Here is a 230,686-nt window from a genome sequence, read left to right as displayed (position 1 = left end):
CTTCAAAACCATCAGCTTTCAAGTCTTCGACAAGCTTATCTTGGTTATCTACGTAATCCGCCATCGCATAAGTTTTTGTGCCAATTTTCAAGTCAGCATCAACTGTAGCACCAGTTAAAGCTCCAACTGTCGCAGTCACGGTTGCTTCAGCTTTAACACCATTATCCAATCCATTAACTTGAGTCGCTATTTCTGTCGCCTTCGCATCAGCGGCTATTGTAAGAGAGTCTCCATTAACCTTCATAGTTCCCGTGGTAACGCCGGTCGCAGTAGCTGAGGTACCATCAGCTACTGCAGCACCTAACTTGGCACCCGTTGTGCCAGTGCCATCAAGTTGATGCTGGCCTAACGCTGAAGCACTAGTATCTGAAAGTGACACTGAAATAGTTTCATTGGCGTTTGAACCGACCTGGAAGTTTTGCGTACCATAAGTACCATCTAGTAGTTTCTGACCACCAAATGAGGTTGTTTCAGCAATACGTGTTAATTCACTGTTCAATGAATTAATCTCTTTTTGCATCGCATCACGGTCATCTGCAGAGTTTGAGCCGTTAGCTGACTGCAGTGATAAATCACGCATACGTTGCAAGATGTTAGTCGACTCTTGCATTGAACCTTCAGCGGTTTGTGCGATAGAGATACCGTCATTGGCGTTACGCATAGCAACACCAATACCATTAATTTGGCTGGTCATACGGTTAGAAATCTGCAGACCCGCAGCATCATCTTTGGCGCTGTTAATGCGCAGACCAGATGCTAAACGCTCCATCGATGTCTTCTGATTGCTCGTAGCGCTGTTTAAGTTATTTTGCGCTTTCATTGAGGTGACGTTCGTATTTACTGAAATAGCCATTATTAATTCCCTCTTACCTTGCTTTAGACTGTACTAATCAACAGTACTTATATTAGTGCCTGTCTTTCTAAAGCCAGGCGAATCATGTTGGTTACAGTATATTTAACGGCACGTTCTTTTTAAGCTTTAGTATTTATTTTGTGATTTCGCAAAATAAATTTTAAACCATTAAAAAATCAACACTTTAACCTGAGGCACCATTAACTCAACATGATGAAAATGCGAAAATAACCAAGACAAACTCAATGGGTTAAACCTAGAGAAGACGCCAATCGGCCTGAGCCGCATTTGAAGAATGTGACAAAAGTTGTCAACGATGACTCATATATTAAAGAGTTAGAAGCGATAGGAAATAGAAACAGTTAAGAGGCACTGGCTGTTCGAGAACATTAACAATCAAAGTAAAACTTATACAAAATAATAAAGCTTCGATATTTCTACCGAAGCTCTAGATAACGTCAATTTAAACACGCTGTAGCCACTCTAAGCTACTAACTGCTTACCTTAACCCAGTAATGAAAGCGCCGCTTGTGGCAACTGATTAGCCTGTGCAAGCATCGCTGAAGAGGTTTGCGATAGAATTTGCTGCTTAGTTAGCTCGGCAGTCTCTTTAGCAAAATCCACATCTTGAATACGGCTACGCGCATCAGATACGTTTGATTGAACGTTACTTAAGTTGTTGATGGTAAAGTTCATACGGTTCTGTACCGCACCTAAGTCAGCACGTTGTGAATCGATACCCGCGATAGCGGCATCGATTACCGCAATCGAGCTTTGTGCACCATCGGCATCAGTAATATCTAAACCTTCAACACTTGCAAGCGTTGAAGATGTTGCAGTACCGACTACATCTGTAATTGTCGCTGCTGTACCTGATAAAGCGATATTATTCTGAGATGTCATTTCAACAGCAGCAAACTTAACCTTACCTGCTACAACAGCAGCTGCACCATCTAAAGTTGCCGTGTTAGCCGCCCCACCTTCGAGCGCAATTGAATCCACGCCTTTAGCGGTAATACTTACAGTACCGTTGTCATTTGACGCTTCAAAACCATCAGCTTTCAAGTCTTCGACAAGCTTATCTTGGTTATCTACGTAATCCGCCATCGCATAAGTTTTTGTGCCAATTTTCAAGTCAGCATCAACTGTAGCACCAGTTAAAGCTCCAACTGTCGCAGTCACGGTTGCTTCAGCTTTAACACCATTATCCAATCCATTAACTTGAGTCGCTATTTCTGTCGCCTTCGCATCAGCGGCTATTGTAAGAGAGTCTCCATTAACCTTCATAGTTCCCGTGGTAACGCCGGTCGCAGTAGCTGAGGTACCATCAGCTACTGCAGCACCTAACTTGGCACCCGTTGTGCCAGTGCCATCAAGTTGATGCTGCCCGATAGCAGATGCACTTGTATCCATCAATGAAACAGAAATTGTTTCGTTGGCATTTGAACCGACCTGGAAGTTTTGCGTACCATAAGTACCATCTAATAGTTTCTGGCCACCAAATGAGGTTGTTTCAGAGATACGTGTTAACTCCGATTGCAATGACGACATCTCTTTTTGCATGGCTGCGCGATCATCCGAAGAGTTTGAGCCGTTAGCTGATTGCAAAGATAAGTCACGCATACGTTGCAAAATGTTGGTAGATTCCTGCATTGCGCCTTCTGCAGTTTGCGCAATAGAGATACCGTCATTGGCGTTACGCATAGCAACACCAATACCATTAATTTGGCTGGTCATACGGTTAGAAATCTGCAGACCCGCAGCATCATCTTTGGCGCTGTTAATGCGCAAACCTGAAGACAAACGCTCCATAGATGTTTGCTGATTAGAGCTCGCCTTATTCATGTTGGCTTGGGCTTTCATTGATGTGACATTAGTATTAACGCTAATAGCCATGGTGTAATCCTCTTCTTAGTTGGTTTGCCAAGATTGGTTACTTGGCTAAAATTGTTAATATTTCAATTATCAAACTGAATCTGTATCACCATTGCCGCTGTTCCTGGCAAAGTGTTTTTTATTTGACTTATCTAATGCGTAGTCAATCTCACCTTTAATGAATATTAACAAACGCTTAACCGTCAATTTTTTATCTTTCTAGTTGCAGCTAAATATTTCAGATTTATTAATGCTTTTTTTGTGCCAACATTTAGATTAAATCGGAATTATTTAATATTTTGTTTACCTGTTACTTACAAGTCATATCGCTAAGCGCGTTATGAATGGCCTGTTTTTATAAATAATCAAAAAGCGACATAGAGCCAACCTTACTAAACACGCTCGATACCGCGTTAAGCGACATCTGCTGCTTTTCGAACTCAGTTATCGCTTCTGCATAATCTAAGTCTTCAAGTAAAGACAGTGCCGATTGATTGACCAACTGCTCCTCTTTGTGTGTACTAGTGTAGTTTTCTAGACTCTTTAAACTATTACCTGCCACACTGCGGCTGGTTGCCATCTGCTCTTGACCACTACTTACGTTATTCAATAACTGTGCCATTTCCGCTTGCCCTTGCGGAGAATTTAACTTACTACCATCTTCAAGCAGTGCTATCGCGCTATTTAAGGTATCGAATATGTTTGAGTTTTGTTCTGGCGCTAACTCAAAGGAATCACCCGCTTGCGGCGTACCTTTCAGCTGTAACTCAATGCCATCTACCGTTAGAGGTTGAGTCGCATCAAAATTGGGAATTGTGGTTACCGTACCGGCAGAATCTGTCACATTGACATCAAGTCCACCCGCTCCATTATCAACAAAGTCAAAGGTATAGTTGCCCGTAACCGGTAAAGTAGGATCCGTTATCTTTGCGCTTTCAACGCTAAATTTGCCTTGTTGAGTTGACGAATAATTGACGCTGTAGTCGCCGATTGCGTTAGCAGCGTTCATAAAGACACTGTCGCCAGGAATATTACTGCCTACAGTAACGCCCGATGCCACCACCGAATCTCTAATACCGGAGTCGCCGCTGTAGACAACCTTGCCATTGTTATCAAAAGCGAACGGTTCAGTATTTGTTTTAAAACCGGCAAACAAGCTATTACCCGATTCATCTTTGCTGTTGGCAATAGATAGCAGCTCTTCTAGGCTGCCGCGCATCTCATCGGCAATTGTTTGCCGATCGGCATCACTGAGCGTGCCGTTTACTGAGCGCAGCATCTGCTCACGCATGCTCTCAACCACATTTTCAGCATTGCCAATTTTACTTTCGCTAACGGCCAAACGATTTGAAGCGTAATCGATATTCTTTATAAACTGATCAACCACAGCGCCTTGTTGCTTAAGGTTATCAATACCGATAGCTGCGACTGGATCATCACCTGCAGTGCTGACTTTTTTCCCCGATGCTAACTGTTCCATGATTTTGCTAGTCGCAGACTGGCTTTTCATCACATTAGTCGTAGTTTGGTTAAACATTTGCGCCGTTGAGATTCTCATGCTGTTTTCCTTTCTCTACTCGCTAATGCCGAGTTAGCGTAATGAGCTAAACAAGGTATTAAATATTTCCGTCGCGGTGGTCATGATCCGCGCCGACGCTTGATAAGATTGCTGAAAGCGCATCAAGTTTGCCGCTTCTTCATCAAGGTTAACTCCCGATACACTTTGCACCCGGGTATATGCCTGATTGTAAATAGCACCTGCTGAACCTACTGCAATTTCAGCCGACTTTGTTTTGCCGCCAATATCGAGTTTGGTATTTTCAAATACATCAGTCAGAGTGGTGCTACCACCATTCATTATTTTGCTTTCGTTAAGCTTCGCCATATTCACTAAGTTACTGTTGTCACCTTCGGCAAACGACAAGTCAAAAGTAAATCGCTCTTTAGTGGTTGCTGTGGAATCAACTTCAAAGGTAAAACCATTCGCGCTAATACTCGGAGGTGTATAAGGTGCAGCGGGTCCTAAAGAGTTGCCCTGTGCATCAAAAGCTTCAAAAGTAGGTGGCACTGCCGATGGATCGATTTCAAAGGTTAGCTCAGAACCTGTGGTAGGGAAGCCAGCAGCATTTCGGTTGTCGATGCTGACAAGGTTGATACTGGTGTTGCCCGAGTTTGCCGCATCCGCGGTAATTGTTGGCGCTGCTGCGGCAATGCCTTTGCCGTCAGTCATGGTGACAGATAATGCCGTTGCTGCACTTGACGTTGGACGGATCTCAAACTTATCGCCTGAAGCCATAGCGCCACTTGCAATATCGATACTAAATCCGTTTGCGCCTTCTAAAGTGGTGCCGTTTAGCGTCAATGGCGTCACATTACCGCTTTGAGCATCTTTAAGCTCGTAGGTCGATGGCGCGGTAAAGCTAAGCTCATAACTATTACCTGTTAGCGCAGCCACATCATCAATATTGACGGCTAGATTTGCATTACCAGTATTGGTTGATAATGCCCCTGCTCTGCCTAACTGCATTGATGGATCATTAATATCGGTGAAGATATTGCTGCCCACTTGACCGTTTAGATCGAAACCTTGAGATTGGGCTTGGTTAAATGCATCGGCAACTCCTAAAGCAAACTGACCAAGCTCAAGCTGCGCTGGTATCAAAGTATCATCTCGATAATTAACCAGTGCGCCGAGTTGACCGCCAATTTTAGACCCATCAACTACTAAGCTTTTATTTCCAGATGATGCGGTTATCTGTAACTCATTTGCATGTGGGTCGCCAGGTTTAGTCCCCACTTGCATCGACACTTCACCAGAGACCAACATGATTGAGCCACCCAACATGACACTTTTAGAGCCAGACTCTAGCGGTACCACATTCACTTCGGCATATTCGCTTAACTCTAAGATCAGTGCATCTTGCTTGTCTAGCAATTGCATATCCTGACCCTGAGACTTCATTAGCTCACGATTGATATTGCCAAGCTCATTACTGATCTCATTAATACGGTCGGTAACCGCTGAGATTTGGTCGTTGGTTTGATTCATCTGACCATCAAGATGTTTTTGCATTTGATTGACATTGTTTGCCAACTGATTGGCATTGGTCAGTAAAGAGTCACGCAGTCCTAAATCATCAGGAATATCAGATAAGCTATTTATGCCAGCAAAGAAATCATTAAGTGATGCCGGTACAGCAGAGCCTATCTGCGAAAACAGCTGATCGAGTTCTGACATTTTACTGTAGCTTGTCTGTGCTTCACTGGCGGCTGTCGCACCTATGCGTAATTCGCGCGCCGCGTAATCGTTATAGACTCGCTTAACATCAGACACATAAGTACCTGCGCCATAAAACTCATTTCCCATACGCTGAGAATCGAGTGCCGACTGTGAAGCAACCTGACGGTTGTATCCGTCGGTGTTGGCATTGGCAATATTATTACTGGTAATAGCCAATTGAGATTGTGACGCCAGCACTCCGGTGCGAGCAATACTAAGCAAGTCCATCGACATTAGTGACAACTCCCCATTACAAACGGCTCGACAACTTGGTTAATCATTGCTTCACCCCTTGTAAAACATCTTTAAAATCACGTGTGATTGTTTTCATGACCTGCATGACTTTATCGGCATACTTTGGGTCAGTTGCGTAACCCGCATCTTGCAGTGACTGTACAAATGCAGCTGGATTAGCCGCCTTTGTCGTCGCATCTTGGTAGCGGTCACTGTTAGAAACAAATGATACAAAGTCATTAAAGCTCTGCCCGATATCCTCATAAACCCGAAAATCTGCTTTTTGCTTAACCGCCACACCCTGCTCATATTCAAGGGTGCTGACTTGTGCTTTGTCACCTTGCCAGCGGCTATCTGCTTTAATATTGAATAGGTTATTGCTTTGCTGACCAGCCGCACCTTTTACCATTTTCTGGCCCCAACCTGTTTCCAATGCTGATTGAGCGATTAGTACCTCTGGTGTTGTGCCGAGCTCTTTTGCCGCTTTCTCTGCATGAGGGTAAAGCCGACTAACAAATTCATCTTGGCTAGTAAAATCGGCTTGTGATTTATCAGCAGTTAATGCCGCCGACGGCAAGACTTTGCCACTTAATAAGGCATCTAAGGTTTGTGGTGCCACGGCTGTATTTACGGTTGAGTTTACTGCTGTGTCAACGGGCACCGCGCTCATGCTTCTTGTGGCCGGCATTTGCATCGCATGTGGATTATCAAGTGTAAAAGCGTTTGATTTCGCGGAGCTGTTGCTGTCGCCCCTAAGTACTGAGGCTGGCGTCATTGGGCTGTTAGCAGGGTCGAGTTGTTGCACCATTAAATCAGCTAACCCCAGCATGCCTTCACCAGATAGGTTGAGGGACATTTGTTGGTCATGCATCTGCTCATAAAACTTGGTGTATTGGCTGTTCATAGGGCTGTCGGATTCAAACACTGCGTTAGCATCTCGCATACTGGTCATCAGCATTTGCACGAAAATACCTTCAAACTGTTGTGCAACTTCTTTTAGTGCACTGTTTTCGCCATTTCGGGCTTTGGATCTGAGTGAGTCCAACCCTCCCAGATCCAAAAATTGCGATGCATTCGACAGCTTATCCATGACTACTTTCCCACTCAAACCGACAATTTTTAGATTATTATCAGTTCTCCATGCAAAGCCCCTGCCATCTTTAACGCTTCTAGTATTGCTAACACGTCTGATGGCGCAGCGCCTACTAGGTTAACCGCCCGTACTAGCTCGTCTAGCGTGGTACCAGGGTTAAACATAAACATGCGACTATCATCTTCAGCGACATCAATAGTACTGTCGGTAGTGACGACTGTTTGACCACCCGCGAACGGATTGGGCTGCGAAACCTGCGTTGCCTCAGCAATCGTTACCGTTAGCCCACCGTGGGTAACGGCAGCTGGCAATAATTTGACGTCTTGGCCAACAACAATGGTGCCGGTACGTGAGTTAACAATCACCTTTGCCGATTCAGCGGCAGGTTCTACTTCGATATTTTCCAGTGTTGCAAGAAAAGAGACCCGTTGTGAAACATCACGAGGAGCGCTCACCTGCACTGATGCGGCATCAAGTGGCCGCGCCATTCCTGGGCCTAATAAGTCATTGATAGCATCTGATAATCTTTTTGCTGTTGAAAAGTCAGCGCGGCGCAGGTTAAAGGTGAGGTAGTCACCAGTTGAAAACGGTGTGGCTACCGTGCGCTCAATAATCGCTCCATTTGGAATGCGGCCAACCGTTGGAGTATTTTGGATCACCTTAGAGCCATCTTGTCCCTCAGCACTAAAACCACTCACCACCATACTGCCTTGAGCAATGGCATAGACATTACCGTCTACACCTTTAAGGAAGGTCTGTAATAGCATGCCGCCACGTAAGCTCTTAGCTTCACCCAAACTTGAAACGGAAACATCAAGTGTTTGACCAGGCTTAATAAACGGCGGCATATTGGCACTCACTGCAACTACCGCGACATTCTTAATTTTAGGCCTGAAATTATCAGGTAGATTAATGCCAAAGTTCTTCAACATAGTTTTGAAGGTTTGTTCGGTATAACGGGTTTTTTCACCGGTTCCGGGTAAACCAACCACTAAGCCATAACCAATCAATTGGTTACTTCGCACCCCTTGAACATTGGCAATGTCCTTAATGCGCTGTGCATGTACTGGCGATGCAATTACTAAAATTGCACACAGTAATGCCAGTTTAAGTTTCATCATGAAAAGTCCTTAGCTCAGTTAACTCGCTTAAAATTGCTCAACAGCTGCCCTACTCGGCGGTGAAGTACTGCAGTCCGCGCAGTACTTTGCTCGTTATTCTTAGAAAATCTAAAACGGCCACCAGCTACCCATAAAGAATGAGCTCAGCCAGCCCACTTTTTGAACTTCTGCAAATGTTCCAGTGCCGCTATATTGAATACGTGCATTGGCTACTCGCGGTGAATCAATGGTGTTATCAGGGCGAATATCTTGAGCACGCACAATACCGGTAATACGCACAAATTCGTCACCGTTGTTGATACTTATCCACTTCTCACCGCGAATAACCAAGTTACCGTTATTGAGCACTTGCATCACGTTAGCTGAGATACTGCCTGATAAGCTGTTACTTTGGTCGGCGTCAGATTCGCGCTTTGTATTCATGCTGTCTTTGTAACGCAGGTCGATAGGATTGCCACCAATGGTGACGTTTCCACCACCGGCATAAATGGGGTCAAGTGACAGGTCAGTACCTTTTTTGATTTCGTTATTGGCGCTCTTTTTAGCTTGAGTCGATTCCATCAACATGACAGTAATAATATCGCCCACTTTCAAAGCTTTAATATCGGAGTAAAGGCTAGAAGCTTGGCTGTCTTGATACATTGACCCTGTCGCTGCTATTTTCGTTGGCGGCGCTTCAGGATAAACAGGCGCATAATAAGGATCGTCTGCAATTGGCTTTTCATTGGTTGAACTACAACCTGAAAGCACAGCAATAACGAGTAAAATCCAATAACGATTCATAAAAACTCTCTTAAATATTACGGGCAAATCGAATGCCAAAACCTGTCAAAAATGGCGAATACTGCACTAGCGTTATAAGTTCTGATTCACGTATGACAGCATCTGATCGACTGCTGAGATAACTTTTGAATTCATCTCGTAAATGCGTTGGCTTTCAATCAAGTTAACCAGCTCTTCAGTAACGTTCACGTTTGAGGTTTCAAGCGCCCCTTGACGAATGGCGCCCATGCCGTCAAGTGATGCAGTCCCTTGAATAGGCGTACCACTTGCACCGGTTTCCATGTAGAGGTTTTGCCCCATAGGATCAAGGCCAGCAGGATTAATAAAATCTGACATAGCTAGCTGTCCAACCACTTGGTTTTCAGCATTACCCGGTGTCTTTACCGAGACTTCACCTTCTGCCGACACCGTAATACTGGTGGCATCATCTGGAATAGTGATTGCAGGTTGCACCACGTACCCAGAACCTGGGGTAACAATTTGGCCAGTATCATCGAGGCTAAACTGACCAGTACGTGTATATGCTGCGGTGCCATCTGGCATTTGTACTTCAAAAAATCCTGGACCTTCAACCATCAAATCAAGCGAGTTGTCAGTGGTTAGCATGTTGCCTTGAGTAAAGACTTTTTGCGTTGCAACCACTTGGGTACCCGCGCCAATATTTAAACCGTTTGGCAGTTTGGTGTTTGATGCACTTACCCCACCCGCTTGGTTAACGTTTTGATACAGGAGATCTTCAAACACTGCGCGGCTCTTTTTAAAGCCAACAGTACTGGCGTTAGCCACGTTATTCGAAATAACAGAAATATCAGTCTGCTGAGCGTCTAAACCAGTCTTACTTATCCATAAAGCGGGATGCATATTCTATCTCCTAGCTAATGCGCATTAATGAAGCAGATGCTTTATCTGTTTCTTCAGCTGTTTTCATCATTTTGACTTGCATCTCAAACTGACGTTGTATGTCAATCATCGATACCATCTCGTGTACAGCATTGACGTTACTGCCTTCAACTGCCCCACTTAGCAGACCAACGGAAAGATCAGCAGGTGCTGGTTCACCCGACATTTGACGAAATAGTCCATCTTTGCCGCGCATTAAGTTTTCATTACCAGGATTGACCAATTTAATACGGCCAACCTCTTCAATGACCTCAGCAGTGGCCCCTGTTGGACGAACAGAGATAATGCCATCTTGAGATATTTCAATTTTTTCGATCGGAAGCGGTAATACGATAGGTCCGTTGTCACCCATTAGTGGGGTACCTTTATCGTTACGGAGCACACCAGTGGTATCGAAACTCAAGCTACCAGAACGTGTATAAGCTTCGCCGCCATCATCAGCTTGAACCGCAATCCAGCCATCGCCTTTAACGGCAATATCTAGATCTCGACCAGTGGTCTTGATAGGACCATTGGTAAAGTCTGCTGACGGGCTCTCTGTCATAGCAAATACACGTGTTGGCAGTCCTTCACCAAAGGCTTGCATTGAACGCGCTTGTGCGAGATCAGCTTTAAACCCATCAGTGTTAGCGTTTGCCAAATTGTTGGCGCTAATCGCCAACGAATTCATATTCTGCTTTGCGCCGCTCATAGCGACATAGAGTAACTTGTCCACGTAATGCTCCGTCAAACTTCCGTCTAACGTATTAATTAGCAAGCATCGTGCCAGAAATTGATTTTATAAATTAAGTATAGAAAGAGGAGGTTACGAATAAAACTGTTAACGATGAGTCGAGAGAGGAAACACGTTGCCGCTGCGGCAACGTGTTTTACTCTACCGCAGCTAAAGCGGATAGAGGTGTGAGAATTAACGGATCTGCAATACCGTTTGTTGCAAGGTATTGTTGACTTCCAAAGTACGAGAGTTAGCTTGGAAGTTACGTTGCGCCGAAATCAAATCAACAAGCTCAGTGGTTAAGTCTACGTTTGATTGCTCAAGTGCCGATGAACGAATACTACCAAAGGTGCCACTGTTAGCTTCACCCGCTAATGCAGGACCCGAATCAAGGCTCGCTTTCCAAGAGGTATTGCCTGCTTGTGATAAGCCTTGCTCATTGGCAAAGCGAACTAATGCAACGCGTGCAAGAGGTACCGTTGAGCCATTACTGTAGCTGGCGTTAATCAGACCATCAGCGCCCACTTCAACGTTAGTTAATCGCCCAACGGTAGTACCATCCTGCGTCAACTCAGTCACTTCAAAGGGTGAAGCATATTGCGTCGGGTTATTAAAATTAAGTGTCAAAGTTTGCGCACCATCAGCGCCAGGGCCTAAAACATTTGCCCCACCGACGCCCAACGCCTCAGTCTGAATAACTGCTGGGTTACTGCCAGTGTACGCGCCAGTATCATTAAAGGATATCGCAGCACCTTTCCAACCACCTGCGGTTTCAGCATTAGCGGTGCCATCAGGATTACCATCGCCTGTTGTATCGATATCATAGGTACCAGATGCAGGGTCCAAATCGACCTGTTTACCGTCAACGGCATAAAATGCAACCCAGTTACTTTCACCGGTATGGGCAGCATTCGGAGGACGAACAAAGTACGTGGTCATCACATGTGGCTCACCTAATGAGTCATACATGGTGACCGATGTTGAGTTGTTGAATGTATCTGGGTCATCGGGGTCGAAATTAGCAGGATCAAACGTCTTATCACCCGCATTTAGATTCATCTGCATGCCGATGTTATCGGTTTTTACTGGGCTACCCGCTGTATCTGGGATTTGAACTGGCTCGGTCGTTGTTAAACTTACCGAGGTTGAATTACCATCTTTATCTACAGGGAAGGTTTGCAGAAAATTACCCGCTGAATCGACCATATAGTTATTCGAGTCAAACTTAAACGCACCAGCACGGGTGAAAGAGTGATCTTGTGAGCCAATCTCTGAAGAGGTCACGAAGAAACCGCCACCATTAATCGCCATATCAAGTGAGTTATTAGTAAACTGTAAGCTACCTTGATGGAACTGCTGTGCCACTTGGCTGGTTGCCACACCACCACCAACGGTTGTTTTGCTGTTAGCGAAAATAGAGCTGGCATAAACATCGGCAAATTCAGCGCGAGACTCTTTAAAGCCAGTAGTGTTTACGTTAGCGATATTGTTTGCCGTTGTATTTAGATCTTTTTGCGCAGACGATATACCGCTCAAAGCAATGTTAAATGACATAGTTCACCTCAATCCTTGTTCAATTCGTTTTAGCAGAGGCTATACTCGCCTCTGCTATTAATATCTGTCAGACGTTTACGATTCTGATACCGCTAATACATCACTGATCTTAATGCCACCCACACCACGTAAATTCAAAATAGCCCCAGTAGCAGCAGTACCTAATGATACGCTGGTCACATGTGCGTAGGTTGAAACGGGAAGCTCTTCACTTTTACCATCAACGTTACCCGTCACTTTAAGGGTATAACTCCCTTCAGCAACTGGCTCGCCATTTTTCCCCATGCCGTCCCAAGTAATATCGACGTTACCGCCTGCACTACCATCAACGGCAAAGGTCGAAATAAGTTGGCCAGTTTCATCTTCGACGCGAACCGTTAAGTCCTTAATCGCCTCGGGGGTGCTGACAATGGCTTTAATGTTGGGTTCTTCTGCAGACACATAGCCTGTGTCTGATGGAATAAGCACTTTCTGACCCACTAGTCCTGACGCCTGCAGCGCTTGGCTCGAGGTGGTTAATGCATTAAGGTTAACAATCTCTTCGTTAAGCTTACTAATCCCATCAACGGTTGAAAACGATGCCATTTGCTGGATCATCTGGTCATTATCGACCGGTTTAAACGGATCTTGCATCGACAATTGCTGACTCAATAACGAGAAAAAATCTTCTTGAGAAAGCTCCTGACTATTAGGCTCTGGTATTGAGTTTTCTGCCGGCAAACGAAGGCTATCTAAAAACGGGTTACCGGTTGAAGATGTCTGCTCTGTCGACGCGCTACTTTGTGTCGTCGCTTGCGATGCTTGCGGCGTAACGGCGCTGGTCTGCTGTGGCTGACCGGTTGCCGATTGCGTGTTATTGAGCGGATTAATCAGGCTCAAAATTTACCTCCAGCTTTCACTGAGTTACTTGCCAATTCTAAGAGTTTGCTGAAGCATCGATTTCGCTGCATCAGTGACTTGTACATTCATTTGGTATGAGCGAGAGGCCGAGATCATGTTAGCCATCTCCTCCATCACGTTGACATTGGGCTTATAGATAAAGCCGTCAGTGTCTGCCATTGGGTGGCCGGGAGAAAATTCTTTATTCAAAGGTAAATCACTTTCAACAATGCCTTTAACCGCAACAGATTGTGATGCACTTTGATGCTGTTGTGCTTTGCTCATTTCAGCTTCAAAAATAGGATGGCGAGCACGGTAAGTTTCGCCTGCGCTGCTCGATACAGCGTCAGCATTTGCAATATTACTGGCAGTGGTATTAAGCCTGACTGATTGCGCAGACATGCCTGAACCTGCGACGTTAAATATATTAAATAAACTCATAATTAATCGCCTCTTATCGCTTTTTTCATGCCTGAGAACTTACCATCAAGAAAACCGAGGGACATCTGATACTCAAGTGCATTTTGCATGAATGCTGATTGTTCTTGTTGAATATCAACGGTGTTGCCATCACCGGTATCGGGTTGATTAGGTACACGGTAAGCAACGTTTTGCTGAGTTAACGCTGCCATATCAAAATGTTTACCGTCGCTTTTAGCCATCGCTAAGCCCGATTGACGTGACTGCGCTGAATTCATCGCTTTGGCAAAATCTACATCACGCGCTTTATAGTTTGGCGTGTCGGCATTGGCAATATTTGAGGATAGGACCTCTGCACGTTGGGAGCGTACGCCCAAAGTGTATTGATGAACTCCTAATGCTTTATCAAAACTAATCGCCATAAAATTGCCTCCTCAGCTCGGTATCTGAAATAAAGCAATTGGTGTGCCAGATTAGTTTAAACAAGTGAAAATAGAGGTATATCTAGGATGTAGCGATGTCAAAAAGAAGGTTTTACAAGATAAGAGGGTGTCAAAATTGCGTTAAACGCCGTTGAAACACCCTGACTACGACAGCTTAACTGCGCTTTTGGTAATAGATCCCAGGATTACAGCGGATCATATCGAACTCTTCAGATAGACCAGCAATAGACTCCGAGGCGCCTAAAAATAGAATACCATTTGGGTTCAATGCGGCAGCAAATTGCCGCAGTATTTTCCGCTTTGCCTCTGGCGAAAAATAGATCAATACGTTACGGCAAAAAATGATGTCAAACTTACCCAGTAACGTATAACTTTCAAGCAAGTTGTGTGCTCTGAAGTTCACCAACTGTTTTACATTATTCTTAATCACCATATTGCCGGACGGCAAAGTATCAAAAAACTGACGTTTCCTTTCATCTGACAAGCCACGCCCTAAGGCTAAATTGTCATACTCTGCTTTTTTACAGCGTTCAAGCATTGAAGGAGACAGATCTGTCGCAAGAATGCTTGCACCACTCGGTAATTTACCGGGGCGACGTTGCTGATGTTCAAGAATGGTCATGCTTAACGAGTACGGCTCTTGCCCCGAAGAACATGCCGCAGACCAAATTTTAATCGGTCTACCCAGCCGGCTGTAGTTTGGCAGTAAGGTATTGGCCAACAGTTCAAAAGGGTAACGGTCTCGAAACCATAAGGTCTCATTGGTGGTCATAGCATCGATAACTTCGGTGCGAAGTTGACGTTCAGTCGGTTTCATTGAATGTTTGACCACATCCGACAAAGAAGGAAGGTTATACTTACCCATCAGCGGCGCCAAGCGGCTACGCACTAAGTACTGCTTGTTTTCACCTAGCACAATACCGCTATGCTGCTCTAGAAATAGCCTGAATTGATGGTACTCGTTTTCAGCAAGTGATTTATTCGGCACTCTAGTATCCTAAATATCTATAAAACAAAGCCACGCAGTCGCTGCAGCTTAACAACAATCGCAGGTTTATACATTAGCCCCCAAGGAAACACAAGCCGGAGTTGGCTTCCTTGGGCCTTCGATACGTTGTAAGATCGCGGATTATAAACTTAAGTGCTTGTTTACAGCCGCTGCTAACTCATCTGGATTAAATTTCGCGATAAAATCATTAGCGCCTACTTTCTCAACCATAGCTTGGTTGAATACCCCGCTGAGCGAAGTATGTAGCACGACTTTGATGTTTCTCAATTTAGGATCATCACGTATTTCAGCGGTTAAGGTATAGCCATCCATTTCTGGCATCTCAATATCTGAAATGATCAACGGGATCTCTGTTGAGACATCTTCCAATTCAGCGGCCATCAACCGTAATTTATCTAACGCTTCTTTACCGTCTTTAGCAGTGTCGATTTGCAGATCGAGCGAGCTTAACGCACGAATAATCTGTTTACGTGCAACCGATGAGTCATCGATCACCATTATGTGATGATGCAGATCTCTATCAATAGTCAGTTTATCATCCAGCTCTTTACTGATATTGGTGTTAACCGGCGAGATCTCATCTAAGATTTTTTCTACATCTAGGATCTCTACAAGTTCGTTTTCTATCTCGGTAACAGCCGTTAGGTATGAGCCACGGCCAGCGCCTTGAGGTGGCGGCATGATAGCTTCCCAGTTCATATTGATAATACGCTCTACAGAACTGACCAAGAAGCCTTGTACACTGCGGTTGTACTCAGAGATGATAATGAAACAGTTCTCAATGTTCTCAATCGGGCGACCACCTGTGGCTGCACTTAAGTCAATCACTGAAATTGTCATTCCGCGAACATGAGCAATCCCACGTACGTTTGAATTGAGCCTAGGTAAACTGGTTAATGGAGGGCATTGCAGCACCTCTTTTACCTTAAATACGTTAATGCCGAACCGTTGACGTCCATTAAGTTTAAATAACAACAACTCTAGTCGGTTCTGTCCAACCAATTGCGTTCGCTTATTTACTGATTCAAGAATGTTCGACATGAAAATTTGCCTTGTACTTATTTTTATCGATTAAATCAAAAAGATTCAATTTAGTTGAGTGACCACTTATTACGTTGATTTAGCGCATCGATGCTGCCGATACTGATCAATATAATTAACACCTACATTTAGGCATACTACTTGCTTAGCTTGTACTATCTGATTCTAGCGTTGCGATTTTAGTCAACTTTATGACACCCGACAATTTAATGAGTTCGCTACAGAAATTCTAAAACAACACGACTTAGGTGCATTCTAGCGAATCAAGCTGGTGTATTCATTATGAAAATAATTTTTTGGCTCTTTTTAACCGTATTATTTGTACCCATCGCCGCTATTGCAAATGCAGATCAACTTGCTAGCGTACCTTCTATATCGACCATTTCTCGATTAGCTATAGCCGCAGTTGAAGAAAAAATAGAAGCGCCTGAAAAAGCTAAGATAAATATCACCCCTCAGAGTCTCGATAGTCGCATCAGCTTGCCTAGCTGCTACTTACCGATTAAAGCTGAAATTGCCAGTGACCGCGCAATTAGACGTAATAACACCATTAAGATCAGTTGCGACAGCCCAGACTTAAGTTACCCGTGGCAAATATTTTTATCGGTGAGAGTCGATATTCTCTACCCCGTGGTGGTAGCGAAATCTACTTTAGGTCCCGGCGATCTGCTATCAAGCAGTGATGTCGAAATCGATTATGTAGAGCAAACCACACTGCGCGGTCAACAATTTGACCAAGTGGATCAAGTGGTAGGAGCTCGATTAAAGCGCCGTGTTGCCCCGCAGCAACCCATTTTCAATAACCACCTTTGCATTGTTTGTAAGGGAGATACCGTTTCTATATTCGCTCGCTCTGAAAATTTTGAAATTAAAACCGTTGGCGAAGCCTTACACGACGGTAATCTAGGCGATAAAATCCGTATTAAAAACACTCATTCACAAAAAACATTGAATGCAAAAGTCACTGCTGTTGGCCAAGTTGAAGTAAGAATGTAAAATAAGTCTAAAGTTAATAGTTATCACGCCGATAGCATGTGTAAGAAAGTCTCTTTATTCAATGTTGGATACCAAAATGGCTATGGATATTAAACAAGTAAATAGCGCTGCAACATCGCGTATAAACAGCAGTAATGCGGGCAAAGGCTCTGCAGCACAAAGTGCACCTGCCGCCCCCGCGCAAACAGCGGCAGCACAAAAAGCCGACTCTGTGTCAATTACGCCACAGGCTCAACAGCTCCAGAATGTACAAACAAAGATGGCTGATATGCCTGATATAGACCAAAAGAAAGTTGACGAAATTAAAGCTGCTATCGCTGAAGGCCGTTACAAAATCGATCCTGATAAACTTGCAACTAATATCGCAAACTTCGAGAATGATCTCAGCGATTTAAACTAAACCTCGCCGCTAAACGCGGATTAAGGCAAAACAGATAAGGCCATTATGACAAATTTATCTCATCTATTAAGCTCACAACATAGCGTGTTGACTGAGCTTAAAGCCGTTATCAGCCAAGAAAAACAAGCATTACAGTCGCAAGATGCAGACACCTTGTTAGCGCTAGCGTGCACAAAAGCGAGCTTACTTGATAATTTAAAGCATAACGATGAGATGATAGCCGCGCAGCCTGATAAAAGTATATTAGAGACCGATGCAACATTATCTCAGCAAGTTAGCGAAGCAAAGAGCTTGCTCGCAGAGTGCCAACAACTCAACGCTGAGAACGAATCTTTAATTGAATTGAGCTTAGCCAGCTTAAATCGTTTTTCTCAAGCACTGCAGGTCAGTCGAAGTTCTACCAGCCTCACCTATGATGGCAAAGGCCGCACCTCAAGTATCTCCAGCTTAGGTAACAATTTAAGAGCTTAAAAAGCTCAATAGAAAAAGCGAAGCTAGTGCTTCGCTTTTTTGCTTCATATCTACGACCTATCTTGACATCAGCCCAATGGCCACTCTAGCAGAGCTTGCGAGCAGCCTATCTCTTAAAAATAAGTGATCTCTTTCACTTTTTGCGAACGGTTCTGTTGCTGATATAACGCCCAAACCTGTTCAAAATCCAACTCTAGCTCAGTGACATAATGCTCACCGGCAGGATAACTCTTAACGACCCTTGCGCCGCGAATAACCCCTGAAACCGAAGCTTTAATCTCATCACTCGATAACATCCAATCGCTCATCTGGCTAGACGCAGTTAAGTGCTGACCATACACTTGCTCGGCCAGCTCTCTATAAGCAGCAATTTTAGAGGCCTGCATCGCCATAAGGACACGCTGCGCGGGATCATTCGAAGGCTGACTGTCTAATGTCGCATAACCAATCGCAGTTAATGTCGGAAAGGATTCAGGCGCCTCGGTCTCGTATTGCACATAGCGGTCTTGTGCCGAGCAACCTGCAAACATGCTTGCAATTAATAGGCTTGCAATAACTATTATCGCTCTCATCTATTTGACTCCCCCAAGATTTACCGCTTTCCGTCCTGCATGTTCTGAGCGATACAACAAACCGTTTTCAGACACCACTCTCTCTGAAGGGCTTAACATATCTGGCATCGCTGTTATTGGAACAAAACTTTGAGCCACTGATATCACTCGATTGTTGCTGACATCCACAATGCGACTATACACAACGACTCCCTCTTTACTTGGACTCATCGTTGACACCACCACATGCCTAACATCGATATCCGCTGGTAATTGCTGCCAATCTCGGCTCAAGATAAAGTCGCCTTCCTGAGTCACACGTAGCGTCTCTGCCACATTCATGTCAATTAAATTAAACTGATGATCATGTAGTGCAGCAATTAGTCCTTGCTGATACTGCAGGCCCAGTTCGTTCGTGGTAGCCAAATCAGCTAGCAATACCGGTGTAGCCACCAGCAATGGCTGAGTCGGTTTTAAGCTATCATTTTGCCTTACCAACTCATTGACCATCTGCTGAGCCAAATGGTTAATTGACGACAAATGAGGCAAGCCATTGCCGCTTTCAAGCACTTGTTCATCAGCAGCTTCATTCTGCGTTGCCGCACAGCCAAGCAACATGAGTAATGGCAAAAAGATTATTGTCTTATACATCTTTGTATTCCTATCTTTCAGGAACCTATATAGCCCCAAAAGCATTTCTAAAAGAATAAGTTCATCTAATGCTGTTATCGGCGCAAAGCTGAATAACTTTACGGCTAAATGTATAGTTGCAGACTAGTACCAATCAGTATAAGAAGTTGATCTACTCAGAGCCGCTAAACTCTCGCTGAGCGATCAAATCTTTATACTGATTAGTATAATAAGGGGCACGATTATTGCTTTATTCTAGTCATATCAATACGACTGTCATTTTGTCGGCGTTAATTGCCCCTCTTTAGATGACAAACAGTCCCCCTTTTATTCGTTGCGGTGCAACGTAAAGACTTGGAAAATCAATATGAAACTTGGCTTATTTAGCATTATTAACACACTATTAGCCTGCACACTTTTTATCACTTCTCCCGTGCAAGCACAGTGGATCCAGGCCAGTGGCCAGGCCAAAATAATTGATAACAACCTAGCCAAAGCACGCCAAGATGCCATTGAACAAGCAGTCAGCTATGCCACCTTAAAATCTGGGGCACGTTTTTCCAGTGAACAAACGGTGAGAAATGGTCAGCTGGTCAATGAAAGCTTTACCCTCAGCCACAATGCTCAGAGTCAACAAGTAGAGATGATTAGCGAGTTAATTGAGGATGGCTACATAACGGTCAATGTTCGTATAGATATGATCGAGCCACTCGAGCAGGCCTGTCAAAACAGTAAACTTAAAGCATCAATTCTGGTTCCTCAGGCACTTATTAAAGACAGAGCACAATTAAGGTATGGCAACTTAGGGTTATTCGAGCAAAATTTGTCAGAACAATTAGCGCAAGTTATTGAAAACCACTCTAACAGCAGCTTTACTCATCTCCACGCCAACGAGCGTTTAGATGTCGATCAAGCACTTGTTGATGTACGAGGCTATAGACTGCCAAGTTGGTTAGGAGAGATCACCGATAGCCAATATATTTTACTACCTGAAATTATTGATATCTCCCCAGAGCAATCTACTCGTACCTTTGGCTTGTGGGAAAATGATCCAATGCGCGTGTTCCAATTTAAATTATCGCTATTCCACGCCATTAGTGGTGAGAAGGTTTGGAGCAAACAATATAGCCAGACTGCTGAATGGGAGTTTTCACTGCAACAAACGGTCAACTCGAACAGCGACCAATTCTGGCGCTCTGAATACGGCGAAATGATAAAAGGCGTGTTACTCGAAGCGAGCCAAGATATAGACAGCACTCTCAACTGTCGCCCCCTACTAGGCCAGGTTGTTGCAAGACAAGCCGACAGAGTCATCCTTAACCTGGGACGACGTAATGGCATTCGCGTCGGTGATACATTACAGCTAGTACTGCAACAAAATATGCCCGATAGACTCGAGAACATGCGTGCGGTAGCCGGTAAGAGTAAAGCCACCATCACCATTGACCAAGTGACCGAAGAAAGTGCCACTGCAGTACTTAAAGGCGTCAGTGCGTCACTGAACATTCAGCTCAATGATCTGGTCATAAAACTCTAACCGATTAAAAACCAAGCAAATAAAGCCAAAGAGTTTTCATGCACTCTTTCTATCTAGAGTAAAACCAGTATAATCATTGGCGTCTCCCTATAGCTCAACAGGATAGAGCAGTCGCCTCCTAAGCGATCGATCGGGGTTCGAGTCCCTGTGGGGAGACCATAAAGCCTAATGTATAGTTAGAAAGTATCAAGAAATATGCAAACGCTATACTTCGCTTTATTTAATGCTTATACAATCCAGTTGTCAGCACTTTGGCTACTAGCACTTATTTGTAATCATAAGTGCTTAATCCGCATATCAAAGTGAATTTTCAAAACACCGTAATAAATTAACCTTGCTCAATTCACTCGCTTCCAGACCCCGTCAACATTAATATGCCCTCCTCTATTATCTCCATCTTATCGATGCATATCGACTCATGGCCTAAAATTTGAGTTTACGAATTTTTCATACGCTATGGATTTACTAAATAAGCGCATACTTAAAACAATACTTTTCATAGGTAAAAGCAGCCATCAAGGATGGCATGTGACCTATTTAATACAATGTCGAAACATTAAGGGGTGTAACGTCCCACTAAACTTACGTCGCTAAAGTCACTATGCCCGAGTAGCATAATGTAGTAGGTGCCCGCTTGAACATTGTTAATCGTGCATTGTTCAGTACTGCCATTCTTCCATGGGCGGCAATCGTAGTCAGACGGGGTCGCTGCGCTGCCAAATTTCACATGCAGATCAGCATCGCCACTACCACCACTGGTGCTAAAACTTAAGTTTGTCGCACCAATTGGCACCGTCATTGTATAGGTGACTTCACCACTAACGGTGCCTGATACCAATTTAGCCGTACCATTTTCCAATACCCTTGTATCATCGTTGCCACCATCAGCATTATAGCGGCCAGTCACGCTGACATCACTGAAGTCGGAATAGCCATGTAACATCACAAAATAGGTGCCTTCTTGGGCATTGTTTATCTCACAGCTTTCCTGGTTTCCACCTTTGTAAGGGCGGCAATCATAATCAGTTAACCTTGGCTCAGAACCGAATTTGACATATAGATCAGCATCGCCACTACCACCGCTAGTATCAAATGCTAATGCCGATACTGCAGCAGGTACATTCATAGTGAAATGAATATCTTCACCACGTTCAGCCGATGCGTGCTGACTGATACCATTTTGTAATGTGCTGTCATCGACTGGCAGATTATTTTGTACAAATCTAGCAAGTAAAGTAACACCAGAGTAATTGCTTTCAGCGCTGACACCGATATAGTTCCAACCCGACTGCACTGGCGTGACGATTATCGTTTCGTTGTTGTCTGGCCCCGTTGACTCAAGCTCATAACTGCTGCCGTTATTGGCGCTACCATGCTCATGGTAAAGGTCAGCATTACCTGAACCGTGCCTTAGGGTGATCTCGAGCGACACATCAGCTAAACCTTGGGGAACACTGATTGCGTATTCATTTTTTTTACCTGCGTTAGCAGAGCTCAAACAGCTGGCAACGCCTGCTTGAACTCTAAATTCCAGCTGCTCTCTCCCCAAAGCACAGGCATTGATACCGACTTGATCATTACCCTGCACATCATCAATATCTATCGCTTCTTCAGGCGACGGCGGGCGCGTGTTATCTATGCTGCAGCCTGTTGATTCAACAGTTGTGAGCCAACTAGCAAACTCGGCATCAAATGTTTGATGATTTACCCATGGGTCGACAAGCTCGGCACGATACGTTTGAAAGTCACCTTGCTTAAAGAGATCTAACATAGCAAAAAAGCTACTGTTTTGGCGCTCAAACATGAAACGATTAGATAAATAACCCCAATCATAGATCCGAGTTTGTCCCACACCATATTCGTTACTAAAGATGGTGCTCAATGCATAGTCACCACTACGCGCTTCATCGATTGCAGCTGCATTACAGTCAACCAGTGAGATATACTCAGCGATCCCTTCACCGAACCATACGGTGCGCCCTGCACTGTCGCTATCTCTAAAACTGCCTTTGGAGATGAACCTTCCTTCAAGGTAATGAATGTACTCGTGGCGCAAATTCCAAATATCGAAAATAGGCCGTTCACCCACATCTTCGTAGGCGTAAAAGGTCGCTTGATCACCTGCTCGGCTCGGATCGCCTTCACGGTAAGTTCCGCCATTGTTTGTGCTGACATTAAACAGTGCACCGCCATAAGTGACCCACTCTTTCTTGTCATTAAAAATAACCATTTGCAGCTGGTCATTATCATCTGGGCTCACAGGGGTGCGGTTGGTTTTTAGCTTTTCATGGAAGTTGTTTTCATCCACGGCTAATGAGCTACATGCCCATTCAAGCTGAGCTTGGTCCATATCTTGCGCCCAAATAAACAGATTGCCTGACGGGCACGTCATACGCTTATCAAGCACAGAAGCGATAAGCTCATCTTTAAGATCACAAACGTTATACACAGCACATACACCGTTGTAATTGACTGACTCAAATACAGCCAAATAAAGTGTGCGTGCAGCATCTGATTTTAATGGGCCAAAACTGCTGTTAAGGATCTTATCAACCTCGGTGACGAACTCATCTTCTATTGCAGCAAAATGTGCTTCGCTCTCACCGCGATAAAGATTGACTAATTGATAACCTAGGTTAAATAAGTGATAGTCATTATCTGGTTTATCTAACCAGCTAAGGTTATTATAGATAAATGTTTTAATGGCATTAATTAGCGAGATATTATGCTGTTGCGCCCGACATTCTTTCTTGCTGGCACAAGACTGCAATGTTTGCCAAAGCAAGGGGGAGATCCCTTTCCCCCAATTACTGACATTTTCAAAAGACTCATCATAGCGATTCAGCACATCTTTAGTGATATGCACAAAACGCTCTGCAATATTAGCGTTTTTAAGTATGCCTAATGCGCTTCTGACGACTAATCCGTTCTGAGGGTTTTTATCAAAAAAATGTTCACTGGCGTAGAGCGCATTCACTGCTTGCTCCATCGATTGTTGGCTGTTGGCGTTAACAAATCGGCGCTCATCATAAAAGGCATAAGCTTTTAACCAGTAAAACAGTGCACTTAGGTACTCGTCGGGATCGCTGCCGTCATAGGTTAAAGCTTGCGCCTTAATTTCGTTAACAACCGTGGTTAAGTTGGCATCAGAATATGCACCCAACGCCAACGTTTCAGGCTCATCATTAAATAAAGTGTCGATACAGTCACGGCCATTATCTCTTAGTGCTGCGAGTAAGGCACCTCCTGATAGCGAAGTAAAGACTTGCTCACTGCATCCCTGTTCGACGCTGCTCATGACACTCATGCTTGAGAATGTACTGAGGGTACTGATCGCCGATACTGTATTATTGTCGGGCCGAATTTCATCGGCAATTTCATTTGTTAGCGGCTGTGCAACTTGCGGCATATAGTCTTGGCTAGAACGCACATGTTCAACACCTTGATTGTCTGTGTCTTGTGTTCGATAGGCGCCGTCTCGCTCAGTCGCAGCCATGGCTGAATGTGAAGTGAGTGCAAGTAATAATATGGTGAGCGTTTTTTTTATCATCGTTAATTTCTCTTATAGTCACGCAAAGCAGGACTAATTTCTCTGTTGATGATTAAAAAGTGGCAGCAAGAAGGCACAAGCTATCGTTATCGCAGCTTTAATTTGGTGCCTAAGGCTTCTATCAACAGTAGGTAATTAGTGAGAGGCTAAATAGCGAGTGTAACTAACCCATTAAAAAGGCCTCCAAAGCGAGGCCTTTGAATGAGTCATACAATATTACTCGTGCATTAAAGGTTGTAATTACCTAGCAATTGCACACCAGTAAAGTCGTTATAACCCTGCAACATGATGTAATAAGTCCCCGCTTGCACATTGTCGATAACGCAGGTTTCATTACTACCATTTTTCCAAGGACGACAGTCAAAGTCAGATGAGGTCGCTTGACTAGAAAATTTCACATGCAAGTCTGCATCACCACTGCCACCGCTAGTACTAAAGCTTAGGTTGCTCGCGCCTGCTGGCACTTGCATTTGATAGACTATTTCAGCACCTGTAGTACCAGAAACTAACGTCGCAACGCCTGATTGAAGTACTGAGATGCTTGCTTGAGTGGTGGCTGTACTAGTAGAGCCCTCATTATCAGTAACCGTTAACGTAACGGAATAGATCCCAGCTGCAGCAAACGTATGGTTTACCGTAGCTGAATTACTGGTTGTGCCATCACCGAGATCCCATAGGTAATTAGCAATTGAGCCGTCAACATCTGTTGAGGTACTGCTCATGGTAATACTGTCACCAATATTACTCACAAACGGGCCGTCAATTTGCGCTACGGGCGCCTGATTACTATGACCTGCAGCAACGTACTGCCCAGTAACACTCACGTCATTAAAGTCTTGGTAGCCACGTAGCATTACATGGTAGGTACCAGCTTGAGCATTATCTATGTTACAGCTTTCAAGGTTACCGCCTTTATAAGGGCGGCAATCATAGTCACTGACTGTCGGTTGAGATCCAAACTTAACATACATATCCGCATCACCCGTGCCACCTGCTGTTGCAAAGGTTAAGGCTGATACTCCAGCAGATACATTCATGCTAAAATGCACCTCTTCATCACGCTGACCTGAAGCTAGCTGACTAACGCCATTTTGCAGGCTATCATCAGTCACTAGGCTTGTTGGACGACAAGACGCTACATCATAGTCAACAACAATTGTTGCACCTGCAACGGCCCCAGTTAACTCTATATAGCCCCAGCTTTTCGCATCATCAGGAATCGTATAGAAGGCACATTGCTGGCCATCTTGGCTAGTTGATACGGCGCTGTAGTCTCCTGTATTAATATTCGGCCAGCTACCTGAGCCGAAGTAAATCAGCGCATCATCTGCCGCATTAACCATAGAGATAGCAACCGTTTGATGACGATTAACCAGCGCAATGGTTAAACTATCTTCAGTGCCAACACAAACGGGTACAGAGGCAATCAAGTCTCGTTCGTTTGCAGCAGGCTCAGTGCGACAAACATCAGTAAGCGGCGCATGGTCAATATTCACCTGGGTAGTGCTTGTTGCTGTCATGCCATCGTTATCTGTAAGTGTCAGCGTTACATCATAAATTCCAGGCTCAGCAAATTGATGCACTGGATCGGCCCAGTTACTGCTATTTCCATCGCCGAAATCCCAAGCATATGTCACGATCTGACCGTACTGATCATTAGAACCTGCACTGCTGAATCTTACGTCTGTATTCACCTGGACGTTGTTGTCCAATGCCGCAGAGACAGCAACAGGTGCCTGTGGCGGTGGTGCGATATTACTGCAGTTGTCAAAGGAACAGATGCCGCTCATTAACGCAACGTCCGCGCCATTAATGACACCGTCATTGTTCAAATCAAAGCTTGCATCAATTGCAGAACCTTGGCTGATTGCAGCTTGCAGTGCGTTGATATCATCGCTATCAACATTACCGTCACCGTCCATATCACCTACTGGTAAAATAGTGACTTCAACTGTACTAGAGTTTACTGCGCCGCCATTATCGGTCACTGTGAGTGTGACAAAATAGGTACCTGCATTGGCGTATACATGGTCAACGGTTGCGCCAGTGGTTGTTACACCATGGCCAAAGTCCCAAGTATATAAGGCAATATTGCCATCTTCATCGCTTGATTGTAGGCCATTAAAGTTAATGGCTTCACCCGCTACACCATTGTAGCTAGTGCCAGCGTTGGCAATTGGCAGCTTGTTGGGCTCTATCGGGGTCACGCCTTTATCGATATCGTAGTAGGCTCTGAATCTAACGGAATCATAATCATGGAATGGATCGATCATCACATTGACAATACCGCCACTCGTTAATTGACATAACTCAGTTTGTCCAGGTGCTTCCCATGGACGACAGTCGTATATTTCAGTCGACACTGCTTGGTTAAGGCTAACGTGAATATCTGGATCACCGTTGTAACCATTAACCAGCTCGAAGGTCACTAGCGAAGCATTCACTGGCACTTCAAATTGGTAAGTACGCGGTGTATCACCTTCAAATGACGATAAGGCTATTTCATCGTTAAGGTAGACACGATCGCAGTTTGAGCAAAGTGGCGCATCATTTGGCGATTGCTCGGTGATTATCGCCAACGTCGACGCTGTAGTGGATTCACCACTGTTATCAGTCACTGTTAGCGTCACATTGTATTCACCGGTATCTGTGTAAGTATGAGCGACTTCTTGTTCAGTGCTAACGGCACCATCACCAAAATCCCACTCATAGCTAACAATTTCACCATCAGGATCATTCGAACCTATGCTGCTAAATTCAATGGCATGGCCAACGGCCTCTAAGTACTTATTGCCATTAGTATTGGCATAAGGCAGCTGATTGCCTGTATTTGCTGTTTCATAATACACATGCAATGTCGCGTCAGTATAAGTGGCAAACGGATCGATCATCACATTGTAGGTGCCGCCACCGTCAAACTCACAAAATTCTGCTAGACCTTTCCAACTAAATGGACGACAGTCATAATTTTCTAATGAAACCTCTTGGTTACGGCTTACGTGCAGATCTAAATCGCCGTTAAAGTTTGGCACTCCTGATGCCATAACTGGACCATGGTAACCGCCCGGAACCATGATGACCGTTCGGGTAGCATCATCTGGCACTGTAAACTGGAAGTTATGCACTTTACCTGGACGATCTGTCCAAGCATTATCAGTTTTGTCAGCCTTTAAATTCTCAACTTTTAACAGCGTGTAACGACTTTCTCCCTCTTCAAGATAAGGATCGTTACCTTGAATAACTCTTAAACGTGAGTTTTCAAATTCAGTGAAAGCATGAATTGATGCGTAATAAGGTTGGTTGTAATCGGGTATATCTATCGACACAGACTCGGTCGAACCAGGGGAGTTAAAAGAGATATAGTCCGCATCCCAATTACCTGCTCCATCATGAGTTGGTTCTTCACCTTTTGATATGTACATATCGGGATCGGCTGTATGTCCGTCAAGGTGGAACAGAATGTTGGTCGCACCATGCGGTAAGTTGAATTCAAACGTTTCAATACCATCTAATGGCGCTGATATATTCTCAACCGTTTCTAATACTGTTCCTTCTGGCTCACTATCAACACCTGAGATCCCATCCCAATAGCGCTCAGAGTCACTTGTAAGTAACTCTAAGCCTGTGGCAATAAGGTTCTCATTTGACCACAGTGTTGACCGTGAGGGTCCATGCAAAGCAGCCGTCATACGCTGTACTTGATCTTGAGTGAACATGGCGTAATTGTCGGTATAGTGCATGAAGTTTTCTGTATTGGTCGGCTGACCTAGACAGTTTTTAGCATTTGCTTGCATCTGCGATGGCAAAGACATCTGTGGGGTATCACAGGTTTTATCACCGGTTGTGGCGCAAAATGCCTCATTGGTAATCGAACATGACTTGGTTTCGAAGGTATGAATGAGGTTCAGCCAATGACCAAACTCGTGGGTTAATACTGAACGGAAGTTCTCACTGGTATTAAGCCCGGTGTAATGTCCGTTATAAACCACTCGCGATGTGCCAGCGGTAGACATAGACACATCAGGATACCAAGCGATGCCCGAGTTATTACCAACATTGTCGTCATGTAAGTCATGCATTAAATACAAGTTCATGTATTTAAAGTTATCCCATGCATCACTGGCTATTTTGGCGTTGGTTTCACTGTCTCCATTACCGTAACCTGCTTGCTCATGATCATAACGAACAATACCGTTAGTACTGTGACCATTTGGGTCTTTCTTTGCCAGCACAAACTCAATATTTAAGTTTTCTCGAATGGCAGCAAACTGTGGTGAGACTTCAGGATCATCGATTGAAAGTCCTTGGAAGTCATCATTGAGCTTGCGGATCGCATCGTTGATTTTACTATCCGTCAAACATTTATCACTGTCATCGCTACAGTTATACATCTCACCATAAATGTGTACCACGACAGGAATGTAGTAGCGCCCCTCAACTGCAACACTGCCCTCAACCGCGCTGACAGCGTTAGTCTGTAACGATGAAATACCTGACGATGCCATTAAGGAGTTTGTCTGAAATGCTGCGCTCATACTGCGCATCATTGGTGATTTCTGCGACTTTGTTGCTCTTATTTGCTGTGCGAACTCTGTTTGCAGTTGATGCCAATCTTGGCCGTTATGGTCAGTACCGCAAGTTTCGCCATCATGTTTAGCGGCGACAGCGGCAAAGGGAAACTTGTCTGATTTTTGCGTAGTGATCTCTTTTTGACTCGCACCCGCTTGGGCGGCAAAGGTACTGGCAAAAAGAGTTAACCAACACAAGCGTGAGACACTTGTTTTTGATTTCATACTTTATCCTGTTCAATTTGTTGAGTGATTTTAAATTCCTGCTTTAGTAATAAGCTTGTAACTTTATTGTGATAAATTCATTACATTTCCATGCTGAAATAAAAAATACGCTAAAAACTCGACAGGCTCTTACTGCTTAACAAGTAAGCATTCCCAAATAACCTCCTGCACTTTCTAGGTAAAACATGCCCCAAACAGTGAAAACTATTAATAAAATCACCACAAGCAAGATAAAAGACCTTTATATTGATTTTGCAAGACTTTAATTTTTAATAAGTACTCTCAAATAGCATTGAAAATAGGACAAGAAATAATGCCAATTGCATTAAGTATTTGAGCAGTTCAGAACCCCTCAGTCTTTTCAATTCAAAGCGCATTGGTAAAGAAATGGTTATTCCCTTTTAAGCCAATGCAAAGCAAAAGTGGAAAGACTGAGGGGCTCACGTAGTGCGGGTTTCAAAACGCTGTATGGTCAAACTTTTAATGCAATTGATATAAAAAGGGCTTCCAATATTATTGGAAGCCCTTTTTATTTCTTACCTTATTAGCTTTAAAGTCGCTCTTTACTCTTCTCTATTTCAAGCAGTGCTAACATCAGTTCGCGCTCTTTAGGCGACAATGACTGCACAGCCTTTTTGACGTTTTTTTGGTAGCGAGCCAGGGTCACTTTATCGTTAGCAATTGCCATATCCAAGGTTTGTTCATACTTACTCAGCAGGCCATTTAACTTTTCTGCATTTTTCATGTTAGTCATGTGAGCGCTGTAGGCTAGATATAAAACGGCAGCTAGCGTGATCAGGCTAAACACATCAAATTCAAAAGAGAAACGCTTGCTCTTAGTTTCCGTTGTCATAATTATTGTTCCGTAATCATTGAAAGTTTAATTTTTATCATTTCAGCTTGCTTTGCTGCATCGCTTATTGCTTGGTGTTCTCGCGCATTAAAGAATTGAATGCAAGCAAATAAAACACCGACCATAAACAGCAGCACCAAATTCTTAGTCAGCCACTCTATAATCTTATTAGAAATACTCTTTATCATAGGACAGCCTTACATTTAGGAAGCTCTTGGTAATCAAAGAAATTGACATTAATCGAGTCACTGATCATCTGTGCATCAACGACACCGAGCACAAAACAGCGATACTTTTTATTGCGCTCCAATTCAAGCAAAATTAAGTTATTCTGCCCTTTGTTATTTAGAGTATTTAGCAGTGCTAAAGTAGATGCATTGCTATTAAGGTAAGCAGCCATATTCAATTCAAGCTTCTGCATTAAGGATTGTTTACCGATATTGCCTTGGCTTAATTGTAACCAATATTGTGGATCGTCATAATTAGAGGAGAACTCTTCAACCAAGCCTTTTACATCCGGTTTATAGAAAAACTTTTGATCTGCCAGCAAACCAATATCAGAATTTTGCATAAAATTAGGCATACTAACTGCGGCTACTTTCTCATTTTCTAGCCGAACCCCCATATACGCACCAACATTCATGTCTTGTTTAAGCACAGTAATATTGGTGTCGAAGGGTTTTATCACCTCACCAAGCCCGAGGCTTTTAGGCAAGAATGATAGCCAGTGATAGGCAAAGTCATCATAGCTTCTTAATAAATGCTCATCATGAACAGCAATAGCCTCACTTGGCGTATTTACGCTGTCGTCTGCTTGGTGTGGTGGCTGATATTTAATGATTTTACCGACGAGCCTAACAACCTTAAGATCACGGTAGGTTTGGAAAATACCATTTTCAATATCAAGTACATAACCAAAGCCGACAGTGAAAAACTTATCGAAAGGGTCAACCGTGCTAAACGCTTTTGCAAAGTTGCCCATCATAGTGTGATAAGCATTTTTATTCGTGATAGAAGCGCCTACAGGCAAGGCAAACGCCAATATACCTGCGAGCATTGCCAGCGTTAAATAGCCCTTATTCTTTGGCCATAAATACACAGCAAGCTTAATAAACAGTAAAAATATAGCTAATAAGCTTGCCGCTATACTCATAGGCGGAATAACCGCAAGCTTAACGGCATCTTTACCTAGCATGAACATGCTCCCGCCTGGCGAAAATGCCGCAGTGGCAGCTGTAGAGGTCACCATTTTGATAAAGGAGATATTGTCCTGCTTGTTAAGCCACAATTTCTTATATTTACGCTCAGATATACTGGGGCTAAATTCTGCTAAATAATAACTACCAAGGGTTTTCTGGGCGTATTGAGTCACTTGTGGCAAGCGGGCAAAACCAACTCTATCTATACGAGGCTTAGCTACTGCAAAGCGTGAGCTTTTACGGTACTCATCCCAAAGCGCTTTGGCACGCCCCTTATATTTAGCCTCAATCGCTTTATGCAAGGCTCTTTCATCATTAAAGCTCCAGTTATCAGCAACCTTAACGCCTTGTTCTTTAAATTGGCCAAGCGCTATTTTTAATGCCTGAGTTGACTGATTGTATTCCTCATACTCCATATCTTCTGGAATACCATATACGCGGTGAATATAGTTGATACGGCCACGCTCAAACATTGCCATGAGGTAATACTTGGACTTAAGCATCTTAGCAACAGTGATATCATCAGCAGTTAGATAAACACCGAACGATTCACCCGTGTCATATTTAAGCGTCGTTAAGTACTGAGCAAAATCGACTTTAAGTTGTCGGCGGCATGCTGAATTACAGTTTGAGCTAAAGTAATCATCTTTTACTGAGCTATAACCTTTTCTAATGGCATTAGTAGAATCCTCAGCTACCTCTTTTTTATAGTTGTCAGCATCTAAAAGCGCTTGCGAATAACTTTTCCAATGATTATTTATTTTATCGTTGGCTTTATTTTGTAAAGCCACTCGCTCGCGCTCAATCAGCGAGTAGTTATTCTCTTTCTTTAGTGCCTCAAGGTAGTCTTTGCTCGCCTTTTGGTAACTTGCCAACTCCTGTTTATAAGTGCGGTCAAATTGCCTAATTCGAGGAATAGCATCTTTAATGAAATACTCCTCTTGGCGATTAAGTAAGAATTGATCGGCCATATTCTCTAAGTTTGATTCAATCAACTGATTAAACCCGCTCGAGAAATAAGCCAAAGATGGAATAAGCGCGACCATCAAATCTCTACGCTTAGGGTCACTAACAATTTCATCAAACTGAGGGAAACCCTCAATTGCGACGGTTTCAGCTAAGTAAGCCTCTTTATAGACAATGGCTCGTACTGCGCCCAATTTCTTATCATTTGAAGTTGTATCTACAATGCCATCGACCGCAATTCTCAGACAAGGAATAATCAACGCCCAAACGATAACTAATAATAATGGACGAAAAATCCCGTTTATAAGGCGAGCAGTTTTAGGTGTTAATGTTGTATTTGAGGTTACTTTTTGGCTTTTATCACGAATAAGTAAATTAAACTGTTTGGCTGGGATAAAAGTAGCAACAGCCAGTGCTAAACCAAAACCAGACAGCGTCCGGCCAAATAACTCCAGTCGCTCAGCAGTTATTCGATGCTCACCAAAAACAGCCTGAATAGGCTGGGCATACATATCAATCAATAAAATGTTTAGCGATAACTCTAAACAGACATAAACGGTAAATAGCCCAAGCAACATCCAGATTTTTGCATGGTTTGACAACTTGCTTTGCTTCATTTCTGTTTCTTCATAATGTATTTTTGAGTCGTGATGACCGTGTCGCCATCTTGTTGTCTGTCTATGCAGTACTGATAATCTTCATCACCTTTTTTGAGCAAACTGCAGCGATTACTTAGTGGTTTGTTACCCACACGGTAACTGAGTTGCTGGTTATTAATGCTGAGATATTTTCCCTCACTAAGTAGCTGTTGCTGCTCAGGTAAACGGTTAAAATCGGCATTGGTTGGCAAAATACTGGCCAGTAAAACGGTATCGACTTTAAGTGGCGCAGCCGTTACCTTTTGCGTTGGCGACAAAATGGCATGCTTATTAGCCTGCATGCAGGCTATTAACGGTTGAGAATCGACAACTATGGCTATAGGGTCTGCAACATCAAAGCTATCCATGGTCATTACCATACGTTTACGCGCCTCAGAGGTTTGCTCCGTCGTTGCGATAAAGCCATAGGATTGCGAAGCCGTGGTGGATAGTGGTTCAACAGCTAAATTATTCACTAAGGCAAGGTGATGTTTCGCGACGATAAATTGCAGTCTATGACCTAAAAAAAGCGATTTAGCGGTTTGAACTAAATCAATCAAGCTGGAGTTATCAAGGCCGGGTTCAGGCCTAATCATGATTGTGTCATGGCGCATCACTTTCGACATTAGGCTTGCTGCTATTTTTGTCAGCTCCTGTTGATTGCCGATAGTTGAGAAGTCATTATCTGTATCGACCACCAGCCAGTTTTGGTTGACCCGTGCGACATCGATATAAAAGCCTGACAGTAGATCTTGATGTTTGCCTATATACTGAGGAAGAGTGGTTTGAGTGATACGATAGAAAAGCGCCGCATTACAAACACTTTGATTAATAGGTAATATCTGACCTGCATCAGTCACGCTTAAGTTTCTATACTTTAGCGCTTTTTGTAACTCGCTGTACTGGGAAAAATGACTTGCGTGAGCAGACAATAAACTGCTAACAGTCATCGCGCTGGTGTATTGGTCTGGTCTTTTATCTACCGCACAGCCCCAAAGTAAAAATATGAGCAGACCATATAACCCAATTGTCCTTAGTAACGACACAAAAAATCCTTCTTAAGTTTTATTTTGGAAAAGTAATACACCTATAAAAACATTGCAACTAATTGTAATGAAATGAGGGTTTTAAGTATAAAAAATGTGCACACCCTCCCCCGCTATATAACAACTACCATTAAGCTCTGTAGTGGAAATCATTAAGGCAGATAAGGCCTACACCTTCTGCCACTAATTCGCGTTTCTCGATCAAGATGTCGTAAATCTTCAATAAGCTAAAGGCAGCCATTGCTATGATGTCGCAGCTAATCGTTTTAATCACAGAGATAATGGCCAATGATAGAAGTATTTACCCAAGACAAAATGACGTCAGTGCTCGATATATGGCTCGAAGCATCGATTAAAGCCCATGACTTTATGCCTGCTAATTTCTGGCAGTCTCAAGTTGATGCGATGCGGGATATCTATTTGCCAGCTTCGCTGGTCTATACCTTTGAGAAAGAGGCTAAAACGGTCGGCTTTTACGCGCTATACGAGAACACTTTAGCTGCTATTTTTGTCACACCGAATGAGCAAGGTAATGGTATTGGAACGCAGTTATTGGCGCATGCTAAAACCCAGCGAGATAACCTGACACTCAATGTGTTTCAAGACAACCTAGCAAGTTTTAGATTCTACCTATCTCAAGGCTTTGTGGTAATCAATGAGGGAGTCGATGAGCACACAGGTCATCAAGAGTACACCATGAGTTTACAGTGTCTTCACACAGACAAATAAGAAAAGAGCCCTGTAGCGGGCCCTTAGTGAATGAATATATCTCACAAGTTTACCGTCAATATTAACCCTTCAATTTAAACTGCGCGGTTAACGAGCTTAGTTGCTTTGAAAGCTGATCGATATGTTCGCTTGCCGCCGCAACTTGTTCAGAACCCGCTGCATTTTGCGCCGCTGTATCGTTAATTGCCGTGATACTCTGGCTTATCTCCTGTGCAGCTAATGATTGCTGCCCTGTGGCTGCCGCAATCTGCTCTGCATTGGCAGAGATACTGACCATCTCTTCCATTGCAAGCTGGATAGACTCTTTGCTGCTAGCGGCAGATTGAATCGTCTTTTGGGTGTGTTCGCTGCTTTGCTTCATCACCGCAACGGCATTTTGTGTGTCTAACTGAAGTTGTGCAATCATCTCTTCAATATCGGCAGTTGAGAGCTGTGTTTTCTGCGCTAATTGACGGACTTCATCAGCGACGACGGCAAATCCTCGTCCTTGCTCACCAGCCCTGGCAGCTTCAATGGCGGCATTGAGCGCCAATAGATTAGTTTGCTCAGAGATCCCTCTAATCACTTCCAAAATAGAGCCTATACCTTGGCTTTTTGACTCAATTTCAGCAATCACTTCAGTGGCAGTCCCTACTTCATCCACTAACTCATGAAGCTCTGCAATTGTATTGCTAACATTGTGACTGGCAAGCTTTGACGTCTCAGTAGCATTACTTGACAAGTCAGCCACTGAACGAGCATTTTCTGACACACTTTCTATGGTTTCTGACATCTCATACATAGCAGATGAAACCGTTTCAATGCTCGCTTGCTGCTCTTGTAAGCTAGCACTAGCTTGCACACTGGTACTACTGGTTTGCTCTGCAGCGCTTGATAACTCCGAGGTAACATGAGTCAAAGATCCCATCATTCGAGTCAAGCCCTGTGTCATTGAAACCATCGACGCGTATACGCCTGTACGGTTAGCACTGCGATTAAACTGAGTCGTCAAGTCGCCCTCAGCAATCTTCCGAGTTAAAGATTCCATCTCTGCGGGTTCCCCTCCTATTGGTTTAAGTATCGATTTTGCAATAAAAAATGTCACCAAAATGATCCCTGCAATTGTCAATAAACAGATAATAGCGATGATAGTTTGCAAATGGTTTAAAGCAGCAAAAGCTTCCGACTCATCAATTTCTGCCAATAACACCCAAGATAAGCCAAGAAACTCCAATGGAGTGTAAGATGATAAAACTGGATTACCGTTATAGTCGATAACAATATCGGTACTAGAATGACCTCTAAAGCCTGCGCTAACCGCCTCAGTTTGTACGCCATTATCGCGCACATTTCCTGCAAAACTTGCTACAACTGAGTGCCCAATAGGATCCAAGAAAGAGTCTGAGCGCATCTTGAAATCATCACCAACAAGATAGGTTTCACCGGTATCCCCCATCCCCTGACGAAATTGCATAATTTGGTTTATTTTTTCTATGGAAAGCTGCAAAGCAATCACCCCGATCACCTTACCGTTCACCTCTATCGGTTCGGCGATAAAGCTCGCGGGTTCATTATTGCTGGGGGCATAAGGTGCAAAATCTTCGATCTCTACCTTTTGGCTCAAACTCACTCTTTGGAATAATCGCCCTAAACCAGACTGACTGTAAGGGCCCGTTTTTAGGTTGGTTTTATAGTCAGACTCCTTTGCGACGGTGTAAAATACCTCGCCAGATTTATCAATAATAAATAGGTCGTAATAGTTATACTCTCTGATAAAAGACTCAAAGAAACCATGTTTCAACTGTGCCAATAACTCAGGCCTCAGCTCTGAATCCAGTTTCAGGTTATCCGCCCATACGTTGTTTATTAAGGCGAGATCTTTTTGAGTTTGAAGGAAGTAATCTTCCAACTGATTTTTCTTTATCTCTCGCATTGAAGTTAACTGGTCGTAAGCTTGCTCTTCTATACTGCTACTGGCGATATACAGGGAAAAAAACGCTATGATGGCGGCGGGAACCATCCCCAATAAAACAAACGAATATAATAATTTGTATTTTAATGTCATAAAAAGCTCTTGAGTTATCATTGCATAACTGCTTATTTTTGTTAGCAATAAAAATGTAACAACGAAAAAACTAAATGATAAAATCGATACGGCGCAAAATTGCACATAATATCCACTGTAATATTATTGTAACGTGACAGCGCTTAAAAGTGGACTCACTTAAGCGGATGTTAAGAAAATGTACACTTAATAGCGTGTAAAGGTGATTTATAAGTAAGTTTATCTAAATAGTCACTAAATCTACGCTAAAATCAGAGTAATTCACTCAAGTATTTTGTCGTTTTCTTGCAAAGACAGCCAAACCTTAAAGAAGTCCCGCACCATTTTTAAACAGTCATTGTGATCCATACTGTTTTTACCGTTTTGTGGTCAACGCGATAATTAAAGCCTTAGCTAGCGCCCCTATGATGAACCATTTAAATGTTGCCATTTATGCCGCTAGTGACAGTTTTACGTATATAATGTCGAGCACTGCATGTTTAGCAAAATGAATTCAACAGAGAGGCCGTGTGTCAGACACCTATATTCCGTTAGAACAATACAAACGTAAGTGGATTTTCAACCACAAAGACTTACCGGTTACCGATGAAGATAAAGCGCTGATTAAGCCACTGTCACAAAAAGCATCTATGGAAGTTTGGAATAAGTGGATCAGCAGTAAAAGCAGCTATGCAGAACAATTTGGTAAGGGCGACTGGGCCGCTAAAGATAGTGCTTGGAGCGATACTGAACATTGGCAAAGTGCTTGGGACAGTGAAGAAGCCGCTATTCCAGAGCCAATAGCGCTGCACATTGATTGGCAAGATGCTGCTAAAGTTTACTTTTGTTATGAAAAATACCAAGTCATTGAAACACGTTGGGATGTCTTTGTCAGGAACTGGAAGTGCTTCCTGTTTTTTGATGATGGTCCATTGCTCATTTCACCTAAGCAAAAGCAAGCAATCATGTTTTTACAGAGCGGTCAATACAAGCTTGGATCTCGCGGCTAACGCACACCTAATTGAGGTTATTATGAAATTTGTTTCTAGAATAGCGCTTGCTGCAGCGCTGCTTCTCCCCCTTAGCTTACAAGCTAAAGAGGTATCAGGTGTTCAACTTGAAGACTCTGTGAGGCTAAACGAACAAACACTGGTATTCAATGGCGCGGGGGTTCGCAGTAAGTTTTTTATCGATCTCTATGTAGGCAGCCTATATCTTCCCCAAACTCTCGATAACACCGCTGCCGTTTTGTCGGCCGATAGCGCAGCCGTAAGATTGAACATTACTTCAGGGATGATCACCGCCGAGAAAATGGCCGATGCGATTAACGAAGGATTTGATGATGCAACTGATGGCAATACTGCACCAATCCAAAATCAAATAGACCAGTTTATGGGATTGTTCAGCGACGAAATCGTTGAGGGCGATCAGTTCACCCTGTTGGCAAGTAAGGATCTTGGGGTTACTGCATTTAAAAATGGTACCGCTCAGGCAACCATTACTAGCGAGCCGTTTCGTCAAGCGTTGTTAAAGATATGGTTAGGTGATGAACCTGCCCAAAAAAGCTTAAAGAAAGCCATGTTGGGCAAGTAATATCTTTCAAACGAATCGGGTTTAAAATTTGTAAGTGAGATCCAAGGCCAATGCGCCTTGGTTTTCAATCTCTTCTTTACTATTTTGCGGATTCAATTCAAGTTCACCATTAAAAAAGTATCCAGCGTATCCGTTAACGCTAAATGATGAGTTAACCTTCCAACCGACGCGTGCAAAACTAACCCATTCATCAATTTCAGCGGTCTCTTCATCATCAGCTATCAAGAAGCGGTTGGTTCTTTTAGATGTTCCTACACCAAAATCCCAGTCAGGGTTCATGGCATAGCTCAATTCAAGACCTGCTGGGCCACTAAACCCTGCTGAGAATGGATTGCCTAACTTAAGCTTTTCAGTAATTTGCCAGTTAACAGCGATAAAAGGCACCGTTCTTACCTCATCAATATCATTTAGGTAACCGACGCCAAAACCAATCATATTGCCAGAACCAAAACGGTACATTGCTGATAAAAATGCACCATAACTTTGCGCATTGCTCAAAGATGCATTGTCTGACGCAGCGTACTGGATCTTAGGAGCTAACATGAACATCCAATGCTCATCTGGTCGATAAGACAAAGAAACACTGGCGCGGTACCGTTCAATCTTGTCCCAAGTCTGTTGACTCGCAATACTAGTAGATGTCCAGTCATAATCGAGGTTGTCGTAACCAAGCTTTGCAGCAATCATCCACTGCTTATTCAGTGGCATCCCCGTTTTCAGATCAAACATCCACTGATCACGCTGTAGTTCATTGCCCTGCTCACCCACAGCCGCAGTGCCTGTCGCTATTCGAGATACGCTAACACTTAATGGTGAATACTGTTTGCCCGGTTTGGCATGTACATATGATGAAAATGCCATAGTGGAGAGAACCATTGAGGTTAGTAATATCGGTTTTATTTGCATGCTAACTCCATTAGCGGAAAAGGAGACAATCTATAATTGTTATTCTGACTCTAACTTACGTTTGTTAATGAAAATAGGATCACTTTGTAACAGAAAAAAAGTTAAAACTTAATTTGTCTTATAAGCACTTAAGAACATTTCAACGCTACCGCTAAGATATTCCTCTCTGTCAGGCAATAGTTCAGTAATATCCAGCCCTAACTCCTGCTTCATTCGCATCTCACCAAACATCAATAAGCAAAAGCGAACAGCACAATGGTGAGGGTTATCAAACTGGTAATTCCCTAATTCAGCCACCTTAATAAAATAGTCACTTAACAAGCCCAATATGTTCTCAGGGCCTGCACTATAAAATAATTTGGAGATCTCTGGATGAGTATCAGCTTGCGACACACAGGCTTTAAACACGGTAATCGCTTCAGGACTGGTGATCACTTCGCCAAAGTGTTTAGCAAACATGGCTAAGGTGGTTTCCGGTGTCGATGGATCGGCCAACATTTCATCGTTAACCCCGTGCATAATGCATTTGGATTCTATCGATGCCACAAACAGGTCATCTTTACAGCCAAAGTGAGAATACACAGTTTGCTTAGACACCCCAGCAAGCTTCGCCACCTCATCCATACTGGTGTTCGGAAAGCCTTGTTCACAAAAAAGCTCTTTAGCCGCAAGTAAAATTTGGTCTCTTTTTTGCTCGCTACGGCTCATCACAGGTGTATTCATTGGCATTTACGCTCTTTTTAGGCTGCTGAAAAATATCAGTTAAGCTATTTAATCACAAAATGGACTGGACAGTCTAGTTCTTACAAAATAGACTAGACAGTCTAGTTTAACGTTTCCTTTACGCTGTGTTAACCATTAACTTAACTCAAACGGATTTTATAAAATGGATATTATGAGAGTTTTAACTCGTCGTAGGCTTATCGCAAGCATAGTTGCTGTTAGCTTTTTAACTGCATGCCAAGATGCTCCCGTTGCCGTCTTAGATACCCCGAGTTATCAATCCGTGAGTAGTAGTGAATTAGTAGCCGAATCTTCTTACCCCTACTCGCAAGAATTTTCAGGCACTATCCGCGCAGGAAACACCACTGGCGTGGGTTTTGAGTTAGCAGGGAAAATTAATGCGCTGTTGGTCGACAGTGGAGATACTGTCGCCAAAGGGCAATTGTTAGCACAACTAGACACCCGATTATTGCAGGCGGAAAAGAGAGAACTCAACGCCAGTCTTGCACAAAATAAGGCTGATCTAGACTTAGCGACTGCAACCTTAAATAGAAGCTTAAAATTAAAGAAACAGGGCTACGCTTCAGAGCAGCAACTTGATGAGTTAAAAGGTCAACTAAGCAGTTTGCAAGCAGCCAAAAGCCGTTTAATAGCCTCTTTACAGGCCAATCAACTCAAGATACAAAAGTCAGATCTGCTAGCTCCCTTTAATGGCAGCATTAGTAAACGTCGCCATAACCTCGGTGAAGTGATCGGTTTGGGCAGTCCTGTATTTACTTTAGTTCAGCACAACAATGTACAAGCCTATATTGGCGTTCCTGTTGCTGTATCAAACAACTTAAGCAGTGGCAAAACCGTTAATTTACGCGTTAGAGATAAGTTCTACCAAGGTATAATTGCCGGTATAGGCGCCGAGTTAGACCCAGTTACTCGTACAGTAGAACTTCGAGTGACACTGCCGAAAGATGCGGAGGTCATCAATGGTGAGCTCAGTTATTTCAGTTATCAACACGATATTGAGACTGCTGGTTATTGGGTGCCAATATCAGCGCTAACAGATGGCGTGCGTGGACTATGGAACATTTATGTCATAACCCAAGATAGCCAGCAGCGTGATAGGGTCGAACGCAGAGATGTCGAGATCATCTATACCTCAAAAGACAAAGCCTTTATCAATGGTGCTATCAGTGCTAACGAAACCTATGTCGACCAAGGCTTACACAAGTTAGTTGCTGGGCAAATAGTCACTCGCCAAACTAGCTTAGCAACGAGGTAGTCGAAATGGTTAAAGCATTAGTTGAAAATGGCCGCTTAATTAGCTTGGTCATCGCACTGTTATTAGTTGCTGGCCTAGGGGCAATATCTAGCCTTCCACGAATGGAAGACCCCGATATAACCAACCGCTTTGCCTCTGTTATCACTCACTACCCTGGTGCCTCTGCGGAACGTGTTGAAGCACTGGTCACTGAAGTATTGGAAAGTGAGCTACGCCGCCTAGAAGAATTAAAGCTGGTGCAATCAACATCACGCCCAGGGATCTCGGTCATTCAACTTGAGCTTAAAGATAATGTGCTAGAAACAGCGCCAGTTTGGTCACGCGCTAGAGATATGGTCTCTGATGCAAAAAGCCTGCTGCCAACCTCAGCCCAGAACACTATTCTCGATGATAAAGTTGGCTACGCGAATACCGCTATTCTAGGCATTGCTTGGCGTGGAGAAGGCGCTGTCCGCACCGACATGTTAAACCGTTACGCAAAAGAACTTCAAAGTCGACTTCGACTGCTAAATGGCACTAATTTTGTCAAACTTTATGGCCAACCCACTGAGGAGATCTTGGTTCAACTTGATGGCCATAAAGTTAATCAACTGCAATTGACCCCCAAAGGAATAGCTCAAATATTGCAGAACGCTGACGCGAAAGTAGCTGCTGGCGAGATTAACAACAATAATTTTAGAGCGCTGGTAGAAGTCTCTGGCGAACTTGACTCCATGGCTCGCGTTAGGGAAGTACCTTTAAAAGTCACCAACAGCGGCCAAATCATCCGTTTAGGCGATATTGCAGCCATTAGCAGACAACCGAAATTACCAGCCACCAGCATTGCCTTGGTTGAGCAGCAGCAAGGGGTGATGGTTGCAGCCCGTATGCTCAACAATACTCGCGTGGATCTCTGGCTTGAGAAAGTGCGCCTTGTTGTCGATGAAATGCAAGCAGGGATCCCCGCTAATATAGAAATTGAATGGCTATTTGATCAAGAGCATTACACGACAGATCGACTCAGTGGGTTGGTTGGAAGCCTATTACTTGGTTTCGTGATTATTCTTGCAGTATTGATGCTAACCCTCGGCCTCAGAAATGCCATTATTGTCTCTCTTTCACTACCACTCACTGCACTATTTACTCTCGCCTGCATGAAGTATATCGGCTTACCGATTCATCAAATGTCAGTCACCGGTTTAGTGGTGGCCCTTGGGATCATGGTCGATAATGCCATTGTTATTGTTGATGCTATTTCTCAACGACGCCAGCAAGGGCAAGACAGAATTCGCGCCGTGAAAGAGACGCTACAGCATTTGTGGCTACCACTAGCAGGCTCTACCATTACCACCATGTTAGCTTTCGCACCGATTGTATTGATGCCTGGCGCTGCGGGGGAGTTTGTTGGTGGTATCGCGATATCAGTCATGTTTGCCCTGCTCGGTTCATTTATAATCTCTCACACCATTATCGCTGGGCTTGCGGGTCGTTTTGGCGTCGATGGAAACGGGACACACTGGTACCACCATGGTATTAAACTGCCCATATTGAGTAACGCCTTTAAACGCAGTTTGTCCTTTGCACTGTCTCGTCCACTGCTATCAGCCGTTGTCATCGGTGTTCTACCCATTATGGGCTTTATTGCCGCAGGCAAGATGACCGAGCAATTCTTTCCGCCTTCAGATAGAGATATGTTCCAAATTGAAGTTTATTTAGCGCCCCATGTCAGTGTCGACAATACTCGTATTCAAGTGGAGTTGATGGACAAGGAGCTAAGAAAAACAGACGGTATAACCCGTATAGATTGGGTGATTGGCGGTAATGCCCCTTCTTTTTACTACAACTTACTGCAGCGTCAGCAAGGAGCCAGTCATTATGCCCAAGCGATGGTAAAGGTCAGTGATTTTGATACTGCAAATAGGCTCATTCCACAACTGCAAGAATCGCTCGACATCGCCTTTCCACAAGCACAGATCATTGTCAGAAAGCTTGAGCAAGGCCCCCCGTTTAATGCCCCTGTCGAATTGAGGATTTTTGGCCCCAATCTCGACCAGCTGAAATTGCTCGGTGAACAAGTCAGAAAGGTGCTCAGTGACACCACTGATGTTATTCATACTCGCGCCACATTAAGTGCAGGTGCTCCTAAGGTTTGGTTACAGGTCAATGAAGATGCAAGCTTGATGAGCGGTTTGTCATTAACCGATATCGCTAAGCAAGTTGAAATGGCCACCACCGGCATTAATGGTGGCAGTATTCTAGAGCAAACAGAATCTCTACCTATCAGAGTACGGTTGTACGACAGTACCCGCGAAGAACAAACAAAACTATCTGGATTAATGTTGGTGTCGGGCAATGGTAATGGTATTCCATTATCCGCCATATCAAGCAACAAAATTGAAGTTAGCCGCGGAGCAATCCCCCGCAGAGACGGACAAAGAGTCAACACAATTGAAGCATACATCACCAGCGGTGTCTTGCCGCAAGAAGTACTCGAACGCGCTAAAGACAAGCTAGATGCTATTGCGTTACCTGGAGGCTATCGCATTGAGATCGGCGGCGAAAGCGCAAAACGTAATGAAGCGGTCGGCAATTTGATGTCCAATCTCGTGTTAGTGGTCACGCTACTCTTTGCCACTGTAGTGTTGTCATTCAACTCATTTAGACTTACCGGCATAATACTATTTAGCGCGATGCAATCGGCTGGGCTTGGATTACTTGCCGTCTATACTTTTGGTTACCCGTTCGGTTTTACCGTCATTATCGGCCTGCTTGGATTGATGGGACTTGCAATTAATGCTGCGATTGTCATTTTAGCTGAGCTAGAGGAGGTTCCGGCCACTCGAGAAGGTGATACCAATGTGAATGTTGATCTTGTCACCAGCTGCGGCCGTCATATCGGTTCTACCACCATTACCACTATAGGTGGCTTCCTGCCATTGATTATCGCTGGCGGCGGATTCTGGCCTCCCTTTGCAATAGCGATTGCAGGCGGAACACTGCTAACAACGCTGCTATCGTTAGTATGGGTGCCAACTATGTATCATTTAATCATGCGACCCAAAAAAGACGCAGGTGATGAAAAACCACAAACTTTAGACACTTTTGCACAAACTTAATACCAATTGTATTAAGTTTGTGCAGATTAAACTCCAACAAAAATTCAACATAAAGCCCTCTCTTTAGAGGGCTTCCTTACATTACACCCACCTGATATACACTCGAAAAATTAATAAGTTACGTAAAATTAACTGCTGAAGAAAACTAATTATTAGCATTTAGAGCTAAATTCGATAACTAATAGACCTATATCAAATTTATTGTCTGTAAATTCGATTAAATTAACCGCTACTTCCTACTAATAGCTAAAACCTATCATGAACTATAAAAACTGGCCGGTGGCCAAACAAATCGGATTGGTCGCTTTTATTCTTACCATTATCATTTTCGGCATATTGGGCAGCATCTCCTACATGTCGGCCTCAAATGTTCTCACAGAAAAAGCAGAAACTGCACTGCAAGCACAAATGCATGGCACCGCAGATCTTATCGAGCTGCAATACGATAGTTTACTAGCGCTTGCCCACCGTAACGCTGATGTTTTTAGAGCCATGTATCCAGGGAATTTTCATAAGCCAGATAGAACGGTCCGAGTCATGGGCAAATCAACCCCTGCACTTGTTCATGAGCGTGAACAGATAAACTCTTCAAAAAGTAAGGTTGATCGTTATTCAAAGCTAACAGGCGGTAACGCAACGGTATTTGTAAGGGATGGCGAAGATTTTATGCGTATCGCCACCTCCTTGAAAAAGGCTGATGGCAAGCGAGCGCTCGGCACCCATCTTGGAAAAAGCCATCCAGGTTACCTAACCTTACTTAATGGGCAGGTTTACGAGGGCTATGCTCGTCTCTTTGGTAAAGACTACATGACCGTGTACCGCCCAATAAAAAGCGCCTCTGGCAAAGTTATCGGTATTCTCTATATCGGTTTTGATATCAGTGCGTCGTTAACACAGCTACGTCAGGCAACTAACAGTTTACGGCTAGAAGAGTCTGGTAGCTTCCTCATTATACGTAAATCAGACAATACTATCGTGGCGCACCCGGGAAATGAGGTCGGTATTGAAATCAACAGTCAGGTGCTTAACGGGATCACTGTTGAACAGGCGTTAATGGATAAGGGCTCATTTGAGTACCGCAATAATAACGGTGCGATGTCCTACGCTTATACTCTTAATATCCCTGGTTGGAACTGGGCACTCGTTGGTCAAGTGCCAATGAAAGAGCTTAACGAAGAGAGCGGCCAGCTACTAACTATAAATGTTACCGTGAGTATTATTGGTTTGCTGGTTATTACTCTACTGCTGTCATTAATCTTACTGAGAACACTAAAACCTCTTAGCGCGTTGGAAGTGCAACTAGAGAACTTGGGCAAAGGCGATCTTTCGCAGTCTTTTGCTCAAACAGATCCAAATTCAAAAAATGAGGTCGATCAGATCACCCAAAGTGCGTCTCGCATGGCAACAAACTTAAGAGAGCTAATTATTTCGCTGCAGCAATCAGTGACCTCTTTGCAAGCGCATTCGATGCAAACTCAAGAAACCGCAAGATTGAATGGCGAAGAGTCGCAGGCGTTAATGGCGCAAACCGATCAAATAGCCACCGCTATCGAGGAGATGTCTGCATCGGTTCGTGATGTCGCGAATCATGCAAGTGAAGGCGCAAACATGAGTCAGCAAGTTGATGTAGCAAGCCAAGACGGTAAGCAACATTTGGAGCAATTATTACATGGCTTAGAAGCACTGAGCCAGCAGTTAGCAACCAGCCATACGAGTGTCGAACTTGTTAGTAAAGAAAGCATCGCCATTAGTCAGGTCACTGAAGTCATTAATAGTATTGCTGAACAAACTAACTTGCTCGCACTCAACGCCGCCATTGAAGCGGCTCGCGCGGGTGAACAAGGTCGTGGTTTTGCAGTTGTTGCCGATGAGGTTCGTACCCTAGCCCAACGAACACAAACCTCAACCTCTGAAATATCGCAAACCATTGCTCAACTGCAAACTCAGGTTAAAGCGACTGCCGACCAAATGAACCAAAGCAATGAGCTTGGTGATCGCTCTGCAATACAGGGCAAAGAAGCTACAGAGCTATTAATCACTATTACCGAAAGTATTGGTGAACTTGCAACAGCCTCAAGCAGTATTGCCAGTGCTACCGAGCAGCAAAGCGCTGTAGCTGAAGAGATCACTCGAAACCTACACCAGATCACTGAGCTGGCTAGAGATGGTGAACAGCGCTCAGGTGATACCGTGGATTCAGCAGAAAGCCTTGCTATTATCGCCAATGATATCAAACAAAAAATTAGTGTATTTAAGGCCTAGCGTATTGCTACTGGCCCTATAATCACCCGATAACCAAGGGCTATAGTTCATCGCCAGCAGCCTAAAGGCAACAGCATCATTTCTGTTGCCTTTTCTTTTGAATAACTGTCGACAGTGTTCAATCATCTCTCAACACCTTTCAAAGTAAAATATCCATTTAATCCCTGCGACAGAAGATGCTATCGTAACTAGTTGATTCCAATCAGTATGAAGAATTGACATCATCAATACGATAGATTAACAAGGAGTGTTAATGCCAGATTTACATTTTAAAGATAAGTCCCCGTTCTACTTGAAGATGCTCGTTTAATACCAATTGCATTAAGTATTTGGCCAGTTCAGAACCCCTCAGTCTTTTCAATTCAAAGCGCATCGGTAAAGAAATGGTTATTCCCTTTTAAGCCAATGCAAAGCAGAAGTGGAAAGACTGAGGGGCTCACGTAGTGCGGCTGAGGTTAAACAAATTGGCAAACGCTGTATGCTTCGCTATGGGATTTGGATATACGACTAAATGGTCTATTTTGTTCCATACAAAATAAGGCATTCCGGCCCTCCTTGGCGGTCAGATTTAGGAGGTACGAGACCAAGGATGGTCGAAGGTAGAATAATGCAGGAGCAATTATCGAGAGCGAAGCAGGATGCCAGAGCCGAGAATAACTATTAGCTCAAACCCCACTACTTGCCTACAGCGTTTTGAATTCCCGCTGAATGGTCAAACTTTTAATGCAATTGGTATAAGAGGCATTGTGCCAGTTCAATTCTAGGCGCATTGACATAGAAATGGTTATTCCCTTTTAAGTTATTGCAACAACGAAGTGGGTTGGCACAAAGCCTTCTTGGATGGGCGTTTCTTATATAAAAAGCATGGACTTTACTCTGTGTTATTAATTTTATTAAGGGAACTACCATTAATGGCAATCAATGCCTCGCCTACATGGATGTAGGTGCTTAGGTTCAGCATGGAGCAATGAACCTGTGATTAAAGCCTATTAAACTCCCACTGAATCCTGCATCTTCAAGTAGCACGGGGATACTAGTGACCATATTCTGTTGGAGCGCCAGCTTTACCCTTGTCAGCATAACAAGTTATAACTACCTCAACGCCGAGCTGAAATTCGATAGTCTGTTGGTTCATATAGGTGCTTCTGTCATGCTATTTTGTGCCGGCTTATTGCCAAAGATGTTCTTTATCCCCTTAAAACAGATGCTAAGCAGTACCTTGAAACCATTTTTGCTCTCACCTAAAAGCCACCTGTACTTAACTTATCTCGGCATATTCATCACAGCGATTAGAATCGTTTTGCAGACCTTACGTTTTAGCAGTTTCTAACTTCATGGATAAAACCCCAAAGAGTCGACTTATTTTAGAGTGAAGCCATAGTCAACAAAAAGCCCCCGCAATTGCGGGGCTTTATCAGTACGTCATTGAGCTAGAAATTAATCTTCAGACTCAACTTCACGATCCATATTCTCTGTATTTTCAAGCCAAAGTGCATTGATAATACCGAAGGAGCAGGCTAACAATACGCCTAAAATCCAAGCAAAATACCACATAGTTTAAGCTCCTTATTAGTAGAGTGAAGTCTTATTCTTTTCAATGAACTGACGCGACAAGCGACCAAACATCTTCAAGTAAGTCCAAACAGTGTAGCTCAATACAATCGGTACGAAGATGATTGCAGCCCACGTCATAACGGTTAGCGATACTTCACTCGCCGTCGCATCCCACATAGTCAAACTCACGTTTGGCTCAAGTGACGACGGCATAACAAATGGGAACATCGCTGCGCCACACGTTAAGATAACAGCAGCAATACCTATTGAGCTAAAGAAGAACGCAAAACCTGAACGATTCATGCGGCTTGATAGCAGTACCAAGATAGGCATCAGTAAACCCAATACAGGGAACAGCATAGTCACTGGATACTTATCGTAGTTCACTAACCATGCGCCAGCTTCAATAGCCACAGTCTTCAACGTTGGATCTGATAAACCAGCCGTGTCGATAGCAGAGGTAATCACATAACCATCAATACCGTTGATTAACCATACGCCTGCAGCACCAAAGAACACAAACAACAGTACAGACAATAGTTGTGACATCTTAGCAGCACGTTCGCGTAGCTCACCTTCTGTCTTCATCTGTAGCCAAGTAGAACCTTGCAACATAAACATACTCACACACACTAAGCCAGCAAGTATCCCAAATGGATTCAGTAGACCGAAGAAGCCACCGTGGTAGGTTGCACGAAGGTATTCGTCAAAGTTAAACGGTACCCCTTGCAATAAATTACCAAATGCCACACCGATAATCAGTGGCGGTACAAAACCACCAACAAATAACGCCCAGTCCCAAGACTTACGCCATCTTGGATCTTCAATCTTAGAACGGTAGTCAAAGCCTACAGGTCTTAGGAACAACGCAAATAATACCAACATCATTGCGACGTAAAAACCCGAAAATGACACACCGTAGACCATAGGCCAAGCAGCAAACAGTGCGCCACCAGCGGTGATCAACCAAACTTGGTTACCATCCCAATGTGGGGCGATTGAGTTAATCATGATACGTCTGTCGGTATCGTCTTTACCAATAATTGGCAGCAACGCACCCACACCCATATCAAAACCGTCGGTGACAGCAAAACCGATGAACAGCACGCCAATCAGTGCCCACCAGATGAATCTTAACATTTCATAATCAAACATAATCAGATCTCCAGTTTAGGCATCAAGCTTTTCAAAGTGATAACGACCAGTTTTCAAACAACTAGGTCCTTTACGAGCAAACTTAATCATTAGATAAAGCTCAATCACAAGCAAGATTGAATAGAATACGGTAATCGAAATGATACTGAACAATAGGTCATTAACCGACAAGCTAGAAGCTGACATAAAGGTCGGTAATACTTCTGAAATTGTCCACGGTTGACGGCCATACTCAGCAACGAACCAACCACATTCAATGGCGATCCATGGTAGAGGTAGACTGTAAAGCGCGGCTTTAAGTACCCATTTTTTCTCTTCGATTTGATGACGTGTGCTTTGCCAGAATGCTGCGGCAAACACTAACAACATAATCATTCCTGCACCAACCATGACACGGAAAGACCAGAACATAGGCGCTACGTTTGGAATAGAGTCATCAGCTGCCGCTTTAATTTGCTCATCCGTTGCATCAACCACTTTATCGGTATAGCGCTTCAGCAATAGACCGTAGCCAAGATCCACTTTCGACTCTTCAAATGCAGCTCTAATTTCAGGAGTTTCGTTTCCTGCGCGAAGCTGTTCAAGCAGGCCATAGGCCACCATGCCATTACGGATCCGTACTTCGTGCTCTGAAATCAGATCTTTAATTCCGGTAACTTGCTCATCAAGTGAACGCGTAGCAATGATCCCCATCGCGTAAGGAATTTTAATTGCATAGTCAGTGTGCTGTGTTTCTTGATTAGGGAAACCTACCGCAGTAAATGCAGCTGGTGCAGGCTCAGTGTGCCATTCAGCTTCAATAGCAGCTAACTTAACACGTTGTACTTCACCGACTTTATAGCCTGATTCGTCACCCAGTACGATAACAGAAAGAATAGAAGCCATGCCGAAGCTTGCTGCAATAGCAAATGAGCGACGAGCAAAAGGCAAATCACGCTTCTTCAAGATGTAGTAAGCACTGATCGACAACACGAACATTGCGCCAGCAACATAACCCGATGCAACAGTGTGAACAAACTTCACCTGCGCTACAGGGTTAAATATTACTTCAGCAAAACTAGTCATCTCCATGCGCATGGTTTCATAGTTGAATACAGACCCTACTGGGTTTTGCATCCAACCGTTAGCCACCAAGATCCACAATGCTGACATGTTTGAGCCTAGAGCGACTAACCAAGTAACAGCAAGATGTTGGCGTTTGCTAAAGCGATCCCAACCAAAGAAGAACATACCGACTAATGTCGATTCGAGGAAGAAAGCCATCAAGCCTTCAATCGCTAGCGGTGCACCAAAAATGTCACCGACGTAATGCGAATAGTAGGACCAGTTCGTACCGAACTGGAACTCCATCGCCAAACCAGTTGCTACGCCGAGTGCAAAGTTGATACCGAATAACTTACCCCAGAACTTGGTCATATCTTTATAGATCTGCTTATTGGTCATCACATAAAGTGATTCCATAATGGCTAGCAAAAATGCTAACCCCAAGGTCAAGGGAACAAATAGGAAGTGATACATGGCCGTCATCGCAAACTGAAAGCGCGACAGCTCAACAACCTCTTCTAAAATCATTTGTGACTCCTTAGGTAGTGCGTCCAATTATTATTGTTAGATCCCCATCAACAATCATAACTGCCTATATAGGAATATTAATGCAGACACTTAAGCCCTCTTCTTCAAAAAGGCCTATTTGGCTGCGTTTCGTTGTTTAATTCATAATTTGTGTAATTTAAAGCCAAAAACACTGACAACCTGCAGCGTAACATCTCAATAAAGACAATTATTGTGATCACCGTCTCACCTAGGCAAGTTTTTTGATAACAAATAAGTAATATCAGTTACTTGCAATGCAAAACGAGGGTTTCAGTAATGAATTTATACCATTCAAAATTGATTCAAATCAATCAATGCATTTGCTTTGCATGGGTTTTGAGGGGGAGTACACAAATCCACCCACCCCATCATTGACAGTATACTCCACCCATGCTAGGGAGAAACTAAAATGCATATAGACAGTTATTTTTAGATGTTTAAAAACAATATTCCACTCAAAGCCACTTTTAACAAGTTATTATCATAACTTGAGCCAGATTATTTAACCCTAATCATTACAGGTATAGCCACTAAAAAGCAAAATCACTAGTAACAACAACCACTTAAGCCACACTAAAGAACCAGCAGTCAACCAAAACAGTAAACACACATTAGAAAAACTAATCTCAAATAGCATTTTTTCTCGTTTGATATAAATAATTCACTCACCTAAAATGAGCACCAAGTTAAGGAGACGGTCAAGTTAACCCGGTGAAGTAGCCCGGATAGACTGACTCCGCTTATCATCAACATTTAAACGTGGAGTTACCATTATGAATACATTTTTTGAGCGTCTAGTTAGCAGCTACCAGCGTGTTTTCGTTGAGCTTTATACCTCAAGAGAGCTTTAAGCCAAGCTCTCTTTGCAAGATTAAATCTTGAAGTTTTGTTAGCGCAAAGCGGCCCTCCTTAGTATTAAAGGGGGCTTTTTTATGTGACAAAATGACAACCCGAATCAATCTCCTGTCGAACTGTTTCCAATCAGTAACTGACTATAAGTAAACCTAACCCCCTCACTTCATGTCATTGCTACAAAACCAATTAATTTAGTATTACATGCATCACTAAACTTAAACTAATGCGCTGTTTAGCTTTACTTTTTTTCAGCTAAATCTTATCCATAAAAAAGGCTCCTAATATTTAGGAGCCTCATAAGCAGTTAATACTAGCGCATTTATACGCTAATACTAATTAACCAATTGATTTTCTAACGTTACGGAACATTCTCATCCATGGGCTATCTTCACCCCATGAATCAGGGTGCCATGAGTTAGCAACCGTTCTAAATACACGCTCAGGATGCGGCATCATGATCGTTACACGGCCATCGGTCGAGCTCAATGCTGTAATTGCATTCGGCGAACCGTTAGGGTTTTGTGGGTACTGAGTGGCTATCTGACCATTACCATCCACATAGCGCAGTGCAATAGTCCCTGACGCTTCAGCAGCAGCTAATGCCTCTGGTGATGCAAACTCAGCACGTCCCTCACCGTGAGAAACAGCAATCGGCATACGCGAGCCTTCCATACCTTGGAAGAATAACGATGGGCTCTTTTGTACTTCAACCAAACTAAAGCGTGCTTCAAAACGCTCAGAGCGGTTACGTACAAAGTGTGGCCACAAATCGGTGCCAGGAATGATGTCTTTTAGGTTAGACAGCATCTGACAACCATTACAAACACCTAATGAGAAGCTATCATCGCGTTCGAAGAACTGACTAAACTGCTCACGAGCACGCGCATTAAACAAGATAGACTTAGCCCAGCCTTCACCCGCGCCAAGTACGTCACCGTATGAGAAACCACCACAAGCCACAAGACCTTGGAACTCCTCTAAACTAATGCGGCCACTCAGAATATCACTCATGTGCACATCTTTAGACTCAAAGCCTGCACGATCAAATGCCGCTGCCATTTCGATATGGGAGTTAACGCCTTGCTCACGCAAAATCGCCATCTTAGGCGCAGCACCTTTTAAGATAAATGGTGCAGCAACATCTTCGCTTGGATCAAAGCTCAAATCAACGGTAAGACCTAAGTCATTAGCGTCTTGCTTAAGCGCATGTTCCTCTTTAGCACACTCAGGGTTATCACGCAGTGACTGCATGCGATAAGTCGTTTCAGCCCAAATAGTACGCAGTGAGGTACGCGTTTCCGTTAACACTTCACGCTCACCATCAAAGATAGCAATTTGATCTGTATCAGTCAGCTCAGCCACCTTATGACAAGCTACACCTGCAGCATTAAACTTCGCACTAATGGCTGCGGAATCTTCACGGCGAACTTGGATAACAGCGCCAAGCTCTTCGTTAAATAAACGCTCAACATCAGTACCTGTTAACGCACTCAAATCAACATTTAGGCCAGTGTGTCCAGCAAACGCCATCTCAACTAGAGTGGTGTATAAACCACCATCACTTCTGTCGTGATAAGCAAGAATTGACTGGTCTGCGACTAGTGGCTGAATCACTTCAAAGAAGCCTTTCAACGTCGCAGAGTTATCAAGATCTGGGGCGATATCACCCAGTTCGCTGTATACCTGTGCTAAACAAGAGCCACCAAGACGATTTTGTCCAAGACCTAGATCAAGCAGCAACAGTTCACTGTCACCTTTATCGCTGCGCAGTTCTGGCGTTACTGTATTTCGAACATCTTGTACCACACCAAAAGCGGTAATAACTAGCGACATTGGCGAAGTCACGGCTTTTTGTACGCCGTTGTCTTCCCAGGCAGTCTTCATCGACATCGAGTCTTTACCAACTGGAATGGTCAGTGACAAATCAGGACAAAGCTCTTCACCAATTGCTTTAACGGCTTCATAAAGGCCGGCATCTTCACCAGGGTGACCTGCTGGCGACATCCAGTTAGCAGAAAGCTTAATGCGCTTGAATGAACCAATATCAGTACCGGCGATATTCAAAATAGACTCAGCTACCGCCATACGTGCTGATGCGCCAAAGTCGAGCAGTGCCAGCGGAGTACGCTCACCAATCGACATAGCTTCACCGACATATGAATCATAACTAGCAGCCGTCACGGCGCAATCCGCAACGGGCACCTGCCAAGGGCCAACCATTTGGTCGCGGTTAACTAAGCCCGTTACGGTTCTGTCACCAATGGTGATAAGGAAGGTTTTTTCAGCAATGGTTGGCAAGCGAAGTAAACGATGTGCAGCTTCTTTAACTGCAATATCACTTTGATCCAATGCGCTTGAGTTAGCTTTCGCGCTCACAACGTCACGGCTCATCTTAGGCGCTTTGCCTAAAAGCACTTCTAAAGGAAGTTCAATTGGATGGTTTTCGAAGTGCTCATCGCTAAGGATTAACTCACGCTCTTCAGTTGCCACACCAACTACTGCAAATGGTGCACGTTCACGCTGACAAATCGCAGTAAATACAGCTAAATTCTCTGGTGCAATTGACATAACATAGCGCTCTTGCGACTCGTTACACCAGATCTCTAATGGGCTCATACCTGGCTCGTCAGAAGGCACTCTACGCAGCTCAAAGTTACCGCCACGTCCGCCGTCATCAACCAGCTCAGGGAAAGCATTCGACAAGCCGCCTGCGCCCACATCATGAATAAACTGGATTGGGTTTGCGTCACCCATCTGCCAGCAACGGTCGATAACTTCCTGACAGCGACGTTCCATCTCTGGGTTTTCACGCTGCACCGAAGCAAAATCTAGATCTTCGCTTGATTGGCCAGATGTCATCGAAGACGCCGCGCCGCCACCTAGACCGATATTCATTGCAGGGCCACCGAGTACAACCAATTTTGCACCTACAGTGATCTCGCCTTTTTGGACATGCTCTTCGCGAATATTACCTAAACCACCCGCCAACATTATCGGCTTGTGGTAACCACGAACTTCAACACCGTTGTGACTATTCACTTCCTGCTCGTAAGTTCGGAAATAACCCACAAGCGCTGGGCGACCGAACTCATTGTTAAATGCTGCGCCACCAAGTGGGCCTTCAGTCATAATATCAAGCGCGGTCACAATGCGGTCTGGTTTACCGTAATCGGCTTCCCATGGCTGTACAAAACCTGGAATTTTAAGGTTTGAAACGCTAAATCCAGTTAAGCCAGCTTTTGGCTTAGAGCCTCGCCCTGTCGCACCTTCATCACGAATTTCACCACCACTGCCGGTTGCCGCACCTGGATATGGGCTAATTGCTGTTGGGTGGTTATGGGTTTCAACCTTCATTAAGATATGCATTGGCTCAGTGTGATAGCCATATACTCCATCTTGCTTAGGGAAGAAACGACCCGCTGTTGAGCCCGTCATTACCGCAGCATTATCTTTATAAGCAGAAAGTACATTTTCAGGTGTAGTCTCAAAAGTGTTCTTAATCATCTTGAACAAGGACTTTGGCTGAACCTCGCCATCGATTGTCCAATCAGCATTAAAGATCTTATGACGACAATGCTCAGAGTTTGCTTGAGCAAACATCATAAGCTCAACATCATTAGGATTACGCTCTAAACGCTTGAAATTCTCGACTAGGTAGTCAATCTCATCTTCAGCAAGCGCGAGTCCTAAGGTGGTATTCGCCAGCTCGAGCGCGCTACGTCCTTGCCCTAGAATATCAACGCTTTTAAATTTTGCAGGTTCAGTGCGAGCAAACAATACATCCGCCGCATTAAAGTCATTAACAACAACTTCAACCATGCGGTCATGTAACAGTTCAAGTAGCGATTTGGTTTGCGCAGCAGTTAACTCATCGGCAACAACGTAGTAAGCAATACCACGTTCTAAGCGCAGCACTTTATCAAGACCACAGTTGTGGGCGATATCGGTTGCTTTAGAAGACCAAGGAGAAATTGTACCAGGACGGGGCGTGACAAAATGGAGCTTACCTTCTGGCTGATGTGCTTCAATAGCAGGACCATAGGTTAAGATTTTTTCAAGCTGTTGACTTTCATTTTCTTCTAGCGATTCTTTCAAATCAGCTAAGTGGATAAACTCGGCATAGATTTGGCGCACTGGTAGTGCAGCCGACTCACAAGCTTGCATAAGCTTCTGTACTCTAAACGCCGAAAGTGCAGGGGCTCCGCGGATGATCTCCATCACGTCTTTTCACCTTATAAATTATAATTGCAGGGTCAGATCTGGCGCTATTATAGGGAAATGTTTGCCACAAAGCATTAGCAGTCGCTATACAAAACAGTGTTTCCTGTATAGAAAAAAGCGCAGCTTATTTTTTGTAGAATGGACGTAGAAATATCAAGCAAACTTTCAATTTGGGGTCATACTAAAACACAAGTGTTTACGAAAAACGCCCCTTTTTATGCACAGTTTAATACTGTGATATAATAAACCATAATTCCCTTATATTTTAAGCGCTAACTAATAGTAATGATAAAAAAGCTTTGCCTTATTTTCTGCTGTATAACCTTACTGGCTGCATGCCAGAAGGTCGTCGTGGAACAAAAGCAAGTGGCAGTCATTGAACCAAAAACAGAGTTAGTCGTCGGCACCTTATTTGGTCCTCAAATCTATTTTAGCTCCGGTCAGGGTGAATCTGGTTACGATTATGAGATGGCAGCAAGATTCGCTAAGTATCTCAACCTTGAGCTGAAGATGATGCCATTTGCCAACATTAGTGAGTTATACGGCGCACTAAGGGCTGGAAAAATCGATATTATCGCTGCGGGTCTGGCTGACACGCCTTCAAGACGAGAAAAATATAGAGTAGGCCCTCCGCTCTATCGTGTAAATCAAGTATTGGTATATAGGCAAGGCACACGACCACCAAAAGATATCAACGATCTCGAGGGCGATATAACCGTTATCACCGACTCGTCGTTTGTCGATACTCTAAGCGAACTGCAAAAATCCAACCCTAATCTAATGTGGAAACAGGAAAAGGATAAAGACTCCGAAGAGTTATTGGCGATGATCGCCAGTGGAGACTTACAGTACACCATCGCAGACTCAACCAGTTTAGATATTAACAGACGCTTTATGCCTGAACTACGTGAAGGCGCCGTTCTTAAAGAGAAGCAACCGGTCGTATGGCTACTGCCACCTAACAATAGCGACCGCTTAATGAGTAAGTTGCTGGCATTTTGGCACATAGAAAAACGCAGCGGCACCCTTGCCCATTTAAATGAAAAGTACTTTGCCCACGTTAGACGTTTTGACTATGTCGATACCCGTGCCTTTATCCGTGCTATCGATAATAAGCTACCCAAGTATCAAGAAACCTTTGAAAAGTATGCTGGCGATATCGACTGGCGTAAACTCGCCGCGACCGCATATCAAGAATCGCACTGGAACCCTAATGCCCGCTCACCTACTGGTGTACGCGGACTGATGATGCTCACCCTTCCGACCGCCAAACAAGTTGGAATTGAGAATAGGCTTGATCCGTACCAAAGTATTCAAGGTGGTGCCAAGTACCTCAACAGCATGCTCGAACGCTTGCCTGAGTCGATCCCCGAGAGTCAGCGTATGTGGTTTGCCCTTGCCTCTTATAATATTGGTTTTGGTCACGTTGAAGATGCAAGGAAACTGGCGCAATCGATGGGACTTAACCCCAGTGCTTGGCGTGACATTAAAGAAGTATTACCGCTGTTACAAAAAAGAAAACACTACAAAAAGACTCGATACGGCTACGCCCGCGGCAATGAAGCCGTACACTATGTCGACAGTATTCGCCGTTACTACGATACGCTAGTGTGGATCGATAATCAGAACATATTGCTTGATCTTAAAAGTGATGTGACCCAAACAGCAGATAACAGTGGCCAAACAATGGAAGGTGCCCAGCCACAATAAAAGCATTGAACTTTATTTTATGCCATTCATTTAAAATTCATCATATTGCTGTAAGTTAGTATAAAGGTAAAATAAGGAGGTAGAAGATGAAGAAAAGACCGGTAAACAATATGGCGGCTCGTCGCCGCACACAATTAAAAGCACGTCACTTAAAAACACTCAATAGGCAAAAGCAGTTCTTTGTTTTTATTAGACCGACAGATTAACCCTGTGCAAGATTTCCTATCTTAGCGCTAATATTAGTAACGACTAGTCCTTACTAGCAAGTTCAGAAGATTCAAGTTTAGCCAACGCTTTCGCCGCTTTCTTCTCTTTTCTTCTGCGCTTAAAAAAAGCGCTGAGTTGCTCACTACACGCCTCGTCTCTCACCCCTGCGGTAACCTCTACTTGATGATTAAATGCAGGGTGGCGCACAATATCAATAACTGTGCCTGCAGCCCCGGTTTTCTCATCATTCGCGCCATAAACCAGTCGACTAATCCTAGAGTGAACAATTGCTCCTGCACACATGGCACATGGCTCTAACGTGACATATAGCGTGGTATCTAATAAACGGTAATTTTCCAGCAACTGCCCCGCTTGCCGAATGCATTGCATCTCAGCGTGAGCACTTGGATCATGCAAACCAATGCTGTAATTAAAGCCAGCGCTAACCACTTCACCATCTTTAACCAAAACGGCGCCAACGGGCACCTCGCCCTTTTCTTCCGCCTTAGCTGCCATCTCCATTGCCATTTTCATAAAACGGCTATCGTCTTCGGCTTGTGCTACCTGTGCTGCAGTTTGTTGTGTGTTATCGCGATTTGGCAATCGACTCTCCAGATACATGTATTAAATCGGCGCTATTCTAGCAATTGTGCTGCAAAATAAAAAAGGTGCCGAAGCACCTTTTATATCAACCAGTATAGCTCGCTAGCTAAAATGGGTTATTCCCACTCAATAGTTGCAGGTGGCTTACCTGAAATATCGTAAACAACACGTGAAATGCCGTCTATTTCATTAATGATTCGATTAGATACACGACCTAAGAAGTCATATGGCAGATGTGCCCAATGTGCTGTCATAAAGTCGATAGTTTCTACCGCACGTAAGCTGACAACCCAATCGTATTTACGGCCGTCACCCATAACGCCAACAGAGCGAACCGGTAAGAACACAGTAAATGCTTGGCTAACTTTGTTGTAAAGATCAGCCTTGTGTAGCTCTTCGATAAAAATCGCATCAGCTAAACGCAGTAAGTCACAGTACTCTTTCTTCACTTCGCCAAGCACACGTACACCAAGACCAGGTCCTGGGAACGGGTGACGATAAAGCATGTCGTACGGTAGACCTAGCTCTAGACCAATCTTACGCACTTCATCTTTAAACAGTTCACGCAGTGGTTCAACCAAACCAAGTTCCATATCATCAGGCAATCCGCCAACGTTATGGTGCGATTTAATCACGTGTGCTTTACCTGTTGCGCTACCTGCAGACTCAATCACATCTGGGTAGATAGTGCCTTGGGCAAGCCATTTAGCGTTTGCGCATTTCTTTGATTCTTCATCGAAGATCTCAACAAATACATGACCGATGATTTTACGCTTAGATTCTGGATCGGCTTCACCCGCCATCGCATCAAGGAAACGGTTTTCAGCATCAACATGGATGATATTCAGTCCAAAGTGATCACCAAACATATCCATCACTTGCTGAGCTTCATTTAAACGCAGCAAACCGTTATCAACGAATACACAAGTCAGCTTATCACCAATCGCGCGGTGCAGCAGCATTGCAACGACAGATGAATCAACACCACCAGATAGACCGAGGATAACTTCATCATCACCAATCTGTTTCTTTAAACGTTCTACAGCATCTTCAATAATTGAAGAGGGTTTCCAGTTAGCATCACAACCACAAATATCGAGCGCGAAATGCTCAAGCATGCGCTTGCCTTGGCGAGTATGAGTCACTTCAGGATGGAACTGAACACCGTAGAATTTTTTGTCTTCGTTTGCCATAGCTGCAAACGGACACGTCTCAGTGTTGGCAACGGTAACGAAACCGTCAGGGATCTCGGATACCTTATCGCCATGACTCATCCAAACGTCAAGTAATGGCTTACCAGTTTCGCTTACCGCATCTTCAATAGCTTTAAATAGTGCAGATTCAGTTTGTACTTCTACTTGTGCGTAACCAAACTCACCCTCTCCAACACCTTGAATCACTTTACCACCAAGCTGTTCAGACATTGTCTGCATGCCGTAGCAAATACCAAGTACAGGAACGCCAGCGTTAAACACATACTCAGGGGCGCGTGGAGAGTTGTCTGCAGTCACGCTTTCTGGACCACCCGCTAAGATAATGCCGTTGGGTGCAAAACCACGAATTTGCTCTTCGGAAACATCCCAAGCCCAAAGTTCACAATAAACACCGATTTCACGAATACGGCGGGCAATCAATTGGGTGTATTGCGATCCAAAATCTAGGATTAGGATCTTATGCTCATGAATGTTGCTCATGGGGTACCTTATCTTTATATTTCTGTTTAACTAAAATCTATCAGTGCTGCGTGTATAGCGATTAATCGCTAAGGCAGTTCACAACTAAATAAAAGGCGACCGTCATGGTCGCCTAGCAAACTTTAAGAACCTGAACTGTAGTTCGGCGCTTCTTTGCTAATTTTCACATCGTGAACATGAGACTCGCCCATGCCAGCAGCGGTGATTTTAACAAACTCAGCTTTCTCATTAAGTTCTTTAATCGTGGCACAACCTGTTAGGCCCATGCATGAACGTAAACCGCCCATGTGCTGATGAATGATCTCTTTAAGCTTGCCTTTGTAAGCAACGCGACCTTCGATACCTTCAGGGACTAGCTTGTCTGCAGCGTTATCACTTTGGAAGTAACGATCAGACGAACCTTGTGTTTGTGTCATTGCGCCCAATGAGCCCATTCCACGGTATGACTTATAAGCTCGGCCATTATAAAGTTCAGTTTCGCCAGGTGCTTCATCGGTACCAGCAAACATAGAACCCGCCATGATGCATGATGCACCTGCAGCAAGTGCTTTTGCTAAATCACCAGAGAAGCGAATACCACCATCGGCAATAACAGGAATATTTAGATGCTTAACTGCTGTCGCTGCATCAGATACCGCGGTAATTTGTGGTACACCTACACCAGTCACGATACGAGTAGTACAGATAGAACCAGGACCAATACCCACTTTAACCGCATTAACGCCAGCTTCAACAAGGGCTAAGGCACCTTCAGCGGTAGCGACGTTGCCACCAACGATTTGTAGTTCAGGGTATTTAGCGCGAGTATCACGAATGCGTTGTAGTACGCCTTCTGAGTGACCGTGAGATGAGTCGATAAGTAAGATATCAACGCCGGCAAGAACAAGCGCGTCAACACGCTCTTCATTACCTGGGCCTGCACCAACCGCCGCACCGACACGTAAACGACCTAGTTCGTCTTTACATGCATTAGGCTTACGCTCAGCTTTTTGGAAATCTTTAACAGTAATAAGACCTTTAAGCTTAAAGTTGTCATCAACAACCAATACTTTCTCAACGCGGTGAGAATGCATCAGTGTTTGCACTTCATCAAGCTTAGTGCCTTCAGCTACGGTAACAAGTCGATCTTTAGGCGTCATTACCTGATCAACAGTACGGCTCCAATCAGTAACAAAACGCACATCACGGCCAGTAATAATACCGACAAGTTCATTGGCTTCATTAACGACAGGGTAACCAGCAAAACCGTTCTTTTCAGTCAATACTTTAAGATCGGCTAAAGTGGTGGTCGGCGTCACAGTCACTGGCTGCTGAACAATACCCGCTTCGTAAATTTTTACTTTGCGAACTTCTTCGGCCTGTTGCTCAATCGTCATATTTTTATGGATAAATCCTAAACCGCCTTCTTGCGCAATCGCAATAGCTAAGCGTGCTTCTGTGACGGTATCCATCGCAGCAGACACTATAGGCGTGTTCAGTTCTATCGTATTTGTTAGACGTGTTTTGAGAACGGCAGTATTTGGGAGGACGGTGGAGTGCGCTGGAACTAGCAACACATCATCAAACGTTAGCGCTTCTTTCTTTAATCTTAACATGCAACATCTCCCCAAGAGAGTAGGATTTAGAGGTGAAATATTGCGGCGAGATTATACCTTGCATATCTGGGTTGGTAAATGGAAAATAGGCATTAATTAGCATTTGTGTGTAAAAAAATAATGAAAACCTCAAAAAACAACGTTTACACCGTCTCTCGACTCAATGGAGAAGTCAGACAACTTCTCGAGGGGCAACTAGGTCGAATTTGGCTAAATGCTGAAATCTCAAATTTTGCCGCGCCCGGTTCTGGCCATTGGTATCTGACTCTTAAAGATAATTTTTCTCAGATCCGTTGCGCCATGTTTAAAGGCCGCAACCAAGCGGTAACCTTCAGACCCGCTAACGGTCAACAAGTACTCGTTAAAGGCAATATTAGTGTTTATGAGCCAAGAGGTGACTATCAGCTATTAATTGAATCTATGTTGCCAGCCGGGGATGGTTTGCTTGCTCAGCAATATGAAGCACTGAAAATGAAGCTTGCCGCCGAAGGCATGTTCGCCACCGACACCAAACGTCCGCTGCCAGAAAATATTCAGCGTATTGGCGTGGTAACCTCCCCGACTGGCGCCGCCATTCGCGATATATTGCATGTACTCGCCCGCCGCGACTCATCAATAGAGGTCATCATCTACCCAACAGCCGTACAAGGCACTGACGCTGCGGTGAGTATCTGTAATGCCATTAACTTAGCCAATAGCCGCGCTGAAGTTGATGTACTGTTAGTGACCCGCGGTGGCGGCTCCCTTGAAGATCTATGGAGCTTTAATGATGAAGGTTTAGCCCATACCATCTATAACAGTGGTATCCCGGTAGTTTCTGCCGTTGGTCATGAAGTTGACACGACCATTAGTGATTATGTTGCCGATCTGCGTGCGCCAACACCATCAGCTGGAGCCGAATTATTATCGAAAGATGCCGATAACAAAGCACAGAAGTTAAATGCTGTATTATCGCGTTTGCAACAAAGCTGGCAGCACTATCAGTTAAAGCAGCAAAATAGGTTGCAAACTTGCGAGCATAAGCTGCAAAAACAAGATCCACAACGACGTTTGCAAACCTATGAGCAAACCTTTGATGAGATGCAACTAAGACTGCAAAAAGCCCTGCAAACAAAGCTACATAGCTTGACGCTTAAGCAGCAACAGTTAGCAAATAGACTCGATAACCAGTCACCACAACATCGACTAGAACTGGAAAGCCAGCGCTTAAGTTATTTAGCCGAAAAGCTAAAAACATCCATGACAGACAAGCTTGCTATGAGTGAGCAGCGCGTTGCCCATCGTGCGCAGCAGCTCGATACTGTAAGCCCGCTGGCAACATTAAGCCGAGGGTACAGTATTACCTTAAATGGTGAAGGAAAGGTGGTGCAAGGTGCGGATGACACAAGTGTAGGAGATACACTCACCACACGATTACGAGATGGTAATATAACTTCAACTGTAATTGATATATAGAAAGGCTAATCGAATTAAGATTACTAATATAGCCAAGCTCACTTACAGCCCATATCCTGCGGGCTGTAGATAGCTATAAGTACAACTATTTAATACCCAATAACGATTCATACATTAGTAAAACCAGAATTAGATATCCCATATCCCTAACCTAATGCACACTTCAAAAGCTAGTAATCATCAACAAAATTCAACAAAAAAGTCAGTGCCAATTAACATCTAATGGTATACTATTCAGCTTGTTACAAAATCAGCCATACCAATTAAATACAGCTCAAAAACGCAACATTCATCTAGAATTTAAAACTAGAAACATATGCGTTTATTAAAAATAACGGAAGCAATTGATACACCTTTAATGAATGAGTATTTAGTGCTCTCTATCTTGAAAATAAGAAGATGAAATATGAAAAAATGGAATATTTTTACACTGACATGCTTGGCAATTTTCTGCCTGCAATCGCCAGTATCCGCATCAGGGCTAGATGCAACTAAAGCGTCAACGACTGTTGCGTCAAACGATAGCCTTACCTTTCTTAAACGTAAAATAGCAATCGCTAGATTCTCAAACGAAACTCAAGCTGCAAATAGCTTTTTAGTTGACAGTTCCAATAACCGAATAGGCAAACAAGCTGCCGATATATTAAGTGCACGCCTCGCCGATACCAACAAATTCATCATGTTTGAACGTCTAGATACCGAAGATCTTAATTCAGAGAACATATTAAAAGGGATCAGTGATAGTGGTGTTGCCGTTGATTACCTAATTGTTGGCTCTGTAAGCGAGTTTGGCCGCTCAGCTGAAAGTACAACAGGCATCTTTTCCCAATCTAAAATTCAAAAAGCCTACACTAAGGTCAATGTTCGACTCGTTGATGTATCAACCGGCAGGATCATAAGTTCTGTTGAGGGCGCTGGTGAAGCATCAACCGAAACAAAGAAAACACTTGGTGCTGGCACCTCTGCAGCTTTTGATCAGAGTCTTACAGATAAAGCCCTTTCTCAAGCAATATCTCAAATGATCAGTAATTTGGTAGAAAACATGACTGCCAAGCCATGGAAATCTTACTTTCTATCAAATGAAGATGGCACATTCATTATATCTGGTGGTGATGCTCAAGGTCTCACTGAAGGAATGCAGTTAATTATTTATCAAAATGGCAAGCAGGTCAAAAACCCGCAAACCGGCGGTATCATTTCTCTTCCAGGTAAAGAAATCGGTAAAATTCAAGTCCTATCAACCTATGGTGACGATGAGTTCGAGCAGATTTCTTTCGTTGATGTTGTCGAAGGCAGCGTCGGTGATGACCTTTCAAAATACTACTTATCTGATAAATAAAGAGACTTTTCATGAAAACGATTATTTTTTTCTTTTTAAGCATCTTTATAGTTGCTTGTGGCTCCAATGTTCAACGAAGCCAAACCGGTCTAGAGCATGAACAAAAAGTAGTAGTCATTGCCGAATCGCTCATTGGCAGTTCTATTACAGTAGCCGCAATAAATAACCATACAATTGTTGCTAACGACTTAACACCATATGCTACAGGTATAGCGGGTGCGGCAGATGCTGCCGATGAAAACCGTCAAATACTAGTGATTAAACTAGATAAAGGTTCCCATAGAATTTCAATCAAGAGCCCGTCAGGTACTCTTATTTATAACAAAGAAATTTACCTTGCTGACGGCCAAGTAAGAACTATACGACTTTAAAGGATTAACAAAAATGCTAACTAGAATGAAGTACCTTATTTTACTTGCTACAAGCTTTATGTTTGTAGGTTGTGCAACTGTAACGGAAAGCGGCTACTACTGGGGAAACTATTCAGAGACTTACTATGAATACATTAAGGCTCCATCAGAGCAAACTGTGACCAATCATCTCAATGAATTAAACGACATTGTGGATACTTCAAAAAAGAAAGGTTTAAAAGTTCCTCCAGGTATTTATGCTGAGATTGGTTATATCACAGCAAAAAGAGGAGATAGTGATAACAGTATTGCCTATTACCGACAAGAGGCTGAATTATACCCTGAGTCTAAAGGTTTTATTGAACGTTTAATCGCTGATAATAAATAGGAATAAAAATGCGCTTACTAATTACTGTTACTATTGCCTTACTTATTTCAGGCTGTGCTGCAACAACAACCACTAAGGAAGCTGCCTTCCCCGAAATGTACTCTGACGTTAATCGTCAAACGATGCTCATTGTACCTGTCATCAACGAGACAACCGCTGCTGAAGCGCCAGACTTCCTTAATGCGACTGTCGCACAACCTTTAGCAAACAAAGGTTATTATGTTCTACCTGTACCAATTGTCAGCAATATATTTAAAGAAGCGGGCATTGTAGATGGAACGCAACTTAAAGGGATCCCATTCTCAACCTATAAAGATAAGTTTGGCGCTGAATCAATCCTTTTTATTAAACTAAAAACTTGGGAAACCAATTATATGGTTATCTCAGGGAATGTTACTGTCGGGATGGAATATGTATTAGTTTCTGCGGACACTAATAATGTTTTATGGTCTTATCAGAACACCTTTGTCCTTGACACTTCAAGTTCGTCTGGGAATATACTTGCAGACCTAGTAGTCACAGCGATTACCACCGCGGCTACCGATTATGTCCCTGTAGCTCGCCGTGTTCACGCTAATGCAGTAACAACTCTACCTGTTGGGGAGTATCACCCTAAACACCTCCAAGATGGAAAAGATAAAAATGTTATTCCTGCACTAGCTACAGCGCCAGTAGAGAGATTCTAATGCGATTAGGTAAGAGCAGAGCTTATGCTCTACTCTTACCTTTCTCCCAGCATAAACAAAGAAAACACTGTTGAGTTGCTCTCTTATTCATCACTGTAAGCAAAAGATGGAGACGGTAAGTATTTGACTTGCGGCTTAAGGTTAAATTTACTAATCCGTACCATGCAAATCATCTTTATCAAACAGCTCCACGAGCCCGATTAACGCGACAAATAGAACTGCACCGACCGGCCAGATAATCCAAGTTTCACCCCAGTTCATGGTCCACAAACTCCAGCCAAGGTAAATAGCAACCAGCATCGGCCAGTAGAACGCGGCTAGCTTCTCAGCCTTTTTAGCTCGCTTACTCCTACCTTCTTTTAAACCACCCTCTTGTAAAATATGGCTGTAAGCAGTGTATTTTGCGCTAACAGAGGAGATAACATAGATCCCAGTGGCGATCATTAACATCATTACGATGAGCATCATAAGCACACTAGTACCGCCACTGAACAGTTGATTCGCTATCATTAACGGTACAAAGCTGACAATAAACAAGAATATCGCTATCGATAACCTACGGTTATAGCGAGGTCTAAATCTGTGCAATTTGTCACTAATGACACTGTGAACTCCGTAGGCTAACTCAAAAGGTTGCTTATCAATAGCAACGAAATCATCTTCATACTGATTGGTTTTAATAAAATAACTTACTGCGATTGATATCATAATCAGTATTGACACCACTCCCAATACCGCAGCGGTATTTCCGCTTATTCCCAATCGACTGGTTTCAGCCATCGCCAAAAAGAAAAACAGTGGCACAACAGAACACACACAAAGTACCACCCCTTTGGTAATGAGTTCAGACACTGTTACTTTTTTATCGGTATAGGCTAAGGCTTGCTCTAAGCTTATCAAATTGGTCTGAGATACACTTTCTAGAGTTTCACTAACTTCGGTTTCATCTTTTAGTAAAAAATCAGTTGAGACCTCAAAAATCTCTGCCAGTGTTATTATCCGGTTTAAGTCAGGTATGCTATTGGCGCTTTCCCACTTAGAGACTGACTGCCTTGAGACATTCATCTTTTCAGCTAGGTCTTCCTGCGACCAGCCGCACTGCTTCCTTAATCTGATTATCTTGTCTGCTAAAATCATAAGCGTCGTTCCTTGGTCTGTTATTTAGCCGTAAGCTTATTAAATCAGATGGTTGCGCACTACCAACTGCGACTAACATTGTGTCAACCAGCAGTTGCACTCTAGTTGCGATGGGAGCGTTTTTCGGTTTAAACACTTAAGCTAGCGATTTTAGTTGAGACTCACAAGTTAGTATTTACTTAGACAGTAAAAGTTATTTTGTATGACAGGTTCACATCAGGAGCTTTAGAGTTATGCTGCGCGGGTTAATAAAGAGCCCACAACTAACTTTTGCCCCTAAGTTGGTTGGCCTTCGAATGAAGACTAATTACATTTTTTTGGGGAGTGTTACCAAGAGGAATGTTTGAAGCTGTAGTTTCATAGTTATAAATCGCCTCCAGCGGGGCATATGCAGACACTGCCGTGACACGCAGCAAGTCCATCCATGGAGGCTCAGCCATGACGTCCATGTCATGGACGGTCACGGCCGTATCTGCACTTGGATAATTGGTGTTTTAATTTGTACTGTAGTGGTAAGGCTTCTAGTACGGAAATGCCCCAAAGTTAGTTGGAGCTCTATAAGTTTTATCAAGCTAAGCTTGATCAAAGTCGTGAGCTGGATATTTACACAGGTATAACTGAAAGTGAGTAAAAACACTCATTATGGCGCAATTAAAGATGCCAGAAACGGTCCTGCTAGGCATCGATAATTTTTTAACATTTCACAAAACCTATAAAAAAATCAGACTTATGACAAATGTAAAAAAGTGATACACGGACCCATTGAACACCCTAGGCTCTCTTTCTCCGCTGCCAATAAGGAAATTTATGCAGCCTAAACTTAGAAATTATCAATTTACAGCAATACTTTGGCCGTGATAGCTTGTTAAATATTGGCGAGTTGCTAAGAACGTTATCGTTCGACCAATGAATAAGCTGTTAGGTGAATATGATTGATTCTGTTTATAGCATTTGGTTAGAATTTACTTTAGTAATGGTTTTAATAGGGATTATTACTCCAGTATTTGGTGTTTTTAGAGAGCGTAATCACTCTTTAAGCCGACTAGGATACCTCGCTTTATTACAAGTAATCTTGTTTGTTCTAGGATTTTCGAGTGTGATTTCATATTCTAGGAATTCACCAGTGACTGCGATTGCAGTAATTGCAGCTTCATGTTTGTTAGTGTGCAACTTCACTGGTAAAGTTAAGGGGTGGCAAGTTAATGCATTGTATTTGTTCCCTATTCTAATGCTGGTGGCAGTTATTCTTAACTACTTTTCCAGTGATATATTTTTTTCCATCCTTAGTGTTGGTATAGCGTAATAACCTAACAAGCTGCTAAATCAAGATTCACCAAGGCTGTCATGTCATTTGCCGTGCAAATCGTCTCAGTACCAGGTTCACTTATTAATATGGCGTTAAGGGAGTACATGTCTAGGCTCATATTATTAATCATCATTTGTATGTCATTCTCTGTTAAAGCAGATAAAGAAGCACCTTCTAAACCATTTATTGCAACACAGGATACTGCGTTGGAATCATACTATTTCAAGATGATTCCAGAATATTCCTATTATGAAAATGGAGCGTTAATAGTTGAAAAAGAGGCGTGGGGGAAAGCTTACAGGTTAAATTATGATGGTTCAAATACTGAACTTTGGTCTGTATCTGGCTGGTATGCTCGTGAGGTTTATCTTGCAGGGAAAGATGCCCAAAACTTAGTTAGGTTGGGAGACTGGCCTAGAGGTCATGAGCTGAAGGAAACAGATTTGGCTGTTGCTTTTTATGATAGCGGCCGCCTAATTAAATCATATTCAACAAAAGATTTAATTAAGAACAAAAACAGTATCGACCTCACTGTTTCGCACTATCGTTGGTTAGAGTCTCACGAATTTAACCTGTCAAGATCACGCTTCACTCTAACAACACTGGGGGGGACTACTTATAGGTTTAGTGTTTCAACTGGTGACATTGTTGAGTGAAGCTCCCCTAACAAGGCCAAACTCCACGTTTATTGATGCATTACCGTAAACCCGTTTACCATACTTTCCCTAATAAAACTCAACACCCCAAGCGCTTTAACTCTAACAAGCTCTTGTCCAAAAACGGGTTAACGAAAGACTAAAATGAATTTTGCTAGTTATTCATTTGATTTGGGCTGTGCAAGCTTCTAAATCATGGATGATTTAGTAGAGCCTATAGGGATATATTCACGGCGACTTGCAAAAGCTCAATACAATTGAATTACCCTATACTTTCTGACCCCTTATACTAGCCTTTAAACTCTTTGTGCAAAGGCATTTCAGTCCAATAACAAGCTAGTAGGCGCTTGGTCATAGATATTAGCCCAACAAAAAAGGAACCCGTAGGTTCCTTTTAATCACTAACTTGGCCATCAAACTCGATCACCAAATAATAAGCAAAGCATTAATCTTTATTCTTATCACGAATATGCCCGACCATACGCTTACGGCGACGCTCTTGGCTCACCGTTAGCTTCTTGGTGTTCATCCCTTCGAATGGGTTGCCACCGTCTTGGAAACGGATCTGGATCGGCGTACCTATAACTTTTAGTGAACGACGGTAGTAGTTCATCATAAAGCGCTTGTACGAGTCAGGTAACTTCTTAACCTGATTACCATGTACCACGACAATTGGTGGGTTGTAACCACCTGCGTGAGCGTATTTAAGCTTCACACGACGGCCATTCACCAATGGTGGCTGGTGATCGTCTTGTGCCATCTGCATGATACGGGTCAACATCGAGGTACTTACGCGGCGCGTAGCACTGTCGTATGCTTCTTCAATAGACTCATATAAATGCCCAACACCCGTTCCGTGCAATGCTGAGATAAAGTGGATACGTGCAAAGTCAATAAAACCTAGACGACGGTCAAGTTCACTCTTAACACGGTCTTTCACTTCTTGGTCAATACCGTCCCACTTGTTGACGGCAATCACTAACGCACGACCAGCGTTCAATGCAAAACCTAATAGACCTAGATCCTGCTCGGCAATACCTTCACGGGCATCGATGATCAGTAGTACGACGTTACAGTCTTCAACCGCTTTTAAGGTTTTAATAACTGAGAACTTCTCAACGGTTTCATGTACCTTGCTACGACGGCGTACACCGGCAGTATCAATCAATACGTATTCGCGACCTTCACGTTCCATTGGAATGTAGATACTGTCACGAGTGGTGCCCGGCTCATCATAAACAACCACACGCTCTTCACCTAAGATGCGGTTGGTTAGCGTTGATTTACCCACGTTAGGCTTACCAATGATGGCAAGTTTAATCGGTAAGTCTTGCAGACGCTTCTGCTCAGCTTCCGCTTCTTCTTCAGTATATTCACGCTCTTCTTCGCTCTCTTCGCCTTCACCGTCTTTGGTGATCCCCATCGCTTCTGCGTAAGGTGCTAAAGAGTACTCAATCATATTTGTCACGCCGCGGCCTTGCGCCGCGGCCATTTGGTATACTTCACCAAGACCCAATGACCAAAACTCGGCACACGCTGAGTCAGCGTCGATACCATCAACTTTGTTAGCAACAACAAAGGTTGTCTTTTCACGGCTACGAAGATGCTGGGCAATCGCTAAGTCAGCGGCTGTAAGACCAGCGCGAGCATCAGTCATAAATAGCACTACATCAGCCTCTTCAATCGCCGCTAGCGATTGCTCTGCCATGCGGGTTTCAATCCCCTCTTCAGTGCCATCGATACCGCCAGTATCAACCACAATGAATTCATAGCCAGCCAGATGCGCTCGGCCGTACTTACGATCCCGAGTTAGCCCAGGAAAATCTGCCACTAGAGCATCTCTGGTACGGGTAAGTCGGTTAAAAAGGGTCGACTTACCAACGTTTGGTCGCCCAACAAGGGCCACAACAGGAATCATTTAATTGCCTCTATTACTCATTTTCTATTAACTAAAAAGCCCCCGGAATACACATCCAGGGGCCTTATCATCTTTCACAACTAGGCTTACGGAAGTGTAACTCGAACCACTTTTCCACCACGAGTCTGCACATACAAGTTGTCTTTAACAACCAGTGGCTGACTGTATAAACCAGAACTATCTACTTCAACACGACCTACTATTTGGCCGTCGGACTTGTTCAAAAAGTGCAGGTAACCTTCAAAATCACCCACTACAACATAGTCTTTAAATGAAACTGCTGCGGTTAAACCACGGTTAGCAAGCTCTGAATTATTCCATAACTCTAGACCATTTCGTCTATCAACAGAATAAATACGGCTATGATCATCAACAACAAACAGACTTGCACCTGAATAGGCTAACTCATGGAAGCTTGAATACTTACGTGTCCAAACAACGCGACCTGTACGCATCTCCATTGAGACTAAGTTACCGTTGTAGCTAACTGCATATAGGTTTTCACCGACTAGCAGTGGCTTCATGTCAACATCAGCCATGCGCGAGAATTCATTACCACCCGCGGGTGTGTAAATCGCTTGTTCCCAGGCTGCCTGACCGTTGTTTTTAATTACTACCGCTATTTTACCATCAGCAGTACCAACGAAAAAGCCGCCAGCGTCATAAGCTGCAGAACCCGTACCACGCAATGTTAATGTGGGCAGTTGGTTTTCATAGGTCCAACGCTTTTCGCCATCATCAACGTTAAACGCTTCTAGTGTGCCTGCGCCAGTATTAACCACGACAATGTCTTCACCAACCGTCGGCGCCGATAGCACTTCACCGCCAGCAATCACATGCCAAATATTGTCACCAGTTTCAGCATCAAATGCTGCAACCAGACCGCTCTCACCGCCCACAAATACCTTGTTACGTGCAGCTGTTACACCACCCGCCAAACGTGCGCCTTTGTTTTTAGCTAAAATATTATCTCTAAAGATTGAGCTAAAATCTTTTTCCCACGCTTTTTCGCCAGTCGCTTCGTCAAATGCTAAGACTTTACCGTAACGGTCAGCCACAAAAAGCTTATCGTAACGAGCTGCAGGTCGCAGGCGAGAATAGTAGTCACCGACACCATCACCTACATTGGCGCTCCAGCTTACTGCTGGGAATACGCTTGCTTCTATCTCTGCAAGTGGCGTAATAGGCTCTTCTTCTACATCGTTCGATGAACACGCAGACAGCAAACCGATACTCAATCCACATGCGAGCAGTGTTTTGCACCAAGACTTCATGGGCAGATTCCTTATGCCTTGTTCAAATTATCAAGCTTCATTTGTAATGTTGGACTACTCATAGTGCCACCATTTTCTACTGCAGCTTGATAAGCAAGCCTTGCCTTGTCGGTTTCACCTTGGCGAACCAAGAAGTCACCTTTTAATTCATCTCTTTGCGCTGCTGAAGCAACATCTTTGATCTGCTCAAGCGTAGTAATCGCAGTGGCAAATTGACCTTGCTCAGCTTGTACGCGAGCTAAACGCATAGTGGCAATCAGCACGATACTGCTATCGGCATTAACCGCAATCACGTTCTTAAGTGTTGCTTCTGCTTTCTCTAAATCGCCAGTTTCAACAGCAGACTTAGCCACCATTAGCTCAAGCAATGACTGATAGCCTTGCTGACCATGTTCTTTGGCAAAAGTTTCTGCAGCGCTAAGCATTGCAGCGTCAGCTGTATTTTGACTGCTTAGTGCTTGAAAAGACTCAGAAGCCGCTTCCGCTTGAGCCAGCTGATAGTCAGAATAATAGTTCCAACCGAATAATCCACCTAAACCGACAACAGCACCTATGACAACTGAGGAACCGTAATCTTTCCAGAACTGTTTGATAGCATCTACTTGTTGCTCTTCTGTGCTATAGACTTCCACGTGTACTTCCCCTTTTAAACCAGTTCTGCAATATAAGTCGCCAACGCATCTCGGGCAACTAATTCTTGTGCTTTATCTTCACGAAGGTACTTAACTGCAACTTGATTATTGGCAAGTTCATCTTCACCAATAACAAGCGCCACAGCAGCACCGCTTTTATCTGCTCGCTTCATCTGCTTCTTAAAGTTACCGCCACCGCAATGGCTCATTACTTTTAGATTCGGCAAGCTTGCTCTTAAATCTTGTGCAACCTTTATCGCTTCAACACGGCAGCTATCGCCCATTGCAGTAACATATACATCTACCGCAGGTTTGATATCTTTATCAAGTTCAAGCGTTTGTAGCAATAACACGATACGCTCAAGCCCCATCGCGAAGCCTACAGCGGGTGTTGATTTACCACCAAGTTGACCAACTAGGCCGTCATAACGACCGCCAGCTAATACGGTGCCTTGTGAACCAAGACTTGATGTCACCCACTCAAATACCGTGCGGTTATAATAATCTAAGCCGCGCACTAGACGAGGGTTGATTGTGTATTGGATGCCAACAGCCTCTAAGAGTTCACATAAATGTGAAAAATGTGAACGAGTCTCTTCGCCTAAGTAATCCATCAAGGCTGGCGCATCAGCTAGCAATGCCTGCACAGCTGCATTTTTAGAGTCTAAAACTCGCAGCGGATTGCTGTACATGCGGCGCTGACTATCTTCATCAAGTACATCTTTATGTTGCTCTAAAAAGGCAATAAGAGCATCTCGGTACGCGGCACGCTCTTCACTATCACCTAAGGTGTTTAGCTCTAACGTGACGTGTTCAGTGATGCCTAATTTTTCCCAAAGCATGGCAGATAGCATTAATACTTCTGCATCGATATCGGCACTTGGGATCCCGTAAACTTCAACACCAAATTGATGGAATTGACGGTAACGACCTTTTTGTGGGCGTTCGTGACGGAACATAGGGCCCATATACCAAAGACGCTGCTCTTGGTTATACAGTAAACCATGTTCATTACCTGCGCGCACAGTTGATGCAGTGCCTTCGGGGCGTAACGTCAAGCTATCGCCATTTCGATCATCGAAGGTGTACATTTCTTTTTCAACGATATCAGTAACTTCACCGATTGAACGCTTGAAAAGATCGGTACTTTCTACAATAGGTGTACGAATTTCACTATAACCGTATGCACTCACTGTTTCTCTAAGAACGGTTTCAAGTTTTTGCCATATAGGACTTTGGGTCGGCAGAATGTCATTCATTCCGCGGATCGCTTGGATCTGTTTTGCCACTATTCGACTCGCCAAATTTGCTATTTAAAAATAAAAAACGCCCTGCATTATAGGCGTTTCAATACTAAACGTAAAACGGGTTACTTAGTTACATCTTGCGCTGGAATTCGGCTTTCGCTCATCGCCACTTTGGCGCGAATTTTAGCTTCTAGCTGATCAACAATATTGTTATTGTCAAAACGCTCTTTCTGACGCACACCATCTTTATAGTAACCACTCATGCGGTTACCACCAGTTAGGCCAATATCTGAAATAAGCGCCTCGCCTGGGCCATTTACCACACAGCCAATGATTGAAACATCCATTGGTGTTACCACGTCTTCTAAGCGCTGCTCTAATTCATTAACGGTAGAGATTACATCAAACTCCTGACGGGAACATGACGGACAGGCAATAAAATTAATGCCCCGCGAACGGATCCGCAATGACTTAAGAATATCAAAACCGACTTTAATCTCTTCAACCGGATCGGCTGCCAGTGAAATACGTAGCGTGTCGCCAATACCATCCGCGAGTAACATTCCCAAGCCAACAGCAGACTTAACCGAGCCTGCACGCGCACCACCGGCTTCCGTAATGCCTAAATGAAGTGGTTGTACGATTTGCTTAGCCAGTAAACGGTACGACTCTACGGCTAAAAAAACATCAGAGGCCTTAACGCTGACCTTGAACTGATCGAAATTAAGACGATCAAGAATATCCACATGACGCATTGCAGATTCAAGTAATGCTTCCGGCGTTGGCTCTTTATACTTGTCCATTAGTTCTTTCTCTAATGAACCACCATTAACACCAATACGGATTGGAATATTCTTATCGCGAGCACACTCAACAACACTGCGGATACGCTCTTCGTTACCGATGTTACCTGGGTTAATCCGCAGGCAATCAACGCCGTACTCCGCCACTTTAAGTGCGATACGGTAATCAAAATGAATATCAGCCACTAATGGTACATTAGTCTGTTGCTTAATCAGTTTAAACGCTTCTGCGGCATCCATGGTCGGCACCGACACGCGGACGATATCGGCGCCGACGTTTTCTAGTGCTTTAATTTGTGCAACTGTTGCAGCAACATCTGTTGTGCGAGTGTTGGTCATTGACTGCACAGCAATAGGTGCGCCGTCACCAATGGGAACATCGCCCACATAAATGCGGCTGGATTTGCGTCTAATAATTGGAGATTCGTTATACATCGTCTTTGTGCTCTGTCATTCGTTATTGTCCCGCAAGTGGTAAGCTAAAACGTGCCACTTTACCGCTGGGGTACTGATCCAAACTGACTTGAGTTCCATTCAGCTGGATATTCACAACTTGTGGTGCGCCTAATATCACCGCAAAAGGCTCAGCGCCTGTGACATTAATATCGCGACCCGATTTCTTTAAGCCATCGATAAGTGTATTACCGTTAGCATCAGTAACCTTAATCCAGCAGTCACCGCTAAGTGTTAGCATTAACGCTGAAGTCACGGCGTCGCTGGTATCATTGTCTTGACTGTCGACCATTGAAGCAAGTAATTGCGCTGCAGAGACTTGCGAGCTTGCTTCGGCAACTTGAAGCTCAGGCTGCTCTTCTGACGTGACGTCTTGGTTTGAAGCAATGTACTGCTCAGTACTATTGTTATCTGCTACGTCGTCGCCAATGGTCTCGACAATCCGCTCATCAAGGGGAATGTTATTTGATTGCGCTGCAAGGGCTGCTTCACTATTTATCAGCGACTCGTCATACATGGCTTCTTCAGCAGATGCGGCAACTTCCTCAACTGTCGGTTGAGAGTAATCAACGGTGGTCTCCATCGACGATTTTTGGAACCACCACAGCACCATTAACGCCAATAAGACAAATACGATGATGTAGGTTAACGCCATTAACCTGCCGTCACGGGCTTGATGAGTTGTCTTTCGTGAAAAGCTTTGCATCGACGGCTGCTCATCATTAAGCAGTTGCTTGTCTAGGCAAGTTTGTACTTCGAACGGATCAGCTTGCACCGCCCGCGCATAGTTCTTTACATAGCCTCTAACATAGGTTGCCGCGCCAATTTCTAATAGGTTGTCGGCTTCTATTTCTCTGATGATAGCTGGGCGTAAATGCAATTGCGCCGCAATATCCTCTACCGAAGCCCCTTTGTTTTCGCGGGCTTTTTTTAGCAAAACGCCCAGTGTGAGCGTTGGCTCATCCACTAGGCTTTCAGTGTCTATGTTGGGCAGATCATTTTGTTCATTTTTCATTAATGCATATTAGCCCGATATTGCTTGGCTTGAGCCGAAGAGGGAAATTTTGCTAATAGTAAAATACCATATTTCCTAACCGCTTCTTGGTCATTCAAGCCTTGTTCAATTTCAATTCCTAGCGCTAAACTGATCGGAGATTCAACCGCTACCTTGTGGTAGTTTGATAAGCGAATTTTTGCTTCTTCGAATCGTCCAGCTTCGAGTTCCATTTCGGTTAACTCGATAAGCGACGTGCGTCTTCTAGGATCGTACTTAAGCGCCATAGTAAAATACCGTTGCGCTTTTTCTATTTGACCTGCTTTTCGGCTACAAATTCCCAAGTTTTCATAAGTAGAGGCTGATTGAGTGTATAAGGGGCGTTCAACTGCTTTAAGAAACATCTCCTCAGACTCAGCATACTTACCTTGCTGACACAGGAAAGTACCGAAATTATTATAAGCATCACCACTAGCGTCTCGAAGGCGAGTGGCGTTGCGATAAGCCTGTTCAGTCTTTTCTAACTCACCCACTGAGCTGTAATAATAAGCAAAGGCTAAATGCACATCTTCAAGTTCAGGTGCAAATGCTAAGGCTCTGTCTAAGTTAGACTTAGCTTGCTCACTGTTACCTTTCTGTAGATAGGTTAAGCCTAACTGCACCCGCTGGCGAGCCGCTGCGACTTTATCGACTTTGCGCTCAGAGACCGGTGTATCTGTACCCGTATAAGTATTTTGTGTCACGCAGCCCGAAAGCGCTGTCGCAGACAACAAAATAAGCAAGGGCAAGCTCACCTTTCTATGATTCATCGTTAAGCCTATCTACCAATAGATACAAAGAGTTAATCCATTGTGACCGAAATTTGATTCTGTTGCATTTGTTTTTTCGCCAAACGCTTGGTTCTGTCGCGAATATCGCCAGCAAGTTGACCACAAGCAGCATCGATATCATCGCCACGAGTCTTACGTACAATAACCGTTAAGCCGTATTCCATCAGTACTTTAGAAAAACGGTCTATGCGTGAATTAGAAGAGCGACCGTAAGGTGAACCAGGATACGGGTTAAACGGAATTAAATTCACTTTGCAAGGGGTGTCTTTCATCAACTTAGCCAATTCATGCGCTTGGTCTGTACTGTCGTTGATATGATCTAGCATCACATACTCAACAGTCACACGGCCGCGATTAGCATTAGACTTGGCAATATAGCGACGAATTCCTGCAAGGAAATCCTCTAAGGGATACTTTTTATTAACTGGAACGAGCACATCGCGCAGTTCATCATTTGGCGCATGAATACTTACCGCTAAAGCGACATCTAGCGCATCGCCTAAAATGTCTAATGCAGGCACAACACCTGAAGTTGAAACCGTGACACGGCGCTTTGATAGACTAAAACCGAAATCATCCAGCATGATATCCATCGCTGGAATAACGTTCTTAAGGTTTAATAATGGCTCACCCATTCCCATCATAACAACGTTGGTGATGGGTCGCTCACCCGTATCTTTCACAAAGCCAATAAAGTCAGCCACACGCCAAATTTGACCTACGATTTCTGATACGCTCAAGCTTGCGGTTAAAGCCTTGTGCTCCAGTTGAGCAAAAAGTACATTCCAACGCACAACCCACTTGAGATGATACACATAATGTGGCGCGATCATCTTCAGGAATATATACCGTTTCAACTTCTTGGCCATTACCCACATCAATAGCAAACTTAATGGTGCCATCAGCAGACTTTTGATAACTGGCAATTTTTGGTGCAACAATTTCACATTTACGCGCAAGTTTCGCTCGTAATGCTTTGTTGATATTGGTCATCTGTTCGAAGTCACTCACCCCAAAGTGATAAAGCCATTTCATCAATTGATCGGCACGGAACGGCTTTTCACCCATATCGGCGAATAGCGCTCTCATCGACTTACGATCAAGATCCAATAAATTGATCTTCTTTTCACTCATTGTGTGTAACCTCAAAACCTAAAACCTGCATGTGGGCGGCGAATTATACAGATCCTTGTAAAATAAGGCTAGCAACCTTGCTCGGCTTATTCGATGATGCTGATATTTATTACATTAATTGTAACGGCTCTATAGTAAATGCTGCGCAGAACCGCCTAATCACCTGTAAATCGCCTGACAACACAGATAAAAATGCAAAATTCGACACTAATAGCAATTGCCGCGAATTAAACCTGTGCTAGAATCCGCTCAGACTAATGTTGGTCTGTAATATGGAGGTGTAATTTCACCTTTATGATAACTCTTATCATTATAGTATTTGTCGCCATTGCTATCTCTTTTCTTTGTAGTGTGTTTGAAGCTGTTTTACTGTCAGTCACACCCAGTTATATCGCCACGCTTGCCGGGACGAATCCAGCTGCAGCCGCTAGGTTGAATAAACAAAAAGAAAACGTTGAATCTCCACTCGTTTCCATTCTTACTTTAAATACCATTGCCCACACTGTTGGCGCTGCGGTAGCTGGTGCACAGGCAGCTAAAGTATTTGGTGATGAGATGCTAGGCGTATTTTCTGGTGTCCTTACTTTCCTTATTCTGTTTTTCTCAGAGATTATTCCTAAAACATTAGGTGCAAACTACTGGCGCTCACTAGCACCGGTCGTCTCTGTTGCATTAGTGTGGATGGAGCGCGCTACTAGGCCGCTTATCTGGATGTCTAAACAGGTCACACAGTTGATGGGTAAAGGTGATGAAGGCCAGTATATTCGTCAAGAGATGAGCGCCATGGCTAAGATTGGTCGAGAATCTGGCGAGCTTGATGAGCAGGAATCAAAAATTCTGACACAAATGTTGTCAGTTAAAGAGATGCCTGTTACTGCCATTATGACACCAAGAACGGTGATGTTTAAGCTGCAGACAACCTTAACGCAAGGTGATTTCGCGGCTCAGTTTATGGCAAAACCATTTACCCGAATTCCGATATATCAGGGTGAACCCGATAATATTATCGGTTATGTGAATCGTAATGACGTGCTATTGGCTGAACGTAAGACCCCCAAGGAGTCCATTGCTGTTCTGAAGAAGAACCTGTTGGTTATTCCTGAGACAGCTAAAATACTGCCACTATTTGAGCTGATGATTAAGCGTAATACCAAGATCGCTATGGTGGTTGATGAGTATGGCTCTGGTGAAGGTATTGTCACCTTAGAAGATATTGTCGAGTCACTATTGGGCCTCGAAATTGTCGATTCAAATGATCCTGTCACAGATATGCAGCAATTAGCGCGTAAATGTGGAGTCGCAGAATGCAGCATAAAGGCATTGTGCTTTCTGATGATGGCGAGTTTGACGATAAGCCCGAAAAGGGGTAAGTCTTTATCGACATAACAAGGGAGCTAAGCTCCCTTTTTTAATCGCCAAAATCAATGTTTCACCTATCTAGGCAGTTAGTGCTATAATTCTTGTTTGGTTCTGAGGATTGAAATGACGTCAACATATACATTAAAACTTGCCCACATCAACGACACCCATTCTCATTTCGACGCTAATCGACTGCAGTTTACTATCACCGAGCAACAGCAAGAGCTGACGCTATATACTCATAGTGGCGGTTACGCGCGTATCGGTTATCAGCTGTCTCAGGCAAAGTTGTCAGCCAAAGCTAATCAACAATCTTTTCTATTCTTGCACGGCGGCGATAGCTTCCAAGGCACTCTTTATTTCAACGAATTTAAAGGCAAGGCCAATTCAGATCTACTGAATCTCTTAAAACCTGACGCCATGGTACTGGGTAATCATGAAATTGATGCAGGTAATGGTCCAGTACTCGATTTTCTTAATGACATTCAGTTTCCGCTACTTGCTGGCAATATGGATTTGAGTCGTGAAGATCAACAAAAAGCGGCCAAGCTTAGTGGTCACCACAATCTTTATGACTACGATAATCGCAGTCAGACTGCAAAGTACATTTTAAAGCCGCTGCATGATAAGCAAGTCGCTATTGTCGGCATAACGCTTGATCAGATGAAAGAGATCGCCCGTCCTGACGAAGATACTCACTTCATTAATGCTATCGAGACCACACGACGTACGATAGCAAAGCTGCACGCTGAAGGGATTTATCACATTATAGTATTAAGCCACCTAGGGCTCGATCAAGACCGCGTACTTGCAGCTGAAGTTGATGGCATTAGCCTAATTGTTGGTGGTCACTCTCACACGCTGCAAGGTGATTTTAGTGACCTTGGTTTAAGCAATATTCCCTACGCAGAAAACATCAACAACACCCCTATTTTACATGCAGGAAAATACGCAGAAACCATAGGTATTTGCGACATTAGCTTTAATGAAACAGGCTTGGTGACCGAGATCAACGGTGGCAACTTCTTCATGCTTGACCAGCAATTTATTTTGCAAGCCAGTGACGGTGAGGTCTGCGCTGAAAACTACCTGGCGATACGCGCTAAGCTCGATGCAAATCCTTCTATCTTTTGGGATGGCGAAGACAGCCTTGTACAGCAAACTATTTTACAAAAGTACCGCCCAAGCCTAGACGCGTTGGATAATCAAATTTTAAGTTTTGTGCCTAAAAACTTTGAACATACTCGTCTGCCAAGTAAAGCACTGCCGCATGGTAGTGAAATTGCGCCATGGGTCAGTCGTAGTATGTACCATGAGACAAAGGCGATCGGTATGCAGGTTGACTTTGCGCTGCACAATGCTGGCGGCGTAAGACAATCACTCAATAAAGGGCAATTGAGTCTAGCAGAAGTGATTGGCCGGATCTTACCGTTTGAGCTGCCATTAGTGACCTACCAAATTCAAGGCCAATACCTGTTCCAGATGCTTGAATCAGCTATCAATGCAGCAACCAATAACAGTGTTATCGGCACCGGTGCAGGCAGCTTCCCATACACCTATGGGCTTAAGTATTTCTATGACGGTAGACAAGCTTTGGGGCAACGGATAGTCAAGCTTGAGATCATGCGCCCTGCCAATGGTCAGCCGCTATGGTTTGATATTGACCCTTTGCAGCACTATATCGGCGTGTCTTCGGCTTATACCGCATCAGGAAAAGAAGGTTATAGCCCTATATTGCAATCCAATTGGCAACATAGTGTCGATGAGTTAACACTACCAGAGGCCTTCATTCGCTTTATGAGCCGCACTGATACACTAAATGACATACTAGAGCCAGAGGTGCATTACACCAGTCACAGAAGCTAGGTCGTTGCGATGGCAATACTATAGATAAAATACAAGCCCCTATCAGCATGGGGCTTTTGCTTCATCCCGATATATTCAGCATTTTCCGCATACTAAAGTTAACAAGAACTTGATCTGAGCGCGAGTGCTCATTCTGAGATAGTACGCAGTATCCCTGCTTCTCGAAAAAGGGTTTAGCTATACCCATCCCACTTGGAAATGCTCGTTTCAGAGGTGTTGTGCTAGTTCAATTCTAGGCGCGTTAACGTGGAAATGGTTATTCCCTTTTAAGTTGCCGCAACAACGAAGTGGGCTTGCACAACCCCTTCTTCGATGGGTTCTAATGGGCTTTACTCTGTGTTATTGATTTTACCAAGGGAGCGACCATTAGCTGCAATCAATGCCTTGATTAAAGCCCATTAAACTCCCACTGAATCCTGCATTTTCAGGTCGGATGGGTATAAATAAGAGGCTTCAACCGTTAACTCTGAAATTTGCTGCGATAGTGCATAGTGTTCCAGGCATTGATAAAGCTTTGAGGCAACGCCTTGTCCTACAAAGTCAGGGTGGGTGAAAAGACAATCTATCTCTGCCGATAACAAAGACTGCCCTCCACTAGCAAGAGTTTCTATTGTTGGTTTTAGGTTGATAAACCCACTAATAAGCCCCCTTTGTTCAGCAACCCAAGTGACTGTTGGCGCTAACCGTAATCGCCATTCATCATCAGAGCGAAGCGCTGGCGACCAAACAGCTCTCTCCTCTTCACTATAATGAGTTGCAGCAGCTTGAGTAATACTCAAGTGAAACACATTTGCCAATTGTCCCACATCGTCCTTAGCCAATAATCGAACTCGGCACTTTTTGCTCATTTCAACTATCCTTTGAGGTTTTTAATGGCTTACGCATGAGAAAGCCCATTATGATTTGGCCACGTTTCTCCTGGTAACTGCGATGCAACTGTTTAAAGCCGTGGGCCAGAAAAAGTGGCTTAGATAACTTAGACGCATCAACAGATAAACTGTCGATGTTAGCTGCTATGGCCCATGCTTCAAGCTCTGCCAGTAGCGCAGTCGCAATCCCTTGATGTTGAAAGTCAGGATGAACATAGAGGCTGTCAATATAACCACGGCTATGAAATTGTGTCTCTAGGTTTATCACCCCACAGCATAAAGAAGCGCCATCATGGTCTTGGGCACTGTCGATCATCAACCATGTTTTAGACCGAGTCAGCCTCTTATGCCAGTGATAGCGAGAACGCGGTGAGTATGACCAAGCTTGTTGTTCTATTTTTGAGTAAACATCCTCATCAATAGCATTGATAGCCCGATGAAAAAGTTGACTCACTTGAGTCGCATACTGTTTTTGGTAGGGAATTAATTTGAGCATGATGACTAACACAGCGAAACAATAACGTTATTCTGCGCTAAATGGTGGTAAAAGAAAACGGCGTAGACTGAGTCTACGCCGTTTTCTTTAGAGCATGATCATTGTGGCACTAGCGGCAACCTAGATCTGCTTTACTTTTTATCGATACGACCAACAAACAATAATTCGTCAAAAGTGCGGTTTAATGTTTTGCTAGCAAAATCATTCATCCACATCTGCTCTTGAACAACCACAGTGTCGCCTTTCTTCACTTCTACTTGTGGTCCGGCAGCCCAGAATGTTTTGTCGGCTTCTTTGATTTGTACGTAGGTATAACCGCCGCCATTCATAGTGTCCATGACAGTACCTTCATGCATAACACCTTGAGCCCAAGCGCTAGACATACCAAGAGCCAGTGTTGCCGCAGCAGCCAATTTAACTAGTTTAGCTATCATCGGAAATTTCCTTTAAAAGTTATCAATCAAATATTTTAATTCAGATATATTAAAGCACGCAATAAAGCATAAATCTCTAATACTCGTCACTAATCATAATCAAATCATCAACTATTAGATCCAACTCTCATTCCAAAGGTAATTTTGCCCTAGCAAGGAACTTTCTAATAAGCCATGACTAATTATCGAGTTCTAGCCTGCTTTACCTTATCAAGGAGCGGTTGCAACATCCCTTCAAGACCATTGAGTTTTACTTCGTACATTAAAGCAAGTTGTTGGCCAAGCTTGCCTTCAGGGAATCCTTTTGAATGAAACCACACTAAATAGGGTTCAGGTAGTTCGAGTAGATAGCGACCCGCATACTTTCCAAATGGCATCTTCTGGCTTATTGCTTCTTGTAATAACTTCTCGTCCACAGTGTTATATCCGCACTCATTACGTTTATGGTTCTATCGGCAAAGCCTAACATGGGCAAGGCTCCATTGACCTGAATAATTTAGCCCAGCAAAGTCCTCAGTTCTGTAGCAGACTCAAAAGCGCTAGACCTTTTAATGCTGAGCCCAAACTGTAACTCCATTGCGAAGCTAGAGGAAACTGAATTGGCGTGCGAGTGCATTTATCACAAACATTGTTGTTTCAAATGTTTAGGAGCCCACAATCCTATATACTCAATTCGCATAAATATTTTTTTTTAATTCAACTAGAGAATATTAAACTAAAGGGTGATAAACCATTAGCCACACGCGTTGCTAATCGTGGCCTAATTTGAGATAAATTAAAGACACATTACAAACCTAAGTATCTAATAAATTTAACAAACCAATTTAAGCTAGGGTGTAAAAGCTTATAGTGTCAAAAAACCATCAAACATAGCGTTTGCGTCAAAAATAGTTCGCCAGTCAATTGAAACAAAAACGTCAAAAATCATACAGTTGACCTTATCGCAATCCCTGCCTAAATTAATATCACAGCTGCTGCATTGGGCACATGAAGTCAATAGAAACTTCCCCAATAAAACCAGTACGCAAGCAACAGCTAAAGGTAATCAAACAGACACACCCAGATAAACAAACGCGTACTCGAGGACAAAGCATGATTATATTAGTAGGTGGTGAAAAAGGCGGCAGTGGTAAAAGCTGTTTAGCGCAAAACATAGCCGTATTTCTAACGGCAGAATGCCAAGCTTCTGTAATTATGGTTGACTGCGATCCTCAACGCACTACGTCAGACTGGATCCATGCCAGAAATAATAATGCTGACTTACCCAGCATTAATTGTGTGCAATTATACGGCAAAATACGCAACGATCTGTTAAGCCTCGAACAACACTATGACTATGTTATCGTCGATTGTGGTGGCCAAGATAACCTGGCACTTCGCGCCACCATGTCGGTAGCCTCACATGTATTAATGCCGCTTAGACCTAAAAGACGTGATCTAAAAACGGTGAGCCATATGGATGACATCGTCGCAACCTGCATGATGATAAACCCAAAAATGCGTGCAACCTTCGTTATCACTCAATGCCCAAGTTTACCTAATCAGGCGAACCGCATATTTGAAGCTAAAGAAGTCTGTAAAACCTATGACATCAATGTGCTCGATGCCATTACCTATAGCCGTAACATTTATGATGATAGTGAAGAGTCTGGCTTATCTGTACTAGAGATTGAACCTAAGGGTAAGGCTGCCAACGAGATCCGAGGTATCGCCACAGAAATGTTGCAAGTCGCGAATGCTACTGAGATCCGTAATCGCATTGCAGAAAAAAAGATGAAAAAGATGAGAGGTGAATATGGGTCTAACCGATCTCAAGAAAAACTCTACGCCGTCTAAATCGACTCATCAACAGATTCAGACAACTCAGCTGGCATTAGACGATTTAATTGATGATTTCATTAATGATGCCAGTCGTTATGCTATTGGAGAACAGCAACGCTCTCCAGTAACAAATAAAATTATTGAGCTAAATGTTAAAAAAAATCAGTTAGATACAGGTTCAACGAGCCAAACTGTACAAACAACACATTCGAGCCCTGAAGAGAGTGATGTTCAGCAAAACATTAAGAAAATCATCAAAGGAGATGCGCCGTTTAGAAAAGCCACTTTCACTCTTAGTGAATCGGCGATAGCTCACTTAGCAGCTTTGGCTGATGACGGCGATGTTGCCAAGTCAAAGTTGATACGCTTTTTAATTGAACACTATTTTACTATGACACCTCAAGAACGAAGAGAGATAGAAAAACGAATTATTGTTGAGTAGCCCTCCCAACTTAGCTGGCAGAATATGGAAAAGTCTTATCAAACGTTTTAACCATAGTTCTCAATTTGATCTGCCAGCCTTTTTTTCATCGTTATAAGCCCTTTGCAAGCCCCCGAATTCTCCGAGTATCAAGCCACTATTGAAATTCAGCAAACCAGTCCACATATCATTAACATCGCCCATTTAAAATACAAACAGAGCAATTGCTTTGTTTGGTAAAAGGAACCCGATGCTCGCGATCATACTGATAATACTCTTTAGTGGTAGCGCTATTTTCTGGATCGCTAGTCGTAATTGGCGAGCAAGCCTGCGCAGAAACAAGCTCACTCAACAGCCTTTTCCCAACGCATGGCGAATGATTTTAAAGAAACGGATCCCATTTTTCCGCTCCTTACCAGCCGACTTACAACTGCAACTGAAGAAGCATATACAAGTGTTTATTGCTGAAAAGCAGTTTGTTGGTTGCGATGGACTGGAGATTGATGATGAAATTCGTGTCACCGTTGCCGCCCAAGCGTGTCTGTTGCTGCTAAATCGAAAAACCGATTACTACCCTCATTTAAAAGAGATCCTGGTCTATCCATCCGTATTTATTGTTAGCAATGAGCAGCGCGACAGTAATGGACTGGTTTCGGAGCGTCGCCGAGTGTTATCAGGCGAGTCGTGGCAGCATGGAAAAGTCATCTTGTCGTGGCAAACGACTAAGGAGGGAGCTGCGATTCCCGATGACGGCAGTAATGTTGTCATTCACGAATTTGCTCATCAGCTTGATCAAGAAGACGGCAATGCTAATGGCGCGCCTATACTCGGTCACAGTAAAGACTATGCATCTTGGTCAAGCGTGATGATGCAGGAGTACCAACAACTGGTAGAGGCCAGCCAACATCAACAGTATTCATTGTTTAGTTATTATGGCGCGACTAACCCTGCAGAATTCTTTGCTGTGATAAGTGAAGTGTTTTTTGAACAGCCGCATGAATTCATTGCCCAGCACCCAGCCCTGTACCATGAAGTGAGTTCGTTCTACCAACTCGATCCCGTTAACTGGCATTAAAGGCAGAAATAATGCTAGCCTAGCTCTAAAAATGACTAAGCCACTAAATAATAAAAAGAGAACCTTATGCAAAGAGTGAGTCAGCTAAAATCCACAACGTTCGCACTTATCTCGACGCTATTATTATTTTGGAGTGTTGGCGTTAACGCCCATGCTACTGAACAAAGTAACGCTAAGCAGCAAGCTGCGAACTTACTCGATAACCTTAATACCTATTCGGCAAATGCTGATTGGGATAACTACTTTTCGTTGTATGCAGATAACGGCATATTTATCGGCACTGACGTCAATGAGCATTGGGATAAAGCCCAGTTTGAACAATACGCTCGTCCAACAAAGGGCTGGCGCTATGATCTCACCAGCAGAAAGATGACGCAGCATGGCGACGTTATTTGGTTTGACGAGATTTTACATAGTGAGTCTTACGGAGTGAGTCGAGGCACAGGAACCTTAATCAATACCGCTGAAGGATGGAAGATTGCTCAGTACCATTTGAGCTTTCCTATTCCCAATCAGATAGCTAAAGAGATCACCAAGCAGATAACCGCCACCCAATCCAAGTAAGGCTAAATGAGCGTTTTATACCAATCGGTATAAGTAGTTGGTCTACTCAGAGTGTTTTTTGGCGAACTAATTTAAGGCGGATAATTGACAGAATGGTTGTTCCCTTTTGCCTTTATCCAACACCGAAGTAGGAAGACAAAAACACTCCTTAGGTTATTTCATACTGGTAGAAAAACAAACATTTGAAAGTTCTGCAAAATGGCTAAAACCCAAAAAGTCCTCTTCGTTTAAGCGCCGTCCAGAGCTGTCTCTATCGGCATATAGAACTCCGATAACCGTATGATCCATTATCAAAGGTGCCACCATAAAACCTGTTGGCGAGACTAAACTTCGCAGCGCATCATCCATGTAAAGTCGCCACTTAGCTGAATGAGGGTTATCGACAAACAGTGCGCTTTTGATTTGAATTGACTCTTGGAATAAGTTTTTTGTACCGCCAAGTTCAATGGAGAAATTGTTTTTCATATCAATAGCACCATCGCCTAGCACGATACGGGGCTGGAGGAGTTTCCTGTTGGGTGTTAACAACAGAACTGCGCAACGATCGACCCCTACACCTTGCAATACACCTTGAAGTGCCAGAGACAATACCTGATTAAAATCAGATTTATTTAATGCGCACTGGGTTAATGCACGAAGACACCGTAGTTGCTCTAAAGGATCTGAGCCCCTAATAACGGATTGCGGAGCAGGCTCATCATGTTCAAGCAACAGATGTTTGGCATCAGGTAGAAAATCAATTAATGCTTTTGCGCCGTATGCGTCAGCCATCAACTCCGTCGCCTTCTGGCAACGGATCATACGTCCTTTCAGTTCATCCACTTCAATATCAAGAATATTCGCAGCTTGCTTTAATCTTTTTGATAGCTCAAGCACTGGCGGCGGTGTTTGCGACAGTAGATCGCTAAGCTTGTTTGCCAGATAAATACTACGAATTTCAGGAGTTCTTTCATCAGGCTGACTGAGAGACTTAATCAAAACACTGCCTAAGCCCCAGTTCCTTGCTATTCCTGCTGACAGTTGCTTAAAACTCGTGCCAAGCACTTCTCTAACCGCTTGATCGTATTCAGTTGATGATTCACATCGATTAAGCTTACTATCCAATACTAAGGTTTCAGCGCAGCCAGTGCTCCAAAAGGCACTTTCTCCTAAGTGATATAACAAAGAGGCTATGAAAACCTCTTCCTGTAACTCTTCATCATGCCCATGCATCAACATTCGAGTGAACATTGCTGCTTGAAAAGACTTTGCCATCAAACTCAGTAACCGCTTATAAACATCTTCTGAAAGCCCCTGCGACTCTAGCAAGCTACTGAGTAATTTGGCGGTAATACAGATATTTTTAATAGCATCAAACCCTAAGACCACAGCAGCTTTACTCACCGTCGTCACCTGGGTGATCCCTTTACTGTATGTCACGCTGTTAGCGACCCGTAAAATACGCGAGGTGAGTGCATTATCATGCATGACACTCTGGCCTAATATTGCTAAGGAGGAGACATCATCTTTGGCCAGCTTCTCTAATGTACTGACCGTAGAGCATAATGCGGGCATCTCCTGATCACTGATCCTGTGAGTCCAATAATCAGCCCCTCTCAATTTGCTTTCTTGTCTGCTATTTGCTTTCAATTAATACTCTGCTTATGACAGGATAAACCATCAAATTTGACTTGAAGATATCGCGTTTTATTATGGTTGTGATACGCGTTTATTTTTTAATAATAATAAACTTAATTGTATACGCAATCACTCCAAAGTGCAGGTTACTGAGCCTTGAGTCGTCTATTTGACTGCTATTTTTTCAGTGTTGCTTGTTAACCAGCAATTGCTCATTGCTGGGACAGCTAAGCAGTGGCAATAGCCAGATAAATATACAGCAGTACCAAAGAGGGATTTTTACTCGCACAATATTCTCAAACATCGAAAATATGCTTGAAAGATTAGGGGCTGTTGATCTTTCACGGTTGTTTTTGCCGCAGTTTATTGGCTATTTTGACAAGGCGGAGGCTATGCCGTTTAGTTATTCTCCACAAATAGTCTACAACACAGTAAAAATAGCCAAGAAACGCGGCCCTTTGGGTTCGATTCAATGCTTCTATTACGGTGTTATGAGCTTTTCACTTAGCCAGCTAAGCTTTATCGCTCAAGCCTTGTACTAGAAGCATTATTCCTTACGGTAAAGAACCGAACAAAAACTAAGCTCGAAAGATCAACAGCCCCTAGTAACTTTCTAATTGAACATTTTAGCTCAGTAAAATTTAGGCAAAAAAATGCGACTCCGAGGAGCCGCCAATCACAAGTGTAGTAACCATCTCTTTACTTAAGAGAGTGCTATTTAATTAAAAACCCGCGTAGCACGTAGGAATACTCCGCGGGGGACACAAGCTGCAAAAGGCAGCTAAAACTAAAACTCTAATACAAACACAAACTCATTCAGATTGAACATCTATAGCACAATTACTGGGTCAGCTAACAAGCAACTCGTAACCAGGTTGAGTAATAAAATCTACCAACTCATCTGCAGTAGTTATTTGTTCAAGAATAACTGCAGCTTCGGTAAAACGACCATGGGTAAACCTTGCTGCCCCCACCTCCTCTTTTACCTGTGCAAGCTCTTGTACTAACATCTCTTTAAACAGTGCTTTAGTCACTAACACACCGTTAGATAAGTGCTGTGAATGCTTGATCCATTGCCATATAGAGGTTCTGGCAATTTCGGCAGTAGCCGCATCTTCCATCAGTCCATAGATTGGCACACAGCCATTTCCGTTGATCCATGCCTCAGTGTATTGCAGGGCAATACGAATATTTCGGCGCATTCCTATTTCAGTTCGCGCACCATCGCAAGCAGCCAACAATTCATGGGCTAGAATGGGTGCATCCACATCACGAGTGATATGCAGCTGGTTAACATGATCTTCGCCAATATACTCATTGAAGATCTCCATTGCGGTATCAGCTAATCCCGGATGAGCAACCCAAGTACCATCATGGCCATTGCGCGCTTCTAGCTGTTTATCTTGACGCACTTTATCTAAGTTCTGCTGGTTTTCGTTTGCATCCTTAGACGGAATGAATGCCGCCATTCCGCCCATCGCTAACGCGCCACGTTTATGACAAGTTTTAACCAGCAAACGTGAGTAAGCGCTAAGAAAAGGCGTATCCATTGTGACTGACTGTCTGTCCGGCAATATGCGGTCGCTATAGCGATTCAGCGTTTTAATATAGCTAAAAATGTAATCCCAACGTCCACAGTTCAGCGCAACGATGTTTGAGCGCAGTTCAAATAGGATCTCATCCATCTCAAAAACAGCAGGTAAAGTCTCAATAAGACATGTACATTTAATGGTGCCTGGTTGAAGACAAAAGCGCTCCTCAACAAAAGCAAATACCTTAGCCCACCATCGTGCTTCAAGATGGCTTTCTAGCTTGGGGATATAGAAGTAAGGGCCACTGCCCTTGCTCAATAGTTGGCGATAGTTATTATAAAAATAGATACAAAAATCAAATAGGCTGGCTGGAATCGCTTGCTCTGCAAAACTGACATGTTTTTCTAGCATATGCAGTCCTCTAACTCGGCAAATAAGCACCGCGGGGTCATCATCTAATGTGTATAATTTGCCTGTTTCTGCAGCGATATAACTGATATCACCAGCCACTGCATCACGTAAATTGATTTGCCCAGCAACTATCTTCTGCCAACTCGGCGCTAGAGAATCTTCAAAGTCAGCCATAAATACTTTTGCATTGGCATTAAGTGCATTGATCACCATTTTTCGATCGACAGGCCCTGTGATCTCAACACGCCTATCTTGAAGGTCGTTGGGGATCCCTCTAACTTTCCACTCATTCTCTCGCAATGATTTTGTTTCTGGTAGAAAGTCAGGTAACTGTCCGTTATCGATTAAAGCTTGTTTAACCTTTCTGTTTGCCAGCAAGGTTGGCACATCAGCAGCAAAATGCTTGCATAAGGTTTTTAATAAACTCAGTGCGCCTTCTGTTAATACCGTTTCTTGTCCTTTGACAGGATCTGCATTGATAACAATCTCGTCTGCTGTAATACCGTTATCCATTGTTATTTGATCTGTCATAAACCTATTCTCCAAACCGTATTGCCAGTAGTTGCTATTAGCTAAGTTATTCAAGCCAACTCTTCTTGCCCTATGCGCTTTACTCCTATCCTAGGTATAGAAGCTAAGCTCACTATTAATCAGTGTTCTAAGTAAGATGTAGTTATTTGCAACAAAAAACTAACGACAAAACAGAAACGATGCAAGCCTAGCCACATGGTTCAGCAATCAGTTCTTCACGAGTAAAAATCCATAAACAAGCAGTTGAATGCAGAAGAAATACCAAACAAAACATCATAAAAACAAAAAGATAACATCAAAAAGCTATTGATTTATATTCAAGTAAGAAAGTCTTGTAAGACAAATTGACCAAGACCCTTGGGTAGAATTCTAATTCGTAATTTAATTACCTAGTGTAATATTATAAATACAGCGATGGTGGACAATAATAATCCGCCCATGAGTCGTTATCGTTTACAACTAACTCGAGCGTTAGTTATATAAATCATTAATTACCAATTAGTTAAGTAACATGTTCACAAAACCGAAATTAAACAGTCGTTTAAATCTTACGTTAACGTAAAAGTAACCATCTATAAATAACGCCTAAGAAGTTAAACTCTGGGTGTATTGCGACTAACATCACAATAAATATTGGTTTTGCATGAATTTTTTTTGAAAAAATATCAATAAGCAGACAAATTACCAGCATTAAGCTGTTAAATGGTATTAAGCCAGTAAAGCCGATAACCCTGAGCCCCCGTATTAAGCTACGGAGCAAAAAAGTAGATAAGCGCCTCAAGCATTAACTGCCCAGCAAAGCTTACAGCGGCTAAGGTGAATGCGACCTAAATATGCATAAGTCATTAAAAATTAGAGATTACTTGACTTCATACTGACTCATTCAAACCAGGCAACTATCAACTGATATCAAGAAAAAGGCTCATAGCAATGAACTAATTAGCAGTTTATGACTCAATATAAGCAGCTTATGTAGCCTCCGTGTTAAAACTGAGGAACAGTATAAATCAACAACCTGAGCATACTCTGCGACAATAGCCCTTGTCAGATAGGGGATTGCTTGGGTATTATGACCGACAGATTTTTATGAAGTAGCGCACTCAATGACAATTAAAAAAAGAAGTATTACCCTTTTGGGCGCTGCTGCGCTCACACTATCACTTAGTGGTTGTGGTGTTTTTGACTGGTTAATCTATAAGCCAGACATCCCACAAGGTAACTATATGGAAAAGCAGCAGGTAGAAAAGCTGCGTATCGATATGACTAAAGAGCAGGTTGAATACGTATTAGGTCGACCTGTACTGCGTGATAGCTTTTCAGACGATACTTGGTATTTTGTCTATCACTACAAGAGTGGCCGTGATGCTAGCATCATCCACAAAGAACTTATTATTAACTTTGATGGCGACAAACTCATATCGGTTACAGGTGATTATGATTTAAGTGAAGAATTTAATACTCCACTTGAAGAAAGTAAGTTACCTGAGTTGAATACGCCTGAAGATGATCCTTTGATCCCAGAACAGCGTCCTCAAGCAAATCCTTTAGTTGAAGAGAAACAAACTCAGCCTGAATCACTATCGGAAAGAGACGAAGACAAAGACTAGTTCCGTCTCCATCAATAGTCACAGTGCAGAAACAATAATGCGAGCTCCTATAAATAGAGGCTCGCATTTTTTTGTAGCCAAAACTGTTGGTAATTTGCTTTCACGCGAGCAACATAAGCGTTAGTTAAGCCATTACATCCACAAGCAGAAATATCAATCGCTATGGTCGACAGGCTTTAGAGTTTAGCGCCAGTAATTTTATTGACTCGCCCTTCATCTTTAGCTTTTTCTGCACGCTTACGGCGTACATCTTTAGGATCGGCAATCAATGGCCGGTAGATCTCAACCCGTTGACCCGGCTTAAGTACTTCAGAATGCTTTACCGAACGACTAAAAATACCTAACTTAACCGTCTCGAGATCAATCTCAGGGAAATAACGCTGCATATCGCTTTGCTTAACGGCGTCGATACAGTTAGTGCCAGGCTCAATATTCACTTTAATCAACTTTTGCTGGTGTGGCAGTGCATAGATAATTTCGACAGTGAACTGCCCTTGCTCGGTACTCATTTGTAAATCACCTTTGCTCTGCTGGTAAACGCCGTCACCATCGATGCCATTAACTCTTTAAAGACTTTACCAAAAGCCAAGTCCGCGATTGGGCTTGAGAACTCAAAGTTAAGCTCAAAATCGACCTTACAAGCGTCTTCAGTTAACTCCGTAAAGGTCCACTCTCCAACTAACTCTTTAAACGGACCATTTTCTAACTGTAGTTTTATACTCTTACCAGCAACCACTTTATTACGGGTAGTAAATGTTTTGCTGATCCCCGCCTTGGCTACATCAACGGAAGCCACCATGGTCTCGCCATCAAACTCTAATACTTTGCCACCCACACAACCCGGCAAGAACTCTTTATAAGATTCGACATCATTGACAAGGTCATACATCTGCATCGCACTAAAACGAACTAATACATTGCGGGAAATTTGTGGCATTTAAAGTTGATACTCAAAAATATAAATTCAATAGTTGGATTTTAACATGACCACAAAAAAACGCATCTTTGCCGCACATAGCTGTTATTGAGTGCTCAAAAAGCAGACAAACGCTTCAAGGAAGTCACAAATAAGCGAATATTTCGGTTTGGCTAATTCCAAATCCGTCATGCCTGCGTATAATAGCTTGCCTATGGCTAAGAAAAACGCAAAAAATTCAAAGAACAGTTCCGCTTCTATCGCACGTAATAAACGCGCGACATTCGACTATAAGTTTGAAGAGAAGATGGAAGCTGGCCTATCCCTAATGGGATGGGAAGTTAAGTCTATTCGTATGGGCAAGGTCAACTTGTCTGAAAGCTATGTATTCCTCAGAGATGGCGAAGCCTTTCTTTTTGGTTGTACTATTGCGCCACTGAATACCGCCTCAACACATGTTGTGTGCGATCCACTACGCTCACGTAAGTTACTGCTCAAAAGAAAAGAGTTAGATAAGTTACAAGGCTTAGTTGATCGTAAAGGCTACTCAATCGTACCTATCTCAATGTACTGGCAAAAAGGTGCATGGGTAAAGATCGAGATTGGTCTAGGTAAAGGTAAGAAAGATCACGATAAGCGTGAAGATACTAAAGATCGCGAATGGCAGATTGAAAAATCTCGTACCATGAAAAAAGCGGTTCAGCAGTAATTTCAACGTCAGTATGGTTTAGATAACGTACGTATAACGAACAATCGGTTGCAAATGCGGTTTTTATGCTTGGTAAAACAAGAAAGGTCGCGTTACAATCACATTGTACTTGGGGGCGATTCTGGATTCGACAAGATTCTCGAAACCCTGGGAGCATGCCGAGGGGCGGTTGGCCTCGTAAAAAGCCGCACTGTTATAGTTGCAAACGACGATAACTACTCTCTAGCAGCTTAGGCTCGCTAGCCATCTAGCTCACGTTTATCAAATGGGCAGAGTATATAGATGGTCACCTTTACATTTGATAGCGAGGGAACCACGTTCAGGGGTGAACCGCGAAACAGTACTGAACTCGCCTTGTAATATCCTGTCTTTCGGAGCTTACAAGGTTAACCAAAAGAGAGACTAAGCATGTAGCGCCTTGGATGTAGGCTTTTTGGACGCGGGTTCGAGCCCCGCCGCCTCCACCAAATATTAAGAAAGGCCAACCTTAACCGGTTGGCCTTTTTTTATGCTTTAAATTCAAGAACCTCTCCCCCTCAAATAGCAGGGAGAGGATGAGCCAACGGAATCTACTCAGTGAGTCCTCTGCGAATAAGCAGGTTGTCGATATTAGGTTCGCCGCCAGTGAAGTTAATGTAGTCTTGCATTAAGTCTTGGCTATTACCTTTCGATAAAATTGCTTCACGGAATTTGTCACCATTTTCAAGCGATAACCCACCGGTTCTATCCATATAAGAAAAAGCATCTGCAGCTAACACTTCGGTCCACAAATAGGCGTAATAACCTGCTGAATAGCCACCGCTAAAACTGTGGCTAAAGTAGCTGGTCTTGTACCTTGGTGGTACAGCAGCATAGTCAATACCATGTTTAGCTAGCACTTTATGCTCAAATTCCTCTACATTTGAAATTTGAGTGTTTGCGCCTACTGAGTGCCACTCCATATCTAAAATAGCCGCAGCGAGATATTCGGTGGTGTCATGGCCTTGATTAAATTTATGAGATTTGAGTATTTTATCTAGCAGCGAAGCGGGAATTGGCTTTCCTGTTTGATAATGTTTGGCGTAGTGGGAGATCACCTCAGGGTTAATGTCCCAGTCCTCATTAAACTGTGATGGAAACTCAACGAAATCTCTGGCGGTTGCAGTGCCTGCAATACTTGGGTATTTCACTTGAGAGAACAAACCATGTACAGCATGACCAAACTCATGGAACATAGTGGAGACTTCATCGAACGTCATCAATGTAGGGTTACCCGCTGAAGGCTTTGGTATGTTAAGCGCGTTATAAACAACAGGCTTGTTGCCCATGAGGCCAGACTGCGTCACCAGTTCATCCATCCAAGCGCCACCGCTCTTGCCAGGTCTTGCGTATGGGTCGAGATAAAAAATCCCCACTGAGCTCGAATCTTTGTTAAAGACCTCAAATGCTAAGACATCATCATTCCATACTGGCAGATCGGGCCTTGGTTTAATTTCAATGCCGTAGAGCTTGTTCATCGCATAGAACAAACCATCTTGTAATACTCGGTTGAATTCAAAATAAGGTTTTATCTGACTCTCATCGAGGTTGTACTTTTCTTTACGTACCTTTTCGGCATAGAAAGCCCAATCCCAAGGCTGCAACTCAAAAGTCACGCCCTCTTTTGCCATTTCAGCTTGTATGTCTTGCGCTTCTGAATCCGCTTTGGCTACGGCTTTGGGCACTAAGGCATCAAGTATGTCAAACACAGCCGATGGTTTTTTTGCCATCTGGTCGGCAACCGCATAGGCAGCCCAGCTAGAATAGCCAAGTAATGCTGCTTTTTCAGCGCGAAGCCTAGCAATTTTTAGTGCCAATGGACCATTGTTAGACATGCCACGAGTTGAAGATGCTTGCCAAATTTGCTTACGTAAATCACGGTTGGTTAATTGGGCCAGTATCGGTTGTCTGGTGGTGTTTACCAAGGTGATCATGTAACCCGTTTTGCCTGCCGATTTAGCCGCCGCAGCCAAAGATGAAATTTCATCTGCCGACAGTCCATCAAGCTTACTTTTATCCTTCACTAAAATGACATCTTCTTTAAATGACTCAAGGATGTTATTCGAAAACTCCGCGGTATCCTTAGCTAACGAGGCGTTGATACTTCGAATTTTGGCTTGCTCGGCTGCAGATAGTTTGGCACCAGCACGGAGAAAGTTATTGTAATAGATCTCAGTTAAACGCTTCTGTTCACCTTTAAGTGCTGACCTGTGTTGGTACACAGCTTCCACACGAGAAAACAACTTCTGGTTGAGATAGATATTGTCGCCATGATTGCTGAGCTCTGGGGTAATAGTCTGTTGGATCTTTTGCATCTCATCATTCGACATTAAAGAGGATAAAGCAAAGAACACTCGTGACACGTGGTTTAATGCAGCGCCGGAAGATTCCATTGCAGAGATAGTATTCTCAAAATCTGTTGCTGATGGATTGTTGATGATAGAGGCTAGCTCTTCATCATGGCGTCGTATTCCCTCTCTAAATGCAGGTAGATAATCTGTGGGTCTTATTTTATCAAATTGAGGCGCATGATCTTGCAGCGGACTTGGGTAAAGCAATACATTACTACTATTGCTCATACCGACTTTATCTGTCGACATATCATTTGACGATGATGAACAACCGCCTAGAACAAATGCTATGGTGATTGTAAGAGTGATCAAATTCTTGCGCATGTGCTTACCTTCCTTATTTAAGTTTTATCATTAAGCTCGCTATGTGAAACATTTCTTCAAGTTGTTGATTCGATTTATTACTGTTTTTGTTACCTGCTATGTGGGGATCCCACCAAAGCTAATGTGTTAAAAGCGCTAGCGGGGTTTGTGTCACTAACTGAAAATCCAGCGCCATAGTGACGCTTAGTGCTGTAATGGTAATGATGGAAAAACCAAAGAGTTGTCGTGCCCAACTCTGCAAGTTAACCCCGTGGCGATAGCCTTGCAGTGCCATTGCCAGCCACCATAGGCTGGTTGCACAAGTAACCGCCATAAAGGTTAATCCCGTGTAGCCGGCGAGTGGCAATAAAGCGCTAACCAAAGCAAATACAGCGATATAAAGCACGATATGTAGCTTTGCCTTAGTGATCCCTGATGCAACCGGTAATACTGGGATTTTTGCGGCGGAATAATCGTTAAAGCGAAAGATGGCAATCGCATAGGAGTGCGGCATCTGCCACAGACTAAACATCAGTAATAAAATAATGGCAGCGATATCAAGTTGGCCTGTCACCGCGCAGTATCCGACCACAGGTGGAACAGCACCTGAGATGCTCCCCACCAATGTGCCGTAGACTGAATTTCGCTTCATATACAAGCTGTAAACGCCGACATAAACCAGATAACCAAGTGCTGCAAATAACAAGGCAACGCTGTTGGTAAAAATCCCCAGCATGGCAAAGCCAAGAACACCTATCACTACGCCAAAAATCAATGCCGAACGCAGCGAAATCTGTCCAGTAACAGTGACTCTATGGCGGGTTCGTTGCATCTTGCCGTCGATATCGCGGTCAATACAGTTATTAATCACGCAGCCAGAAGCAACCACCAGAGATAAACCAAGCAAAGTGACTAGCATCAAGAGCCAATTCACATCACCCTTAGCGGCTAACAAAAAGCCACCCGCAACGGAAATCGTATTCCCCATGATGATGCCGGGCTTAGTGACCTGGACATAACTTAGAATCGTTGACTTCAATCGTGCTGACATAAACTGGTCTTGAATTCTCATGACATTATTCTCGCTACATCATCAATGCATTGGCGGCGTAGATAATCCACACCGACAAGCCCACAACCATGACAATAATCAAAGCTGTGAATAAGAATGAAAATGTATTGAGCTTGCCCTCTTTTGAGAAATCGAGATGCAAGAAATACTTGAGGTGCACCACAATCTGTACCACAGCAGATCCAAGCACCAGTGCTATTGTTAGCGGTTTTTCAAAGTGGTGGCTCATCACCGCCCAAAATGGAATTGCCGTTAAAACCACAGACAACATAAAGCCAACCAAATAAGACTTCACTTGACTTGAAAGGTCATCAGTTTGCTGTCTTGCTAAGGTATTTTCCTGCCCCATCACAAGCTCCCAATAGATAAACGACGGTGAAAACGCAGATCCACACAATATCGAGGAAATGCCAAAACAAACTTAAACATCCAAGTCGAGTAATGCTGCGGTGATTCAAGCCTGTTTTGAGCACTTCAATCATCATGATTACCATCCAAATCAACCCCGCAGTGACATGCAAACCATGCATACCGACTAAAGCAAAGAAGGAGGATAAAAATGCACTACGTTGGGGTCCATTGCCCTGCTCTATTAAGTGGTGGAACTCATAGATTTCCATCCCGATAAACACACAACCGAGGGCTAAAGTGATCAATAGCCAGATCACTGTAGCCCTGCGGTTATGTCGCTTAGCGAAAATTAAGGCCATGCCAAAGGTGATACTACTGAGCAATAACGCTACGGTTTCAATTAAAACGAAATTCAACTCAAAAATATCTTTTCCCGAAACGCCACCATCGGTATTCATATAGAGCACCGCATAAGTTGCAAACACAGACGCAAACAAAATGCAGTCGGTCATCAAGTAGAGCCAAAAACCGAATAGGGTATTTTGGCTGCTGTCTGGATGTTCGCCATGTGCGGCGCTAATCAATGTTTTAGAGTGGGTATCGTTTAGGTTTGTTGTAATGGCTGTATTCATGCTGTCCCCCTCACAACCTTGTCTAAGTGCCCATTTTCAATAGTGGCAACCTCGCTAGGCTGCACATAGTAATCATGGTCATTGCCATAGGCGCGAAATAGGAAAGCCACAAAAGCACCAAGCATGCCTGCAATAGCCAGCCACAAGATATGCCAAACGGCAGCGAAACCGGCAGCTGTGATGCAAATAGCTATCAAGATCCCGCTAGCAGTATTTTTAGGCATATGAATAGGCTGGTAATGAGCAAATCTTTGGTACGCTTGCCCTTTCTCTTTCTGATCAGTAAATGCATCAATATCTGATACATGAGGAAGTTTTGCAAAGTTATAAAACTGAGGCGGAGATGAAGTCGACCACTCTAAGGTATGGCCATTCCATGGGTCACCTGTGGTGTCGAGGTTTTGTTCACGATCGCGAAAACTCACATACAGCTGTACAAACTGCAAAATGATGCCAACGAAGATGATGAAAGCACCAACCGCCGCAAAGTAGATCCAGAAGTTCCATGCGGGATTATCAGTATGGCTAAGACGGCGCGTCATACCTAAGAATCCCAATACATATAGCGGCATAAAGGCGACGTAAAAACCTATCTGCCAGCACCAGAATGCCGCTTTGCCTAACCGCTCGTTTAGGTGAAAACCCATGGCTTTAGGGAACCAATAGGAGAATCCGGCTAAATAGCCAAATACCGCACCACCTAAAATGGTGTTATGAAAATGAGCGATTAAAAACAGACTGTTATGCAATACATAGTCAGCCCCAGGTACAGCCAGTAATACACCAGTCATTCCGCCTATAGTGAAGGTCACCATAAAGCCGAGTGTCCATAAAACAGGGACAGTTACCTTTAGACGACCGCGATAGATAGTGAACAGCCAGTTAAATAACTTCACTCCAGTAGGCACCGCAATCACCATAGTCATGACACCGAAAAATGCATTTACATTGGCACTTGAGCCCATGGTAAAGAAGTGATGTAACCAAACGATAAAGCCCAAGATAGAGATAGCACCACTAGCCCAAACCATGGAGGTGTAACCAAACAAGCGTTTAGAGGTAAAGGTTGAGATCACTTCAGAAAAAATACCGAATGCAGGCAAAATGAGGATATATACCTCTGGATGACCCCAAGCCCAAAACAGGTTGATATACATCATGGCGTTACCACCACCCGCATTAGTAAAGAAGTGGAAATCCATGTAACGGTCTAAGGTCAACATGCCAAGTAGCGCAGTTAAGATTGGAAATGAAGCCACGATTAAAATGTTAGCCCAAGTACAGGTCCATGTGAAAATCGGCATCTGCATCAACTTCATACCCGGAGCACGCATTTTTAGCACCGTGGCGATAAAGTTGACCCCGGTTAACGTAGTGCCAATACCGGAGATCTGTAATGCCCAAATGTAGTAATCAACGCCAACTCCGGGGCTAAATGCCAATTCAGACAATGGCGGATATGCCACCCAGCCCGTCTTGGCAAATTCGCCTAAGCCTAATGAAATGTTTATCAACACTGCACCAGAAGTGGTAAGCCAAAAGCTTAAGTTATTCAGGAAGGGAAACGCGACATCTCGGGCACCAATTTGCAGTGGCAATACCAAGTTCATCAGGCCAATCATGAATGGCATGGCCATAAAGATAATCATGATGACGCCGTGAGCAGTAAATATTTGATCGTAATGTTCTGGCGGTAAATACCCAGCAGCACCATTAGTCGCTAAAGCTTGCTGGGTTCGCATCATTATGGCATCAGAAAAGCCACGTACTAACATCACTAATGCCAACACGATGTACATGATACCTAGACGCTTATGATCGACCGAAGTAAACCAGTCATTCCATAACACCCCCCACTTTCTGTATTTTGTGATTAAGGCTGCGATGGCAACCGCAAGGACTGCAACAACAGCTAACGTCACCATGATAATTGGCTCATGGTAGGGAATTGATTCTAATGTTAATTTGCCAAGAATAGACATGGTTACTCCGTCTCCCCATGTTTAGAGGATGAATGTCCAGAATGTTGTGACATCTCCATAGCGCTATCCATATGCATATACTGCATAACGATATGGTTAAACATGCCCTCGCTTACGGAGCTGTAATACTGAACTGCATTATTCTCACTAGGTTTAGCGAGTATTTGGTAGCTATCAGGATTTAACTGCTGGTTATGCAGCTTAACTTTGGCAACCCAAGCATCAAATCCTTCGGGAGTCGCGGTAGCAATGGCGTTAAATTTCATTCCCGAAAATCCCGCGCCGCTATAGTTGGCAGAGATCCCCTCAAAAACCCCAGCTTCATTGGCAATGAGATGCAACTGTGTCGCCATGCCTGCCATGGAATAGATCTGGCTACCCAATTGCGGAATAAAGAATGAGTTCATAGCAGTGTCGGACGTGATCTTAAAGTTCACTGGAACATTTGCTGGAAAGGCAAGTTCGTTGACAGACGCTATCCCTAACTCAGGATAGATAAACAACCATTTCCAATTAAGAGAAACGACTTCAACAGTTATCGGCGTAGCTTGGTGGTCTAAAGGCTTGTAGGGGTCAAGATCGTGAGTTGAGCCCCAAGTAATGACACCTAAAATTATGACAATCACGATTGGCACTAGCCAAACAACAATCTCAATTAATTTAGAATGCGCCCACTTCGGTGCATAAATTTCATGGTCCCGACCATCACGATATTTCCATGCAAAAAATAACGTCATGAATATGACTGGGAGAACAACGACGAGCATCAGCAAAGTAGCAACAACAATGAGATGTTTTTCATCGATGCCTATCTGGCCTTTCGGATCTAATACGCCGCCTTCACAGCCGCTCAGCAATATTGTAAATATCACCATTGCAGCTTTACTTATATTTCGGATTAGCAAAGGAAGATTCCTCTAACCTTAGGGTGTATCGCTCTGCAGGCATTGATAACAAGTCCTACAGCATTGGCTGTAATAACAATTAAATATAGAAATCGTCATGCTTGACGAATCCTCAAAATAGAAGAACTTTGAAGTTCAAGCCTATGGTTTAACTATTAAAAAGCTTAGTTTTATCAGAAGTGACGAGTTGATAGAGGCGGAGCGCGGCAGCCATGTGCAGTTTGCACTTGAGCTTGAAGTTGTTGAATTGAAAAATCAGGGAACAAAACAGCTAAACTTAACTTATTGATTAGTTTAATGATATAACGAATCAATCGCCAAAGCTGTTCTATAACAATGGGGTTAGTTAACAATAAACTAAATAAGCTAGCAGCCAGACAGTCAAAGAGAAAACCGCCGTTAAGCGCAATGAACTCACTAAGGTCTAGGTATCCAGCAGAAGATATTGACAAACCATCGGAGAATAACAGCAACAGTAACCCAGTTAATATCATTGAGAGATTAGCTTTACCCCCATTACAAGCTTCTGCCGATAAAGGCAGCTTGGTCTGTGTTAGTAGGTAGGGGGACAGTTTCAAAAAGGTTTCCTGCTGGCTGAATTATAATTATTATTTCGACTGGAAAATATTCACTATTCAGTCTTTCGCTGGAGAATAACAAGAAGGTAGTGTCGGATCAAAGCAACTCAGCCTTAAAAGCGAGCTTTATATTAAATAAAGCTTAATTTAAACATTAACCATCATAAAAAAATTACTAATTTAACAAAAATAAAACCTCGAGCTTCACAAAAAATGCACCAAACGCCAACTAAAGCACATAAAAAAACATCTGCACAAGGCAGATGTTTTAGATGTTGAGTTAGCTATTAGCTAAAAGCTAATTAGTTTTGTTTTCTAACAAACTTAGACTTAAGCATCATCTGGCCGTGGCCATCAACTTTACAATCGATGTCGTGGTCAGCGTCAACGAAACGCTTGATAACCGCTTTAGTGCCAACTTTAAGTACTAGTGAAGAACCTTTCACTTTAAGATCTTTAATCAAAGTGACTTTGTCTTCTTCAGCTAACAAGTTACCTACTGCGTCTTTTAGGATAATTGCATCTGGATCAACAATAACTTCGTTAGGATTCCATTCATGAGCACATTCAGGACAAATTAACTGTGAGCCATCTTCGTAAGCATAGATAGATTCACATTTTGGGCATGGTGGTAAAGCGCTCATGGCATATTCTCTTTAGTCAATAATTTGGTGAATTATGCTTGATAGCGTTGTTAACTAAGGCTGCTATCAATATAACTCGTATTTCAAAGGCACATTATAATCAATATTTCGAATATCATCTAGATTCAAAATCTTGTCCTGTGAACTTGCCTCAGTTCATAAGTTGCTTTACCTGCGTAAGGTAGCAAGTTTACTGTGATAGCACAGTAATGCACGGAACCATCGGCAAAGAGTCAATGCTGATTAATCATCACTTTTCGCTAAAGCCTTGTCGCTGTAGAAACTCTTTCATAAAAGGTCGAGACTCTTTGCTTAATGTGGCGGTGATTTGCTGTGACCAAGTCACTTGCTTGCTATTACTACTGCGAGCAGCATAATACTCAAGAATATGTTGGTCATAGGCCGCAACTTCCTCGAAGTCTAACGCTTGGTACTTGTCCTGGTGCAGCACGATATTGAGCGGCAAACGCGGTTTCTGCTCTGGCTCCCTGGCTGGGTAACCAATACATAAGCCGAACAATGGCAGTACATGTTGAGGCAGATCTAATAGCTCACTCACCTGCTGCGGGTTGTTGCGAATGCCGCCAATAAATACACCGCCTAGACCTAATGACTCGGCAGCAAGTAAAGCATTTTGCCCCATCAGTGCGGTATCTACCGCACCAATCAAGGTTTGCTCTGTAAAACCAAGTTGCGCATCGGGGTGAATTTGTCGGTGACGATTAAAGTCTGCACAAAATACCAAAAATTCAGCAGCTGAGGCCACATAAGGTTGGCCACCCGCAAATTGTGCCAGCTTCTCACGGCTATCAGAACTTGATACTCGAATGATACTGCTACATTGAATAAAGCTTGAGGTCGATGCCGCTAACGCACAGTTTAAGATCTGCTCAAGGTTAGCGGCGGTTATTGCTTGCTCAGTAAAATGCCTTACAGAGCGGTGGTTCATTATAGTGGCTATTGTTGGGGTCATGTCAGCTAGATTCTATCGATTATGTTTCATCAGACTACTTTTCAATAAAGCGCAGTGCAATGGTTAGTATTCAACAAGCAAGTGCTTTACTTTGCAACTAAAGCAGCCTTTATCAATGAATGTTGCCAATGAAATAAAGGCTGCATGGCAGCTTAAGCGGTGTCTTTAGGCTTATCTTCTAACGAGAAGTAGATTTTCGAAACGATGAACTCGGCGATTAAGATCCCAAATACCAGAGCAAAAAAGGCCACGATACCATCAACAGGTCCAGTAAAATTAATACTGTCACCAAAGACCAAGTTTATGGCCTCTAACATGATGAACTTAGAGCCAAATAAAATAAGCCAGGTGCAAAATGCACGGTAAAACTTGGGCGCTTTGCCCGGTTTATCTTTAAAATAATTAGCAATAGCATGCTCTGCGGCAATCGTCAGTTTTAACAGCAACTGCAATAAAATAGCCACTAATAACGAAATAGAAAAGACTCAACCGTGAATGTATTGCCAAAACTCATTAAACAGATTTAATACGGTAAGGTCGACCAGGACTGCGAGCGTATAGCCAACAAAGAAACGCTGAGGAGTATTAAATCCATACTCTTTTATCGGTGCTGCTAGTGTGGGTTTAGCATTTATTACTGCAGACTCTTGGCTCATCGACTTTCCCCTTGCTATAACTTGTTGAAAATTTAGCCACTTCTCTAACCTAACAGCAACTCAGTGGATTTCAACTCAATTGCTGTTAGTTAATAGCTTGCAGGGTAATTTTTCTTTAGTTTATTGCCTAACTCTGCGGCTTAGGCTAATAATAAACAAAGTAAAAGCAACCCCTCATTTTGATAAGAGAGACTATGGACAAAACTACGCCTATCGTTCCTTTGATCAAAACCCAGTATGCCTTAGCTTTTGTGGATATTCTTAAGCAGATAGACAGTGATATTTATCCATCTATTGCTAAAGCTCAATTACCAGAAAACATTCTAGCACCAGGTCATGATTACATACCTCAGCTTCCCTTAGTCAAACTACTAAACATTATTGGCGAAAAAGCGGGGCCAGATAGATACAGCCAGCTAATATGGCAAGTATGTCGACAAGTTTTGATCCCAAGTTATATAGGTAAAATGCAGCATGCTAAGACTCTCGAAGAGGCCTTGATTGAGTTTGAGCAACTATTTAATCAAGAGTCGCTGCATTCGGCAGTAAAGCTTCGACATCTTGCTGGTCGTCATTGGTTTATTCGAGAGCACCGTTTCTATAATGAACAACTACAAGACTTTAGAGCACACTTTATTGTCACTTTTATGGTCGAACTGGTGCGGGCATTAACAAACAGACAGTGGTCCCCTTCCGCAATTATGCTCACTGGAGCTAATGCCGAAGAAATTAAAGCATCTCTGTTGCTTGAGAACACTGAGTTTTATCTCAATCGCCGAGTGATTGGGTTATCTCTATCTACAGAAGAGTTAGCTTCCCCGGTAAAACTGAAGCTGAATTGGCATGAAACTCCTGCTCATATCCCTTTAAAACCTTCATTATTTGCTGACTCATTAAAGCAAGCACTTAAGCCCTATTTAGGCTTAGGAAGGCTACCAATAGAAGTTGCTGCAGAAATCTTAGGGATGCCAGTTCGCACCATACAACGGCGCTTAAAAAAGGAGAATGCCAGCTACTCAAACATCGTTGAGAATATTCTATTCAATCAAGCTTGCGAGATGTTGTCTGATGTAAATATTCCTATCAGCCGCATCGCCTCCTCTTTAGGCTATTCCGATCAGCCACACTTTTCTCGGGCATTTAAACGCATAACGGGTCTATCGCCACGAGCCTATCGTCAACAAGTTAGCTAGGCCAGCGATACACGTGCTACCTGAAGGTGCAAAATTCAGCGGGAGTTTAATGGGCTTTAATCACAGGTTCATTGCTCCATGCTGAACCTAATACCAATCAGTATAAGCACCGACATTCATGTTTCCGAGGCATTGATTGCCATGAATGGTCGCTCCCTTAGTAAAATCAATTACGCAGAGTAAAGCCCATGCTTTTTATATAAGAAACGCCCATCAACAAGGTTTTGTGCCTGCCCACTTGGTTGTTGCACTAATACCAATTGCATTAAAAGTTTGACCATTCAGCGGGAATTCAAAACGCTGTAGGAAAGTAGTGGGATTTGAGCTAATAGTTATTCTATATCCAAATCCCATAGCGAAGCATACAGCGTTTTGAAACCCGCACTACGTGAGTTCCTCAGTCTTTCCACTTCTGCTTTGCATTGGCTTAAAAGGGAACAACCATTTCTTTACCAATGCGCTTTGAATTGAAAAGACTGAGGGGCTCTGAACTGGTCAAATACTTAATGTAATTGGTATAACTTAAAAGGGAATAATTCTACGCTAATGGGCCTAGCATTGAACTGACGCACAGCCTCTGAAACGAGCATATTCAAATAGAACGGGCATATACATGCCTGTCGTTTATCTATATGCTGACTCTGTTAGTTTTGTGTATCTTCTCGCCTGAAATCATGCATTGAACTAAATTGAGGAGTCTATTGTGACTTTCTTCCCCTCTAGAGAACCGGCGAAGCTGAAACCTGCTATCGCCACCGCACTCATACCGATTTTACTATCAATGCCTGCTCATGCGGACCAATGGAATCTAGGCTTAGATAATGACGTGGTGATCGGTGATGACGGTGACTTTTCCAACGGCATTAGTATTGGTTGGCAAACCGCAGACGATAACGACTTCTCACACGCACTGTTACCCTTTAACTGGCAATCAAAGTTACTGTTCTCCCCACGAGAGAGTCGTAAACAGTGGGGCGCCAAAATTTATCAACGCATGTGGACGCCAACGGAAATTGGTTATGATTATGCCCAACCTAATGAGCGCCCTTACGCAGGCTTACTAGAACTAGAAAGCTATACCGCGGCCTACGGAAGCCAGTTCGCGCAAAAGAACTGGTTGAGTATCGGGCTCATGGGACCCGCTTCTGGTGCTCAAGCAACACAGGAGTTGGTGCATAAGATAACCTCATCAACTGAGCCTTTGGGCTGGAAATATCAGGTTGAGAACCAGTTCACTATGCAATTTGCTTATGAAGCAGATTATCTTTTCACTCGGCAAGCAGTTTTTGAAAACAGTGATTGGGAGCTTAGTGGTCACAGTTATTCGCAGCTGGGTAATTTCCGCTCTGAAACCAACGTCGGCATGACCTTGCGCTGGGGCGATGACTTAGCCCAGTCATTTGGCCAGCTAAGCAGTCATCAAGGGCATTACGGCCAATACAGTATGTCTGCGAAAGACAGTGGCAGTTTAACGGTGTTTACTCGCGCTCAAGCGGGTTACCGCTTTAACGATTTAACACTTGAGGGCGATCTCCCTTACGACTCTTATATTCAGCTGAAAAATCAACAAGCGCAAGCAAGTGCGGGAGTCGTTTGGGCTTTTCCGAATTGGTCTCTAAGCTGGCGCTTTGATTTTTACAGCAAAGAGTATGAATCTGATCCACAGGATTGGCATGCTTATGGGGTACTGAGTTACAGCTGGATAATGTAGTGCACAACTACCACAAGTAACCTAGAACCAGTTATTCGCCGATTTTAAGTTACTTGCAATTTAAGGTGCTGCGCTTAGCAGCATTAGGTGTCCTCTTTAACCCAGTGCAACACATCCTTAATCACTGACCAACGCGGCTTTTTCGGCTTGGCATTTTCACCTAAAATCCAGTACCCATAGAGTTTATCGACGTAACCCGATGACTTTTGAATCGCTAACCAACTGTTAAGGAATGTCTGCAGTGATGCATTATCGCGCGCTACGGCATAAGATGCAGGAAAAGACTTAATCTCTTCTCGGTTATATAGCGTGGTGTACTCTGGGTACAAAATAGTCCATGTCTTACCCGCTTCAAGGCTGATCATCAAGCCATCCCATGTTTTACCGTCATCTTCGAAGAACAAGCGGTCGGACTGGATAGTGTCAAACGTAACGTTAGCAAACTTCTTTTGTAGATGTGGAATTATTGAATAAGAACCAACAGAAGCAATACGAAGCGGGCCAGCCTCATGCAGCAGTTTATCGGTCTTAAACTCATCAGCGCGATGATCTTTAACCACAAACGAGTAATGCAGATCGAGTACAGGTGTAGTGAAACCCACATGCTCAATGCGTTTAGTCGTCATCTGTAGCCCTGATATCGCGATATCAAACTGACCTTGGTTTATCGCGCCTAGCACGTTGGCAAATGTGTAAGGTACAAATGCTATTTTCACCTCCATCTCTGCCGCTAATTTTTTCATCAATTCAACATCGAAACCCACCAGCTCATCTTGGGCATTATAAAATGAGAATGGTACTTGAATGGGGTTATAGCCCACTCTTAATACACCGCTTTCTCTAATTTCAGCCACACTTCTTGGGCCTGTAGCTTTGGCTAATTCATCCCATCGGAAAGAGGTTACCTGATCAGGTACTTTTTCTGCGGCGCTCATCTGTGCAACCACTTCATCCATATTATACTCTGTGTTAACAATACTACTTAATAGCCAACTAGAGCCTAAAAGGCTCACCCCAATCACCACCGGCGTCAAAACGCTATACATGATTAATCGCGTCATGCTCACCTTAGCAATGCCCACCAGCATGGCAGTACCTCCGACCGCGAGAATGAAGATATTCATCGCAGCGAGTAATGAGGTGAATCGGCTGGTAAACAGACTCGACACCATATAGAGCTGAAATAGATCCGATGACAACTCTAACGAATCTAGCAACATGGGAATGGTTAAATACACACTGCCAAATAAGCTAATTAAACCGTTTATCGACATTGGTAGGTAAGTAAAAAAATCAATCTCTTTGCCAGAGAACCAAGCCGCAAACAGCACAAAGACAATGGTTAACAATTTGCCAAGATTAGGAAAGCTAAACACCACTGGAATAATAATATTGGCATAGTCATCTGTTTGTTGGTTGCCAATGTCGTATTTATGGAATAGCTCTTTAGTTCGCTGAATCAGCAGCGGAATAACAATAAAAATATTACCCGCTGCGAATGCGGTGATCATCGCATCTTTTGCGATACCAGTAATGTCACGGTATGAAAATGGTGTAATTGCTGCCAAAATTGCTGGTAGCACCCAGTAGGTCAAAATCAGAGTCATGACCACATGGGCGACAAAGTAAACTTGTAGCTTTTGAAACTCTTCAAAATCCATTGTGCCTGCCGTTGCAGCTGTCATGGCAAAAATACCGATAGGCATTAGCTTTACAATGCTTTGCGTCACCTTATTGAATGACTCGCCTAGCAGTTGCATCGGCCGCATTAACGACTCTTTATCATCTATAGAGATAAGCGCTATGCCTGTAGCGACACAGAAAAGCACAATCGCTGGAATGTAACTATTAGACAGAGAAAAAAACGGATTTGATGGGATATACACATCGAGTAGATTAATTGAATTGGGGTCTTCCAACGCCGTTAAACTAAAAAATTCCCCCGCTTGCCAATCTGGAAAGCTGTACTTAATAAGGAACATGGTTAGCAAACCAAACATCCAAATCACCAGCATCAGCTTTCCCACTTTTATCCCTAGTGATTTAGCTTGTACCAAGGTCAAGCTACCTAAGCTAGAGATAAGCGACACTATAATGTAGGGAATAATAGTCATCTGCAGTAGCTTAATAAAAGCATCACCTATGACCGACATCCAAGCTAGCATTTCGCCGAAAAAAAGCCCTGCCGCAATACCCGCTGCAAATGACAGCAGAACAAGTGTAGACATACTCATCTTTTTCTTTGGTTTTTCTACACTCTCTTTTGCAAGCTCACTGTCATTATTTACATCGGCTACTGCTGTCTTATCAACCATATTAGAATTCGTCCTTTCTTCAGCTATTTACTACAACCTTTAAGTAACCATTGTCGGCAATAGCGCTGTGATAACACTCTACATACTGGGCAATTTTTTGCTCGGGGCTAAAGAGTGCTCTAGCCCTTGCTCTCCCGGCGAGCCCCATTTGTTGCTGCTTATTATCATCTAGCAAAATAGTTTCCATTGCTTTTGCCATCGCTAATGCATCTTCTGGGTCAAACATATAACCACTCACTCCATGCTCAACCACCTCAGGGATCCCATCTACATTGCTACTAACAGTGGGAACACCGCAGGCCATTGCTTCAAGTAGCACCATGCTAAATGACTCACGATAACTTGGCTGAATAACGCAATCCGCATTCGGAAGGTATGACTCCACATGCATCACATCACCCATAAAGGTGACTTGGTGTAATATGCCGAGCTTGTCGCATTGAGTTTTAATTTTATCTATATATGGCCCACTACCGAGCAGCACCAAGCGAGCATTCACTTTACGAAGTAATAGGTGAAAAGCTTGGATAACCGTATCGATATTTTTAAGCGCTCTAAAGTTTGAGACATGCATCAGCACTTTTTCATCATCTTTTGCCATCTGCCTGCGAGTATTGATGTTGGCAAATGTTGGCGAGAATACATCTAAGTCAATGAAGTTATGGATGACTTCAATCGATTTATCATTATCAAAGTGGCTGTAAATATAGTGACGCTGGAAACTTGAGACGGTTGTGACCTTATTACTTTTGTGAATACTAAATTTATTAAGTGGATACAGCGGTTTATCTTGCCCAACCACAGTAACATCGGTGCCATGAATCGTCGTTACCGTTGCAAATTTATGCTGGCTTATCTCTCCAGCTAGGTATGCACATAAAGAGTGAGGAATAGAGTAATGAGCATGCACTACATCAAGTTGGTATTGCTCCGCGACTTCAACAATTTTAGCCGTTAGCGCAAAGGTATATAAAGGGTCTGAAAAAAGCGGATAATTGATTGCCTCTACAGAATGAAAGAAAAGCTGCTGAAAATCTTCAATCAGTTTAAAAGGCCTAACACTGGAGATAAAGTGAATCTCATGCCCAAGCTTGGCCAAGCCAAGGCCAAGTTCGGTTGCTACTAAGCCTGAGCCACCAATACTGGGGTGACACACTATCCCGATGCGCAGTTTCGACATAAATTGCTACCACCCAAACAATAGTTAATAAGATGTTATTGCTAGATAAAACTTAGCACTGTTATACAGTTAAGCAAATCAGTATAAAAAACATACACTCACTACTATTTATTCACCTTTGAATCACTCCTAATTGCATCGCTGATGACAGTGATTCCTTTTAGTTAATTCGTTTGCAAAATGCGAAAAACCAGCAAGCAACCTCACAAAGAAACAAGCCAAAAGACTGATAAATAACGACTTTTAATAATGGCATGTCTTATGCCTTATCTAGTTTACTTTGATAACATGACAGTGAGAGATGCATTATGAAAATATCCAAGACTATTTCATTGAGCTGCGGCTCCCCTTTACTTCTTAGCCTTCTTATATCAATGAATGTTAGTGCGTCGGATCCATTTAGCGCTTGTCCTACAGAAGCCTTTGTCATTCAGAAGCAATCCAGTACCCCAAAAACGTTTGGAGTTAACCTCGCGACAGGTAGCTACGTTGTATTATCTAACGACATGGGAACCGGGAATGCTTTTAACGGTGTAGGCTTTAACTACCATGACAACTACGTCTACGGCTGGGACTATGCAAATAGTACTCTCGGTAAAGCAGGCGATGACTATCAGATTACTCCGTTAACCGTAGTAAAAGATGTTTCTGCAGCAACCGCGGGAAATTTTTATGTCGGCGACGTCGCAATTGCTGAAAACGTTTGGTATGGCTATCGCAAAGGTAAAGGCCTTTTTAAAATCCCCTTAGACAATCCCGCAAGTTACAATATGACAATCGTCCCTGGCAGCAAAAGTTTTGCATCCTATAACATTACGGATTTAGCCTTTCACCCAACAGATGGGTACATCTACAGTATAAGCAATGGCTCAAAAGGTAAATTACTCCGCATCGATCCAACAACAGCGGAAGCGACTGATTTAGGGACTGTAATCACCTCCAATTCAGGGAATTATATATTTGGTGCACAATTCTTCGATCCTGATGGCAATTTATATGTCAGCAATAACAGTAACGGTAATATCTATAAGGTCAATGTAGAACAAGCAACTCCTAGCGCTGTACTCTTTGCTTATGGACCAGCATCATCTAGTAATGACGGTGCAAGATGTGCATTAGCCGAAGTCACTGTGGGGGATTCTGTTGATTTTGGTGATGCCCCCGACTCTTACGGCACCTCTCTCGCATCAAATGGTGCACGACACTCTATCAGTAACAACCTTTACCTTGGTGCCTCTGTTGATAACGAGTCTGATGGATATATTTCTCCATTGTCTGATGACGCAAGTGATGGCGCTGATGATGAAGATGGAGTCACGATGCCTACAGGTTTTGAACTTGGTGAATCAGCTATATTACTCATCACAGCAACTGGCGGTGATGGTTACCTCAATGCATGGTTTGACTGGAACCAAAATGGTACTTTCGATCTGGAGGAGCAAATAATACTAGCAGAGCCACTAGATAATGGCCTCAACACAATCGATATTGAAGTACCAAGTTGGGCAAAAGAAGGACCAACTTGGGCGCGTTTTCGTTTAAGCACTCAACAAGATATTAGTGCCACTGGTGGTGTCGGTGATGGCGAGGTCGAGGACTATGCAGTGACACTGACAGAAACTGGCGTCACTATTAACTATTACCCCTCTTCTTCAACCTACACCACACTGGCCTACGAAGATCTATACCCAGATCAAGGCGACTTTGACATGAACGATGTGGTTGTTCAGCTACGAATTACCGAATACGTTAAAAACAACAAAGTGAGACGTATCGGTTTAGATGCTCAGCTAGCAGCGATGGGCGCAGCGTATCATAATGGTTTCGGCGTACATCTACCCGGTGTTAGCCGTGGGAAAATTAAAGAGTCATTGATAAGTTGGAGCATTGATAACATCGCTCAAGAAGACTCACCGCTCGAAACAGGACAAACTAATGCGGTATTTATCTTCACCCAAGATTTATCAGATTATGTAACGCTAGAGCAAGGTTGCACATACTTAAGAACTGAAACAGGCTGTGAAAGTTCTTTCAGGACTCAGTGGTCATTTGATATTCCTTTTGAGACGCCTGTTTCTGAAAGCATTGTTCCAGACTTTCCCTATGACCCCTTCATCTTTGCTACGCCGAATACCGATCATGGCTTAGCAGCAAAAAATGCAGTGGGTGGGAACCCTGGACGTCAACTTGAGATCCACTTAAAGAACCAAGCGCCAACGGATAAGTTCTCAAGTAACTACTTCGGCTATCGAGAAGATGCATCAAACCCAGGAGCTAACCAGTACTTTCAAAATGAAAACGGTATGGCTTGGGCAATTGAGATCCCTGTGACATGGAAGCACCCTAAAGAGAAAGAGCGCTTAGACAATGCTTACTCCGAGTTTGTTGACTTCGCTGCCGATGACACTGGCGCGACTAACCCAACTTGGTATGAAAATGCCGATAATGCACTTATCTTTAACGATTAATGGAGTATCACATGAAAAGCAAAATTGAAAAAATCACCGGTATTCACTTAAGTCTTATCACATTTTCATTATTGGCACTCACTGCTTGTGGCGGTGGCGGAGATGGCGATAGTGCAAGTCCAGCCCCTGCGGCTGTGACACCTACAACAACGACCACCACAACAGAGGAGGATCCAACACCAGCTCCAACGTCTTTAGATGATTTAGTTGTTGATGCCGATAACGCCTTAGAAGCTTCTTACCTGTTAACGATAAACGTCGAGAAGAGTAGCCAAAGCCGCGGTTATTTCTCACTATGTGATGACTACACGGCTCAAGGCGGCAGTTACAATATTAACTTTGACTCATGCTTATTCAGGGGACCTTTAAGCGATGGTAAACTAAGCAAAGAGTTAAAAATTGCTAATCATGAGAGTCAGTTAATTGCCGTAATTTGGTTTTATGAAGGACAAAACCCACAATATGTTGAGTGGAGCTACATGGCCGATAGCGAAAGCCAAATACTGACAATGAACTAACACTTAACAATATTAGGTCTATTTTGCCGCGATGTAACTCTCCATGCATCGCGGCTTTTTTATGCCCAATCCTTCCCCAAATACTCTCTAAAAAATAAACAGTAATCAAAATCAGTATTTGCGCCGTATTGGTAATAAGGCAGATTACAAGAGAACAATATGAAGGCAAACAGCTATCAATATCGGAAACAAAAAACTTTATCAACCAACCTTACACTGTTGCTAGGGAGCCTATTCATGAGTAGCGTAAGTCAGTCGGCACCTTTCACTATTGAGCCCGAGAATAGTTGGAATATTATCAATGATTCTGTAATGGGCGGGGGATCAAGCAGCTCTGTTAGTTATGACAACAAGGTCGCGACGTTTAGTGGTGAGCTATCACTTGATAACAATGGTGGATTTGCCTCAATAAGAGCGCGTTTAACCACTAAAGTGCCAGCAAAGGCAACCCACGTGTATATTCGCGTAAAAGGCGATGGCAGAAAGTATCAGTTGAGGTTACGTACTGATAGTAACTGGGACGCTGCAGCCTACTCACGAACATTCAATACCAAGCGCGATGAATGGTTAACTTATCAGTTTAGTGCTGCGGAGTTCATCGCGCTTTTTCGTGGACAACAGGTCAATGCGCCAGAACTGAAACTCACAGATGTAAAACAGATAGGCTTTCTACTTGCTGACAAGCAACCAGGACAATTTTCGCTGTCGTTTAAATCTATTTTATTAGGGGCTGTTGATCTTTCGAGCTTAGTTTTTGTTCGAATTCAATGCTTCTAGTACAAGGCTTGAGCTATAAAGCTTAGCCGGCTAAGTGAAAAGCTCATAACACCGTAATAGAAGCATTGAATCGAACCCAAAGGGCCGCGTTTCTTGGCTATTTTTACTGTGTTGTAGGCTATTTGTGGAGAATAACTAAACGGCATAGCCTCCGCCTTGTCAAAATAGCCAATAAACTGCGGCAAAAACAACCGTGAAAGATCAATAGCCCCTAGATTGAATCATCAAAAAAGCCAGCTTAATCGCTGGCTTTTATTAAGAATAAAGACTTACTCGCCTTTTTCTACAAAATCATCGGTAAAGTCAGTTTCCCAATACTTATACCCTTGAACCGTTGCCTGTGCAGCTGCGCCCATAAGGTTGACTTGATAGGTTTTCACACCTGAAATGTCTACAGATTGGTTAGCCGACGCTTGCTCACCACTCTCTTCATACTTAGCACTCGCCTCAGCCTGAGCTTGGCCTTCATACCCGGATTCTTTGTAGCGTGTTAGCGCATCTCTATCCATAAATGCTTGCACAAATCCGAGTTGCTTCCAACCAACTCCAGCACCAACGCCTCCAGTAGCGAAGCGGTAGTAAGACTTCTTGCTACCCTCATGCAGTACACAGATCCCACCACCGGTTGATAATGCAAAAAGATATGTATTGCTACCTGTACATACAACATAACCAACTGATTCAGCCACCGCAGATTTAGCTCCCGGATGCTCTTTGTAGATCTCTTGCAATGCCGCCTGAGTCTCTTCACGAGCATTCATTTTCTTTGAATCAGGCGTGTCACCAGTTGCACAACCAACAAGTAATGCTGGAACGAGTACTGCTGCTAACTTGACTCGATTAAATTGGAAAGTTGCTTTATTCAGTTGGAACATAGTTTTATCCTTTTGGTAAAACGAAAAACGCAGCTAAGAGCTGCATTTTTAGAATTAGACATCCACTAAAAATTTGCGCTATATAAGCTATAGCACAAGATTCAAGTTATTGATTAAACTATATCATTAGCAAGCTTAACAAATGTTGAACAGCAGACGCCTAACACTTTCACAACTTAGTCACCTACACTCTTCAAACGCAGTAATACCGAGGGCTAAGTTCACTTTTCAGTCAAAAATCAACATTTATAAAAATAGAAAATGATGACTTGAATTTATTAATCAAATAACTGATTTAGTCTTTAAAGGACTGCATAATCTTTGTTATTTCATCCATATGTTCTAGAAATAAAGGCACTAACTGTGGATCAAAATGTTCACCCGCCTGCTGTTGTAAATGAGCTATAGCTTCCTCTACAGACCAAGCCCGCTTATAGGGGCGCTCACAAGTCAATGCATCAAATACATCTGCAATGGCAACAATGCGCCCAATGCGAGGAATATCCTCCCCTTTAAGCCCATAGGGATAACCAGTACCATTCCATTTTTCATGATGACTAATGGCGACAATTTTTGCCATCTTAAGCAGCTCTGATTCATTCTCACCAATGATTTCGGCACCGATTTCAGCATGTTTCTTCATCTCTTTAAACTCATCATCGGTTAGCTTACCAGGCTTACGCAAGATGGCATCCGATATACCTATTTTACCAATGTCGTGCATTGGGCTAGCTGCCATTAACATATCGGCATCAGCTTCACACATACCGGCCGCCTTCGCTAAGATATGCGTATAGTGACTCATCCGAATAACATGCATCCCTGTTTCGTTATCTTTATACTCCGCCGCCCGTCCGAGCTTCTGTATTACTTTGAGTTGAGTCGCGGCCAGCTCAGCTGTTTTCTGTTTTACTTTAATTGCCAGTTCACGGCTCTGATTAAACAGCGCTAACTGGGTTTTAACTCTTTGCTGAACAATAGGCGGGTTAAATGGTTTAGTTATGTAATCTACCGCGCCAAGTTCTAAGCCCTTAAGCTCGTCTTCAGCGGTAATTTTTGCGGTAACAAAAATGATAGGAATGTGTCGGGTGGTATGATCACTTTTAAGGCGCCTGCAAACCTCAAAACCATCAATTCCTGGCATCATGATATCAAGTAAAATGAGATCTAAAGGCAAACGCCGAGCAATCTTAAGCGCTATTTCACCGTTTTTAGCCACCTTTATCTGATAATCATCTTTTAACATTCCAGCCAAAACATCTATGTTCGCAGGGGTGTCATCGACGACTAGTAAGGTTTGTTGTTCCATCACATCCTTCCTATATCGTAAAAATTAGTTGTCTTTGGCGACTATCGCTTGCATCTGTATTGCGACTTTTAGTGCCTCATCAAATTCAAATTCATCTAACTGTTTTTCAAGTTGCTTAAACAAAGATGCAAGTGGCTTAGATGAGAGTGCAGTTCGCTCTGTTGTAATAAGTTCGGTTGCCGCTATATCAAAGTCGTTAAGCATATCGATAAGTGTAGTTAAAACGGCACTAGCCTTATCAACATCTAAACCAACCAACGCCTGCTCATTGATCCCACTAAGCAATTGCGAGGTAATCTCTTTACAGACTAGCGATAATTCACCTTCTAATAATTCATAATTAGCACTAGCTGTAATATCTGCTTTAGATTGTACAAAGCTTTCAATATCTTGCTCTAATTGCTCAGCATAGTCAGCTAGCTTTACGGCTCCAATCGCACCGGCAACGCTTTTTAAAGTATGAATAAGCCTTGCCGATGTCACGGTATCATCGGCTTCGGCACTCACACTAAATTGCGTTGAAAAGTCTTGTTGTCCGCGAACGAACTTCTGCAGTAACTTTATATAAAGCGCTGTTTTTCCTTGAGTACGATGTAAACCTAACTGAGTATCGATATGTTCAAAGAGGTTAAAGTCAATATCGCTTCCCTTAGCAGAAGTGTCCGTCACTTCTGCTACTTGCGGATGCTTAGGAGTCACCCATTTAGCAATAGTAGTAAATAACTCATCAACATTAATCGGTTTAGGAATATGGTCATTCATTCCCGACTCGAGCGCTCTCTCTCTATCACCTGCCATTGCATTTTCCGTCATAGCCAGTACAGGAAGGTGTTCAAACTGTTCATTATCTCTAATCCTGCGAGTGGCAGTATAGCCATCCATGATTGGCATTTGGCAATCCATCAATACACCATCGAACTGTTCTTGCTCGAGAAAATCAAGCACCTCCTGACCATTATTAGCCAGCACAGGCGTTATACCATTACTGCTTAGCAGCTCTACGATGAGCTCCTGATTTAAATCATTGTCTTCTGCAACTAACAGTTTTGCTCCTGCAAGTTGAGATAGCGCAGCTTCAACTCGACTGCGTCTTTTTGAAAAGCTAGTGAGTTTGCGTGGCGCAAAGCCCAAAGCTGGCAATAACGCATCCCATAAAGTCGATTGAGTAACAGGTTTAGTGAGCACTGCATCAATGGGCACATCCACGGCATCTAATAATAACTCCTCTTTGCCGTAAGCGGTCACCATGACAACATGGGGCGTTATGGATTCGGGCAACTGCTTGATAAATTTCGCCACACCTATTCCATCAAGCTTTGGCATTTTCCAATCAAGCAATGCCAATTGATAAGGTGAAGCCTCACTTGCTTTGAGCATTGCTACGGCTTCAACACCATCTTCAGCACACTCCACTTGCACGTTAAGGCTGGCTAACATGGCTAAAAGGATTTCACGAGAATTGGCATTATCCTCTACAAGTAACACTCGAACATCTTCTAAACTGCCTTGATAAATTGGAGCTAAATCATGGTGCTCTACTATGGGAAATACCGACTCAAAGTAGAAAATACTGCCTTTATTCACTTCACTTGAAACACCAATTTCCCCTCCCATTAAATCAGCCAAATTCTTACAAATTGCCAGCCCTAATCCGGTACCACCATATTTTCTAGTGGTTGATGCGTCGGCTTGAGAAAATGCTTTAAACAATCCTTGCTGCTGCTCTGCCGTCATCCCTATCCCTGTATCTGTAACCGAGAATTTAAGCGTTACCTCATCGTCAGTCAGCTTTTCGATACTGACACCAATGATCACGCTACCATGTTCGGTAAACTTAACCGCATTATTAGCAAGATTGGTCAGGATCTGCGCTAACCGGAGCGGGTCGCCTTGTAAAATAGCAGGGATTGTTGGGTCTATATCAAATAACAATTCCAACTCTTTTTCAGCCACTTTAATACCAACAAAGTTGATAATATCCTCTAGTACATCCTCTAAGCGGAATTGAATCGTTTCAATATCCAGTTTACCCGCTTCTATTTTTGAAAAGTCGAGTATGTCATTAATGATCCCTAATAGAGACTGGGCAGAGCGATGTGATTTTTCAATATAGCTGTGCTGTTGCTTAGTCAACTCGGTTTTAAGTGCAAGATGTGTCATACCAATAATCGCATTCATCGGCGTGTGGATCTCATGACTCATATTCGCTAAGAACTCACCCTTAGCGCGATTAGCATCATCAGCAATTTCAATCGCTGAGGCTAGCTCCCTTTGCAACGCTTTCGACTCATTGATGTTGAGGTGAACCCCACTGATCCGACCGGCATCCCCCTCTTCAGTATAATGGTGTACCTGCCCTATGCTCATTATCCAATCATAGCCACCATCTTTTCGCTGCATTCTAAATTCACGCATTAACAGTTGTGGATTCGACTTGCTTTGCGCTTTCAGGGTATCGAGCACAGCTTCTCTGTCGTCAGGGTGCACTAATTCCAGCCAAGTCTGCTCTCCTGCATTTAGCGTTGACCACTGCTCATTTTCAATACAAAGATCCAACACCTCATAGCCAAGCATGTTGGCGTACATTGTATTAACCACCACTTTATTTTCAGTGGGATAATAATCCCACATTCCCATTCTTGCGCTTTCAGCGGCTACCTTTAGCTTATCTTCAGATAGCTGGAGTCGATTTTCAGCTAGCTTTTGCTCAGTAATATCAAATAATGTGCCATCAAAATAGTAAGTATCACCTATCTCATCGTAAACAAATTGCGCCTTAATCTGTAAATATCTTAATTCCTTTGCAGCATTCTTAATGCGAATATCGCGAGTAACAAAGCTCTGCTCTTGATAAGCAATACTCAACTCAGCTTTGAGCTCCTTTCTATCTTCGGGGATAACAATATCAACAAAAGTACGTCGGGCATTATCACCAAGAAAATCTTGACTGCTATAACCTGTCACGACTTCTACATTTGGGCTCAAATACTGCAGTGTATATTCAAACTCATCATGAATATCCACCCGATATCGATATACAACACCCTGAATGTTCTCCAGTAAAACTTGGTATTGTTGTTGGTTTTTCAGCATTTCTAAACGGACTTTTTCTTGCTCGCTAATATCTAGTAATGAAAACCTAACCTCGGTGACTTGTCCCGAGTCATCCTTTACAAGATCGGTCGATACTGAAACAAATATCATCTCGCCGCTGGTATCATACAGCTGCACTCTTTCATCTTGCGATCTGATACCGCGTAATCCTTGTTTGAATACAGTATCAATTGGATCATTCTCTTTATTGATTACATCGCGCCAATTGACACTTTTAAAAGCTTCCCGCCTAACACCTGCTAACAAAGAAAACTGCCGATTGTGCTTGATAAAATTACCGTCTACATTAACCGAAGCATAGGCCACGAATGAGTTTTCATAGAGATCCCACAGCGCCTCTTCCCGCTCTTGTAGCTCTTTAGTTCGCAAGCCAATCTTTCGCTCTAAATTATCATTATCAATTTGCAACCTATCATGTACGAGGCGACTTATCTTTACCCCGCCTAATGACAGCAAAACGCACAACAGTACAATCGCCGCCATAATCCCAATGATAATATTTTTAAAGAAGAAATAATTACTTGCCGCTTCATCAAGGTCCATCTCGGTAATAACACCAAAGCCATAGCGACTGTCCCAATGCCAAGCGCCGATAACCTCCTTTCCGCGATAATCTTTGTAACCCTCATAATTATGTCCATCCATGCGCATACTTAATTGATTAGCACTGTATGTGAGAGGGTTATCGTTGTGGTTTGTTGCTGCTGGGGATTCTGGGGTAAGTAACCTTCCAGGATCGGTTACCCGTAGGTTTAATACCGACATCTGTCCTGGGGCGACCAGTCCTAATGATTGCAGATCTTTCTCAAAACGACTGTGAGACAATATATATCCCTCTTGAGAGACAAAATAAGACTCTCCTGTTTTGCCAACGCCAGCACTTTCAGCTAACTTTGCAAACTCTTTATAAGGGTCAATACGCAGCATCAATACTGCCAAAATGTTCTCTTTAGCATCACGAATAGGGCTCAGCACAAACATTGTCGGTGTTTGCATTTGCTCAATACCGTAGGGGTTTTTCAACATCACTTCAGAACGGATAGGCTCGGTAATCACAGTTTCGCCAGCTACTGCGCGAGCAAAAATCTTAGCCTCTTTACGGGCAACAATATTTAACGTATTGATATTTTCATCTCTTGAAGAAGACAGGTTAGTACCATCTAAAGCTGTGATAAAAAAACCTAAAGCCCCAAAAGATTGACTGTAGCGCTGATAAGCTTCTCTTGACCACTGAATGTTTTCACTAACAAGTACATTTTTGTTGTTAGATTCAGCAATGAGATCAACTGTCCGTTTCTGCAAAAGAGGGTTGCTCGAAACAGCTGTAATTCGCGATTCCCAACCTTTGACCCAAGAGTAAAGGGCTACATCGCTAGTTTTGGTTAATGTTCTAAGCGCTTCGCCGCTTTTATTAACTTCATGGTCATAGGTAATCGATAAGCCTATCGCACCAACAAGTTGTAAAATAAGCGTAAAAACCAGTAATGATAATGCGGCATATACACGGTTTTTTCTTAGTTTAAAAAAGATAGATATATCTTGATTGACTGCGCGTTTAAGCTGCAGAAACAGCCCAATAAGTAGAGAAAATAAACCAAATAGTACTAGTCCGATAAAGATATGATCCATGACCAATAAACTCCATACTATTGATACAAATAAAGTTATCTGTATTGTTCTTATATCGACTTAAAGGCTATTTCTCTTTTTCAAGAATTTCCAATCTCTAGATTCTAAATAAAAAGAAGCGAATATCATGTACACGCCGACTAAGAATAGCTGCAAAATCCGCAGATAAAAGTTAACCGCAACATCTTTGTCTGTTGAGGAAACCGTAGAGCCAACCACTACGAGTAAAGCCGACAAGATCCCCGCAAAGAGTGGTGCTTTAGTGGGATCGGCATATATCTTCTGCCCAAATATTAGCGCTGCTAACATCGACATACCTATATAAAATGGCAATTCAGGAACAATCGTCAATAAGTTATAGAACACGATTGCCAGTACGCCACCGATTCCATTAGTGACCAGCAAAAAAAGACTCACTTTAATACTCTTTGCCCCTGCTGCCTGCAGCGACAAGATAGCGATAAATATCATCGTCAGTAACGCGCCAGAGATCTCTAAAAAATAGAAAAAACAGATAACAGGAAACGCTAGGATGAGGGCTCGGAATGCTTCGTGAGTGCGTTCATCATGACTTTGCTCTGCATTGGCTAGCGACTCTTTCTCCGGGGAGAGATCAGGCAATAAAACATGCAGCAATGCAAAAATAGCAACCGCAACAACCCCAGAAAAACTGAGCCCAACCCCAACCATCAACGATGCGCCCGGCTGCAACAGTCCAAGATAGGGTAACAACAGCGTTGCGACGATAAAGATCGTTGCAAAGAAGTTCCACTTAGGACTACTGAAAAGGTAGTAGCCCCACAGCATCATCATCGCCAACAATGGCAGTAAAACCGCAGGGTATTGTGTTGGCCCGAAGCTGACTAACCAAGCTATCGCGATCGTACAAATCATTGAGATAAGTAACTCGTACACGGTTTGCACGGTAGGCTCTTGTCTGTCGACCAAAAACTTAGCAACAAACACAGGCACAATAAACGCTAGCGGCCAGGCCCATATAGAAGAGACTGCGACCGCAAGACCTATTCCTAAGGTGAACCTGAGCACTCGCCGAGTATAGATAGCCTCTTCAAGTGCTGCTTTTTCGGTGCTGACGATAAGCTCCTGAGCTTTATCTGACATAAGAGAACCAGCTCACGACTCTGATCCAAGCGCGGCCAAATAAGTTAATCATTGAATTATCTTTGGTATAAACGATGACATCGGCTTGGCCGCCCACACGTCGTAGTCCGACCGCTTCATCTTTTGATAATACTATGGTGACAGGGAAGCGTTGTGACTGCCTAAGCCAACCAGTTTGGCCTGAGATCTGAGCAAGTTTGCCCGTTTGTTCACTCTGTCCCCAATCAATACCATAATCAATGCTACCCACCTTTGCTTTAAACACTTGGCCTGGCGCATAATCTAGCGCGAACTCGACCTCATCACCGCTAGTTATGTTGCCTAAACTATTTTCTCTGAAATACGCTTCAATCCAGACATCTTCTGAAGAGATAAAGGTCATAATAGGCTGACCAGCGCTAGCATATATCCCCTCTTTCAACCTAAAGTTAGACGCGACACCGTCAGTAGGTGCTGTAATGGAGGTGCGCTGCAAATTTAACTGTGCCTGCTCTAAACTTAGTAATGCCGATTTAACATTGGTGTTATTCTCCCCCTCTGCACCTAAACGCTCCTCTGCCTTGGCCAAATCCGCTTTAGCACTAGCAACGCCAGCCTCTGCTTTAGTCAACTCTGCACGGGCATTGTCAGCATCAGCTTGCGACATAACCTGCTTATCAACCATGGTGAAAATACGCTTCGACTGAACTTGTGCATTTTTATAATTGGCAACAGCATTGGTCACTTTAGCTTGTGCAGCAGTGACATTGGCAGTTTGAGCGCCAACATTTTGTCCTGCTTTCTTTAAAGATTGTTCAGCCTGATGAAGCGCAATCTCATAGTCTGTAGTATCTATTTTAGCTAACACATCTCCCGCTCTAATTAGCGTGTTGGGAGTTGCTAATATCTCAACAATTTCACCTGAGACTTGCGGGCTAATTGGCACGACATAGCCGCGAATACGGCCTAAATCTGTGGAAGGAATAAAACGGTCGGCTATTAAGTGGAATACAAATAGAAAACTAACAACAATCAAAATGATGTTAGTCGCCTTACGAATTTTACTGTTCTTTTTGTCCTCAGCTGGGTTGGCTTCAGCCTTGGCACTTTCACTTGCAGATACTTCTTCAGGCGTACCCTTTTGTTCAGTCATATTCTTCCCTATCCCTAACCGATGCTTTTGCTTAGAACACTTACCATTTTTTAACCAGTTTAGTGTTAAAAACACGTAAAATTCAATATCTTTTGGAAATAAGCTTAGGGGCTGTTGATTTTTAACGGTTGTTTTTGCCGCAGTTTATTGGCTATTTTGACAAGGCGGAGGCTATGTCGTTTAGTTATTCTCCACAAATAACCTACAACACAGTCAAAATAGCCATGAAGCGCGGCCCTTAGGGTTCGTTTCAATGCTTTTATTCTTTTATGGCTAGAATGCGTTACGAGTTTTTCGCTTAGCCAGCTAAGCAGGCATCGCTGAAGCCCTGTACTAAAACAATTATTCCTTACGGTAAGTAATCAAACAAAGACTAAGCTCGAAAGACCAGCAGCCCCTAGTATCGACTCAAATACATCACTAGATATTCGGATTGGGGCTGCAATCAATACCTGAATTTTAAATTTAACGGCAAAAGTTTTGTCGAAAGCGGCTGCAGGGGGGCTTTGTTACACAGGAATAAAATGAGCGTTATCAACCTGGGAACTGCTTGGCCAATAACGCTCGAAACTCATCAATATTTTTTATACTAGGCTGAAGCTAGTGGGCTCTTTTTACATCCTCTGCCATACCGCTTGCAGGTAGCGCTTTAGGGTTGAAATCCTCCACAGCTTGTTTATCTAACGCTTGTTTAAGGTAGTCCAGCGCCTTTTTAAGTTGCGCATCGTTACCAGTAAAGGTTGCGTAAGGTAGGTTATCGACTTCTATATCAGGACTGACGCCGCGCCCTTCAATAATCCAGCTTCCGTCCATTGCATATTGTGGATACTCAGCAACTCGGGCCATTCCCTTATCGGTAAGAGAGTTACGGCCAGATAACCATACGCCTGCACCTGTAGTTTGCTTACCGATAAGCGGAGCAATACCTAGTGCTTTAACTCCTGCAGAGAAAGTCTCACCATCTGAATACGTCAGCTGATCGGTCAGTACGACCAAGTGACCATTAAAGGTTTGTTGCATATTTCCTGATGGAGTGCCATGGGTTGGTGCCCAAAATGCCCATGTACGTCTAAGAAGTTTCTCAATAATCCAACTGTCGATATTACCGCCTCGATTACGGCGAACATCAATAATTAGTCCCTGTTTATCATAATTAGCGTAGAACTCACGTGCGAAGCTAGCGATATCACCACTGCCCATCGCATAAAGATGCAAGTAACCGAACTTACCATCACTTGCTTTGCTAACTTCATGGCTGTTGTGGTTGACCCAGTCTTGGTATCTTAATTTTGCATTCGCAGATGCAGTGACAGGCTTTACAATTGTTTGATGTATTTTATTGCCACGTTTAAGATCTAGTAGCACCTGCTTAGCACTTTGGTTACGAATAAGGCGAGTAACATCTGCAATATTAGTCAGCTTTCTACCGTTTATCGCGACGATAATATCACCAACTTTGGCATCAACCCCCATCTGCTTTAACGGCGCCGCTTGCTTAGGAAGCTCTGGGTCGCCTTGATAAATATGCTCAATCACCACGCCAGCTTTTGTTTGCTCTAAACGCGCACCTAAGCTTGCTGATTTTGCCTTGTTGGGATCTTTAGCAAAGTCGCCGCCACGCACTTGAGAGTGCAGCGAATCTAACTCCCCCATCATCATCTTGAAGATATCATTGAGCTCATGACGATCAGTTAGACGATCTACCAAAGGTTGATATTTCACTTTAGCTTGCTGCCAATCGACACCACGCATTTTTTTGTCATAAAACGAGTCACGGTGCATCAACCAGGCATCTTCAAACATCTGTTGCCATTCAGCTGTTGGTTGAATAGCAAGCTGCCAATTATTTACCTGCACTTTGGCGTTATCGAGTTCTTTAGGTAGTTTGTCGCCCGCATCAACAATCAACATCTCTTTGCCCTGCTTCGATTGTTTGCGGATAAACAGCTTTTTACTGTCATCAGACAAGGCATATGAACCCACATCCTTTGAGAATGTATCTACCTTAGGGTTTAGCGGATTAAACTTAACCACTTTCAAAGAAGATTTACGGCTACCCACATTTTTATCAAGCACATAGAACTTATCTTCACCGAGTTGCAGTGATGAATAGTTACCAGCTGCGACAGGTACTTGCCATAATCTCGCCGACAAGCCATCCCAGTCAACACGAGTTTTAACCTCGTCATCACTGTCCTTATTAGGCTCACTCAGTAACTCATTGGGTTTTTGAAAAGCAAAACGTGCTTTACGATTAAGCGCAATCGCAAACACTTCAGTCCGCTTGTTAAACATTGGCCCCATGTTTCTGTCGCCCCATGGAGAGCTTGGAGTTGAGACAAATTTGCGGTTTGAGAGAAAATAAAGCCAGTCGCCATCTTTACTAAAACTGGGCGAAAACGACTCATACTTGTCTGTGGTGAGTGCTTGCGCTTTGTTTTTATCTAAAGAGTACAACACGATTTGGGTGCGGTTTTTACCTATCTCGGCTTTGGTAAGCGCGATAAATTGACTGTCTCCTGACCAAACGATGTCGGCGTACGGTCCAAGCCCTTCACCTTGGATAATAATTTTCTTATCACGTCCCTTCTTTAGATCTAACAGCCAAACATTACCGTCATAATCGTCATGAGCCAAATAACGGCCGTCAGGCGAAAGGTGCAACCCCATGCGCAATGCTTTGCCGTTGTCGGTTAACTGCTTACGCTTATCACTGCCATCGGCGGCAAATCGCCATATTTCCTGCTCGCCGCTAATGTCACTGATCCCGTATACCCACTGGCCATCTTTACTCATAATGGCATTACGCACTCGACTGTCTGCAGGAATCATCAGCTGTACCAATCTTTGCCCATCCGTTGAGGCGATGGCGACTTGGCTACGAGCGGTGATCACAACTCTATCACTTTGCGGGGTGAATTTTGTCGACGTTGCATACTTCATTGGATCGCTGACCCAATGCTCTCGTTTATGTGCAAAATCTGAAATTAACTCAATATCAACAACTTGTTCTTTATTCGAAGCGATATCGAAAAGCTTAATATCGGCACCCTGCTGGAAAACTATACGCCCCTCATTAAGCTTGGCGCTTCTCACTTGCCACTCTTTATAATGCGTGTGTTGCTGCAGATCTTTACCATCAACTGACATTGACCAGATATTGTCGTTACCGTCACTGTCGCTGATAAAGTAAACACGAGACTGCCACAACATGGGTTGTCTGACAGAGCCGTTATGGGTAGCCGCTAATTGCTGCGCTTCTTGTTTGTCGCCTAACTTAAAACGCCAAAGCTCCCCTTTAGCGCCGCCTCGATACACTTTGGCATTATCACCTGTGGTTTGTAGGCCAAAACGAGTGAAGTAAACATATTCATTTTGTTCATCAATGACCCCTTCTATTGCATCGGCAAGAGGTAAGTCCGTTGTCACAAGATTGGCTGGGTCTACCGTACGTAATACCCAATAATTTGCTGGACCAAATGCATTATCGGTGGCATACAGGATTTTGCCATCACGGGTCCAGCCTTGCACTCTCACTCGAGAGTTTTCAAAGCTGACTCGCTTTGCTTGCCCACCATCAATTGCAATTACGTAAACCTCTGACGAACCTTCATAGTTCGCCACATAAGCAACAGATTGACCATCAGGAGAAATGGTCGCCCCCAACTCTTCAGCAGGTAAACTGGTTAATCGCCTGGCCTTCGATTCAGTCAGATCTTTAGTCCAAAGATCGCCCTCAGCAGTAAAGACTAATGTTTGATTATTCAGTGCTGGAGCGCGAAAATAGCCAGCTTTATCACTAGAGTCAGAGGCAAATGAGGGGGCAATATTCATAGTGCCCAAAGCTAACATGCAACATGCAAGTGAGTGACGAAGTTTCATCAAAGAGGCCATCCTATTGTATTTATTCTAAATGGGAGCGATTCAGCCAAACAAAGTAGCAAACTTTTGACAGCTATTCAGCAAAATCAACACAAAGAATTATTAGCAAATGTGTCTTATACCAATAGGTATAAGTAGTTGATCTACTCAAGGTGTTTTTGGCGAACTAATTCAAAGCGAATAATTGACATAATGGCTGCTCCCTTTGGCATTTATCCAACACCGTAGTAGGAAGCCAAAAACACTCCGGCAGGCGAGTTATAGCGACTCTGTTAATGCGTTAATGAACTTGAACCTAGTTTAACGATGATCTTCACTCACTGCGAACCACATGGCCAAGCCATGTTGCGGACATGCTTAATACCAATTGCATTAAAAGTTTGACCATTCAGCGGGAATTCAAAACGTTGTAGGCAAGTAGTGGAATTTGAGCTAATAGTTATTCTATATCCAAATCCCATAGCGAAGCATACAGCGTTTTTGAAACCCGCACTACGTGAGCCCTTCAGTCTTTCCACTTCTGCTTTGCATTGGCTTAAAAGGGAATAACCATTTCTTTACCAATGCGCTTTGAATTGAAAAGGCTGAGGGGCTCTGAAATGGTCAAATACTTAATGCAATTGGTATAAGGCATTCCCTCCATCCTTGGAGGTCAGATGTGGTGAATGTCTTTAATGCACGACTATATGGATATAGGAGGTAGAGTAACGCAGGAGCTGTTACCGAGGAGCATTTAATGACCTTACCTCAAAACCGCTAAACGCTCGCTGAGCGATCAAATCTTTATACCGATTGATATTGCCGCATTCATCTCTATTTGAGTGTTGCCTACAATCAGCTACGCTTGATAGGTCAACACACTTTTCCAACTAACACCTTGTATTGGCAAGAGACAGCGGATCTTTAGCGCTTAGTTTGTTCAAATTCAGTACTTCTAGTATAAGGATTGAGCGATGAAGCCTAGATGGCTAAGTGAAGATCAACAGTCCCTAATAAAGGATAAAAATGACCTCCGAATATCAACGCCCCTCTTTAAGGGACGACCCCCGCGTCCACAAAGCGTTATTGGATATGCCAAGCGGATATGCCAATAGTTACAGTGAATCACAGCTTATCTATTTCCGACTAGCACTGATTGGCAAACCGTGGCAGCAACACTTTATTGATAGCCGCGGCACGTTTTATTTTCCGTTTGTTGGCTGGCGTTTTTTCTATGTATTCCTTTTAGGTAGAAATAAACGCGCTTTAAATCGCAAGGAAAAACAGGTATCTATGGCCGTTTTCATCCTGTCTTTATTTGGCTTTATTATGCTATCTATGGCTCTTGGCTTGCTGCTACTCTATTTACTAAAATCAGCATTAGGCATTGATCTATTTGAAGGTACTTCTCTTGGGATCTGGGATTGGTTCAATGAATAATGCCTACTGCATGAGTAGGCATTATTCATGATAAGGCTATTTGCTATTAATAAACTGGATGATGCTACTCCCTCGGATCATCTAGCTGTTTTTGCAATTTGTTAAAGCGATTTTGCAATGCCTCATTTGACTGCAACTGGGTTCCATATTCACTTTCTATCTGTTGTAGTGCTTGTTCAGCCTGAGCAAACTCTTCTAGAGTAAGCATTTTTTCAATCTCATCGAATTCAGCAATCAGCGCTTTAGTATCAGTCCCAACGTTTTTTAGCTTGTTAGCACCATTGAAATCCGACGATTGCAGCTTGATTTGCGCTGTTTCATCTGCGCGAGTACTTTCTTGAGCTGATATTTTACCTGACTCTTGTTCTGGCGTAGCCATTCTCATCACCGCTGGAGCGTTGTGCTCTTGTGGCGTCGACATTAAGGCTGGCATAGCCTCATCGCTCAAATTACCCGTCTGCATTTGTGGATTTATCACAAACAAAGTGACCACCAGTAATACAGAAGCCGCAGAAGACAGTGGCCAACGGTGCTTGCGCCAAAATGACTGGCTTTTCACCCGCGGCTTTGCATGACTTGCAGCGAGTTCTAGAATGGCATTATCAAGTGCCTTTGATGGCTGTTCTTGTTCAATATGTTGATAAAGAGCATGCAGCTCTTTTTGAGTATTGTCTTCAGCCTCTTTAGTCATATTCCACCTCCTGCCACTTCAGGTCGACACAGGCTTTAAGGCCTTTATTTGCGTAGCGAAGACGGCTTTTAGTTGCTTCCACTGTAGCACCTGCAATATCGGCAATCGTTGCAGCTGTGAAGCCCATTTCAATATTAAGCAAGAACGCTTCCTGTTGAACTTGCGGTAAGTCTTTCACACAGTCTTTAAGTAACAGTGCTTTTTTCTGTTGTTGCAGTAATTGCTCTGGAGATTCAGACAAACAACTGGCGACGAATTCAGTTTCTTGTTCATCCTCAAAAGTGTCACTAAAACTACTTTCAGGCTTTTTGGCTCTTACATGGTCGATAATCAGGTTATGGGCGATTCGATATAACCAAGTGGTGAACTTTGCTTTAGCTTGATAATTGGCTGCCGCCTTTATCACTCTGCTCCAGGCTTCTTGGTACAGATCTTCAGCTAATTGATTGTCATAGATTTGCCGCACAAAGTAGCGATATAACGGACCTTTGTGTTTACTGTATAGCAGTTCAAACGCGCGAGCATTGCCACTTGCATATTGCAGCATGAGCACTTGATCAGGATCTGCATTTACAGGTTGATCTGTTGGGGGATTGGGCTCAAACACGCCAAGGTCCTTTACAGAGTATTGAAACAATAAGTCTGCATCGCTGCGGGGAATTTGTCTATAGCGGACGACATTGCAATAATAACCTTAGTATTAGCAGGTACAAAAAAACCGCAGTGAAAACACTACGGTTTTATTTGTTTGCTGTCGCTTAAGCTAGTTTAGCTTGAAGCGCTGCATCTTTAGCTTGAACAGCTTCAGCAGACTTAGCACGTTCTTCTTTTACTGCTACCGCTAATGCATCATCACCCACTGCTAGCATTTGTGCAGCTAAGTAACCCGCATTCTTAGCACCAGCACTACCGATAGCAACGGTAGCAACAGGAACGCCACCTGGCATCATCACTGTAGATAGCAATGCGTCATGACCTTGTAGTGGACCACAATCAACTGGAACACCAATTACTGGGCGAGTGGTGATACCAGCAACTGCGCCAGCTAGATGTGCCGCAAGACCTGCTGCACAGATAAATACTTTACAACCACGAGCTTCAGCGTCAGTCACGTAAGCGTGTGTAGCAGCTGGAGTGCGGTGGGCAGATGTTACTTTAGCTTCAAACGTAATGTTGAAAGTCTTTAGTACATCTAGGGTAGATTGCATTGTAGGCAGGTCAGAATCAGACCCCATTAATACTGCAACAAATGGTTTGCTCATTTTAAGTCCTTCAGTAGGGCGGTACATTATTATATTTGCGCGCATTATAATGAAAACAAGCGCAAAGAGTAAACAGGCTTCCCCCAAAGCCAATAGCGTAATTATCCCTAAGCTTTGTTTTGACTGCAAATAACTTATTAGTACATATGTATAACAAATTATTAAGATCGCGAGTCATTCCCTTATTTACCTTTAGATCTCTGTGATTTCACGCCGACAAAGAAGCAAGAGCCCCCAATGCTTTTAAAATGTGCAAGTTTTGTATCATTTTGTAAAGGTGGCGGACTTTCATACAAATAATTTTGTAAGTCTAAATGATGATGTATACATTTCCGTTATTAAACCTAAATAGCACTACTGTTTAGTACGGCAAATTTGATAAACTTGCCCAATAATCTCAAACAATTGAGCCTTGTAGCCATGGCAAGATTAACCACTTGTTAGAGTTGTACTTTTTATCTACTCTTTAAGTAATTTAAAATGAATTTTACCCGCACACATTTTCTTTTGAATGCAGCAGACATATGGTTTGAACGAGTAGAATAGGATATTAATGTTGCCCATCAAAGACAGTTTAAAAAAGAAAAAAATTGATTCACTCGATTGGAAGACCCACTTAGCTCTGCTAGGCGCGCCTTTAATGCTACTTTTTATCTGTTGGTCATTTTTTTTCAGCATCACAGCATCACCAAACGCCGTTGCAAACCTGCTACTCGTTGCCATCATCTATCTGCTTGGCTACAGTCTCAATTACTATTTTCATCAGGGACGACTCACAAGGCTTTGGGAACATCTGCAGCAAGTTGTGCATGTGAATGAAACAACCTTCGAATTAGTCAACATTTCCGGTCAGTATCAAGATGAAACCGCTTTTTTAAACGCGCTACTTAATAAAGCCGTGAGCAGTGTTGATGGCGCTGAAATGGGTTCTATTATTCGAGTCGAGCCCGAAACAGGTGCATTATCATTTGAATCGAGTGTAGGAATCGATATTGGTAAGCTTAGGCAGCTCAATATCAATTTGAAGCAATCATTTGAATATCGGTTAACCAAAGGTAAGTGCGACAGAGTGGTCGTCATTGATGATATGGAAGCTATCAACTCTCGCAGCTCATTAAGCTCGTCAGCTCAAAATATCCTGCTTGATGCTCCCTCAACACCGATACGCTCAACCCTATCGAGCCCGATCCATATCGATGGTCAGCTATACGCCATGCTCAATTTAGACAGCGGAAAAGTGAAAGCATTTAGCCATTATGACCGCAACCTCGTGGCTATATTGACTCACGAAGCTGCAAATGCCATTTCTCTTTACCAAAAAACTCATAAGATTAATTTGCTGGCTAACTTTGATAGTTTAACGGAATTGTACAATCGTCAACGTTTTGAAACGCTTGTCAAAGAGTGGCAGCTGAAGCCCCACTTTGGTTGCTACTTGATACTCATCGATTTAGATAACCTTAAAGCGATTAACGATCAGCATGGTCATACTGCGGGCGACGCAGCACTGCAACATTTTAGCAGTCTCCTCAAAGGCCAATGGCATGAAAATCAGTTAGTGGCACGTTATGGCGGCGATGAATTTATAGCGCTGTGCCACGGGCCTTTAGAGCGTATCGAAAATGAGATAAATATTATAGAAACAGCCCTGAGTGAACTAGGAGATATTAGTTTTAGCTACGGCATCGAGCAGTATCACGGTCAATTAAACAAGACGATTAAGGCTGCCGATGAAGCCATGTATAAACAAAAGCGCGGAAAGGTTAATAAGAGCCTATAGAGTTCTTATAAAACCTACCTTTTTAATAAAGGATTAGGCTTTTTAAGCCTAACCCTTTAACGATAAGTGTTTTAGTCATCGTCCTATACACACACTCGTTTGAGGATTTTATCCAGCTGAGCTGATGTGCTTTTCTGCTCTCTTGCTTGTTCAGCAATTATCTTCAAATTGCTATGCACATCTTGGCTAAGCCTTGATATTTCAGATGCTCGGTCATTAATACTTGAAGTTGATGTTTGTTGCCCCTGAATACTGTCATTAATATTTCCCGTCAACGTATCAAGTTGCTGAAAAGCGCCACCGATATCGGTAAATGCTTGCGATACTCGCTGACATTGCTGCAAGCTTTCTTGGCTCACTCGCTGACTCTCACCAATTGCTGTGACGGCACTGCTGGTTTTGCCTTGCAGGCCTTCAACTATGCTTTGAATTTCGACCGTTGATTCTTGGGTTCTATGCGCCAATGCTCTGACTTCATCAGCCACAACAGCAAAACCTCGACCTTGCTCACCCGCACGTGCAGCTTCAATGGCTGCATTAAGTGCTAACAAGTTTGTTTGCTCAGCAATACTTTTTATCACTTCTAACACGTTACCGATTTTTTGACTGTCTTTATGTAACACATCAAGTTCGCTAACCAAGCTTTCAATACCGTGGGTAAAATCCCCCATAAAAGTTTGATTCTTTATGGCGTCATTGGTACCTGTTTGCAATAATTCGTTCACCTTCATCGAGGTGGATTGTAGCTCTTTAGCGTTGCCAGTGAGCTCCTGAGCTGTAGTATCTATTTCACTCAATGACTGAGTTATTTTTTCATTTTCACCACTGCTTAGCTCTACAGAAGATTCAGCTAACGTCATTTGCTCTGCCAGCTGCTCAGAGCCTTGCCGAAAAATGGTTGCGTCATTACGAACTTTATCAAGTACGTCTTTAAGGCCTTCAATAAATTCACTTAAGTTATTAGTAATCAGGGCTAATCCATCGTCGCTAACATCAACCAGTCGCTGCTTCGGCGCTTCTTCAGTACTTACCACTAATGCGAGGTATTGCCTTAACCTTGCTAATCGCTTACTCAGTGCATTTTTAATCACATACCAACTGCCAATCACTTGAGCAAACGTTATGCCCAAAAGTAACATAGCGACATTCCACTTAGAGATTGAAGCATCTGCAAACAATATAAATAGCAGTAACGCAGCAAGACCAACCGCAACAACAGGGAAAATAAGCTTAAATTGCAACTTGTGATCATCATTATCTTGCATAAAGAGTTCCATTCAATAGACAGAGCCAAGGAGTGTATTATTAACTGCCACAGCAGAATAAATTTGATTTAACAAAATATCTACATTTGTTATCGGACAAGATGGAAAAACATGAAGGGCCAATTTATGAAATCCACAAAAAAACCAGTCGCGATTACAGACTGGTTTTAATAAAAACTAACACAAATTACGCGGGTTAACCGAAAAACAGTCGCCATAACCAAGAGGAATCAAGATCCTCTTGGCACTGCCGATATTGGCCCGCGTAACGCTTTGAGCGATCATCGACCTTTCTAGCGACCTTAACTAACCAAGCCTTCTGATTATATGTTTTACGCTTATAACCGCCCCAACCTTCATGGTAATTTAAGTATTGGTTACGCGCATCCCACTTAGATACACCATTGATTTTATGTGTTTTATAGATAAACCAGCCCATAAAATCCATCGCATCGCTAAAGTTGCTGCGGCTTGACCAAGAGTTCCCAGTTTCTCTTACATAATCATCCCAAGTCATGGTTTTTGCTTGGGCGTAGCCATAAGCACTGCTCGCTCTTCCTGTGGGAATAAAACCTAAGAAGTACTCCATTGGCGGCGCGGCATTATGCTTAAATGAGCTCTCTTGGTACATCATTGCCAGCGGCACGTGCACCGGCACGCCCCACTTCTCTCTGGTATCTTTGGCCGCTGTATACCAAGAACGATTTTCTTGAAATATCGAGCATAGGTTTTCAGGATCTTTCGGGGGAGGCGTCGCGCAACCTGTTAACAGTGTTGCCAAGATAACAGTCGCAAATAATGCAGGCCATTTCATAAAAATTTATACCAACGGACAATAATAGCAATGCACTAGTGTCACATTGATAGCATCAATATGCAATTAACCAATAGTTAAATTGTGTTAGAAATCAAGCGGGGATGGGGTTTATTGAGACTCAGGGAATTGACATTCATAAGGTTCTTGGCTGATAACCTCGGGTTGCCAAAAATCAGTGTTTTTTCCGTTATAAATTTTATCACGATTAAACTTTGCCCCAATGTGGTACCGGGTATTAGCCGCAACAGTCACGGTCAAATCTTTTGGGGTGCGAGCAGCAAGTGTGACATTTAAGTCTGGAGAGTCAATTAACTCAGCCAAAGTGAAGCGATGTTCGCCAACACTTAAGCGGTAATTCGGCTGAGAGATAACAGGCTTGCCATCAAGATGGGTGACAACAGCTCGGTATTGGCCAAGCTCAGGTTCTGGCGCCAAAAAGCTTGATACCGTGCCGCACTGGTTACTGTTATCTAGCTGCGAAGCACAGCCAGATAACAGTGATATAGATATTAAAGCCAGTAACTTAAGACTTTTCAAACTTATGACTCAAAATAATCAGCTAGAAATTCATCAAAACTCACTTCGCCAACCGCTTCACTCGCAGCTTGCTGCTGAAGAGATGCCTTAGCATCTTGCTCGTAGCGTGCAAGCACAGAGTCACTAATAGGGTAGTCTTTAAGTTCTTGATGATACTGCTGGGCAAGCGACATCACCCACTGGCTGTGATCAACCTGTTCCAGTTTTAGTTTAGCCATAATTCGACCTGACAATGTCTCATCTGGATTAACAACCGCTTTGTGCCAATGCGCTAGCGCCTGTTGATAGTCTCCATCGGCTCCATCATCAAGTAAGCTGGCAATTGAACTCATATTGCCAAATAAGCTTTCTAACCAGTTAGAAAGCGATACTTGGTTACCATTTTGAGTTAGTTTTAAGCCTGGCTTGCGCCCTTCAAGCACCACAGCTTGTAAATTGGCTGCAATTTCGGCCTCTTCTTCCGCATCAGTGCTAGCAGAGGGCTGTAATAAACAATTAAGTAGGAACATATCCAAGAAACGAATTTGTGATTTTTCAATCCCTACAGCACTGTATGGGTTAACATCCAACGCTCTAACTTCAATATATTCAACCCCTGCACGCGCTAAAGATTCAGAAGGTTTCTCATTTCCTTTCGCCACTCTTTTGGCACGAATTGGAGAATAAAATTCATTTTCAATCTGTAGTACATTTGCATTTAGTTGACGATATTCACCATCGACTTTTACGCCTATTTTGGCAAAATTATCAGAAGGCATATTGATGGCAGCATTCATACCTTCAAGATAGGAGGATAAGTTGTTGTAGCTGATATCCAAATTGTCTTGTTCTTGGTTGGTATAGCCCAAATCGCTCATACGAAGTGACGTTGCGTAAGGCAAATAAAGCGTGCCTTTACCGACTTTCTCAAATGGCAGTGACGTCTGTTGATCTTTGATAAATGAGCCACACAGTGCGGGGGATGCACCAAATAAGTAGGGAAGTACCCACACCAAACGGCGGTAATTTCGGATCAAGCCAAAGTATGACTCTGAAATAAATGCATCTTTCGTTAGGCTTTTATCAGATAAGTCATAAAGACGGTTCCATAAATCATCTGATACTGAAAAGTTAAAATGCACGCCTGAGATAATCTGCATTTGCGCGCCATATCGATAGGTCAACCCTTTACGATATAGTCGCTTCATTTTGCCATTATTAGAGCTACCATAATCTGCAATAGGAATATCAGCGAGATCTCCAACATAACAAGGCATGCTTACAGGCCATAAACGCTGTCCATTTAGATGACGGACGCTATAAGCATGGGTGTAAGTTAAATCTTCAACGAGTGAGTCAATATTTTCAAAAACTGGAGTAATAAACTCTAGCAGAGACTCACTATAGTCAGTCGTGATCCGCGAATGCATTAATGCAGAGCCCAATGCTTGTGGATGACTGTCTGCAGCTAAGTGACCTGTCTTTTCAATTCTAAGCGCCTCGCGTTCAATGCCTCGTTGCATTGCCCTAAGTGCTTGACGACTTACTGGATCAGACAGATCCCCTACTAATTCATTGAATGATTTCAATATATTATTCTCTAGTACGTGACTTAAACTCAAAGCTCAAGATAATCAGACCCGTGCTAATTAACTAAACTTTCAAGTCATATAAAAATAACTGTTATGTCTATATCATGACAATTATAGATGAGGCACTCCCACCTATCGGAGCACCTCATCTATATTGGGCCTAAATGCCAATTTTACAACTGCAATATCTCAATTGGGTAACCAAGTGTAGATAATTCAGACTCTATCTTGGCACGATCGCCAACGACAAGAATAAGCATATCGTCAATTTTTAACTGACTTTTAGCTAAACCATTGAGCTCATTAAGTGTCACTTCATTAGTGATCTTAGTTTGCTGCTCACTGTAATTGTCATCCAGGTTATAACGTTGAATATTACGCATTAAGCCCGCTTTTTGGTACGGCGTTTCATAATCTAACGCTTTAGACTGTGAAATAGAGTTTTGCATAAAGTTTAGCTCATCCTCAGTCATACCAGTCGCTTGGAACTCATTGATCTCTTTAATAAACTCTATCAATGCTTCAGTAGTGACATCACTACGAACACTTGCAGTAGCTTGATAATAGCCTTGCTCTGGTCCGCCTGAGAAATAGCTTCTTGCGCCATAGGTGTAACCTTTATCTTCACGAAGATTAAGGTTGATACGGCTATTGAATGCGCCGCCTAATGGGTAGTTCATCAAATACGACTTAAAGAAAGTACCTGTTGCATCATACGCTAGTGCACGTTTACCAATCTTAATCACAGATTGTGCCGCTTCAGGCTTATCTACAATGTAGATTTTACCTCCAGAGAATGTAGGTAATTCAGCTAACTCAGGAAATGGGGTTTTATCGCCCTTCCAACTGTTAAGGCCGCTCAACTTTGTTAGCATCTGATCTTTACTTAAGTTACCTACAGCCACGATTTGAGCATTGCCCGCTGTGTATTGGCGCTGATAGAAAGCTTTCACATCATCTAAAGTGATTGCAGAAACAGATTCAATAGAACCACCACTGCTCACTCCAAACGGACTTTTATCGCCGTACAACAGCGTTCCAAATGCTCTAGAAGCAAGATAGCTGGGTTCAGTCAATTGACGTTGAAGGTTCTGTAGTAACTGTTGCTTAACCCGGTCGAAATCAGCTTGTTTGAAGGCTGGCTCAAACAACTTCTCTTGTACAATTTTCATTGTCGCATCAAGATTTTCTGTCAAAGCAGAGATCTTCAGATGACTTTGATAACTACTCGCGCCAAAACTGACATTACTGCCGAGCATCTCTAGTGCTTGAGTAAGATCTTCTGCACTGCGCTTTAGGCTTGATTCATTCATCATTGATGCTGTGATTGAAGCTAGACCAGCTTGCTGCACATCAAGTATCCGATGACCGCCATTGAGGTAAACGACGACTTCAACCGTAGGTGTTTCATTGGTTTCAGTACCTATCACTTCAATGTTATTGGCTAACTCACCTTGCCATAGTGTTGGGATTTTCAATACCGGTGCAGCGCCAACAGGCGGTACCACATTACGATCAAACTTAGAGGTAATTTGTGGTTTCACATTTAAATCTTGCACGGCAACGGCAGCGACTTTTTCAGTTGGCGCAACAAAATTATCAGCTTTAGCGATTAACTGCTTCTGACCTTGTGGTACAACACTCATTACCACCATAGGCTTGTCTTTAATATATCGATTAAACACGCGCATCACATCTTCTTTGGTGACGTTGGCATATCGAGCCAAATCAGACCCAATCATGTTGGGGTTACCAGAAAATGTTTCGTTAAATGCTAGGCTGGATACTTTAACCTGCACGCTTTGCAAACCAAAGATGGTGGCCGCTTCAAAGTTAACTTTAACTTTTTCCAGATCCTCATCATTCACGCCACGCTGTTCAAACTCAGTTATCGAATCGCGCATGATTTTCTCAATGGCGTCCAAATTCCCGCCTTTAGCAGGATTAGCGAGTGCATACAAAGAGAACTGACAAGCAAGCTCCTGACAAGGATGGCTAACACCAGCCTGTACAGCAAAACCATCTTTCACTAAATTCTTATAGAAAATTGATGTTTTACCACCGCCAAGAATATTAGACAGTAGATCTAAAGCGGGCTCATCTTCATGGCGAGCATAGACCGTCGGCATCCCCATGCGGATCAGTGGCAAATGAACGCGATCTTCCATCGATAAATAGCGGTCTTCATCCAACGTCACCAGCTCTTTAATTGGTTCAGCAACTGCTGGGCCTGCAGGGATTTCACCGAAATATTTATTTACCCAAGCCAGCGCTTGCACTTCGTCAAAATCGCCACCAATGGTCAATGTGGCATTATTAGGCCCATACCAACGTTGGAAAAAATGTTTAACATCTTCAACATCAGCACGATCTAAATCTTCTGGCCAACCAATGACGGGCCATGAATAAGGGTGGCCTTGGGGATAGAAAGCCTGATTGAAACGCTCTCCCATTCTGCCGTAAGGGCGGTTGTCTATCCGCTGTGCACGTTCGTTCTTAACCGTCTCACGCTGTACTTCAAATTTCTCTTCGGTTAACGCTGGTAAGAAAAAGCCCATTCGGTCCGACTCAAGCCAGAGCATTTTCTCTAGTTGATTATTCGGCACAGTTTCAAAATAATTGGTTCTGTCTGTATTGGTGGTTCCGTTAAGTGTGCCACCCGCTTCGGTAACCATCTTAAAATGTTGCTCATCACCTACATGTTCTGAGCCCTGGAACATCATGTGTTCGAACAAGTGCGCAAAACCGCTGCGACCTTCCAATTCACGCCCTGAACCAACGTGATAGGTAACATCAACATGCACCAGCGGATCTGAATGATCTTCATGTAATATAACGGTTAATCCGTTGGCTAATTGATATTTACGGTAAGGGATCCCAACATCTTGGCCTGAAAAACTCACAGTCTCAAGTAACGTTACACCAGCTGGTAACGTGGCTTTTGACTCCTGTTGACCAGCACATCCAAATAACGCTGCACTAACGGCAGCGGCTAACATCCATTTTTTCAATTTTTATCTCCTTCGCTTGAATGCGATATTGTTCTCTCATCTGAACTTAGTTATATACCCAAATAATCTCAAAATACAGGGTCCGACATGTCGACAGGACATTAAATTATAGTACTCGTTATTGGAACTCAATATTCCACCACACTGTAATAAGTTGTTTCTCATCATGCCCTTTAGGAGCTTCTGCTAAATATTGGCACTGCTTAGTCATATTAAAAAGGGGGTTATGGCTCTCTAAACAACAGGCTTTCAGCCTATCCGACAGAAATGCAGGAATGAGTACTTTACAGGAAGAGTATAGTATTACTCACTCTGGTTAAAACAACCAGCGAGTACCCTTTAGTTTGAATCACTGACTAATAAAAAAATAACGACACTTAACAACAAACCGTTTGCACTCTTTTCCGTTTCAAATCGCGATTTGCCGACATAAGCCACCATATACATTAATGTTTTTATGTTATTTGCAATACTTGTAAGTCATGTTACTTAATGGTTAACTGTTAATATAATTAAAACAAACTTTGATATGACAATAAGTTATAACTAAATCGGTTTGTTAATCAAGGTACTCTCTCTATAGAATGCTAACGATTGGCTAATTCACCTTCGCTGCACTGAAGGGATCGTTTATGAACAAACGATTGCAATAAATAAAGTGACAACAATGTCACCTAAACTAATTATAAAAATAGAATATTTGGAATATTAATAATGTGGCAAACGATTAAAAACATCCCTTTTTGGCAAAAGGTATTGGCTGCCTTTGTGCTTGGCGCCGCTGTTGGCGTTATCTTTGGTGAATCCGCAACGGTATTAAAGCCACTTGGCGATCTATTTATCAGCGCTATTAAAATGCTGGTTGCCCCGCTTATTTTCTGCGCCATTGTCGTCAGTATCACCTCTTTAGGCTCACAGGCGAACCTGAAACGATTAAGCTTTAAGACCTTAGGCATGTTTATGCTAACCGGTACGATTGCCTCCCTGATAGGCTTAACGATCGGCTCATTGATTGATATGGGCGGAACCACGGAACTTGTAGCAAGTGAAGTGAGCGAACGTCATGTTCCGGGTTTTGCGCAAGTACTACTTAACATGGTACCTGTGAACCCATTTGCCTCACTTGCCGAAGGAAAAGTACTGCAGATTATAGTATTTGCGGCATTGATTGGTATTGCTATCAATAAAGTTGGCGAAAAAGCTGAACCACTGAAAAAAACGCTTGAAGCAGGTGCCGAGGTAATGTTCCAGCTTACCCGCATGGTGTTAAAACTAACTCCAATTGGTGTATTCGGTCTCATGGCCTGGGTTGTAGGTGAATATGGTTTATCGATGCTGCTACCTTTGGGTAAATTTATTGGTGCTATTTATCTAGCTGCATTAATTCACATTATTTTCGTCTATGGCGGCTTAGTAAAGTTTGTGGCCAAATTAAGCCCTGTTCAATTCTTTAGAAAAGCCATACCAGCACAAATTGTCGCATTCACGACGGCATCAAGTTTTGGTACATTGCCCGCCAGTACTCGTTGCACTGAATCAATGGGAGTGTCTAAACGTTATAGCTCATTTGTGCTACCACTTGGTGCGACCATGAATATGGATGGCTGTGGTGGTATTTACCCTGCAATAGCCGCTATTTTTATCGCTCAAATCTATGGTATTCCCCTCGATATGACTGACTACATGCTCATTGCCGTAACAGCAACTGTAGCCTCAGTAGGGACTGCCGGCGTGCCAGGCAGTGCAATGGTTATGCTAACTGTCACTTTAGGCGTTGTTGGATTGCCACTTGAGGGGATTGCATTTATTGCCGCAATCGATCGAATTATTGACATGATCCGCACCGCAACTAACGTTACCGGCGACATGATGACAGCTGTGGTTATTGGCAAGTCAGAAGGCCAACTCGATGAGGCCCAGTTTAACGCCCAAGAGTTAACCGCGACGGAAAATGCAACAAGCTAGTTCCACATGAGTAAAAGAAAAGGCCGCATTCGCGGCCTTTTTAATTTATACTTTCAAATCATATTACTAAGTGACTAATTTCGAGGCATTAAGTATGGCTAAGTTGTTTATTCTTCCGTTACTGCTCTCGCTTGCATGGGCATTATTTCTCAATTATAACGGCGTACCTCTTAAACAAGGAAGAAAAGGCTTTCTCTATATCGTCGGTATTAGTTTAACGATTATCTTCGCCTTAGGTTTCTTGCTTTGGTTAACGGCAGATCAAAACATTCGAAGCTGGTAGCCCGTAGCAAGTTTCTGATTCATAGGCGCCTAACTCTTCAGAGGAGGCGCTAATTCCACTATCCTAATGCTTCATCGTTTAGTGAAATATCTCCAATATCGATGTCACTCCATATAACAACATCACCTTCATCGCTGGAGAAAATAAAGCCTTGAAGCTCATCAATGTCCACTCCTTCAGCTTCATATTTCTGACGTAGTTCATCGTCCATATCCTGGCTACTTAATGTATTGTCTGATTGGGTCCAATTACCGCCAGACAAGTCTAGGTTTTCACTACCGACGACCAAGAAATTGTTTTCAAATGGGTCGTCATTATCATTACCAACAATGCCATCGCCGTCGCTCTGCTGGTAAATCTTATCCAGAGACAGCATTAACTGAATATCGGTCACGCCGTCTTCAACGATAAAAGCTTCCATATTTTGAATGCCAGCCCCTGTCATATCGATGATCTCATTGCTGTCACCTGAAACTTGCAGAACATCGAAACCGTCACCACCATCATAACTAAAGCTATTACTATCCATGCTGCCGTCAACGTTATTGCCAAAATCACCTCTATCAAAGACAAGAGTATCATCTCCTGGCTCCGCCAAAAAGTGTATCTACCCCAGTACCACCATCAAGAGTATCGGCACCGCTGTCGCCGAAAAGAATGTCATCGCCGCTGCCGCCTGCTAACGTATCCGCGCCATCACCACCATACAGTTCATCACTTCCGCTACCACCGTCGAGCTTGTCATCACCAACACCTGCAAACAGCATGTCATTACCGCTGCCGCCACTGAGTTGGTCGTTGCCAACATCACCATGAAGCTGGTCATTGCCGCCGCTTCCTACAAGCTTATCATCCCCGTCCCCACCAAAGAGTTGGTCATTACCGCCTCCACCGGTCAACTTATCATTGCCAGCTTCACCGTAAAGCATGTCGTCACCTGAACCACCGCTTAAGTTATCATTCCCCTCGCCACCAAACAGTTGATCATTGCCACTACCCGAGCTAAGCGCATCATTACCCGCGCCGCCTTCGAGCAGATCAGAGCCTGAACCACTTGTCAGTTTGTCATTACCATCTCCGCCAAACAGTTGGTTATTACCATTGCCAGCATTTAAGTTATCTGAGCCTGCGCCCCCGCTTAGATTATCATCGCCACCTGTTGCAATCAGAACATCATCGCCATCACCACCACTTACTGTGTTATTACCTGCACCCGCTTCTAACCTATCGTTGCCTGCACCACCGGAGAGATTGTCATGTCCTTCACCTGCTATGATCGAATCATCACCTTCACCGCCTGTAACCGTGTTGTGACCATCGCCAGCACGAATAGTGTCATCCCCCGCTCCGCCTGAGATCACATCGCTACCAGCCCCTGCAATCAAGGTATCGTTACCAGCATCGCCACTAATTTGATTATCGCCGTTACCTGCATCAATGATGTCATGACCTTCACCACCAGAGATAGTGTCACTGCCAATGCCCGCTATAATGCTGTCATTACCCGCACCACCACTGACTTGATTGTGCCCTTCTCCTGCGTGAATGATATCGTCTCCTTCACCACCAGCGATCAAATCATGACCACTACCAGTTGTTATAGTGTCATCGCCCGCTCCGCCAGAGACTATATTATCTCCAGCCCCAGCCTCAATGGAGTCATTATCATCACCGCCATCAATAGTGTCATGACCACTACCAGTTATTATCGTATCCTCACCACTGCCGCCTTCAACAGTATTATTACCAAGGTGCGATTCGAGGTGATCCTTACCTTCGCCGCCAATTAACCGATCATTACCGCTACCACCATAGATAACATCGTCACCCGCTCCACCATCAAGGGTGTTGTCACCAAACTCTCCATGCAATTCATCATCACCTTCACCACCAATCAAGTGATCATTACCAGTACCAGCAAATAGCTTGTCCTTTCCAGCGCCACCTTCGATAGTATCGTTACCATCACCACCAAGCAGAACATCATCACCTTCACCGCCAGCGATAGTGTCATGACCACTGCCTCCATCGACAAAGTCACTGCCTAAGCCGCCAATAACATTATCATCACCGTCACCAGCAAAGAGTTGATCATCCGCGTCACCACCATCTAAGGTATCATCCCCCGCACCACCAAATAACAAGTCGGCTCCAGCTCCTCCGGATAAGCTATCATCACCAGCTTCGCCAAATAGTTGGTCATCGCCCTCACCACCAGCTATTTGATCATGCCCTTCTCCCCCAAATAGCAGGTCATTACCTTCATCTCCAGCGATAGTGTCACTGCCATCACCACCAAATATGAGATCAGCTCCGACACCACCAGATATGGTATCGGAGCCTGTGCCACCATCAATGAAATCATCCCCCTCTTCGCCATGCAAGGCGTCATTACCATCACCGCCATAAATGACGTCATCTCCTGTTCCGGCGTAAACAGTATCAGCACCGACTCCACCGTAGATCTCATCTTTGCCCTCACCGGTGTTGATAGTATTATCTCCGTCTTCACCAAAGACTTGGTCATCTCCTGCACCAGTTGCAATATTATCGCTACCAGTACCAGCAAAGACCACATCATCACCAGTGCCTGTGTCAACGGTGTCATCACCCGCACCAGCAAAAACTAAGTCATCACCTTCTGCAGCTAAAATCGTATCATTACCACCATCGCCGTAGAGCTGATCGTCTGCCGTGCCACCAATAAGCTTATCGTCTCCTTCACCACCTGCGAGCAAGCCTGCTTCATTCTCGGCATAAAGCGTGTCATTGCCTGCGCCACCATAAAGCTCATCGTAACCCTCGCCACCAATAAGCTCGTCGTCACCGTCACCGCCATACAATTTGTCATCCCCTGCACCGCCTAACAATGAATCACTGCCCGCCCCAGCATAAATTGTGTCATTACCCGCTTCACCTAAAAGCGTATCATCTCCAGCATCACCAACGAGTACGTCATCGCCTAGACCACCTGAAAGTTGGTCCGCACCACTGCCACCGATAAGCGTGTCATCCCCCTCTCCACCGGTAATAACATCATCACCTTCGCCACCATCGACTAAGTCATTACCAGCTCCACCAATTAAGGTATCCGCGCCACCACCGCCATAGAGAGTATCATCACCTTCACCACCATCAAGATGGTCAATACCTTGCCCTCCGTGAAGCAAGTCATTGCCTAACCCCCCTTCAATGGTATCGTTACCATCTTGGGCATAGACCGTATCATTGCCATCACCCGCATCAATGGTGTCATTTCCAAGTCCTGCATCGATAATGTCATCACCAGCTCCCGCTATAATACTGTCGTGACCATCGCCACCAATCAACACATCGTCACCGTCTTGTGCAGTAATAATGTCATCTCCGCTACCACCATCGAGAAAATTATCACCACTGCCAGATAACAGCTCATCGTTACCTTCACCACCACTGAGAGCATCGTTACCTTCGCCACCTTCTAACCTATCAGCTCCAGCTCCACCATAGAGGGTATCGTTACCAACGCCCCCAATAACTAAATCATCGCCATCTTCTGCATAGATAGTGTCGTCACCTTCGCCCCCGGTTATAACGTCGTCGCCAGCACCCGCATATATCTGATCATTACCCGCACCTGCTATAACGGTATCATCGCCTGCGTCAGAGAAAATAACATCATCACCGCTACCAGCATCAATGGTATCGGCGTCAACGCCCGCATAAACTAAGTCGTTACCATCACCAGCGTCGATGGTGTTGCTGCCAGCGCCAGAATAAATCTTGTCATCACCACTGCCACCAATAAGAGTGTCATCACCGTCACCTGCATATATCGAGTCGTGGCCAGTGCCACCATCTATCGTATTATTACCGTCGCCACCAAACAGCGCATCATTACCCACTCCGCCTTCAATGACATCATCACCAGACTCGGCATAAACGAGATCATCTCCTTCACCAGCATTAATTTGGTCGCTATCACTGCCACCATAGATGGTGTCATTTCCGCTGCCACCATCGAGTACGTTGGCGCCAGCATAACCAAACAGCACATCATCACCCGCCCCACCCGTAAGCACATCATCACCACCACCTGCGTGCAGTTCATCGTTACCAGCACCACCGCTTAGCGTATCGCTGCCCTCTTCACCAAATAGCTTATCGTCGCCTTCACCGCCCGTTAACGTATCATCGCCACTCCCCGCAAGTAAGACATCGGCACCACTACCACCGTCAAGCTCATCAGCACCACTACCTGCAATTAGCGTATCGTTTCCCTCTCCACCCGCTAAGACATCGTCACCTTCATCACCTTGTAGGTAATCATTTCCGCTGCCGCCACTGAGCTCATCAATGCCTTTTCCACCTAATAGAGAATCGTGACCCGCACCACCAATCAGCGTATCGTTACCATCATCACCAATGAGTAAGTCGTCCCCATCACCACCTTCAAGCGTGTCATCACCAAGCTCCCCCATCAAGGTGTCATTGCCTGCGCCACCAGCAAGTGTATCGTTATCATCACCGCCCATCAGGGTGTCTTGTCCCTCGCCACCAGTAAGCAGGTCATCACCCTGGCCGCCCATTAATAGATCATCACCCGCTTCACCATGCAATTCGTCGTTATTAATGCCACCATCGAGCTGATCATCACCATCTCCGCCAAACAATTTATCTTCACCCTGCTGCCCCATAAGATGGTCGTCACCAACGCCACCGTCCAATACATCGTTATAGGTGTTGTGGGCTAGCAGTTCTACAGAATCGATATTGATTTCTGTGCCAGCGTCAACACCAGTGCTGACAAATTGCAACTCAATATCGCCGCTTGCGTCTAGCTGGTCGCTATTGATCTCAAAATTAATCTGTATGGTTCCATCGGCGAGTTGTGTAGCAGTACCTGAAGCGGCAATCACCATATTGCCGTTCTCATCGGGAATAAGAATATTTATGGTTAGCTCTGCGCCATCTTGTAATACCGGGCTGTCCTTAGGCAGAGCCACGTTGAGGGTGAAAGTATTACCGACATTACCGACATAGCCGCCAATATTCACAATCTGGCTGGCTGCACAATTTCCAGCCATAGGCTCAATGGAGTCTTCAGCATTAAACACCTGTTGCTCGACGCCCCAAGCGGTCGTCTCCGCATTTTCGATTACCGGAGTATCCGACTGTTCCCCTAACCCTTGGTCACCCAAGATAAAGTCTCTCCCCTCCTGACCAGAGATGGTGTCGTCCCCCTCTCCACCAACTAAATAGTCATCACCTGAGCGACCATCTATTATGTCGTTGCCAGTAAGTCCTTCAATATGGTCATCACTATCAGTACCAACTATTAGATCATTTTGATTAGTATCATCCATGACAAAATTCCTTCATTAAATAGGGAGTTATTACAGCTAATTGACTTAAATGAGCCAATTAACTTTCTCTAAATGCCAGCTCAAAAGAGCTACCAAGTGGTGACAACAAATATTCCAATAATGTGCGAGGTTGCAGCACAATAAAGACATCGGCAGACATACCTGCATGAAGCTTAATATTAGAATGGTTGCTATTAGTGGGGTTCAGCTTAACTTTGACTAAATATCCTTCTGGCTGCCCAGCGGCTGACGCGAAAAATCGGTCTGCGGAGACGTGAATGACCTCTCCGGTCATTGGTATTGCATCGCGGCTGTCATAGGCGGTTAGCCGGACCTGAGTCAACAAGCCCGCATGCACCACATCGATATCCTCTGGCCGAACATAGGCTTCAACAATCATTTCGTCGGTTTCTGGTACCAACTCCATCAATATTTGCCCCGGAGATATCACTGCGCCAATAGAGTGAATAGCCATCGCAACGACCGTACCACTGTGCTCGGCGGCGATGTTAATATGCTGCCTCTTATCAATTTGAGCCGAGAGACGATGCAAGCCTTCATCTCTTAATTGTCGTTGCTCTTGCAGTTGTTGTGCCCAATGCAATTGCCTATTTGAGCGTTCAGCCTCATGGCTTTGGTTTAACTCACCAAGCCTTGCCGCAATCACATCGACTTCCGCACGAAGTTGAGCGAGTAACCCTTCAACGCCAGATTCACTGCGCTGAATGGCTAGATGACGAGATTTAGACACAAAACCATCATCTAATAGGCTAGCATTCATCTGTACCTCTTCCTTGACCAAATCGAGTTGTTTCTGAGTTGCCTTCAGCCTTGATTGCGTCCCTTTGAGACTGTGCGTTAACTGATTTTTCTGAAAAGCGTACTGCTGCACGAACAGATGAAAGTCTGAGGTCTGTCTTTCATACATCAACTGCTGCATTATGATTATCTGAGCGACTTCATCTCGTTGTTGATGCTCCAAAACGAAGGGGGAAAATACTAAACTTGGTTGGTTTAAGAGATCGGCTCCAACTCCAGCCAATAAAGGTGTAAGCCTATCTATCTGAGCTTGGGCTCTTACTGTTTTTAATAAGATCCGTTGATAATCAGCTTCGACCTGCACGTCACTAAGTTCAATGAGTGTTTGACCTTGCTCGACGTGTTGCCCTTCGAAAGCGAAGATCTGTTTTACTTGTCCACCATGCAGATGCTGCACTTTCTTGCGTTGGCTCTCAGCCACCAGCTTACCAGGTGCAATGGCCGCAGCATCGATTTTGGTCAAACTAGCCCAAATAACAAAGCCACCGAATGCAAACACAATAATAGATAAACCAAATACAATGACTCTACGAGTGTTAAATTCCACTAAATCATCCATGACCTTGTCCTTACTGATTGGCTGCGGGTTTATCAATTGATTGAACCGCATTTTCTGTACGTTCACTGATCTCATGTATATCGGAAATGAACTTTTCTTTTGGACCCGCTTTTTCGATATGACCGTCTCTCAAGCAGACGACCCAATCCATCTGCCTCAAAAAACCTGCTCGGTGGCTAATCATAATTACTGTTATTCCTTGTTCTTTGCAGTGCTGCAATACTATCGCCAGTGCAACCTCACCTTCAGGATCAAGATTAGAGTTAGGTTCATCTAAGATGAGCACCTTAGGCTTACTAAACAGTGCCCTTGCAAGCGCTAGACGCTGCTTTTGCCCGCCGCTTATTTGGCTACCCGCTTCCCCTAAAGGAGTCTCGTAGCCCTGTGGTAAGCCGATAATAAGCTCATGGACGCAGGCAAGCCGTGCGGCTTCAACAATCTCTTTCGGTTCGGCATCACTGAAACGGCAAATATTCTGCGCAACAGTGCCAGATAAAAGCTCTACATCCTGGGAAACAAAACCGATATAACGCCCGAGTTCATCACCATTCCATTGATTCAGGCAGGCACCATCGAGCTTTACCATGCCACTAGTAGGAGTCACAATTCCCATCAATAGTTTGGCGAGAGTCGATTTCCCTGAGCCGCTAGGCCCAATAATGGCAAGTGATAGGCCTGCTTGTAGGCGAAAGTTAATATTATTGAGAACAGGCTTGTTATGACGATCAATCGCAAAGCTTACCCGTTCAAGTAGGTACTCTCCTTTAGGGGCGGGTAGCGAGGTTTTCTTCTCGTCAGGCGCTTTCTTTAAGGCCCGTTTCAATCTTATATAGGCTTGCCAGCTCGACTCCCAATTTTTCCAACAGCCAACCGCTTGCTCAATGGGGGCCATAGCACGCCCAAGAATAATTGAGGCTGCGATGATCTCACCGGTGCCCAATTGCTGAGTTAGCACGAGCCCAACACCGATACCAATAATGGCAACTTGTAAAAGTGTTCGAGTTAAACGAGTTAACACCAACATCATGCTGACCTTATCCGCCACACTCCATTGCAATCCAAGTAGCTGTTGATGACCTTTCTGCCAATGTTTAGCTACATCACCCGCCATCCCCATGGCTTGCAATGAACTTGCATGACGCAATATATCGTTAATCTGCATGCTACTTTCGATCACCGCCTTTGATGCAGCATCTTGTGGAGGTTTAGCGGCTGCTTTCACCCCAAACGCAAGCAGTGACAATACGATGGCGCCGAGCGTGGCGGTAATCCCCAATAACGGATGTAGGCCAAATAGCACAATGAGGAATACGATGACCCAAGGGGCATCAAAGATTGCCGTCGTTGATGGCGTAAGGAGAAGGCTTCGAACTTCTCGCACATCGAGTAAACTTTGTTTGCTAATACTGCCTTGCCTGGCAGACTCTTCAATGGCTTCATGTACCAGTAGCGAACTCAGTTTCATCTCAAGCTTAAGCCCGCTCTGCTGCATTAGCTTGTTGCGGACAAAGTCTAATGATGCTTGCACGATCAGTAGGAAGACGACGATAAGAGTTAGGTTAACCAAAGTGTGATAACTGGAACTGGCTATGACTCGCCCAAATAGCTGCAAGCTGTAGACAGGTAGTGCTAACATCAAAAGATTGACAAAAACACTGAATATCGCCACGTACTTTAATTCCATTTGTAGTGAGCGAATAATACTGTTGAAGTGATTATTCATAAGTTCGCACTCCATTGCGAAAGATCTTGCAGGTGCCGAAATAAACCGCCATTAAGTTGCTTTCAGTATAGCCAAGGGTTTTAAAAGTTTTTGCTTCACACAAAAAAAATCCCGTACTTAAAAAGTACGGGATTGATTTAGTTAACAAATATTTTTGATATTTTTAGTTAGACATTTTGTTAGCCAAGCACAGCAAGCAATACACCAGCGGCAACTGCACTACCTAATACCCCTGCCACATTAGGCCCCATCGCGTGCATAAGTAGGAAGTTTTGGTTATTCGCTTCAAGCCCCACTTTGTTCACGACTCGGGCTGCCATTGGCACAGCTGAAACCCCTGCAGCACCAAGTAATGGATTTATTTTACCACCCGATAGCTTACTCATCAGCTTAGCCATTAATACCCCTGTCGCCGTGCCAATACCAAACGCTACGGCACCCAAGACTAATATGCCAAGAGTTTCGACTTGCAGGAACTTGTCTGCAGATAACTTAGAACCCACCGCGAGGCCTAAGAAGATGGTCACAATATTAATCAGCTCATTTTGCGCCGTGCTCGACAGTCTATCGACAACGCCAGATTCACGCATCAAGTTACCGAGACAGAACATGCCCACCAGCGGCGTTGCTGCTGGTAAGAAAAGAATAGTTAACCCAAGCACCATCAGCGGGAAAATTATCTTTTCCTTCTTACTAACCTCCCTTAACTGCTCCATCTTAATTTGGCGTTCAGACTCTGTTGTTAGCAACTTCATAATAGGCGGCTGAATGAGTGGTACCAACGCCATATAAGAGTATGCTGCAACCGCAATGGCTCCGAGTAAGTCAGGGGCCAGTTTGGACGCCAAAAATATGGCCGTAGGCCCATCTGCACCACCGATAATCGCAATTGCTGCGGCATCTTGCATTGAGAACTCAAAACCAGGAATGAGATTTAAACCAATGGCGCCAAGCAGGGTGGCAAAAATACCAAACTGAGCCGCAGCCCCCAGCAACAACATTTTTGGATTAGCAATGAGGGCCCCAAAGTCGGTTAAGGCGCCTACTCCCATGAAAATAAGCAGTGGAAATATCCCTGTTTCAATACCGACATGATAAGCAAAATAGAGCAGCCCACCTTCATCGGTAAAACCTGCATTGGGAATATTTGCCAATATTGCACCAAAACCAATAGGCAGCAATAATAACGGTTCAAACCCCTTTGATATGGCTAAAAACAGTAACAGACAGCCAATACCCATCATAAATATTTGGCCTAACGTAAAGTTGGCAATGCCAGACTCTGACCAAAAGGCAATTAATCCTTCCATGAAGACTCCTAAGCTATGGCAAGCAGTTGACTACCCACTGCAACCGAATCACCCTCTTTCACCCAAACCTGAGAGATCACTCCATCGGCCTCAGCCCTTACTTCCGTTTCCATCTTCATCGCTTCAAGAATGATCACGACATCACCCTCTTTTACGCTATCACCTGGAGACACATGCACCTTAAAAATATTACCTGAAAGCGGGGCATTTTGTTCAAGCTTTACCACTGACGTATCAACAGCAGCGGCTGGTGCAGGCGCTGAAAATGGCACCACATTTTCAGCTGGAGTAATTTCACTGATATCGCCACCTTCAGCGACCTCAACCACAAAACGTTGCCCTTGAACCGTCACTGTGTAAGTTTCTGGACCAGATTTGGCTGCGATGGCAAGCTCTGCCTTTTTAGCCTCCTCTAATGCCTTAGCGGCTACTTCAGGTTTGGGCTCAAACGCATCAGGGTTGTGTCTATTTTTAAGAAACTTAAGTCCAATCTGGGGGAATAGCGCGTAAGTTAATACGTCATCATCGAGCTCAGTTGCCAGAGTAATGGCCTCTGCCGTTGCCTTTTCAGCAAGCTCAACTCGCAACCTATCGAGTTCAGCTTCGAGCAGATCAGCAGGGCGACAAGTGATAGCTTCTGTGCCATCAAGAACCCGCTGCTGCAATTCACTATTTACCGGTGCCGGTGTCGCACCGTACTCACCTTTTAGGACGCCTTCCGTCTCTTTAGTCATCGACTTATAACGCTCACCCGTTAAAACATTGATGACTGACTGGGTACCCACTATTTGCGAAGTAGGTGTTACCAACGGCAGAAACCCTAAATCTTCACGAACACGAGGGATCTCTTCTAACACCAAATCTAACTTATCTGCCGCGCCTTGCTCTTTGAGCTGACTTTCCATATTAGTTAGCATGCCACCAGGCACTTGCGCGCGAAGTATGCGTGAATCAATTCCTTTAAGTTCACCCTCAAATGCGGCATATTTTTTTCGAACGATTCTGAAGTAAGCTGCAATCTCTTCCAGTAGCGCCATATCATAACCAGTTGCTCTGTCAGAGCCTTCAACCATAGCGACTACGGTTTCAGTGGCACTGTGTCCGTAGGTTTGGCTCATGGATGAAATAGCAGTATCAAGAACATCAATCCCGGCTTCGATTGCTTTTTGATAAGTCGCGGTGCTAAGGCCTGTTGTCGCGTGGCAATGCAAGGAAACGGTTAAATCAGTTTGCGACTTGATCTGGCTTATCATCTCATAAGCCTCAAATGGCTTTAATAGCCCAGCCATATCTTTAATACACAATGAGTGACAGCCCATATCCTCAATGCGTTTGGCCATATCAACCCAAGTCGCTGTTGTGTGTACAGGGCTGGTTGTGTAAGACAAAGTTCCTTGTGCATGAGCACCAACTTCTACTACAGATTTAACTGCTGTTTCGAGGTTACGCACATCATTCATTGCATCAAAGATACGGAACACATCGACACCATTAGTATGAGCACGTTCTACAAATCGGTTGACTAAATCATCTGCATAGTGACGATAGCCTAAGAGGTTTTGCCCTCGAAGTAGCATCTGCTGAGGCGTGTTAGGCATCACTTTCTTTAGTTCGCGAATGCGTTCCCAAGGATCTTCACCAAGGTAACGGATACAAGAATCAAACGTTGCTCCGCCCCATGATTCAAGTGACCAAAAGCCAACCTTATCAAGTAGTGGTGCAATAGGTAACATATCTTCGGTACGCAACCGAGTAGCGAGTATTGATTGGTGAGCATCTCTTAAGACGACATCGGTTAAAGCCAGTGGCTTGCTCATAGTTAACTCCCTACTTTATTTATGCTTTTTGACGGTGTTGATGTATTGCAGAAGCGATTACAGCGGCCATTAAGGGGCTCACTGTTGGTTTGCTTGCAATCGGTTGGAGAGCATTGCTGCAGTTTTTTTCTTGGGGCTCTGGAGCATATTTCTTAGCTACTAACTTCATCGCCAAAATCAATACACTTAAAAACACAAAAACCAAACACATGCCGAGGATCATTATTCCTAGTGCATCGGTTAACTGTTCTGATATTGCTTCCATCTAATCCTCTCACCAACCATAAAATTGCCGAAGTGCAAACTCCCCAACTAAATGAACAATCACCTACCACAATTCATTTAGCCTGTGTTGTGAACGCACTGAAACAAAACAAATATTTAATCACTATTTATTCACATATTATGCATTTCTGTTGATAACGAAAAAAGCTGCTAATAGGCTGTCGTCGCTATCATCGGCAAAAACAATAACTAATCTATAACAAAATAGCGAGCTATTTGTAAATTGGTCATACCAATAAAAATAAAAGTAAACACCACCTAATGACGATTAGATAAAATAAACCCTGAAAAACTGATGAATACACAACCAACAAGCGAATATTATCTTATTTAGTCAATTAGCTCGTTAAATTGAAGGAAATTGATTTCAGATATAAGAACAGATGATGGTCAACCACATCAATATGAGGTTTTATGCACAAAGAAAAACAACAATTAAGAGCAGGAAGTTATCGCCAATTTGCAGGGCATGCCATGGCTTTTAACGAAGAGGAGTTACTTTACAACATATCTAAATAGCTTTTTTAAAGATAATTCATCCGCAGGTTGAGCTTCAATATCATCACGCTCTTCAGCCGAACGAGGCCCAAAGCAATGTTCAAACAATCTCGATATCGCAAGGTGTTTGTTAATAAGCTCATCTGTTACAGGTTGCTTATCGTTAATATGAGGCTTGATTTGCGCCGGAGCTGATACTTTATCACCACGCTGATAAAGTAAGTTAATAAACCCTCGCCAATCTCTTACCAATAAGGCTTGGGTTAGCTGCGCCCTTTGCGGAAACTTCAATGTTCTGTACTTGTGGAGCAACATTAAGCCCGCGATAGCCAACACTAATACACTAGTCGCAAGGAGCCATTTACTATTAACGGCGCTGCCAGTTACAGCAATATTATAAGTCGGGTATTGCAGCTGATGTAAACCGACTTCAGGCTGCCACCAATTAAGCTTTTCACCACCCAACACATATTCCCCACCTCCGTGAATGATGTAGCGGTATGTTTGGCTAACGATTGCAATACTTTCGCCACGATTATGCTTGTCCCTCAATTTAGCTTCTTGCGCAACAAGCTTGACCCCTTTAGGCGCTGCAACCTTAAGTCTTGGAATATTCATAGCGGGTAAATTAACAACCGAGATAGTAATTTCACGCTCAATCACATCACCTATTTGGTAGCTTTGCTTAGGCTCAGACCATTGGTCGTCGATTGAAACCTGCTCTGCGACTATGTAGGACTCATTATTGGGGATATCCGCTGGCATATAGGCGTAGAACACTTTAGGTTCAGAGAGCAAACTTAGCGTCTTGGGTTTCTGGCTAGCATTATCCATAAATTTGATATCAAACCTGACACTCGGCAGCTCTATTAATCCTCGTTGCTCAGGATACAGATACACCTCCCATAGCTGAGAAGAGTAAGTTATTCCTGCAAGCTGTTTGCTACCATTAATGGCAAACGAAGAGGCTCGAGATAATCTTGCCGTTGACAAGGAGGGCAGTTCAAATTTAGTGCCACCATTAAAAAAGCCATTTACCAGCAGCTCAAAGCGCAGCACCACTTGCTCCCCGACCACAGGATGAACATTAGACACTTGCGTTAGGATCTGGCTAGTGAGTATCGCATTATCGACACCCGTTACTTTATGGTTATCAGCTAAAGCACTAAGCTGAAAAAAAGCCAGTAGCCCTAATAAAAATGGAAGGCATTGCATCAATCGATTTGAAAAAACCTCTCGTCTATTCCTCATTAGTCGTCACCTCAGGCCTTTGCTCTAACGAAGAAGGACTTTGCAGTTGAGCGTGGTTGTATTCAGCCTGAAATTTTGCCGCTAAGAACTGCTGTGGATCTTTGCTGATATCGGTCAACCACTGCTGCTTTTTAGTCTCGCTATTCAATAGTTCTTCAACCGATAACTGCTGGATCTCAACCGTAATCTTACCCATCTGCGGTTTATCTGCGCCAAGCTCGGGATCCGTCATGTCATCGGGGTCAACCGACTCAGGTGGATGTTCCTCCTGCTGGCTTTCGCCAAGCTGTTTAATATCTCGAATGAGTTGGGTGACAATGCGTAAATTAGTTTCGGCACCAGGGAAGTTTGCATCGATTTCAATCAACAATTGATACAGTGATTGTGCTTTACTGTAATTCCTGGCACGAGTGTATGTCGTCGCTAGATTAAATAGACTTTGCAAATCGTTCTGTTGGCGATATATTTTTGCCGCTTTGCTGTACTCTTTGGCTTGGTAATACGCCAGTGCTTTCCATTGTGGGTCAGTAAAGAGGATTGCCGCAGTTTGATAATCACCTTGATTGTAATAGTACTGCGCTTGTTGATTATCACTGAAAAACCAATCGAGCCAACTCGCTTGTGCGGGAGCCGGCAGTAAACTGACGCATAATACAATGGCGCTTGCCCAATAAAGACTAAAGCCTTTACGAAAAAACAACAGTAAAATAAGCCCTGCGGGGTAGAGCAACCAATAGCCAAAGTTGACCCGTTGGCTAGACTCCCCTAGTGCACGTTTCTCTAAACTAGCGACTTTGGCAAGCAACCTATCAGGGGTTTCAATCAAACTACCACTACTGATAACAGCATAACCAAACTTACGGGCAACCTCTTCAGCCTCGGTGGTCAATGCTGCAAATACTACCTGTGCTTTTAGACGATCAACCAAGCTGGATAATTCGCTACCACCAGTAAAACCATCAGAAAAGATCAACAGATCGACCCCAAACTCTTCAGTCTCTGGCATAGCACTGATAACGCTGACCAAACTATCAATATCATCCCCCTCTACAGGCATTATATCCGGCGATAAATATCCCAGATATAAAGTCAGTAATGCCAATTGTTCTGACGCGGGTAATACTTGATGACTACTACCTGAAAATGCCACCAAGGAGATAGGTCTTGCACTCCCCTGTTGTAACAAGGTGGTAATCGCTAACTTTGCTCGAGTTAAATGCTCAATACCGTGTTGCCGCTCTTGCATCGAAGGTGATAAATCTAGGGCTATTACCAGCGGCGCCTTAATGTTATCACCACTGGGCTTTAACCAGCTGGGCCCCGCTAAGGCAACCGCAATCAAACTGCCGCAAAGTAGTGTTAAGGTAATCGGCGCTGTTGCCGTTTTGTGGCTATTTTGCCTAGAGAAGGTCTTTGCAAGATGAGCGGCGATGATCCCATCACCAGCTTGTTCTTCAGCCAACACTCGGTTGCGCCAAAGCCCATACATCAACAAAGCTATCGGAAAAAAGAGTAATAGCCAGACTGGCTCTGAAAACTGAAAGCTAGTCAGCATAAGCCCGCCTTCTCACTCTCACCGCCGCTGCTATCGTCAATGACAACCACACACAAATATAAATAACTAACATAGGCCCAAGTAGCCAAGGATAAAGGTCTGATTTAGGAAGAAAACTATTTTGCTGATACTTAGCGGGCGCTATTTTGTCAATTTGAGCCAGTATCTCGGCAATAGCTGTACTGCTATTACCTTCAAACGCCCTGCCATTAGTGATCTTAGCTATTTTATTAAGAGTATTAAAATCAACTTGGTCATCACCCACTGTATCAACTGAGCCCATTCCTAGAGTGAAAATTTCAATACCTTCAGCAGCTGCAACTCGGGCAGCATCGACAGGATCGAGTCTAGAGCTGGTATCACTGCCATCAGTGACCAATAAAAGAATGCGCTGGCTAGTATTGGAACGCTCAAATGCACGAATACTTAGGCCTACTGCATCACCAATAGCTGTCGCGGGCCCAGCCATCTGCGTATCCATTTGCTCTAATAATGTTTGCCATAACCTAACGTCCTCAGTAAAAGGGACTTGCAAGTAAGCGCCCGAACCAAACACGATCAAACCAAGCCTGTCACCATCGCGTTGCTGCGAAAAGCTACTGAGCAGTGATTTAAGTGCCACTAAGCGAGATACGTTACTGGCAGCTTTCAACTGGCCATCTTGAGATGGCTCCTCGCTCGGTAACAAGTAGTCTTTCTGCTCCATAGACTGAGACAAGTCCACTGCGATCATCATGTCTCTGCCTGCCTTTTGGGTCACAATAGGCTCTCCAATAAGTACAGGCCGCGCAATACAAAGAGTAATAACAATCCAGCTCAATAGCAGTGCGAGTGCTTGAATACGTTTGCGCTGCTTTATTTGGCTACCAGAGGTAGGCGCTTGGCCTGTAGCTGCAACAATGCGTGAGAAAAATGGCAAATAAATAGAGGCTGCCGGTTGCATGTATGCTGGCGAGACCTTGAAAATAATAAAAGGTAAAATGAGCAGTAGTAACATCCATGGATACTCAAGACTCATGTTCAAAATGATGCTCCTTTACCCAGCGTAAGCATAACTCTTTCAGCGTGACGAAATCATTTTGTGACAGATGTTTTTCCACGTTTTGAGCGGGCTGATAGTTCAACTGCTCAAGCTGAAAAAGCTGAGATTCACTCAATATTGGTTGCTTACTACTGCTTCTGATTAATTGATACCACGTCACCCCAGTATGGTTTAGCACAATGGATGATTTTCCATTCGAGACCGCCTGACGAAGAATTTGGTTCATGGCACTAGCATTTTCCAATGTGAGTGTTTGCAGCTCGCGGTAGGCGACTCTGCGGTACCTATTTGCAACCCAGCGCCGTCTTTTACGGATCATTAGCAAGCCAAGTGCAAGACAAATCGCAATAAGTACAACATACCAGCCAGTAGATAAAGGCCACCATGAGATAGGCTCTGGTAGCGGTATATCAACCAACTGCATCACCTGATTCATTCAGGTTCTCCCATTAATAAGCGATTTAACTGACTTATAACTGGCTCATAGGTATTAACTATACCTACTGGTAATATACTGCCAACCACGGCTTTTTTCAGACTGACCAACCTTTGCTGGTAAAGCTCTTCATATTTAAGTTGGTTATCAGCATTCGCTTGGATATTAATCTGCTGCTCACCATGGGATACACTCAAACCATGGGCACGAGTTAAATCATCTTCTAACGGATCTTGAATGACGAAAAGTAATACGTTTGTTTTCTGAGATAACACTTCCAACTCAGCCAACTGTTCAATTTCGATCCCTTCAATATCAGTTATCAAGATCAATACGCTCTGACTACTTAAAGTCGAAATGAGTGGTCTCACCATTGAAAATATTGATTGTGAAGTATTGACTGTGTTGTCCGCCGATGACAACTGTAGTCCATTATTGGCAGTAACAATTGCTTCGAGCAGATGAACAACATTATGACTTGAACGCTTTGGCGATATTGATACCAAATCATTGCTGGCTAATACAACGCCGCCAACTCTGTCTCCCGCATCAAATACTTGCCATGCCAACAGCGCAGCTAAATGTGCAGCGGTTACTGACTTAGTATTAACTTGGCTACCGAAAAACATCGGCAAACGCTGTTCGACAATGATATGGACAGGTCTATCAGTTTCTTCAGAGTAAACCCTCACATAGGGTTTACCTAAGCGTGCAGAAACTCTAGAGTCAATTTGACGTATGTTGTCACCTGCTTGATATTGTCTCAGCTCTTCAAAATTCAACCCGCGACCTTTTATCCGCGATGTATGTCGGCCAGAGAGCATTCCCGCAGGCCTATATCTCGGTGATAACGACAGTTGACGACTTTCTTCTCTAAGTGCTAGTAAAGCGCTTAAATTGGTATAGATCCTAGGATCTTGTTTTTTCATAACACTGGTGTCACGCTGACAAGCTCTCTAACCACATCTTGAGCACTCAAGCCATCGGCTACTGCGGCATAAGACAGCATTAATCGATGACTCAGCACCGCCAATACAACAGCTCGCACATCATCAGGGTCAACATAGTCTCTGCCCTCAAGGACCGCATGGGCTCTAGAGGCTTTATCAAGCGCTATTGATGCTCTGGGGCTAGCCCCAATTTTGATATATTTATGTAACTCACTGTTTGGATACCTTTCTGGTTTTCGGGTGCCCATCACTAACGCAACAATATACTTTTCAATACTTTCTGACATGAACACTTGATGCACTAACTGCCGGCCTTGCATGATTAACTCTTCAGCATTATCTATGTTGAGTGACTCAGTGTCATTTTGTGCTTCCTGTCCACGCGTGAGGCGAATAATTGCCAATTCAGTTTCATCATCAGGGTAATCAATAACCACTTTAAACAGAAATCGATCCATCTGTGCTTCAGGTAAGGGATAGGTTCCCTCTTGCTCTACAGGGTTTTGAGTCGCTAAAACTAAGAACACCGCTTGCATTGGATGACTGGTATTTCCAATGGTGACTTGACGCTCCTCCATCGCTTCAAGTAACGCAGACTGTACCTTGGGTGGTGCTCGATTTATTTCATCCGCCAGCAGAATATGGTTAAAAATGGGGCCGGGATTAAAATCAATGTTGTTATTTTCAGAAGATGATAGCGCTTCATACCCAATAACGTCAGAGGGTAAGAGATCTGGAGTGAATTGAACTCGCCCTTGGGATAGGTTCAACAAGTCAGCTAAGGTTTTTACAGAGCGCGTTTTAGCTGTGCCTGGAAGCCCTTCGAGTAACACATGCCCGTCGGCTAATAGTGCTAAGACGAGACCTTTTAGCACATGCTCTTGACCGAGAACTTGTTTCTCGAGCGCAACTTGCAATTGATTAAGCTGTGAATATATTGCTTGGCTGTCCATACAGTGAATACCTTTAGTGTACATTTTCCATTTTAAAAAAGCGCTTACGCTAACCTTTTAAAAATAGAAAAAGGGCGCAAGCGCCCTTTATCAGTGTTAACTCTATTTACTCGCAGGTTGCTGTAATTTCTCCATCACCTGATCTAGGCTAAAGCTTGCAGCTTTTTGACTAGGTGGATATTCTTTAAAGGTTTCGAGGAACTTGCCAACATAGACCTGAGCAGGAACCAACATAAATGCTCGATCTAACATCCAATCCCAATAGGTATTTGAGGTAATATCGGCATTTTCATAAGGATCCATTCTTAGGTTATAAATTTTAGGGAGGCGTAGTACCACAAATGGCTCAGCCCATAAAGCTAATGTCCCAGCAAGACGTTGCTCCATAAAGACCAACTTCCAGTTTTTAAAACGTAAAGCCGCAAGATCGCCATCATCAGTGAAATAAAAGATCTCTTCACGTGGACCTGTTTTATCTTTACCAGTTAAATATGGTAAAAAGTTATAACCATCGAGATGATTTTTAAACTTTTTGCTGCCAGCTTTATGGCCTTTTAATAGCTTGTCCTTAACTTTACTGTCACCCGCTGCCGCTGCAAAAGTGGGTAACCAGTCCATATGATGCATGATCTCATTTGAAACCGAGCCTGCTTCAATTTTCCCTGGCCAGCTGACCATTGCAGGTACGCGGTACGCACCTTCCCAATTGGTATTCTTCTCGCCTCTGAAAGGTGTTGTTCCCGCATCCGGCCAAGTATTCATATGTGGGCCATTGTCAGTAGAGTAAAATACAATGGTATTATCTTTGATACCCAATTTATCGACGGTATCGAGCAATTGTCCTACGTGATTATCGTGCTCTATCATGCCATCAGCATAATTACTTAAGCCACTTGAACCTTGTAGTTCAGCTTTCACATGCGTTCTAAAGTGCATGCGGGTGCCGCTCCACCAAACAAAGAAAGGTTTTTTACTTTTTACTGAACGCCCCATAAAGTCGATAGCGGCAGCGACCGTTTCATCGTCCACTGTTTCCATACGCTTTTTGGTTAACGGCCCTGTATCTTCAATCTTGCCGTCTGCTGATGACTTGATAACCCCACGTGGACCGAACTTCTTGCGAAATTCAGGATTCTTAGGGTAATCAACATTTTCCGGCTCTTCTTCAGCATTTAAGTGGTACAGATTACCAAAAAATTCATCGAAGCCATGATTTGTAGGCAAGAATTCATCTTTATCACCTAGATGGTTTTTACCAAACTGGCCAGTGGCGTAACCCATAGGTTTAAGAATTTCAGCGATGGTTGCATCCTTTGCCTGTAAGCCTATATCCGCCCCTGGCATACCGACTTTGGATAAGCCTGTACGGAATACACTTTGCCCAGTTATAAAGGTAGAGCGCCCAGCAGTACAAGACTGTTCACCATAGTAATCGGTAAACATCATTCCCTCTTTGGCAATACTATCGATATTAGGTGTTTTATAGCCCATTACACCGAAGGTATAGGCACTGATATTAGACTGGCCAATATCATCCCCCCAAATAACGAGAATATTTGGCTTGTCCGCTCCCACCGCAGCAAAGGTCATTAGCCCTGCGGTTAGAGGCAATAGTGCCAGACTTTTTGCGAACTTATTGCGAAGTAGCGTCATAAAAGATCTCCGTTCTTTAGTACAAACTTGTTTTTATACAAACCTGAATTCATTCTGCGCATTGCGACTTCCAGAATGGCTATGACAAATATAGCTGTTCACTTTAAAATCACACGTTAATGAAGTGTAATCAACTAAAAATGCAGTTGATTCCATCAATTTACAGATAAACAAGCTAGCAACTACGATTATCAATTTCTGCTTCGTACCTATCTTAGCCAAGTGTAGGTCACAAAATCTCTGCAAGGGGAGTTGTCATATTTACAAGGGAACAAGAAATACGTGTCGTATGTGATCGTCATCCAAATCTGCGCAAATTTGTATTATGTCCCCCACTTAAGCTTTGCATTGAGTTTTAGCGATCCTTAAGCTGCGTTAACGAACTTAAGGCGTAATGGCTATGCCCTTTACTCTTTAGCCTTGGACACTCTTGCAACGCTCTCTCCATTCATGGAGAGCAGATATTACGAACATCATGAATGCACTTATACCAATCAGTATAAAAAGGTACGAGCTCAAGGAGGGTAGATTAATGTAGGCGCGGTTATCGAGAGTAATTCAGGAGCAGTTATCCAGGAGAAATGAATAACCTTGCCCCAGAGCAGCTAATTGTCGAATACCGAGCAAATCTTATACTGATAAGATAACTCGCTACTGAGAACACATGCTGTGATTATTATTTAGGAAATTTAGAAGGATAAGATTTACTGGTTAATATATTACAGGCACAAAAAAACCGCTTATAAAGCGGTTTTTTTGTATTTAAAGAATGGCGGAGAAGGAGGGATTCGAACCCTCGATGGGAGTTAAAGCCCATACTCCCTTAGCAGGGGAGCGCCTTCGGCCACTCGGCCACCTCTCCGCAAAACTTGGTGCGCGTGGAAGGAGTCGAACCTCCGACCGCCTGGTTCGTAGCCAGGTACTCTATCCAGCTGAGCTACACGCGCTAAATTCTGTAAGCTTTATATGGTGCGGATGGGAGGATTCGAACCTCCGACCGCCTGGTTCGTAGCCAGGTACTCTATCCAGCTGAGCTACATCCGCATATATAAAGGTATATCTACTAAGACTTAATGGTGCGGATGGGAGGATTCGAACCTCCGACCGCCTGGTTCGTAGCCAGGTACTCTATCCAGCTGAGCTACATCCGCGCATATTAAGTTTTAGGTCTAGCTTTTAAATGATTTAATGGTGCGGATGGGAGGATTCGAACCTCCGACCGCCTGGTTCGTAGCCAGGTACTCTATCCAGCTGAGCTACATCCGCTCACTAAAACATTTAAACACAACAGTAGATTATGGTGCGGATGGGAGGATTCGAACCTCCGACCGCCTGGTTCGTAGCCAGGTACTCTATCCAGCTGAGCTACATCCGCATCGTCGTCTACTTTAAGAAATGGCGGAGAAGGAGGGATTCGAACCCTCGATGGGAGTTAAAGCCCATACTCCCTTAGCAGGGGAGCGCCTTCGGCCACTCGGCCACCTCTCCGTTTCTTGGCGCACATATTACTGTTTGCCGAAAATAAGTCAAACCATTTTTAAGAAACAATATCCGTTTGAACTGTTTTTAAGCATGTTGACTGTATATCCGCCTAAGAACGCCTATTATCAGACTTTTAAAAACCAAAAAATAAAAAAGCCAGTTAAAAAACTAGCTTCTAAAATTCTCAGTAATCATCAAACTACAATCAGAAATTTCCGCCTTCTGGGGCAGAGCCTGATTTTTCAGATTGAATGCGTTGGTAAATCTCTTCACGATGGACAGAGACTTCTTTAGGTGCATTAACACCAATTCTAACTTGGTTACCTTTAACGCCTAATACAGTGACAGTAACTTCATCACCAATCATCAGTGTTTCACCAACACGACGAGTCAATATCAGCATTATTTTGCTCCTTTAGTTCCTAAATCTGCTTTATACGGCATTATTCCGTTATATACATATTATAGAGTTAGCTTAGTACAAATTAACAGTATTCAATTTGAAATAAGCCAATTAATTACATCTTTAAAACGGTTTACACTACTTTGAAGACAAAACCCTATAAGCCATATTAAGAAAAAACTGCACTAAAAGGCCATTATCAAACATCTAGATTAAACAAGTATGAAAAAAGCACCAATAGCTTCCTCATCACCATTTAACCATGTCTATAGCCACACAACTCTTAATTGTCACATCCAACCATACCAAAGTTAACTGTGATATCTACTAGTTTTCTCGTAAACAGTGATATTTATGCAATTAGTTAGCTAAATACTCCCATTACCCTTGTTCCAATTCTACTTTTTAGGCTTCTAACAACAAAAAACGCTCATAAAGAGCGTTTTTAGTATTTTCATTCAACAATCATCGTCATTAAGCAAGCTTATCTGTAATCCAAGGGATTACGCTATCTAATGCACCTTTGAGGTTTTCAGGCTGACTACCACCTGCCTGAGCCATATCCGGGCGTCCACCGCCCTTGCCGCCAACTTGAACAGCGATAGAAGCAACAAGTTCGCCAGCTTTCACTTTACCTGTCAGATCCTTAGTCACACCAGCAATCAAATTAACCTTGGCGTCTCCAGCAATACCTAATACCACAATACCCGACTTAAGCTTTTGCTTTAGCTCATCTTGAAGACCACGAAGTGAACCTGCATCAACACCTTCAAGTTGCTTAACCAAAACTTTGATGCCATTAACCTCAACAGCTTCACCAGCTAAATCAGCACTCGTCGCTGCTGCTAACTTATCTTTTAGCTGAGCAAGTTCTTTCTCCAGAGCCTTCGACTTATCAAGCTGAGCCTTAAGCTTGGTGATAACTGACGCGCTATCGCCTTTAAGAAGTGCCGCGGCCTCCTCAAGTGAAGCTTGCTGCTTAGCCACATATGCCATCGCAGCTGCGCCTGTTACCGCTTCAATACGACGTATACCAGCTGCGATTCCACCTTCAGAGGTGATCTTAAATAGACCTATATCACCAGTACGACCTACGTGTGTACCACCGCAAAGTTCAATAGAGAAGTCGCCCATCGTCACGACGCGTACTTCAGCGTCATATTTTTCGCCAAATAACGCCATAGCGCCCTTTTCTTTGGCTTGCTCAATATCCATAACTTCAGCTTTAAGCTCATGGTTGCGACGAATTTGAGTATTAACCAACTCTTCAACTTCTTTAAGTTCTGAGGCTTTAACACCTTCAAAATGAGAGAAGTCAAAACGTAAACGTTCTGGATCTACCAATGAACCTTTTTGAGTAACATGAGTACCGAGTACTTGTCGCAATGCTGCGTGTAAAAGGTGCGTCACAGAATGATTTAATTCAGTGCGATGACGTAGCTTCTTATCAACATTGGTTGCGATACTCTGGCCAACAACAATCGAGCCTTCAGCAAGCTTACCGATATGCCCTATTGCCTGACCATATTTCTGTGTATCAGCTACTTGGTACTCAATACCGTCAGCTAGCAGAACACCTTTATCACCACACTGGCCACCTGATTCACCATAAAACGGTGTGTTATTAAGTACGATAACTGCTTCATCACCAACATTTAGCGCATCAACAGGCTCGCCCGCTTTATAAATAGCGGTAACGGTCGCTTGGTTATTAAGCTCTTGGTAACCAACAAAACCACTCTGCTCATCAATTTTGAGGCCTTCATTGTAATCCGTTTCAAACTGACCAGCAGCTTGAGCACGACTGCGCTGCTCAGCCATTGCAGTTTTGAAACCCGCTTCATCAACTGTGATATCGCGTTCTCGACACACGTCAGCAGTCAAATCAACAGGGAAGCCGTAAGTGTCATATAGCTTAAATGCTGTTTCACCGTCGAGTACATCGCCTTTCAAGCCAGAAAGTGCATTATCTAAAATACCTAGACCACGCTCTAGAGTACGAGCAAATTGCTCCTCTTCAGCTTTAAGTGATTTTTCTACGATAGCTTGTGTTGCCACTAAACCTTTAGCAGCATCACCCATCACTTCGATTAATGTAGGGACTAACTTATAGAAGAAACTACTCGTTGCGCCCAACTTGTTGCCATGACGCACTGCACGACGAATAATTCGACGAAGTACATAACCGCGACCTTCGTTTGATGGCATAACACCATCAGCGATTAAAAAGGCGCATGAACGAATATGATCTGAAATAACTCGCAATGACTTATTCTCTAAATCAGTCACCCCTAGAATTTCTGCAGTCTTTTTGATAAGCGCTTGGAAAATGTCAATTTCGTAATTCGAGTGCACGCCCTGCATAATAGCAGCGATACGCTCAATCCCCATGCCAGTATCAACCGATGGCTTTGGTAACGGGTTCATCGCACCGTCAGATTGACGATTGTACTGCATGAATACAATGTTCCAGATCTCAATAAATCTGTCGCCATCTTCTTCAGGAGTACCAGGACGTCCGCCCCAAATATGCTCACCATGGTCATAAAATATTTCAGTACAAGGACCACAAGGACCCGTGTCACCCATCTGCCAGAAGTTATCCGACGCATAAGCGGCACCTTTGTTGTCACCAATGCGAATGATATTTTCAGGCGCTACACCGACTTTCTTAGACCAAATATCATAGGCTTCGTTATCTGTTTCGTAAATCGTTACACATAAACGCTCTTTAGGTAGCTTTAACTCTTTAGTTAAGAAGTTCCATGCAAAGTTAATTGCATCTTCTTTAAAGTAATCGCCAAAGCTAAAGTTACCCAACATTTCGAAAAATGTATGGTGGCGTGCTGTATAACCAACATTGTCTAAATCATTATGCTTGCCACCTGCGCGAACGCAGCGCTGAGAAGAGGTAGCGCGTGTATAATTGCGCTTGTCTTCGCCAAGAAATACGTCCTTGAACTGGTTCATGCCCGCATTGGTAAATAATAGTGTTGGGTCATTACCCGGCACTAATGAACTACTATCAACGACCTGGTGACCATTTGTGCGGAAATATTCCAAAAAAGCACTACGCAGTGCTGCAGTGGTTTGATACATGAAACCGTCCTGAATTAGGTTGTGCAACTAGCTCGTAAAGAGCCTAATGAGAAATTTTTTATGAACAGCATTATAAGCAGTGTAATGACTAACAACCAGCCCTGTAGATGCAAAACTAGCTAGACAGTTAAAAATAAAATGGATCTTTCGCGGTAACCAATAGATATGAACGTAAAAGCAGTCTGTTATCGGCATATCGACAAAAAATTCATCGACGGCTCGAAAAGTTGCACCTTAAAAACAACTACGGCGCGCTATAAGCACGCCGTGGTTGGCATTTATAACCCTAAGGGTTTAGGGCTAATGAATGATGATAGTCGTTTAAAAAACTTCACCAGTTTCCATATCAACATTATCACCAGCCGTATCAGTTGCACCAGCAGCGACTTTTTCGCCTTTGCTAAGCAACATAGAACGAAGTGCTGTTTCAATCTCATCAGAGATTTCTGGGTTCTCGATTAAGTACTTACCAGCATTAGCACGGCCTTGGCCGATTTTGCTACCTTTATATGCATACCATGCACCCGACTTTTCAATCAGTTTATGCACAACACCAAGGTCAACTAACTCACCAGTACTGTTAATACCTTGGCCGTAAAGGATTTGGAATTCAGCTTGCTTAAATGGTGCAGCAATCTTGTTCTTCACCACTTTTACGCGTGTTTCGTTACCAATAACTTCGTCACGATCTTTAATCGCACCAGTACGTCGAATATCTAGACGAACAGACGCATAAAACTTAAGTGCGTTACCACCCGTAGTAGTCTCTGGGTTACCAAACATCACACCAATTTTCATACGAATTTGGTTAATAAAGATAAGCAGTGTATTCGACTGTTTAAGGTTGCCCGCAAGTTTACGCATCGCTTGGCTCATCATACGTGCAGCAAGGCCCATGTGAGAGTCACCAATTTCGCCTTCAATTTCAGCTTTTGGTGTTAGTGCTGCAACCGAGTCAACAATAATCACGTCTACAGCACCTGAGCGAGTTAATGCATCGCAGATCTCTAACGCTTGCTCACCAGTATCTGGCTGTGAACAAAGTAGGTTATCAATATCAACACCTAGCTTTTGAGCGTAAACAGGATCCAAGGCATGTTCTGCATCGATAAAGGCACAAGTCTTGCCTTGCTTCTGCGCTGCTGCGATAACTTCAAGAGTAAGCGTTGTCTTACCTGATGACTCTGGTCCGTAGATCTCAACGATACGTCCCATTGGTAGGCCGCCTGCGCCTAATGCTACATCCAAAGATAGAGAACCTGTCGAGATAGTTTCAACATCCATTGAGCGATCTTCGCCCAACTTCATAATTGAACCTTTACCAAATTGCTTTTCAATTTGACCTAAAACGGCATTTAACGCTTTCTCTTTATTTGGATCAGTCTTCATTCTTATGTCCTTTGGATCTCAGTGCTAATACAGTATCAGCACTGTATTATCATTTAGGTGATGACTCTAATGCCTTCTCTAGAGCCTCAATATGAAACTAGTATACTGTACAATCATACAGTATCAAGTACTGTGCAAGATTTTTTTATAAAACATATAAAATCAATAAGATAACTATTTAGTGTTCCACATAAACATGAATTAACAGTATTTCATTGCAATTATCCACACTAAAATGAGTAAAAAATTGCTAAGATTGGCTCCCATAATTGTTTCATGGCTCACGACGGCCGCAGTAAAAGTACAGGCAAAGCAAATCAATGACTGCAATTGAACCGCAAAACTTAGAAAAACATACCCCAATGATGCGTCAATATTTAACGTTAAAGGCGCAACATCCAGACATGTTGCTATTTTATCGCATGGGGGATTTCTACGAGCTTTTCTACGAAGATGCCAAGCTCGCATCCGAGCTGTTAGGGATATCATTAACAGCGAGAGGCAAAAGCGGCGGTGATCCTATTCCCATGGCTGGCCTTCCCTATCATGCAGTAGAAGGGTATCTCGCTAAGTTAGTTCAACTACGAGTATCGGTTGCGATATGTGAGCAAATTGGTGATCCCGCAACTTCAAAAGGCCCTGTTGAGCGTAAAGTGGTTCGCATAGTGACCCCAGGTACTTTAACCGATGAGGCTTTGCTGCAGGAGCGACAAGACAATTTGTTAGCCGCGCTCTATCAAGGTAAGAGCGGTTACGGCTACGCCACGCTAGATATCGCATCGGGTCGTTTTGTGATCACAGAGCTTGCAAATACCGAAGCGCTAGAAGCTGAACTGCAAAGAACCAACCCTGCAGAATTGCTATATAGCGAAGATTTTTCGCAAATGAGCCTTATTGCCGGCATGAATGGTACTCGTCGTCGTCCTGAATGGGAGTTTGACTTTGATACCTGCCAACGTTTACTACTAAATCAATTCGGTACAAAAGATCTTAATGGTTTCGGTATTGAAGGTGCGAGACTTTCGCTACAAGCTGCTGGCTGTTTGATGCAGTACGTTAAAGATACTCAGCGTACCGCACTGCCACACATTAACTCTATTGTGCGTTTTAACCAAACTGATAGCATAGTGTTAGATGCAGCGACCCGCCGTAATCTAGAACTAACCGTTAACTTACAAGGTGGGCACACTAATACTTTAGCATCCGTTTTAGACAGTACAGTTACTGCTATGGGTAGTCGCATGTTGCAGCGCTGGTTACATCAACCACTGCGAGATCACCAGGTGATTAAGGCAAGGCAATCGTCAATTGCCGAGTTAATTGCAACCGAAAACTACCAGCTTCTAGCTGAAGATTTAAAAGCGCTAGGGGATGTAGAACGAATTACAGCACGTATCGCGCTTCGTAATGCCCGACCTAGAGATTTTGCCCGATTGCGCCAGGCATTAGGGTTACTGCCTCAACTACAACAAACATTAAAAGCCTCCTCAGAGCCTCACCTGCAATATTTGTCGCAGGTTATTGGAGAGTTCCCTGAGGAGTTAGCATTACTCTCTAGGGCAGTAGTTGATAATCCGCCAATGCTTATTCGCGATGGCGGTGTAATACGAGACGGTTACGATGCAGAGTTGGATGAGTGGCGCGTACTAAGCGCTGGTGCTACTGATTACTTGACTCAACTTGAAGCCAGAGAAAAAGAGCAAACAGGTATATCTACCCTCAAAGTTGGTTATAACCGAGTTCACGGCTACTATATTGAAGTCAGCCGCCGCGAGTCTGATTTGGTGCCACTGAGCTATCAGCGTCGCCAAACGCTAAAAAACACTGAACGTTATATTATTGCTGAGCTTAAAGAGCATGAAGAGAAAGTGCTTTCTAGCCAGGGCAAAGCGTTAGCACTTGAAAAACAGTTATGGGAAGAGTTATTCGATCTAATCTTACCTAAGTTGCATGAACTCCAAGAGTTTGCCACTGCGGCAGCTGAGTTAGATGTATTATGCAATTTCGCTGAGTGCGCTGAAACACTTAATTATGCCTGCCCAGAGCTTTCCGATGCATCAGGTATACACGTAGAAGCTGGTCGTCATCCCGTCGTCGAGCAAGTAAGCCAATCCCCCTTTATCGCCAACCCAGTGACGCTAAATTCACAGCGTAAGATGTTGATCGTGACAGGACCTAATATGGGGGGTAAATCCACCTATATGAGACAGATTGCCCTCATTACATTAATGGCACATATAGGATGTTATGTTCCCGCAGAGCATGCGGTTATTGGCCCTGTTGATAGGATATTTACGCGCATTGGTGCATCAGATGATTTAGCATCTGGCCGCTCAACCTTTATGGTGGAGATGACCGAAACGGCAAATATACTCCACAATGCGACGCCAAATAGTCTAGTGCTAATGGATGAAATTGGTCGTGGAACATCTACCTATGATGGTCTTTCTCTCGCGTGGTCTGCAGCCGAGTACTTAGCAAATAATTTAAACGCTATGACCCTATTTGCCACTCATTATTTCGAGTTAACCCAACTGCCTGAGCAGATTAAAAATGTCGAAAATGTGCATTTAGATGCCGTTGAACATGGTGATAGTATCGTGTTTATGCATGCTGTACAGGAAGGTCCAGCGAGCCGTAGTTACGGACTACAAGTTGCTGCACTTGCAGGTGTTCCTAACAGTGTTATCTGTGCAGCGAAACAAAAACTTCACCATTTAGAAAGCCGAGATCACGCATTGGAGCAATCTAAAAATGGAGAGATGGCAGTGCAGCAGACAATCAGCTTCCCAACTCAGCCGACATCACCAGTGATAGAAGCACTTGAAAAGCTAAACCCTGATGAATTAACCCCAAGACAGGCTCTCGATTACCTATACAACTTGAAGAAAATGGCCAGGTAATTTGTAATCAAGAGATACAAAAAAGGCGCCAATGGCGCCTTAAATTTATTATCAGTAACTTTATACCAATCGTAGTCAATAACTGCTCACCCTAGCTTGTTAAACCACTCGATAACGTCGTTAGAAATTTTAATTGTAGAGATAACTACTTATCGAAAATTTCCAGCTTGTTATCAAGCGTTTTTGCTAGGCTATCTCTTAACACTTACTAGATTGGTATTAGACTCTGAAGATAGCTTCAACTGAAAGCCCTTGAGCCCCAAGCAGGTCTTTCAAGCGCTTTAGCGCTTCTACTTGGATTTGGCGTACACGCTCACGTGTCAAACCAATCTCTTTGCCAACGTTTTCAAGTGTTGATGGCTCATAACCTAATAACCCGAATCGGCGCGCTAGCACTTCTCTTTGCTTGGTATTAAGTTCATCTAACCATTTCACCACCGACTTCGACATATCTTCGTCCTGAACTTTATAATCAGGGCCAACGTTGTCATCATCGGCTAATACGTCAAGCAGTGCTTTATCACTTTCACCGCCTAATGGGGTATCCACAGAGGTAATGCGTTCATTAAGCTTTAGCATACGACTAACATCACTACTTGATAGGTCAAGCTTCTCTGCAATCTCTTCCGCTGTCGGTTCATGATCAAGTTTGTGTGCGAGTTCTCGTGCGGTACGCAAGTAAACATTGAGCTCTTTAACAACGTGAATAGGTAATCTAATCGTACGAGTCTGATTCATTATTGCTCGTTCAATTGTTTGTCTAATCCACCAAGTGGCATAGGTTGAGAATCTAAAACCGCGTTCAGGATCAAATTTTTCGACTGCGCGTATTAGGCCTAAATTTCCCTCTTCGATAAGATCAAGCAGCGCTAAGCCACGATTATTGTATCGGCGAGCAATTTTTACCACGAGTCTGAGGTTACTTTCAATCATGCGGTTACGTGATTTTTCACAGCCCTTAAGAGACTTGCGTGAAAAAAACACCTCTTCTTCTGCACTGAGAAGGGGGGAAAATCCGATTTCGCCAAGATACAGTTGAGTTGCATCGAGGTTTTTTTGTAAATCGTCTTGTACTTGTTGTTCTAATTCTGCTTCTTTAACTGCTTTTTTACTGAGGTCTGATTTGGATTCCTTTACAGAAACATTCGTAGGTTCTTCTGCCATAACGGCGTTATTAGTTCTACCCATAATATATCTCCCGAATTTTCAATTTATTTACTGCACTTCACTATCCTCCGATTTGCCAAATTGGCAGCCTAATCAATTATTGCTTAGGCAAATATTTAAGTGGGTTTACTGACTTCCCATGATAACGGATCTCAAAATGTAACATGACCCGATTCGTGCCCGTACTACCCATTTTAGCAACTGTCTGTCCAGCATTAACAGCTTGCTTTTCTTTTACTAAGATCTTATCAGCATGTGCGTAAGCACTGAGGTAATCGTCGCTATGTTTTATAATAACTAAATTACCGTATCCTCGTAGTGCGCTTCCTGCATAAACCACTCTACCACTAGCAGCGGCTTTAATTGCATCACCACGATTACCCGCGATCTTTATTCCTTTATTTCCCTGCTCTTTGGCTGAGAAAGTACCAATCATCTTACCTTTCACTGGCCAGGACCAACGACTTACCTTTTTCGGCAGTGTTGACTCTTGCCTGTGGATAACTCGGTTAACAGTTTGTTGATTGTCTGTAACAGAATACGCAGGCTTTGCCACATGATCAAGCTGTTTTTTTGACGCTACTTTAGCGGTCCCTTGAGAAGTAGTAGATGATGTAACCAGTTGTTTTTCAGAAGATTTAGGTGCGACCGCAGCCTGTTTTGATGCTGATTTCGACGGTTTTTTGGCAGTATTGCTATTTGTAACAGATTTTTTAGAGTTTAGACTCAACACCTGTCCAGGGTAGATGGTGTAAGGCTTTGCAAGATTATTTATCTTGGCGACATGGGCAAAATCTTTATTTGCTCCCCAAGAGATGGAGTAAAGTGTATCTCCCTGTTTCACTTTATAACGGCTAGCAGTGATAGAGCCTTTATCGTGTGAAGGTTTACTAGCGTAATTGAGTGACTCTACAGGCGCGGGACGATCAGCCTGAAAACTACAACCGGCTAATAACAAAGTAAAAACGATAGTGAAGTGCGGTAAAAACTTCATATAAACAGGCCATCCCAAATCGCTAGTCTGCGACGATAACTAAAATATTACACAGATATAAATCGTTCAGGCAAGCTCGCCATTGATTAACGGTACAAACCGAACGATTTCTATAGCCTCTGAGACGTACTGATTGCCCTTACGAGTGACTTTAAGTAGTTGTTGTGAAGCTTCCCCTACAGGAATAACCAGTACTCCACCATCCGTCAACTGCTCTGTTAATGCATTCGGCACGCTTGCCGCTGCTGCAGTCACCATAATTGCATCATATGGGCCTTTACTCGGCCAGCCCTGCCAGCCATCACCGTATTTAAAAGCTATATTATGTAAATCTAGCTTCTTTAAACGTTGTCTAGCTTGTATTTGTAAGCTCTTTATACGCTCTACAGTACAAAGTTGGGGAACCAGTTGCGCCAATATTGCCGCTTGGTAACCAGAACCCGTGCCAATTTCTAGCACTTTTTGAGGTTGACACTGCAGTAGAATTTCAGTCATTCTCGCAACAATATAGGGTTGCGATATTGTCTGCCCTTGCCCAATAGGCAAGGCGGTATTCTCATAAGCTTTATGTCCTAAAGCCGCATCTAAAAACCGCTCTCTGGGCGTATTGGCTACCGCTTTTAAGACCGGCTCATCACGAATACCTGCTTCATATAAACTTCTTGCTAGGTTTAAAGCCGATGTTGACGCGAGCCGATCCATAAATAACAGTTCCAATTAAAATAAATCATTAAGTTGCAGCACCTATAGCAAAAATTAACAGTGCTAATTGTTGTGATTAAACTAGCGACTCAAGCCAAGTCGTCATTTCAGGTAACTGCTCAAAAGCGGTTAAGTCAACCGTTAATGGTGTAATAGAAACATAGCCATGCTCTACGGCATAAAAATCTGTGCCTTCGCTCGCATCTTGCTTATCACCTGGCGGGCCTAACCAGAAGATCTCTTTACCCGCAGGATCTTGTGTCCTGACCATACCTTCTGCGCGATGTCTGGCACCAAGTCGCGTGATTTTAATACCTTTAATATCCTCGATAGGCAGATCAGGCACATTTACATTTAAGATTTTATCTTGTGCAATCGGACTCTTCTTTAGGCCCTGAACTATCTTCAATGCAAAATGTGCTGCCGTATCATAGTGTTTTAGTTCAGATCCCACTAATGAAACTGCTATTGCAGGAAAACCTAAAAATCGCCCCTCCATTGCTGCTGCAACGGTTCCAGAATAGAGAGTATCATCTCCCATATTAGCACCAGCATTAATACCTGACACCACCATGTCAGGTTCATCTTGATACAGCTCTCTTATCGCTAGGTGGACACAATCGGTAGGCGTACCACTCACAGATATATAACCATTGTCTAATTTATTCAGCCGCAATGGATTCGTCAAGGTCAGAGAGTTACTAGCACCAGAGCAGTTTCTGTCTGGGCCCACCGTTAAAGTTTCCGCAATCAAGCTTAAGGAGTTGGTCAATGCAGCAATGCCAACTGCATTTACACCGTCATCGTTACTAATTAAAATTTTCATTAGATTGAAACGTTATCCTGTTGTGCTGCTAGCATCGCTTTTCGTGCGGCTTCCTGCACATCTTGGTAGTCAACCAGTTCGCGTAATACCGATGTTGCATAAGAGCCTGATGGTAAAGCAAATTTAAGAGTAATAGTATTATCTTCAACTTGATACTGCAAATGTTGAGGCTCAAGTAGCAAAGTCCTGCGCTCTTGATTAAGACCCGCTTGCTCTAATCCATCTCTATCAACTGAATATTCTGCTAACGCTGTGGATTCAAGTTCTGCCGCATCTGATTGCGCCAGAGGCTCCCCTCGCCCCCATAAAGGTGCCGATAGCTGAATGTCCTTGTTGTTTAAACGCTCTACTAACGTTTCATCCCAATGCTCAGCAGTAAAATAACTCTTACTACCAGCAAGCATCACACAATCACCCGCTAGTGTTGCTGTGCCGTGAGCCGCTAATCTTGCTGAGCTAGCTAAGTTAAACAAGTTAGAGCGCACTGCAGATAAATACATACTGCGCTTTTTTCTATCCTTTACTTTGCGGCCAGTAAACATCTGTCGACCGAAAATAATATTTTTTCCATCATGGCCGAAGCGCTGTTCGCCAAAATAATTCGGCACACCAGCTTGCGCAATTTTCTCTAGACGAGCGACTACATCTTCAACCTTTGATACATTCCTAAGCACTAAGGTGAAACGGTTTCCCGCTAGCGCACCGATCCGCAACTTCTTTCCATGACGAGATGCTGACAACAAAGTGAGTTGTTCACTATTCATTTTCTGCCAATCCGGTGTTTCTTTGCCAGGGATCCGCACGCCAAACCACTGTTCTGTTACCGCATTCTTGTCTTTTTGACCGGCATAAGTCACTTCTTTGGGGTGCACATGGGCAAAACTTGAAAGCATTTTAGCGACTTCAACGGTGTTTAAACCATCTTTTCGAATATGTAGCAGATGGTGCTCACCTTCGCCTGTTGGCGCAAACGGCAAGATCTCCTGCACCAAAAAATCGCTGTTCTGGGTACGTAAATCCGCTTTAGCGTTGGGCTTGCCGTATAAGTAGTGAAGTTCGCTCATCTCAATCTTGCTCTCTTTAAATCTTTGTCATAAGTACTACAGCTTCAACTGCAATACCCTCTTTTCTACCGGTAAATCCGAGTTTCTCGGTGGTAGTCGCCTTAACATTTATATCATCAATATCTGATTGCAGATCTGCAGCTATAACCGATCTAATCGCTTCGATATGCGGTGCCATTTTCGGCGCCTGAGCAATAACAGTCACATCGAGATTGGACATACTAAAGCCCATATTTAATGCCAATTGATAGCAATGCTTTAATAACACCCGGCTATCAGCCCCTTTAAATTCAGCATCAGTATCTGGAAAATGCTTGCCGATATCCCCCAATGCCATAGCTCCTAATATGGCATCTGAGATAGCATGTAGCACGACATCACCATCTGAATGTGCAATAAGACCAACTTCATAGGGCACTGTCACGCCGCCTAAAATAAGGGGGGGTTCACCACCAAATTTATGCACATCAAAGCCATGGCCGATTCTAATTTTCATTTTAATTCCTCGTAACGGTAAAGCTGATATTCAAGCTAATCGTTAGCAGTCAGCCTAACGGCCTAAGTTTTTAAGAAACAGTGAAGCCAATTGCAGATCATCTGGGTGGGTGACTTTGATATTATCTGCACGACCGCTAACGATACCAGGCATCACCCCTGCCCACTCCATTGCTGAAGCTTCATCGGTAACTTTCGCCCCGGCAGCGAGCGCCGCCCGAAGATTAACTTTAAGCTGCTTTGCTTGAAAATACTGTGGTGTTAAAGCATGCCACAATCTATCGCGACAAACAGTATTGCTGATCTCGCCATGCTCTCCAGTACGCTTCATCGTATCCCGAACAGGAGCACCGAGTATAGCTCCCTGTGGAAAGGTGCTTGTTGATGCAATCAATTTATCAATATCTAAATGACTTAAACAAGGGCGCGCTGCATCATGGACCAAAACCCAGCTATTTTCATCGGCCTGTTGCAACGCAGCTAATACTGAATCTGCGCGTTCATTGCCGCCAGTGACAGTCAACAGTTTCTTATGTTGCGCTTGTGGCAACAGGCAAAAATGTTTGTCTTCAGGGTTTAGCGCAACGATAACCTGTGCAATTTGAGGATGATTCAATAAGCAATCCAAAGTATGACCAAGTATAGTTTGCTCATTGAGTGCTAGATATTGCTTAGGCACCTCGGCGCCCATTCTGCTACCGATCCCCGCCGCTGGCACGATAGCAATAATTTGATTGGTTGATTGACTCATTAGAGGATCTCGCTAGCAGGTAAAAATGTATTAATTATTCTGTTTGGTTAGCCGATCGCCACCAACAACTCGAAAAAAGGTTTCACCCTCTTTGACCATACCTAATTCGTTGCGAGCTCGTTCTTCAAGAGCTTCTGTTCCACTACGAAGATCATTAATCTCCTCTCTTAACACCTGGTTTCTTGCTACAAGCTGCGCATTGCTCTCTTGTTGTAGCTTGATTTGTTCTTGCAGATGAATAGAGTCAGCAAGACTCTTATCTCCTAACCATAGGCGATATTGAAGCATGGCAAGTAATACAATAAGGGCAAAGAGAAGGCGTTTCATTATGCTTAATGATAAGAATTTGAGAATAGTAAATAGATAGTACAACAAAAAAGGCCACCGAGTGGTGGCCTTTTTTAGTTAAATCAGCAAATCATTTGATTATGCTTGACCTTTAACCTCTTTAAGCCCTTTATAAGGAGCTTTTTCACCAAGTTGCTCTTCGATACGAAGTAGTTGGTTGTACTTAGCAACACGGTCACTACGGCTTAAAGAACCTGTCTTGATCTGGCCTGCAGCTGTACCCACTGCTAAATCAGCAATAGTTGCATCTTCAGTTTCACCTGAGCGGTGAGAGATAACAACAGTGAAGCCTGCATCTTTAGCCATTTTGATAGCCGCTAAAGTTTCAGTCAATGAACCAATTTGGTTGAACTTGATTAGGATTGAGTTAGCAATACCGTTGTCGATACCGCGCTTCAAAATTTTAGTGTTTGTTACGAATAGATCGTCACCAACCAATTGGATTTTATCACCCATTAGTTTAGTTTGATGCGCGAAACCGTCCCAATCAGACTCATCAAGACCGTCTTCAATAGAAACAATCGGGTATTCTTTGGTAAGGTCCTGTAGGAAGAAGTTAAACTCTTCTGAAGTGAACTTCTTACCTTCACCTTTAAGGTCATAGATGTTGGCTTCTTTGTCATAAAACTCAGACGCTGCACAATCCATCGCTAATGTGATGTCTTTACCTAGCTCGTAACCCGCGTTTGCCACTGCAACTTTAATTGCAGCCAAAGCTGATGCGTTTGATGGTAGGTTTGGCGCGAAACCACCTTCGTCGCCTACAGCTGTAGAGTGACCATCAGCCTTAAGTACTTTAGCTAAACTGTGGAATACTTCTGCGCCCATACGTAAGCCTTCGCGGAAGTTTGCAGCACCAACAGGTTGAATCATGAACTCTTGGATATCAACAGAGTTATCTGCATGCTCACCACCATTGATGATGTTCATCATAGGTAACGGCATAGAGTAAACACCCGGAGTACCGTTTAGGTCAGCAATATGTGCGTATAAAGGTACACCTTTAAAAGCTGCTGCCGCTTTAGCCGCTGCAAGAGAAACAGCCAAGATAGCGTTAGCGCCAAACTTAGCTTTGTTTTCTGTGCCGTCTAAATCGATCATGATTTGATCAAGTTCAGCTTGCGCAGTTGCATCTTTGCCTATCAGCGCGTCAGCAATAGTACCATTGACAGCTTCAACGGCTTTCAATACGCCTTTGCCTAAGTAACGTGCTTTGTCACCATCACGTAGTTCTAGTGCTTCGCGTGAGCCAGTTGATGCGCCAGATGGTGCAGCAGCCATACCCATGAATCCGCCTTCTAGATGAACTTCAGCTTCAACAGTTGGGTTACCGCGAGAATCCATGATTTCGCGACCGATAATGTTAATAATCTTAGCCATAATGCCCTCGATTTAAGTTTGAAAGATAAATTTAAAGTTAAAAGTAAAACGAATTTCTTTATGTCTAAATCCACATCACCAAAAACAAAAAAACCGCTCCCATAACATGGAAGCGGTCAATATTTTGGTTTAGCCCAAATCGCGTTTCTGATACGCGGCGGCTGCAGCAACAAAACCTTCAAACAATGGTTGCCCATCACGAGGTGTCGATGTGAATTCAGGGTGGAATTGACCCGCTACAAACCAAGGGTGGTTTGGAAGCTCAATCATTTCAACTAACTGTCGATCTGAAGATAGACCACTAAAAATTAAACCTGCTTTTTCAAGACGATCTTTATAGTTGTTGTTCACTTCAAAGCGATGACGATGACGCTCAACACAGCTAAGACCTTTGTAGGCAGCAGCTGCTTTAGTCCCTTCTTCAAGGTGACAAAGCTGAGCACCTAAGCGCATAGTGCCGCCTAAATCAGACTCTTCATGACGTTCTTCAACTTGACCTTCTTCGTTGATCCACTCAGTGATCAAACCAACAACTGGATGCGGTGACTCTTTATTAAATTCAGTCGAATGTGCGCCTTCAAGGCCAGCAACATTACGGGCAAATTCAATCAGAGCGACTTGCATACCTAAACAGATACCAAAGTATGGAAGGTCGTTTTCACGGGCATATTTGGCCGCCATGATTTTACCTTCAACACCACGCTCACCAAATCCGCCTGGAACCAAAATGCCGTCTAGACCAGCAAGCACTTCTTCGCCTTTAGCTTCAACGTTTTGTGAGTCAATATACTTAATGTTGACTGAAACGCGGTTAAACAAACCCGCATGTTTTAATGCTTCATTAACTGATTTGTAAGCATCTGGCAGTTCAATGTACTTACCCACCATACCAATGGTAATTTCGCCCGTTGGGTTTGCTTCTTGGTAGATAACATTTTCCCATTCGTGCAGGTCAGCTTCTTGGCAATCAATACCAAAGCGCTTAGTGACTAGTTGATCAAGACCTTGAGCTTTAAGTAACGCTGGGATCTTATAGATGCTATCAACATCTTTAAGTGAAATAACCGCACGCTCTTCGACATTACAGAATAGCGAAATTTTCGCTTTTTCATTCGCAGGAATCGCTCGGTCACCACGGCAAACCAATACATCAGGAGCAATACCGATTGAACGGAGCTCTTTAACTGAGTGCTGAGTCGGCTTAGTTTTAACTTCACCTGCAGCGCCTAGGAACGGCACTAATGTTAGGTGCATAAACAGTGTTCTTTCGCGACCTAGCTCAACGCCAAGTTGACGAATAGACTCTAGGAAAGGTAGTGATTCAATATCACCTACAGTGCCGCCAATCTCAACGATAGCAACATCGTGACCTTCACCACCAGCAAGAACCTTTTCTTTAATCGCATTAGTGATATGTGGGATAACCTGAATGGTTGCCCCCAAATAGTCGCCACGACGCTCTTTACGTAATACTTCTTCGTAAATACGACCAGTAGTAAAGTTATTACGACGATTCATCTTGGTACGAATGAAACGCTCGTAGTGACCTAAATCTAGATCGGTTTCAGCGCCGTCTTCTGTCACAAACACTTCACCGTGTTGTGTTGGACTCATGGTACCTGGATCGACGTTAATATATGGATCCAGCTTCATAATGGTTACGTTGAGGCCGCGAGCCTCTAATATTGCAGCCAAAGATGCTGCTGCAATGCCTTTACCTAGTGATGAAACCACGCCACCAGTAACGAAGATATACCTTGTAGTCATGCTGAACCTGAGAAAATGAGTTGGAAATATGTGCTTGTAAGAAAGCACTAGGACGGGGCAATATTATACCAAAGCATCACCGATTCGACAAACTAGAATTAACCTAAAATTCAGTTTATTTACTCTTCTCACTCAGTTTAACCCTATCCCAGTATGTATCAAGCTCGGCTAATGTATGTGTATCAAACGCTCTACCATCTTGTGCTACACACTCTTCTACACCGCGAAAGCGTCTTTCAAACTTTTGATTTGCTTGCCTTAAGGCTTTTTCTGGCTCGACACCTAAATGCCTTGCAAGGTTTACAACAGCAAACAATAAATCGCCCATTTCATCTTCAACTTTGCTTTGGACAACTTTTTCCTGCTGCACCTCAAAGAGTACTTCATCTATCTCTTCGTGGATTTTCGCAACCACAGGAGGCAAATCAGGCCAGTCAAACCCCACTCGAGCCACTCTTTTTTGAATCTTTATCGAGCGAGAAAGCGACGGTAAGCTTAAGGGAATGTCATCTAACACTGAGTGTTGCTCTCTCTGTGCGCGCTCAGATTCCTTAATTTTTTCCCAGTTCTGTTTAATTTGTTCGCTACTGTTAGTCTTAAGGTCGGCAAATACATGGGGGTGGCGGCGAGTCAATTTATCACAAATACGTTCCACCACAGTATCAAAGTCAAACGTTCCTTGCTCTTTTCCTAGCTGACAATAGAACACGACTTGAAACAGCAAATCGCCTAACTCATCAGGCAGCTCATCTAGCGCTAAACGCTCAATCGTATCTGCCACCTCGTAAGCTTCTTCCAATGTAAACGGCACGATTGTTTGAAAGGTTTGTGCTTTATCCCACTCGCATCCTGTTTCAGGGTCGCGCAGCTTTTGCATAATAGTGAGCAAAGGCTGCATGTTTCCTATTTGCTGTGTCATTCGTTTTCTACTCTCTTAAAGCTATACCGATCTAACTCAAGTTAGATCGGTATATTAAACTCTTCGTGCTTCACTGACGCCATCAACCTGAGATAGCTTAGCAATCACTCGAGATAAGCCATCAAGATTGTACAATTCAAGTTCTAATTCGATAGTCGCCGTTTGCGTTTTCACATCCGAGCTTGAGCTCATCGACAAAACGTTAGACTTTTCCGCAGCCAGCACAAACGTAAGATCTCGCAGCAGTCCAGAACGGTCACTAGCAAAGACTCGAATTCGGATCTTGTAACCACCAGAATAGTTCTCTCCCCAAACCACTTCAACAGAGCGTTCAGGATGAGCACGAATAAGCTCTTTAACCTGATCGCAATCAGCTCGGTGCACTGAGATCCCACGCCCCTTGGTGATGAAACCAAAGATTTCATCACCTGGCACAGGTTGACAGCACTTAGCAATATGGCTCATCAGGTTCCCCACACCGTCAACCTCTACCTGACCTTTACCTTTTCGAGCTGGCTTGCTTTGACTCTTTTTGACAAGGTCTTCGAGTACTTCTTCATCGGATAGCTCGTTAGTGCGCAGCTTGCTTTGCACATGGTTAACCACTTGGTTAAGACGAACATCACCACCGCCAATACCAGCAAGTAGGTCATCCATACTCACCATATTGAAGCGTTCAACTGCTGATTGAGCATCTTTAATTTTTAAATTAGTGCGCGCAAGTTCAGTTTCTAACATTTCACGTCCGGCAACAATGTTCTTATCTCTGTCTTGCTGTTTGAACCAGTGCTGGATCTTAGAGCGCGCCCGAGATGTTTTGATGTAACCCAAATTAGGGTTAAGCCAGTCTCTTTTCGGGTTAGGGTTCTTAGAAGTAATAATCTCAATGCGCTGGCCGGTTTCAACTTGGTAAGTAAACTGCACAATGCGGCCGTCAACTTTAGCGCCAATACACTTATGCCCGACATGGGAATGGATATAGTAGGCAAAATCTAGCACGGTAGAACCAAGTGGTAGGTCGACGACTTCGCCGCTTGGGGTAAAGACGTAAACGCGATCTTCAAACACTTGGCTGCGTACTTCATCAACTAAATTGCCGCTTTCAGCAACATCTTCCTGCCACTGTAGAATCTTACGCAACCAATTTATTTTCTCTTCATACCCGCTTTGCTTTCCGCTAGCGCTGCCCTCTTTATACTTCCAGTGTGCAGCAACACCCAGTTCAGCATCTTCATGCATCTGCTCGGTGCGGATTTGAATTTCTACAGTCTTACCTTCAGGTCCCACAACAATAGTGTGAATAGACTGATAGCCATTAGGTTTCGGATTCGCTACGTAATCGTCGAACTCCCGTGGGATATGATGCCAAAGAGTATGTACAACACCGAGTGCGCCATAGCAATCTTGCAGTCTATCGGTAACGATTCTCACCGCTCTAACATCAAACAGCTCATCAAACTTGAGCTGCTTACCATTCATCTTCTTCCAGATACTGTAGATATGTTTTGGTCGGCCATAAACTTTGGCGCGAATTTGGTCTTTATCTAAACGTGCCTGCAGTTGGCTGACAAAGTCATCGATAAAGGTTTCCCTATCGATACGCTTACCATCAAGCTGTTTAGCGATATCTTTATAGGTTTGTGGATGCAGGTAGCGAAAAGAGATATCTTCAAGCTCCCATTTTAACTGTCCAATACCTAAGCGGTTTGCCAGCGGAGCATAAACATCGGCAATCTCTCGAGCGATGAGTACTTTGACCTCTTCATCGGCATTTTTTATCTCACGTAATAGGCAGATGCGCTCTGCGAGTTTAATAACCACTGCGCGTACATCTTCAACCATCGCCAATAGCATTTTGCGGATATTGTCGATTTGTGGTTCGCCGTTGCGAGTTTGGTTATCTACCTTTAATGCGCCAATCGCATTCATGGTCTGAACACTAGAAACTAAAATCTCTAATTTAGCACCGAAACGCTCTTGAATTTCTTCTTCAGAGATCAGGTCAGCATCAAAAACAACAAACAGAATGGCCGCTTGTAGGGTTTCAATGTCCATATTGAGCGGAGCAAGGATCTCTATCATCTCTCGGGCACGTTCAAGCACAGGCGTTTTGGTCTTTTTGTCCTGACCAACTAAAAGCTCCACCTGCTCAATCAACTCCAAAAGAGTGTTGGCTTCGTTGGAATCACTTATATAACGTTTGACCCACTCTTCGAGTTGAAAGTCAGGGTCGCTAAAATGTGCTTCACGAACTGATACCATTATCTGTTATTCCTTTAAAATCCTAAGGCTGATTAACTTATAACGGTTAATCTTATCCTTTTAAAATTAAGACTCTCTATCTTCAGCATTCAGCGTTTGATGTCAATGAACAAACGCTGACTATCGTAACTAAAAATGTCATTTACCGAGTTCAAATAGTGCCATCGATTCCAAATGGTGTGTTTGTGGAAACATATCCACCATGGCAATTTTTGTCAGCCTGTATCCTTGTTTCAAAATCACTTCGCTGTCGCGGGCTAAGCTAGCTGGGTTACACGATACATAAACCAATGCTTGCGGCTTTAATTTTTTAAGTGACAGCATGCTCTCATAAGCACCAGCTCTTGCAGGATCGATTAGCATCTTATCGACTTTTCCTAACCATGGCTGTTGTGACAAATCAGCACTTAGATCTGCATGGTAAAAAGAGACTTTATCTAGCGCAGCACCTTTGGCATTAACCGTTGCCTGTTCAACCATCGCTGGCACACCTTCAACACCTATAACTTCAGCGCCACTTTTAGCTAGAGGCAAACTGAAATTTCCGATCCCACAGAACAGGTCTAGCACTCGCTCATTTGCTTGCGGTGCTAACCAATCCACCGCTTGATTAACCATAGCTTGGTTAACGGAGGCATTGACCTGAATAAAGTTACCTGCTGAAAATTTAAGCTCTGCATCGCTATCATTAAAGCTATAAAAAGGCTGCTGACCATGGCCACTTAAAGACTCAGTGTTGGCATCGTCATCTTGTAGCAGCATATTAAGCGAGTGGCTTGCACCAAACTCGGCTAATCGCTGGCGATCTTTATCCGATAATGCTTTAGTAACTCGCAGCACCACAAAGATACCGTTATCAGCCAATGTAAGTTCAACATGGCCAAGCGCTTTCTTACCACTTAATTGATTGAGTAAAAAAGCCAATTCAGGGATCAAAGCAGACAGTGGCTTAGCCAACACAACACAAGATTGGATCTCAACCACGTCACTACTACTGCTCGCACGGAAACCTAAACTAATATGCTTAGTTTTTTTATCAAACCAGGTCGCTAAACGTGCCCGTCTACGGTAATGCCATGGTGAATCGCTTAAAGTTTCACAAACTTGGCTTGCCGTTGTTTGGGCAAATTTGGCCACTAGCTCTTGTAATGCTTTCGCTTTATGTGCTCGCTGTGATTCGACATTAAGGTGCTGGAGATCACAACCACCGCACTTTTCATAATGAATACATAAGGGGGAAACTCGTTCACCCGAAGCTGTTTCCACTTTTAATAATTTAGCTCTAGAAAACTTCTTCTTCTGCTCAGTCAGTTGTACCTGCACGGTTTCGCCTGGCAATGCACCATTGATAAAAACAATCTTGCCTTGATGGTGAGCGATACCTGCGCCAAGGTGATCTAACTGGGTAACATTCAAAGATAACTTTGACGATAATTGTTTAGATCTATTTGGTTTTGCTTTAAAAAATTGTGCCATTTTACTCTCTAAATAGATAAAAAAACTGGCCAACACAGGCTGTTACTGGCAGTCTATCGAATACTCACACTATATTTATCGGTAACGCAATCATCTCATGAATGAAGCCAACAATATGACCAAATACAGCCTACGTTCATGGGTTCTGGTATTGGCGTTAGCTCCAACTATTTTAGTGGGTATTTTATTGGGCAGCTATTTTACCATAAATAGATTCTATGAACTTGAAGAAACGCTCATCGATCAGGCGAGTAATATTATCGAACCTCTGGCGATTGCAGCAGAGGTTGGTTTAGACAGTAAAGATTTTGAAACCACCAAGCGATTGATCACGGCCGCTCAGCTAAATAAAGCCTCTTTAGTACAATTCATTGCTATTTTTGACGTCAATAATCGCGTTGTTGTCACCTCGCATCATTACAAAAATCATGAAGTTATGCGATACGACAAGCCATTAAGTTCAATGCTAAGAACCGAACTTGAGCAAGTGGGCGATAGTATGATTTTACGCAGCCCTATTTTTAATAATAGTGCCATCAAGCCTATCGATAACTTTGATGAGAACAACCAGCCCATTGAGGCTGAGGTGGTAAAGTTAGGCTACATATCTATATTGATCAATAAAGAGAATGCGCTGCTTGAGCAACATCGTGCTGCGGTTGCCGCTTTTATTATTGTGTTAATAGGGGTTCAGCTAAATTTATTCTTTACTTTTCGGCTGGTTAAAAACGTTACCCAACCCATTACGGAAATGGTACGAGTTGTCGCCAAAATTCGAGAGGGCAAACTCGATACTCGCCTAACGGGCAATTTGATTGGTGAACTCGACCTACTCAAGCGTGGTATTAATGCCATGGCGGGTTCTTTGTCTGAATATCACGACGAGATGCAGCAAAATATTGATCAAGCCACATCAGATCTACGCGAGACACTAGAGCAGATTGAAATTCAAAACGTCGAGCTTGATATGGCAAAGAAACGAGCGTTGGAAGCCAGCCGGATTAAATCTGAATTCCTTGCCAATATGTCGCATGAGTTACGCACCCCGCTTAATGGAGTGATAGGTTTCGCTAAGCAACTGCTGAAAACGCCCCTGCACTCTAGCCAGCAAGATTACATTCGTACTATCGAGCGAAGTGCGACGAACCTTTTGAGTATCATTAACGATATCTTGGACTTCTCTAAACTCGAAGCCGGTAAAATGGTATTGGAGAATATGCCATTCTCACTGCGGGAGGTTATCGAAGAAACGGTGACTATGCTCTCGAGCAGTGCTAGGGAAAAAGAGATCGATCTAGTGATAGATGTGGACCCACGCATCCCAGAGGATGTCACTGGCGATGCTATGCGTTTTAGCCAAGTTATAACTAACTTGGTTGGCAATGCGGTAAAGTTTACTGACAGTGGTAGCGTACAGCTAAAAATGCAATTAGAAGAGATAGCTGACGGCAGTGTGCATGTCCGCACCGAGATTATTGATACTGGCATAGGTATCGATGCAGACAAGCTCGCATCTTTGTTCCAGGCTTTTGGTCAAGCAGACTCTTCCATCTCACGACGCTTTGGTGGAACAGGCTTAGGACTTGTGATCACCAAACGCTTAGTTAATCGAATGGGCGGCCAAATTGGCTGCAACTCAGAACCGCAGCAAGGCTCGACCTTTTGGTTCTCTTTACCGCTAAATTTAAGCCAATACCCTATTAGCGATTCCTTGCCCATCGGTACGCTAAAAAATAAAAGTATTCTATTATTCGAACCGAATCCGTTATCACACCATGCTATAGAACGCATGCTTACTCGTTGGGGATTAAAGGTCACCAAAGCTACCACCAGCAAACAATTAGAGTTTATTGTCACTCAGTCAAGTCACTTGTTCGATTATGGCCTGTTTAGTTGTAAGGGAATCGCAGCTTCAGGTAATGCGGCTGAATTGCTCAAGGTCACTAAACCTAAGGTGAACTACTTAATGTTGATTACCAATTGTGTCGAAAGCGAAGAGGTATTCTCACAACTTCGCCCCTATATTGATAAGCAACTTACTATGCCTATAGGTGAAAAAAGGCTGTCGAGTAGCTTAATTGATCCGCAATCAACGATAGAAGCTGAAGCTTTGCCACTGCCTATGCCATTTGCTATTCCCGAGGCAAAAGAGAACTTAACAGTACTCGCTGTTGATGATAATCCAGCTAATTTGAAGCTAATTGACACCCTACTCAATGAACTAGTAACTCAAGTTCATATAGCTGACAACGGTGATGCCGCCGTACAACTGGCAAAGCAGCGCAGCTTTGACCTCATCTTTATGGATATACAGATGCCGGGTACCGATGGCATTAGTGCCACTAAACAGATAAGACAAAACTCAGCTAATCGCAATACCCCAATAATAGCGGTGACCGCACATGCTATTGCCGAAGAACGCGAACGTATATCATCTAGTGGAATGAACGGTTACCTGCCTAAACCAATTGACGAAACTGCACTTAAAAATGTTATTCACAAATGGAAGAACAAACCTAAATTTACTCATTTTGATCAGCGTACACTTAACTGGGAGCTATGTTTAACCCAGGCGAATAATAAGCCAGACTTAGCACTCGATATGTTGAAGATGCTATTAAAGTCGTTGCCAGAGTCTGTTGAACATATAAATAGTGCACTGGCGAGCTTCGATCAACAGGGCATGTTGACCTGTATACACAAGTTGCACGGTGCAAGTTGTTATTGCGGTGTACCGACTACACAACAGCTTTGCCAAGAAATTGAATCAGGATTAAAGAAAGGCATTGCAGTTGAAGACGTAGAACCTGAAATCCTTGAGTTACTTGATGAGTTAACTAAGGTAGAATCAGCGGCTAATCAAGTGATCACCCAGCTATCAGTGGATGTAAAAGATGACAAATAAGACGGGCTTTTTTCAACGCCTTAAAGGGCTAACACTAGCGCAAAAGAAACTTTTTGCTATTGCACTCTGCCAACGTATGCTGCCCAATTATCAGCTTTTTTCTGAAGTGTGTGAATTTGGCAACCCAAAAGTACTCGATACACTGCTTAATCTACTTTGGCAGTCTATGTATGACAATAAGCTTAAGCTAAACATTGAGCTGCAAATGGAACGTATTGAAGAGAATACTCCTGAGCCAGCAGATTTTGACGTGTATGGCGTCTACCCTGCAATGGATGCAGCTGTTGCGTTAACCTCTTTGCTGAGTGCATTAGAGAGCAAAGTAGAAGAAGATATTACGAATATCAGTAAGCTTTCATCAGCCACTGTTGCTAACTATATTGAAGCGACCTGTGAGCAAGAGTTTGATAAAGAATCTGAACTAGATGACTATATATTCAACCATGAAGTGATGGTTGAAGAAAAAGAGATGCAAGCAGTTCTTCTACAAGCCATTGAAGAAAACCCTCATCTTAAAGCTGATTTTGTCAAAGAGTTACGCCGAGAAATTGTCGCCGTAGGCATTTCAAATATCGGCATTAGCCACACTGAAGCTTAAACAAAACACCGATCTAAAAAGCCGTTCATTGAACGGCTTTTTTATTGCGCAATGTTATTCTTAATCAGGCTATTTGCTTTCCATCGAGAACAGCTGCTCAGCTTTCGAATGCATAAACTCGATAAATAGTTTTACCTTTAACGGCTGATGACTACGCTGGTGATATAAGATAGAAATCCGCCTTTTTTCACCAATCCACTCAGGCAACAAGCTTTGTAACTGACCAGAGTTGAGCTCATTTTTTACAAAAAGTGCAGGGCCGTACAGTATTCCACCATTATCCACAGCCGCTCGGACGGCACCATTTAATTCACTCAATGTTAACTTAGCTGGTCCATCATAATAAAAGCTCTCTCCTGATGGGTGCTTGAGTGTCCAGTTAAAAAGCGGCCACACTTTTATCAGTGCATGATTATCTAGCTCGCTTGGATGTGTAAAAGGAGCGGCGCTGGCAATATAACCAGGCGATGCAAATAAACCATAATTAAGCACTCCAAGAGAGCTTGAGATCCAAGAGGAGTCTGGTTGGGTACCGCCAACGATGGCAACATCAACACCTTCATCAATCAAATCAATAACGTTGTTATTCTGTACAATATGCAGCTGAATATCGGGATACTTTTCACAGAACTCATTAATAGCATTTATGAATATCATCGAGATAATTGACACCGGCGCTGCAATCCGAAGGGTACCTTCAGGCGTATCGACCGCTGCGCCACGAATGCTATCAAACTGAGACACAATAGCCTGATACTGCTGGAACAGCGCTATCCCCTCTTCGGTTAAGCGCAACTTACGTGTGTTGCGCATTAAAAGTTGTTTATCAAGCAATGTTTCTAACTTTGTCAGTTTTCGGCTCACCGTTGCGATAGGCATCTCTAGCTCTTTCGCTGCTTGAGAAAAGCTCCCAGCATTAACTAAGTGCACAAATTGGTAGATCAGCTGTAGTTCCAATCCAAAGTTGCTATTCATCGATATAAACCTTTGCGTTTAAAACTTAAAATGACGAGCGGCTACGACCTAAGGTCAATAGTACACCAAAGAGCAACTATGTTAGTGTTCCAGCTCAATGTTAAGCGTGTTTAACGCATATTATCCCAAGTGAATAGAGAACAGCATGCCAGCAGTATTGACGCCGCTCCTCGCCGTATTTGGCATTATGTTGATTGGAACTTTGGTACAGAAAACAAAGTTATTACCATTTGAGACAGACCAAGTGTTAAACCAATATGTTTACTATATTGCGTTTCCGGCCATCATGCTTATTACCCTGGCACAGACACCTATAAGCGACATACTTCACTGGGGGTATATTGCAGGCTTTAGCGCTGCGATGCTAATTAGCTACGCCATAACATTTGTAGTGTCATTGCTCGTAAGCCCAGCCAAAAAAGCCGTCGCAACAATGCGAGCGCTTAATGCCACTTTTGGAAATACTGCTTTTATCGGTATGCCGCTCATGGCAATACTGTTTCCAGGCAATCAAGTTGCGTTGGCAGCGGCGGCGATTGCCAGCTTATTATCAGTGTTAATTTTCGCCGTTGCCTTGGTGTCTTTAGAAGTCTTAGGCAGCAACAACCAAACTTCAGCAATAAAAGTCATTGCTCTCGCCTTAATCAGAAACCCCATTGTCGTCGGCAGCTTTGTCGGGATAAGCCTATCTGCAATGACAGTAACCTTGCCGGAAAGTCTCGCGCTTATTATTAAGCAACTCGGCTTGACATCAAGTCCCTGTGCACTATTTGCCATTGGTATGGTATTAGCAAAATCTGGGCAACATCAAACATCGAAGCAGCTTATTAATTATCAACAGTTGAGTGATATCAGCGCAATAAACATGATTAAGTTGTTCATACAGCCTTTTATCACTTTCCTGCTAATGACCAGCTTAGAGGTAGACTCACAGTTAATTTCGATGGGCGTGATGCTTGCGGCACTGCCCACTGCAGCAAGTGTTTACTTACTCGCTCAGCGTTATCACACTCAAGTGATAACCAGTGCTCAAGGAATACTATTGGGTACGCTTGTTACCTTCATTAGCTTGCCCCTATTAGAAGTATTTTTGCTCGGCTAAAACCAATTAACGCTTAATTGTTCTATGCTACGACAACAGAGACTCAATAAAGCGCCATCAACAAGTTTAAGAGTGAGCGATAATCAGTCCATCTGAACTTCCTCTATGACAAGAAGGCAACCAAATAACCTAACTCGTTTGAAATCAGTAAATTGTGATCATTTAAATCGTAAAGAGCTAAACATTGATTGATTTAACAACAAATAGTTTACTGTATAGAAAAACAGTATATACTGTTTATCAATACAGTGTTTTGGATAGGACATCACTATGCTTTGCCAACTCAGCATTAACAATTTTGCTATTGTGCGTTTTTTAGAACTCGATTTTAAAGCCGGAATGACCAGTATTACCGGTGAAACGGGTGCAGGTAAATCTATTGCAATTGACGCATTAGGCCTATGCCTGGGCAATCGAGCTGATGCCAATACTATTAGGCCTGATGCCACAAAAGCTGAGGTTAGTGCTCGCTTCTCCCTATCTGATATTCCTCTTGCTAAACGCTGGTTAGAAGACCATGACCTCGAACTGGACAATGAGTGTATTTTAAGGCGTACGATTAATAGTGATGGACGTTCTCGTGCATACATTAATGGTAACCCGGTACCATTAGCCCAAATTAAATCTCTAGGCCAACTGCTTATCGGGATCCATGGCCAACATGCTCACCATGCAATGCTAAAAAGTGAGCACCAGCTTACATTGCTCGACAGTTACGCCAATCATAAAATGCTGCTCGATTCGGTCTCGTCCAGTTACCACCGCTGTAAAACGATAGAGAAAGAGCTGCAGCAGTTAGAGCTTGCTCAACACGAAAGATTAGCACGCAAGCAATTACTACAATACCAGGTAGAAGAACTTAACGAGTTTGCCATTAGCGAAGGTGAATTTGAGACCATTGAAGCCGAACATAAAAAACTTGCCAACAGCACTGCACTCATTGAGTTATGCCGCAGCCAATTACATATTTTGCAAGAAAACGATCAGGGCAGCATTGAATCGCTACTCAATACCTCTATCAGCCAAGGGCAAGATTTAGAGAGCTATGATGCAGAACTTGGTAGCGTCGTCGTTATGCTCAATGAGGCGCTGATCCAAGTGCAAGAATCCAGTAGCGAACTTGAACGTTATTTAGATGGCTTGGAGTTAGACCCTGAATACTTTGAGCAGTTGGAGTTACGCATATCTAAGGCGCTACAATTAGCGCGCAAGCACCATGTCAACGCCGCGGAGCTATTCGCTTATCATCAAGCTCTATTAACAGAGCTTAATGACTTAGATTCCGATGAAGACAGGCTTGATGAGATCCGTAATCAACTCAGTAACAGTCAACAAGCCTATTTAAACCATGCAAGAAAACTAAGTCAAAGTCGCAGTCGTTACGCTAAAGAGCTTGATAAAAAGGTCACCCAATCTATACATGAGCTCAGTATGCCAAAGGGTAAGTTCAGCATTTCAGTCAATTTTAATGAAAGCATAATTAGCCCACATGGCTGTGATGGAATAGAGTTTTTAGTCACCACCAACCCCGGACAGCCTTTACAACCAATAGCTAAAGTTGCCTCTGGTGGTGAGTTATCTCGTATTGGGCTCGGTATTCAAGTGATAACCGCTAAGAAAGTAGCGACGCCGACACTAATTTTTGATGAAGTTGATGTTGGGATATCAGGACCAACTGCCGCGGTTGTCGGGCGTATGTTGCGCAGCCTAGGTGAATCAACTCAAGTTTTTTGTGTCACCCATCTGCCGCAGGTTGCTGGTAACGGTCATCAACATATGTTTGTAAACAAAAACAGTAAAGCGGGCAAAACTGAAACCTCGATGGTGCAGTTAGATAAAGAGCAACGCGTTGAAGAACTGGCACGCTTATTAGGCGGCGATACCATAACCAGCAACACTTTGGCTAACGCTAAAGAGTTACTGTTAAGCTAAGTGTCACAAGACAGTTTAAGGCATAAAAAAAGGAGCTAATAAGCTCCTTTTCCTTTTGGCTTGATTAAATCAAGTAGTAAGCGGCAACTTGTAGACAAATAAGTGAGAATATACCAGCCAATACATCATCGATCATAATACCGAAACCACCATGCACTTTGGCATCTAGCCAACGGATTGGCCAAGGTTTTAAAATATCGAAAAAGCGGAACAATATAAAACCGGCTAACAGCCACTGCCAGCCGGCTGGTGCTGCTATCATAGTAATGAGCAAGCCTGCGATTTCATCCCACACAATCGCGCCATGATCATGAACGCCCATATCTTTAGCGGCTTTATCACAGATATAAAAACCAATTAACACACTAAATATCGTAAGGCCTATGTACCAAGGTAGGCTTAACGGCGCCATAAGCAAAAAGACGGGGATCGCGGCGATAGTACCGAACGTGCCTGGTGCCTTTGCCGCTAAACCAGAGCCAAAACCTAATGCCAAAAAGTGGATTGGGTTCTTAAGCGAAAGCTTAGCCACCGCTTTATCTTTTGAGAGTAAATCCATCAATTAAAGTGCTCAAATCCAAGGTTAATAGGTTCGAATGGTTGGTTATCTAATAGCAAATTTAGCTTACCGCCAGTGCAGACTTGGCCAATTTGAGTAAACTTAACGCCCGTTTCAGCCAATGCGATTTCTAATGCGCCTTTTTGCGCCTCAGAAACGGTAAAAAGTAGCTCATAATCTTCACCACCGGTTAATGCATAACTCAATGCCAACTCATCGGAAACATTAGCTTTTAGCTCTTTGGATAATGGAAGTTTATCTACATTGACCATAGCACCGATATTAGACGCTTTAAGTACATGCTGTATATCAGAGACTAAGCCGTCAGAGATATCGATAGCACTGGATGCCAAAGTCCTTAACGCTTGTCCTGCAAGTACTCTTGGAGTCGGTCGATAATGACGATTGATAATATACTCTCTATCAGCCTCATTACATTGCGCTTTGCCTCGCAACAGATCCAAGCCGAATGCTGAATCGCCCAAGGTCCCCGTAACATAGATCCAATCACCATTTTTTGCACCACTTCGTGTCAGACCAGTGTGCTCCGGTACTTGTCCATTTATCGTAATGGTGATTGAGCGAGGCCCGCGAGTAGTATCCCCTCCCACTAGCGCTACACCGTAATACTCAGCAATTTCAAACATACCAGTACTGAAATCTGCAAGCCAATTCTCATCGACTTCAGGTAGCGTTAGCGCCAACGTCATCCAAGCAGGTTCAGCCCCCATAGAGGCAAGATCTGATAAGTTAACCGCCAAGGATTTGTATCCCAAAGCACTAGCAGGCATATCTGGGAAAAAATGCACGTTTTCCACTAGCGTGTCACAAGATATCGCTACAGACTTATTAACAGCAGGCTCAACAATGGCACAATCGTCGCCGATGCCAACTGCCACGTCTTTTCGAGACTGGGCGCGCCCAGTAAAATAGCTTTCGATTAATTGAAATTCTTTCACAATACCAATCACAATTTAAAAGTGGACTGAAGAAAAGGAGCCAAATAGTCTGTGGGTATCAAGGCTATTCCACTGCGCTTACCCCGTATCGCTGGGTTCATGCAGCAAAGACTCTCTTTTAGCCATAAAAAACGGCATCCGAAGATGCCGTTTTGACTATTTAGTTCTTGCTACTAACTTATCCAGAATACCGTTAACGAACTTATGTCCATCTTCAGCGCCGAATGCTTTGGCAAGCTCGATAGCTTCGTTAATCGCTACCTTATATGGAACGTCTTTACGGAAAGTCAATTCATAAGCCGCTAGGCGTACGATCGCTTTTTCGACTGGATCAACTTCATCCATAGGACGAACCAAAAATGGAGTGATAAGCTCATCTAATTGGCTTTTCTTTGTTGCAACGCCACCTAATAACTCACGAAAGTAAGCTATATCGACACCATCAACATTTTGTTCAGTTAGAAACTCATGCTCAACATCAGCAATATTGTTGCCACTTAGCTGCCAAGAGTATATGGCCTGAACCGCTAAACGACGTGCCTTTCGGCGCTCTGAAGGCTTCATTAAATTGTCCTAAATTACAGCTGTTCTTCAAGTGCTTGCAAAACGTTAACCATCTCTAGCAGACCCAAAGCAGCTTCGCCGCCTTTGTTACCTGCTTTAGTACCTGAACGCTCAATAGCCTGTTCAATGGTATCTGTAGTTAAAACGCCGAATGAAACAGGAATATCATACTCAAGTGCAACTTGAGCTAACCCTTTATTACATTCGCCTGCAACCAGATCAAAATGAGGTGTACCACCACGGATAACCGCACCAAGTGAGATTATGCCGTCAAATTTTCCGCTTGCCGCAACACGACGGGCTGCAAGTGGCAGTTCGACAGCGCCTGGGACTTTAATTACAGTGATATTGTCATCTGCAACCTGACCAAAACGCTTTAGAGTGTCTACCGCACCATCAAGCAAACTCTCAACAACAAAGCTGTTGAAACGTGAAACTACAATCGCAATTTTTGCGTTTTTCGATTCGATATTACCTTGAACTACGTTCATTTATCTTACCTAAATTAGCTTAATGACCCAGCATGGGGGCGGAAGAGGCGGTATGATACCACAGCCACTTACGCTGATCCCTATGCAATTTATAAGAAAAGAGTGAAATTGCACCTCGGGTGATAATAATCACCACCAGTAAATTTTATTCTGCAATATATTCAGTAACTTCCAAGCCAAAGCCTGATAGTGAATGATAACGCTTTGGTGAACTAAGCAGTCGCATTGACGTAACACCCACGTTAGCGAGAATTTGTGAGCCTACACCCACTTGGCGAGATGTCCCTTGCCACTTAGCTGCAATAGGAGCACTGCCATTATCTTCAGCTTCGAATGCTTTAACTTTAGCCAAAATATCGCTGCTATGCTCTTGATGACCGAGCAACACAAGTACACCACCTTCATCCCCAATACGCGCCATTGCCTTCTCTAACGGCCAGCTACGCTGCTGATCACGTTCAGAGTGCAATAAGTCGTTAAAGGTATTTTGTAGGTGAACACGAACCAGTGCATTCTCGGTTACAGGGCCTTTAACTAAAACGTAGTGTAATTGGTTATCGATGGTGTCACGGAAAGTCAGCATATCAAACTCGCCAAAACGAGTGGGTAGCTTACACTGTGCTTCGCGCACAACGCTGGTCTCTTTGGTATTGCGATACTCAATTAAGTCAGCAATGGTGCCCATCTTTAAACCGTGCTTTTCAGCAAAGATTTCAAGATCGGGACGACGTGCCATAGTGCCGTCGTCGTTAAGAATTTCAACAATCACTGATGATGCTTCAAAACCTGCGAGCCTTGCTAAATCACAGCCTGCTTCGGTATGTCCTGCGCGAATAAGTACACCGCCCTCTTGCGCCATCAATGGAAAAATATGACCTGGCTGAACAATATCAGCAGGTTTTGCGTCTTTACCGACAGCAGCTTTAACTGTTACAGCTCGATCTTGAGCAGATATCCCGGTTGTAACGCCCTCTGCCGCTTCAATTGACACGGTAAAGTTAGTTGAAAACTGCGCATTATTATTTGTGACCATCAACGGAAGATTTAGCTGCTGGCAGCGCTCTTTAGTTAATGTCTGACAAATAAGACCTCGACCAAAAGTGGCCATAAAGTTAACGGCCTCAGGCGTCACCATGTCAGCAGCCATAATAAGGTCGCCTTCATTTTCTCTGTCTTCATCATCCATCAAGATAACCATCTTACCTAGACGAATATCTTCAATGATCTCTTCTATACTATGTAACGCCATGTTTAGACCTTTATTTTTGTGTTACTGCGTTAGCTGAGGTCGCTAATCAATAAGCCGTTTGTGGCACTGCAGTAAATAAATGTAATGTTTATTTTGTAGGATTTTCTAATGACAAATACTATCGTTAAAATAGTCTTAAGCCAGTTTTTATCTTAAAAACCCTGAGCGAGCTAACAAATCCATAGTAACTTCTGACTTCGGTTGCTCTGCTTGCTGCTCTGATGAATAACTCATCAACCTTTCTAAGTGCCGGGCAATAAGGTCAACTTCGATATTGACGCTATCACCTGGTTTTAAATCTATTAACGTTGTTTCGCCTGCGGTATGAGGCACTATGGTCAGTCTAAAACGATGCCCTTGCACTTCATTAACCGTCAAACTGACACCATCGATTGTGATCGAACCTTTATGAGCAATATAGCGCCCGAGCTCTGCAGGAGGTGTCAGCCAAAACTCTATGGCTTGGCCTCGTACTTGTCTATCATCCACATGAGCGATGCCATCAACATGGCCGCTGACCATATGCCCACCAAGACGAGTTGTCGGAGTGACCGCTTTCTCTAAGTTTACAGCAGTGCCAACGGCGTAATGAGCAAAGCCTGTTAAACTAACCGTTTCGGCAGATATATCCGCAACATAACCATCAGCTAGCTGCTCAACAACCGTTAAACACACACCATTTGTTGCGATACTATCACCTAGCTTTACATCCGACAGATCAAGCTTGCCGCTTGCAACGGTTAATCTAATGTCATCACCACGGCGTTCTACTTTACGCAGATGGCCTACCGATTCAATAATTCCAGTAAACATAAAGTTAGTTACTCATTCTTAATGTTAAGCGGGTATCTTTACCCACTTTTCGTTCATCTATTACGTCAATGTTTGGGATTTCTGACATTTTCTCGAAATCAGGCAGAGCAAGTAGATCTCTGCCTCCAGCACCAAGTATCTTCATCGCTTGGTATAAAATTATTTCATCGACGCAATGACTCGCTACAAATGCCCCAGCAAGAGTCGCGCCAGCCTCCACCAACACTGAATTGCAGGTTTTACCTAACAATGTAAGTAAAGCTTGCAGTTCCACTCGGTTATCTGTGGCAGGCAAAACTTGATGACTCACATGAGCAGGCCAAGCAGACTTTACAGATTCAGGGTAGTCACGAGTACTCACAAGTAAAACAGGGCTGGTTACACTAAAGATCGCCAATTCAGCATCTAGCCTAGCTTGGCTGTCTAATATTACACGCAAAGGCTGATGCACTTCTGCTGGTGCGATCTCATTTGATAAAGATCCCAGCTCACTGTGACGTACATTTAAACTAGGGTTGTCGGCCAAGACAGTTTCAACACCAGTTATCAAAGCACAGTGCCTCGCACGAATTCGCTGCACGTCTCTTCGAGCTTCTGGACCTGTAATCCATTTTGACTCACCGTTAGATAACGCCGTTTTTCCATCAAGGCTAGCGGCTAACTTGACAGTCACCCATGGCAAGCCTTGCTGCATTCGCTTTAAAAAACCAAGGTTAACCTGTTTAGCAGCATCGGTTAATAAACCGACATCAACCTGAATGCCAGCATCCTGCAGCATGGCTATGCCGCGGCCTGATACTTGCGGATTAGGATCTGTAACTGCAACCACGACCCGGCTCACTCCAGCCTCAATGAGTGCTTTAGCACAAGGAGGAGTGCGGCCGTAATGGCTGCAAGGCTCAAGAGTAACGTAGGCGGTTGCGCCTTTGGCATCATTACCTGCCATATTAAGTGCGTAAACTTCTGCGTGAGGACCGCCAGCGCGAATATGATAACCCTCACCGACAATCACGCTATCTTTAACGATGACGCTGCCAACACACGGATTGGGTCTGGTGGTGTAGAGCCCTTTTTGTGCTAACTCAATAGCTAGGCTCATCATTTGATTGTCTTCAGTTGACCACATAATGTAGCGAGTTCCGATTAATCAATTAAGCTAATAAATGGGTACGACTATTTCTGCAAGTTAGCAATAGCTTCGCCAAATTCTGACACATCTTCAAACGCGCGATAAACCGATGCAAAACGTATGTAGGCCACTTTATCGAGATTAACCAACTGGTCCATCATTAAATTACCAATCATCTCAGATTTAACTTCTCGCTCACCAGTTGCACGTAGTGTTGATTTAATCTTAGTTAAAGACTGTTCAATTTGATCCATCGATACAGGTCTTTTTTCTACGGCTCGAAGCATGCCACCACGGAGCTTTTCTTCATCGAAAGGCTGTCGGCTACCATCTTGCTTCACCACTCGAGGCATAACAAGTTCAGCACCTTCAAAGGTGGTATAACGCTCATGGCACTGAACACACTCTCTACGACGACGTACTTGATGACCATCAGCGACAAGTCGCGAATCAATTACTTTAGTGTCTGTTGCGCTGCAAAATGGACAATGCATCTGGCCTCCGGTCAGTTATTAAGTTGAACTAAATGCTTGTATCAAATTTGGCTGAAATGCCAACAAAAATGGCCGCATAAATGCGGCCATTAAAGTTTACCTGATTTAACGCTTAAGGTTAACCGTAAACAGGGAACTTAGCGCATAATTCAAGAACCTGCGCCTTCACTCGCTCGCTAACAGCAAGATCGCTAATATCATCAAGGACGTCACACATCCAGTTGGTCAATAATACTGATTCTTGTTCACCAAAACCACGACGGGTAATAGCTGGAGAACCAATACGCAGACCTGATGTTACAAATGGTGAGCGTGGGTCGTTCGGCACTGAGTTTTTGTTAACCGTGATATTTGCGTTACCAAGTGCAGCGTCAGCATCTTTACCCGTCATATCTTTGCTTATCAAATCAAGCAAAAATAGGTGGTTATCGGTACCACCAGAAACAACATCATAGCCGCGTTCAATGAAAGTGCGTGCCATTGCTTTTGCATTAACAACCACTTGCTCTTGGTATGTTGTAAATTCAGGGTCAAGTGCTTCTTTAAAGGCTACCGCTTTAGCTGCAATAACGTGCATCAAAGGGCCACCTTGGCCACCTGGGAATACAGCTGAGTTTAACTTCTTGTAAATAGCTTCATCATCAATAGCAGATAAGATCAAACCGCCACGTGGGCCAGCTAGTGTCTTATGCGTTGTAGTTGTCACTACATGCGCATGAGGCAATGGGTTAGGATAGATACCAGCAGCAACAAGGCCAGCAACGTGAGCCATATCGACAAATAGGTAAGCACCTACTTTATCTGCGATTTCACGGAACTTGCCCCAATCAACGATACCTGAATATGCACTGAAACCTGCAATAATCATTTTAGGCTTATGTTCAACAGCTAAACGCTCAACTTCAGCGTAATCAATTTTGCCTGTTGATTCGTCAATACCGTACTGAACAGCATTGTATAACTTGCCAGAGAAGCTAACGTGTGAACCGTGAGTTAAATGACCACCATGAGCAAGGCTCATACCTAGTACGGTATCACCACCTTCTAGAAGTGCCATGAATACTGCCGCATTAGCCTGTGAACCAGAATGTGGTTGTACGTTAGCGTACGTTGCGCCAAACAACTCTTTTGCGCGTGAAATCGCTAATTCTTCAACGATATCAACATGCTCACAGCCGCCATAATAACGCTTACCAGGGTAACCTTCGGCATACTTGTTAGTAAGCTGAGTACCTTGTGCTTCAATAACGCGAGGACTTGTATAGTTTTCTGAAGCAATGAGTTCGATGTGCTCTTCTTGACGACGAGTTTCATCTTCAATCGCTGCAAACAGTTGTGGATCGTAATCCGCGATATTCATGTCTTTTTTCAGCATTATTCACTCCAGCTGTAAATTCTTATAGTAGGGTTGCGCGGTATGATACAGCGCAATTGATCACAATCCCAGCATTAGAATCATGAAATTACTTGCATTTATGGATGAGTTAAACTTATGCAAGTAAAAATTATTCATACAAATAGCCTCAGCGGTTGTATTACATAGAAAAATCATCTTTACTCTATCGATTCATCATCTTGTGACAAAAACGCAAAAAACTCTGTTCTAAAAATTGACCAACAAACTGCACTCTTTACCCGCAGAGGAAGATTAGGCTGGTTTAATCCCTATTGAATTGACTAACGATTTGCACCACTAATACCTGAATGCCAACCGCAAACTAGTGCGACTTTCGCTATCATCATTTCGGTGATAAATATTAATATTGTCGATCCCTGTCAAGGTACCACTGCGATCGATATGCTCGTAATGCACGCTGAGGCCGAGCGCTTTTGATAGAGGAGCCCGCAGATAAACTTCATACCGATCCCTTGCATCTTTAAAATCTAAATCACTCTTATTCGGGTTCCAATCACTGCTGCGATTAAACTCTTTATCGTCAATCGAGTCCCAACGCTGCGAGGTCACTTTCAACCCTAAGAGTAACTCTCTGTAACTGGCTTCAAACTTTACTTTTGCGGTATGTCCCAATCCATAAGCATAACCCCCCTCCCATAGTACTGACTTAGTCCCCCAAAACTGTCCCCCTGCAGCACGATAGCTTTTCTCCGCAAACGGTTTAACCATACTAAAATCACCAAAAATATCGCCGCGAACACTGATAGCAAAATCAGCATTTTTCCACTCACCTCCAACCGATAAACCAATCACATTTATCGCCGCAAAAAAATCCTCTTCATCTTCTTGGCCTAAACTTGAGTACTCGATGCCCATAGAGGGGCCAAAAAACCAACTATGTCCCCATGACTCACGGGAACCTGTCACCGGTTTAACCTGTTGAGTGTACCCACCTAGAAAAAGTGAAGAAGACAACTGCCAATCTTCAACCCCCTCTTGAGAGATCCCCAATTCCATATTGAGTTCTACCTGACTTGGCGTCGCAGACAGTGCATCGTATTGCCCTTGTATGCTATCAATACTCGCATCGACACCTAGCAATATCGTCGAAGTCGAAATATCTGCAGCTTCTTTAATTGAATGAAGTGCGCCAGTGTATATATCGAATCTATCTTGCGCTTTTTGTCTGTCAAAGCGATTAGGGCTGCTATAACCAAACCAACCGCGTATTGCGCGCGACGGATTAAATACTGCAGCAAAGGTCGCAGGTACCCAGCCTTCTTTACTATCGAGCATCTCGCCCAATTGAAAAAAGCTCTCTCCTAATACTGAACCGCCAAATGTAGTCACAACCTGATCATTAACGCTCACAACCTCTTTGTACTCGGCAAATACTTCCCATATTCCAGATGCTATAAAATTACCGAGCATAGACTCGTAATAGTTGAAGTTATAGTTACGAAAGGCTTGATGGTATAGCGCGCCCGCGTAGGCATGCCCCCAATTCATACCAATTTCGTTATCATCTAACTTCCAAGATTCCGTTGTCACTATACGATCAAGAAAGTACTGGCCAGCATTGCCTTCAATCTCATAGTCAAAGTCCTCTTTCATGCTCTCTTCACCAGATTGATAGAGCAACTCTCCAATAACCAATACAGTCGTTATCTCCGCAAGCGCGCCCCACCAATCCTTTTCGACTAATTGCGGTAGCGTTGTAACCGTATCAACAGCCGGATCAGCTGCCATCGCCACACTGCGATTCATAATTAACGGATGGGTAGCAACTGAGCTTGTATGAAAAGGCGGCACAGAAAAAGAAATTGGAGCTGATACCATACGACTCGATCGCATTGGTATTGCAGATGTAGACACAAGATAAGATAGACCGTCGGCCTTTACTGCACTTAGGGGCGCGTTGAGCGCCAACACTGCAGTACAGAGTACTGTGCATTTTTTCGTATTCAATTTAATCCCTTAAATGACTAACTCATATCGCTGACGTTCAATAATTAATGCAGGCTTTTTCGTTATCTATCCATCACCAACTAGTGCTGCAATGAAACCTCACATGTAACAGTTATGTTACATGTGTTTTATGTAAATAGCATTTATCGCAAACCATACTTTTGTTCATTGGCAGCCGCGAAATCTAAAGTTCAGATTTAAGTTCCGTGGCGATTCAAGTAGAATCGTCGCCATTCCCAGTCAAAGAGAAATGAAATGGCTCAGTTTGTATACAGCATGCTTAGAGTGGGCAAGATTGTTCCACCTAAAAAGCAAATTCTAAAAGATATCTCCTTAAGTTTTTTCCCAGGAGCCAAAATTGGTGTCTTGGGCCTTAACGGTTCAGGTAAATCAACTCTACTTCGTATTATGGCCGGCCTCGATACCGAAATCGAAGGTGAAGCAAGGCCAATGCAAGATCTTAAAATTGGTTACCTACCGCAAGAACCTAAACTCGATCCGAGCCAAACAGTGCGAGAAGCGATTGAAGAAGCGGTTTCTGATGCTAAAAACGCACTCGTACGTTTAGATGAGGTTTATGCGCTTTACGCAGAACCAGATGCTGACTTCGATGCGCTAGCTAAAGAACAAGGCCAGCTTGAAGCGATTATCCAATCACAAGATGCACATAACCTTGATGTGGTATTAGAACGTGCTGCCAATGCACTGCGCCTTCCTGATTGGGATGAAAAAATTGAAGTACTATCTGGTGGTGAAAGACGCCGTGTCGCTATCTGTCGTTTATTACTTGAAAAGCCAGATATGCTGCTACTTGATGAACCGACCAACCACTTGGATGCTGAATCTGTCGCTTGGTTAGAGCGTTTCTTACAAGATTATACTGGCACTGTGGTCGCAATTACCCACGATAGATATTTCCTCGATAATGCAGCGGGTTGGATTTTAGAACTCGATCGCGGCGAAGGGATCCCGTGGGAAGGCAACTACTCCTCTTGGCTAGAACAGAAAGACGCGCGTTTACAACAAGAGTCTGCGACCCAGAGTGCTCGACAAAAAACCATTGCTAAAGAACTCGAGTGGGTACGTCAAGGCGCCAAAGGCAGACAGTCTAAAGGTAAGGCTCGTATGGCTCGTTTTGAAGAGCTTAATACCAATGACTACCAAAAACGTAACGAAACCAATGAGCTATTCATTCCGCCAGGGCCTCGTTTAGGTGATAAAGTTATTGAGATCAATAACCTGACAAAATCATACGGCGACCGAGTACTGATTGATGATTTAAGCTTTTCGGTTCCCAAAGGCGCCATCGTTGGTATTATCGGCGCTAACGGTGCTGGTAAATCTACGCTGTTCAAAATGATTTCAGGCGCTGAGCAACCTGATAGCGGCAGTGTTGAGTTAGGTGAATCGGTACAAATTGCCTCGGTTGAGCAATTCCGTGATTCAATGAACGATAAAAATACTGTCTGGCAAGAGATCTCCGAAGGCCAAGACATCATGCGTATTAACAATACCGAGATCCCAAGCCGAGCTTATGTTGGCCGCTTTAACTTCCGTGGTGGCGATCAGCAAAAAATTATTGGCACCCTATCCGGTGGTGAACGTAACCGTGTCCATTTAGCCAAGCTGCTACAGGCTGGTGGTAACGTGTTACTGCTCGATGAACCAACCAATGATTTGGACGTTGAAACCTTACGTGCGCTTGAGGAAGCTTTATTAGAGTTCCCAGGCTGCGCTATGGTGATCTCACATGACCGCTGGTTCTTAGACCGTATAGCCACTCACATTCTTGATTACCGTGATGAGGGTAAAGTTAACTTCTATGAAGGTAACTACACCGAGTACTCTGCATGGCTGAAAGACACCTTAGGCACAGACGTAGTCGAGCCGCACCGCTTAAAGTACAAGCGCATGACTAAATAGTCATTGCCGCCCCCAAAATCAAAACAGAGACTTCGGTCTCTGTTTTTGTTTCTACGAGTCAGTTTCCCACCATCCATTAAATTAACAGCAGAACAATGCACAATCTATTTGTATAGTTAATTTAACTGCAGTAGTATACTTTATACATTATACCAAGCAGTGTTATTCGATAATTTTTGTACTGTCGAGGCTACAAACGTTGGTGATTCAGTGGATAATTTTAAACGGAGTTTTCAGTGAGATACGGTTTAATTCCCCTTGCGGTTATTTGTTTATTCTCGAGCAACTCATTTGCAACATTAAAAGTAATAACCCCTGCCGAGGAAGATCAGTTTGAGCAAATAGAGAGCCAATATGATATAGACTCTGAGCTGATCTCTGTTAATGATAAATTTTCACAATTAAATAAGCGCTCCTACGATATCCAAGAGTTAGAAGATAAAATTGCGCTTAATCAAGCGCAATACCAAAAACTTATTACTCAGCTGCCCAACAAAATTTTAGCTAAAAGTGATATGAGTAATTTCTACGCCCAGATAGAAAACAATATTAATTCAACTGCTAACTTAACCCTAAAAATAGAAATTGATTCTGCAGCACTGAAGCGACAAAGCCTTTCTATTCAGGGAGAATTCGAGGCGGTAAATAAGCGCAGGCAGCAGAAAAGCCAGCAACTATTTGAACTCAAAACTGACATAATCAACCGATTAATCAGCGACCTCTCGAAAACCACAAGTAACCACCCAGTTAATATTAATGGCTCCACAAAATGTTCTAAGTTTCAATCAATCGCTGATTGCTTAAAAGAATCTAAAAGCCAGATCCTGTCGAGTACTCGTAATAAATCACCATTCTTAAACGACAAAAGCGTTTTACTTTCTTATCAAGTTGTTGATGCCAACATGAATATGGCAGGTGATCTGCGCTATAAAGTAGCAATGAACTTTAAGCCCTCTTATAACAGTAAAATTGATACGGTTCTAAATGAAAAGCTAGGCTTGCGCTCGGCAATGGTGACACTCGTCAGCAACGTGCCAGCAGATTGGTTTATCAATGGTAAAAAAATTGGTTCAGGTAAAGAGCTATTTCATGAAATGCCCCTAGGTAAACATGGCATTTTGGCTTCTTACCAAAATAATGATAAATCCAGCGTAGAAAAAATCGAAGGTAACGGTGTGTTCAGCTATAACTTCAAAGATAGTAAGCAGCCAAAAGTACTCAAAGTGAGCAATAGTGTTGAGCGATTACCCAGTGTGGAAGTGGCAAAAGGTAATATCAAACCTAAGAAAAAAGCTAAATTCACTCTTCTTGCCGATAACACGACAATACCTACACCTGAGAAACAAAAACAGACAAACACAGAATCAGAAAAAGGCTATGAGTATTTCATCGGTGTAGCACCGTCATCTAAGCAACAAAATATCGAATTTAGCAATGAACCTATTAATAAATAACCTAAGGCAGTAGCCTGTTTTTTGCCTAGCTCACTAGGGGCTGTTGATCTTTCACGGTTGTTTTTGCCGCAGTTTATTGGCTATTTTGACAAGGCGGAGGCTATGCCGTTTAGTTATTCTCCACAAATAGCCTACAACACAGTAAAAATAGTCAAGAAACGCGGCCCTTTGGGTTCGATTCAATGCTTCTATTACGGTGTTATGAGCTTTTCACTTAGCCGGCTAAGCTTTATCGCTCAAGCCTTGTACTAGAAACATTATTCCTTACGGTAAAGAACCGAACAAAAACTAAGCTCGAAAGATCAACAGCCCCTAATCAAATAATAAGCTAGGCTAAGCTGTATTCACGACATTGTTGCATTTTCACAACAAAATAACTCTAATTATGAGATGCTAAGTGTTAAACCAGTGAATTAACAATAATAAGAGCCAATGCCATGGATGAAAAACTCACTCAAGCTCAAGGCAACCCCACCGACCCAACAGCAAAGCCGATCGCGACAGAAAAGAAGCCAAAAAAATTCTTAAATAGTATTAACCACTTCCGCGGTATAGCTATTATTTTTATCGTAATGGCGCACTGTTATCGACCAGCGGGATGGGAAATCGAAACCTTTGCCGATAAAGCTTGGTTTAACTTGATGATGAACGGCACCGTATTTTTTGTCTTCATTTCAGGATTTCTGTTTCACCATGTGTTTTATCATCGCTGGGACTACAAAAAGTATATGAAAAGCAAAACAAAATTTGTTTTTCTACCCTATTTATTACTATCAATACCATGGATTGTTTGGCATTTAACAGTTGGCACCGATCCGGCGTTTCATGTGCTTTACGCCGATATTACAGCGCCTGCTCAAGCTGCTAGTTGGTATGTTATCACCGGACGCACCCTAACTGCTTACTGGTATATCCCTATGGGGATGATGCTGTTTGCGCTGTCTCCTTGGGTAATGTATTTGATCAAAAAGCAGCAAGTAATGTACTGGGCTCTGGCACTGCTAGTGATTGCTATTCTAGTTCACAGACCAATTTCAAACCTCAATGCTATTCAATCACTCGTCTATTTCTTACCTTGTTATTTATTAGGTGTTTGGGGCTCTGCTCATCGAGATAAACTGTTTCCATTCATTGATAAATATTGGTTACTAATGCTAATTTCTGCTATTTCTCTAGCGCTGATTCAAGCACAATTTTTTGGTGCAGGGGTACTCAACAAAGCCGCATTCGAAATGACAGTTCCCGATCTAATGTTGCCACAAAAGTTGCTACTGACATTAGTGATATTGGCGCTGCTAAATAAGTTTGAACATATCTCTATTGCTCCGTTACAAAAACTGGCTGAAGTCAGTTTTGCTATTTACTTCATCCACCCGTGGCTCACCACACCATGGTGGATGATTTATAACAGCCCAGATCTGTTTGGGCTTGCAGGCAAAGGCAATATATTGACTACGCTAATCGTCACCCTCTTGGTAGTTGCGATCTCCTATATGATTGCATTATTAATTAAGAAATTGATGAGTAAGCGTAGCCGTTACCTAATTGGTTGGTAACCGCTAACCCTATAATTCCGACAATAATAAGAGAAGTAACACAGAAATGATGAATAGTATTTTTCGCCCTGTAATACTTGGGCTTGCATTTATTACCACTGCAGCGATTTCAAATGACAAAGCTGAATTTGATGGTCCTTATGTGATAACACCAGCATCATCAAGTCAAAGCACTGCTTACTGGGTGTGTAACAACAAACTCAAAAGCACCGCTGTTATAGAACAACAAGTGAAGCGACCAAAAAGCTGTGGCCAACTCCCTCAGGCCACCACTTCAGCAGAGATAAAACAGGTAATGCCTGATACATACTCTGGCATTAAAAAAGTCGTCGCCCTAAGCGATGTACATGGCCAATTTGATGTGCTTATCACATTGCTGACAAACCAAAAGATTATCGATGATGAAGGTAATTGGGCTTTTGGTAATGGCCATATGGTAATGACCGGCGATATCTTTGATCGTGGTCACCAAGTCAATGAAGTGCTGTGGTTTATGTATAAACTCGACCAACAAGCAAGAGATGCTGGCGGCATGGTGCATCTGTTAATGGGTAACCATGAACAGATGGTACTCGGTGGAGACTTACGTTATGTACATAAGCGTTATGATGTTGCCGCAAAACTGCTTAATCGCCCCTACGACAAACTTTACGGTGCTGATACAGAGATAGGACAATGGCTCAGAAGTAAAAATACCATCATCAAGATCAACGATGTGCTCTATATGCATGGGGGGATCAGCAGCGAGTGGATAAGTCGAAACCTTACATTAGCGAGAGCTAACAAACTTTATAGACAACATGTAGATGCTTCAAAGCAATCACGTAAAGCCGATGATGAGCTCAACTTTTTGTTCTTTGGCAATGGTCCTACATGGTATAGAGGTTACTTTTCAGAAGAATTTACCGAAACTGAACTGGACACCATACTCAACCATTTTGATGTTAAACGTATTGTCGTTGGCCATACATCTCAAGAACGAATTTTAGGCCTGTTTAATAATAAAGTGATTGCTGTTGATACCAGCATCAAAAAAGGCCAATCAGGTGAACTGCTTCTATTAGAAAACAAGCAGCTTACGCGTGGCTTGTATAACGGTAGCCGTGAGAATCTATAACCAGCAGCAATAACGACACAACACCAGTGGCCAAATTACAACTGGGTAACCCACTGGTGTAAAATACAACTATACATAACCGAGATAGCTACAAATCTAATTGCCTGCAACAAGGGGCTGTTGATTTCTCATGGTTATTTTTGCCGCAGTTTATTGACTATTTTAACAAGGCAGAGGTTATGCGGTTTAGTCATTCCCCACAAATAACCTGTAACGCAGTAAAAATAGCCAAGAAGCCCGGCCCTTCGGATTGTTTCAATACTTTTATCACTGCGTTACGAGTTTTCACTTAGCTCGCTAAGCATCATTGCTCAAGCCTTGCCCTAAAAGCATAATTCCTCACGGTAAAGAATCGAACAAAAACTAAGCTAGAAAAATCAACAGCCCCTAATAATAGGAGATTTTATTTTAATACCAATTGCATTAAGTATTTGACCATTTCAGAGCCCCTCAGCCTTTTCAATTCAAAGCACTTTGGTAAAGAAATGGTCATTTCCTTTTTAAGACAATGCAAAGCAGAAGTGGAAAGACTGAGGGGCTCACGAAGTGCGGCTGAGGTTAAACAAATTGGCAAACGCTGTATGCTTTGCTATGGGATTTGGATATACGACTAAATGGTCTATTTTGTTCCATACAAAATAAGACATTCCGGCCCTCCTTGGCGGTCAGATTAAGGAGGTACGAGACCAAGGGTGGTCGAAGGTAGAATAATGCAGGAGCAATTATCGAGAGCGAAGCAGGATGCCAGAGCCGAGAATAACGATTAGCTCAAATCCCACTACTTGCCTACAGCGTTTTGAATTGCCGCTGAATGGTCAAACTTTTAATGCAATTGGTATAATTAAACCCAAAAGATGAAAACAGAAAGATCATTCCATCACTACAAATGTTAAAAACCGATCATTTAAGTTAGCAATCTGTAAACAATTAAATGCTAATTTTCTTTACTTTACATTGCTTTACCCTACTCGAGCTGTTTTTTTTCTAAAATAGGCTCAACTTTGGCAGCGTTAAGTAATCATTCATGAAAGCATCATTTTTTGTTATACCCACCTTACTTTTATTGGCGGCTACGCTGACCTATAGCAGTTTATCTGAGGCCAAACGACCTGCGGCAAAAGATCGGGCTGCACGCACGGTTCCGGTTATTACAGGAATTGTTGACCAGCATGAACTCGCCCAGTCACTTTCTCTTGTGGGAAAGTTAGATGCTGAAGAGTCTGTCTTTATCGCACCGCAGATTGCTGGCAAGATCCGTTCAATTAATGTCAGCTCAGATCAAGATATCACAGCGGGTCAACTGTTAGTTCAACTTGATGATGCTAAAGCTCAAGCCGCACTGGCAGAAGCTGCTAGCTACCTAGCCGATGAGAAACGTAAGCTCACCGAATTTTCAAAACTGATTAGCCGTAACGCCATTACTCAAACAGAGATCGATGCCCAAAAAGCCAGTGTCGACATGGCAACCGCTAGGCTTGCCGCAGCGCAAGCCGACCTTGATTATCATTATCTAAGCGCCCCCTTCTCTGGCACTGCTGGTCTAATTGATTTTAGCCAAGGAAAAATGGTCACCGCGGGTACAGAATTACTTACCTTGGACGATCTATCTAGCATGCGTTTAGATCTGCAAATACCAGAGCATTACCTCGCCATGCTGAGCCCCGGCATGAATGTGTTAGCGACCAGCAGAGCCTGGCCAGATACCCAATTTGCCGGCAAAGTGACGGCTATTGATTCTCGTGTCAACCAAGACACTCTTAACCTTCGAGTAAGAGTGCAGTTTGACAATCCACAGCATCACCTCAAACCTGGCATGATGATGTCAGCAACCTTGGTATTTCCTAGTGTCTCAGAGCCTGTTATTCCTGTACAAGCACTTGAATACTCAGGCACCAACCGCTTTGTATATGTCGTCGGTGACGATGGGCTATCCAAGCGCACTAAAGTCACCCTAGGTGCACGTATCGACAATGAAGTATTGATCAGCGATGGTCTAGCCATTGGCGATAAAGTTGTAGTACAAGGGCTGGTTAATATGCGTGATGGACTGCGGGTTGAAGATCTCACTAATTCAGCCATTGCCAAAGATGCTGAAAAACAGACAGAGCAAGCGCGAGGTAGCATCTAAATGTGGTTATCTGATGTATCCGTCAAGCGCCCTGTTGTCGCCATTGTTTTAAGCTTATTACTGTGTGTTTTTGGCGCAGTCTCGTTCAGTAAACTCGCTGTTCGTGAAATGCCAGACGTTGAAAGCCCGGTTGTTACTGTGATGACGACCTATGAGGGTGCATCAGCAACCATCATGGAAAGCCAAATCACCACCGCACTTGAAGATGAACTCACCGGTATTAGTGGCGTCGACCAAATAGAGTCTGTGACCCGTAACGGCATGAGCCGCATTACTGTAACCTTTTTCTTAGGTTGGGATCTTACTGAAGGTGTCAGTGACGTACGTGACGCCGTTGCAAGAGCTCAACGTCGACTGCCCGATGAGGCAAACGACCCTATCGTATCGAAAGATAACGGCACAGGAGAGCCGTCAGTTTACGTCAATCTCAGCTCCTCTATCATGGATAGAACTCAGCTTACCGACTACGCCCAACGCGTACTCGAAGACCGTTTTAGTTTAATTAGCGGCGTCAGTAGTGTCGACATTTCCGGCGGCCTATACAAAGTAATGTACGTTCAGCTAAAACCTGAGTTGATGGCTGGCAGGCAAGTGACCGCCAGTGACATCATTAAGGTACTTAATCTAGAAAACGTCGAAACACCAGGCGGTGAGGTCAGAAATGACACCACTGTCATGGCAGTAAGAACGGCGAGGTTATATCAAAAACCAGAGGACTTTGATTATTTAGTGCTCCGCCGTGCAAGCGACGGTACACCAGTCTATTTAAAGGATGTTGCCGATGTATTTATTGGCGCAGAAAATGAAAATTCAACCTTTAAAAGTGACGGTGTGGTTAACATCAGTTTAGGTGTTGTGCCGCAATCAGATGCTAACCCGCTAGAAGTTGCCCAAGATGTGCATAAAGAGGTGGACCGCATTCAGCAGTTCTTACCAGAGGGCACTAAGCTCATTGTTGATTACGACTCTACCGTTTTTATCGACCGCTCAATTGATGAAGTGTTTAATACGTTAGCCGTCACCGCTCTATTGGTGATAATGGTGCTATATATTTTTATCGGTCAGGCGCGCGCCACGCTTATTCCCGCTGTTACCGTTCCGGTATCGCTTATCTCAGCATTTATCGCCGCCAATAGCTTAGGCTTTTCAATTAACCTGCTGACCTTAATGGCCCTCATTTTATCGATTGGCTTAGTGGTCGATGATGCCATCGTGGTGGTTGAGAACATCTTTCATCACATTGAAAAAGGTGAGCCGCCCATCCTAGCAGCTTACAAAGGCACTCGAGAAGTCGGTTTTGCAGTTGTGGCAACCACTGCGGTATTGGTGATGGTGTTTCTGCCAATCTCCTTTATGGAGGGGATGGTTGGTCTACTGTTTACCGAGTTCTCAGTCATGCTCGCTGTATCGGTGATTTTCTCCTCCATTGTGGCACTCACCCTAACCCCAGTACTGGGCAGTAAGTTATTAAAGGCCAATGTAAAACCAAGTCGTTTTAACATGTGGGTTGAAGCTAAATTCGCACGGCTAGAACAGCTCTATCGCCGAGTCGTTAGCAAAGCAGTGTCATTAAGACTGGCTGCGCCTTTAGTCATCATCGCTTGTATTGTCGGTAGCGGAATCTTGATGAAACAAGTCCCAGCTCAACTTGCCCCACAAGAAGATAGAGGGGTAATTTTTGCCTTTATCAAAGGCGCTGAAGGCACAAGCTACAACCGCATGGCCGCCAATATGGAGATAGCAGAGAAAAAGCTAATGCCACTTTTAGGCCAAGGTGTCGTCAAATCTTTTAGTATTCAAGCGCCCGCTTTTGGTGGCCGTGCTGGCGACCAAACCGGCTTTGTGATTATTCAGCTTGAAGACTGGAATGAGCGAACCGTTAATGCACAGCAAGCGTTAGGAGTTGTTGCCAAAGCACTAAAAGGGATCCCCGATGTGATGGTGCGACCAATGCTGCCAGGCTTTAGAGGCGGCTCCAGTGAGCCAGTACAGTTTGTTCTTGGTGGCTCTGACTATAAAGAGTTATTCAAATGGGCAACAGCATTAGAGGAAGAGGCACTATATAGCCCTATCCTAGAAGGCCCGGAAATTGACTATAAAGAGACGACACCAGAGCTTGTGGTAACCGTTGACCGTGAGCGAGCAGCCGAACTGGGAGTCAGCGTCGCAGAGGTGTCAGAAACACTTGAGGTTATGTTAGGTGGCCGCAGTGAAACCACGTTTGTGGAGCGCGGTGAAGAGTATGACGTATATCTTCGTGGTGATGAAAATAGCTTTAATAGCGTAGCCGATCTTAGCCAGATCTATATGCGCTCAGCCAAGGGGGAGCTTATCACCCTAGATACTATCACCCATATTGAAGAGGTCGCGTCAGCGCAAAAGCTTAGCCACAACAACAAACAAAAATCGATAACCCTAAAAGCCAACTTAGGTGAAGGCTACACTTTAGGTGAGGCGTTAGACTTTTTAGATCAAAAAGCCATTGAGATGCTACCAAGTGACATCTCCGTTGCTTACACCGGCGAGTCAAAGGACTTCAAAGAGAATCAAAGCAGCGTGTTCATGGTGTTTGGTTTAGCTCTGCTGGTTGCATATTTAGTGCTAGCGGCACAATTTGAAAGTTTCATTAACCCATTAGTGGTGATGTTTACGGTACCAATGGGTGTCTTCGGTGGCTTCTTAGGACTCTATTTAACTGGACAAGGACTAAACATCTATAGCCAAATCGGCATGATCATGCTTATTGGTATGGTGACCAAAAACGGCATTTTAATTGTCGAGTTTGCCAACCAATTGAGAGATAAAGGTTTAGCGATAGAGCAAGCTATTATTGACGCCTCAGCGAGACGTTTACGTCCTATTCTTATGACTGCATTCACGACGCTAATTGGTGCTATACCACTCATTATGTCTACGGGCGCAGGCTCTGAAAGCCGTATAGCAGTGGGGACAGTGGTATTCTTCGGTATGGCATTTGCTACATTCGTTACCCTACTTATCATACCCGCCATGTATCGATTGATCTCAGGCGCAACTAAATCGCCAGGATACGTCGAAGCCCAGCTAGATAAAGCAATTGCTGAGCAAGCACTCAAGCAGCAATAGCCACTGCACTAACAGCAACTTTAATCATAAAGGGCTTATCATTACTGATAAGCCCTTTTTACACCTCAATTTCGTCGAACCGTATTAATAACATAAAGTTATCATTCTTATAAAATTTGATAATTTTTATAAATAGTAACTCCCACCTATAATTCTTCCATCGAAACAAACAAGCAATTATACCAATCAGTATAAGAAGTTGATCTACTCAGAGCGTTTTTGGCACGCTAATTCAAGGCGAATAAATGACATAATGGTTATTCCCTTATGAGTTTATTCAACGCAGAAGTAGCAAGCCAAAAACACTCCTAAAGGCGAGTTTTAGCGACTTTGATGCTGCGTTAATGAATTTGAACGTAGAATAACTATGCTCTTCATTCATTGCCTTACCTCAAAGTCGCTAAACTCTCGCTGAGCGATCAAATCTTTATACTGATTGGTATTACACAGCAGAATTTGAGGTAAGTTATGAAGATGAATCATATAGGAATCATGGTTGGTAACATGGATCAAGCCGTTGAGTTTTACACTAAAGCACTTGGTCTTAAAGTCGTTATGGGCAACACTCAGGTTAAAGAAGAGCGCGAAACCGCAATAGGTAGAATGTGCGTAGCAGTATTTGGTGAAGGCTTTAAAGGTTTCAATATCGCTCACTTAGTGACTACCGACGGTATTGGCGTTGAGTTATTTGAAATGAAACAGCGCCAAGAGCGCCATGAAGTCGACTTCTCACGCATTGGGATCTTCCATTTCTGTTTGCAAACTGATGACTTCCACGCTGTTATTGAGCGTACTCAGCAACTAGGCGGAAAAGTGCGTATGGACATCATGCGCTACCACCCAGAAGATGACAGCAAGCAGGCTAAAATGGTCTATCTAGAAGACCCATTTGGCAACTTATTCGAGCTTTACTCGCACAGTTACGAAGAAACTTACGCGTCTGATTACGAGTAATTTCACAGTACGCGCAGCAGCGTAACACCTAACATTAAAAGGACTGGCACATTGTGTCTGTCCTTTTTGTTTGGTGCCTATCTTTGCGGGGCGTTAGCGGCTCACAAGTCAGCGTAGATCTTGCTGACTCGAAAATGGACAAAAGTGAGTTTGGATTTTAGGCATGCCTATTTCGGATTAATTTTTGTATGGCTAATCTCTAACCCCTAAGCACGAAGCCCTATTCTCATGGTCACCTCTTTTCGCTAGTTTATCTAACTAAAAGGTGCTTAGGAAATCAGTGGCTTACCAACGTGTGAATCAGTCTATATTCCTTGCAACATCGCTGTTCGACTCATGTCCCAATTCAGCCTTTTCACCCACCGGCTTCAGAATCTGCATAGTTTCTTGATGTTGCGATGATTGTGTGGCTTTTAACTCTTGTATTTCCTTTGTGTTGTTCTGGATAGCTTGTCGCTGTTCCTCAGAATGAATTTCTATCGCTCGATATAGTGATTCTGGGATATTGATATCGGAGTTTAACGAAACAACAATTGCTACGATTGAAAATACTACAGATAGCCCCATTGCAGCGATAGAAACCCAAAGGGCCTTCTTAGCTTGATTGCTTGCGGCAAGTGAAGAATCTCTAGCATGTTTTAGCTCTTCATAATCGATTAATCGAAAATGATCGTCTGTTGAACAATATAAAAGTACATTTAAAGCAGAGTTGTCATGGGTGTGATTTGAATTAAGAGTTCTTGCACAGGAGGCAAAAGCCGAGTGATTGCTGTTATGTGTGAAAAGTTGCTTACTAGCAATTAAATACAATACCTTTTGCTGCTCTTCTAGAGATAACTCAAGCTCCTCAAATATTTCATTTGCAGAAAATGATATTTTAGAAGTCCCATACCTTAGCACCCGAATCAATAGGTGATTTTCTTCCATGAGGTTTATTTCCCTTTTTTCTGAATCGCGACTAGATTAGATAGTCACTATGCAGCCATACAAAAGTTTGGTCATTGCTGCGATAGTAGCATCCATCCCAGCTCAAGTTAATAACTTACTTTGGGGCAGAAGTGTGTTACTGCTAATCCGTTTCTGCCTGCAAAAAAATGTCAGGAATTATCAAACTTTAATATGAACACATATTAAAAGTGATTTTTGATAATGGTGCTCTAAAGATCACGACTGCTGCAAATGAAATGATGAGGTCAGGTTACATAGTTATATTTTATGCTAAAGATAAGTTTCAGCAGTATCTTATGTAGTGGCCAAAGAAGTAAATGTGAAGCGAGAGTCTTTAAGATAATAGATGGCGCAGTCAAAAATACGCATGATATTGAGTTCCGAAATATTACTGTATCGCTATCGTGAGGTTGAGAATTTCTCATATTATTTAGTTATTATTCACAAATTTTTATTAATGACCATTGAGAATGGGTGAAAACCTCGGTGAGGCAAGAATTCCAAGGTGTTTCACAGTATTCTCATAGAGTTTGTGTGTAAGGGTGGTTGTTCATGCGCTACCACCCAGAAGATGACAGCAAGCAGGCTAAAATGGTCTATCTTAAAGATCCATTCGGCAACCTATTTGAGTTGTACTCGCACACTTATGAAGAAACTTACGCGTCTGATTACGAATAAGTATTTTGGCGACTTTACAGTAAGAGGGTTGGCTATATGCCAGCCCTTTTTAATATTTGTACTAACCTAAATTAAGTCAGATCCTTATGGCCGCAGTTTCAGCGTCAATAACTCAAAAACACGTTATCGAAAGACGAAAAAACTGATAGCGCTGAGAGCTAGCCATAATGACTATCCATCAGATAGTATAAAGTGGCAGGCAATTTAACAAGGAAGGAACCTATGCCGAAGTATCTCGTTTTAAGTTTATTGCTGTTTAGTTGCCATGTAAGCTCCGCGGATAATTTCGAACAATTGCTGCAGAAAAATATTGCTTCCCTCAGTGAGAAAGTCTTTAAATCAGCAGATAATGAGCAGCTGTTAGATGACTATAATCAAAAAAGAATGTCATTTATTAACTTTGCCGAAGACAACGTTTTTTCATGTGGATTTATCGGCTTACCTTATCAGCCAACACCAAAAATACTGTACCAGCTAACCTATCAAACCAGCAAAGAAACTTGGACACCCTTAGCTAATAATCATAATGTTATATCGTATTGGCAGGTTAACTATCATAAGTGCCAATGGATAACGTGCAAGTCGCTACTATTGAGTTCTGCTTTAATTGACATGGAGGCACATGAAGTCATTTAGGATAATGCTAGCAATTGGGCTCATTCTGTTTGGGATAATCGAGTTAAGTGTTCAATCAATAAGCCTGCGGTGGCCAATAAGCTCATTGATTGTAGGAGTCGCTTTTTTACTGTCTTGCGTATCGTTTAAATCGAATAATCAAAGGGGGGATTGGCTTGGCGGTGATTCATCCTCTTGGCATAGCTCGAATGGCGGCGATAGTGGTGGAGAATAAGCAAAGAGCTCGCCATTAAAAAACAATAGCTACATACATCAGTCAATTTGGAGGACAAATGGGATTAACAAGTAAACAAACAGGCGTATTTAAGGGGATGGCTGCGGCAATGCTGACCTCAATCCTAGTGATTGTTTATGCAATGAGTGTCGATCCGTTTAATTTAGCTCAAAATAGCCAGGCTTCTCAGCGGTTATCTATCTTAGGTTTATCACTGATCTTACCAACCCTGTTTTTAATCGCTTCAATTGGACGTCTGGCTAAGTTTCGATTTTTTAGCCCTGAAGATATTGATGGCAGCGGTTTAACCGCTGGAACTAATGAAGCCCGCGTTCTACAAAGTTTGCTGCAAAATACTTTGGAGCAACTTGTTATCGCTATTGGCGTCTATAGCGCCTGGTGTCTGCTTATGCCAAGCGCTTGGCTATCTGCAGTGCCTTTATGTTCACTGCTGTTCGCCATCGGTAGAGTATTATTTTTTAAAGGTTATAACCAAGGTGCTGCAGCCCGAGCCTTTGGGTTCGCACTGACCTTTTACTCTACAGTGGTGATGTTCTTGGTACTCATTGGGTATCAATTGGCCCAGTGGTTCAGCTAAGGTGCAGCTTTAACTTCAGAGGTGTTTGATACTAAAACAGAGCGGTACCCCATCCTAAGTAATGCGTCATTTTTATGGCTTTAGCTAAAAACTGGCGCAAACCTCCCAAAAAACACACTGAAACATAAAGATACCTAAGTAAGTATTACGTAATAACAGCGGGAATCACATAACGCAAACCTCCAAACCCACGGCAAACACCAACGGCAATAAACCAGGAATCAAACCAAGCAGAAACAATACCTTAACACTTTAGAAAGTTTTTATATTTTACTGGTCAACTTGGTAGTATTGGCCAGTTATTTGCTACTTAGAGTGCAATATGAAACATAGATAACTTTTTAAAGGTGTAACTGGTGAAAAAACAACTCTCTTTGGCGGTAGCAATAGCATTAGGTTTAGCAGCATGTGGTAGCAGCGATAGCTCATCTTCACCGGAACCTGCACCTAAATATGACTGGCAAATCATTAACCTTTACGCAGCGGATCAGAGCGATGTCGCTAAAGGCTGCATCATTTATGATAATGCCATTGCAGAACCTCAGAAAGTTATTACCGCATCAATTGCGCTTTATGGATATAACGTACTCTTCCACAACCGTGATGGCAGTGTTATCACAAAACACACGATTAAAGCAGCCGATGTACCAAGCACAGGTATTGTCACCATCGACAGTGCAAATGTCCCAGCTGGCGGCTACGTATCATTAGAAGAAGTTGATGGCGGCATTGGCGGTAATGCTGACGTTTATATGTTCTCGGTACAAAAGGAGCTTTTGTCAGATCTTGTGCTTAATGTGCGTCAACCTCAAATGGGAGCAAGCTGCTATAAAGGAAGCCAAGAACTACCTGCCGAGATTGTCAAAAGTGCGGCGGTATCAGTGCTACAAGAGAAAAGTATCAGCCACTACCAGTCAAGTTACGGCTTGGATGTCGATGGTCACAGTATCTCTTCACACATTCCCGTAAAATCAGAGTTGCCAGCTCAGAAACAGGTACTGGTAACCGCTTACGAAGATGATGCCGATAGTAAAGCAAGTATCATGAGCCATTACGGCATGATCCAGCCAGGCTACATTTACGACAGCAATAACCCAGGCTCTATTATTGCCAGACCACTTACTAATGAAAATCTAATCTACCAACCTTGGAGTTCACAAGATAACCTTAGCGTTGATAGAGACAGCGCCATCTATATGGTTTATGGCGATAACAGCTACCTTTGGCAATCAATTTTCAACTCAAACCATGAGTTCGCTTTAGTGGACGGCAACAGCGATATGCAACATTGGTCAGCCTACTTTACTGGTGTCGATGCAGACTATGATTGGCAATATCACTCTTATATTGCACTCGACGGCGCCAACAGTGTGGTAGTTAATACGTTGCCAGCAATGTATGACTTTAGCGACATGGGGATTACCACCAACTGCAGTTCAGAGACATCGGCAGACTTGTGCATTGATACTTCCAGCTATAGCAGTGGTGACTTTGATTTGCAGCGCACCCAAGTGCGCTCAACCACAACCGTTGGTGGTCGTAACTTCTATCAATCAATCTATGCAGCACCTAACGCTCAACAAGTGTTGATGAATAGCAGTGTAGTTACCATGGCACCTGATGTCGCAAATCGCATCGAAGTCGGTCTAACAAAATCAGACAATCAGCCACAAGCTCTTAACTACATGATGGCAGAGTCTATTAATATTCAGACCGCAGCCAAGGATTCACCCATAGTGCCAGAGTACACAGACACTAACGGTGCCATTTTAACGATTAGTGAAAAAAGCGCCGCACACCAAGCTATCCTTGCAACAAATAGCACAATGGTGTCAAACAGTAAGAACTAATAACGGCTGGCTGATTAGTACTGAAAGGACACTATTTAGTGTCCTTTTTTATTTCTATATCTAGGCTACATATCCACTGCCACTGACCAGATACATAAGCTAATACCAATTGCATTAAGTATCTGACCAGTTCAGAGCCCCTCAGCCTTTTCAATTCAAAGCGCATTGGTAAAGAAATGGTTATTCCCTTTTAAGCCAATGCAAAGCAGAAGTGGAAAGACTGAGGGGCTCACGTAGTGCGGCTGAGGTTAAACAAATTGGCAAACGCTGTATGCTTCGCTATGGGCATTTGGATATACGACTAAATGGTCTATTTTGTTCCATACAAAATAAGACATTCCGGCCCTCCTTGGCGGTCAGATTTAGGAGGTACGAGACCAAGGATGGTCGAAGGTAGAATAATGCAGGAGCAATTATCGAGAGCGAAGCAGGATGCCAGAGCCGAGAATAACTATTAGCTCAAATTCCACTACTTGCCTACAGCGTTTTGAATTCCCGCTGAATGGTCAAACTTTTAATACAATTGGTATAATACCAAACAGGAAAAGCAAGGTCTCAAGGACAGGCTATAATTAGGGCTATCGGTAATCGGTTAGCACCAGAGTGTGCCGACTGCAATAGCAATGGATCTGCTTATGATAAAATCTCGAATGTCCCCAAGAGTAATTGAAACGATTAATGTGAATGGTCAATTTCTAGTAGATAGAAGAAGGCCTGAGCCTGAAATAGCAGATGAAAACCCGCTGCAGACCACCTACGAGCGCCGACAACAAAACCTAAATGACTTAGAAACCCAAATTGATATTTGGGTTTAATCACAAGCCAAGAATAATTAATCTTGCGTGACACTTCACTCCGTTACAGGGCTAAGGTATTGTCTTATGGCTACTAGCCTATTATGGACATGCTGTGAAAAAAATTGCTCTGTTTGTTGATGTACAAAATATCTATTACACCTGCCGCCAAGCCTATGGTCGCCAATTTAACTACCGAAAATTATGGCAGCATCTGGGTTATGAAGGCGAAATAACAAGCGCAACTGCGTATGCGATTCATCGCGGCGATGACGGTCAACTAAAGTTTCAAGATGCGCTAAAGCACATAGGTTTTGACGTCAAACTTAAACCCTTTATTCAACGCAGCGACGGTTCAGCCAAAGGTGACTGGGATGTCGGAATAACTATCGACATAATGGAAGCTGCCAGTGAAGTCGATTGTGTTATTTTGCTTTCAGGTGACGGTGACTTTGATCTGCTAATGCTTAAAATCTATCAGAAGTACGGCGTTGAAACCCAAGTCTATGGCGTACCTGGCTTAACGGCTAAATCCTTGATCGATTCAGCCAGCCAGTACCATGAAATTGATGATAGTTTACTGCTCTAATCGCTATAGCTTAATAGCACCACTACACCGGTATTAGTAAAATAAAATCATGTACTAAAGGCAGTATAGCTTGTCTACATATTGCTTTGCTTGGCTATGCCAATCAAAGCGTTGCTGCAGTGCTAACTGCTCCATCGCACGCCATTTGTCGCTACCGTGAAGCGCTATCGCCGCTTCAAAAATAGCAATGAGTGCGACGCCCTGCTCATGTATATCGTTACCGGCGAAGACAAAGCCCGTTTCCATATGTTGCACCGTATCTTTAAGCCCACCGACATGATTGACCAAGCACAGTTGGCCTTCTCGCATCGCTAACATTTGACTAATACCGCATGGTTCAAACGAGCTTGGCATCAGAAACAACGAACCCAATTGATACAGCGAGGAGGAGAGTTGCTCATCATAGCCATCAAGAAACACAAAGTTATTATACTGAGCGGCGAGATCTGAAAATTCTCGCGCTATTTGCTTATCACCACTGCCGAGTAAAATAAATTGCCCATTTGGCTTTAACAACGCTAACCGTTCAAGCAGTACCTGCAGTACCGTCTTACCGTGGAAGCTTTCATTTGCCGCAGCGCTTGAAAAGCGATAACGTAAAATCATCACTTTTTGATCGGTTAGCCTGCCAACCGAGGTCATTAGAAATCGGGCTTCTTCCGCTAGACCTGATTGCAACGCTTCCAACGGTGCACTGTTTTGCCACTGTTGTAATCGAGACTGCGCCACAAAGTGTTGACTGCTAACCTGCTCTTTACCTACTTGCCAGCGTAATAGCGCTGACTCAGCTTGTAGGAGCAATGCTTGCCAATCGCTTACAGAGAACTGAGCTCGCGCAGAAGACAGGTAAGTTTGTTGATCCTGAATATCTGTGTCATACATACAACCATTTAAGATCCCGATAACCCTCCCCTGCTCAAGCTTTTCCTGCAGTTCTAGCTCTAGTCCTTCCCCCCCAAAAAAACCTTGTTCAGGCATAGAAGGTCTTAACACTTCTGTCGCATAACTTGGTGAGACTAAATGCACTCGGTCAGATAGCACAATGGCCGCTCTTAGAGGATTAACACAATGGCGATACCGCGGGTCTACAATCGCAGCTAATTGTTGCTCATCGAGCTGAGCGGTCAATTGCGGAAACCATGCCGCTAACGATGACACCTCATCTGTTAGCGGTCTTATTCCTTGCAGTGCTAAGTTGTGAATACTGAACACACAAGGCGTTGCAAGCAGTGCCTCAAAGTTTGGTTCGAGCGCCCGCAATATGGCGAAGAAACCACAATGCCAATCATGCAAATGGATGACATCTGGCGGTGGCATTATCACACTGCTTGTTTCATTAGCTTCAATCGCCTGTGAATCATCAGTTAACGCTGTCGCAACCGCCAGACTGAAGAGAGCAAACTTGCTCGCATCGGTGGCAAAAGGACGAGACGCATCGCCTTGAGAGTAGATTTCACCGCCAGCATTAAACAAAGGGTGTGAAAATAGGTAGCAATAGCAATCATCAAGACTTGGGTGAGCCGCCTTAAAAACGCTGACTTGCTCCACTCGCCCCGCAAAGTTAACCCTGAGCTTACAGATCTGCTTGGCAGAGATAGTATCTTGCAAAAATCCATAGCTGGGCATAGCAACATCCACTGCCACATTATGCTTTGCCAATGCTAAAGGTAGGTCGCGCACAACATCAGCCATACCGCCAACTTTTGCGCCAGCAATGGCACCATTTTCTGCTGCCAACATTAATACTCGCGGCCTATTTTGCTTAACGTTCGTCAGAGTTTGCTCTTGGTATTGGTCTGCCATGGTCTATTCATACCCCACTGGCAATCCCAACATGTCACGAGTCACCAGCACCACCCCTTTATCTGACATTCTATAACCCTTAGCGCGGTCGTGATCATGGTTATAACCAATGACACTTCCTTCAGGAATGATGCAGCCACGGTCGATAATGGCATTTTTAATCTTACAATTTCGTAGCACCACCACATCGGGCAAAATCACCGAATCTTCGACCGATGAGTACGAGCAAACTCTCACCTCGTTAAATAGCACGCTACGGCGCACTGTTGCGCCAGAGATAATGCAGCCTCCAGAGATAATAGAATCTAGAGCCATACCGCGCCTATCGTCATCATCGAACACGAACTTCGCTGGCGGTAATTGCTCCTGATAGGTCCATATAGGCCATTTGGCATCATAGAGATTGAGTGCTGGTGTTGGCGACAACAGCTCCATATTCGATTGCCAAAAAGAGTCTAAAGTGCCCACATCACGCCAGTAAGCTTCTTCGTTAGGGAAGACACTTCTAAAGCGGTGTGCGTAAACTTTATGATCTTCGATTATCGAGGGAATAATATCTTTGCCAAAATCTCTGTCTGAATCTTCATTTTGCGCATCTCGCTTAAGTTGTTCAAACAAAAACTCGGTGTTAAACACATAATTTCCCATCGAGGCGAGGCACATTTCAGGGTCTTCTGGTAGATGTTTAGGCAATTCAGGTTTCTCTTCAAAGCCCAAAATCTTGCCTGTATCATCGACTTCAACTACCCCAAATGCCCCCGCTGCTTCAGGCGTTGGCACCTCTAAGCAGGACACAGTCATATCGGCGCCAGATTCCGCATGGGTTGCCAGTAAGCCGGCATAATCCATACGGTAAACATGATCACCCGATAAAATCATCACGTACTTAGGCAGCTCATGACGAATGATATCGATATTTTGAAACACTGCATCGGCGGTACCTTGATACCAATTCTCAGAATAACGCTGAGAGGCTGGCAAAATCTCAACCGATTCACCCAGTTCTTTTTTAAAATGTCCCCAACCGCGCATAACGTGGCGTATAAGCGAGTGAGATTTATATTGCGTGACCACGCCAATACGACGGATCCCCGAGTTAATGCAATTGGACAGTGGGAAGTCGATGATCCTGAATTTACCGCCAAAATAGAGAGAAGGTTTAGCACGCCAGTCTGTCAGTTCGTGTAACCTAGAGCCTCGGCCCCCCGCCAAAATGATAGCGTAGGTATCGCGAGTTAAATTACTAATGTAGCGCGGGTTATTACTCATATAAGTTCTCTCCTTGAACGTGCGTTTACAACAGGATTTATCAATTGAATGCGCATCATGCTCTCCAAATTTCGTCACGGTAACCGGCAATAGTCATATCACTCGAAAAACGACCACTCGCGGCGGTGTTTCTAATACTCATTTGTGTCCAACTCATTTGATCTTTATAAGCGTTTGCAGCATCAACTTGGGCTTGGCGATAGGATTCAAAATCGGCGGCGGTCATCCAGGGGTCATTTGGGCTTTTAATGCTGGCGATAATGGAATCGAAAATACCAGGTTCTTGCAGATTGAAATGACCGCTCTCTAATAACTCCATCACCTCTGACAGCGCGCTCAACGGCGGCATAAATGAGTCCGGTTGATAGTTCAATCTAAGGGCTGCCACCTCATTGGCATTAAGGCCAAACAGGAAAAAGTTTTCTTGGCCGACCTCAGCTAACATTTCAACGTTAGCGCCATCTAAGGTGCCAATCGTCAAAGCGCCATTCATCATAAACTTCATATTGCCGGTGCCTGATGCTTCTTTGCCTGCAGTTGAGATCTGTTCAGACAAGTCCGTTGCTGGGCAGATTTTTTCCATCGCACTGACGTTATAATTAGGCAAAAAAGCAAATCGGAGATATTGGCTGACTACGGCGTCTGAATTGACCATGTGAGCAACATTATTAGCCAGTTTTATCAACAGCTTTGCCATGGCATAACCAGGGGCAGCTTTACCGCCAATTAACACACAACGAGGAACTAAATCATCGGTATTACCTAGACGGATCTGCTGATATAAATGGATAACATGCAAAATATTGAGCAGCTGACGCTTATACTCATGAATGCGCTTTACCTGCACATCGAACATCATTTCAGCATCAAACTCGACACCGCACTCACGACTTATCAGCTGTTGTAATTCGGTTTTGTTAGCCTGCTTGACTGCGGCCCACTCTTTGATAAATGCCACATCATCAGTAAAGGCATTCAGCGCATTTAAATGGCTGAGATCGGTAATCCATTCATTGCCTAGGCGTTTACTCAACAATGCGCTTAACTTGGGGTTACATTGAGCAAGCCAACGTCTAGGCGTGACGCCATTGGTGCGATTATTGAACTTAGTTGGCCATAGCTGATAAAAATCACGAAACAGTCCCGAGGTTAATAGCTGAGTGTGTAACTCTGCCACGCCATTGACCGAAAAACAGGCTACAATCGCCAAGTACGCCATTCGCACATGAGGCTCGTAACCCTCCTCGATAATCGACATATCAGCGAGTTTGCTGGCATCTCCCGGCCACTGATGGGCAACCTGCTCAAGATAACGGGCATTGATCTCAAAGATTATCTCCATGATGCGCGGCAGCATCTGTTGCATCATTCTTACAGGCCAGCGCTCTAATGCTTCAGGCAGCAAGGTATGGTTGGTGTAAGCCATGGTTTGATTCACCACCTGCCACGCCTCATCCCATTCAAGGAAATATTCATCCACCAGCAAGCGCATCAACTCTGGGATAGCGATAGCTGGGTGGGTATCATTTAGCTGCATTACATTAAACTTGGCAAAGTCACTAAAGTCGTTGCCATGCTGATTAACCCAAGTATTGAGCAGATCTTGTAAGCTGGCAGATGATAGGAAGTACTGCTGGCGCAATCGTAGCTCCTTGCCATTCTCGCTAGCATCATTGGGATAGAGCACCATGGTGATTTGCTCTGCCATGTTTTTACGTGCAACCGCTTCGCTGTAATCCCCCTGATTAAACTCAGTCAGATCAAAATCATCGGTAGCCTCAGCTTTCCACAACCTCAACGTATTGATGCGACCATTTTTATAGCCGGGAACTGGCATGTCGTAAGCTACGGCCAGTACATCTTGGGTATCTGTCCAAGTGACGTTATTGCGTCCATCGCGGTCGATATAACTGCTAGTGCGACCAAAAAATGGCACCTTAACATTATGGCTAGCCGCTCGAACCTCCCAAGGATTGCCCTCTCTCAACCAGCGATCAGGTCGCTCAACTTGAAAGCCATCGACGAGTTTTTGGGCGAACATGCCATATTCATAGCGGATCCCGTAGCCAGTAACCGCAAGGTCCATACTGGCGCAGCTATCTAAAAAACAAGCGGCTAGACGCCCTAATCCGCCATTGCCCAGCCCAGCATCATGCTCTTGCTGCTCAATTTCCTCTATGGTGACCGCATATTCTTGCAATGCATCACGGGTGGTTTGCTCAATATCAAGATTAAGCAGCGCATTGCCTAGCGAGCGTCCCATTAAAAACTCAAGTGATAAATAAGCAACCTGCTTTCGGCCTTGCGAGATATCATCTACACGAGTTTGACGCCAATCAGCGAGCATCTGCTGCTTGACTGTAGTGGCCAAGGCTTGAAACAGATCTTGTTTATCTCGTTCATCGCAAGTCAGGCCATTGCTTACATGCCGCGCCATCACCAGATGGAACGCGTCACAGGGCTCACACTGGTGTTTAGATGTTGACTGGTTATTCGTCATTGCATCCTTCTTCGGCATTTTTTGGCTCGGTGTCGCTTGCTTAGATTTCGTTTTAGGCTGAGTCGGCTTTACCGGTGTCGTCATGGAGTTGATCCTTTTAGCTGGGCGGAAAACAACATTAAACTGCGATCTTTTAGCTGGTAACTTGGGCATGAGTTATTGGCAGCAGATGAAACTGCAACAGGCAGTGGCAACTCACTTTGAACTGTAGGCTCAACTTGCCAGCCTTCAGCGTCCATTGATTGGGTATGTAGCAGACACTGCCAGGACTCAAAGCCTTCAATATGTGGCATGGTAAAAGCAAGTGCTTGTTCATCCGCATTAAGCATCAACAGTAACGCTTGTTGCTGAGCAGGATCTGATGCACTGCCGCCAGTAAGCACCAAACTTAAGCTACGGGTATGAGCGTCGCTCCAAAGTACTTTACTCATGGGCTCGCCATTTCGGCAGAACCAACTGAGGCCAGCGCCATGACTTGAAGCTTGTTGATGAATAAATTGTCGAGTGTACAACGCGGAGAATCGTTTACGGATGGTAATAAGTTGCTGTACAAAACCAAGCAGGTTTTTCTGCTCTGCGGTATCGCTCCAGTCACGCCAGTTAATTGAATTATCTTGGCAATAGGCGTTGTTATTTCCCTTTAGACTGTGCCCGTTTTCATCACCAGCGAGTAACATAGGAACGCCTTGTGACAGCAGTAAAGTGGTGAGCATGTTACGCACTTGGCGTTGACGCAATGCGTTAAGCGCGGCATTGTCACTTTCGCCCTCCTCGCCATAATTGTGACTGTAGTTCTCTTGATGGCCATCGCGGCTTTGCTCGCCATTTAAATCATTATGCCTTTGGCTATACCTAACGATGTCATGCAGGCTAAATCCATCATGACTGGTGATAAAATTAACCGTTGAGTCAGCATCTCGGTCTGCATGTTCAAACAAATCACTGGAGCCATGAAGCCTGCGGGCAAGCTCAGGTAGCATGCCAAAGTCACCGCGCCAAAAGCGCCGCACAGTATCTCGAAAACGGTCATTCCATTCGCTCCAACCTTGGGGGTAGCCTCCAAGCTGATAGCCTCCTGGACCGATATCCCAAGGTTCTGCAATCAACTTGACTCGACTAAGCACAGGATCTTGCACAATCGCATCAAAGAAACCAGCGCCCTTATCAAAGCCGTGCGCTTCACGCCCTAAGCAGCTGGCTAGGTCGAACCTAAAGCCATCCACCCCCATGACTTCAACCCAGTAGCGCAATGAATCCATCACCAGCTGCAAGACTCTAGGGTGATTGATATTAAGGGTATTGCCACAGCCGGTATCATTGATATAAAAACGCTTATCGCTAGGGTGCAAGCGGTAATAGCTGAGGTTATCGATGCCCTTAAAGCAAAGCGTTGGCCCGAGGCGGTTCCCCTCTGCAGTATGGTTGTAGACCACATCTAAAAGCACTTCGATGCCAGCTTGGTGCAGCGAATTAACCATGGTTCTGAACTGGCTAATCTCATTGGGCGCAGACAAGGTATCACTGGTATATTGCCTGTGAGGTACGAAAAAACTTAGGCTGTTATAGCCCCAATAATTGCTCAGCGCCTTATCTTGTAAAAAGGCTTCGCTGATAAAACCATGAACCGGCAGCAGTTCGACGCAAGTCACTCCAAGAGCAATTAAATAGTCCAATACCTTTGGCTCAGCCAAGCCTAAATATGTTCCTCTCTTTGCTCTATCAATATCAGTGCATTGCTGAGTAAACCCCTTTACATGCATCTCATAGATGATATGACCATTAAGATCGTTCGCAGCAATGCTTGGCGAGTCTGCCATTTTAACAACTGGCTTTATAGGCGCTAAAACAGAGGTATCAACCACCTGACATTTAGGCATATAAGTTGCGTTGTCAGTGTCATCAAAGGAAAGATCTTCTAGGGGGTGATCGACGCTGTAACCGTAATGGCTTTGATGCTCAATAAACTGACCAACCCAGCGCTTAGCATAAGGATCAAGTAGCAACTTATTGGCATTAAAGCGATGGCCCGAATGAGGCGCAAACGGACCATCAACCCGATAACCGTAAACCAGCGCTTTATCTGGTGTTGCCAAATGCAGATGCCAAATCTGCTGACTCTTTTGCTGCATAGGATAGCGAGCAATTTCATGCTCACCACTTGCATCAAACAGACACAAAGTGACTGCAGTAGCATGAGCAGAAAACAGCGCAAAGTTAACGCCAAGTTCATCGACACTAGCCCCAAGTGGATAAGGTTTGCCAGCGGTAAGAAGCATCAATTAGCCCTTTCCAATAACTAAGCAGGCTAGCGGCGGCACCGTAATCAACGCACTATAGGGCAAGCCTTGATATGCATAGCTCTTGGCATTGATAACCCCTTGGTTACCCACATCGCTACCGCCATAAAATGCGCTATCGCTGTTAAGCTGCTCACTATATTCACCATCTTGAGGCAGGCCAACTCTAAAGCCGTGATGTACCTCAGGGGTCATGTTGACGACGAAAATCAAGTCGTCACGGCTGCTCACCAATGGATCGCTGCCATGGCGGATAAAACTGAAAATACTCGAGTCGGCATTGTCACAATCTAACCAGCTAAAACCGCTCGCTTCATCGTCCTTTAACCACAGTGCAGAGGATGCTTTATATAGCTTGTTTAAATCTTTTACCCACGCTTGCATGCCTAAATGCGGCGGGTATTGCAGTAGATGCCAATCTAAGCTTACATCGTGATCCCATTCGTCACGCTGGGCAAATTCGCCGCCCATAAACAGCAATTTTTTGCCCGGATGCCCCCACATAAAGCCGTAATACGCCCGCAAAGTCGCAAACTTTTGCCAGTCATCGCCAGGCATTTTATGCAACAAAGAGCCTTTACCGTGAACCACTTCGTCATGGCTTAATGCCAAGATAAACTGCTCAGTGTATTGATAAACAAGGCTAAAGCTAAACTCATGGTGATGATGGCGACGATGAATAGACTCGTGGCTTAAATAGCCTAAACTGTCATTCATCCAGCCCATATTCCATTTAAAACCAAACCCAAGGTTTGCTGTTTGCTCGCTCTC

177 protein-coding genes, 8 tRNA genes, 1 other RNA gene and 3 pseudogenes (2 of these 189 running past the window's edge) are annotated in these 230,686 nt (G+C 43.5%); 57 read left to right on the top strand and 132 right to left on the bottom strand.

What is annotated here, in order from left to right:
- From SWP_RS06715 to SWP_RS06645, 15 genes are all read right to left on the bottom strand, one after another.
- Positions 1-853, bottom strand: partial view of a flagellin gene (locus tag SWP_RS06715; RefSeq protein ID WP_044555737.1) — the 5' portion only. 536 nt of this gene lie to the left of the window's left edge; 853 of the gene's 1,389 nt are visible here — the first part of the coding sequence; its start codon is at positions 851-853; the stop codon falls past the left edge of the window.
- Positions 854-1,357: 504 nt separating this feature from the next.
- Positions 1,358-2,749: a flagellin gene (locus SWP_RS06710; RefSeq protein ID WP_020911673.1), complete on the bottom strand. Its 1,392-nt coding sequence runs from the start codon at positions 2,747-2,749 to the stop codon at positions 1,358-1,360.
- Positions 2,750-3,083: 334 nt separating this feature from the next.
- Positions 3,084-4,286, bottom strand: a complete 1,203-nt coding sequence (gene flgL, locus SWP_RS06705; protein ID WP_020911671.1) for a flagellar hook-associated protein FlgL — start codon at positions 4,284-4,286, stop codon at positions 3,084-3,086.
- Positions 4,287-4,319: 33 nt separating this feature from the next.
- On the bottom strand, positions 4,320-6,242 hold the full coding sequence (flgK, locus tag SWP_RS06700; protein ID WP_020911670.1) for a flagellar hook-associated protein FlgK: 1,923 nt from the start codon (positions 6,240-6,242) through the stop codon (positions 4,320-4,322).
- 43 nt (positions 6,243-6,285) lie between these two features.
- Positions 6,286-7,332: a flagellar assembly peptidoglycan hydrolase FlgJ gene (gene flgJ, locus SWP_RS06695; protein WP_020911669.1), complete on the bottom strand. Its 1,047-nt coding sequence runs from the start codon at positions 7,330-7,332 to the stop codon at positions 6,286-6,288.
- 29 nt (positions 7,333-7,361) lie between these two features.
- Entirely contained in the window at positions 7,362-8,453 is a 1,092-nt protein-coding gene (locus SWP_RS06690; protein ID WP_044556315.1) for a flagellar basal body P-ring protein FlgI, read from the bottom strand.
- Between the two features lie 111 nt (positions 8,454-8,564).
- Positions 8,565-9,239, bottom strand: coding sequence for a flagellar basal body L-ring protein FlgH (flgH, locus tag SWP_RS06685; RefSeq protein ID WP_020911667.1), 675 nt, complete (start codon positions 9,237-9,239; stop codon positions 8,565-8,567).
- 72 nt (positions 9,240-9,311) lie between these two features.
- Positions 9,312-10,100, bottom strand: coding sequence for a flagellar basal-body rod protein FlgG (flgG, locus tag SWP_RS06680; protein WP_020911666.1), 789 nt, complete (start codon positions 10,098-10,100; stop codon positions 9,312-9,314).
- 10 nt (positions 10,101-10,110) lie between these two features.
- On the bottom strand, positions 10,111-10,854 hold the full coding sequence (gene flgF / locus SWP_RS06675) for a flagellar basal-body rod protein FlgF (RefSeq protein WP_020911665.1): 744 nt from the start codon (positions 10,852-10,854) through the stop codon (positions 10,111-10,113).
- 192 nt (positions 10,855-11,046) lie between these two features.
- Complete coding sequence (gene flgE / locus SWP_RS06670) at positions 11,047-12,408, bottom strand: flagellar hook protein FlgE (RefSeq protein ID WP_020911664.1); 1,362 nt, start codon at positions 12,406-12,408, stop codon at positions 11,047-11,049.
- Positions 12,409-12,483: 75 nt separating this feature from the next.
- Complete coding sequence (gene flgD, locus SWP_RS06665) at positions 12,484-13,287, bottom strand: flagellar hook assembly protein FlgD (protein ID WP_020911663.1); 804 nt, start codon at positions 13,285-13,287, stop codon at positions 12,484-12,486.
- 24 nt (positions 13,288-13,311) lie between these two features.
- Positions 13,312-13,728 carry a flagellar basal body rod protein FlgC gene (gene flgC / locus SWP_RS06660; protein ID WP_020911662.1) on the bottom strand — a complete coding sequence of 139 codons (417 nt, stop codon included), beginning with the start codon at positions 13,726-13,728 and terminating at the stop codon, positions 13,312-13,314.
- Positions 13,729-13,730: 2 nt separating this feature from the next.
- Positions 13,731-14,129, bottom strand: coding sequence for a flagellar basal body rod protein FlgB (flgB, locus tag SWP_RS06655; RefSeq protein ID WP_020911661.1), 399 nt, complete (start codon positions 14,127-14,129; stop codon positions 13,731-13,733).
- 175 nt (positions 14,130-14,304) lie between these two features.
- Positions 14,305-15,138, bottom strand: a complete 834-nt coding sequence (locus SWP_RS06650; protein WP_020911660.1) for a CheR family methyltransferase — start codon at positions 15,136-15,138, stop codon at positions 14,305-14,307.
- Between the two features lie 141 nt (positions 15,139-15,279).
- A complete protein-coding gene (locus SWP_RS06645; protein WP_020911659.1) occupies positions 15,280-16,200 on the bottom strand; it encodes a chemotaxis protein CheV in 921 nt (306 codons plus the stop codon).
- Between the two features lie 282 nt (positions 16,201-16,482).
- On the opposite strand from SWP_RS06645, the gene flgA reads away from it, so the two are divergent.
- The 3 genes from flgA to SWP_RS06630 all read left to right on the top strand — a co-directional run bounded on the left by flgA (position 16,483) and on the right by SWP_RS06630 (position 18,067).
- Positions 16,483-17,196, top strand: coding sequence for a flagellar basal body P-ring formation chaperone FlgA (gene flgA / locus SWP_RS06640; RefSeq protein WP_020911658.1), 714 nt, complete (start codon positions 16,483-16,485; stop codon positions 17,194-17,196).
- A gap of 76 nt (positions 17,197-17,272) precedes the next feature.
- Positions 17,273-17,596, top strand: a complete 324-nt coding sequence (flgM, locus tag SWP_RS06635; RefSeq protein ID WP_044555736.1) for a flagellar biosynthesis anti-sigma factor FlgM — start codon at positions 17,273-17,275, stop codon at positions 17,594-17,596.
- A 45-nt stretch (positions 17,597-17,641) separates the two neighbouring features.
- Positions 17,642-18,067 carry a flagella synthesis protein FlgN gene (locus SWP_RS06630; RefSeq protein ID WP_020911656.1) on the top strand — a complete coding sequence of 142 codons (426 nt, stop codon included), beginning with the start codon at positions 17,642-17,644 and terminating at the stop codon, positions 18,065-18,067.
- Between the two features lie 113 nt (positions 18,068-18,180).
- Here SWP_RS06630 and SWP_RS06625 read toward each other — a convergent pair whose 3' ends face one another.
- Positions 18,181-18,639, bottom strand: coding sequence for an LPP20 family lipoprotein (locus SWP_RS06625; RefSeq protein ID WP_020911655.1), 459 nt, complete (start codon positions 18,637-18,639; stop codon positions 18,181-18,183).
- Positions 18,640-19,269 (bottom strand): FlgO family outer membrane protein, encoded by a 630-nt coding sequence (locus tag SWP_RS06620; RefSeq protein WP_020911654.1) that lies wholly within the window; start codon positions 19,267-19,269, stop codon positions 18,640-18,642.
- 346 nt (positions 19,270-19,615) lie between these two features.
- On the opposite strand from SWP_RS06620, the gene SWP_RS06615 reads away from it, so the two are divergent.
- Together SWP_RS06615 and SWP_RS06610 are read left to right on the top strand one after the other, a co-directional pair.
- On the top strand, positions 19,616-20,785 hold the full coding sequence (locus SWP_RS06615) for a flagellar assembly protein FlgT (protein ID WP_044555735.1): 1,170 nt from the start codon (positions 19,616-19,618) through the stop codon (positions 20,783-20,785).
- Between the two features lie 83 nt (positions 20,786-20,868).
- Positions 20,869-20,944, top strand: a tRNA-Arg gene (locus tag SWP_RS06610).
- A gap of 397 nt (positions 20,945-21,341) precedes the next feature.
- On the opposite strand, the gene SWP_RS24715 is transcribed toward SWP_RS06610, so the two are convergent.
- The 6 genes from SWP_RS24715 to SWP_RS06580 form a co-directional block, all read right to left on the bottom strand.
- Positions 21,342-24,335, bottom strand: a complete 2,994-nt coding sequence (locus SWP_RS24715) for a M9 family metallopeptidase (RefSeq protein ID WP_020911652.1) — start codon at positions 24,333-24,335, stop codon at positions 21,342-21,344.
- Between the two features lie 227 nt (positions 24,336-24,562).
- Positions 24,563-29,128: a PKD domain-containing protein gene (locus SWP_RS24710; RefSeq protein WP_020911651.1), complete on the bottom strand. Its 4,566-nt coding sequence runs from the start codon at positions 29,126-29,128 to the stop codon at positions 24,563-24,565.
- Between the two features lie 550 nt (positions 29,129-29,678).
- A complete protein-coding gene (locus SWP_RS06595) occupies positions 29,679-29,981 on the bottom strand; it encodes a hypothetical protein (RefSeq protein ID WP_020911650.1) in 303 nt (100 codons plus the stop codon).
- Positions 29,982-29,983: 2 nt separating this feature from the next.
- Entirely contained in the window at positions 29,984-30,169 is a 186-nt protein-coding gene (locus tag SWP_RS06590) for a hypothetical protein (RefSeq protein WP_020911649.1), read from the bottom strand.
- Positions 30,166-32,763 carry a hypothetical protein gene (locus SWP_RS06585; protein ID WP_020911648.1) on the bottom strand — a complete coding sequence of 866 codons (2,598 nt, stop codon included), beginning with the start codon at positions 32,761-32,763 and terminating at the stop codon, positions 30,166-30,168. Before SWP_RS06585 ends, SWP_RS06590 begins: the two co-directional genes overlap by 4 nt.
- Entirely contained in the window at positions 32,760-33,830 is a 1,071-nt protein-coding gene (locus SWP_RS06580; protein WP_020911647.1) for a hypothetical protein, read from the bottom strand. The genes SWP_RS06585 and SWP_RS06580 overlap by 4 nt, the downstream gene beginning before the upstream one ends.
- A 288-nt stretch (positions 33,831-34,118) precedes the next feature.
- Here SWP_RS06580 and SWP_RS06575 point away from each other — a divergent pair, with 288 nt between their 5' ends.
- Positions 34,119-34,559: a GNAT family N-acetyltransferase gene (locus SWP_RS06575; RefSeq protein WP_020911645.1), complete on the top strand. Its 441-nt coding sequence runs from the start codon at positions 34,119-34,121 to the stop codon at positions 34,557-34,559.
- A gap of 61 nt (positions 34,560-34,620) precedes the next feature.
- On the opposite strand, the gene SWP_RS06570 is transcribed toward SWP_RS06575, so the two are convergent.
- Positions 34,621-36,603, bottom strand: a complete 1,983-nt coding sequence (locus SWP_RS06570) for a methyl-accepting chemotaxis protein (protein ID WP_020911644.1) — start codon at positions 36,601-36,603, stop codon at positions 34,621-34,623.
- 509 nt (positions 36,604-37,112) lie between these two features.
- On the opposite strand from SWP_RS06570, the gene SWP_RS06565 reads away from it, so the two are divergent.
- Together SWP_RS06565 and SWP_RS06560 are read left to right on the top strand one after the other, a co-directional pair.
- Entirely contained in the window at positions 37,113-37,592 is a 480-nt protein-coding gene (locus SWP_RS06565; RefSeq protein ID WP_020911643.1) for a DUF2947 domain-containing protein, read from the top strand.
- Between the two features lie 22 nt (positions 37,593-37,614).
- Positions 37,615-38,175 carry a chalcone isomerase family protein gene (locus SWP_RS06560; RefSeq protein WP_044555734.1) on the top strand — a complete coding sequence of 187 codons (561 nt, stop codon included), beginning with the start codon at positions 37,615-37,617 and terminating at the stop codon, positions 38,173-38,175.
- A gap of 21 nt (positions 38,176-38,196) precedes the next feature.
- Here SWP_RS06560 and SWP_RS06555 read toward each other — a convergent pair whose 3' ends face one another.
- Complete coding sequence (locus tag SWP_RS06555) at positions 38,197-39,081, bottom strand: TonB-dependent receptor (protein ID WP_020911641.1); 885 nt, start codon at positions 39,079-39,081, stop codon at positions 38,197-38,199.
- Positions 39,082-39,189: 108 nt separating this feature from the next.
- Entirely contained in the window at positions 39,190-39,804 is a 615-nt protein-coding gene (locus SWP_RS06550; RefSeq protein WP_143711236.1) for a TetR/AcrR family transcriptional regulator, read from the bottom strand.
- A gap of 163 nt (positions 39,805-39,967) precedes the next feature.
- On the opposite strand from SWP_RS06550, the gene SWP_RS06545 reads away from it, so the two are divergent.
- The 3 genes from SWP_RS06545 to SWP_RS06535 all read left to right on the top strand — a co-directional run bounded on the left by SWP_RS06545 (position 39,968) and on the right by SWP_RS06535 (position 46,437).
- Positions 39,968-41,080 (top strand): efflux RND transporter periplasmic adaptor subunit, encoded by a 1,113-nt coding sequence (locus tag SWP_RS06545; RefSeq protein ID WP_020911639.1) that lies wholly within the window; start codon positions 39,968-39,970, stop codon positions 41,078-41,080.
- A gap of 5 nt (positions 41,081-41,085) precedes the next feature.
- Entirely contained in the window at positions 41,086-44,175 is a 3,090-nt protein-coding gene (locus tag SWP_RS06540) for an efflux RND transporter permease subunit (protein WP_044555733.1), read from the top strand.
- A 258-nt stretch (positions 44,176-44,433) separates the two neighbouring features.
- The gene (locus SWP_RS06535; RefSeq protein WP_020911637.1) at positions 44,434-46,437 is read left to right on the top strand and encodes a methyl-accepting chemotaxis protein; all 2,004 of its coding nucleotides are present in this window, start codon (positions 44,434-44,436) and stop codon (positions 46,435-46,437) included.
- A gap of 1,437 nt (positions 46,438-47,874) precedes the next feature.
- Here SWP_RS06535 and cydX read toward each other — a convergent pair.
- The 4 genes from cydX to purL all read right to left on the bottom strand — a co-directional run bounded on the left by cydX (position 47,875) and on the right by purL (position 55,812).
- A complete protein-coding gene (cydX, locus tag SWP_RS23260; RefSeq protein ID WP_020911635.1) occupies positions 47,875-47,991 on the bottom strand; it encodes a cytochrome bd-I oxidase subunit CydX in 117 nt (38 codons plus the stop codon).
- Between the two features lie 15 nt (positions 47,992-48,006).
- A complete protein-coding gene (gene cydB, locus SWP_RS06525; RefSeq protein WP_020911634.1) occupies positions 48,007-49,146 on the bottom strand; it encodes a cytochrome d ubiquinol oxidase subunit II in 1,140 nt (379 codons plus the stop codon).
- A 15-nt stretch (positions 49,147-49,161) separates the two neighbouring features.
- Positions 49,162-50,718, bottom strand: a complete 1,557-nt coding sequence (locus tag SWP_RS06520) for a cytochrome ubiquinol oxidase subunit I (protein ID WP_020911633.1) — start codon at positions 50,716-50,718, stop codon at positions 49,162-49,164.
- A gap of 1,212 nt (positions 50,719-51,930) precedes the next feature.
- Entirely contained in the window at positions 51,931-55,812 is a 3,882-nt protein-coding gene (gene purL / locus SWP_RS06515) for a phosphoribosylformylglycinamidine synthase (RefSeq protein WP_020911631.1), read from the bottom strand.
- A 288-nt stretch (positions 55,813-56,100) separates the two neighbouring features.
- Here purL and mltF point away from each other — a divergent pair, with 288 nt between their 5' ends.
- Positions 56,101-57,525 (top strand): membrane-bound lytic murein transglycosylase MltF, encoded by a 1,425-nt coding sequence (mltF, locus tag SWP_RS06510; protein WP_044555732.1) that lies wholly within the window; start codon positions 56,101-56,103, stop codon positions 57,523-57,525.
- A gap of 249 nt (positions 57,526-57,774) precedes the next feature.
- Here mltF and tadA read toward each other — a convergent pair whose 3' ends face one another.
- The 3 genes from tadA to guaB all read right to left on the bottom strand — a co-directional run bounded on the left by tadA (position 57,775) and on the right by guaB (position 61,624).
- Positions 57,775-58,353, bottom strand: coding sequence for a tRNA adenosine(34) deaminase TadA (gene tadA, locus SWP_RS06505; protein WP_079891921.1), 579 nt, complete (start codon positions 58,351-58,353; stop codon positions 57,775-57,777).
- A gap of 98 nt (positions 58,354-58,451) precedes the next feature.
- A complete protein-coding gene (guaA, locus tag SWP_RS06500; RefSeq protein WP_020911628.1) occupies positions 58,452-60,029 on the bottom strand; it encodes a glutamine-hydrolyzing GMP synthase in 1,578 nt (525 codons plus the stop codon).
- Positions 60,030-60,151: 122 nt separating this feature from the next.
- Entirely contained in the window at positions 60,152-61,624 is a 1,473-nt protein-coding gene (guaB, locus tag SWP_RS06495) for an IMP dehydrogenase (protein ID WP_020911627.1), read from the bottom strand.
- Positions 61,625-61,744: 120 nt separating this feature from the next.
- Between guaB and xseA the strand changes: the two genes are divergently transcribed.
- The 5 genes from xseA (at position 61,745) to SWP_RS06470 (ending at position 65,842) form a co-directional block, all read left to right on the top strand.
- Positions 61,745-63,079 (top strand): exodeoxyribonuclease VII large subunit, encoded by a 1,335-nt coding sequence (xseA, locus tag SWP_RS06490; RefSeq protein ID WP_044555731.1) that lies wholly within the window; start codon positions 61,745-61,747, stop codon positions 63,077-63,079.
- A 406-nt stretch (positions 63,080-63,485) separates the two neighbouring features.
- Positions 63,486-64,418 (top strand): CsgG/HfaB family protein, encoded by a 933-nt coding sequence (locus SWP_RS06485; RefSeq protein ID WP_020911625.1) that lies wholly within the window; start codon positions 63,486-63,488, stop codon positions 64,416-64,418.
- An 11-nt stretch (positions 64,419-64,429) separates the two neighbouring features.
- Entirely contained in the window at positions 64,430-64,789 is a 360-nt protein-coding gene (locus SWP_RS06480) for a hypothetical protein (protein WP_020911624.1), read from the top strand.
- 13 nt (positions 64,790-64,802) lie between these two features.
- Positions 64,803-65,156 (top strand): DUF4810 domain-containing protein, encoded by a 354-nt coding sequence (locus tag SWP_RS06475; RefSeq protein WP_020911623.1) that lies wholly within the window; start codon positions 64,803-64,805, stop codon positions 65,154-65,156.
- An 8-nt stretch (positions 65,157-65,164) separates the two neighbouring features.
- Complete coding sequence (locus SWP_RS06470) at positions 65,165-65,842, top strand: GNA1162 family protein (RefSeq protein WP_020911622.1); 678 nt, start codon at positions 65,165-65,167, stop codon at positions 65,840-65,842.
- Positions 65,843-65,992: 150 nt separating this feature from the next.
- On the opposite strand, the gene SWP_RS06465 is transcribed toward SWP_RS06470, so the two are convergent.
- Positions 65,993-66,979: a helix-turn-helix domain-containing protein gene (locus SWP_RS06465; protein WP_020911621.1), complete on the bottom strand. Its 987-nt coding sequence runs from the start codon at positions 66,977-66,979 to the stop codon at positions 65,993-65,995.
- Positions 66,980-67,907: 928 nt separating this feature from the next.
- Between SWP_RS06465 and SWP_RS06460 the strand changes: the two genes are divergently transcribed.
- Together SWP_RS06460 and SWP_RS06455 are read left to right on the top strand one after the other, a co-directional pair.
- Entirely contained in the window at positions 67,908-68,282 is a 375-nt protein-coding gene (locus tag SWP_RS06460; RefSeq protein WP_044555730.1) for a hypothetical protein, read from the top strand.
- A 41-nt stretch (positions 68,283-68,323) separates the two neighbouring features.
- A complete protein-coding gene (locus SWP_RS06455; RefSeq protein WP_044555729.1) occupies positions 68,324-68,941 on the top strand; it encodes a hypothetical protein in 618 nt (205 codons plus the stop codon).
- Between the two features lie 445 nt (positions 68,942-69,386).
- Here the strand turns inward: SWP_RS06455 and der are convergent, their stop codons facing one another.
- From der to rlmN, 8 genes and pseudogenes are all read right to left on the bottom strand, one after another.
- Positions 69,387-70,859: a ribosome biogenesis GTPase Der gene (gene der / locus SWP_RS06450; protein ID WP_020911619.1), complete on the bottom strand. Its 1,473-nt coding sequence runs from the start codon at positions 70,857-70,859 to the stop codon at positions 69,387-69,389.
- 86 nt (positions 70,860-70,945) lie between these two features.
- The gene (gene bamB / locus SWP_RS06445) at positions 70,946-72,133 is read right to left on the bottom strand and encodes an outer membrane protein assembly factor BamB (RefSeq protein WP_020911618.1); all 1,188 of its coding nucleotides are present in this window, start codon (positions 72,131-72,133) and stop codon (positions 70,946-70,948) included.
- A gap of 11 nt (positions 72,134-72,144) precedes the next feature.
- Positions 72,145-72,765, bottom strand: coding sequence for a YfgM family protein (locus SWP_RS06440; protein WP_020911617.1), 621 nt, complete (start codon positions 72,763-72,765; stop codon positions 72,145-72,147).
- A 14-nt stretch (positions 72,766-72,779) separates the two neighbouring features.
- Entirely contained in the window at positions 72,780-74,054 is a 1,275-nt protein-coding gene (hisS, locus tag SWP_RS06435) for a histidine--tRNA ligase (RefSeq protein ID WP_020911616.1), read from the bottom strand.
- Between the two features lie 80 nt (positions 74,055-74,134).
- The gene (ispG, locus tag SWP_RS06430; RefSeq protein ID WP_020911615.1) at positions 74,135-75,250 is read right to left on the bottom strand and encodes a flavodoxin-dependent (E)-4-hydroxy-3-methylbut-2-enyl-diphosphate synthase; all 1,116 of its coding nucleotides are present in this window, start codon (positions 75,248-75,250) and stop codon (positions 74,135-74,137) included.
- Between the two features lie 22 nt (positions 75,251-75,272).
- Entirely contained in the window at positions 75,273-76,283 is a 1,011-nt protein-coding gene (locus SWP_RS06425) for a RodZ domain-containing protein (RefSeq protein ID WP_020911614.1), read from the bottom strand.
- Positions 76,283-77,071, bottom strand: coding sequence for a type IV pilus biogenesis/stability protein PilW (pilW, locus tag SWP_RS06420; protein ID WP_044555728.1), 789 nt, complete (start codon positions 77,069-77,071; stop codon positions 76,283-76,285). The genes SWP_RS06425 and pilW overlap by 1 nt, the downstream gene beginning before the upstream one ends.
- A 32-nt stretch (positions 77,072-77,103) precedes the next feature.
- Positions 77,104-78,226: pseudogene (gene rlmN / locus SWP_RS06415) on the bottom strand (dual-specificity RNA methyltransferase RlmN).
- Between the two features lie 294 nt (positions 78,227-78,520).
- Here rlmN and SWP_RS06410 point away from each other — a divergent pair.
- A pseudogene (locus SWP_RS06410) lies at positions 78,521-79,596 on the top strand (CNNM domain-containing protein).
- Positions 79,597-79,708: 112 nt separating this feature from the next.
- Positions 79,709-81,451 (top strand): bifunctional metallophosphatase/5'-nucleotidase, encoded by a 1,743-nt coding sequence (locus SWP_RS06405; RefSeq protein ID WP_020911609.1) that lies wholly within the window; start codon positions 79,709-79,711, stop codon positions 81,449-81,451.
- Positions 81,452-81,849: 398 nt separating this feature from the next.
- Here the strand turns inward: SWP_RS06405 and SWP_RS06400 are convergent, their stop codons facing one another.
- The 4 genes from SWP_RS06400 to SWP_RS06385 form a co-directional block, all read right to left on the bottom strand.
- Positions 81,850-82,299, bottom strand: coding sequence for a GNAT family N-acetyltransferase (locus SWP_RS06400; RefSeq protein WP_020911608.1), 450 nt, complete (start codon positions 82,297-82,299; stop codon positions 81,850-81,852).
- A gap of 1 nt (position 82,300) precedes the next feature.
- Positions 82,301-82,816, bottom strand: a complete 516-nt coding sequence (locus tag SWP_RS06395; RefSeq protein WP_044556309.1) for a GNAT family N-acetyltransferase — start codon at positions 82,814-82,816, stop codon at positions 82,301-82,303.
- Positions 82,817-82,947: 131 nt separating this feature from the next.
- A complete protein-coding gene (locus tag SWP_RS06390; RefSeq protein WP_020911606.1) occupies positions 82,948-83,250 on the bottom strand; it encodes a hypothetical protein in 303 nt (100 codons plus the stop codon).
- 182 nt (positions 83,251-83,432) lie between these two features.
- The gene (locus tag SWP_RS06385; protein WP_020911605.1) at positions 83,433-83,666 is read right to left on the bottom strand and encodes a DUF3820 family protein; all 234 of its coding nucleotides are present in this window, start codon (positions 83,664-83,666) and stop codon (positions 83,433-83,435) included.
- 676 nt (positions 83,667-84,342) lie between these two features.
- Here SWP_RS06385 and SWP_RS06380 point away from each other — a divergent pair.
- The 4 genes from SWP_RS06380 to SWP_RS06365 all read left to right on the top strand — a co-directional run bounded on the left by SWP_RS06380 (position 84,343) and on the right by SWP_RS06365 (position 87,131).
- Positions 84,343-85,086 (top strand): AAA family ATPase, encoded by a 744-nt coding sequence (locus SWP_RS06380; RefSeq protein WP_020911603.1) that lies wholly within the window; start codon positions 84,343-84,345, stop codon positions 85,084-85,086.
- Positions 85,046-85,513 (top strand): hypothetical protein, encoded by a 468-nt coding sequence (locus SWP_RS06375; protein ID WP_020911602.1) that lies wholly within the window; start codon positions 85,046-85,048, stop codon positions 85,511-85,513. Before SWP_RS06380 ends, SWP_RS06375 begins: the two co-directional genes overlap by 41 nt.
- Positions 85,514-85,742: 229 nt before the next feature.
- Positions 85,743-86,567 (top strand): M90 family metallopeptidase, encoded by an 825-nt coding sequence (locus SWP_RS06370; protein WP_020911601.1) that lies wholly within the window; start codon positions 85,743-85,745, stop codon positions 86,565-86,567.
- 66 nt (positions 86,568-86,633) lie between these two features.
- Positions 86,634-87,131 (top strand): nuclear transport factor 2 family protein, encoded by a 498-nt coding sequence (locus SWP_RS06365; RefSeq protein ID WP_020911600.1) that lies wholly within the window; start codon positions 86,634-86,636, stop codon positions 87,129-87,131.
- Positions 87,132-87,284: 153 nt separating this feature from the next.
- Here SWP_RS06365 and SWP_RS06360 read toward each other — a convergent pair whose 3' ends face one another.
- Positions 87,285-88,760, bottom strand: a complete 1,476-nt coding sequence (locus tag SWP_RS06360; protein ID WP_044555727.1) for an HDOD domain-containing protein — start codon at positions 88,758-88,760, stop codon at positions 87,285-87,287.
- 380 nt (positions 88,761-89,140) lie between these two features.
- Between SWP_RS06360 and SWP_RS24130 the strand changes: the two genes are divergently transcribed.
- The gene (locus SWP_RS24130) at positions 89,141-89,290 is read left to right on the top strand and encodes a hypothetical protein (RefSeq protein ID WP_187148514.1); all 150 of its coding nucleotides are present in this window, start codon (positions 89,141-89,143) and stop codon (positions 89,288-89,290) included.
- A gap of 306 nt (positions 89,291-89,596) precedes the next feature.
- Here the strand turns inward: SWP_RS24130 and aceB are convergent, their stop codons facing one another.
- Positions 89,597-91,204: a malate synthase A gene (gene aceB / locus SWP_RS06355; RefSeq protein WP_044556308.1), complete on the bottom strand. Its 1,608-nt coding sequence runs from the start codon at positions 91,202-91,204 to the stop codon at positions 89,597-89,599.
- Between the two features lie 1,121 nt (positions 91,205-92,325).
- Here aceB and SWP_RS06350 point away from each other — a divergent pair.
- Positions 92,326-92,829, top strand: coding sequence for an outer membrane protein assembly factor BamE (locus SWP_RS06350; RefSeq protein WP_020911596.1), 504 nt, complete (start codon positions 92,326-92,328; stop codon positions 92,827-92,829).
- 176 nt (positions 92,830-93,005) lie between these two features.
- Here the strand turns inward: SWP_RS06350 and SWP_RS06345 are convergent, their stop codons facing one another.
- Together SWP_RS06345 and SWP_RS06340 are read right to left on the bottom strand one after the other, a co-directional pair.
- Entirely contained in the window at positions 93,006-93,338 is a 333-nt protein-coding gene (locus SWP_RS06345; protein ID WP_020911595.1) for an RnfH family protein, read from the bottom strand.
- A complete protein-coding gene (locus SWP_RS06340; RefSeq protein ID WP_020911594.1) occupies positions 93,335-93,766 on the bottom strand; it encodes an SRPBCC family protein in 432 nt (143 codons plus the stop codon). Before SWP_RS06340 ends, SWP_RS06345 begins: the two co-directional genes overlap by 4 nt.
- 193 nt (positions 93,767-93,959) lie before the next feature.
- On the opposite strand from SWP_RS06340, the gene smpB reads away from it, so the two are divergent.
- Together smpB and ssrA are read left to right on the top strand one after the other, a co-directional pair.
- Positions 93,960-94,454: an SsrA-binding protein SmpB gene (gene smpB / locus SWP_RS06335; protein ID WP_044556307.1), complete on the top strand. Its 495-nt coding sequence runs from the start codon at positions 93,960-93,962 to the stop codon at positions 94,452-94,454.
- A 111-nt stretch (positions 94,455-94,565) separates the two neighbouring features.
- Positions 94,566-94,921, top strand: a transfer-messenger RNA (tmRNA) gene (ssrA, locus tag SWP_RS23255).
- Positions 94,922-95,023: 102 nt separating this feature from the next.
- On the opposite strand, the gene SWP_RS06330 is transcribed toward ssrA, so the two are convergent.
- From SWP_RS06330 to SWP_RS24395, 11 genes are all read right to left on the bottom strand, one after another.
- On the bottom strand, positions 95,024-97,147 hold the full coding sequence (locus SWP_RS06330; protein WP_020911592.1) for a M3 family metallopeptidase: 2,124 nt from the start codon (positions 97,145-97,147) through the stop codon (positions 95,024-95,026).
- Between the two features lie 118 nt (positions 97,148-97,265).
- Positions 97,266-98,198 carry a heme o synthase gene (gene cyoE / locus SWP_RS06325; protein WP_044555726.1) on the bottom strand — a complete coding sequence of 311 codons (933 nt, stop codon included), beginning with the start codon at positions 98,196-98,198 and terminating at the stop codon, positions 97,266-97,268.
- Between the two features lie 13 nt (positions 98,199-98,211).
- Positions 98,212-98,547, bottom strand: a complete 336-nt coding sequence (gene cyoD, locus SWP_RS06320; protein ID WP_020911590.1) for a cytochrome o ubiquinol oxidase subunit IV — start codon at positions 98,545-98,547, stop codon at positions 98,212-98,214.
- Positions 98,510-99,181 carry a cytochrome o ubiquinol oxidase subunit III gene (gene cyoC / locus SWP_RS06315; protein WP_020911589.1) on the bottom strand — a complete coding sequence of 224 codons (672 nt, stop codon included), beginning with the start codon at positions 99,179-99,181 and terminating at the stop codon, positions 98,510-98,512. Before cyoC ends, cyoD begins: the two co-directional genes overlap by 38 nt.
- Positions 99,178-101,163, bottom strand: coding sequence for a cytochrome o ubiquinol oxidase subunit I (cyoB, locus tag SWP_RS06310; RefSeq protein ID WP_020911587.1), 1,986 nt, complete (start codon positions 101,161-101,163; stop codon positions 99,178-99,180). Before cyoB ends, cyoC begins: the two co-directional genes overlap by 4 nt.
- Positions 101,164-101,165: 2 nt before the next feature.
- A complete protein-coding gene (gene cyoA / locus SWP_RS06305) occupies positions 101,166-102,068 on the bottom strand; it encodes a ubiquinol oxidase subunit II (protein ID WP_044555725.1) in 903 nt (300 codons plus the stop codon).
- A 173-nt stretch (positions 102,069-102,241) separates the two neighbouring features.
- Positions 102,242-102,646 carry a hypothetical protein gene (locus SWP_RS06300; RefSeq protein WP_020911584.1) on the bottom strand — a complete coding sequence of 135 codons (405 nt, stop codon included), beginning with the start codon at positions 102,644-102,646 and terminating at the stop codon, positions 102,242-102,244.
- A gap of 302 nt (positions 102,647-102,948) precedes the next feature.
- Complete coding sequence (locus SWP_RS06295; protein ID WP_020911583.1) at positions 102,949-103,290, bottom strand: zinc ribbon domain-containing protein YjdM; 342 nt, start codon at positions 103,288-103,290, stop codon at positions 102,949-102,951.
- Positions 103,291-103,540: 250 nt separating this feature from the next.
- The gene (nfsA, locus tag SWP_RS06290) at positions 103,541-104,263 is read right to left on the bottom strand and encodes an oxygen-insensitive NADPH nitroreductase (protein WP_020911582.1); all 723 of its coding nucleotides are present in this window, start codon (positions 104,261-104,263) and stop codon (positions 103,541-103,543) included.
- A gap of 152 nt (positions 104,264-104,415) precedes the next feature.
- The gene (locus SWP_RS24400) at positions 104,416-104,715 is read right to left on the bottom strand and encodes a hypothetical protein (protein WP_228371120.1); all 300 of its coding nucleotides are present in this window, start codon (positions 104,713-104,715) and stop codon (positions 104,416-104,418) included.
- 33 nt (positions 104,716-104,748) lie between these two features.
- Entirely contained in the window at positions 104,749-104,919 is a 171-nt protein-coding gene (locus SWP_RS24395; RefSeq protein WP_020911580.1) for a hypothetical protein, read from the bottom strand.
- Between the two features lie 194 nt (positions 104,920-105,113).
- Between SWP_RS24395 and SWP_RS06280 the strand changes: the two genes are divergently transcribed.
- Positions 105,114-106,112 (top strand): helix-turn-helix transcriptional regulator, encoded by a 999-nt coding sequence (locus tag SWP_RS06280; RefSeq protein ID WP_020911579.1) that lies wholly within the window; start codon positions 105,114-105,116, stop codon positions 106,110-106,112.
- Positions 106,113-106,815: 703 nt separating this feature from the next.
- The gene (locus SWP_RS06275) at positions 106,816-107,823 is read left to right on the top strand and encodes a lipid A deacylase LpxR family protein (protein ID WP_020911577.1); all 1,008 of its coding nucleotides are present in this window, start codon (positions 106,816-106,818) and stop codon (positions 107,821-107,823) included.
- 83 nt (positions 107,824-107,906) lie between these two features.
- Here SWP_RS06275 and SWP_RS06270 read toward each other — a convergent pair whose 3' ends face one another.
- On the bottom strand, positions 107,907-110,138 hold the full coding sequence (locus SWP_RS06270; protein WP_020911576.1) for a cation:dicarboxylate symporter family transporter: 2,232 nt from the start codon (positions 110,136-110,138) through the stop codon (positions 107,907-107,909).
- Positions 110,139-110,157: 19 nt separating this feature from the next.
- Entirely contained in the window at positions 110,158-111,318 is a 1,161-nt protein-coding gene (bshA, locus tag SWP_RS06265; protein ID WP_020911575.1) for an N-acetyl-alpha-D-glucosaminyl L-malate synthase BshA, read from the bottom strand.
- Between the two features lie 308 nt (positions 111,319-111,626).
- Here bshA and SWP_RS06260 point away from each other — a divergent pair, with 308 nt between their 5' ends.
- The 3 genes from SWP_RS06260 to SWP_RS06250 all read left to right on the top strand — a co-directional run bounded on the left by SWP_RS06260 (position 111,627) and on the right by SWP_RS06250 (position 115,081).
- Positions 111,627-113,786 carry an LruC domain-containing protein gene (locus tag SWP_RS06260; RefSeq protein WP_020911574.1) on the top strand — a complete coding sequence of 720 codons (2,160 nt, stop codon included), beginning with the start codon at positions 111,627-111,629 and terminating at the stop codon, positions 113,784-113,786.
- A gap of 11 nt (positions 113,787-113,797) precedes the next feature.
- Positions 113,798-114,304, top strand: a complete 507-nt coding sequence (locus SWP_RS06255; protein ID WP_020911573.1) for a hypothetical protein — start codon at positions 113,798-113,800, stop codon at positions 114,302-114,304.
- Positions 114,305-114,541: 237 nt separating this feature from the next.
- Positions 114,542-115,081, top strand: a complete 540-nt coding sequence (locus SWP_RS06250; protein ID WP_020911572.1) for a CIA30 family protein — start codon at positions 114,542-114,544, stop codon at positions 115,079-115,081.
- Here the strand turns inward: SWP_RS06250 and SWP_RS24125 are convergent.
- From SWP_RS24125 to SWP_RS06220, 7 genes are all read right to left on the bottom strand, one after another.
- Complete coding sequence (locus SWP_RS24125) at positions 115,078-115,227, bottom strand: hypothetical protein (RefSeq protein WP_187148543.1); 150 nt, start codon at positions 115,225-115,227, stop codon at positions 115,078-115,080. The genes SWP_RS06250 and SWP_RS24125 overlap by 4 nt on opposite strands.
- Positions 115,228-115,350: 123 nt before the next feature.
- Complete coding sequence (locus tag SWP_RS06245) at positions 115,351-115,956, bottom strand: lipid-binding SYLF domain-containing protein (RefSeq protein WP_020911570.1); 606 nt, start codon at positions 115,954-115,956, stop codon at positions 115,351-115,353.
- A 295-nt stretch (positions 115,957-116,251) separates the two neighbouring features.
- Positions 116,252-117,265 (bottom strand): response regulator, encoded by a 1,014-nt coding sequence (locus tag SWP_RS06240; RefSeq protein ID WP_020911569.1) that lies wholly within the window; start codon positions 117,263-117,265, stop codon positions 116,252-116,254.
- A 24-nt stretch (positions 117,266-117,289) separates the two neighbouring features.
- The gene (locus tag SWP_RS23005; protein ID WP_020911568.1) at positions 117,290-122,008 is read right to left on the bottom strand and encodes a response regulator; all 4,719 of its coding nucleotides are present in this window, start codon (positions 122,006-122,008) and stop codon (positions 117,290-117,292) included.
- Between the two features lie 60 nt (positions 122,009-122,068).
- Complete coding sequence (locus tag SWP_RS06230) at positions 122,069-123,130, bottom strand: DUF2955 domain-containing protein (RefSeq protein ID WP_020911567.1); 1,062 nt, start codon at positions 123,128-123,130, stop codon at positions 122,069-122,071.
- Positions 123,120-124,262, bottom strand: coding sequence for an HlyD family secretion protein (locus tag SWP_RS06225; RefSeq protein WP_020911566.1), 1,143 nt, complete (start codon positions 124,260-124,262; stop codon positions 123,120-123,122). The genes SWP_RS06230 and SWP_RS06225 overlap by 11 nt, the downstream gene beginning before the upstream one ends.
- Before the next feature lie 600 nt (positions 124,263-124,862).
- Complete coding sequence (locus SWP_RS06220; protein ID WP_020911564.1) at positions 124,863-128,144, bottom strand: S41 family peptidase; 3,282 nt, start codon at positions 128,142-128,144, stop codon at positions 124,863-124,865.
- A gap of 1,005 nt (positions 128,145-129,149) precedes the next feature.
- Here SWP_RS06220 and SWP_RS06215 point away from each other — a divergent pair.
- On the top strand, positions 129,150-129,563 hold the full coding sequence (locus tag SWP_RS06215; protein WP_020911563.1) for a hypothetical protein: 414 nt from the start codon (positions 129,150-129,152) through the stop codon (positions 129,561-129,563).
- 64 nt (positions 129,564-129,627) lie between these two features.
- Here SWP_RS06215 and SWP_RS23175 read toward each other — a convergent pair whose 3' ends face one another.
- From SWP_RS23175 to purE, 3 genes are all read right to left on the bottom strand, one after another.
- Entirely contained in the window at positions 129,628-130,254 is a 627-nt protein-coding gene (locus SWP_RS23175; RefSeq protein WP_020911562.1) for a hypothetical protein, read from the bottom strand.
- On the bottom strand, positions 130,247-130,801 hold the full coding sequence (locus SWP_RS06205; RefSeq protein WP_044556302.1) for a sigma-70 family RNA polymerase sigma factor: 555 nt from the start codon (positions 130,799-130,801) through the stop codon (positions 130,247-130,249). The genes SWP_RS23175 and SWP_RS06205 overlap by 8 nt, the downstream gene beginning before the upstream one ends.
- Positions 130,802-131,012: 211 nt before the next feature.
- On the bottom strand, positions 131,013-131,516 hold the full coding sequence (purE, locus tag SWP_RS06200; RefSeq protein ID WP_044555724.1) for a 5-(carboxyamino)imidazole ribonucleotide mutase: 504 nt from the start codon (positions 131,514-131,516) through the stop codon (positions 131,013-131,015).
- 556 nt (positions 131,517-132,072) lie between these two features.
- Between purE and SWP_RS06195 the strand changes: the two genes are divergently transcribed.
- Positions 132,073-133,296 (top strand): sensor domain-containing diguanylate cyclase, encoded by a 1,224-nt coding sequence (locus SWP_RS06195; RefSeq protein WP_044556301.1) that lies wholly within the window; start codon positions 132,073-132,075, stop codon positions 133,294-133,296.
- Positions 133,297-133,379: 83 nt separating this feature from the next.
- On the opposite strand, the gene SWP_RS06190 is transcribed toward SWP_RS06195, so the two are convergent.
- The 5 genes from SWP_RS06190 to SWP_RS06170 all read right to left on the bottom strand — a co-directional run bounded on the left by SWP_RS06190 (position 133,380) and on the right by SWP_RS06170 (position 140,497).
- Positions 133,380-134,561, bottom strand: a complete 1,182-nt coding sequence (locus SWP_RS06190) for a methyl-accepting chemotaxis protein (protein WP_020911558.1) — start codon at positions 134,559-134,561, stop codon at positions 133,380-133,382.
- Positions 134,562-134,757: 196 nt separating this feature from the next.
- Positions 134,758-135,375: a transglycosylase SLT domain-containing protein gene (locus tag SWP_RS06185; RefSeq protein WP_020911557.1), complete on the bottom strand. Its 618-nt coding sequence runs from the start codon at positions 135,373-135,375 to the stop codon at positions 134,758-134,760.
- Between the two features lie 111 nt (positions 135,376-135,486).
- On the bottom strand, positions 135,487-135,915 hold the full coding sequence (locus SWP_RS06180) for a hypothetical protein (RefSeq protein ID WP_020911556.1): 429 nt from the start codon (positions 135,913-135,915) through the stop codon (positions 135,487-135,489).
- A 2-nt stretch (positions 135,916-135,917) separates the two neighbouring features.
- Positions 135,918-137,483: a glutamate--cysteine ligase gene (gene gshA / locus SWP_RS06175; RefSeq protein ID WP_079891918.1), complete on the bottom strand. Its 1,566-nt coding sequence runs from the start codon at positions 137,481-137,483 to the stop codon at positions 135,918-135,920.
- Positions 137,484-137,659: 176 nt separating this feature from the next.
- A complete protein-coding gene (locus SWP_RS06170; protein WP_044555722.1) occupies positions 137,660-140,497 on the bottom strand; it encodes a M16 family metallopeptidase in 2,838 nt (945 codons plus the stop codon).
- A 711-nt stretch (positions 140,498-141,208) separates the two neighbouring features.
- Here SWP_RS06170 and SWP_RS06165 point away from each other — a divergent pair.
- Complete coding sequence (locus SWP_RS06165) at positions 141,209-142,462, top strand: dicarboxylate/amino acid:cation symporter (protein ID WP_044555721.1); 1,254 nt, start codon at positions 141,209-141,211, stop codon at positions 142,460-142,462.
- Between the two features lie 94 nt (positions 142,463-142,556).
- A complete protein-coding gene (locus tag SWP_RS06160; protein WP_044555720.1) occupies positions 142,557-142,745 on the top strand; it encodes a hypothetical protein in 189 nt (62 codons plus the stop codon).
- A 58-nt stretch (positions 142,746-142,803) separates the two neighbouring features.
- On the opposite strand, the gene SWP_RS23000 is transcribed toward SWP_RS06160, so the two are convergent.
- From SWP_RS23000 to recA, 24 genes are all read right to left on the bottom strand, one after another.
- Entirely contained in the window at positions 142,804-143,343 is a 540-nt protein-coding gene (locus SWP_RS23000) for a hypothetical protein (protein ID WP_020911549.1), read from the bottom strand.
- Positions 143,324-148,090: a beta strand repeat-containing protein gene (locus tag SWP_RS23860; RefSeq protein WP_020911548.1), complete on the bottom strand. Its 4,767-nt coding sequence runs from the start codon at positions 148,088-148,090 to the stop codon at positions 143,324-143,326. The genes SWP_RS23000 and SWP_RS23860 overlap by 20 nt, the downstream gene beginning before the upstream one ends.
- Before the next feature lie 58 nt (positions 148,091-148,148).
- Complete coding sequence (locus tag SWP_RS06150; RefSeq protein ID WP_020911547.1) at positions 148,149-149,468, bottom strand: HlyD family type I secretion periplasmic adaptor subunit; 1,320 nt, start codon at positions 149,466-149,468, stop codon at positions 148,149-148,151.
- Positions 149,469-149,478: 10 nt separating this feature from the next.
- A complete protein-coding gene (locus SWP_RS06145; RefSeq protein ID WP_020911546.1) occupies positions 149,479-151,191 on the bottom strand; it encodes a type I secretion system permease/ATPase in 1,713 nt (570 codons plus the stop codon).
- A 179-nt stretch (positions 151,192-151,370) separates the two neighbouring features.
- Positions 151,371-152,501, bottom strand: coding sequence for a sodium ion-translocating decarboxylase subunit beta (locus SWP_RS06140; protein WP_020911545.1), 1,131 nt, complete (start codon positions 152,499-152,501; stop codon positions 151,371-151,373).
- A gap of 8 nt (positions 152,502-152,509) precedes the next feature.
- On the bottom strand, positions 152,510-154,318 hold the full coding sequence (gene oadA / locus SWP_RS06135) for a sodium-extruding oxaloacetate decarboxylase subunit alpha (RefSeq protein ID WP_020911544.1): 1,809 nt from the start codon (positions 154,316-154,318) through the stop codon (positions 152,510-152,512).
- Between the two features lie 19 nt (positions 154,319-154,337).
- The gene (locus SWP_RS06130) at positions 154,338-154,583 is read right to left on the bottom strand and encodes an OadG family protein (protein ID WP_020911543.1); all 246 of its coding nucleotides are present in this window, start codon (positions 154,581-154,583) and stop codon (positions 154,338-154,340) included.
- Between the two features lie 515 nt (positions 154,584-155,098).
- Complete coding sequence (locus SWP_RS06125) at positions 155,099-156,352, bottom strand: BatD family protein (protein ID WP_020911541.1); 1,254 nt, start codon at positions 156,350-156,352, stop codon at positions 155,099-155,101.
- Entirely contained in the window at positions 156,342-157,907 is a 1,566-nt protein-coding gene (locus SWP_RS06120) for a TPR repeat protein (protein ID WP_020911540.1), read from the bottom strand. The genes SWP_RS06125 and SWP_RS06120 overlap by 11 nt, the downstream gene beginning before the upstream one ends.
- Positions 157,897-158,925 (bottom strand): VWA domain-containing protein, encoded by a 1,029-nt coding sequence (locus tag SWP_RS06115; RefSeq protein ID WP_020911539.1) that lies wholly within the window; start codon positions 158,923-158,925, stop codon positions 157,897-157,899. The genes SWP_RS06120 and SWP_RS06115 overlap by 11 nt, the downstream gene beginning before the upstream one ends.
- Positions 158,915-159,385, bottom strand: coding sequence for a DUF4381 domain-containing protein (locus SWP_RS22995; protein WP_020911537.1), 471 nt, complete (start codon positions 159,383-159,385; stop codon positions 158,915-158,917). Before SWP_RS22995 ends, SWP_RS06115 begins: the two co-directional genes overlap by 11 nt.
- Positions 159,382-160,314: a DUF58 domain-containing protein gene (locus tag SWP_RS06105; protein ID WP_020911536.1), complete on the bottom strand. Its 933-nt coding sequence runs from the start codon at positions 160,312-160,314 to the stop codon at positions 159,382-159,384. Before SWP_RS06105 ends, SWP_RS22995 begins: the two co-directional genes overlap by 4 nt.
- A complete protein-coding gene (locus SWP_RS06100; RefSeq protein ID WP_044555717.1) occupies positions 160,311-161,288 on the bottom strand; it encodes an AAA family ATPase in 978 nt (325 codons plus the stop codon). The genes SWP_RS06105 and SWP_RS06100 overlap by 4 nt, the downstream gene beginning before the upstream one ends.
- Positions 161,289-161,390: 102 nt before the next feature.
- The gene (locus tag SWP_RS06095) at positions 161,391-162,941 is read right to left on the bottom strand and encodes an arylsulfatase (protein ID WP_020911534.1); all 1,551 of its coding nucleotides are present in this window, start codon (positions 162,939-162,941) and stop codon (positions 161,391-161,393) included.
- 770 nt (positions 162,942-163,711) lie between these two features.
- A tRNA-Ser gene (locus SWP_RS06090) sits at positions 163,712-163,803 on the bottom strand.
- An 8-nt stretch (positions 163,804-163,811) separates the two neighbouring features.
- Positions 163,812-163,888, bottom strand: a tRNA-Arg gene (locus SWP_RS06085).
- 20 nt (positions 163,889-163,908) lie between these two features.
- Positions 163,909-163,985, bottom strand: a tRNA-Arg gene (locus tag SWP_RS06080).
- 30 nt (positions 163,986-164,015) lie between these two features.
- Positions 164,016-164,092 (bottom strand) — tRNA-Arg (locus SWP_RS06075).
- 38 nt (positions 164,093-164,130) lie between these two features.
- Positions 164,131-164,207, bottom strand: a tRNA-Arg gene (locus SWP_RS06070).
- A gap of 32 nt (positions 164,208-164,239) precedes the next feature.
- Positions 164,240-164,316 (bottom strand) — tRNA-Arg (locus tag SWP_RS06065).
- Between the two features lie 21 nt (positions 164,317-164,337).
- Positions 164,338-164,429 (bottom strand) — tRNA-Ser (locus SWP_RS06060).
- Positions 164,430-164,628: 199 nt separating this feature from the next.
- Positions 164,629-164,826, bottom strand: a complete 198-nt coding sequence (gene csrA, locus SWP_RS06055) for a carbon storage regulator CsrA (protein WP_020911533.1) — start codon at positions 164,824-164,826, stop codon at positions 164,629-164,631.
- Positions 164,827-165,300: 474 nt separating this feature from the next.
- Complete coding sequence (gene alaS / locus SWP_RS06050) at positions 165,301-167,925, bottom strand: alanine--tRNA ligase (RefSeq protein WP_020911532.1); 2,625 nt, start codon at positions 167,923-167,925, stop codon at positions 165,301-165,303.
- 321 nt (positions 167,926-168,246) lie between these two features.
- Positions 168,247-169,314, bottom strand: coding sequence for a recombinase RecA (recA, locus tag SWP_RS06045; protein WP_020911531.1), 1,068 nt, complete (start codon positions 169,312-169,314; stop codon positions 168,247-168,249).
- Between the two features lie 320 nt (positions 169,315-169,634).
- On the opposite strand from recA, the gene mutS reads away from it, so the two are divergent.
- On the top strand, positions 169,635-172,217 hold the full coding sequence (mutS, locus tag SWP_RS06040; protein WP_020911530.1) for a DNA mismatch repair protein MutS: 2,583 nt from the start codon (positions 169,635-169,637) through the stop codon (positions 172,215-172,217).
- A gap of 219 nt (positions 172,218-172,436) precedes the next feature.
- Here the strand turns inward: mutS and rpoS are convergent, their stop codons facing one another.
- From rpoS to rlmD, 13 genes are all read right to left on the bottom strand, one after another.
- Positions 172,437-173,405 (bottom strand): RNA polymerase sigma factor RpoS, encoded by a 969-nt coding sequence (gene rpoS / locus SWP_RS06035; protein WP_020911529.1) that lies wholly within the window; start codon positions 173,403-173,405, stop codon positions 172,437-172,439.
- Positions 173,406-173,481: 76 nt separating this feature from the next.
- Entirely contained in the window at positions 173,482-174,378 is an 897-nt protein-coding gene (locus SWP_RS06030) for a peptidoglycan DD-metalloendopeptidase family protein (RefSeq protein ID WP_044555716.1), read from the bottom strand.
- Positions 174,379-174,444: 66 nt separating this feature from the next.
- Positions 174,445-175,080, bottom strand: a complete 636-nt coding sequence (locus tag SWP_RS06025) for a protein-L-isoaspartate(D-aspartate) O-methyltransferase (protein ID WP_020911527.1) — start codon at positions 175,078-175,080, stop codon at positions 174,445-174,447.
- Between the two features lie 76 nt (positions 175,081-175,156).
- Positions 175,157-175,906 carry a 5'/3'-nucleotidase SurE gene (surE, locus tag SWP_RS06020; protein ID WP_020911526.1) on the bottom strand — a complete coding sequence of 250 codons (750 nt, stop codon included), beginning with the start codon at positions 175,904-175,906 and terminating at the stop codon, positions 175,157-175,159.
- Entirely contained in the window at positions 175,906-176,970 is a 1,065-nt protein-coding gene (truD, locus tag SWP_RS06015) for a tRNA pseudouridine(13) synthase TruD (protein WP_020911525.1), read from the bottom strand. The genes surE and truD overlap by 1 nt, the downstream gene beginning before the upstream one ends.
- A gap of 16 nt (positions 176,971-176,986) precedes the next feature.
- A complete protein-coding gene (gene ispF, locus SWP_RS06010; protein ID WP_020911524.1) occupies positions 176,987-177,466 on the bottom strand; it encodes a 2-C-methyl-D-erythritol 2,4-cyclodiphosphate synthase in 480 nt (159 codons plus the stop codon).
- A 54-nt stretch (positions 177,467-177,520) separates the two neighbouring features.
- On the bottom strand, positions 177,521-178,216 hold the full coding sequence (gene ispD / locus SWP_RS06005; RefSeq protein ID WP_020911523.1) for a 2-C-methyl-D-erythritol 4-phosphate cytidylyltransferase: 696 nt from the start codon (positions 178,214-178,216) through the stop codon (positions 177,521-177,523).
- A gap of 30 nt (positions 178,217-178,246) precedes the next feature.
- Positions 178,247-178,543, bottom strand: coding sequence for a cell division protein FtsB (gene ftsB / locus SWP_RS06000; protein WP_044555715.1), 297 nt, complete (start codon positions 178,541-178,543; stop codon positions 178,247-178,249).
- Positions 178,544-178,642: 99 nt separating this feature from the next.
- Positions 178,643-179,944 (bottom strand): phosphopyruvate hydratase, encoded by a 1,302-nt coding sequence (eno, locus tag SWP_RS05995; protein ID WP_020911521.1) that lies wholly within the window; start codon positions 179,942-179,944, stop codon positions 178,643-178,645.
- A 129-nt stretch (positions 179,945-180,073) separates the two neighbouring features.
- Positions 180,074-181,711, bottom strand: coding sequence for a CTP synthase (locus SWP_RS05990; RefSeq protein ID WP_044555714.1), 1,638 nt, complete (start codon positions 181,709-181,711; stop codon positions 180,074-180,076).
- 115 nt (positions 181,712-181,826) lie between these two features.
- Entirely contained in the window at positions 181,827-182,630 is an 804-nt protein-coding gene (gene mazG / locus SWP_RS05985) for a nucleoside triphosphate pyrophosphohydrolase (RefSeq protein WP_020911519.1), read from the bottom strand.
- A 54-nt stretch (positions 182,631-182,684) separates the two neighbouring features.
- The gene (relA, locus tag SWP_RS05980) at positions 182,685-184,892 is read right to left on the bottom strand and encodes a GTP diphosphokinase (protein WP_020911518.1); all 2,208 of its coding nucleotides are present in this window, start codon (positions 184,890-184,892) and stop codon (positions 182,685-182,687) included.
- Between the two features lie 138 nt (positions 184,893-185,030).
- The gene (rlmD, locus tag SWP_RS05975) at positions 185,031-186,368 is read right to left on the bottom strand and encodes a 23S rRNA (uracil(1939)-C(5))-methyltransferase RlmD (protein ID WP_020911517.1); all 1,338 of its coding nucleotides are present in this window, start codon (positions 186,366-186,368) and stop codon (positions 185,031-185,033) included.
- 97 nt (positions 186,369-186,465) lie between these two features.
- Here rlmD and barA point away from each other — a divergent pair, with 97 nt between their 5' ends.
- Entirely contained in the window at positions 186,466-189,273 is a 2,808-nt protein-coding gene (barA, locus tag SWP_RS05970; RefSeq protein ID WP_020911516.1) for a two-component sensor histidine kinase BarA, read from the top strand.
- Entirely contained in the window at positions 189,263-189,871 is a 609-nt protein-coding gene (locus tag SWP_RS05965; protein WP_020911515.1) for a YjaG family protein, read from the top strand. Before barA ends, SWP_RS05965 begins: the two co-directional genes overlap by 11 nt.
- 69 nt (positions 189,872-189,940) lie before the next feature.
- Here SWP_RS05965 and SWP_RS05960 read toward each other — a convergent pair whose 3' ends face one another.
- Positions 189,941-190,846: a LysR family transcriptional regulator gene (locus SWP_RS05960; protein WP_020911514.1), complete on the bottom strand. Its 906-nt coding sequence runs from the start codon at positions 190,844-190,846 to the stop codon at positions 189,941-189,943.
- Positions 190,847-190,991: 145 nt separating this feature from the next.
- Here SWP_RS05960 and SWP_RS05955 point away from each other — a divergent pair, with 145 nt between their 5' ends.
- Entirely contained in the window at positions 190,992-191,948 is a 957-nt protein-coding gene (locus tag SWP_RS05955) for an AEC family transporter (RefSeq protein ID WP_044555713.1), read from the top strand.
- Positions 191,949-192,218: 270 nt separating this feature from the next.
- Entirely contained in the window at positions 192,219-193,880 is a 1,662-nt protein-coding gene (gene recN / locus SWP_RS05950) for a DNA repair protein RecN (RefSeq protein ID WP_020911511.1), read from the top strand.
- 64 nt (positions 193,881-193,944) lie between these two features.
- On the opposite strand, the gene SWP_RS05945 is transcribed toward recN, so the two are convergent.
- The 10 genes from SWP_RS05945 to SWP_RS05900 form a co-directional block, all read right to left on the bottom strand.
- Positions 193,945-194,439 (bottom strand): phosphatidylglycerophosphatase A family protein, encoded by a 495-nt coding sequence (locus SWP_RS05945; protein WP_044555712.1) that lies wholly within the window; start codon positions 194,437-194,439, stop codon positions 193,945-193,947.
- Complete coding sequence (thiL, locus tag SWP_RS05940) at positions 194,439-195,398, bottom strand: thiamine-phosphate kinase (protein WP_044556297.1); 960 nt, start codon at positions 195,396-195,398, stop codon at positions 194,439-194,441. Before thiL ends, SWP_RS05945 begins: the two co-directional genes overlap by 1 nt.
- Before the next feature lie 156 nt (positions 195,399-195,554).
- A complete protein-coding gene (gene nusB / locus SWP_RS05935; protein ID WP_020911508.1) occupies positions 195,555-195,962 on the bottom strand; it encodes a transcription antitermination factor NusB in 408 nt (135 codons plus the stop codon).
- A gap of 14 nt (positions 195,963-195,976) precedes the next feature.
- A complete protein-coding gene (ribH, locus tag SWP_RS05930) occupies positions 195,977-196,453 on the bottom strand; it encodes a 6,7-dimethyl-8-ribityllumazine synthase (protein WP_020911507.1) in 477 nt (158 codons plus the stop codon).
- Between the two features lie 145 nt (positions 196,454-196,598).
- Positions 196,599-197,702, bottom strand: a complete 1,104-nt coding sequence (gene ribBA / locus SWP_RS05925) for a bifunctional 3,4-dihydroxy-2-butanone-4-phosphate synthase/GTP cyclohydrolase II (protein ID WP_020911506.1) — start codon at positions 197,700-197,702, stop codon at positions 196,599-196,601.
- A gap of 147 nt (positions 197,703-197,849) precedes the next feature.
- Complete coding sequence (locus SWP_RS05920; RefSeq protein WP_020911505.1) at positions 197,850-198,515, bottom strand: riboflavin synthase; 666 nt, start codon at positions 198,513-198,515, stop codon at positions 197,850-197,852.
- Positions 198,516-198,519: 4 nt separating this feature from the next.
- Positions 198,520-199,641, bottom strand: coding sequence for a bifunctional diaminohydroxyphosphoribosylaminopyrimidine deaminase/5-amino-6-(5-phosphoribosylamino)uracil reductase RibD (gene ribD / locus SWP_RS05915; protein ID WP_020911504.1), 1,122 nt, complete (start codon positions 199,639-199,641; stop codon positions 198,520-198,522).
- Positions 199,642-199,688: 47 nt separating this feature from the next.
- Positions 199,689-200,138, bottom strand: coding sequence for a transcriptional regulator NrdR (nrdR, locus tag SWP_RS05910; protein ID WP_020911503.1), 450 nt, complete (start codon positions 200,136-200,138; stop codon positions 199,689-199,691).
- A 118-nt stretch (positions 200,139-200,256) separates the two neighbouring features.
- The gene (gene glyA / locus SWP_RS05905; protein WP_020911502.1) at positions 200,257-201,513 is read right to left on the bottom strand and encodes a serine hydroxymethyltransferase; all 1,257 of its coding nucleotides are present in this window, start codon (positions 201,511-201,513) and stop codon (positions 200,257-200,259) included.
- Positions 201,514-201,831: 318 nt separating this feature from the next.
- Positions 201,832-203,502, bottom strand: coding sequence for a DUF3943 domain-containing protein (locus SWP_RS05900; protein WP_020911501.1), 1,671 nt, complete (start codon positions 203,500-203,502; stop codon positions 201,832-201,834).
- Positions 203,503-203,757: 255 nt separating this feature from the next.
- Between SWP_RS05900 and ettA the strand changes: the two genes are divergently transcribed.
- The 8 genes from ettA to SWP_RS05865 all read left to right on the top strand — a co-directional run bounded on the left by ettA (position 203,758) and on the right by SWP_RS05865 (position 215,739).
- Entirely contained in the window at positions 203,758-205,425 is a 1,668-nt protein-coding gene (ettA, locus tag SWP_RS05895; protein WP_020911500.1) for an energy-dependent translational throttle protein EttA, read from the top strand.
- Positions 205,426-205,661: 236 nt separating this feature from the next.
- A complete protein-coding gene (locus SWP_RS05890; protein WP_020911499.1) occupies positions 205,662-206,879 on the top strand; it encodes a hypothetical protein in 1,218 nt (405 codons plus the stop codon).
- A 102-nt stretch (positions 206,880-206,981) separates the two neighbouring features.
- Positions 206,982-207,131: a hypothetical protein gene (locus SWP_RS24120; protein ID WP_187148542.1), complete on the top strand. Its 150-nt coding sequence runs from the start codon at positions 206,982-206,984 to the stop codon at positions 207,129-207,131.
- Between the two features lie 185 nt (positions 207,132-207,316).
- Positions 207,317-208,435 (top strand): acyltransferase family protein, encoded by a 1,119-nt coding sequence (locus tag SWP_RS05885; protein ID WP_020911497.1) that lies wholly within the window; start codon positions 207,317-207,319, stop codon positions 208,433-208,435.
- A gap of 49 nt (positions 208,436-208,484) precedes the next feature.
- On the top strand, positions 208,485-209,552 hold the full coding sequence (locus SWP_RS05880; RefSeq protein ID WP_420804966.1) for a shewanella-like protein phosphatase: 1,068 nt from the start codon (positions 208,485-208,487) through the stop codon (positions 209,550-209,552).
- 1,024 nt (positions 209,553-210,576) lie between these two features.
- Complete coding sequence (locus tag SWP_RS05875) at positions 210,577-211,680, top strand: efflux RND transporter periplasmic adaptor subunit (RefSeq protein ID WP_020911495.1); 1,104 nt, start codon at positions 210,577-210,579, stop codon at positions 211,678-211,680.
- Complete coding sequence (locus SWP_RS05870) at positions 211,681-214,785, top strand: multidrug efflux RND transporter permease subunit (protein WP_020911494.1); 3,105 nt, start codon at positions 211,681-211,683, stop codon at positions 214,783-214,785.
- A 468-nt stretch (positions 214,786-215,253) separates the two neighbouring features.
- Positions 215,254-215,739 (top strand): VOC family protein, encoded by a 486-nt coding sequence (locus tag SWP_RS05865; RefSeq protein WP_044555710.1) that lies wholly within the window; start codon positions 215,254-215,256, stop codon positions 215,737-215,739.
- Positions 215,740-216,039: 300 nt separating this feature from the next.
- On the opposite strand, the gene SWP_RS05860 is transcribed toward SWP_RS05865, so the two are convergent.
- Complete coding sequence (locus SWP_RS05860) at positions 216,040-216,666, bottom strand: hypothetical protein (protein WP_020911491.1); 627 nt, start codon at positions 216,664-216,666, stop codon at positions 216,040-216,042.
- A gap of 573 nt (positions 216,667-217,239) precedes the next feature.
- On the opposite strand from SWP_RS05860, the pseudogene SWP_RS23375 reads away from it, so the two are divergent.
- The 6 genes and pseudogenes from SWP_RS23375 to SWP_RS05830 all read left to right on the top strand — a co-directional run.
- Positions 217,240-217,365 (top strand): annotated as a pseudogene (locus SWP_RS23375) (glyoxalase); the annotation flags it as partial.
- Between the two features lie 222 nt (positions 217,366-217,587).
- Positions 217,588-218,001, top strand: coding sequence for a hypothetical protein (locus tag SWP_RS05855; RefSeq protein ID WP_020911489.1), 414 nt, complete (start codon positions 217,588-217,590; stop codon positions 217,999-218,001).
- 272 nt (positions 218,002-218,273) lie between these two features.
- A complete protein-coding gene (locus SWP_RS05845; protein WP_020911488.1) occupies positions 218,274-218,813 on the top strand; it encodes an MAPEG family protein in 540 nt (179 codons plus the stop codon).
- A 356-nt stretch (positions 218,814-219,169) separates the two neighbouring features.
- The gene (locus SWP_RS05840; RefSeq protein WP_020911487.1) at positions 219,170-220,663 is read left to right on the top strand and encodes a hypothetical protein; all 1,494 of its coding nucleotides are present in this window, start codon (positions 219,170-219,172) and stop codon (positions 220,661-220,663) included.
- A 635-nt stretch (positions 220,664-221,298) separates the two neighbouring features.
- Positions 221,299-221,478: a hypothetical protein gene (locus SWP_RS05835; RefSeq protein WP_044555708.1), complete on the top strand. Its 180-nt coding sequence runs from the start codon at positions 221,299-221,301 to the stop codon at positions 221,476-221,478.
- A gap of 94 nt (positions 221,479-221,572) precedes the next feature.
- Positions 221,573-222,046, top strand: a complete 474-nt coding sequence (locus tag SWP_RS05830; RefSeq protein WP_020911485.1) for a LabA-like NYN domain-containing protein — start codon at positions 221,573-221,575, stop codon at positions 222,044-222,046.
- A 54-nt stretch (positions 222,047-222,100) separates the two neighbouring features.
- On the opposite strand, the gene SWP_RS05825 is transcribed toward SWP_RS05830, so the two are convergent.
- From SWP_RS05825 to glgB, 5 genes are all read right to left on the bottom strand, one after another.
- Positions 222,101-223,786, bottom strand: coding sequence for a glycogen synthase (locus SWP_RS05825; RefSeq protein WP_020911484.1), 1,686 nt, complete (start codon positions 223,784-223,786; stop codon positions 222,101-222,103).
- A 66-nt stretch (positions 223,787-223,852) separates the two neighbouring features.
- Entirely contained in the window at positions 223,853-225,118 is a 1,266-nt protein-coding gene (glgC, locus tag SWP_RS05820) for a glucose-1-phosphate adenylyltransferase (RefSeq protein ID WP_020911483.1), read from the bottom strand.
- A 55-nt stretch (positions 225,119-225,173) separates the two neighbouring features.
- Complete coding sequence (locus SWP_RS05815; protein WP_420804965.1) at positions 225,174-227,636, bottom strand: glycogen/starch/alpha-glucan phosphorylase; 2,463 nt, start codon at positions 227,634-227,636, stop codon at positions 225,174-225,176.
- Positions 227,637-227,698: 62 nt separating this feature from the next.
- Positions 227,699-229,894 (bottom strand): glycogen debranching protein GlgX, encoded by a 2,196-nt coding sequence (gene glgX / locus SWP_RS05810; protein WP_020911481.1) that lies wholly within the window; start codon positions 229,892-229,894, stop codon positions 227,699-227,701.
- 3 nt (positions 229,895-229,897) lie between these two features.
- Positions 229,898-230,686, bottom strand: the end of a protein-coding gene (gene glgB, locus SWP_RS05805) for a 1,4-alpha-glucan branching protein GlgB (RefSeq protein ID WP_020911480.1). Its footprint extends 1,461 nt past the window's final position; 789 of the gene's 2,250 nt are visible here — the last part of the coding sequence; its start codon lies beyond the right edge, outside the window; it ends in the stop codon at positions 229,898-229,900.

The organism is Shewanella piezotolerans WP3 (assembly GCF_000014885.1).
In the GTDB taxonomy this organism is placed as follows: Bacteria; Pseudomonadota; Gammaproteobacteria; order Enterobacterales; family Shewanellaceae; genus Shewanella; species Shewanella piezotolerans.
This window is presented reverse-complemented; position numbering and strand designations above follow the sequence as displayed.

What these genes read in the sequence shown, in the direction of transcription:
- SWP_RS05880 (WP_420804966.1), top strand. Translation starts at nt 208,485, where the DNA reads ATGAATAGTATTTTTCGCCCTGTAATACTTGGGCTTGCATTTATTACC.
- SWP_RS06480 (WP_020911624.1), top strand. Translation starts at nt 64,430, where the DNA reads ATGAAAACGATTATTTTTTTCTTTTTAAGCATCTTTATAGTTGCTTGT.
- nusB (WP_020911508.1), bottom strand. Translation starts at nt 195,962, where the DNA reads ATGAAGCCTTCAGAGCGCCGAAAGGCACGTCGTTTAGCGGTTCAGGCC.
- SWP_RS06400 (WP_020911608.1), bottom strand. Translation starts at nt 82,299, where the DNA reads ATGAGCAAAAAGTGCCGAGTTCGATTATTGGCTAAGGACGATGTGGGA.
- SWP_RS06375 (WP_020911602.1), top strand. Translation starts at nt 85,046, where the DNA reads ATGGGTCTAACCGATCTCAAGAAAAACTCTACGCCGTCTAAATCGACT.
- SWP_RS06475 (WP_020911623.1), top strand. Translation starts at nt 64,803, where the DNA reads ATGCTAACTAGAATGAAGTACCTTATTTTACTTGCTACAAGCTTTATG.
- flgE (WP_020911664.1), bottom strand. Translation starts at nt 12,408, where the DNA reads ATGTCATTTAACATTGCTTTGAGCGGTATATCGTCTGCGCAAAAAGAT.
- guaB (WP_020911627.1), bottom strand. Translation starts at nt 61,624, where the DNA reads ATGTTAAGATTAAAGAAAGAAGCGCTAACGTTTGATGATGTGTTGCTA.
- SWP_RS06590 (WP_020911649.1), bottom strand. Translation starts at nt 30,169, where the DNA reads ATGATAAAGAGTATTTCTAATAAGATTATAGAGTGGCTGACTAAGAAT.
- SWP_RS05920 (WP_020911505.1), bottom strand. Translation starts at nt 198,515, where the DNA reads ATGTTTACTGGAATTATTGAATCGGTAGGCCATCTGCGTAAAGTAGAA.
- ribH (WP_020911507.1), bottom strand. Translation starts at nt 196,453, where the DNA reads ATGAACGTAGTTCAAGGTAATATCGAATCGAAAAACGCAAAAATTGCG.
- nrdR (WP_020911503.1), bottom strand. Translation starts at nt 200,138, where the DNA reads ATGCATTGTCCATTTTGCAGCGCAACAGACACTAAAGTAATTGATTCG.
- SWP_RS06620 (WP_020911654.1), bottom strand. Translation starts at nt 19,269, where the DNA reads ATGTATAAGACAATAATCTTTTTGCCATTACTCATGTTGCTTGGCTGT.
- SWP_RS06220 (WP_020911564.1), bottom strand. Translation starts at nt 128,144, where the DNA reads ATGAAACTTCGTCACTCACTTGCATGTTGCATGTTAGCTTTGGGCACT.
- SWP_RS05960 (WP_020911514.1), bottom strand. Translation starts at nt 190,846, where the DNA reads ATGAATAGCAACTTTGGATTGGAACTACAGCTGATCTACCAATTTGTG.
- SWP_RS06245 (WP_020911570.1), bottom strand. Translation starts at nt 115,956, where the DNA reads ATGTTCCAACTGAATAAAGCAACTTTCCAATTTAATCGAGTCAAGTTA.
- alaS (WP_020911532.1), bottom strand. Translation starts at nt 167,925, where the DNA reads ATGTATCAAACCACTGCAGCACTGCGTAGTGCTTTTTTGGAATATTTC.
- SWP_RS06345 (WP_020911595.1), bottom strand. Translation starts at nt 93,338, where the DNA reads ATGAGTACCGAGCAAGGGCAGTTCACTGTCGAAATTATCTATGCACTG.
- SWP_RS06405 (WP_020911609.1), top strand. Translation starts at nt 79,709, where the DNA reads ATGACGTCAACATATACATTAAAACTTGCCCACATCAACGACACCCAT.
- SWP_RS06645 (WP_020911659.1), bottom strand. Translation starts at nt 16,200, where the DNA reads ATGTCGAACATTCTTGAATCAGTAAATAAGCGAACGCAATTGGTTGGA.
- SWP_RS06465 (WP_020911621.1), bottom strand. Translation starts at nt 66,979, where the DNA reads ATGATTTTAGCAGACAAGATAATCAGATTAAGGAAGCAGTGCGGCTGG.
- cydX (WP_020911635.1), bottom strand. Translation starts at nt 47,991, where the DNA reads ATGTGGTATTTTGCTTGGATTTTAGGCGTATTGTTAGCCTGCTCCTTC.
- SWP_RS06470 (WP_020911622.1), top strand. Translation starts at nt 65,165, where the DNA reads ATGCGCTTACTAATTACTGTTACTATTGCCTTACTTATTTCAGGCTGT.
- SWP_RS05955 (WP_044555713.1), top strand. Translation starts at nt 190,992, where the DNA reads ATGCCAGCAGTATTGACGCCGCTCCTCGCCGTATTTGGCATTATGTTG.
- ispF (WP_020911524.1), bottom strand. Translation starts at nt 177,466, where the DNA reads ATGAAAATTAGAATCGGCCATGGCTTTGATGTGCATAAATTTGGTGGT.
- cyoC (WP_020911589.1), bottom strand. Translation starts at nt 99,181, where the DNA reads ATGAATACAGCCATTACAACAAACCTAAACGATACCCACTCTAAAACA.
- SWP_RS06145 (WP_020911546.1), bottom strand. Translation starts at nt 151,191, where the DNA reads ATGAATAATCACTTCAACAGTATTATTCGCTCACTACAAATGGAATTA.
- SWP_RS06625 (WP_020911655.1), bottom strand. Translation starts at nt 18,639, where the DNA reads ATGAGAGCGATAATAGTTATTGCAAGCCTATTAATTGCAAGCATGTTT.
- bshA (WP_020911575.1), bottom strand. Translation starts at nt 111,318, where the DNA reads ATGTCGAAACTGCGCATCGGGATAGTGTGTCACCCCAGTATTGGTGGC.
- SWP_RS06125 (WP_020911541.1), bottom strand. Translation starts at nt 156,352, where the DNA reads ATGAGGAATAGACGAGAGGTTTTTTCAAATCGATTGATGCAATGCCTT.
- SWP_RS23860 (WP_020911548.1), bottom strand. Translation starts at nt 148,090, where the DNA reads ATGGATGATACTAATCAAAATGATCTAATAGTTGGTACTGATAGTGAT.
- glgC (WP_020911483.1), bottom strand. Translation starts at nt 225,118, where the DNA reads ATGAGTAATAACCCGCGCTACATTAGTAATTTAACTCGCGATACCTAC.
- SWP_RS06460 (WP_044555730.1), top strand. Translation starts at nt 67,908, where the DNA reads ATGATTGATTCTGTTTATAGCATTTGGTTAGAATTTACTTTAGTAATG.
- SWP_RS06555 (WP_020911641.1), bottom strand. Translation starts at nt 39,081, where the DNA reads ATGCAAATAAAACCGATATTACTAACCTCAATGGTTCTCTCCACTATG.
- SWP_RS06215 (WP_020911563.1), top strand. Translation starts at nt 129,150, where the DNA reads ATGACCTCCGAATATCAACGCCCCTCTTTAAGGGACGACCCCCGCGTC.
- nfsA (WP_020911582.1), bottom strand. Translation starts at nt 104,263, where the DNA reads ATGACCCCAACAATAGCCACTATAATGAACCACCGCTCTGTAAGGCAT.
- flgH (WP_020911667.1), bottom strand. Translation starts at nt 9,239, where the DNA reads ATGAATCGTTATTGGATTTTACTCGTTATTGCTGTGCTTTCAGGTTGT.
- SWP_RS06340 (WP_020911594.1), bottom strand. Translation starts at nt 93,766, where the DNA reads ATGCCACAAATTTCCCGCAATGTATTAGTTCGTTTTAGTGCGATGCAG.
- SWP_RS06225 (WP_020911566.1), bottom strand. Translation starts at nt 124,262, where the DNA reads ATGACTGAACAAAAGGGTACGCCTGAAGAAGTATCTGCAAGTGAAAGT.
- SWP_RS06190 (WP_020911558.1), bottom strand. Translation starts at nt 134,561, where the DNA reads ATGCAAGATAATGATGATCACAAGTTGCAATTTAAGCTTATTTTCCCT.
- SWP_RS06630 (WP_020911656.1), top strand. Translation starts at nt 17,642, where the DNA reads ATGACAAATTTATCTCATCTATTAAGCTCACAACATAGCGTGTTGACT.
- SWP_RS05835 (WP_044555708.1), top strand. Translation starts at nt 221,299, where the DNA reads ATGATAAAATCTCGAATGTCCCCAAGAGTAATTGAAACGATTAATGTG.
- oadA (WP_020911544.1), bottom strand. Translation starts at nt 154,318, where the DNA reads ATGAGCAAGCCACTGGCTTTAACCGATGTCGTCTTAAGAGATGCTCAC.
- SWP_RS06160 (WP_044555720.1), top strand. Translation starts at nt 142,557, where the DNA reads ATGGCTAAGTTGTTTATTCTTCCGTTACTGCTCTCGCTTGCATGGGCA.
- SWP_RS05855 (WP_020911489.1), top strand. Translation starts at nt 217,588, where the DNA reads ATGCCGAAGTATCTCGTTTTAAGTTTATTGCTGTTTAGTTGCCATGTA.
- eno (WP_020911521.1), bottom strand. Translation starts at nt 179,944, where the DNA reads ATGGCTAAGATTATTAACATTATCGGTCGCGAAATCATGGATTCTCGC.
- mltF (WP_044555732.1), top strand. Translation starts at nt 56,101, where the DNA reads ATGATAAAAAAGCTTTGCCTTATTTTCTGCTGTATAACCTTACTGGCT.
- SWP_RS06520 (WP_020911633.1), bottom strand. Translation starts at nt 50,718, where the DNA reads ATGATTTTAGAAGAGGTTGTTGAGCTGTCGCGCTTTCAGTTTGCGATG.
- flgM (WP_044555736.1), top strand. Translation starts at nt 17,273, where the DNA reads ATGGCTATGGATATTAAACAAGTAAATAGCGCTGCAACATCGCGTATA.
- SWP_RS24130 (WP_187148514.1), top strand. Translation starts at nt 89,141, where the DNA reads ATGCCGTTTAGTTATTCTCCACAAATAGTCTACAACACAGTAAAAATA.
- SWP_RS06395 (WP_044556309.1), bottom strand. Translation starts at nt 82,816, where the DNA reads ATGCTCAAATTAATTCCCTACCAAAAACAGTATGCGACTCAAGTGAGT.
- flgJ (WP_020911669.1), bottom strand. Translation starts at nt 7,332, where the DNA reads ATGGATAAGCTGTCGAATGCATCGCAATTTTTGGATCTGGGAGGGTTG.
- ribBA (WP_020911506.1), bottom strand. Translation starts at nt 197,702, where the DNA reads ATGGCGTTACATAGTATAGAAGAGATCATTGAAGATATTCGTCTAGGT.
- SWP_RS24120 (WP_187148542.1), top strand. Translation starts at nt 206,982, where the DNA reads ATGCCGTTTAGTTATTCTCCACAAATAGCCTACAACACAGTAAAAATA.
- SWP_RS06260 (WP_020911574.1), top strand. Translation starts at nt 111,627, where the DNA reads ATGAAAATATCCAAGACTATTTCATTGAGCTGCGGCTCCCCTTTACTT.
- SWP_RS24710 (WP_020911651.1), bottom strand. Translation starts at nt 29,128, where the DNA reads ATGAAATCAAAAACAAGTGTCTCACGCTTGTGTTGGTTAACTCTTTTT.
- cyoD (WP_020911590.1), bottom strand. Translation starts at nt 98,547, where the DNA reads ATGGGGCAGGAAAATACCTTAGCAAGACAGCAAACTGATGACCTTTCA.
- SWP_RS06425 (WP_020911614.1), bottom strand. Translation starts at nt 76,283, where the DNA reads ATGAAAAATGAACAAAATGATCTGCCCAACATAGACACTGAAAGCCTA.
- flgG (WP_020911666.1), bottom strand. Translation starts at nt 10,100, where the DNA reads ATGCATCCCGCTTTATGGATAAGTAAGACTGGTTTAGACGCTCAGCAG.
- bamB (WP_020911618.1), bottom strand. Translation starts at nt 72,133, where the DNA reads ATGAAGTCTTGGTGCAAAACACTGCTCGCATGTGGATTGAGTATCGGT.
- SWP_RS06270 (WP_020911576.1), bottom strand. Translation starts at nt 110,138, where the DNA reads ATGGTTGATAAGACAGCAGTAGCCGATGTAAATAATGACAGTGAGCTT.
- cydB (WP_020911634.1), bottom strand. Translation starts at nt 49,146, where the DNA reads ATGTTTGATTATGAAATGTTAAGATTCATCTGGTGGGCACTGATTGGC.
- SWP_RS06365 (WP_020911600.1), top strand. Translation starts at nt 86,634, where the DNA reads ATGCAAAGAGTGAGTCAGCTAAAATCCACAACGTTCGCACTTATCTCG.
- SWP_RS06115 (WP_020911539.1), bottom strand. Translation starts at nt 158,925, where the DNA reads ATGAGTCTTGAGTATCCATGGATGTTACTACTGCTCATTTTACCTTTT.
- SWP_RS05845 (WP_020911488.1), top strand. Translation starts at nt 218,274, where the DNA reads ATGGGATTAACAAGTAAACAAACAGGCGTATTTAAGGGGATGGCTGCG.
- SWP_RS06545 (WP_020911639.1), top strand. Translation starts at nt 39,968, where the DNA reads ATGGATATTATGAGAGTTTTAACTCGTCGTAGGCTTATCGCAAGCATA.
- barA (WP_020911516.1), top strand. Translation starts at nt 186,466, where the DNA reads ATGAATGAAGCCAACAATATGACCAAATACAGCCTACGTTCATGGGTT.
- SWP_RS22995 (WP_020911537.1), bottom strand. Translation starts at nt 159,385, where the DNA reads ATGAATCAGGTGATGCAGTTGGTTGATATACCGCTACCAGAGCCTATC.
- SWP_RS06585 (WP_020911648.1), bottom strand. Translation starts at nt 32,763, where the DNA reads ATGAAGCAAAGCAAGTTGTCAAACCATGCAAAAATCTGGATGTTGCTT.
- SWP_RS05870 (WP_020911494.1), top strand. Translation starts at nt 211,681, where the DNA reads ATGTGGTTATCTGATGTATCCGTCAAGCGCCCTGTTGTCGCCATTGTT.
- SWP_RS24125 (WP_187148543.1), bottom strand. Translation starts at nt 115,227, where the DNA reads ATGCCGTTTAGTTATTCTCCACAAATAGCCTACAACACAGTAAAAATA.
- mazG (WP_020911519.1), bottom strand. Translation starts at nt 182,630, where the DNA reads ATGACACAGCAAATAGGAAACATGCAGCCTTTGCTCACTATTATGCAA.
- SWP_RS06350 (WP_020911596.1), top strand. Translation starts at nt 92,326, where the DNA reads ATGACAATTAAAAAAAGAAGTATTACCCTTTTGGGCGCTGCTGCGCTC.
- SWP_RS06105 (WP_020911536.1), bottom strand. Translation starts at nt 160,314, where the DNA reads ATGAAAAAACAAGATCCTAGGATCTATACCAATTTAAGCGCTTTACTA.
- purE (WP_044555724.1), bottom strand. Translation starts at nt 131,516, where the DNA reads ATGAGCAAACCATTTGTTGCAGTATTAATGGGGTCTGATTCTGACCTG.
- SWP_RS06205 (WP_044556302.1), bottom strand. Translation starts at nt 130,801, where the DNA reads ATGCTGCAATATGCAAGTGGCAATGCTCGCGCGTTTGAACTGCTATAC.
- ispD (WP_020911523.1), bottom strand. Translation starts at nt 178,216, where the DNA reads ATGAGTCAATCAACCAATCAAATTATTGCTATCGTGCCAGCGGCGGGG.
- SWP_RS06550 (WP_143711236.1), bottom strand. Translation starts at nt 39,804, where the DNA reads ATGAATACACCTGTGATGAGCCGTAGCGAGCAAAAAAGAGACCAAATT.
- SWP_RS06540 (WP_044555733.1), top strand. Translation starts at nt 41,086, where the DNA reads ATGGTTAAAGCATTAGTTGAAAATGGCCGCTTAATTAGCTTGGTCATC.
- rpoS (WP_020911529.1), bottom strand. Translation starts at nt 173,405, where the DNA reads ATGGGTAGAACTAATAACGCCGTTATGGCAGAAGAACCTACGAATGTT.
- flgB (WP_020911661.1), bottom strand. Translation starts at nt 14,129, where the DNA reads ATGGCGATTAGTTTTGATAAAGCATTAGGAGTTCATCAATACACTTTG.
- SWP_RS06380 (WP_020911603.1), top strand. Translation starts at nt 84,343, where the DNA reads ATGATTATATTAGTAGGTGGTGAAAAAGGCGGCAGTGGTAAAAGCTGT.
- pilW (WP_044555728.1), bottom strand. Translation starts at nt 77,071, where the DNA reads ATGAATCATAGAAAGGTGAGCTTGCCCTTGCTTATTTTGTTGTCTGCG.
- SWP_RS24715 (WP_020911652.1), bottom strand. Translation starts at nt 24,335, where the DNA reads ATGATAAAAAAAACGCTCACCATATTATTACTTGCACTCACTTCACAT.
- SWP_RS23005 (WP_020911568.1), bottom strand. Translation starts at nt 122,008, where the DNA reads ATGGATCATATCTTTATCGGACTAGTACTATTTGGTTTATTTTCTCTA.
- SWP_RS05945 (WP_044555712.1), bottom strand. Translation starts at nt 194,439, where the DNA reads ATGGATTTACTCTCAAAAGATAAAGCGGTGGCTAAGCTTTCGCTTAAG.
- SWP_RS05825 (WP_020911484.1), bottom strand. Translation starts at nt 223,786, where the DNA reads ATGTTGGCAGCAGAAAATGGTGCCATTGCTGGCGCAAAAGTTGGCGGT.
- SWP_RS06150 (WP_020911547.1), bottom strand. Translation starts at nt 149,468, where the DNA reads ATGGATGATTTAGTGGAATTTAACACTCGTAGAGTCATTGTATTTGGT.
- SWP_RS06390 (WP_020911606.1), bottom strand. Translation starts at nt 83,250, where the DNA reads ATGATAGCTAAACTAGTTAAATTGGCTGCTGCGGCAACACTGGCTCTT.
- SWP_RS06595 (WP_020911650.1), bottom strand. Translation starts at nt 29,981, where the DNA reads ATGACAACGGAAACTAAGAGCAAGCGTTTCTCTTTTGAATTTGATGTG.
- SWP_RS06255 (WP_020911573.1), top strand. Translation starts at nt 113,798, where the DNA reads ATGAAAAGCAAAATTGAAAAAATCACCGGTATTCACTTAAGTCTTATC.
- tadA (WP_079891921.1), bottom strand. Translation starts at nt 58,353, where the DNA reads ATGTATCTGGAGAGTCGATTGCCAAATCGCGATAACACACAACAAACT.
- der (WP_020911619.1), bottom strand. Translation starts at nt 70,859, where the DNA reads ATGATTCCTGTTGTGGCCCTTGTTGGGCGACCAAACGTTGGTAAGTCG.
- glgX (WP_020911481.1), bottom strand. Translation starts at nt 229,894, where the DNA reads ATGCTTCTTACCGCTGGCAAACCTTATCCACTTGGGGCTAGTGTCGAT.
- surE (WP_020911526.1), bottom strand. Translation starts at nt 175,906, where the DNA reads ATGAAAATTTTAATTAGTAACGATGACGGTGTAAATGCAGTTGGCATT.
- cyoB (WP_020911587.1), bottom strand. Translation starts at nt 101,163, where the DNA reads ATGTCTATTCTTGGCAAATTAACATTAGAATCAATTCCCTACCATGAG.
- SWP_RS05875 (WP_020911495.1), top strand. Translation starts at nt 210,577, where the DNA reads ATGAAAGCATCATTTTTTGTTATACCCACCTTACTTTTATTGGCGGCT.
- SWP_RS06120 (WP_020911540.1), bottom strand. Translation starts at nt 157,907, where the DNA reads ATGCTGACTAGCTTTCAGTTTTCAGAGCCAGTCTGGCTATTACTCTTT.
- mutS (WP_020911530.1), top strand. Translation starts at nt 169,635, where the DNA reads ATGACTGCAATTGAACCGCAAAACTTAGAAAAACATACCCCAATGATG.
- flgC (WP_020911662.1), bottom strand. Translation starts at nt 13,728, where the DNA reads ATGAGTTTATTTAATATATTTAACGTCGCAGGTTCAGGCATGTCTGCG.
- relA (WP_020911518.1), bottom strand. Translation starts at nt 184,892, where the DNA reads ATGGTATCAGTTCGTGAAGCACATTTTAGCGACCCTGACTTTCAACTC.
- SWP_RS06455 (WP_044555729.1), top strand. Translation starts at nt 68,324, where the DNA reads ATGTCATTTGCCGTGCAAATCGTCTCAGTACCAGGTTCACTTATTAAT.
- truD (WP_020911525.1), bottom strand. Translation starts at nt 176,970, where the DNA reads ATGAGCGAACTTCACTACTTATACGGCAAGCCCAACGCTAAAGCGGAT.
- recA (WP_020911531.1), bottom strand. Translation starts at nt 169,314, where the DNA reads ATGAAGACTGATCCAAATAAAGAGAAAGCGTTAAATGCCGTTTTAGGT.
- smpB (WP_044556307.1), top strand. Translation starts at nt 93,960, where the DNA reads ATGGCTAAGAAAAACGCAAAAAATTCAAAGAACAGTTCCGCTTCTATC.
- SWP_RS06230 (WP_020911567.1), bottom strand. Translation starts at nt 123,130, where the DNA reads ATGTCAGATAAAGCTCAGGAGCTTATCGTCAGCACCGAAAAAGCAGCA.
- glyA (WP_020911502.1), bottom strand. Translation starts at nt 201,513, where the DNA reads ATGCTGAAAAAAGACATGAATATCGCGGATTACGATCCACAACTGTTT.
- SWP_RS05860 (WP_020911491.1), bottom strand. Translation starts at nt 216,666, where the DNA reads ATGGAAGAAAATCACCTATTGATTCGGGTGCTAAGGTATGGGACTTCT.
- SWP_RS24395 (WP_020911580.1), bottom strand. Translation starts at nt 104,919, where the DNA reads ATGAGCCAAGAGTCTGCAGTAATAAATGCTAAACCCACACTAGCAGCA.
- SWP_RS06025 (WP_020911527.1), bottom strand. Translation starts at nt 175,080, where the DNA reads ATGGATCGGCTCGCGTCAACATCGGCTTTAAACCTAGCAAGAAGTTTA.
- SWP_RS06250 (WP_020911572.1), top strand. Translation starts at nt 114,542, where the DNA reads ATGAGTAGCGTAAGTCAGTCGGCACCTTTCACTATTGAGCCCGAGAAT.
- SWP_RS05815 (WP_420804965.1), bottom strand. Translation starts at nt 227,636, where the DNA reads ATGCCGAAGAAGGATGCAATGACGAATAACCAGTCAACATCTAAACAC.
- cyoE (WP_044555726.1), bottom strand. Translation starts at nt 98,198, where the DNA reads ATGAGAATTCAAGACCAGTTTATGTCAGCACGATTGAAGTCAACGATT.
- guaA (WP_020911628.1), bottom strand. Translation starts at nt 60,029, where the DNA reads ATGAGCAACATTCATGAGCATAAGATCCTAATCCTAGATTTTGGATCG.
- SWP_RS06030 (WP_044555716.1), bottom strand. Translation starts at nt 174,378, where the DNA reads ATGAAGTTTTTACCGCACTTCACTATCGTTTTTACTTTGTTATTAGCC.
- ettA (WP_020911500.1), top strand. Translation starts at nt 203,758, where the DNA reads ATGGCTCAGTTTGTATACAGCATGCTTAGAGTGGGCAAGATTGTTCCA.
- flgA (WP_020911658.1), top strand. Translation starts at nt 16,483, where the DNA reads ATGAAAATAATTTTTTGGCTCTTTTTAACCGTATTATTTGTACCCATC.
- SWP_RS23175 (WP_020911562.1), bottom strand. Translation starts at nt 130,254, where the DNA reads ATGACTAAAGAGGCTGAAGACAATACTCAAAAAGAGCTGCATGCTCTT.
- SWP_RS06690 (WP_044556315.1), bottom strand. Translation starts at nt 8,453, where the DNA reads ATGAAACTTAAACTGGCATTACTGTGTGCAATTTTAGTAATTGCATCG.
- ribD (WP_020911504.1), bottom strand. Translation starts at nt 199,641, where the DNA reads ATGTGGTCAACTGAAGACAATCAAATGATGAGCCTAGCTATTGAGTTA.
- SWP_RS06100 (WP_044555717.1), bottom strand. Translation starts at nt 161,288, where the DNA reads ATGGACAGCCAAGCAATATATTCACAGCTTAATCAATTGCAAGTTGCG.
- SWP_RS06485 (WP_020911625.1), top strand. Translation starts at nt 63,486, where the DNA reads ATGAAAAAATGGAATATTTTTACACTGACATGCTTGGCAATTTTCTGC.
- recN (WP_020911511.1), top strand. Translation starts at nt 192,219, where the DNA reads ATGCTTTGCCAACTCAGCATTAACAATTTTGCTATTGTGCGTTTTTTA.
- SWP_RS06095 (WP_020911534.1), bottom strand. Translation starts at nt 162,941, where the DNA reads ATGACGCTACTTCGCAATAAGTTCGCAAAAAGTCTGGCACTATTGCCT.
- SWP_RS06615 (WP_044555735.1), top strand. Translation starts at nt 19,616, where the DNA reads ATGAAACTTGGCTTATTTAGCATTATTAACACACTATTAGCCTGCACA.
- SWP_RS05965 (WP_020911515.1), top strand. Translation starts at nt 189,263, where the DNA reads ATGACAAATAAGACGGGCTTTTTTCAACGCCTTAAAGGGCTAACACTA.
- aceB (WP_044556308.1), bottom strand. Translation starts at nt 91,204, where the DNA reads ATGGATAACGGTATTACAGCAGACGAGATTGTTATCAATGCAGATCCT.
- SWP_RS05990 (WP_044555714.1), bottom strand. Translation starts at nt 181,711, where the DNA reads ATGACTACAAGGTATATCTTCGTTACTGGTGGCGTGGTTTCATCACTA.
- SWP_RS06130 (WP_020911543.1), bottom strand. Translation starts at nt 154,583, where the DNA reads ATGGAAGCAATATCAGAACAGTTAACCGATGCACTAGGAATAATGATC.
- flgL (WP_020911671.1), bottom strand. Translation starts at nt 4,286, where the DNA reads ATGAGAATCTCAACGGCGCAAATGTTTAACCAAACTACGACTAATGTG.
- SWP_RS06140 (WP_020911545.1), bottom strand. Translation starts at nt 152,501, where the DNA reads ATGGAAGGATTAATTGCCTTTTGGTCAGAGTCTGGCATTGCCAACTTT.
- SWP_RS06295 (WP_020911583.1), bottom strand. Translation starts at nt 103,290, where the DNA reads ATGAGCGCTTTACCACCATGCCCAAAATGTGAATCTATCTATGCTTAC.
- SWP_RS06575 (WP_020911645.1), top strand. Translation starts at nt 34,119, where the DNA reads ATGATAGAAGTATTTACCCAAGACAAAATGACGTCAGTGCTCGATATA.
- csrA (WP_020911533.1), bottom strand. Translation starts at nt 164,826, where the DNA reads ATGCTGATATTGACTCGTCGTGTTGGTGAAACACTGATGATTGGTGAT.
- SWP_RS05885 (WP_020911497.1), top strand. Translation starts at nt 207,317, where the DNA reads ATGGATGAAAAACTCACTCAAGCTCAAGGCAACCCCACCGACCCAACA.
- rlmD (WP_020911517.1), bottom strand. Translation starts at nt 186,368, where the DNA reads ATGGCACAATTTTTTAAAGCAAAACCAAATAGATCTAAACAATTATCG.
- ftsB (WP_044555715.1), bottom strand. Translation starts at nt 178,543, where the DNA reads ATGAAACGCCTTCTCTTTGCCCTTATTGTATTACTTGCCATGCTTCAA.
- SWP_RS06560 (WP_044555734.1), top strand. Translation starts at nt 37,615, where the DNA reads ATGAAATTTGTTTCTAGAATAGCGCTTGCTGCAGCGCTGCTTCTCCCC.
- SWP_RS06535 (WP_020911637.1), top strand. Translation starts at nt 44,434, where the DNA reads ATGAACTATAAAAACTGGCCGGTGGCCAAACAAATCGGATTGGTCGCT.
- flgK (WP_020911670.1), bottom strand. Translation starts at nt 6,242, where the DNA reads ATGTCGATGGACTTGCTTAGTATTGCTCGCACCGGAGTGCTGGCGTCA.
- SWP_RS06280 (WP_020911579.1), top strand. Translation starts at nt 105,114, where the DNA reads ATGGACAAAACTACGCCTATCGTTCCTTTGATCAAAACCCAGTATGCC.
- SWP_RS05865 (WP_044555710.1), top strand. Translation starts at nt 215,254, where the DNA reads ATGAAGATGAATCATATAGGAATCATGGTTGGTAACATGGATCAAGCC.
- SWP_RS06185 (WP_020911557.1), bottom strand. Translation starts at nt 135,375, where the DNA reads ATGAAATGGCCTGCATTATTTGCGACTGTTATCTTGGCAACACTGTTA.
- SWP_RS06370 (WP_020911601.1), top strand. Translation starts at nt 85,743, where the DNA reads ATGCTCGCGATCATACTGATAATACTCTTTAGTGGTAGCGCTATTTTC.
- purL (WP_020911631.1), bottom strand. Translation starts at nt 55,812, where the DNA reads ATGGAGATCATCCGCGGAGCCCCTGCACTTTCGGCGTTTAGAGTACAG.
- SWP_RS06570 (WP_020911644.1), bottom strand. Translation starts at nt 36,603, where the DNA reads ATGACATTAAAATACAAATTATTATATTCGTTTGTTTTATTGGGGATG.
- SWP_RS06710 (WP_020911673.1), bottom strand. Translation starts at nt 2,749, where the DNA reads ATGGCTATTAGCGTTAATACTAATGTCACATCAATGAAAGCCCAAGCC.
- SWP_RS06330 (WP_020911592.1), bottom strand. Translation starts at nt 97,147, where the DNA reads ATGCGCAAGAATTTGATCACTCTTACAATCACCATAGCATTTGTTCTA.
- ispG (WP_020911615.1), bottom strand. Translation starts at nt 75,250, where the DNA reads ATGTATAACGAATCTCCAATTATTAGACGCAAATCCAGCCGCATTTAT.
- xseA (WP_044555731.1), top strand. Translation starts at nt 61,745, where the DNA reads ATGAAAACCTCAAAAAACAACGTTTACACCGTCTCTCGACTCAATGGA.
- SWP_RS06240 (WP_020911569.1), bottom strand. Translation starts at nt 117,265, where the DNA reads ATGGAACAACAAACCTTACTAGTCGTCGATGACACCCCTGCGAACATA.